The organism is Mycolicibacterium novocastrense (assembly GCF_001499835.1).
Taxonomy (GTDB): domain Bacteria; phylum Actinomycetota; class Actinomycetes; order Mycobacteriales; family Mycobacteriaceae; genus Mycobacterium; species Mycobacterium novocastrense.
This window is the reverse complement of sequence record NZ_LQIH01000023.1, coordinates 55,541-283,635: the sequence shown is the minus strand read 5'-3', so window position 1 is coordinate 283,635 and position 228,095 is coordinate 55,541. Positions and strand designations below refer to the sequence as shown.

223 protein-coding genes and 2 pseudogenes (2 of these 225 running past the window's edge) are annotated in these 228,095 nt (G+C 67.6%); 67 read left to right on the top strand and 158 right to left on the bottom strand.

Annotation, left to right across the window (positions count from 1 at the left end):
• From AU072_RS17765 to AU072_RS17755, 3 genes are all read right to left on the bottom strand, one after another.
• A protein-coding gene (locus AU072_RS17765) for a polyribonucleotide nucleotidyltransferase (protein ID WP_064414989.1) crosses the window boundary here: on the bottom strand, positions 1–21 show its 5' end (the start). Its footprint begins 2,226 nt before the window's first position; the window shows 21 of its 2,247 coding nt (coding positions 1–21); the start codon lies at positions 19–21; its stop codon lies off the left edge, out of view.
• 311 nt (positions 22–332) lie between these two features.
• Positions 333–602, bottom strand: coding sequence for a 30S ribosomal protein S15 (rpsO, locus tag AU072_RS17760; protein WP_064414988.1), 270 nt, complete (start codon positions 600–602; stop codon positions 333–335).
• Between the two features lie 198 nt (positions 603–800).
• Positions 801–1,790 (bottom strand): bifunctional riboflavin kinase/FAD synthetase, encoded by a 990-nt coding sequence (locus tag AU072_RS17755; RefSeq protein ID WP_064414987.1) that lies wholly within the window; start codon positions 1,788–1,790, stop codon positions 801–803.
• An 83-nt stretch (positions 1,791–1,873) separates the two neighbouring features.
• On the opposite strand from AU072_RS17755, the gene mntR reads away from it, so the two are divergent.
• Positions 1,874–2,569: a manganese-binding transcriptional regulator MntR gene (gene mntR / locus AU072_RS17750; RefSeq protein ID WP_064349740.1), complete on the top strand. Its 696-nt coding sequence runs from the start codon at positions 1,874–1,876 to the stop codon at positions 2,567–2,569.
• A gap of 235 nt (positions 2,570–2,804) precedes the next feature.
• On the opposite strand, the gene AU072_RS17745 is transcribed toward mntR, so the two are convergent.
• The 4 genes from AU072_RS17745 to AU072_RS17730 are packed head-to-tail and all read right to left on the bottom strand — an operon-like array spanning position 2,805 to position 5,781.
• The gene (locus AU072_RS17745; protein ID WP_064414986.1) at positions 2,805–3,221 is read right to left on the bottom strand and encodes a DUF6632 domain-containing protein; all 417 of its coding nucleotides are present in this window, start codon (positions 3,219–3,221) and stop codon (positions 2,805–2,807) included.
• Between the two features lie 51 nt (positions 3,222–3,272).
• Positions 3,273–4,154: a tRNA pseudouridine(55) synthase TruB gene (truB, locus tag AU072_RS17740; RefSeq protein WP_064414985.1), complete on the bottom strand. Its 882-nt coding sequence runs from the start codon at positions 4,152–4,154 to the stop codon at positions 3,273–3,275.
• Complete coding sequence (gene pptT / locus AU072_RS17735) at positions 4,151–4,828, bottom strand: 4'-phosphopantetheinyl transferase PptT (protein ID WP_064414984.1); 678 nt, start codon at positions 4,826–4,828, stop codon at positions 4,151–4,153. The genes truB and pptT overlap by 4 nt, the downstream gene beginning before the upstream one ends.
• Entirely contained in the window at positions 4,825–5,781 is a 957-nt protein-coding gene (locus tag AU072_RS17730) for an ACP phosphodiesterase PptH (RefSeq protein WP_064414983.1), read from the bottom strand. The genes pptT and AU072_RS17730 overlap by 4 nt, the downstream gene beginning before the upstream one ends.
• Before the next feature lie 133 nt (positions 5,782–5,914).
• On the opposite strand from AU072_RS17730, the gene AU072_RS17725 reads away from it, so the two are divergent.
• Positions 5,915–6,484, top strand: a complete 570-nt coding sequence (locus tag AU072_RS17725; RefSeq protein ID WP_064414982.1) for a DUF3558 domain-containing protein — start codon at positions 5,915–5,917, stop codon at positions 6,482–6,484.
• On the opposite strand, the gene AU072_RS17720 is transcribed toward AU072_RS17725, so the two are convergent.
• Both AU072_RS17720 and AU072_RS17715 read right to left on the bottom strand, forming a co-directional pair.
• Entirely contained in the window at positions 6,472–7,554 is a 1,083-nt protein-coding gene (locus tag AU072_RS17720; RefSeq protein ID WP_064414981.1) for a DUF7064 domain-containing protein, read from the bottom strand. The two genes, AU072_RS17725 and AU072_RS17720, sit on opposite strands and share 13 nt — an antisense overlap.
• Positions 7,551–8,705 carry a sulfotransferase family protein gene (locus AU072_RS17715; protein ID WP_064414980.1) on the bottom strand — a complete coding sequence of 385 codons (1,155 nt, stop codon included), beginning with the start codon at positions 8,703–8,705 and terminating at the stop codon, positions 7,551–7,553. Before AU072_RS17715 ends, AU072_RS17720 begins: the two co-directional genes overlap by 4 nt.
• Positions 8,706–8,821: 116 nt before the next feature.
• Here AU072_RS17715 and AU072_RS17710 point away from each other — a divergent pair, with 116 nt between their 5' ends.
• Together AU072_RS17710 and AU072_RS17705 are read left to right on the top strand one after the other, a co-directional pair.
• Positions 8,822–9,430, top strand: a complete 609-nt coding sequence (locus AU072_RS17710; RefSeq protein ID WP_064414979.1) for a TetR/AcrR family transcriptional regulator — start codon at positions 8,822–8,824, stop codon at positions 9,428–9,430.
• A 9-nt stretch (positions 9,431–9,439) separates the two neighbouring features.
• Complete coding sequence (locus AU072_RS17705; RefSeq protein WP_064414978.1) at positions 9,440–11,110, top strand: CocE/NonD family hydrolase; 1,671 nt, start codon at positions 9,440–9,442, stop codon at positions 11,108–11,110.
• A gap of 18 nt (positions 11,111–11,128) precedes the next feature.
• Here AU072_RS17705 and AU072_RS17700 read toward each other — a convergent pair whose 3' ends face one another.
• Entirely contained in the window at positions 11,129–11,689 is a 561-nt protein-coding gene (locus AU072_RS17700) for a DUF1802 family protein (RefSeq protein ID WP_064414977.1), read from the bottom strand.
• A gap of 4 nt (positions 11,690–11,693) precedes the next feature.
• On the bottom strand, positions 11,694–11,975 hold the full coding sequence (locus AU072_RS17695; protein ID WP_064414976.1) for a DUF2277 domain-containing protein: 282 nt from the start codon (positions 11,973–11,975) through the stop codon (positions 11,694–11,696).
• A 22-nt stretch (positions 11,976–11,997) separates the two neighbouring features.
• Between AU072_RS17695 and AU072_RS17690 the strand changes: the two genes are divergently transcribed.
• Together AU072_RS17690 and AU072_RS17685 are read left to right on the top strand one after the other, a co-directional pair.
• Positions 11,998–12,753 carry an enoyl-CoA hydratase gene (locus AU072_RS17690; RefSeq protein WP_064414975.1) on the top strand — a complete coding sequence of 252 codons (756 nt, stop codon included), beginning with the start codon at positions 11,998–12,000 and terminating at the stop codon, positions 12,751–12,753.
• A gap of 84 nt (positions 12,754–12,837) precedes the next feature.
• Positions 12,838–13,405: pseudogene (locus AU072_RS17685) on the top strand (class I SAM-dependent methyltransferase).
• A gap of 88 nt (positions 13,406–13,493) precedes the next feature.
• Here the strand turns inward: AU072_RS17685 and AU072_RS17680 are convergent.
• From AU072_RS17680 to rimP, 7 genes are all read right to left on the bottom strand, one after another.
• Positions 13,494–14,837 carry an MATE family efflux transporter gene (locus tag AU072_RS17680; RefSeq protein ID WP_064414974.1) on the bottom strand — a complete coding sequence of 448 codons (1,344 nt, stop codon included), beginning with the start codon at positions 14,835–14,837 and terminating at the stop codon, positions 13,494–13,496.
• Complete coding sequence (locus AU072_RS17675; RefSeq protein WP_064414973.1) at positions 14,830–15,828, bottom strand: DHH family phosphoesterase; 999 nt, start codon at positions 15,826–15,828, stop codon at positions 14,830–14,832. Before AU072_RS17675 ends, AU072_RS17680 begins: the two co-directional genes overlap by 8 nt.
• Positions 15,803–16,306 carry a 30S ribosome-binding factor RbfA gene (gene rbfA, locus AU072_RS17670; protein WP_064414972.1) on the bottom strand — a complete coding sequence of 168 codons (504 nt, stop codon included), beginning with the start codon at positions 16,304–16,306 and terminating at the stop codon, positions 15,803–15,805. The genes AU072_RS17675 and rbfA overlap by 26 nt, the downstream gene beginning before the upstream one ends.
• A gap of 1 nt (position 16,307) precedes the next feature.
• Entirely contained in the window at positions 16,308–19,031 is a 2,724-nt protein-coding gene (gene infB, locus AU072_RS17665; protein WP_064414971.1) for a translation initiation factor IF-2, read from the bottom strand.
• 78 nt (positions 19,032–19,109) lie between these two features.
• Positions 19,110–19,385 carry a YlxR family protein gene (locus AU072_RS27675; RefSeq protein WP_407937610.1) on the bottom strand — a complete coding sequence of 92 codons (276 nt, stop codon included), beginning with the start codon at positions 19,383–19,385 and terminating at the stop codon, positions 19,110–19,112.
• Positions 19,386–19,579: 194 nt separating this feature from the next.
• Positions 19,580–20,623 carry a transcription termination factor NusA gene (nusA, locus tag AU072_RS17655; RefSeq protein WP_064414969.1) on the bottom strand — a complete coding sequence of 348 codons (1,044 nt, stop codon included), beginning with the start codon at positions 20,621–20,623 and terminating at the stop codon, positions 19,580–19,582.
• Entirely contained in the window at positions 20,620–21,159 is a 540-nt protein-coding gene (gene rimP / locus AU072_RS17650) for a ribosome maturation factor RimP (RefSeq protein ID WP_064414968.1), read from the bottom strand. The genes nusA and rimP overlap by 4 nt, the downstream gene beginning before the upstream one ends.
• Positions 21,160–21,292: 133 nt before the next feature.
• Here rimP and AU072_RS17645 point away from each other — a divergent pair, with 133 nt between their 5' ends.
• Positions 21,293–21,802, top strand: a complete 510-nt coding sequence (locus AU072_RS17645) for a hypothetical protein (RefSeq protein WP_174523686.1) — start codon at positions 21,293–21,295, stop codon at positions 21,800–21,802.
• Positions 21,799–22,266, top strand: coding sequence for a ferritin-like domain-containing protein (locus AU072_RS17640; protein ID WP_064414967.1), 468 nt, complete (start codon positions 21,799–21,801; stop codon positions 22,264–22,266). The genes AU072_RS17645 and AU072_RS17640 overlap by 4 nt, the downstream gene beginning before the upstream one ends.
• Before the next feature lie 97 nt (positions 22,267–22,363).
• Here AU072_RS17640 and AU072_RS17635 read toward each other — a convergent pair whose 3' ends face one another.
• The 9 genes from AU072_RS17635 to mqo all read right to left on the bottom strand — a co-directional run bounded on the left by AU072_RS17635 (position 22,364) and on the right by mqo (position 34,518).
• A complete protein-coding gene (locus tag AU072_RS17635) occupies positions 22,364–24,106 on the bottom strand; it encodes a proline--tRNA ligase (RefSeq protein ID WP_064414966.1) in 1,743 nt (580 codons plus the stop codon).
• 27 nt (positions 24,107–24,133) lie between these two features.
• Complete coding sequence (locus tag AU072_RS17630; RefSeq protein WP_064414965.1) at positions 24,134–25,651, bottom strand: MFS transporter; 1,518 nt, start codon at positions 25,649–25,651, stop codon at positions 24,134–24,136.
• Between the two features lie 118 nt (positions 25,652–25,769).
• Entirely contained in the window at positions 25,770–27,362 is a 1,593-nt protein-coding gene (locus AU072_RS17625) for an MFS transporter (RefSeq protein ID WP_064414964.1), read from the bottom strand.
• 32 nt (positions 27,363–27,394) lie between these two features.
• The gene (gene cobA / locus AU072_RS17620; protein WP_064414963.1) at positions 27,395–28,600 is read right to left on the bottom strand and encodes a uroporphyrinogen-III C-methyltransferase; all 1,206 of its coding nucleotides are present in this window, start codon (positions 28,598–28,600) and stop codon (positions 27,395–27,397) included.
• Positions 28,597–30,000, bottom strand: coding sequence for a cobyrinic acid a,c-diamide synthase CobB (locus AU072_RS17615; protein WP_064414962.1), 1,404 nt, complete (start codon positions 29,998–30,000; stop codon positions 28,597–28,599). Before AU072_RS17615 ends, cobA begins: the two co-directional genes overlap by 4 nt.
• 103 nt (positions 30,001–30,103) lie before the next feature.
• Positions 30,104–30,718: a cob(I)yrinic acid a,c-diamide adenosyltransferase gene (cobO, locus tag AU072_RS17610; protein WP_064414961.1), complete on the bottom strand. Its 615-nt coding sequence runs from the start codon at positions 30,716–30,718 to the stop codon at positions 30,104–30,106.
• Between the two features lie 13 nt (positions 30,719–30,731).
• Positions 30,732–32,579 carry a magnesium chelatase subunit D family protein gene (locus tag AU072_RS17605; RefSeq protein WP_064414960.1) on the bottom strand — a complete coding sequence of 616 codons (1,848 nt, stop codon included), beginning with the start codon at positions 32,577–32,579 and terminating at the stop codon, positions 30,732–30,734.
• Complete coding sequence (locus tag AU072_RS17600) at positions 32,576–33,022, bottom strand: GNAT family N-acetyltransferase (protein ID WP_064414959.1); 447 nt, start codon at positions 33,020–33,022, stop codon at positions 32,576–32,578. The genes AU072_RS17605 and AU072_RS17600 overlap by 4 nt, the downstream gene beginning before the upstream one ends.
• Positions 33,019–34,518 (bottom strand): malate dehydrogenase (quinone), encoded by a 1,500-nt coding sequence (mqo, locus tag AU072_RS17595; RefSeq protein WP_064415040.1) that lies wholly within the window; start codon positions 34,516–34,518, stop codon positions 33,019–33,021. The genes AU072_RS17600 and mqo overlap by 4 nt, the downstream gene beginning before the upstream one ends.
• 180 nt (positions 34,519–34,698) lie before the next feature.
• Here mqo and AU072_RS17590 point away from each other — a divergent pair, with 180 nt between their 5' ends.
• Together AU072_RS17590 and mtr are read left to right on the top strand one after the other, a co-directional pair.
• The gene (locus AU072_RS17590) at positions 34,699–35,724 is read left to right on the top strand and encodes an alpha/beta hydrolase (protein ID WP_110765842.1); all 1,026 of its coding nucleotides are present in this window, start codon (positions 34,699–34,701) and stop codon (positions 35,722–35,724) included.
• Positions 35,721–37,136 (top strand): mycothione reductase, encoded by a 1,416-nt coding sequence (gene mtr / locus AU072_RS17585; RefSeq protein ID WP_064414958.1) that lies wholly within the window; start codon positions 35,721–35,723, stop codon positions 37,134–37,136. Before AU072_RS17590 ends, mtr begins: the two co-directional genes overlap by 4 nt.
• Positions 37,137–37,139: 3 nt before the next feature.
• Here mtr and AU072_RS17580 read toward each other — a convergent pair whose 3' ends face one another.
• From AU072_RS17580 to AU072_RS17520, 13 genes are all read right to left on the bottom strand, one after another.
• Positions 37,140–37,874, bottom strand: coding sequence for an energy-coupling factor ABC transporter ATP-binding protein (locus AU072_RS17580; protein ID WP_064414957.1), 735 nt, complete (start codon positions 37,872–37,874; stop codon positions 37,140–37,142).
• Positions 37,874–38,644 carry a cobalt ECF transporter T component CbiQ gene (gene cbiQ / locus AU072_RS17575; protein WP_064414956.1) on the bottom strand — a complete coding sequence of 257 codons (771 nt, stop codon included), beginning with the start codon at positions 38,642–38,644 and terminating at the stop codon, positions 37,874–37,876. Before cbiQ ends, AU072_RS17580 begins: the two co-directional genes overlap by 1 nt.
• A 2-nt stretch (positions 38,645–38,646) precedes the next feature.
• Complete coding sequence (locus AU072_RS17570) at positions 38,647–39,003, bottom strand: PDGLE domain-containing protein (protein ID WP_064414955.1); 357 nt, start codon at positions 39,001–39,003, stop codon at positions 38,647–38,649.
• A complete protein-coding gene (locus AU072_RS17565; protein ID WP_064415038.1) occupies positions 39,000–39,677 on the bottom strand; it encodes an energy-coupling factor ABC transporter permease in 678 nt (225 codons plus the stop codon). The genes AU072_RS17570 and AU072_RS17565 overlap by 4 nt, the downstream gene beginning before the upstream one ends.
• Positions 39,678–39,809: 132 nt before the next feature.
• Positions 39,810–40,070, bottom strand: a complete 261-nt coding sequence (locus AU072_RS28185) for a hypothetical protein (protein ID WP_133147296.1) — start codon at positions 40,068–40,070, stop codon at positions 39,810–39,812.
• A 110-nt stretch (positions 40,071–40,180) separates the two neighbouring features.
• Positions 40,181–43,033, bottom strand: a complete 2,853-nt coding sequence (locus AU072_RS17555) for an AfsR/SARP family transcriptional regulator (RefSeq protein WP_064415037.1) — start codon at positions 43,031–43,033, stop codon at positions 40,181–40,183.
• Positions 43,034–43,089: 56 nt separating this feature from the next.
• Entirely contained in the window at positions 43,090–43,953 is an 864-nt protein-coding gene (locus AU072_RS17550) for a class I SAM-dependent methyltransferase (RefSeq protein WP_064414953.1), read from the bottom strand.
• A gap of 119 nt (positions 43,954–44,072) precedes the next feature.
• On the bottom strand, positions 44,073–44,402 hold the full coding sequence (locus AU072_RS17545; RefSeq protein WP_165595595.1) for an ArsR/SmtB family transcription factor: 330 nt from the start codon (positions 44,400–44,402) through the stop codon (positions 44,073–44,075).
• 111 nt (positions 44,403–44,513) lie between these two features.
• Positions 44,514–45,263 (bottom strand): FadR/GntR family transcriptional regulator, encoded by a 750-nt coding sequence (locus tag AU072_RS17540; protein ID WP_064414952.1) that lies wholly within the window; start codon positions 45,261–45,263, stop codon positions 44,514–44,516.
• A 2-nt stretch (positions 45,264–45,265) separates the two neighbouring features.
• Positions 45,266–46,042, bottom strand: a complete 777-nt coding sequence (locus AU072_RS17535) for a 3-oxoacyl-ACP reductase (protein WP_174523685.1) — start codon at positions 46,040–46,042, stop codon at positions 45,266–45,268.
• Positions 46,039–47,403 carry an aldehyde dehydrogenase family protein gene (locus tag AU072_RS17530; RefSeq protein ID WP_064414950.1) on the bottom strand — a complete coding sequence of 455 codons (1,365 nt, stop codon included), beginning with the start codon at positions 47,401–47,403 and terminating at the stop codon, positions 46,039–46,041. The genes AU072_RS17535 and AU072_RS17530 overlap by 4 nt, the downstream gene beginning before the upstream one ends.
• Positions 47,400–48,158, bottom strand: a complete 759-nt coding sequence (locus AU072_RS17525; RefSeq protein WP_064414949.1) for a gamma-glutamyl-gamma-aminobutyrate hydrolase family protein — start codon at positions 48,156–48,158, stop codon at positions 47,400–47,402. Before AU072_RS17525 ends, AU072_RS17530 begins: the two co-directional genes overlap by 4 nt.
• Positions 48,145–49,524: a glutamine synthetase family protein gene (locus tag AU072_RS17520; RefSeq protein ID WP_064414948.1), complete on the bottom strand. Its 1,380-nt coding sequence runs from the start codon at positions 49,522–49,524 to the stop codon at positions 48,145–48,147. Before AU072_RS17520 ends, AU072_RS17525 begins: the two co-directional genes overlap by 14 nt.
• Before the next feature lie 177 nt (positions 49,525–49,701).
• Here AU072_RS17520 and AU072_RS17515 point away from each other — a divergent pair, with 177 nt between their 5' ends.
• The 3 genes from AU072_RS17515 (at position 49,702) to ngg (ending at position 54,934) form a co-directional block, all read left to right on the top strand.
• Complete coding sequence (locus AU072_RS17515) at positions 49,702–51,231, top strand: amino acid permease (RefSeq protein WP_064415035.1); 1,530 nt, start codon at positions 49,702–49,704, stop codon at positions 51,229–51,231.
• A 131-nt stretch (positions 51,232–51,362) separates the two neighbouring features.
• On the top strand, positions 51,363–53,168 hold the full coding sequence (locus AU072_RS17510) for an N-acetylglutaminylglutamine amidotransferase (protein ID WP_064414947.1): 1,806 nt from the start codon (positions 51,363–51,365) through the stop codon (positions 53,166–53,168).
• Positions 53,165–54,934 (top strand): N-acetylglutaminylglutamine synthetase, encoded by a 1,770-nt coding sequence (gene ngg, locus AU072_RS17505; protein ID WP_064414946.1) that lies wholly within the window; start codon positions 53,165–53,167, stop codon positions 54,932–54,934. The genes AU072_RS17510 and ngg overlap by 4 nt, the downstream gene beginning before the upstream one ends.
• Before the next feature lies 1 nt (position 54,935).
• Here the strand turns inward: ngg and AU072_RS17500 are convergent, their stop codons facing one another.
• The 11 genes from AU072_RS17500 to dxr all read right to left on the bottom strand — a co-directional run bounded on the left by AU072_RS17500 (position 54,936) and on the right by dxr (position 66,515).
• Positions 54,936–55,499 (bottom strand): alpha/beta fold hydrolase, encoded by a 564-nt coding sequence (locus AU072_RS17500; RefSeq protein WP_064351009.1) that lies wholly within the window; start codon positions 55,497–55,499, stop codon positions 54,936–54,938.
• Positions 55,500–55,561: 62 nt separating this feature from the next.
• Positions 55,562–56,227 carry a hypothetical protein gene (locus tag AU072_RS17495; RefSeq protein ID WP_064414945.1) on the bottom strand — a complete coding sequence of 222 codons (666 nt, stop codon included), beginning with the start codon at positions 56,225–56,227 and terminating at the stop codon, positions 55,562–55,564.
• Entirely contained in the window at positions 56,224–57,762 is a 1,539-nt protein-coding gene (locus AU072_RS17490) for a cobyric acid synthase (protein ID WP_268874533.1), read from the bottom strand. The genes AU072_RS17495 and AU072_RS17490 overlap by 4 nt, the downstream gene beginning before the upstream one ends.
• An 11-nt stretch (positions 57,763–57,773) precedes the next feature.
• Positions 57,774–58,634: a type I methionyl aminopeptidase gene (gene map / locus AU072_RS17485; RefSeq protein WP_064414944.1), complete on the bottom strand. Its 861-nt coding sequence runs from the start codon at positions 58,632–58,634 to the stop codon at positions 57,774–57,776.
• 19 nt (positions 58,635–58,653) lie between these two features.
• Positions 58,654–59,238, bottom strand: coding sequence for a DUF1707 SHOCT-like domain-containing protein (locus AU072_RS17480; RefSeq protein WP_064414943.1), 585 nt, complete (start codon positions 59,236–59,238; stop codon positions 58,654–58,656).
• Positions 59,239–59,270: 32 nt separating this feature from the next.
• Positions 59,271–61,055 (bottom strand): penicillin-binding transpeptidase domain-containing protein, encoded by a 1,785-nt coding sequence (locus AU072_RS17475; protein WP_456237911.1) that lies wholly within the window; start codon positions 61,053–61,055, stop codon positions 59,271–59,273.
• Between the two features lie 255 nt (positions 61,056–61,310).
• On the bottom strand, positions 61,311–61,967 hold the full coding sequence (locus AU072_RS17470) for a GNAT family N-acetyltransferase (RefSeq protein WP_064414941.1): 657 nt from the start codon (positions 61,965–61,967) through the stop codon (positions 61,311–61,313).
• Positions 61,968–62,002: 35 nt separating this feature from the next.
• Positions 62,003–62,857 carry a GNAT family N-acetyltransferase gene (locus AU072_RS17465; protein ID WP_064414940.1) on the bottom strand — a complete coding sequence of 285 codons (855 nt, stop codon included), beginning with the start codon at positions 62,855–62,857 and terminating at the stop codon, positions 62,003–62,005.
• A gap of 53 nt (positions 62,858–62,910) precedes the next feature.
• A complete protein-coding gene (gene ispG / locus AU072_RS17460; RefSeq protein WP_064414939.1) occupies positions 62,911–64,083 on the bottom strand; it encodes a flavodoxin-dependent (E)-4-hydroxy-3-methylbut-2-enyl-diphosphate synthase in 1,173 nt (390 codons plus the stop codon).
• Positions 64,084–64,098: 15 nt separating this feature from the next.
• Entirely contained in the window at positions 64,099–65,322 is a 1,224-nt protein-coding gene (locus AU072_RS17455) for a M50 family metallopeptidase (RefSeq protein ID WP_064414938.1), read from the bottom strand.
• Positions 65,319–66,515 carry a 1-deoxy-D-xylulose-5-phosphate reductoisomerase gene (gene dxr, locus AU072_RS17450; RefSeq protein WP_174523678.1) on the bottom strand — a complete coding sequence of 399 codons (1,197 nt, stop codon included), beginning with the start codon at positions 66,513–66,515 and terminating at the stop codon, positions 65,319–65,321. The genes AU072_RS17455 and dxr overlap by 4 nt, the downstream gene beginning before the upstream one ends.
• A gap of 175 nt (positions 66,516–66,690) precedes the next feature.
• Here dxr and AU072_RS17445 point away from each other — a divergent pair, with 175 nt between their 5' ends.
• From AU072_RS17445 to AU072_RS17435, 3 genes are all read left to right on the top strand, one after another.
• Positions 66,691–67,359, top strand: a complete 669-nt coding sequence (locus AU072_RS17445; RefSeq protein ID WP_064414937.1) for a fasciclin domain-containing protein — start codon at positions 66,691–66,693, stop codon at positions 67,357–67,359.
• 83 nt (positions 67,360–67,442) lie between these two features.
• Positions 67,443–69,191, top strand: a complete 1,749-nt coding sequence (locus AU072_RS17440; RefSeq protein WP_064414936.1) for a cytochrome c biogenesis protein DipZ — start codon at positions 67,443–67,445, stop codon at positions 69,189–69,191.
• Between the two features lie 155 nt (positions 69,192–69,346).
• Positions 69,347–69,865: a fasciclin domain-containing protein gene (locus AU072_RS17435; RefSeq protein WP_234787682.1), complete on the top strand. Its 519-nt coding sequence runs from the start codon at positions 69,347–69,349 to the stop codon at positions 69,863–69,865.
• Between the two features lie 63 nt (positions 69,866–69,928).
• Here AU072_RS17435 and AU072_RS17430 read toward each other — a convergent pair whose 3' ends face one another.
• Together AU072_RS17430 and AU072_RS17425 are read right to left on the bottom strand one after the other, a co-directional pair.
• Positions 69,929–70,339 (bottom strand): ester cyclase, encoded by a 411-nt coding sequence (locus AU072_RS17430; protein WP_064414934.1) that lies wholly within the window; start codon positions 70,337–70,339, stop codon positions 69,929–69,931.
• Complete coding sequence (locus AU072_RS17425; protein WP_064414933.1) at positions 70,336–71,208, bottom strand: TIGR03619 family F420-dependent LLM class oxidoreductase; 873 nt, start codon at positions 71,206–71,208, stop codon at positions 70,336–70,338. The genes AU072_RS17430 and AU072_RS17425 overlap by 4 nt, the downstream gene beginning before the upstream one ends.
• Before the next feature lie 39 nt (positions 71,209–71,247).
• Here AU072_RS17425 and AU072_RS17420 point away from each other — a divergent pair, with 39 nt between their 5' ends.
• Positions 71,248–72,540 carry a cryptochrome/photolyase family protein gene (locus AU072_RS17420; protein WP_064414932.1) on the top strand — a complete coding sequence of 431 codons (1,293 nt, stop codon included), beginning with the start codon at positions 71,248–71,250 and terminating at the stop codon, positions 72,538–72,540.
• Here AU072_RS17420 and AU072_RS17415 read toward each other — a convergent pair.
• Complete coding sequence (locus AU072_RS17415) at positions 72,533–73,360, bottom strand: mycofactocin-coupled SDR family oxidoreductase (RefSeq protein WP_064414931.1); 828 nt, start codon at positions 73,358–73,360, stop codon at positions 72,533–72,535. The two genes, AU072_RS17420 and AU072_RS17415, sit on opposite strands and share 8 nt — an antisense overlap.
• 126 nt (positions 73,361–73,486) lie before the next feature.
• On the opposite strand from AU072_RS17415, the gene AU072_RS17410 reads away from it, so the two are divergent.
• Complete coding sequence (locus AU072_RS17410; protein ID WP_064414930.1) at positions 73,487–73,741, top strand: DUF2631 domain-containing protein; 255 nt, start codon at positions 73,487–73,489, stop codon at positions 73,739–73,741.
• Here the strand turns inward: AU072_RS17410 and AU072_RS17405 are convergent.
• Positions 73,738–74,292, bottom strand: a complete 555-nt coding sequence (locus AU072_RS17405) for a hypothetical protein (protein WP_235629775.1) — start codon at positions 74,290–74,292, stop codon at positions 73,738–73,740. The genes AU072_RS17410 and AU072_RS17405 overlap by 4 nt on opposite strands.
• Before the next feature lie 105 nt (positions 74,293–74,397).
• Entirely contained in the window at positions 74,398–75,819 is a 1,422-nt protein-coding gene (locus AU072_RS17400; protein ID WP_064414928.1) for a WS/DGAT/MGAT family O-acyltransferase, read from the bottom strand.
• A gap of 114 nt (positions 75,820–75,933) precedes the next feature.
• Between AU072_RS17400 and AU072_RS17395 the strand changes: the two genes are divergently transcribed.
• Positions 75,934–76,623 (top strand): DUF427 domain-containing protein, encoded by a 690-nt coding sequence (locus AU072_RS17395; protein WP_064414927.1) that lies wholly within the window; start codon positions 75,934–75,936, stop codon positions 76,621–76,623.
• A gap of 48 nt (positions 76,624–76,671) precedes the next feature.
• On the opposite strand, the gene AU072_RS17390 is transcribed toward AU072_RS17395, so the two are convergent.
• Positions 76,672–77,589 carry an LLM class F420-dependent oxidoreductase gene (locus AU072_RS17390; RefSeq protein ID WP_064414926.1) on the bottom strand — a complete coding sequence of 306 codons (918 nt, stop codon included), beginning with the start codon at positions 77,587–77,589 and terminating at the stop codon, positions 76,672–76,674.
• Between the two features lie 99 nt (positions 77,590–77,688).
• Between AU072_RS17390 and AU072_RS17385 the strand changes: the two genes are divergently transcribed.
• Positions 77,689–78,615 (top strand): LLM class flavin-dependent oxidoreductase, encoded by a 927-nt coding sequence (locus AU072_RS17385; protein WP_064414925.1) that lies wholly within the window; start codon positions 77,689–77,691, stop codon positions 78,613–78,615.
• Here the strand turns inward: AU072_RS17385 and AU072_RS17380 are convergent.
• A complete protein-coding gene (locus AU072_RS17380; protein ID WP_064414924.1) occupies positions 78,612–79,775 on the bottom strand; it encodes an acyl-CoA dehydrogenase family protein in 1,164 nt (387 codons plus the stop codon). The genes AU072_RS17385 and AU072_RS17380 overlap by 4 nt on opposite strands.
• 68 nt (positions 79,776–79,843) lie before the next feature.
• On the opposite strand from AU072_RS17380, the gene AU072_RS17375 reads away from it, so the two are divergent.
• Positions 79,844–80,317 (top strand): SRPBCC family protein, encoded by a 474-nt coding sequence (locus AU072_RS17375; protein ID WP_064414923.1) that lies wholly within the window; start codon positions 79,844–79,846, stop codon positions 80,315–80,317.
• A 101-nt stretch (positions 80,318–80,418) separates the two neighbouring features.
• On the opposite strand, the gene AU072_RS17370 is transcribed toward AU072_RS17375, so the two are convergent.
• From AU072_RS17370 to AU072_RS17340, 7 genes are read right to left on the bottom strand one after another with little or no spacing between them, the layout of a single operon-like run.
• Positions 80,419–81,333: an alpha/beta hydrolase gene (locus AU072_RS17370; protein WP_064414922.1), complete on the bottom strand. Its 915-nt coding sequence runs from the start codon at positions 81,331–81,333 to the stop codon at positions 80,419–80,421.
• Positions 81,334–81,337: 4 nt separating this feature from the next.
• Positions 81,338–82,861, bottom strand: a complete 1,524-nt coding sequence (locus AU072_RS17365; RefSeq protein ID WP_064414921.1) for a flavin-containing monooxygenase — start codon at positions 82,859–82,861, stop codon at positions 81,338–81,340.
• A complete protein-coding gene (locus AU072_RS17360; protein WP_064414920.1) occupies positions 82,846–83,565 on the bottom strand; it encodes an SDR family NAD(P)-dependent oxidoreductase in 720 nt (239 codons plus the stop codon). The genes AU072_RS17365 and AU072_RS17360 overlap by 16 nt, the downstream gene beginning before the upstream one ends.
• Positions 83,562–84,308, bottom strand: a complete 747-nt coding sequence (locus AU072_RS17355) for an HpcH/HpaI aldolase family protein (protein WP_064414919.1) — start codon at positions 84,306–84,308, stop codon at positions 83,562–83,564. The genes AU072_RS17360 and AU072_RS17355 overlap by 4 nt, the downstream gene beginning before the upstream one ends.
• A complete protein-coding gene (locus AU072_RS17350) occupies positions 84,305–85,273 on the bottom strand; it encodes a zinc-binding dehydrogenase (RefSeq protein WP_064414918.1) in 969 nt (322 codons plus the stop codon). The genes AU072_RS17355 and AU072_RS17350 overlap by 4 nt, the downstream gene beginning before the upstream one ends.
• Position 85,274: 1 nt before the next feature.
• The gene (locus AU072_RS17345) at positions 85,275–86,522 is read right to left on the bottom strand and encodes a cytochrome P450 (RefSeq protein WP_064414917.1); all 1,248 of its coding nucleotides are present in this window, start codon (positions 86,520–86,522) and stop codon (positions 85,275–85,277) included.
• Positions 86,519–87,223, bottom strand: coding sequence for a hypothetical protein (locus tag AU072_RS17340; protein WP_064414916.1), 705 nt, complete (start codon positions 87,221–87,223; stop codon positions 86,519–86,521). Before AU072_RS17340 ends, AU072_RS17345 begins: the two co-directional genes overlap by 4 nt.
• A 95-nt stretch (positions 87,224–87,318) precedes the next feature.
• Between AU072_RS17340 and AU072_RS17335 the strand changes: the two genes are divergently transcribed.
• From AU072_RS17335 to AU072_RS17325, 3 genes are all read left to right on the top strand, one after another.
• Positions 87,319–88,503 (top strand): RNA-guided endonuclease InsQ/TnpB family protein, encoded by a 1,185-nt coding sequence (locus tag AU072_RS17335; protein WP_082680620.1) that lies wholly within the window; start codon positions 87,319–87,321, stop codon positions 88,501–88,503.
• A gap of 117 nt (positions 88,504–88,620) precedes the next feature.
• Positions 88,621–89,439, top strand: a complete 819-nt coding sequence (locus AU072_RS17330) for an SMP-30/gluconolactonase/LRE family protein (protein ID WP_064414915.1) — start codon at positions 88,621–88,623, stop codon at positions 89,437–89,439.
• Positions 89,436–90,251, top strand: a complete 816-nt coding sequence (locus AU072_RS17325; RefSeq protein ID WP_064414914.1) for a thioesterase family protein — start codon at positions 89,436–89,438, stop codon at positions 90,249–90,251. Before AU072_RS17330 ends, AU072_RS17325 begins: the two co-directional genes overlap by 4 nt.
• On the opposite strand, the gene AU072_RS17320 is transcribed toward AU072_RS17325, so the two are convergent.
• From AU072_RS17320 to AU072_RS17310, 3 genes are read right to left on the bottom strand one after another with little or no spacing between them, the layout of a single operon-like run.
• Positions 90,252–91,010, bottom strand: a complete 759-nt coding sequence (locus AU072_RS17320; protein ID WP_082680619.1) for a MarP family serine protease — start codon at positions 91,008–91,010, stop codon at positions 90,252–90,254. It abuts the gene before it with no gap.
• Between the two features lie 51 nt (positions 91,011–91,061).
• Positions 91,062–91,253 carry a ferredoxin gene (locus AU072_RS17315; protein ID WP_064351198.1) on the bottom strand — a complete coding sequence of 64 codons (192 nt, stop codon included), beginning with the start codon at positions 91,251–91,253 and terminating at the stop codon, positions 91,062–91,064.
• 8 nt (positions 91,254–91,261) lie between these two features.
• A complete protein-coding gene (locus AU072_RS17310; RefSeq protein WP_120270981.1) occupies positions 91,262–92,503 on the bottom strand; it encodes a cytochrome P450 in 1,242 nt (413 codons plus the stop codon).
• 44 nt (positions 92,504–92,547) lie between these two features.
• Between AU072_RS17310 and AU072_RS17305 the strand changes: the two genes are divergently transcribed.
• Entirely contained in the window at positions 92,548–93,078 is a 531-nt protein-coding gene (locus AU072_RS17305) for a TetR/AcrR family transcriptional regulator (RefSeq protein ID WP_064414911.1), read from the top strand.
• Here the strand turns inward: AU072_RS17305 and AU072_RS17300 are convergent.
• Positions 93,059–94,225 carry a CaiB/BaiF CoA transferase family protein gene (locus AU072_RS17300; RefSeq protein ID WP_064415031.1) on the bottom strand — a complete coding sequence of 389 codons (1,167 nt, stop codon included), beginning with the start codon at positions 94,223–94,225 and terminating at the stop codon, positions 93,059–93,061. The genes AU072_RS17305 and AU072_RS17300 overlap by 20 nt on opposite strands.
• Positions 94,226–94,269: 44 nt before the next feature.
• On the opposite strand from AU072_RS17300, the gene AU072_RS17295 reads away from it, so the two are divergent.
• From AU072_RS17295 to AU072_RS17280, 4 genes are read left to right on the top strand one after another with little or no spacing between them, the layout of a single operon-like run.
• On the top strand, positions 94,270–95,373 hold the full coding sequence (locus tag AU072_RS17295) for a phosphotransferase (protein WP_064415030.1): 1,104 nt from the start codon (positions 94,270–94,272) through the stop codon (positions 95,371–95,373).
• A 21-nt stretch (positions 95,374–95,394) separates the two neighbouring features.
• Positions 95,395–95,940, top strand: coding sequence for a TetR/AcrR family transcriptional regulator (locus AU072_RS17290; protein WP_064414910.1), 546 nt, complete (start codon positions 95,395–95,397; stop codon positions 95,938–95,940).
• A gap of 31 nt (positions 95,941–95,971) precedes the next feature.
• Complete coding sequence (locus AU072_RS17285) at positions 95,972–97,456, top strand: aldehyde dehydrogenase family protein (RefSeq protein ID WP_064414909.1); 1,485 nt, start codon at positions 95,972–95,974, stop codon at positions 97,454–97,456.
• Positions 97,456–97,878 carry a nuclear transport factor 2 family protein gene (locus AU072_RS17280; RefSeq protein WP_064414908.1) on the top strand — a complete coding sequence of 141 codons (423 nt, stop codon included), beginning with the start codon at positions 97,456–97,458 and terminating at the stop codon, positions 97,876–97,878. The genes AU072_RS17285 and AU072_RS17280 overlap by 1 nt, the downstream gene beginning before the upstream one ends.
• Positions 97,879–97,949: 71 nt before the next feature.
• Here the strand turns inward: AU072_RS17280 and rlmN are convergent, their stop codons facing one another.
• From rlmN to AU072_RS17255, 5 genes are all read right to left on the bottom strand, one after another.
• Positions 97,950–99,074: a dual-specificity RNA methyltransferase RlmN gene (gene rlmN, locus AU072_RS17275; RefSeq protein WP_064414907.1), complete on the bottom strand. Its 1,125-nt coding sequence runs from the start codon at positions 99,072–99,074 to the stop codon at positions 97,950–97,952.
• A gap of 33 nt (positions 99,075–99,107) precedes the next feature.
• The gene (locus tag AU072_RS17270; protein WP_064414906.1) at positions 99,108–99,986 is read right to left on the bottom strand and encodes a phosphatidate cytidylyltransferase; all 879 of its coding nucleotides are present in this window, start codon (positions 99,984–99,986) and stop codon (positions 99,108–99,110) included.
• Positions 99,986–100,543 (bottom strand): ribosome recycling factor, encoded by a 558-nt coding sequence (gene frr, locus AU072_RS17265; protein WP_064414905.1) that lies wholly within the window; start codon positions 100,541–100,543, stop codon positions 99,986–99,988. Before frr ends, AU072_RS17270 begins: the two co-directional genes overlap by 1 nt.
• A 74-nt stretch (positions 100,544–100,617) precedes the next feature.
• Positions 100,618–101,319, bottom strand: a complete 702-nt coding sequence (gene pyrH / locus AU072_RS17260) for a UMP kinase (RefSeq protein WP_064351200.1) — start codon at positions 101,317–101,319, stop codon at positions 100,618–100,620.
• Between the two features lie 198 nt (positions 101,320–101,517).
• A complete protein-coding gene (locus AU072_RS17255; RefSeq protein WP_064414904.1) occupies positions 101,518–102,195 on the bottom strand; it encodes a class I SAM-dependent methyltransferase in 678 nt (225 codons plus the stop codon).
• Between the two features lie 45 nt (positions 102,196–102,240).
• Between AU072_RS17255 and AU072_RS17250 the strand changes: the two genes are divergently transcribed.
• The 3 genes from AU072_RS17250 to AU072_RS17240 all read left to right on the top strand — a co-directional run bounded on the left by AU072_RS17250 (position 102,241) and on the right by AU072_RS17240 (position 104,929).
• Complete coding sequence (locus tag AU072_RS17250) at positions 102,241–102,666, top strand: MarR family winged helix-turn-helix transcriptional regulator (protein ID WP_064415029.1); 426 nt, start codon at positions 102,241–102,243, stop codon at positions 102,664–102,666.
• A 99-nt stretch (positions 102,667–102,765) separates the two neighbouring features.
• Positions 102,766–103,743 carry an arginase family protein gene (locus AU072_RS17245; RefSeq protein WP_064414903.1) on the top strand — a complete coding sequence of 326 codons (978 nt, stop codon included), beginning with the start codon at positions 102,766–102,768 and terminating at the stop codon, positions 103,741–103,743.
• A gap of 52 nt (positions 103,744–103,795) precedes the next feature.
• A complete protein-coding gene (locus AU072_RS17240; protein WP_064414902.1) occupies positions 103,796–104,929 on the top strand; it encodes a glycerate kinase in 1,134 nt (377 codons plus the stop codon).
• Here AU072_RS17240 and AU072_RS17235 read toward each other — a convergent pair.
• The 3 genes from AU072_RS17235 to rpsB form a co-directional block, all read right to left on the bottom strand.
• Positions 104,914–106,320 (bottom strand): amidase, encoded by a 1,407-nt coding sequence (locus AU072_RS17235; protein WP_064414901.1) that lies wholly within the window; start codon positions 106,318–106,320, stop codon positions 104,914–104,916. The two genes, AU072_RS17240 and AU072_RS17235, sit on opposite strands and share 16 nt — an antisense overlap.
• A gap of 113 nt (positions 106,321–106,433) precedes the next feature.
• A complete protein-coding gene (gene tsf / locus AU072_RS17230) occupies positions 106,434–107,261 on the bottom strand; it encodes a translation elongation factor Ts (RefSeq protein ID WP_064414900.1) in 828 nt (275 codons plus the stop codon).
• A gap of 12 nt (positions 107,262–107,273) precedes the next feature.
• Entirely contained in the window at positions 107,274–108,137 is an 864-nt protein-coding gene (rpsB, locus tag AU072_RS17225; RefSeq protein ID WP_064414899.1) for a 30S ribosomal protein S2, read from the bottom strand.
• Between the two features lie 301 nt (positions 108,138–108,438).
• Here rpsB and AU072_RS17220 point away from each other — a divergent pair, with 301 nt between their 5' ends.
• Positions 108,439–108,939: a murein hydrolase activator EnvC family protein gene (locus AU072_RS17220; RefSeq protein ID WP_064414898.1), complete on the top strand. Its 501-nt coding sequence runs from the start codon at positions 108,439–108,441 to the stop codon at positions 108,937–108,939.
• 56 nt (positions 108,940–108,995) lie between these two features.
• Here the strand turns inward: AU072_RS17220 and AU072_RS17215 are convergent, their stop codons facing one another.
• The gene (locus tag AU072_RS17215) at positions 108,996–110,057 is read right to left on the bottom strand and encodes an IS110 family RNA-guided transposase (protein ID WP_064414897.1); all 1,062 of its coding nucleotides are present in this window, start codon (positions 110,055–110,057) and stop codon (positions 108,996–108,998) included.
• A gap of 349 nt (positions 110,058–110,406) precedes the next feature.
• Between AU072_RS17215 and AU072_RS17210 the strand changes: the two genes are divergently transcribed.
• Complete coding sequence (locus AU072_RS17210; protein WP_082680615.1) at positions 110,407–111,342, top strand: LLM class F420-dependent oxidoreductase; 936 nt, start codon at positions 110,407–110,409, stop codon at positions 111,340–111,342.
• Here the strand turns inward: AU072_RS17210 and AU072_RS17205 are convergent.
• The 8 genes from AU072_RS17205 to AU072_RS17170 all read right to left on the bottom strand — a co-directional run bounded on the left by AU072_RS17205 (position 111,326) and on the right by AU072_RS17170 (position 118,635).
• A complete protein-coding gene (locus tag AU072_RS17205; protein ID WP_064414895.1) occupies positions 111,326–112,213 on the bottom strand; it encodes an alpha/beta fold hydrolase in 888 nt (295 codons plus the stop codon). The genes AU072_RS17210 and AU072_RS17205 overlap by 17 nt on opposite strands.
• Positions 112,214–112,284: 71 nt before the next feature.
• The gene (locus tag AU072_RS17200) at positions 112,285–113,187 is read right to left on the bottom strand and encodes a tyrosine recombinase XerC (RefSeq protein ID WP_064414894.1); all 903 of its coding nucleotides are present in this window, start codon (positions 113,185–113,187) and stop codon (positions 112,285–112,287) included.
• A gap of 33 nt (positions 113,188–113,220) precedes the next feature.
• Complete coding sequence (locus AU072_RS17195) at positions 113,221–114,381, bottom strand: lactate 2-monooxygenase (RefSeq protein WP_064414893.1); 1,161 nt, start codon at positions 114,379–114,381, stop codon at positions 113,221–113,223.
• Positions 114,382–114,405: 24 nt separating this feature from the next.
• On the bottom strand, positions 114,406–115,254 hold the full coding sequence (locus AU072_RS17190) for a siderophore-interacting protein (RefSeq protein WP_064415028.1): 849 nt from the start codon (positions 115,252–115,254) through the stop codon (positions 114,406–114,408).
• Positions 115,255–115,401: 147 nt separating this feature from the next.
• Complete coding sequence (gene catC / locus AU072_RS17185) at positions 115,402–115,683, bottom strand: muconolactone Delta-isomerase (protein WP_064414892.1); 282 nt, start codon at positions 115,681–115,683, stop codon at positions 115,402–115,404.
• Positions 115,680–116,567, bottom strand: a complete 888-nt coding sequence (catA, locus tag AU072_RS17180; protein WP_064414891.1) for a catechol 1,2-dioxygenase — start codon at positions 116,565–116,567, stop codon at positions 115,680–115,682. Before catA ends, catC begins: the two co-directional genes overlap by 4 nt.
• 56 nt (positions 116,568–116,623) lie before the next feature.
• On the bottom strand, positions 116,624–117,727 hold the full coding sequence (locus tag AU072_RS17175; RefSeq protein ID WP_064414890.1) for a mandelate racemase/muconate lactonizing enzyme family protein: 1,104 nt from the start codon (positions 117,725–117,727) through the stop codon (positions 116,624–116,626).
• Positions 117,724–118,635 carry a LysR substrate-binding domain-containing protein gene (locus AU072_RS17170; protein ID WP_064414889.1) on the bottom strand — a complete coding sequence of 304 codons (912 nt, stop codon included), beginning with the start codon at positions 118,633–118,635 and terminating at the stop codon, positions 117,724–117,726. The genes AU072_RS17175 and AU072_RS17170 overlap by 4 nt, the downstream gene beginning before the upstream one ends.
• A gap of 235 nt (positions 118,636–118,870) precedes the next feature.
• Between AU072_RS17170 and benA the strand changes: the two genes are divergently transcribed.
• The 4 genes from benA to AU072_RS17150 all read left to right on the top strand — a co-directional run bounded on the left by benA (position 118,871) and on the right by AU072_RS17150 (position 126,169).
• On the top strand, positions 118,871–120,238 hold the full coding sequence (gene benA, locus AU072_RS17165) for a benzoate 1,2-dioxygenase large subunit (protein WP_064414888.1): 1,368 nt from the start codon (positions 118,871–118,873) through the stop codon (positions 120,236–120,238).
• Positions 120,239–120,240: 2 nt separating this feature from the next.
• Positions 120,241–120,780: a benzoate 1,2-dioxygenase small subunit gene (gene benB / locus AU072_RS17160; RefSeq protein ID WP_064414887.1), complete on the top strand. Its 540-nt coding sequence runs from the start codon at positions 120,241–120,243 to the stop codon at positions 120,778–120,780.
• A 10-nt stretch (positions 120,781–120,790) separates the two neighbouring features.
• Positions 120,791–123,469 carry a benzoate 1,2-dioxygenase electron transfer component BenC gene (gene benC / locus AU072_RS17155; protein ID WP_064414886.1) on the top strand — a complete coding sequence of 893 codons (2,679 nt, stop codon included), beginning with the start codon at positions 120,791–120,793 and terminating at the stop codon, positions 123,467–123,469.
• A gap of 69 nt (positions 123,470–123,538) precedes the next feature.
• Positions 123,539–126,169, top strand: a complete 2,631-nt coding sequence (locus AU072_RS17150) for a helix-turn-helix transcriptional regulator (RefSeq protein ID WP_064415027.1) — start codon at positions 123,539–123,541, stop codon at positions 126,167–126,169.
• Here the strand turns inward: AU072_RS17150 and AU072_RS17145 are convergent.
• From AU072_RS17145 to pcaD, 3 genes are read right to left on the bottom strand one after another with little or no spacing between them, the layout of a single operon-like run.
• On the bottom strand, positions 126,115–126,801 hold the full coding sequence (locus AU072_RS17145) for a 3-oxoacid CoA-transferase subunit B (protein ID WP_064414885.1): 687 nt from the start codon (positions 126,799–126,801) through the stop codon (positions 126,115–126,117). The two genes, AU072_RS17150 and AU072_RS17145, sit on opposite strands and share 55 nt — an antisense overlap.
• On the bottom strand, positions 126,798–127,583 hold the full coding sequence (locus AU072_RS17140) for a CoA transferase subunit A (protein ID WP_064414884.1): 786 nt from the start codon (positions 127,581–127,583) through the stop codon (positions 126,798–126,800). Before AU072_RS17140 ends, AU072_RS17145 begins: the two co-directional genes overlap by 4 nt.
• A complete protein-coding gene (gene pcaD, locus AU072_RS17135) occupies positions 127,580–128,350 on the bottom strand; it encodes a 3-oxoadipate enol-lactonase (protein ID WP_064414883.1) in 771 nt (256 codons plus the stop codon). The genes AU072_RS17140 and pcaD overlap by 4 nt, the downstream gene beginning before the upstream one ends.
• 133 nt (positions 128,351–128,483) lie before the next feature.
• On the opposite strand from pcaD, the gene AU072_RS17130 reads away from it, so the two are divergent.
• A complete protein-coding gene (locus AU072_RS17130) occupies positions 128,484–129,380 on the top strand; it encodes a LysR substrate-binding domain-containing protein (RefSeq protein ID WP_064414882.1) in 897 nt (298 codons plus the stop codon).
• A gap of 33 nt (positions 129,381–129,413) precedes the next feature.
• On the opposite strand, the gene dprA is transcribed toward AU072_RS17130, so the two are convergent.
• Genes dprA through AU072_RS17115 form a run of 3 tightly spaced genes read right to left on the bottom strand, consistent with a single transcriptional unit; the run spans position 129,414 to position 132,415 of the window.
• The gene (gene dprA, locus AU072_RS17125) at positions 129,414–130,538 is read right to left on the bottom strand and encodes a DNA-processing protein DprA (protein WP_064414881.1); all 1,125 of its coding nucleotides are present in this window, start codon (positions 130,536–130,538) and stop codon (positions 129,414–129,416) included.
• Positions 130,535–132,046, bottom strand: coding sequence for a YifB family Mg chelatase-like AAA ATPase (locus tag AU072_RS17120; protein WP_064414880.1), 1,512 nt, complete (start codon positions 132,044–132,046; stop codon positions 130,535–130,537). Before AU072_RS17120 ends, dprA begins: the two co-directional genes overlap by 4 nt.
• A complete protein-coding gene (locus AU072_RS17115) occupies positions 132,047–132,415 on the bottom strand; it encodes a YraN family protein (protein WP_064414879.1) in 369 nt (122 codons plus the stop codon). It abuts the gene before it with no gap.
• Positions 132,416–132,552: 137 nt separating this feature from the next.
• Between AU072_RS17115 and AU072_RS17110 the strand changes: the two genes are divergently transcribed.
• A complete protein-coding gene (locus AU072_RS17110) occupies positions 132,553–133,371 on the top strand; it encodes a DUF1206 domain-containing protein (protein WP_064414878.1) in 819 nt (272 codons plus the stop codon).
• On the opposite strand, the gene AU072_RS17105 is transcribed toward AU072_RS17110, so the two are convergent.
• A complete protein-coding gene (locus AU072_RS17105) occupies positions 133,372–133,743 on the bottom strand; it encodes a heme-binding protein (protein ID WP_064415026.1) in 372 nt (123 codons plus the stop codon). It lies immediately after the preceding gene.
• Between the two features lie 252 nt (positions 133,744–133,995).
• Between AU072_RS17105 and AU072_RS17100 the strand changes: the two genes are divergently transcribed.
• The 4 genes from AU072_RS17100 to AU072_RS17085 are packed head-to-tail and all read left to right on the top strand — an operon-like array spanning position 133,996 to position 140,134.
• On the top strand, positions 133,996–135,012 hold the full coding sequence (locus tag AU072_RS17100; protein ID WP_064414877.1) for an iron ABC transporter substrate-binding protein: 1,017 nt from the start codon (positions 133,996–133,998) through the stop codon (positions 135,010–135,012).
• The gene (locus tag AU072_RS17095; RefSeq protein ID WP_064414876.1) at positions 135,013–136,593 is read left to right on the top strand and encodes an ABC transporter permease; all 1,581 of its coding nucleotides are present in this window, start codon (positions 135,013–135,015) and stop codon (positions 136,591–136,593) included.
• Between the two features lie 44 nt (positions 136,594–136,637).
• Positions 136,638–137,639, top strand: a complete 1,002-nt coding sequence (locus tag AU072_RS17090) for an ABC transporter ATP-binding protein (protein ID WP_064415025.1) — start codon at positions 136,638–136,640, stop codon at positions 137,637–137,639.
• A complete protein-coding gene (locus AU072_RS17085; RefSeq protein WP_064414875.1) occupies positions 137,636–140,134 on the top strand; it encodes an AMP-binding protein in 2,499 nt (832 codons plus the stop codon). Before AU072_RS17090 ends, AU072_RS17085 begins: the two co-directional genes overlap by 4 nt.
• On the opposite strand, the gene AU072_RS17080 is transcribed toward AU072_RS17085, so the two are convergent.
• The 5 genes from AU072_RS17080 to AU072_RS27670 all read right to left on the bottom strand — a co-directional run bounded on the left by AU072_RS17080 (position 140,115) and on the right by AU072_RS27670 (position 143,671).
• Positions 140,115–140,918: an acyl-CoA thioesterase gene (locus AU072_RS17080; protein ID WP_064414874.1), complete on the bottom strand. Its 804-nt coding sequence runs from the start codon at positions 140,916–140,918 to the stop codon at positions 140,115–140,117. The genes AU072_RS17085 and AU072_RS17080 overlap by 20 nt on opposite strands.
• Complete coding sequence (locus tag AU072_RS17075) at positions 140,915–142,135, bottom strand: CoA transferase (protein WP_064414873.1); 1,221 nt, start codon at positions 142,133–142,135, stop codon at positions 140,915–140,917. Before AU072_RS17075 ends, AU072_RS17080 begins: the two co-directional genes overlap by 4 nt.
• A gap of 33 nt (positions 142,136–142,168) precedes the next feature.
• Positions 142,169–142,909, bottom strand: coding sequence for an HAD-IIA family hydrolase (locus AU072_RS17070; RefSeq protein WP_276018817.1), 741 nt, complete (start codon positions 142,907–142,909; stop codon positions 142,169–142,171).
• A 64-nt stretch (positions 142,910–142,973) separates the two neighbouring features.
• Positions 142,974–143,315, bottom strand: coding sequence for a heme-binding protein (locus tag AU072_RS17065; RefSeq protein WP_064414871.1), 342 nt, complete (start codon positions 143,313–143,315; stop codon positions 142,974–142,976).
• 44 nt (positions 143,316–143,359) lie between these two features.
• Positions 143,360–143,671: a hypothetical protein gene (locus AU072_RS27670; protein WP_082680614.1), complete on the bottom strand. Its 312-nt coding sequence runs from the start codon at positions 143,669–143,671 to the stop codon at positions 143,360–143,362.
• A 281-nt stretch (positions 143,672–143,952) separates the two neighbouring features.
• Between AU072_RS27670 and AU072_RS17060 the strand changes: the two genes are divergently transcribed.
• From AU072_RS17060 to AU072_RS17045, 4 genes are read left to right on the top strand one after another with little or no spacing between them, the layout of a single operon-like run.
• Positions 143,953–144,513 (top strand): hypothetical protein, encoded by a 561-nt coding sequence (locus AU072_RS17060; protein ID WP_064414870.1) that lies wholly within the window; start codon positions 143,953–143,955, stop codon positions 144,511–144,513.
• Between the two features lie 5 nt (positions 144,514–144,518).
• Positions 144,519–144,926 (top strand): YybH family protein, encoded by a 408-nt coding sequence (locus AU072_RS17055; protein ID WP_064415024.1) that lies wholly within the window; start codon positions 144,519–144,521, stop codon positions 144,924–144,926.
• Positions 144,923–146,269 carry a Dyp-type peroxidase gene (locus AU072_RS17050; RefSeq protein WP_064414869.1) on the top strand — a complete coding sequence of 449 codons (1,347 nt, stop codon included), beginning with the start codon at positions 144,923–144,925 and terminating at the stop codon, positions 146,267–146,269. Before AU072_RS17055 ends, AU072_RS17050 begins: the two co-directional genes overlap by 4 nt.
• On the top strand, positions 146,266–147,276 hold the full coding sequence (locus tag AU072_RS17045; protein ID WP_064414868.1) for a hypothetical protein: 1,011 nt from the start codon (positions 146,266–146,268) through the stop codon (positions 147,274–147,276). The genes AU072_RS17050 and AU072_RS17045 overlap by 4 nt, the downstream gene beginning before the upstream one ends.
• Before the next feature lie 21 nt (positions 147,277–147,297).
• Here AU072_RS17045 and AU072_RS17040 read toward each other — a convergent pair whose 3' ends face one another.
• Complete coding sequence (locus tag AU072_RS17040) at positions 147,298–148,086, bottom strand: spirocyclase AveC family protein (RefSeq protein ID WP_064414867.1); 789 nt, start codon at positions 148,084–148,086, stop codon at positions 147,298–147,300.
• Between the two features lie 203 nt (positions 148,087–148,289).
• Between AU072_RS17040 and AU072_RS17035 the strand changes: the two genes are divergently transcribed.
• On the top strand, positions 148,290–148,946 hold the full coding sequence (locus AU072_RS17035; RefSeq protein ID WP_064414866.1) for a TetR/AcrR family transcriptional regulator: 657 nt from the start codon (positions 148,290–148,292) through the stop codon (positions 148,944–148,946).
• Here the strand turns inward: AU072_RS17035 and AU072_RS17030 are convergent.
• From AU072_RS17030 to AU072_RS16985, 10 genes are read right to left on the bottom strand one after another with little or no spacing between them, the layout of a single operon-like run.
• Positions 148,943–149,821 carry a mycofactocin-coupled SDR family oxidoreductase gene (locus tag AU072_RS17030; RefSeq protein WP_064414865.1) on the bottom strand — a complete coding sequence of 293 codons (879 nt, stop codon included), beginning with the start codon at positions 149,819–149,821 and terminating at the stop codon, positions 148,943–148,945. The genes AU072_RS17035 and AU072_RS17030 overlap by 4 nt on opposite strands.
• Before the next feature lie 24 nt (positions 149,822–149,845).
• Positions 149,846–151,114, bottom strand: coding sequence for a cytochrome P450 (locus AU072_RS17025; protein ID WP_064414864.1), 1,269 nt, complete (start codon positions 151,112–151,114; stop codon positions 149,846–149,848).
• Entirely contained in the window at positions 151,111–152,022 is a 912-nt protein-coding gene (locus AU072_RS17020; protein ID WP_064414863.1) for an SDR family NAD(P)-dependent oxidoreductase, read from the bottom strand. Before AU072_RS17020 ends, AU072_RS17025 begins: the two co-directional genes overlap by 4 nt.
• Complete coding sequence (locus AU072_RS17015) at positions 152,019–153,242, bottom strand: cytochrome P450 (RefSeq protein WP_064414862.1); 1,224 nt, start codon at positions 153,240–153,242, stop codon at positions 152,019–152,021. The genes AU072_RS17020 and AU072_RS17015 overlap by 4 nt, the downstream gene beginning before the upstream one ends.
• 9 nt (positions 153,243–153,251) lie before the next feature.
• Entirely contained in the window at positions 153,252–154,703 is a 1,452-nt protein-coding gene (locus AU072_RS17010) for an aldehyde dehydrogenase family protein (protein WP_064415023.1), read from the bottom strand.
• A gap of 19 nt (positions 154,704–154,722) precedes the next feature.
• Positions 154,723–155,610 carry an SDR family oxidoreductase gene (locus AU072_RS17005; RefSeq protein ID WP_064415022.1) on the bottom strand — a complete coding sequence of 296 codons (888 nt, stop codon included), beginning with the start codon at positions 155,608–155,610 and terminating at the stop codon, positions 154,723–154,725.
• Between the two features lie 25 nt (positions 155,611–155,635).
• Positions 155,636–156,832, bottom strand: a complete 1,197-nt coding sequence (locus AU072_RS17000; RefSeq protein ID WP_407937609.1) for a spirocyclase AveC family protein — start codon at positions 156,830–156,832, stop codon at positions 155,636–155,638.
• Complete coding sequence (locus AU072_RS16995; RefSeq protein ID WP_064414860.1) at positions 156,783–157,895, bottom strand: ABC transporter substrate-binding protein; 1,113 nt, start codon at positions 157,893–157,895, stop codon at positions 156,783–156,785. The genes AU072_RS17000 and AU072_RS16995 overlap by 50 nt, the downstream gene beginning before the upstream one ends.
• A gap of 60 nt (positions 157,896–157,955) precedes the next feature.
• Positions 157,956–158,762 (bottom strand): CbbQ/NirQ/NorQ/GpvN family protein, encoded by an 807-nt coding sequence (locus AU072_RS16990; RefSeq protein ID WP_064414859.1) that lies wholly within the window; start codon positions 158,760–158,762, stop codon positions 157,956–157,958.
• A 55-nt stretch (positions 158,763–158,817) separates the two neighbouring features.
• Entirely contained in the window at positions 158,818–160,518 is a 1,701-nt protein-coding gene (locus tag AU072_RS16985; RefSeq protein ID WP_064414858.1) for a nitric oxide reductase activation protein NorD, read from the bottom strand.
• An 80-nt stretch (positions 160,519–160,598) separates the two neighbouring features.
• Between AU072_RS16985 and AU072_RS16980 the strand changes: the two genes are divergently transcribed.
• The 4 genes from AU072_RS16980 (at position 160,599) to AU072_RS16965 (ending at position 164,227) form a co-directional block, all read left to right on the top strand.
• The gene (locus AU072_RS16980; protein ID WP_064414857.1) at positions 160,599–161,528 is read left to right on the top strand and encodes an SDR family NAD(P)-dependent oxidoreductase; all 930 of its coding nucleotides are present in this window, start codon (positions 160,599–160,601) and stop codon (positions 161,526–161,528) included.
• A 90-nt stretch (positions 161,529–161,618) separates the two neighbouring features.
• On the top strand, positions 161,619–162,266 hold the full coding sequence (locus AU072_RS16975; RefSeq protein WP_064414856.1) for a nitroreductase family protein: 648 nt from the start codon (positions 161,619–161,621) through the stop codon (positions 162,264–162,266).
• Positions 162,263–162,796 (top strand): nuclear transport factor 2 family protein, encoded by a 534-nt coding sequence (locus AU072_RS16970; RefSeq protein ID WP_067390835.1) that lies wholly within the window; start codon positions 162,263–162,265, stop codon positions 162,794–162,796. The genes AU072_RS16975 and AU072_RS16970 overlap by 4 nt, the downstream gene beginning before the upstream one ends.
• A 141-nt stretch (positions 162,797–162,937) precedes the next feature.
• Positions 162,938–164,227, top strand: a complete 1,290-nt coding sequence (locus AU072_RS16965) for a TetR/AcrR family transcriptional regulator (protein WP_234787673.1) — start codon at positions 162,938–162,940, stop codon at positions 164,225–164,227.
• 88 nt (positions 164,228–164,315) lie between these two features.
• Here AU072_RS16965 and AU072_RS16960 read toward each other — a convergent pair whose 3' ends face one another.
• The 4 genes from AU072_RS16960 to AU072_RS16945 are packed head-to-tail and all read right to left on the bottom strand — an operon-like array spanning position 164,316 to position 168,560.
• Positions 164,316–165,512, bottom strand: a complete 1,197-nt coding sequence (locus AU072_RS16960) for a cytochrome P450 (RefSeq protein ID WP_064414854.1) — start codon at positions 165,510–165,512, stop codon at positions 164,316–164,318.
• Positions 165,509–166,498, bottom strand: coding sequence for an LLM class flavin-dependent oxidoreductase (locus AU072_RS16955; protein WP_064414853.1), 990 nt, complete (start codon positions 166,496–166,498; stop codon positions 165,509–165,511). Before AU072_RS16955 ends, AU072_RS16960 begins: the two co-directional genes overlap by 4 nt.
• Positions 166,499–166,504: 6 nt before the next feature.
• Positions 166,505–167,578 (bottom strand): NAD(P)H-dependent amine dehydrogenase family protein, encoded by a 1,074-nt coding sequence (locus tag AU072_RS16950; protein ID WP_064414852.1) that lies wholly within the window; start codon positions 167,576–167,578, stop codon positions 166,505–166,507.
• A gap of 13 nt (positions 167,579–167,591) precedes the next feature.
• The gene (locus tag AU072_RS16945) at positions 167,592–168,560 is read right to left on the bottom strand and encodes an LLM class flavin-dependent oxidoreductase (RefSeq protein WP_064414851.1); all 969 of its coding nucleotides are present in this window, start codon (positions 168,558–168,560) and stop codon (positions 167,592–167,594) included.
• A 131-nt stretch (positions 168,561–168,691) separates the two neighbouring features.
• Between AU072_RS16945 and AU072_RS16940 the strand changes: the two genes are divergently transcribed.
• The gene (locus AU072_RS16940) at positions 168,692–169,804 is read left to right on the top strand and encodes an NAD(P)H-dependent amine dehydrogenase family protein (protein ID WP_064414850.1); all 1,113 of its coding nucleotides are present in this window, start codon (positions 168,692–168,694) and stop codon (positions 169,802–169,804) included.
• Here the strand turns inward: AU072_RS16940 and AU072_RS16935 are convergent.
• The 11 genes from AU072_RS16935 to rplS form a co-directional block, all read right to left on the bottom strand.
• Positions 169,782–170,261, bottom strand: a complete 480-nt coding sequence (locus AU072_RS16935; protein ID WP_067390853.1) for an Rv2253/PknI dimerization domain-containing protein — start codon at positions 170,259–170,261, stop codon at positions 169,782–169,784. The genes AU072_RS16940 and AU072_RS16935 overlap by 23 nt on opposite strands.
• Positions 170,258–171,964: an MCE family protein gene (locus tag AU072_RS16930; protein ID WP_064415019.1), complete on the bottom strand. Its 1,707-nt coding sequence runs from the start codon at positions 171,962–171,964 to the stop codon at positions 170,258–170,260. The genes AU072_RS16935 and AU072_RS16930 overlap by 4 nt, the downstream gene beginning before the upstream one ends.
• A complete protein-coding gene (locus tag AU072_RS16925; RefSeq protein WP_064414849.1) occupies positions 171,964–173,124 on the bottom strand; it encodes an MCE family protein in 1,161 nt (386 codons plus the stop codon). The genes AU072_RS16930 and AU072_RS16925 overlap by 1 nt, the downstream gene beginning before the upstream one ends.
• Positions 173,121–174,590, bottom strand: coding sequence for an MCE family protein (locus AU072_RS16920; protein ID WP_064415018.1), 1,470 nt, complete (start codon positions 174,588–174,590; stop codon positions 173,121–173,123). The genes AU072_RS16925 and AU072_RS16920 overlap by 4 nt, the downstream gene beginning before the upstream one ends.
• Positions 174,587–175,687: an MCE family protein gene (locus AU072_RS16915; protein WP_064414848.1), complete on the bottom strand. Its 1,101-nt coding sequence runs from the start codon at positions 175,685–175,687 to the stop codon at positions 174,587–174,589. Before AU072_RS16915 ends, AU072_RS16920 begins: the two co-directional genes overlap by 4 nt.
• On the bottom strand, positions 175,687–176,712 hold the full coding sequence (locus AU072_RS16910) for an MCE family protein (protein WP_064414847.1): 1,026 nt from the start codon (positions 176,710–176,712) through the stop codon (positions 175,687–175,689). Before AU072_RS16910 ends, AU072_RS16915 begins: the two co-directional genes overlap by 1 nt.
• Positions 176,709–177,899 (bottom strand): MCE family protein, encoded by a 1,191-nt coding sequence (locus tag AU072_RS16905; RefSeq protein WP_064414846.1) that lies wholly within the window; start codon positions 177,897–177,899, stop codon positions 176,709–176,711. The genes AU072_RS16910 and AU072_RS16905 overlap by 4 nt, the downstream gene beginning before the upstream one ends.
• A gap of 600 nt (positions 177,900–178,499) precedes the next feature.
• Positions 178,500–178,805: a DUF2469 domain-containing protein gene (locus AU072_RS16900; protein ID WP_064414845.1), complete on the bottom strand. Its 306-nt coding sequence runs from the start codon at positions 178,803–178,805 to the stop codon at positions 178,500–178,502.
• 55 nt (positions 178,806–178,860) lie between these two features.
• Positions 178,861–179,592 carry a ribonuclease HII gene (locus tag AU072_RS16895; RefSeq protein ID WP_064414844.1) on the bottom strand — a complete coding sequence of 244 codons (732 nt, stop codon included), beginning with the start codon at positions 179,590–179,592 and terminating at the stop codon, positions 178,861–178,863.
• Positions 179,593–179,619: 27 nt separating this feature from the next.
• Positions 179,620–180,435: a signal peptidase I gene (gene lepB, locus AU072_RS16890; protein ID WP_064414843.1), complete on the bottom strand. Its 816-nt coding sequence runs from the start codon at positions 180,433–180,435 to the stop codon at positions 179,620–179,622.
• Positions 180,436–180,521: 86 nt separating this feature from the next.
• Positions 180,522–180,863, bottom strand: coding sequence for a 50S ribosomal protein L19 (gene rplS / locus AU072_RS16885; protein WP_064351209.1), 342 nt, complete (start codon positions 180,861–180,863; stop codon positions 180,522–180,524).
• 323 nt (positions 180,864–181,186) lie between these two features.
• Here rplS and AU072_RS16880 point away from each other — a divergent pair, with 323 nt between their 5' ends.
• Both AU072_RS16880 and AU072_RS16875 read left to right on the top strand, forming a co-directional pair.
• Positions 181,187–182,131, top strand: a complete 945-nt coding sequence (locus tag AU072_RS16880; RefSeq protein ID WP_064414842.1) for a serine hydrolase — start codon at positions 181,187–181,189, stop codon at positions 182,129–182,131.
• An 82-nt stretch (positions 182,132–182,213) separates the two neighbouring features.
• Positions 182,214–182,738, top strand: a complete 525-nt coding sequence (locus AU072_RS16875; protein WP_064414841.1) for a hypothetical protein — start codon at positions 182,214–182,216, stop codon at positions 182,736–182,738.
• 5 nt (positions 182,739–182,743) lie between these two features.
• Here AU072_RS16875 and trmD read toward each other — a convergent pair whose 3' ends face one another.
• The 5 genes from trmD to AU072_RS16850 all read right to left on the bottom strand — a co-directional run bounded on the left by trmD (position 182,744) and on the right by AU072_RS16850 (position 185,473).
• Positions 182,744–183,421, bottom strand: a complete 678-nt coding sequence (gene trmD / locus AU072_RS16870; RefSeq protein ID WP_064414840.1) for a tRNA (guanosine(37)-N1)-methyltransferase TrmD — start codon at positions 183,419–183,421, stop codon at positions 182,744–182,746.
• 1 nt (position 183,422) lies between these two features.
• Positions 183,423–183,938 (bottom strand): ribosome maturation factor RimM, encoded by a 516-nt coding sequence (gene rimM, locus AU072_RS16865; RefSeq protein ID WP_064414839.1) that lies wholly within the window; start codon positions 183,936–183,938, stop codon positions 183,423–183,425.
• Between the two features lie 9 nt (positions 183,939–183,947).
• A complete protein-coding gene (locus AU072_RS16860) occupies positions 183,948–184,190 on the bottom strand; it encodes an RNA-binding protein (protein ID WP_003881089.1) in 243 nt (80 codons plus the stop codon).
• A gap of 8 nt (positions 184,191–184,198) precedes the next feature.
• Positions 184,199–184,762: a 30S ribosomal protein S16 gene (gene rpsP, locus AU072_RS16855; RefSeq protein ID WP_064414838.1), complete on the bottom strand. Its 564-nt coding sequence runs from the start codon at positions 184,760–184,762 to the stop codon at positions 184,199–184,201.
• A 294-nt stretch (positions 184,763–185,056) separates the two neighbouring features.
• Positions 185,057–185,473, bottom strand: coding sequence for a nuclear transport factor 2 family protein (locus tag AU072_RS16850; RefSeq protein ID WP_064414837.1), 417 nt, complete (start codon positions 185,471–185,473; stop codon positions 185,057–185,059).
• Between the two features lie 32 nt (positions 185,474–185,505).
• Between AU072_RS16850 and AU072_RS16845 the strand changes: the two genes are divergently transcribed.
• Together AU072_RS16845 and AU072_RS16840 are read left to right on the top strand one after the other, a co-directional pair.
• Positions 185,506–186,384: a D-alanyl-D-alanine carboxypeptidase family protein gene (locus AU072_RS16845; protein ID WP_064414836.1), complete on the top strand. Its 879-nt coding sequence runs from the start codon at positions 185,506–185,508 to the stop codon at positions 186,382–186,384.
• A 73-nt stretch (positions 186,385–186,457) separates the two neighbouring features.
• Positions 186,458–187,303: a D-alanyl-D-alanine carboxypeptidase family protein gene (locus AU072_RS16840; RefSeq protein ID WP_064414835.1), complete on the top strand. Its 846-nt coding sequence runs from the start codon at positions 186,458–186,460 to the stop codon at positions 187,301–187,303.
• A 69-nt stretch (positions 187,304–187,372) separates the two neighbouring features.
• On the opposite strand, the gene AU072_RS16835 is transcribed toward AU072_RS16840, so the two are convergent.
• The 20 genes and pseudogenes from AU072_RS16835 to AU072_RS16740 form a co-directional block, all read right to left on the bottom strand.
• On the bottom strand, positions 187,373–188,461 hold the full coding sequence (locus tag AU072_RS16835; RefSeq protein ID WP_064415017.1) for a metal-dependent hydrolase family protein: 1,089 nt from the start codon (positions 188,459–188,461) through the stop codon (positions 187,373–187,375).
• Between the two features lie 7 nt (positions 188,462–188,468).
• Entirely contained in the window at positions 188,469–190,037 is a 1,569-nt protein-coding gene (gene ffh / locus AU072_RS16830; RefSeq protein WP_064414834.1) for a signal recognition particle protein, read from the bottom strand.
• Between the two features lie 69 nt (positions 190,038–190,106).
• Positions 190,107–192,575 (bottom strand): [protein-PII] uridylyltransferase, encoded by a 2,469-nt coding sequence (locus AU072_RS16825; RefSeq protein WP_064414833.1) that lies wholly within the window; start codon positions 192,573–192,575, stop codon positions 190,107–190,109.
• Between the two features lie 74 nt (positions 192,576–192,649).
• A complete protein-coding gene (locus AU072_RS16820) occupies positions 192,650–192,988 on the bottom strand; it encodes a P-II family nitrogen regulator (protein ID WP_018600748.1) in 339 nt (112 codons plus the stop codon).
• Between the two features lie 33 nt (positions 192,989–193,021).
• A complete protein-coding gene (locus AU072_RS16815; protein ID WP_064414832.1) occupies positions 193,022–194,386 on the bottom strand; it encodes an ammonium transporter in 1,365 nt (454 codons plus the stop codon).
• 181 nt (positions 194,387–194,567) lie between these two features.
• Positions 194,568–195,947 (bottom strand): signal recognition particle-docking protein FtsY, encoded by a 1,380-nt coding sequence (ftsY, locus tag AU072_RS16810; RefSeq protein WP_120271001.1) that lies wholly within the window; start codon positions 195,945–195,947, stop codon positions 194,568–194,570.
• Positions 195,948–196,074: 127 nt separating this feature from the next.
• Positions 196,075–199,662, bottom strand: a complete 3,588-nt coding sequence (smc, locus tag AU072_RS16805; protein ID WP_174523746.1) for a chromosome segregation protein SMC — start codon at positions 199,660–199,662, stop codon at positions 196,075–196,077.
• Positions 199,663–199,688: 26 nt separating this feature from the next.
• A complete protein-coding gene (locus tag AU072_RS16800) occupies positions 199,689–199,973 on the bottom strand; it encodes an acylphosphatase (RefSeq protein WP_064414829.1) in 285 nt (94 codons plus the stop codon).
• The gene (locus tag AU072_RS16795) at positions 199,957–200,373 is read right to left on the bottom strand and encodes an OsmC family protein (RefSeq protein WP_064414828.1); all 417 of its coding nucleotides are present in this window, start codon (positions 200,371–200,373) and stop codon (positions 199,957–199,959) included. The genes AU072_RS16800 and AU072_RS16795 overlap by 17 nt, the downstream gene beginning before the upstream one ends.
• Positions 200,374–200,452: 79 nt before the next feature.
• The gene (mutM, locus tag AU072_RS16790; RefSeq protein WP_064414827.1) at positions 200,453–201,310 is read right to left on the bottom strand and encodes a DNA-formamidopyrimidine glycosylase; all 858 of its coding nucleotides are present in this window, start codon (positions 201,308–201,310) and stop codon (positions 200,453–200,455) included.
• Positions 201,303–202,001, bottom strand: coding sequence for a ribonuclease III (gene rnc / locus AU072_RS16785; protein WP_064414826.1), 699 nt, complete (start codon positions 201,999–202,001; stop codon positions 201,303–201,305). Before rnc ends, mutM begins: the two co-directional genes overlap by 8 nt.
• On the bottom strand, positions 201,994–202,596 hold the full coding sequence (locus tag AU072_RS16780; RefSeq protein WP_064414825.1) for a YceD family protein: 603 nt from the start codon (positions 202,594–202,596) through the stop codon (positions 201,994–201,996). The genes rnc and AU072_RS16780 overlap by 8 nt, the downstream gene beginning before the upstream one ends.
• Before the next feature lie 44 nt (positions 202,597–202,640).
• Positions 202,641–203,378 (bottom strand): cell division protein SepIVA, encoded by a 738-nt coding sequence (sepIVA, locus tag AU072_RS16775; RefSeq protein ID WP_064351119.1) that lies wholly within the window; start codon positions 203,376–203,378, stop codon positions 202,641–202,643.
• Between the two features lie 339 nt (positions 203,379–203,717).
• Entirely contained in the window at positions 203,718–204,284 is a 567-nt protein-coding gene (locus AU072_RS16770; RefSeq protein WP_064402771.1) for a hemerythrin domain-containing protein, read from the bottom strand.
• Between the two features lie 83 nt (positions 204,285–204,367).
• Entirely contained in the window at positions 204,368–204,847 is a 480-nt protein-coding gene (coaD, locus tag AU072_RS16765) for a pantetheine-phosphate adenylyltransferase (protein ID WP_064414824.1), read from the bottom strand.
• Positions 204,848–204,858: 11 nt separating this feature from the next.
• Entirely contained in the window at positions 204,859–205,437 is a 579-nt protein-coding gene (rsmD, locus tag AU072_RS16760; RefSeq protein WP_082680804.1) for a 16S rRNA (guanine(966)-N(2))-methyltransferase RsmD, read from the bottom strand.
• A pseudogene (locus tag AU072_RS16755) lies at positions 205,434–208,756 on the bottom strand (pyruvate carboxylase). The gene rsmD and the pseudogene AU072_RS16755 overlap by 4 nt, the downstream one beginning before the upstream one ends.
• A gap of 35 nt (positions 208,757–208,791) precedes the next feature.
• Positions 208,792–209,424 (bottom strand): vitamin K epoxide reductase family protein, encoded by a 633-nt coding sequence (locus AU072_RS16750; protein WP_064414822.1) that lies wholly within the window; start codon positions 209,422–209,424, stop codon positions 208,792–208,794.
• Complete coding sequence (locus AU072_RS16745) at positions 209,421–210,197, bottom strand: DsbA family protein (RefSeq protein ID WP_064414821.1); 777 nt, start codon at positions 210,195–210,197, stop codon at positions 209,421–209,423. Before AU072_RS16745 ends, AU072_RS16750 begins: the two co-directional genes overlap by 4 nt.
• Before the next feature lie 35 nt (positions 210,198–210,232).
• Entirely contained in the window at positions 210,233–211,321 is a 1,089-nt protein-coding gene (locus AU072_RS16740; protein WP_064414820.1) for an alpha/beta hydrolase, read from the bottom strand.
• Here AU072_RS16740 and AU072_RS16735 point away from each other — a divergent pair.
• Both AU072_RS16735 and AU072_RS16730 read left to right on the top strand, forming a co-directional pair.
• Positions 211,320–212,150, top strand: a complete 831-nt coding sequence (locus tag AU072_RS16735) for an aldo/keto reductase (protein ID WP_064414819.1) — start codon at positions 211,320–211,322, stop codon at positions 212,148–212,150. The genes AU072_RS16740 and AU072_RS16735 overlap by 2 nt on opposite strands.
• A 5-nt stretch (positions 212,151–212,155) precedes the next feature.
• Entirely contained in the window at positions 212,156–213,007 is an 852-nt protein-coding gene (locus tag AU072_RS16730; RefSeq protein WP_064414818.1) for an aldo/keto reductase, read from the top strand.
• Positions 213,008–213,020: 13 nt separating this feature from the next.
• Here AU072_RS16730 and AU072_RS16725 read toward each other — a convergent pair whose 3' ends face one another.
• Genes AU072_RS16725 through AU072_RS16715 form a run of 3 tightly spaced genes read right to left on the bottom strand, consistent with a single transcriptional unit; the run spans position 213,021 to position 217,614 of the window.
• A complete protein-coding gene (locus AU072_RS16725; protein ID WP_064414817.1) occupies positions 213,021–213,728 on the bottom strand; it encodes an HNH endonuclease family protein in 708 nt (235 codons plus the stop codon).
• Positions 213,725–215,977, bottom strand: coding sequence for an ATP-dependent DNA helicase RecG (gene recG / locus AU072_RS16720; RefSeq protein ID WP_064414816.1), 2,253 nt, complete (start codon positions 215,975–215,977; stop codon positions 213,725–213,727). Before recG ends, AU072_RS16725 begins: the two co-directional genes overlap by 4 nt.
• Before the next feature lie 2 nt (positions 215,978–215,979).
• Entirely contained in the window at positions 215,980–217,614 is a 1,635-nt protein-coding gene (locus AU072_RS16715; protein WP_064414815.1) for a fatty acid kinase ATP-binding subunit FakA, read from the bottom strand.
• Between the two features lie 247 nt (positions 217,615–217,861).
• Here AU072_RS16715 and rpmB point away from each other — a divergent pair, with 247 nt between their 5' ends.
• Positions 217,862–218,056, top strand: a complete 195-nt coding sequence (gene rpmB, locus AU072_RS16710; RefSeq protein ID WP_064351131.1) for a 50S ribosomal protein L28 — start codon at positions 217,862–217,864, stop codon at positions 218,054–218,056.
• A 44-nt stretch (positions 218,057–218,100) separates the two neighbouring features.
• Positions 218,101–218,436: a hypothetical protein gene (locus AU072_RS16705; protein ID WP_064414814.1), complete on the top strand. Its 336-nt coding sequence runs from the start codon at positions 218,101–218,103 to the stop codon at positions 218,434–218,436.
• A 2-nt stretch (positions 218,437–218,438) separates the two neighbouring features.
• Here the strand turns inward: AU072_RS16705 and AU072_RS16700 are convergent, their stop codons facing one another.
• From AU072_RS16700 to AU072_RS16690, 3 genes are read right to left on the bottom strand one after another with little or no spacing between them, the layout of a single operon-like run.
• Entirely contained in the window at positions 218,439–219,122 is a 684-nt protein-coding gene (locus AU072_RS16700; protein WP_064414813.1) for a uracil-DNA glycosylase, read from the bottom strand.
• Positions 219,119–219,409 carry a DUF1330 domain-containing protein gene (locus tag AU072_RS16695; RefSeq protein WP_064351134.1) on the bottom strand — a complete coding sequence of 97 codons (291 nt, stop codon included), beginning with the start codon at positions 219,407–219,409 and terminating at the stop codon, positions 219,119–219,121. Before AU072_RS16695 ends, AU072_RS16700 begins: the two co-directional genes overlap by 4 nt.
• Positions 219,410–219,424: 15 nt before the next feature.
• On the bottom strand, positions 219,425–220,378 hold the full coding sequence (locus AU072_RS16690; RefSeq protein ID WP_064414812.1) for a thiamine-phosphate kinase: 954 nt from the start codon (positions 220,376–220,378) through the stop codon (positions 219,425–219,427).
• A 119-nt stretch (positions 220,379–220,497) separates the two neighbouring features.
• Here AU072_RS16690 and AU072_RS16685 point away from each other — a divergent pair, with 119 nt between their 5' ends.
• Positions 220,498–220,740 (top strand): Lrp/AsnC ligand binding domain-containing protein, encoded by a 243-nt coding sequence (locus tag AU072_RS16685; RefSeq protein WP_064415016.1) that lies wholly within the window; start codon positions 220,498–220,500, stop codon positions 220,738–220,740.
• Positions 220,741–220,749: 9 nt separating this feature from the next.
• Positions 220,750–221,313 carry a DUF3515 domain-containing protein gene (locus AU072_RS16680; protein ID WP_064414811.1) on the top strand — a complete coding sequence of 188 codons (564 nt, stop codon included), beginning with the start codon at positions 220,750–220,752 and terminating at the stop codon, positions 221,311–221,313.
• Between the two features lie 48 nt (positions 221,314–221,361).
• Here AU072_RS16680 and AU072_RS16675 read toward each other — a convergent pair whose 3' ends face one another.
• The 3 genes from AU072_RS16675 to AU072_RS16665 form a co-directional block, all read right to left on the bottom strand.
• Positions 221,362–222,516, bottom strand: coding sequence for a D-alanine--D-alanine ligase family protein (locus AU072_RS16675; protein ID WP_064414810.1), 1,155 nt, complete (start codon positions 222,514–222,516; stop codon positions 221,362–221,364).
• Between the two features lie 61 nt (positions 222,517–222,577).
• On the bottom strand, positions 222,578–223,681 hold the full coding sequence (locus AU072_RS16670; RefSeq protein WP_064414809.1) for a cystathionine gamma-lyase: 1,104 nt from the start codon (positions 223,679–223,681) through the stop codon (positions 222,578–222,580).
• Positions 223,682–223,683: 2 nt separating this feature from the next.
• A complete protein-coding gene (locus AU072_RS16665; protein WP_064414808.1) occupies positions 223,684–224,682 on the bottom strand; it encodes an NAD(P)H-dependent glycerol-3-phosphate dehydrogenase in 999 nt (332 codons plus the stop codon).
• Positions 224,683–224,726: 44 nt separating this feature from the next.
• Between AU072_RS16665 and cofC the strand changes: the two genes are divergently transcribed.
• The 3 genes from cofC to mutT1 form a co-directional block, all read left to right on the top strand.
• Positions 224,727–225,371 (top strand): 2-phospho-L-lactate guanylyltransferase, encoded by a 645-nt coding sequence (gene cofC, locus AU072_RS16660; RefSeq protein ID WP_064415015.1) that lies wholly within the window; start codon positions 224,727–224,729, stop codon positions 225,369–225,371.
• Between the two features lie 54 nt (positions 225,372–225,425).
• The gene (locus AU072_RS16655) at positions 225,426–227,615 is read left to right on the top strand and encodes an RNA degradosome polyphosphate kinase (RefSeq protein ID WP_064414807.1); all 2,190 of its coding nucleotides are present in this window, start codon (positions 225,426–225,428) and stop codon (positions 227,613–227,615) included.
• 78 nt (positions 227,616–227,693) lie between these two features.
• Positions 227,694–228,095 carry the 5' portion of an 8-oxo-(d)GTP phosphatase MutT1 gene (gene mutT1 / locus AU072_RS16650; protein ID WP_064414806.1) on the top strand. It continues 522 nt past the right edge of the window, so only the first 402 of its 924 coding nucleotides appear in the window; the start codon lies at positions 227,694–227,696; the stop codon falls past the right edge of the window.

Genomic DNA, 228,095 nt, shown 5'->3' with positions numbered 1-228,095 from the left:
TTCAATTTCAACTACAGACATAGGTGTCCGTATGGCCTCTCTGGTTCAGTGTCTCCACTGTTTAGCTGTTTTCGCGTCGTCACAGCGCTTGAACCACGGGCCTCGATGCGGCTACGGCCATCGATCGAAGCTGCCGGCAGTTCTTCCGGCAGCCACTACCGAAGACCGCGCGATCGAGCAGGTCCTGGTTATGACACGCGGGAACGATGCTCGCGGAGCTGCGAAAATCGCACCCAGGTCGTTCGCGCCGAAGTAGCAGTCGAACGAGGCCATCGTACTCTGCGGGGAGTATCCGGCCGAATCCCTGCGCGCGTTCACGCGCCGGTACGAGGTCAGCGACGCAGGCCGAGTCGTTCGATCAGCGTGCGGTACCGCTGGACGTCGACCTGGGCCACGTACTTGAGCAGCCGGCGCCTGCGACCGACGAGCAGCAGCAGACCGCGCCGCGAGTGGTGATCGTGCTTGTGCACCTTCAGGTGCTCGGTGAGGTCGGTGATCCGCTTGGTCAGCAGCGCGACCTGCGCCTCTGGCGAACCGGTATCGGTGTCATGCAGGCCGTACTCGGAAAGGACCGACTTTTTCTCTTCGGCGGTGAGCGCCACGAAACAACTCCATCTTTTCAGTCCGCGGGAAGGGGCGTGAGCCCGGGAGGCGCGGCCGCCGCGAACTGCAGCGCACGCCCGGTCGGCAGGCAGTCTAGCAGCGGCGGGTGTACAGCACGAAATCCGCCGAGCGCTCATCTACATACGCTGGTTGGCCCGCTGTCCTGGGGTTTTGCGTTCGGGACTGAGCGCTCGGCGTCAGCGGGTCAGGATCGCGCGGGCGTGTTCGGTGTCGCGGCCCATCTGCTCCACCAGGTCGTCGACGTTGGCGAACTTCTCCTGGCCGCGCAGCCTGGCCACGAAGTCGACGGCGACATGCTGGCCGTACAGGTCGGCCGTGGTGTCGAGCACGAACGCCTCCACGGTGCGGGTGCGCCCGGAGAACGTCGGATTGGTCCCCACCGACACCGCGGCCTGGTACCGCTCGCCCGGGATCACGCTGCCCGCGACCGGTCCATGACCCAGCACGGTGAACCACGCCGCATAGACGCCGTCGGCGGGTATCGCCGAATACATGGGCGGCGCCACGTTGGCGGTCGGAAAACCCAGCACCTTGCCGCGTCCGTCGCCGCGGACCACGACGCCCTCCACGCGATGGGGGCGCCCCAACGCCTCGGCGGCGGCGACGACATCGCCCGCGTCGACGCAGGACCGGATGTAGGTCGAGGAGAACGTGACGGCCTCGTCCCGGGCGGTGTCGGCCACCCCAAGAGCCTCGGAAACCAGGGTCATGCTCTCCACGGCGAAGCCGAAGCGCTCGCCGGCCTGGCGCAACAAGTGGACATCGCCCGCCGCCTTCTTGCCGAAGGTGAAGTTCTCCCCCACGACGACCTCGACCACGTGCAGGCGCTCGACCAGGAGTTCATGGATGTAGCGCTCCGGGGTCAGCTTCATGAAGTCGGCGGTGAACGGCATCACCAGGAAGACGTCGACGCCGAGTTCCTCGACCAGTTCGGCGCGCCGGGTCAGCGTGGTCAGCTGGGCGGGATGACTGCCCGGGAAGACGACCTCCATCGGATGGGGATCGAAAGTCATCAGCACGGTGGGCACCCCACGCGACCGGCCGGCCTTGACCGCGTGGTTGATCAGCTCCTGGTGTCCGCGATGCACACCGTCGAAGACCCCGATGGTGACCACACATCGGCCCCAGTCCGTCGGGATCTCGTCTTGTCCCCGCCAGCGCTGCACGAGGGCAAGCCTACGGCGCGTCCGAGGTTCGCCGCGTCGCCGGATCCCCCGGATGAGGTGAGTATTGCCTAAACTTTCTCAATGTGAATCCTGCCGGCGATGCGCGTGACCTGACGACGGTTGCCCAGGACTACCTGAAAGTCATCTGGACCGTCCAGGAGTGGTCGCAGGAGAAGGTGAGCACCAAACTGTTGGCCGAGCGGCTCGGGGTGTCGGCCAGCACCGCCTCGGAGTCGATCCGCAAGCTCGCCGACCAGGGCCTGGTCGACCACGAGAAGTACGGCGCGGTGACGCTGACCGAGGCCGGCCGGGCCGCGGCCCTGGCGATGGTGCGCAGACATCGGCTGATGGAGACGTTCCTGGTTCGCGAGCTGGGCTACAGCTGGGACGAGGTGCACGACGAGGCCGAGGTGCTCGAGCACGCGGTGTCGGACCGGATGCTCGACCGCATCGACGCCAAGCTCGGGCACCCGACCCGCGATCCGCACGGCGATCCGATCCCGGCCGCCGACGGACGCGTGCCCACCCCGGACGCACGCCAGTTGTCGGCCTGCCACGACGGCGACCGCGGCACCATCGCGCGCATCTCCGACGCCGATCCGGAGATGCTCCGGTACTTCGACAGTGTCGGCATCAGTCTGGACTCACGGCTTCGCGTGGTGGCCCGGCGCGACTTCGCCGGCATGATCTCGGTGGCCATCGAGTCGGCAGACGGCGACGACACCACCGTCGACTTGGGAAGCCCGGCCGCAGAAGCCATCTGGGTGGTAGCGAGCTAGCTCGTTTGCGAACCCCTGGTTTGTGAACCCCTGGTTTCTGAACCCCTGGTTTGTGAATCTCCGTCGGGCTGCCGAACGCCGGGCTGGCGACCACTTCGTCGAGTGCCCGCCTATCAGCGAATTATTCGCTGCCAGCGAATAATTCGCTGTGAGGCGGGCACCTTCGCGAATGGTGGGCAGCGAGAAACCGGCCGTCGGATTTGCGCCATCGCCTCACATTTCAGCGGGGTGCCCGTCAGCGTCGTTCCAGGGCAGCGGGCTGCTCCTCGGACATCTTGAGCCCAGAAGCCCGCACGAGCACCGCCAGCACGATCGCGACCAACAGCAGCGCGGGCACATCGCCCAGCAGATGCCCGGTCTGGTGTTCACCGCGCACCGACTGCACCGCCATGATGACGGCGTGGACGACGCTGGACCACACCGTGAACCAGATCAGGCTCAGATGAGCGCGTGGGTTTCGCGCCGCCCACACCAGGAACACGCCCAGCGTTGCGTAGAGGCCGACGATCATCATGAAGTAGTCGGAGTGGTGCGGTGGTCCCGGATGCCACTCCCATCCTGACGGCCACACGGCGGCAAGCGGATACAGGCAGAGGGCGACCACGCCGAACACGCCCAATGCGATCTGAAGAGCCTTGTACGCAGACGCCATTGTCGGCTCCCATCTCTAGGAGGGCGTCAGTATGCGCCCGGATGCGCCGGCCTACAAGGTCGCGGGACGCAACACGACGACCGACTTCGTGCGAGCGGACCTGTCTTCCAGCAGCGCGACGACCTGCCCGTCCTGAGCCGTAGCGGCGTAGATTCCCTCGATGCCCGCCGGTTTGAGCGGTCGGCCGTGACGCACGTCCTCGGCCTCGTCGGCGGTCAGGTCCCGCCGCGGAAACGTCAGAAGACACGCGGCGTCCAGGGTGTACGACAGCCGTGGTGTTTCGGCGAGCTCGTCCAGCGAGCGCGCCTCGGTCAGCCCGAAGCCGCCGACTCTGGTGCGTCGTAACGCCGTGAGATGCCCACCGACCCCCAGCGTGGCCCCGATGTCGCGGGCCAAAGCACGGATGTAGGTGCCGCTCGAGCACTCCACTTCGACATCGACGTCGATGACGCCGGCTTCGTGCCGTGCCTCGAGTACCGCGAAACGGTCGATCCGCACGCGGCGGGGTGCCAACTCGACGGTTTGCCCTTCGCGCGCGAGTTTGTAGGCGCGTTGTCCGCCGATTTTGATCGCGCTCACCGCTGACGGGATCTGGTCGATCTCACCCCGCAGGTCGGCGACCGCGCGGTCGATGTCCTCGTCGGTGACGTGGCCGGCCGAAACCTCGTGCAGCACCTCGCCTTCGGCGTCATCGGTGGAGGTGGTCTGGCCGAGGCGGATGGTCGCGCGGTACGCCTTGTCCGTCGCCGTCAGCAGTCCGAGGATCTTGGTGGCGCGCTCGATGCCGACGACCAGAACACCGGTCGCCATCGGGTCAAGGGTCCCGGCGTGTCCGACCTTGCGGGTGCCGAAGAACCGACGGCAGCGGCCGACGACGTCGTGACTCGTCATGCCCGCGGGTTTGTCGACGATGACCAGCCCCGCCTCGGTCATAGCACGATCGCGGTCAACGCCAGACCGTCGCGGACCGACCACCGGCCGGTCAGGGTTTCCAGTGGCGGTCCGTGCATCGCCGCCGGGTCGATGAGGATTCGCGAGACGAAACCACCGGAGGTGCCGCCGTCGTCGACGTCGAAGACGATGTGCGCGTCCTCGAAACCCAGCCACCGGTGAGTCACCGGGAACCACGCCTTGTAGGTTGCCTCTTTGGCGCAGAACAGGATTCGGTCCCAGTGCAGCCCTTCGGGCAGCTGCCGCAGTTCGGCTCGCTCGGCGGGCAGGCTGATCGCGTCGAGCACACCGTCGGGCAGCACACCGTGCGGTTCGGCGTCGATACCCAGCGACCGCACCTCGGCCCGCCGGCCGACCACTGCGCCCCGGTAGCCCTCACAGTGCGTCAGCGAACCGACGACACCGTCGGGCCAGCACGGTTCGCCCTTCTCCCCCTTCAGAATCGGCACAGGCCCGACACCGATCTCGGCAAGCGCCAACCGCGCGCAGTACCGCACGGTGACGAACTCGTTGCGTCGCTTGGCGACCGACCTGGCGACCAGTGACTCCTCCTCGGGCAGCGGCGCGAGGTCCGGCGGATCACGGTAGACCTCGGCTGCGGCCAGCCCTGGTGCCGTCGGCAGCACACCGGACAGCAGCGAAGCGGCGACCGTCATCGCGAGACCTGCCTGTCGCGGATCCGTTGCTGCATCTTCTGGGCGTTCTCCCGCATCTCCTGGGTGATGTGGAAGTGGCCGCCGAACTCGTTGAGGTACCCGGGCGGATACTGCGGATCCGGAAGGATCTGGCGCATCCAGCGGTATGGCTTGCGGCGCCGCCACTCTCGCGGGTAACCGACCGACACCTCCTCGAACCGCACACCGTCGTACCACGTCGTGCGCGGAATGTGCAGGTGCCCGTAGACCGAGCACACCGCGTTGTAGCGGGTGTGCCAGTCGGCGGTGGCGGTGGTGCCGCACCACAGCGAGAACTCCGGATAGAACATCGCGTCGCAGGGTTCGCGAACCATCGGGAAGTGGTTGACCAGCACTGTCGGCGTCATCCAGTCGAGGTCCTCGAGCCGTTTGCGGGTGTAGGCCACCCGATCGCGGCACCACGCGTCGCGGGTGGCGTAGGGCTCGGCGGATAGCAGGAACTCGTCGGTGCCGACGACGTTGCGCTCGCGCGCGATGGCCAGTCCCTCCGCCTTGGTGGCCGCGCCCGCCGGCAGGAAGGTGTAGTCGTACAGCAGGAACATCGGCACGATCGTGGCCGGGCCGCCCTCCTCGGTCCACACCGGGAACGGGTGCTCGGGCGTGATGATGCCCATCTCGTCGCACATGTTGACCAGGTAGTCGTAGCGGGCCTTGCCGAAGATCTGCATCGGGTCGCGGTTCGTGGTCCACAGCTCGTGGTTGCCCGGAATCCAGATCACCTTGGCGAACCGTTTGCGCAACAGGTCCAGGGCCCACCGGATCTCGTCGGTGCGTTCGGCGACGTCGCCGGCGACGATGAGCCAGTCGTCGGGCGAGGCCGGGTGCAGCGACTCCGTCACGGGTTTGTTGCCTGTGTGACCCGTGTGCAGGTCGCTGATCGCCCAGAGGGTGGGTCGTCGGCCGTCGCGTGTCACAACTGACCAGGGTACTTAACCGGATGCACGTGGTTCGCCCGGCAACTAGAACAGGTTCTTGTTTCCTCTTCGGGCGGTGGGAGCGGCCCGCTACACTCCCCGCAGGGTCGGACTGCCGAAACGAAGGGGTGACATGCTCACCAAGCTGCGCTTGGTCTCGGCGCTGTGCGCACTGATCGCTGCGGTGATGGTGGTGTGGCAGGCCAACCCCGCAGGTGCCCCGCGGGTGACAGCAGACGACATCCCGATGACGAATGTCACGACGTCGATCAAGTGGCCGGTGATCGAGACGACTGACCCGTCACCGTTCAACCCGTGCAAGCAGATCCCGCTCGAGGCGGTGCAGGCGATCGGCCTGACCTTCACCCCGCCGACGCCGGAGGACCAGCTGCGGTGCCGCTACGACGCGGGCAACTATCAGCTGGCCGTGGAGGCGATCGTCTGGCGCACCTATGAGCAGACGCTGCCCGTCGACGCGGTCCAGCTCGACATCGACGGGCATCGCGCCGCGCAGTACTGGGTGATGAAGCCGACCGACTGGAACAACCGCTGGTGGATCACCTGCATGATCGCCTTCGACACCAGCTACGGCGTCCTGCAGCAGTCGCTGTTCTACTCGCCGATCTACTCCGAACCCGACCCCGACTGCATGCAGACCAACCTGCAACGCGCGCACGAGCTGATCCCGCACTACGTGTTCTGATCGGCCGTTGGCTCGATGCGGTCCATCGGGCTCGACCGCTCCAGCATCCCGATCGTCTCCTCGCCGTCCCAGCGGTAGCGCACACCGGCCTGCTGCAGGGCAGGAAACGTCCAGTTCGCCATCTTTGCCAGTTGTTCGGCGGGGATCGCGGCGGGATCGGCGATGTCGTGTGTGGACAGCACGGTCTCCCCCTCGATGCGCACGGTTCCGCGAGCCGTCTCGAGCACCATCGACACGTCCTCCCCACGCGGTTGCAGTCGGCGCAGCCACGGGGCCTCGACGACGCGGGCGGGGATCAGCGCTGCCGAGTCCCCGAGGTACAGATACCCCTCGTTGTAGTTCGGCTGACCGCCGGGCCGCGGCGGGTAGGCGATGTAGCCGAACGCACGTCCGCTGTCGAACAGCGCCGACTGCCAGCAGTGTCCCCAGAACCCCTCCAGCCGACGGACACCCTGCCGACGGATGCGCAGCCCGGTACCCGTGAGCGGCTGCCGACGACCCGCCACCTCCACGGCACCGTCGGCGCGGAACAACTGTTCGTAACGGGCGCCACCCATCAATTCGCCGACCACCGTGGTCTGCAGCTGATCGGCGGCGTCCGCGCGCATCGCGCCCTGGCTCCAGGGCGGCACCGCCATCGTCGCTTCGACCTCGAACCGCACGTCGACCAGCGGGCCGCTCTTGTCACCGGCGGCCAGCGCCTCCGAGGACGTCTCGACCGCGCGGCCGTCGAACGCCACCGTCCACGTGTCGAACGGCGCCACGCACTCGAACGTCAGCGGCCCCGCCCCGAGCACCGTGGGTTTGCCGTCGCGGCCCCGCACCGGCTTACTCTTTCCGTCGTCGCGTAACCGGTAGACGCGTCCGTCGGCGAACGCCAGGTTGACCTGTAGTCCGTGGGCGCCCCAGTTGGACGCGACCGCCTCGATGCCGATTCTGGGCAGGCCGACCTCACCGCTTTCGTCGAACACCCAGAAGCTGACCGAATCCCGCATCTCGGGGTCCTGCGGCCGCTCGTCGAACATGTACTCGCGGGCCGGGTCGATGCCGCCGGTCACGTCGGGGGTCATGGCGCACTTTCCTTCTGCCGTTCCGGACGCCGAGAGTCACCGGCGTAAGCGTCTACGTAGGCGGCGAACAACGGTCGAATCACGTTGTCGTCCAGGCCGAACGCCTGTGGGTCAGCCTTGGGGTGCGGCTCACGCTTTTCGGCGTTCTCGGCCCACCACGTCCGCATATGCGCCTCGAACCGGTCGGTCACACCCTCGCCGAGCCAGCTGTACAGCCGCTTGACCTCACCGATCGGATCGTCCTGCATGGCACGAAAGTCGATGTCGTAGAACCGATCCGCGGCCTTCTCGCGGAACGCCATCACCCGCGCGATGCCCGTCGACCACTGGGTGACGTTGAGCTCACCGAGATAACGCCGGTCGAGGTGGTCGGTGAAGCCGCCGACGATGTCGGCGTAGACGTCGACGACCGACAACAGCACGTCGGCCGGATCGCGGTGTGTCATGACGAAGCGGGCGTCAGGGAACACGCGGACGAGATAGTCCAGCGAAAGCACGTGTGCCGGTGACTTGAGCCGCCACGGGCGGGTCGGTTCCCCCCACTGCAGCAACTTGAGCACCCGTCGTTCGTAGCGGTAGGTCGACGTGAAATCAGCTGCGTCACAGAGCCATTGAGAGTAGCTGGGAATCTGCGCGTAGGCCTGGAAGATCTGGGATTTGAAGTCGAGCGCCATCAGGTCCAGGCATTCCATCGGGCCGCGGACGTCAGTGGGCACGTGGTGGCGAGTGCCGACGAGGACGGGCCGCTGATCCGGCGGAATGCGGGGGTCGTCGCCGCGCACGGTCGACGGTGGAGGGCACGGCTGCGCGGACTCCCAGCTGCGCAGGTAACGGACATCGGGATCCTGGGCGAGCAGAAACGACAGCGCGGTCGACCCCGTCCGCGGCAGTCCCAGCCCGAACAGCGGCGAGCGGATCTGCTCGTCGTCGATGCCGGGATGGCGTCGGTACCAATCCTCCACCAAGAGCCGCTGAGACAGGTGCAGCCTGATGCGGTCGTAGACAAAGTGCTCGCCGCGCGCGTTGAGCCGAGCTTCGTCGCGCAGGGCACGGACGAGGATCTCCAGGCCCTCCCGGAACGAGTCCTCACCGAAGTCGTCGAGCCCGGTGCGTTCGACGGCCGCGGCCATCAGCTCCTCGACAGATGCCACGCTGCACCTCCCACCGACCCGCCAACGTTCATCACCGCTCGATATCCCGGTGACTCTTCGCGCGGTGATCAACGTTCGGCAGGATTGTGAATTGGTGACAGTACACTGTCATCACTATGGCCGGCTCGTCAACACGTGCGTACGACAACAGCGTCCGCAGACGCAAGGCCGCCCACACTCGTGAGCGCATCGTCGTCGCGGGCAGTGAATTGGTGCACGAGTTCGAGAGTTGGGACTGGCGCGAGCTGACGTTCAGGGCCGTCGCCGCGCGGGCCGGGGTCGGCGAGCGGACCGTGTACCGGCATTTCCCGACCGAACGCCATCTGCACGATGCGGTGATGCAGCGCCTTGAGGACGAGGCCGGCGTGTCCTATGACGACGTCACGTTGGCGAACCTGAGCGAGGTGACGGCGCGGGTTTTCGCGTCGCTGCAACGCTTCTCGGTCGAGCGCAGCGCACCGTCGCCGGCGGACCCCGCGTTCGTCAGCTCCGACGTCCGCCGCCGCGACGCGCTGCAGCGAGCAGTCATCGAGGCCTCACCGCAACTTCCCGATGAGCAGCGGCGCGCGATCGCGGGTCTGCTCGACGTGTTGTGGAGCCCGGCCACCTACGAGCGTCTGGTCGCGGTGTGGGGCCTCGACGGCCACGCGGCGACCGAGGCGATCGACTGGTTGATGGCCCAGGTGACACGGGCGATCGACGGCGGCGGCATCGGTTCTGCGTAGCCTCGTGAGGTGACCGCTTCCACCGTCGCCGCCCCGCCGGCAGCCCGTTCGAAGGTCAAGCAGCTCACCGGACGCACCGTGTCACGCCTGCTGCGGCTGCCGCCGCACACCACCGACTTCACGGTCGACAAGGTCCGCGTTCCCATGCGAGACGGCATCGAGCTGCGCGCCGACCACTATGCGCCCACCACCGCGGACCCGGCGGGCACGCTGCTGGTGCGCTGCCCCTACGGCCGAGACTTCCCCTTCGCCGCCCTCTACGCACGTGTCTATGCCGCACGCGGATATCACGTGGTCCTGCAGAGCGTGCGCGGCACCTACGGCTCCGGCGGCGACTTCGACCCGATGGTCAACGAGATCGCCGACGGCGCCGACACCGTCGAGTGGCTGCGCAACCAGGATTGGTTCACCGGCTCGTTCGCCACGATCGGGCTGTCGTATCTCGGTTTCACCCAGTGGGCGCTGCTCACCGACCCGCCACCGGAGATGAAGGCAGCGGTGATCACCGTCGGCCCGCACGACGTCAGCGGGCCGCGGTGGGGCCGCGGTTCCTTCGCGCTGAGCGACTTCCTCGGCTGGAGCCATCTGGTGGCCTATCAGGAGGATCGGAACCGGGCGCGGGCGCTGGTGCGACAGCTGCGGTCGCGGCGTCGACTCGCCCGGGCGGTGAAGCGGCTGCCCGCCGGGGAGGCGGGCCGCGCGCTGCTGGGCTCGGGTGCGCCGTGGTGGGAATCCTGGCTCGATCACCCCGATGCCGACGACCCCTTCTGGACCGCTCTGAACCTGCGTCGCGCCCTGGACAGCGCCGACGTGCCGGTGCTGCTGATCAGCGGCTGGCAGGACCTGTTCCTGGAGCAGACGATGGCCCAGTATCGGCGGCTGCGCGAGCGCGGAGTCGAGGTCGGGTTGACCGTGGGCCCGTGGACCCACACCCAGCTATTGACCAAGGCCACGCGGACCGCCATCCGCGACACGCTCGACTGGTTGGGCGCTCACCTCACCGGCGTCGAGAGCACGCGGCGCCAGCCGGTGCGGATCTTCGTCAACGGAAGCGGCTGGATCGACCTGCCCGACTGGCCGCCGCCCATGCCCGAGGTGGTGCGCTACCTGCAACCGGGTGGCCGCCTGGGCGACGCCGTCCCGCCCGAGACCGCGGCTCCGTCGACGTTCACCTACAACCCGGCGAATCCGACGCCGACCGTGGGCGGCCGCCTGCTGTCGCCGGAAGGCGGATATCGCAAGGACACCAGCCTGGCTCAGCGTGCCGACGTGTTGAGCTTCACCGGTGACCGCCTTCCCGCCGACAAGTACGTCGTGGGGGTGCCGGTCGTGGAGCTGTCGCACTCGTGCGACAACCCGTACAACGATCTGTTCGTCCGCGTGAGCGAGGTGGACGCCAAGGGACGCTCACGCAATGTGAGCGACGGCTACATCAGCGCCGCACCGGATTCCGGTCAGGTGCGCATCGAACTCGATCCGATCGCGCACCGCTTCCGTGCGGGGTCACGGATCCGGGTGATCGTGGCGGGCGGTTCGCACCCCCGGTTCGCCCGCAACCTCGGTACCGGTGAACCGCTCGGTACGGGCAGAACCCTCGCGCCGGCCACGCACACGGTGCATCTCGGCGACGGTGCGTCGCGGCTGGTGCTACCCGCCGGACCGCAGCCGCCCGCGGGCTGAGGCGCGGGTCGGCGTGGGTCACCCCACCGAGCGGCGCACGCTCTCGGCGATCTCGTGCAGCGTGGCGTCGTCGTGCACCGGGGGTGCCGATTCGGGGTCCACCGGCAGCTGAACCCAACTGGTGCAACCCGCGTACTCGGGGGTGCGTTCGAGTCGCAGCGGTCTCACCACGGGGGCGGCCTGGACGACGAGCGCGGTGAGCCGATGCTTGGGGCGGAAATCGAGTCGGTCGGCGCGGACCGATGCGTCGGTCCAGATATGCAGGGGCGCAATCTCTTCGAGCGCCTCCGGCCGGTTGACCTCGATCGCGGCGACGACGCGGGCACCGGCGCGGACCACCACGGCGTCCTGCGTGCTGTCCGCGGTCGCCACGTCGAGCAGATCGCGGTGCTCGGGGCGCACCCGCTCGGCGTGGCTGTGCGCGACGGTCGGAAACAGCAGGAAGCGCGACGCCGTGACCGCGAACCGCTTTTCGTGGATACCGCCCTTGCGCAGCAGCACGGTCTGCCTGCCGTCCAACAGCGCACGTATCGCGGCGCTCCACTCTTTGAGCGCGGGCTGCGTCAGCGTCGTCGTCATCGGACTATGTCGCGGCCGCCGCTTTGGCGCTTATACGGGCCCGGACCTCGGGTCGGCGCAGCGGCGGCACCGTCTTGGGTGGCTGGCGCCGGGGCGGCAGGGACGCGAGCAGCCGAACGGTGGTGGCGGTGACCTCCGCGACGGCGGCCTCGAAGGCGTTGGTGTTGGCCGCGGTCGGCCGGGTGATGCCGCTGACCTTGCGAATGTACTGGCGCGCGGCGGCTTCGATCTCCTCGCCGGTGGCCGCCGGCTCGAGCCCGCGTAGCTCGGTGATGTTTCGGCACATGGCTCCACGATAGGTTCGTCGGGTGACTGACGACATCCTGCTCATCGAAACCCAAGATCGCGTGCGCACGCTCACCCTGAACCGGCCGCAGTCGCGCAACGCGCTGTCGGCCGAACTGCGCAGGCGGTTCTACCGCGCCCTGGGCGAGGCGCAGGCCGACGACGATGTCGACGTCGTGATCGTCACCGGCGCCGACCCGGTGTTCTGCGCGGGTCTGGACCTCAAGGAGCTGGGCGACACCACCGAGCTGCCCGACATCTCGCCGAAGTGGCCGCCGATGACCAAGCCGGTGATCGGCGCGATCAACGGCGCAGCGGTGACGGGTGGCCTCGAAATCGCGCTGTACTGCGATGTGCTGATCGCCTCCGAACAGGCGCGGTTCGCCGATACACATGCCCGGGTGGGGCTGTTGCCGACATGGGGGCTGTCGGTGCGGTTGCCGCAGAAGGTCGGCGTCGGCATGGCCCGTCGCATGAGCTTGACCGGTGACTATCTGTCGGCGGCCGACGCGTTGCGGGCCGGCCTGGTCACCGAAGTGGTCCCCCACGATCAGCTCTTGCCCGCGGCCCGCCAGATCGCGGCGTCGATCGTCGGCAACAACCAGAAGGCCGTGCGCGCTCTGCTCGCGTCGTATCACCGCATCGACGAAGCTCAGACCAACGAGGGACTGTGGATCGAGGCCGCCTCGGCGCGCGAATGGATGCGCACGACCAGCGGGGACGACATCGCCGCCAGCCGGGCCGGCGTCTTCGAGCGAGGCCGCGCCCAGGTCCGCTGACCTCCGGCAATGCGCGAGCGGGCGTGTTTGCACAAGACACGCCGCGGATTTACAGCAGTTTGCGCACCCTCATAGGCTGCGAGCGTGAACGAAGCGCACGAATACTGCGGCAGCGAGGAATGGCGACAGCTGATCCGCGAGGTGATTCTGCCGTGGGCGCTGGGCGAGATCGACCTCGGCGACGACGTGCTCGAGGTCGGACCTGGCTACGGCGCGACCACCGACGTGTTGAGCGAATCGCCGGGCCGGCTGACGTCGGTGGAGATCGACGACGAACTCGCGGCGATGCTGACCGCTCGCTTCGCCGATGTGCCGACCGTCGAGATCGTGCGCGGCGACGCGACGGCTCTGTCCTACGACGACGACCGCTTCACCGGCGCAGCATGTTTCACGATGCTGCACCATGTCCCCACCGCCGAACTCCAAGACCGGCTGTTCGCCGAGGTCGCCCGCGTACTGCGGCCCGGCGCGGCACTGGTGGCCAGCGACAGCCTCGGCAGCGACGAGTTGGCCGTCGCGCACGAAGGCGACACGTATAACCCCGGTCGACCCCGCGACACTGCCGATTCGGTTGGCGGCGGCGGGGTTTGACGATGTACGGGCGAAGACGACGGAGTTCGGCTGGGCCGCGATCGCGCGGGCCCGCGCTTAGCGCGGACGCTGACGCCCCGCGAGCGGCCACGTTCTGCCAATTCTTTGCGGCGTGTCCTGTACAGACGCGGGCGCTCGCGTCAAGGAGGTCAAGCCGTGCCCGGCACGAGCCACCGGCCCGAGAGGGCGCGCCAGCCGACGAACACCAACCGCAGCACCATGAACGTCGACAGCCCCGCCCAGATACCCAGCAGCCCCCAACCGAACGCGAGTGACAGCCAGATCAACGGCAGGAAGCCCACCAGCGCACTGGCGAGCGTCGCATTGCGCATGAACTTTGCGTCGCCGGCACCCAACAGTACTCCGTCGAGCGCGAAAACGATTCCGGCAACGGGCAATTGAGCCACCATGAACCACCACGGCACCCCGATCGCGTCGAGCACCGAGCGGTCGTCGGTGAACACACTCGGGATCACCGACGCACCGACCGCGAACACGAGGGACAGCACCGCCGAGGCCAACGCCGAGAAGATCGTCACCCGCCAGGCCACCGATTTGGCGTGCGTCAGCTGACCCGCGCCGAGTGCCGCTCCGACCAGCGACTGCGCGGCGATCACCAGCGAATCCAGCACCAGCGCAAGGAAATTCCACAGCTGCAGCACGACCTGATGCGCAGCCACGGCGGCCGCACCGAACCGGGCGGCGACGGCGCCCGCCGACACGAAACAAGCCTGGAACGCCAGCGTCCGCAACACCAGGTCGCGACCCATCACCACCTGCGCGCGCAACACCCCCGGGTGCACGCGCAGCGGCACCTTCTCGATCAGCAGCGCGCGACAGAACAACGCGGCGGCCACCCACTGCCCCACCGCGTTCGCGACGGCCGAGCCCGGCAACCCGAGCCGTGGCATGCCGAGCCAGCCGTACACCAGCAGCGGGCACAGCACCGCCGACAGCGCGAACCCGAACACGACGAACTTCAGCGGCCGCACGATGTCCTGCACGCCACGCATCCACCCGTTGCCCGCCGCCGACACCAGGATCGCGGGCACGCCGAGAATCGCGATGCGCACCCACGACAGCGCCTCGTCGGCGATCTCTCCCCCGTCGGCCGACCCCGCCAGCGCCGACACCAGCGGCACCGCGAACACCTGCACCGCCGCGACGATCACCGCGCCCAATCCCAGCGCCAGCCACGTGGCCTGCACGCCTTCCCCGACCGCGGCCGGCCGATCGCCGGCGCCGTAGAAGCGGGCCGAGCGGGCGGTGGTCCCGTACGCCAGAAAGGTCATCTGGGAGCTCAGCGTGGTGAGTATCAGCGCGCCGATCGCCAACCCCGCCAGCGCCAGGGCGCCCAACCGGCCCACGACCGCGAGATCGAACAACAGGTAGATCGGTTCGGCCGCCAACACTCCGAGCGCGGGGAATGCCAGCCCGGCGATCCGGCGGCCGGTCACCGGAGCGTTCGGCGGCTCCGGATCGGGCTCAGCCAAGGGCCGCGTGCAACGCCTTCACCACGTCCTCGGCGGACCCGGTGGCCGAATATCCCGCGGCCAGGCGATGACCGCCACCGCCGAATCCGCTCGCGACCGGTGACAGGTCGTAGGACTTGGCCCGCATCGACACCGACCAGTGCCCCGGCTCGATCTCCTTGAACACCGCGGCCACCTCGGCCTCTTCGGTGGTGCGGACGATGTCGACGATGCTCTCGACTTCCTCGGGCCGCGCGTTGACCCATTCGTCGTAGTCCACCACCGCGCACACCAGCCCGCGGCCGCCGGCGGCATCCGGCAGCAGCTGCGCCGAGGACAGCACCCGCGACAGCATCGGCAACCAGGCGTAGGGATGGGTGTCCAGCAGGGTCCGGCTGATGCCGGCGTTGTCGACCCCGAGATCGACGAGGCGCGCCGCGAGCCGGTGCGCCCGCGGGGTGGCCCAGCGGAACGAGCCGGTGTCGGTGGTCAGGCCCGCATATAGGCAATGCGCGACGCCGATGTCGATCGGCTTGTCCCACGCGTCGAGCAGGTCGGCCACCAGCATCGTGGTGGAGTCCGCCGAGGCGTCGACGTAGTTGGCGGTGCCGAACAGCTGGTTGGAGGCGTGGTGGTCGATGACCAGGACTTCACGACCGTCGTCGACGAGGCCGCGCAGCACGCCGAGGCGGTTGACGCTGGGAATGTCGACGGTGACGATCAGGTCGGGGTCGCGGCGCATCTCGTCGGGGCCGACGAGCAGATGACCGCCGGGCAGCGACTGCAGCGATTCGGGCAGTGTCTCGGGCGCCGCGAAACTCACCTGGACGCTCTTGCCGACCTGATCGAGGACCAACGCCAGCGCCAGACCGGCACCGATGGTGTCGGCGTCGGGATAGACGTGGCAGACCACTCCGACCGAGGCGGCCGCCGACACCAGTTCGGCTGCACCGTGGGCGTCGACCCGATCGCCCACTTCCAGGGCGTCAGTCGTCTTGTCGATCGCGGTCACCGCTGTCCTCAGAGTCGTCGGGCCCCCCGGCTACTGCCTCGCCCTCCACCTCACTGACACGGTACGGGTCCGCATCGCCGGCGTGCTTGGCACCTTGCCGAACTCTCGCCAAATCCTCATCTGCGGCGCGAGCGCGGGCCAGCAGTTCCTCCATCTTGACCGCGGCGTCGGGCACGGTGTCTCGCTCGAACGCAAGGGTGGGCGTGAAGCGAACACCGAGGCTCGCCCCCACCTTGGACCGCAGCACACCTTTGGCCTTCTCGAGCGCCGCCGCCGCCCCGCCGTAATCCGGCTCGTCGGACAGCGACGCGCCGAGCACCGTGTAGTACAGCGTTGCGTCGTGCAGATCGTTGGTGACCTTGGCGTCGGTGATCGTCACACCCGACAGCCGCGGATCCTTGATCTCGTACTCGATCGCCGAGGCGACGATGGTGGAAATGCGTTTGGCCAGCCGCTTCGCCCGTGCGGGGTCCGCCACTCTAGGTGCGCTCCTTTTCCACCAGCTCGTAGGTCTCGATGACGTCGCCTTCCTTGATGTCGGAGTACGTCAGCGTCAGACCGCATTCGTAACCCTCGCGAACCTCGGTGACGTCGTCCTTCTCGCGGCGCAGCGACGACACGGTGAGGTTCTCGGCCACCACGACGTTGTCGCGCAGCAGCCGGGCCTTCGCGTTGCGTCGCATGATCCCCGACTGCACGAGGCAACCGGCGATGTTGCCGACCTTCGACGACCGGAAGATCGCACGGATCTCGGCGCGGCCGAGTTCGCGCTCCTCGTAAATCGGCTTGAGCATGCCCTTGAGCGCGGCCTCGATCTCGTCGATCGCCTGGTAGATGATCGAGTAGTACCGGATCTCGACACCCTCGCGGTTGGCCAGCTCGGTGGCCTTGCCCTCCGCGCGGACGTTGAACCCGATGATGATCGCATCCGATGCCGACGCCAGGTTGACGTTGGTCTCGGTGACGCCGCCGACACCGCGGTCGATGACGCGCAGCTCGACTTCGTCGTCGACCTGAATGCCCAACAGGGCCTCCTCGAGCGCCTCGACCGTACCGGCGTTGTCGCCCTTGAGGATCAGGTTCAGCTGGCTGGTTTCCTTCAGCGCCGAATCGAGGTCCTCGAGACTGATCCGCTTGCGGCTGCGGGCCGCCAGCGCGTTGCGCTTGCGTGCGCTGCGCCGGTCGGCGATCTGGCGCGCGATACGGTCCTCGTCGACGACGAGCAGGTTGTCACCTGCGCCCGGCACCGAGGTGAAGCCGATGACCTGCACCGGCCGGGACGGCAACGCCTCCTCGACGTCCTCGCCGTGTTCGTCCACCATGCGGCGGACGCGACCGTAGGCGTCACCCGACACGATCGAGTCGCCGACCCGCAGCGTGCCGCGCTGCACCAGAACCGTGGCCACCGGTCCGCGGCCGCGGTCCAGATGTGCCTCGATCGCCACGCCCTGGGCCTCCATGTCCGGGTTGGCCCGCAGGTCCAGAGCGGCGTCGGCGGTCAGCACGACCGCTTCCAGCAGCGCCTGGATGTTGGTGCCCTGCTTTGCGGAGATGTCGACGAACATCGTGTCGCCGCCGTAGTCCTCGGGGATCAGCCCGTATTCGGTGAGCTGGCCGCGGATCTTGGCCGGGTCGGCGCCTTCCTTGTCGATCTTGTTGACCGCCACCACGATCGGCACCTCGGCGGCCTGCGCGTGGTTGATGGCCTCAACCGTCTGCGGCATCACGCCGTCGTCGGCGGCGACCACCAGGATCGCGATGTCGGTGGCCTTCGCCCCACGGGCACGCATGGCGGTGAACGCCTCGTGACCCGGGGTATCGATGAACGTGATCGGGCGAACGGTGCCGTCGAGGTCGACCTCGACCTGGTAGGCGCCGATGTGCTGGGTGATGCCGCCGGCTTCGCCCTCGCGGACGTTGGCCTGACGGATGGTGTCCAGCAGTCGGGTCTTGCCGTGGTCGACGTGGCCCATGACCGTGACGACGGGAGGACGCTGCTCGAGGTCCTCCTCGCCGCCCTCGTCTTCTCCGTAGGAGAGGTCGAAGGACTCCAGCAGCTCGCGGTCCTCGTCCTCCGGCGAGACGACCTGAACCTTGTAGTTCATCTCGCTGCCGAGCAGCTCGAGGGTGTCGTCGCCGACCGACTGGGTCGCCGTCACCATCTCGCCGAGGTTGAACAGCGCCTGCACCAACGACGCGGGATTGGCGTTGATCTTGTCGGCGAAGTCGCTCAGCGACGCGCCGCGCGCGAGCCGAATGGTCTCGCCGTTGCCGTGCGGTAACCGGACGCCACCGACGACCGGCGCCTGCATGTTCTCGTACTCGGCGCGTTTCGCCCTCTTCGACTTCCGTCCGCGCTTGGGCGCACCACCGGGCCGACCGAAGGCGCCGGCGGCACCGCCACGCTGGCCGGGCCGACCGCCGCCACCGGGACGACCGCGGAAGCCTCCGCCGGCGGGTGCGCCGCCGCCGCCACCGCGGTAGTTACCGCCGCCGCCACCACCGCCGCCGGGACCGCCGGGACGACCACCGCCGCCACCGGGTCCGCGACCGCCGGGGCCCGGACGCGGGCCACCGGGGCGACCCATCGCGCCGGGCCGCGCGCCGGGCGGCCGCGGCGGCATGTTGCCGGGCGTCGCACCGCCGGGACGGGGGGCGCCGGGCCGCGGAGCACCGGGTCCGGGTCGGGGGCCTTGGGGACGCGGCATCGGCCGGTCGACCGGCTGCTGAGAGGAGAACGGGTTGTTGCCGACGCGGGGAACGCGTGGCGCGGGCTTCGGCGCACCCGGCGTGGGCCCCGGACGCGGGCCGGGTGTCGGGCCCGGGGGGGGGGGGGGCGCGGCGGGGGTAGCCGGCGGGGCGGCGGCCGCCGCGGGAGGCGCGACGGACGGAGCCTCGGCGGCCGGTGCCGCAGGCTTGGGCGCGGGCGCCTTCGCGGGCTCCGTCGGAGCGGCGCTCTTGGCAGGCGCGGCGGGCGCAGCGGTCGACGAGGCAGCCGCCGAACCGTTGCCATCGGATTTGACCTTCTCGGCAGCCTTCTTGCCGCCGCCGAAGGATTCGCGCAGCCGGCGCGCGACCGGGGCCTCGACGGTGGAGGACGCGGATTTGACGAATTCGCCCTGTTCGCTCAGACGAGCGAGAACTTCCTTACTGGTGACACCGAGTTCCTTGGCCAACTCGTGTACACGGGCCTTACCTGCCACTACATCTCCATCTCTAGAGGCGTCAGCGGTGGTAGGCGCCGCGCCTCGGGTTAGCTATGACGCATGGTCATCGGGACTTCACGGTGTGCTCATGTTCTTCGCTACCTGTTCTGTTGCCGAGGGGTCGGGCGGGCCGGCACCACTTGACGTGCCGACATACTCGATCACCGCGGATACGTCCGGTGAACCGGTGATGCGCAACGCTCGACCGAACGCTCGCCGACGAATCGCCGCCTCGAGGCACTGAGGAGTGGGATGCAGCCACGCACCCCGCCCCGGCAGCTTTCTCGCCGGGTCAACGGTGACGGTGCCGAGAGAATTCCCAGCCCCATCGACGTTGCCGACAGCGACCACCCGAAGCAGTTCGACGGCCAGCTCTCGTTTTCGGCAGCCAACGCAGGTCCGCACCGGTCCGACAGGATCGTCGGGGCTGCGTCGTTGCGCCGAAGCCGAAGTCTCGCGCTGGATCACAGGTGAGTCTACCGTCACGTCCGCCGGTATTTGAAATGGCTGCGCTGCTCGGCGTGGACGCGTGCGCCGGCCGGCGCTTACCGGTCCCCCACGACACCGCGTGCCGCGCCCTGATCGGGCTCGCCGGCCCCCGCCGGCGGCGCGTCGCTACGGATGTCGATGCGCCAACCGGTGAGCCGGGCCGCTAGCCGGGCGTTCTGCCCCTCCTTGCCGATGGCCAGTGACAGCTGGAAGTCGGGTACGACGACGCGGGCCGCGCGTGCGGCCTCGTCGATGACCGTCACCGAGACCACCTTGGCCGGTGAGAGCGCGTTGGCGACGAACTTCGCCGGATCGGGGTCGTAGTCGATGATGTCGATCTTCTCGCCCGACAGCTCGCTCATCACGTTGCGCACCCGCTGACCCATCGGCCCGATGCAGGCGCCCTTGGCGTTCAACCCCGGGACCCGCGAGGCCACCGCGATCTTCGAGCGGTGACCGGCCTCCCGGGCGACCGCCACGATCTCGACCGAGCCCTCGGCGATTTCGGGCACCTCCAGCGAGAACAGCTTGCGTACCAGGTTCGGGTGTGTGCGCGACAGTGTGATCAGCGGTTCGCGCGCGCCGCGGCTGACGCCCACGACATAGCAGCGCAACCGGTCGCCGTGTTCGTAGCGCTCGCCGGGTACCTGTTCGGCGGCGGGGATGACGCCCTCAGAACCCTTGGTCTCACTGCCCATCCGGACCACGACGAGGCCGCGGGCGTTGGCCCGCGCATCACGCTGGATCACCCCGCCCACGATGTCGCCCTCGCGGGCGGAGAACTCGCCGTAGGTCTTCTCGTTCTCGGCGTCGCGGAATCTCTGCAACATCACCTGGCGCGCCGTCGTCGCGGCAACGCGGCCGAATCCTTCTGGGGTGTCGTCCCATTCGGTGATCGTGTTGCCGTCCTCGTCCACCTCGGACGCGATGACCTTGACCTCGCCGGTCTTGCGGTCGATCTCGATGCGCGCCTCGGCGGCGTGGCCCTCGGTGTGTCGATATGCGGTCAGCAGTGCGGATTTGATGGTCTCGACGAGCTCGCCCACCGGAATTCCGCGGTCGACCTCGATGGCGTGTAGCGCGGCCATGTCGATATTCACGCCGACGCCTCCTTCCCAGATTGGCCGACCAGCTCCAGCTCTCGCGGATTGGGAGGCGAGAATTCAACTTGCACAACGGCTTTCGAGATGCCGTCCAAGGGCAACTCCCGGACGGAGAAGTTGGCCTGCCGACCGCTCCGCACCACCAAACGCACCACGCCGTCGCGGGTTTCGCCGAGCCTGCCGGTCAGTTGTGAGCCGTCGGACAGCGTCAGTTCGACTTTGCGGCCGCGTGCTCGCCGGTAGTGCTTCTCGGCGGTCAGCGGGCGGTCCACACCCGGGGAGGTGACCTCGAGGACATACGGCGCGGATCGCGCGTCGAGGGCGTCGAGCAGCGCGGAGGCAGTACGGGACAGCTGGGCGATCGAAGCGAGGTCGAGGCCGTCGTCCCCGTCGGCCACCACCGTGATGCGCGGCGGACGCGCGGCCGGGTCGACGATCACGTCCTCGATTTCGTAACCCGCGCGCGCGAACTCGCCGTCGAGTAGCTCGATCACCTCGTTCTGCGACGGCAATCCCGCAGAATGCTCCGTCACGGCGAGCTCCTCGTCTTGAGTTGTCCGGACTCGATCCCGGGCGACAAACCTTGGAACCGACACTCCACGATACGCCAGCGCCGCCGCGGTAAACGCCAAACGAACACCGATGCGAACAGAGCGCAATGGCAAGATGTTGTCCGTGCCGAGCTCCCCGCCGACCATCAGCAGGAGACGCGCGTTGGTCTCGGCCGCGGCACTGGCCCTGCTGGGCGCGACCGCGGCAGCCTGCGGCTCACCGCCCCCACCGCCCGAGGTCGACGAACTCGCTGCTCAACTCGACCGGGCCCGCGCGGACAGCCAACTGGCCACCGATGCGGCGGGCAACGAGCGCGGGACCGTCGCGGAGGCGTTGACGGCGGTGGCCGCCGAACGCGCCGCCCATGCCCAGGCGCTGTCCGACGAGTTGGTCCGGTTGCGCGGCGAGGAGGCACCCACGTCGACTCCGACCAGCACGACCGCAGAGCCGGCGAAACCGCCCACCGTCAAGGACGCCGCCAACGCGCTGCGGGTTTCGGCCTCGAGCGCCGCCGAGCTCGCGGCCAAGCTCTCGGGCTACCGCGCCGGGCTCGTCGCCTCGATCGCCGCGGCGTGCACCGCCGCGTACGAGGTCGCCCTCGCCGAACCGGAGAAGCCGCGATGACCTCGGCGGAGCCCACCCCGACGCGGCCGTCGGATGCCGCCGACGGCGCGCTCTACGACGCGATCGCCACCGAACACGCGACCATCTACGGCTACGGCATCGTGTCTGCGCGTTCAGCGCCCGAGGACAACACGCTGGTGTCGAAGTCCATGGCCGAGCACCGCGAACGCCGCGAGATCGGGCTGCAGATGCTGGAGGACCGGTCGATCGCCGGCCCCCTGCCCGCGGCGGGCTATCAGCTGCCGATGGAGGTCAAGACCCCCAACGACGCCGCCCAACTCGCGTTGCGGATGGAAGAGGACGCGGCCGTCGCGTGGCGTGCGGTCGTCGAGCAGGCCACCTCCGAAAAGGAGCGGGCCTTCGGCGTCGAGGCGCTGACGCAGTGTGCGGTGCGGGCGGCGCGGTGGAGCCGGTTGCTCGGCACGACGCCGGTGACGGTCCCGTTCCCGGGTGGAAGCGAATAGCTCCTCACCGCCGAGTGTGGGCTCGTGTCACGCTCCGCGCGCCGCGGGCGTGCGGGTAACCCACGTTCGCGCCAGCACCGCAGGGCCGCCGCCCGCGCTAGGTCCGCAGGGCGGCGACGATCTCGTCGGCCGCACCGTCGACGGCGATCTCGCGGGTGTCTGCGGTGAACCGGTTGCGCAGCTCGACGACGCCGTCGGCCCAGCCGCGGCCGACCACGACGAGCCACGGCACCCCCAGCAGCTCGGCGTCCTTGAACTTCACCCCGGGCGAGGCGGTGCGGTCGTCGAGCAGTACATCGATCCCGCGTCCATCCAGCTCGCCGGCCAGGTCTTCGGCCCCGGCGCGTGCCGCGGCGTCCTTGTTCGCGATGACGAGGTGGACGTCGAACGGAGACACCTCCGCCGGCCAACGCAGACCGAGCTCGTCGTGGTGTTGTTCGGCGATGACGGCGACCAGCCGCGACACCCCGATGCCGTAGGAGCCCATGGTCAACCGCACCGGTTTGCCGTTCTCGCCGAGCACGTCGACCTCGAACGCGTCGGTGTACTTGCGGCCCAGCTGAAAGATGTGACCGATCTCGATACCGCGCGCGCTCACCAGCGGCCCGGCTCCATCCGGCGAGGGGTCGCCGTCGCGCACCTCGGCGGCCTCGATGGTGCCGTCGGCGACGAAGTCGCGGCCCGCCACCAGGTCGACGACGTGCTTGCCGGGTTCGTCGGCGCCCGTGATCCACGACGTGCCGTCGACCACCCGGGGATCGACCAGATAGCGAACCCCGTTGTCCAGCAGAGCTTTCGGGCCGATGTACCCCTTGGCGAGGAACGGATACCTGGCGAAGTCGCTGTCGTCGAGCAGCGCATACTCGGCCGGTTCGAGCGCAGCGCCCAACCGTTTGTCGTCGACCTCCCGATCACCGGGCACACCGATGCCCAGCAGCTCCCACTCGCCGCCGGGCACGCGGGTCTTGAGCATCACGTTCTTCAGGGTGTCGGCGGCGGTGACGGTGCGGTCGAGCGTCGCGTTGGCCCAGTCGACCAGCGTGGCGATCGTCGGGGTGCCCGGGGTGTCGTAGACCTTGGCCTCGGGCTGGCCGTCGAGCGGCAGCGGCGCCGGGGCGGCGGTGGTCACCGCTTCGACGTTGGCGGCGTAACCGGATTCCAGACAGCGCACGAACGTGTCTTCGCCGATCTCGCTCTCGGCCAAAAACTCCTCGGACGCGCTGCCGCCCATCGCACCCGAGACGGCCGAGACGATGACGTAGCGGACGCCCAGCCGGTCGAAGATGCGCCGGTAGGCGTCGCGGTGGGCCAGGTACTGCGTTCGCAGACCGCCGTCGTCGACGTCGAACGAGTACGAGTCCTTCATGACGAACTCACGGCCGCGCAGGATTCCCGCCCGCGGGCGCGCCTCGTCGCGGTATTTGGTCTGGATTTGGAACAGCAGCAGCGGAAAGTCCTTGTAGGAGCTGAACTCCCCCTTCACCGCCAGGGTGAAGAACTCCTCGTGCGTCGGGCCGAGCATGTAGTCGTTGCGCCGGCGGTCCTGCAGCCGAAACACGCTGTCGCCGTACTCGGTCCAGCGGTTCGTCGTCTCGTACGGCCCCTTCGGCAGCAGCGACGGGAACAGGATCTCCTGACCGCCGATCGCGGTCATCTCGTCGCGAACGACCCGTTCGATGTTTCGCAGCACCCGCAGCCCCAGCGGCAGCCAGCTGTAGAGCCCGGGCCCGACCGGTCGGACGTAGCCCGCGCGGATCAGCAGTTTGTGGCTGGGCACTTCGGCGTCGGCTGGGTCGTCACGCAGGGTGCGCAGGAACAGTTCCGACATGCGGGTGATCACAGGCGACAACCTTACTGACCGCCCGAGCTACAGCTCGCCGGCCTCCACGGCTTCCTTGGTGTGCTGCGCGGAGGCGATCTGACGGGACGAGAAGCCGATGAAGAACGCGGCGATACCGACCAACACCGCGACACCGGCGACCCACAGCAGCGAGTAGGTGTAGCCGTAGCCGAGCGCGTCGAGCTGGGCCGGCGTCATGTCCTTGACCGGTCCGGTGGTACCGCCCAGGTACAGCGTGCGCGACGTCTGCACCGCTTGGATGACGACGAGCACCAACGGGCCGCCGAGGTTCTGCACCATCAGCGTGATCGACGACACCGGGCCGATCTCGCCGGGGCCCACTCCGGCGATCGCGCACAGCGGCAGGATCACCGCGATGGCGCCGATGCCGAAGCCGCCGATCACGATCGGTGCGAACAGGTCCGGGAAGTAGGGGATGCTGCGGTCCAGCGTCGACCCGTAGAGCATCGCGCCGAGGACGAACAGGCCGCCGCCGAGGATCAGCCAGCGCGGCGCGACGTGCGGCGCCAGCCGGGCGGCCACCGCGGTGCCCACCCCGAAGGCCAGCGCGAACGGGATGAAGCAGATGCCCGCCTCGAGCGCCGAGTAGCCCAGGACGTCCTGAACCAGCAGGCCGATCATCACGGTCAGCGTCAGCAGCACGCCGCCGGCCAGGAACAGCGCGATGAAGGTCATGACCCGGTTGCGGTTGTCGAACACCGAGAACGGCACGATCGGGTGCTGGGCGGTGCGTTCGACGAGCAGGAAGCTGATGAAGAAGATCGCCGACGCGACAGCCGCACCGATGACCAGCGGGTCGACCCAGCCGCGCGGCGGGCCCTGGGTGAAGACGAGCACCGCCGACGAGCAGCCCAGCGTGGCGAGCAGCGCACCGGTGACGTCGAGTTTGAGTCGCTCGTGGTGCGTTTCGGCGAGTTTGAGGACCGCGATGGTGATGATCGCGATGCCGATCGGCACGTTGATCAGAAACGCCAACCGCCAGGAGATCACCGTCAATGCGCCACCGAGCACCAGGCCGAGCACCGAGCCGATGCCCTGCATGGCCGCAGATATGGCCAACGCCCGGTTACGCGCCTGGCCGACCGCGTACGTCGTCGCGATCAGCGCAAGCCCCGTCGGTGCGGCCACCGCCGCCCCGGTGCCCTGCACCGCGCGCGCCACGATCAGCGTGGCGGGATCAGTGGCCAGACCGCACACCAGCGACGCGATCGTGAAGACGCCGACGCCGGAGAGGAACGCGCGCTTGTGACCAATCGCGTCGCCGACGCGGCCACCGAGCAGCAGCAGCCCGCCGAACGCCAGAACGTATGCGGTGATCACCCAGCTCTTGCTGGCGTCGGTGAGGCCGAGGTCGGCCTGCATGCGGGGCAGCGCGACGATCACGATGGTGCCGTCGAGCGTCGACATCAGCTGCATGCCGGTGATCGCGATGATCGCCGGGCCCAGAACCGACTTCGCGAGCGGCAGCGCCGCGGGCGGCACGGGTCGGTCCGTCGACTCGGAGGAACCACCGACGGCAGACATGGAAGGCCACCCTACCGAGTGCGATTTCGGTGTAGTCGGTCGCGGCGGATGCGACAGACCGACTAAAGCTCTCCGGAGTTGGATGTCGAGCTAAAGCTCTCCGAAGTTGGATGTCGAGCTAAAGCTCTCCGGCGTCGATCGCGTCCTTGACTTCCTGGGCATGCGCAACCTGCGACGCGCTGTAGCCGATGAACAGCGACGCGATCCCGACCATCACCGCGACAGCGGCGACCCACAGCAGCCCGTACGTGTAACCCTGGTCAAGGGCGTGCAGCTGTGCGGCGCTCATATCGTTGACGGGGCCGGTGGTGCCACCCAGATACAGCGTGCGCGACGTGATCACCGCCTGGATGATGGCCAGCACGACGGGCCCGCCGAGGTTCTGCAGCATCAGCGCGATGGCCGACACCGGGCCGATCTGGTCGAAGCCCACCCCGGCGATCGCCGACAGCATCAGCGGCACCACGATCATTCCGATGCCCAGCCCGCCGACAGTGATCGGCAGCACCAGGTTCGGGAAGTACGGGATGTTCGCGTCGAGCGTGGAGCCGTAGATCATCGCGCCCAGCACCAGCACGCCGCCGGCGATGACCAACATCCGCGGCGGGAAGATCTGCACCAGCTGCGACGAAAGCCCGAGTCCGATCCCGAGCGCGATCACGAACGGAATGAACCCGATGCCCGCCCGCAGCGGGCTGTAGCCCATGATGTCCTGCACGTACAGCCCGATCAGCACGGTCAGCGTGAACATCACGCCGCCGGCCAGGAACACCGCGGCAAAGGTCGCGACCCGGTTGCGGTCCTTGAACAGGTCGAACGGCATGACGGGGTTGGCGGCGGTGCGCTCGACGTAGAGAAACGCCAGGAAAGCGGCGCACGCGGCGAGACCCGAACCCAGCGTGATCGGCGACAGCCAGCCCTGTTCGGGACCCATCGAGAACCCGAACACCGCTGCGGTACAACCGAGCGTGGCCAGGATCGCACCCGCCGCGTCCAGCTTGAGCCGTTCGCGGTTCGTCTCCCGCAGCGTCTTGCGGGCCAGGTGGATCATCACCAAGCCGATCGGCACGTTGATCAGGAACGCCCAGCGCCACGACACCTCGGTCAGCGCTCCGCCGACGATCAGGCCCATCACCGAACCGATACCGGTCATCGCGGCGAAGATCGCGGTGGCCGCGTTGCGGGCCGGACCCTTCGGGAACGTCGTCGCGATCAGCGCCAGTGCGGTGGGTGACGCGATCGCCGCGCCGACGCCCTGCAGCAGGCGAGCGACCACCAGCGTCGCCTCGTTCCACGCGAGGCCACACAGGATCGAGGCGATGGTGAACAGCGCCACGCCGACGATGAAGGTGCGCTTGCGGCCGATCGTGTCGCCGAGTCGCCCGCCCAGCAGCATCAACCCACCGAAGGTCAGCACGTAGGCGGTGATCACCCAGCTGCGACCGGCGTCGGAGAGGCTCAGCTCGTCCTGGATCTTAGGAAGCGCGACGATCGCGATCGTGCTGTCCATGGTCGCGAGGAGCTGCATACCGCCGATCGCGATGACCGCCGCGATGAACCTCGGCGACGGAAGCCACGTCGCGGACCTGCCGGTTTGCCCGAGCGCAGACCGAATAGAGGTCTTCTGGGAATGCGGTGGAACCGCTCGATTTGCCCCGCCCTCGGCGTCACGGCGCATGGCAGCACGCTCTGCGTCATTGAGAGCCGTCATACGGGTTACCTTACAGTAATCTTAAGAATCCTTTATCCGCCGAAGGCGGCCACGGGCCCGATCACGATGATCGCAGGGGGCCGAATTCCGTCCTCCCGGATGCGTTCTGCCACATCGGCGAGCGTCGCGCGCAAAGTCCGTTGTGCGGCTGTCGTGCCGTGCTGAACCACCAGAACCGGCGTATCCGCAGGTCGTCCGCCCTCCAAAAGAGCCGTGGCGAACAGTTCGATGCGTTCGACCGCCATCAGCAACACGATCGTGCCGGAGAGCGCGGCCAAGGCATTCCAATTCACTAACGATTCGGGATGCCCGGGCGCGACATGCCCGCTGACCACGACGAATTCGTGCGTGACGTGCCGGTGTGTGACGGGCACGCCGGCGAGCGCGGGAACCCCTATGGCACTGGTCACACCCGGTACGACGGTGACCGGGATGCCGGCTTCGGCGCATGCGAGCACCTCTTCGTATCCGCGCGCGAACACGAACGGGTCCCCACCCTTGAGTCGCACGACGAACTTGCCCGCTCTCGCGCGGTCGATCAGCAGGCCGTTGATCGCGTCCTGAGCCATGGCCCGGCCGTACGGGATCTTCGACGCGTCGATGACCTCGACATGCGGCGGCATCTCGGCCAACAGTTCCTGCGGTGCCAGTCGATCGGCGACGACGACGTCGGCATGCGCCAACAGCCGGCGACCGCGAACGGTGATCAACTCGGGGTCGCCTGGTCCCCCGCCCACGAGCGCCACGCCGCCGTGCACGACGTCGGTGGTCGCCGAACTGTCGGGTGCGATGAGCCCGCGCTGCATGGCCTCGCGGATCGCCGACCTGATCGCCGCCGAGCGGCGGTGCTCACCGCCGGCGAGCACACCGACCGACAGCCCCTCGTACTCGAACGATGCCGGGGTGACGGCCGTGCCCTCGACGGCCACGTCCGCACGGACACAGAAGATGTGGCGGTCCTCGGCTTCGGCGACGACGGCGGCGTTGACGGCCGGGTCGTCGGTGGCCGCGATCGCGTACCAGGCGCCCTCGAGGTCGCCGGGTGCAAACGCGCGTAGCTGCAGGGTGATTCCGCTCATCGCCTCGACCGCGGGGGTGGCTTCGCGCGCGATCACCACCACGTCGGCGCCGTTGGCCACCAGGAGCGGCAAACGACGCTGCGCCACGCTGCCGCCGCCGACGACGACAACCTTCCTGCCGGTCAGGCGCAGACCGACGAGATAGGCGTTCTCGGTCACTGCTCCGGATCCTCTTCGCGCGAACTCATCGGCGCGAGCTTAGAGGTTGCGGCCGCGGCCACGAAGCGGCTGATCGCCCGCGGGTGTGCAGCGGGGTGGGTGTGCAGATAGCCGGCATGCACGGCGCCGTCCACGACACCGTCCCTCCTACGACCGATCGCGTGGCCGGTGAAGACCCACGCCGGTGCGTAGTCATCTTTGAAAGTCACTGCGGTGCGGTGAAATTCGTGCCCCATCATCCGGTCGCCGATCGAGTGCAACGGCGAGTCGGCCACCACGACGGCTTCTCGGTAGCCGAGTGTGAGGCGGTCGGTGAACGTCGCCGAACCGGCGATCACCCCACACATCGGATGACCGTCGAGGTCGTCGACGAGGTAGGTCAACCCCGCGCACTCGGCGTGCACGGGTGCCCCCGCCGCCGCGAGTTGCCTGATCTGCGTGCGCGCGACCTCGTTGGCCGAGAGTTCGGCGACGAACTCCTCCGGGAAACCACCGGGTACGACGAGGGCGTCGGCGTCCGGTGGCAACGGGTCGGTCAGCGGGTCGAACTCGACGACCTCGGCACCCGCAGCGGTGAGGACCTCGCGATGTTCGGCGTAGCCGAAGCTGAAGGCCCTGCCCGACGCCAGCGCCACCGTAGCGTTTCCGCCGACCGGCGTTGTCTCCTCGGCGTCCCAGGGGTCGTCCATCACCCGGCTGTCGGCCAACGCCGCGATCCCCACCAGATCGACATGGCGGCCGACGAGTGCGGTCATCGCCTCCACCGCTTCGCGCGCCCTGCCCCCGTGTTCGACTGCGGTGACCAGACCCAGATGCCGTGAGGGAACCGACAATTCGTCGCTGCGCGGAATCGAGCCGAAGACCGGGATGCCGGCATGTTCACAGGCCTGACGCAACACCTCCTCGTGTCGCAGCGAGCCGACGCGATTGAGGATCACCCCCGCCACGCGAACCGATGGGTCGAACGTCGAAAAGCCGTGCAGCAGTGCGGCGATACTGTGACTCTGTCCGCGGGCGTCGACGACCATGACGACCGGCGCGCCGAGCAGCGCGGCGACGTGTGCGGTGGATCCGAACGCGTTGCCGCGCGACTCCTCGGTGATGCGCCCGTCGAACAAGCCCATCACGCCTTCAATCACCGCGATGTCGGCCCGGGCGCTGCCGTGCCGGTACAGCGGGCCGATCAGGTGCTCTCCCATCAGGACGGGGTCGAGGTTGCGGCCGGGCCGCAGCGAGGCCAGCGCGTGATAGCCGGGGTCGATGTAGTCGGGGCCGACCTTGAACGGCGCGACCGCCCGGCCCGCCCGCCGCAGCGCCCCCATCAAACCCGTTGCGACGGTGGTCTTTCCGCTACCCGACGCGGGCGCGGCGATCACCACCGCCGGCGTCGCGCGCGTCACGTCACCCTCCGCGCGGGCCTACACCACAGCTGCGAGCGACCGTGTTTGCACGCCGACACACCGCAAATAGTGTCATTCCGCGGTCGCTCGCGCCGACCGAGAGTCACCACTCGATGCCCTTCTGGCCCTTACGGCCGACGTCCATCGGGTGCTTGACCTTGGTCATCTCGGTGACCAGATCCGCAGCATCGAGCAACTGCTGCGGGGCGTCGCGCCCGGTGATGACGACGTGCTGCATCCCGGATCGCGAACGGATCGTCTCGACCACCTCGTCCACGTCGATCCAGCCCCACTTCAGCGGGTAGGTGAACTCGTCGAGCACATAGAAGTCGTGGCGTTCGTCGGCAAGCCTCCGCGCGATCTCGGCCCAGCCGTCGGCGGCCGCGGCGGCGTGGTCAACCTCGTCGCCGTGTTTGCGCGACCAGGACCACCCCGACCCCATCTTGTGCCACTGCACCGGCCCCCCGACACCGTGCTCGTCGTGCAACTTGCCGAGCTCGCGGAAGGCCGCTTCTTCGCCCACCTTCCACTTGGCACTCTTGACGAACTGGAACACCGCGATGTCGAAACCCTGATTCCATGCGCGCAGCGCCATGCCGAACGCCGCGGTCGACTTGCCCTTACCCGCACCGGTGTGCACGGCGAACAGCGGAGCGTTGCGGCGCGCGCGGGTGGTCAACCCGTCATCGGGAACCGTCAGCGGCTGACCCTGAGGCATACGAAAACCCCTTTCAGGCGGCGGTGCGGACGACGTCGGTGAGGCTGTCCGCCCGGAGCTGGGCCAGCCGCACCGCCGGGGCGCCCAGTTGTTCGGCGAGCTCTTCGGCCAAGCCCAGCCGCACATATGACGTTTCGCAGTCCACCACGACGGCGGCGGCGCCTTCGGCCACCAACCGCGCGGCGGCCGATCGCGTACGCCCCAACGGGTCGGCACCGCCGGTGGCGCGCCCGTCGGTCAGCACCACCACCAGGCTGCGCCGCGCGCGGTCGCGGGCCTTCTCCCGGATGACCAGGTCGCGGGCCGCCAACAGACCTTCCGCCAGAGGCGTCTTGCCGCCGGTGTCGAAGCGGGCCAGCCGCCGGCTGGCGATATGCACCGACGACGTCGGGGGCAGCAGGACTTTCGCGTCGCGCTGGCGGAATGTGATGACGGCGACCTTGTCGCGCCGCTGATAGGCGTCGCGCAGCAGCGACAGCGCCGCACCGCCGACCGCGGACATCCGGTCGCGCGCGGCCATCGAACCCGACGCGTCGACCACGAAGATCACCAGGTTCCCTTCGCGGCCCTCCCGGATCGCCCGCCGCACATCACCTGGCTGCGGCCGGGGCGCTCCTGGCCTCCGTTGCCCCTCCACGGCCGCCAGCAGGGTGCCGAACACGTGCACGCCGTGACCGGCCCGACCGTCGGACGTGGCCGAAATCGTCTTGCCGGTGCGGTTACGCGCCCGCGACCGGCGACCGGGCGCCCCCTCGCCCACCCCGGGCACCACCAGAGAGCGGGTGCGAAACACCGCCGAGGGCGCGGCGCTGGGTCGTGAAGCACCACCCGAATCCCGTTGCGACGGTTGCCCGTCGCGGCCGTCACTCTCCGGCGATGACGCGCCACCGCCCGGCGGTTCGGGGTCGGGGTTCTCGTCGGCGGCCTCGTCGGCCTGGGCCATCGCGTCGTCGAGTTGGCCTGGGTCGAGGCCGGGATCGTCGAACGGGTCGCGGCGTCGACGGTGCGGCAGCGCGAGTTCGGCGGCCACCCGGATGTCCTCCTCGGACACCACCTCGGCCCCGCGCCACGCGGCGTGCGCGACCGCGGTCCTGGCGACCACCAGGTCGGCGCGCATACCGTCGACGTCGAACGCCGCGCACAGCGCCGCTATGCGACGTAATTCGCTGTCCGGCAACGAAACCGAATCGACCGACCTGCGGGCCGCCGCAACCCGTTGCGCCAGCTCGGCGTCGGCTTCGGCGTAGCGCTGCGCGAACCCGGAGGGATCGGCCTCGTACGCCATGCGCTGCCGGATCACCTCGACGCGCACGTCGACGTCGCGCGATGCCCGCACGTCGACGGTGAGGCCGAACCGGTCGAGCAGCTGCGGACGCAGTTCGCCCTCTTCGGGATTCATCGTGCCGATCAGAACGAAGCGTGCCTCGTGACTGTGCGACACGCCGTCGCGCTCGACGTGCACCCGGCCCATCGCCGCGGCGTCGAGCAGCACGTCGACCAGATGGTCGTGCAGCAGGTTCACCTCGTCGACGTAGAGCACGCCCCCGTGCGCGCGCGCGAGCAGTCCCGGCGAGAACGCGTGCTCGCCGTCGCGCAACACCTTCTGCAGGTCCAGCGAGCCGACCACCCGGTCCTCGGTGGCACCTATCGGCAGTTCGACCAGCTGACCAGTGGCGCCCGACGCCCCGTCCGCTGCGGCGGCCGCTTCCAGCACCTTGGCCAGCCCCCGCACCGCCGTCGACTTCGCGGTGCCCTTCTCCCCGCGGATCAGCACCCCGCCGATGTCGGGTCGGATCGCGCACAGGAGCAGCGCAAGCCGCAGACGGTCATGTCCGACGATCGCGCTGAACGGATAGGTCACGGCTTCAGCATAGGGACGTGCGGAATGCCGTCCTGCATGAACTCCTCTCCGTCGCGGACGAAGCCGAGGCGGGCATACATATCGGCCAGGTACGTCTGCGAGTCGATGCGGCAGGGATAGTCGCCCACCTCGGCCAGCGCGGCCTGCAGCAGCCGGGTGGTGTGCCCATGCCCGCGCGCCTCGCGTTTGGTGCACACCCGCCCGATGCGGAAACCCTTCTGCCCGCCGGGATGCTCCTCCATCAGACGCAGCGTCGAAATGACCTCACCGGTGGCGGTTTCCAGCCAGAAGTGCCGCGTCTCGGCGAGCAGGTCGCGGCCGTCCAATTCGGGATACGGAATGGCCTGCTCCACGACGAAGACCTCGACCCGCAGCTTGAGCAGTTCGTAGAGTGTTGCGGCGTCGAGGTCGCGAGACCAACTGCGGCGCAGCGCAACCGTCATCCCGTGGCCACCGCCGAAGACTCGTCAAGACGCAGCACCCGCGTTCCGTACGACCACACCTCGTCGAACAGTGCCGGCTCGGAGGACAACTCGTGTCCCAGCGAAGGCACCATGTCCTTGATTTTGGACTCCCACGCCGAATAGCGCTTGGCGAAACAGCGTTGCAGCACCTCGATCATCGCGGGCACCGCGGTGGAGGCTCCCGGGGATGCGCCGAGCAGCCCGGCGATGGTGCCGTCACCGGAGGTGAGCACCGTGGTGCCGAAGTCCAGCACACCCTTGCCGCTCTTACCGCAGATGACCTGCACCCGCTGCCCGGCCACGTTGAGCTCCCAGTCCGATTCCGTTGCACTGGGCGCGAATTCGCGTAACGCTTCGATTCGCTCGGCATCCGACAGCATCAGCTGGCCCACCAGGTACTTGAGCAGTCCGAACTGGGTCAGTGCGACGTTGACCATGGACGCGACGTTGTTGAGCGTGATGGATTCGGGCAGGTCGAACACGTCGCCCTGTTTGAGGAATTTCGGTGACCAGCCCGCGAACGGCCCGAACAGCAACCAGGACCGGCCGTTGATGACGCGCGCGTCCAGGTGTGGAACCGACATCGGCGGCGCGCCCACCGGAGGTTGGCCGTACACCTTGGCACGATGCGCATCGGTCAGGCGCGAGACGTCGGTGCGCAGGAACTTGCCGCTGACCGGAAAGCCGCCGAAGTTCTTGGCCTCCTTCATGCCTGCCTTCTGCAACAGGTTCAACGCCCCGCCGCCCGCGCCGACGAATACGAAGCCGGCCTTGAGCTTGCTGGTGCGCCCGGTGCGTAGATTGGCCAGTTTGAGGGTCCACGAACCGTCGGACTCCTGGCGCAGATCGCGCGCCTCGTGCCCGAAGTATGTGGTCATACCGCGCTGGGCGACGTAGCCCAGCAACTGGCGTGACAGGGCACCGAAGTCGACGTCGGTGCCCTGGTCGGTCCAGTTGAGCGCGACCGGTTCGGAGAAGTCGCGCTTTTCGGCCATCAGCGGCAGCCGCCGCGCGAACTCGTCCTCGTCCTCGATGTACTCCATGCGTGCGAACAGCGGGTTCGTCACCAACGTGTCGTAGCGGCGTCGCAGATACTTCACGTTGTCCCCGCCGTGCACGAAGCTCACGTGCGGGATCGGGTTGAGGAAGCTGCGCGGATCGCTGATCAACCCGTTCTCGACCGCGTACGCCCAGAACTGGCGTGTCATCTGGAACTGTTCGTTGACGCGCACCGCTTTCGAGATGTCGATCGACCCGTCGGGCTGTTGCGGGGTGTAGTTCAACTCGCACAGCGCCGAGTGGCCGGTACCCGCGTTGTTCCACGCATCGCTGCTCTCGGCGGCCGCCGCGTCGAGGCGCTCGATCAGTGTGATCGACCAGTCGGGCTCCAGTAGGCGCAGCAGGGCGCCCAACGTTGCGCTCATGATGCCGGCCCCGATGAGCACGACGTCTGTCTTCCTCGGTTCGTCAGACACTCTCAGTTCCCCCGACTGGACTCGGTCTCTCGCGGCGGCCAGTGAGATCCGGCCCCGGGCATGGTCGATCATCAGGTTAGCCCGCAAACGGCGTTCTCAATCCCCGCGATCGCCGCCCGCACAACCCCGTCGGCCCCGCTTCACCCGGCGGCACGGGCAGTCGCGACTATCGTTGCTGTCGTGCTCGACTGGAAGCCAGACGTGCTGCCGGGCTACTGGCAACACACGATGGCCCTCGGCGCGGACCCGGACGGGGAGGGCGAGCTCGTCGCCACCCTGGTGCGCCGTGGCGAACCGGATCGGTCGGCCACGCGCGCGGTGCTGTTGGTACACGGCTTCACCGACTACTTCTTCAACACCGACCTCGCCGACCACTTCGCCGGTCGGGGATTCGCCTTCTACGCGATCGACCTGCACAAATGCGGACGTTCGTGGCGCGAGGGCCAGACACCTCACTTCACCACCGACCTGGCCCGCTACGACGTCGAACTCGAACGTGCACTCGACATCATCGGCTCGGTGTCCCCGGCGGAGGTCCTGGTCTACGGGCACTCGGCCGGTGGACTCATCGTGTCGCTGTGGCTGGACCGGTTGCGTCGCGGCGGGCTGACCGGGCGTAGACGCATCGGCGGCCTCGTGCTGAACAGCCCTTGGCTCGACCTGCAGGGACCGTCGATCCTGCGAGCGGCGCCGACACGCGCCGCGCTGGGCGCCGTCTCGCGGGTGAGCAAGCGGCTGGTGGTGCGTCCGCCGAGCGAAGGCGGATACGGCTCGTCGTTGCACCGCGACTACCACGGCGACTTCGACTACGACCTGAAGTGGAAGCCCGTCGGCGGCTTCCCCGTCACCACGGGCTGGATCGCCGCGATCCGCCGGGGCCACGCGAAACTTCACCGCGGTCTCGATGTCGGTGTGCCCAACCTCATCCTGCGCTCGGACCGCAGCGTGCGTGAGATCAGGAACCCCGACGCGATTCAGCGGGGCGACGCGGTGCTCGACGTCAGGCAGATCGCCCGATGGGCGGGGTGCATCGGGAACCGGACCACGATCGTGCCCATCGTCGATGCCAAGCACGACGTGTTCCTGTCGGTGCCCGACGCGCGGCAGGCCGCCTACGGCGAACTGGACCGGTGGCTGGATTGGTACCTCGACCCGGCCTCCCGCGGCGCCGCCGACAGTCGTTCTGCAGAAAGCTGGTCACCATGACGCACTTCGACATCGCGATCATCGGCACCGGCTCGGGCAACGCCATTCTCGACGAGCGCTACATCGACAAGAAGGTCGCGATCTGCGAGAAGAACGTGTTCGGTGGCACTTGTCTGAACGTCGGCTGCATCCCGACGAAGATGTTCGTCTACGCGGCGGGTATCGCCGACAACGTCCGGGACGCGGCGCGATACGGCGTCGACGCGCACATCGACGCGGTGCGCTGGCCCGACATCGTCTCGCGGGTGTTCGGTCGGATCGACCCGCTGGCCGTCGCGGGAGAGAACTACCGCCGCTCCTCACCGAACGTGCAGGTGTTCTCCAGCCACACCAGGTTTGCGCCCACCCGGCCCGACGGCCGGTACGCGCTGCGCACCGACGACGGCGACGAGTTCACCGCCGACCAGGTGGTGATCGCGGCCGGATCCCGGGTGGTGGTGCCCGACGCGGTCACCGAATGCGGTGCGCCGTACCACACCAGCGACACGATCATGCGGATCACCGATCTCCCCGAGCATCTCATCATCGTCGGCGGCGGTTATGTCGCTTGCGAATTCGCCCACATCTTCTCCTCACTCGGCAGCCGAATCACGCTGCTGATCCGCGGCAGCAGCCTGCTGCGCGGCCACGACGACGAGATCGCGATGCGCTTCACCGACATCGCCGCCAAGAAGTGGGAAGTGCGCAACCATCACGAGCTCGTCGACGCGCGCGAGGTCGACGGCGGCGTCGAAGTCACCTGCCAGGACGGCTCGACGCTGCGCGGTGACGCGCTGTTGGTGGCCACCGGCCGCGTCCCCAACGGTGACACGCTCGACGCCGAGAACGCCGGGGTGAAGGTGACCGCGAGCGGACAGGTCGTCGTCGACGAATATCAACGCACAACGGCGCGCGGCGTTTTCGCGCTCGGCGATGTTTCCTCGGACTATCAGCTCAAGCATGTGGCCAATCACGAAGCGCGGGTGGTCAAGCACAACCTGCTGCAGGACTGGGATGACACGGACGCGCTCATGTCGGCCAACCACCGTCATGTGCCGTCGGCAGTCTTCACCGACCCGCAGATCGCCAGCGTCGGATTGACCGAAAACGAGGCGCGCGCACGGGGTTTCCGGATCAGGGTCAAGATCCAGGACTACGCGGACGTCGCCTACGGATGGGCGATGGAGGACACCGTGGGTATCGCCAAGCTCATCGTCGACGACGACACCGGATTGCTCCTGGGCGCCCACATCATGGGCCATCAGGCGTCATCGCTGATCCAGCCGGTCATCCAGGGCATGGCGTTCGACCTGCCCGCGCAGGAGATGGCGCGCGGGCAGTACTGGATTCACCCCGCGCTGCCGGAGGTCATCGAGAACGCCTTGCTGGCGCTGTGCGGTGAGCCGCCCTGGCCGCCCTCGCGCCGGCACTAGTCGCTAGCGGGCCGGCACCTCGAAGCCCCACGGCAGCTCCAGCCGGTGCGCGGCAAGCAGTTCGGCGTCGGCCAGGACTTCGCGGATGGGGCCGTCGGCCGCGATCACGCCGTGGTCCATCACGACCGCCCGCTCACACAGCTGGGCGGCGTAGGGCAGGTCGTGGGTGACGATCAGCATCGTGGAGTCCAGCGCGGACAGTGTCTCGGCCAATTCCCGGCGGGCGACGGGATCGAGGTTCGCCGACGGTTCGTCGAGCACGAGGATGTCGGGCCGGCATGCCAGCACGGTCGCCAACGCCGCGCGGCGACGCTGTCCCGCCGACAGGTGGGTGGGGCTGCGGTCGGCCTCTTCGGTGAGCGACACCGTCTCCAGCGCTTCTCGCACCCGGTCGGCCAGCTCGTCGCCGCGCAATCCGAAGTTCGCGGGACCGAACGCCACGTCCTGTGCGACGGTCGGCATGAACAATTGGTCGTCGGGGTCTTGGAATACGAGGCCCACGCGCCTGCGCACATCGTGAAGTGTTTTGCGGGACAGCGCGGCATCGCCGATCCGCACCGTGCCCGATGTCGCGGCGAGTACGCCGTTGAGGTGCAGCATGAGAGTGGTCTTGCCCGCGCCGTTCGGGCCCAGCACGGCGATGCGTTCCCCGCGGGACACGGTCAGGTCGACACCGTCGAGGGCCACGTGACCGTCCGGGTACACGTGGCGCAGGCTTTCGATCGTGATCGCGTTCATTACAGCACCCACGCGGCCGTCGCAACCGCGACGGCGGCTACGGCCGGTGTCATCACGATCACCCACTGCGACGCGACCGCCCGTGGTGGCGCGCCGATCACAGCCAGATCCGGTGCGTTGCCGTCGAACCCGCGCGACAGCATCGCGACGTAGACCCGCTCACCTCGTTCATAGGACCGCAGGAACAGTGCGCCGATGCCCTTGGCGATGGCGCCTGCCTGGTGCAGGGCGCGCGGCGAATCGCCACGCGAGATGCGCGCCATACGCATCCGGCTCGTCTCGGCGGCCAGCAGGTCGACGTACCGAATCATCAGCACCAGAACCGACGTCGCGACCGCGGGCACACCGAGCCGGCCCAGCGCGGTGGGCAATTCGGTCGTCGAGGTGGTGGCGGCCAGGGTCAGCGCCGCCGCGACCCCGAGGGTGCCCTTGATGACGATGCCCCATGCCGCCCACAACCCGGCGACCGAGAGCTGCACCCCCGCAACGTCGATGCGCTCGCCCCCTTCGGCGAACGGCAGCAGCACGGCCAGGACGAGAAACGGCGCTTCGATCAGCATCCGTGGCAGGACCCACCGCAACGGAATTCGTGCCAGACGCCAGACGCCGACGACGATCGCGGCGTAGACGGCGAAGGGCCAGAACATCTCCCGCGGTGTCGCGACGACCGCGAGCACGAACACCAGAAGGCAGACGACCTTCACCTCGGCGGGCGCTCGGTGCACTACCGACTCGTCGTGCCTGTAGAGGGGATGAGCGCCCGCGCCCATGGTCAGCTGGATCCGTTGCGGTCGGTCACTTTGCGGCTGCGCGCAATCAGCCAGAACACCGATCCGGCGACGACGACCGTCGCGAGCACGCCGATGATCCCGGCGATCCCACCGGTGCCGTCGCGTCCGCCGATCGCGTAGTCGGCGAGCGGGGACGACGCCAGGCTGTGTTCCTCGGCGTGCTGCGCAATGCACTCGCCGGTGAGTTGCTCGCCGTCGGCGGTCTCGACGACCTCGCATCCGCGCAGCGTCGTCGAGTCGAGCCCGTCAGGGCTGGAACTGGCGAAGTAGGACACCGCACCGGCGATCAGCAGCGTGACGACCGCGAACACCGCCCAGAACTGCCAGCGCGACCTCATACCGCGACCTCCTGCCGGCTCCGGCGCAACAGGTAGACCAGGTCGGGACGCGAACGGGCGACCGCCATCACGGTGACCGCGGTGATCACGCCCTCCCCGATGCCGATCAGCGCATGGGTGCCGAGCATGTAGCCGGTGACCGCGCCGAGCGACGTGGTGGCCGCTCCACCGATCGCATATTCGACGACGAATCCCATTGCTGCACAGGCGGTGCCGATCAGTGCGGCGACGAACGCGATGGCGCCCAGCCCGGCGACCGGGACGTCCCGGCGGCTGCGCGCAACGGAGTACAGGAGCACAGCGGTCCCGTAGCCCGCGACCAAACCGATCACCGCCATGTTGACGATGTTGGTGCCCAGCGCCGTCACACCCCCGTCGGCGAACAGCAGCGCCTGCACGACCAGCACGATCGCGATACACAGCGCCCCGGTGAACGGGCCGACGAGGATCGCGGCGAGCGCGCCGCCGAGCAGGTGGCCGCTGACACCGGGGAGAATCGGGAAGTTGATCATCTGTACAGCGAAAATGAACGCCGCAACGAGCCCTGCCAGCGGCACCGTGCGCTCATCGAGTTCGTTTCGGGCTTTGGCCGCGCAGAACGCGACGGCGGCGACGGCGATGACACCGAAGACGACGGAGGTCGGGGCGTTGACGATGCCGTCGCTCATGTGCATCGCGACGTACGAAGAGGTCACCCCGCGAGCCTAAAGCTCGCACCGAACACCTGTCTAGCTGAACAGGTGTTCATGCGAGCTTTGGCCTCCGGCGGGACCGGGCGGGCACCAATGGCCCGCCCGGTCATCGCCTCAGCTGAGGCAAAGCCGGTGGTAGGTGTCCAGGGTGCGATTGGCAATATGATTCCAATCCTTTTCCGCCTGCTTGTCACCCTGTTGACGTGCCACGTTGGCTACATGAATGGCGCTATCGGCCGACGCAGCGATCGCTGCGCAATTGGCTTGCCTCGGCTTGGCTGCGGCAATACCTGTGGTGAGACCGGCGACTGCCGGCGTCGCGAGGGCCGCGGACAGCAACGCGGCGGCGATCGCCCGGTTGAGCACTGTGGCCATGATGTTTTCTCCTTCGCTTGTCGTCCGCGGGCCGTTCCCGCGAAACTGTTACGGCATCACCGTCGCGCGCGCGACTTCGGTCTTCGTTGACGAAATGTGAAACGCGCACTTCAGCGGGAGTTATCGCAATAGCGCAGGAGGGCTGCCCGGGCGAGCGCCACCGCCTCGGCGCCCGTCGGACCGACGTGCTCAGGATCGGCTTCGGCGTCGTTGAGCGGCGAATCCTTTCCGGCGGTAACCAACGACCGGTGAAGTGCGAGCGCATCGTCGTCAGCCCCGACTCGGACGAAGAACCGCGTCACGTAGCGCAGGTTGAGCCACTGTTGGCTCCAGTCCCCCACCCGATCCCAGTGGTCCAGCACGTCGATGAAAGCGGTTGCCGCTTCGGCGGGTTCACCGTGCACGGCCCGGGTCGACGCGGCCTCCATCAGCGCGATGCCGTACCACCACAGGTTGCGCACCGATGCGGCCAGCGCCGCAGCCTCGTCGAACAGTTGCAGCGCGCGATCGGGCTCGGATTTCTTGAGCACTAGACCGAGCGCGTAGCGAGCCATCGATTGTGCGGTGGCATTACGCGTTTCCTCCGCGACGCGCACCGACTCTTCCGCCGCGGCCACCCCTTCGGCCGGGACCTGCAGCGCAGCATGGCATATCGCGATGTAGAAGAGCGTCCACACCAGACGAATCGGGTCGGAATCGGCCCTAGCCCGCTGCGCCTCGGCCTCGTAGTGCAGCAGAGCAGCTTGGGCATCACCCTCGTACAGCGCGACGTCGGCGAGCACATCGCCGGGATAGGCGACCCGGGCGGCGCCACGCGCGGGTGCACGCCCCTGCGCGAGGTTCGCGAGGGTCCGGGCCTTGTCGAACTCGCCCCTGTTCCACGCTCCTCGCGCGGCGAAGCCGACGGCCGCGGCGTAGAGCGGATGAGTGGATTCGGCCACGTCGACGGCGCGCTCGGCCCAGCCGGCCGACTCGTAGCTGTGACGCAGGTGGACGACTTCGGGTAGCGAGGTCACCAGCCGAAGAGCGGTGTCGACGTCATGGACCGACAGCGCGTGCTCGAACGCGACGCGCAGGTTGTCGTAATCGGGCAGCATTCTGTCCACCCACATCCGCTCGTCGGGGCCGTGCATGCCGGCAGCCGCGCATTGGGCCAGCGCGGTGAAGTACTCGGCATGCCGCGATGCCACTGACTTGTCGATACCGTTGACCTGCAGTCGATTGCGGCCGTAGGCGCGCAGCATCTCCAGAACGGTGTACCGCGTCCGATCGGTCGCCGCCTGTCTGCCCACCATCGACTTGTCAACGAGTCCGGTGATCGCGTCGAGCGTGTCGTCCTCCTCGCCCCCACCGCACACCGCGTGCGCCGCTTCCAGGTCGAAGCCGCCGGCAAAGACGGACAACCGTGAGAACAGTTGCCGCTCTGCCTCGGTGAGTAGCTCATAGGACCAGTCGATCGTCGCGACGAGGCTCTGCTGACGAGGGGTCCCCCGGGCGCCTCCGCTGAGCAGCCGCAGACCGTCCAGCCGGCGTGCGACGTCAAGACTGCTCATGGCGCGCATCCGGGCGGCGGCCAGTTCGATCGCCAGCGGCAGACCGTCGACGCGTCGACAGATCTCCGCGACGGCGCCCACGGGTTCGTGCTCCAGCGCGAAATCGGGCCGGCTGGCCTTGGCCCGGTCGGCGAACAGCCGGGTGGCCTCGCCGATCGGCAACGGCGATACGGGCCAGACATGTTCCCCGTCAACGCCGATCGCTTCCCGGCTGGTGGCCAGGATCACGACGTCGGGGCAGCTGCCGACGATCGAGTCGATGAGCCGCGCCACCGCATCGAGGAGGTGCTCGCAATTGTCCAGAACCAGCAGTAGGTTTTTGGTTCGCAGGTAGTCGATCACTGTTTCTTCGATACCGAGCCCGTGGCGTTGTTGCAGATGAAGCGCGGCCGCCACGGTATGGCCAACGGCGGCACCGTCATCCAGTGGTGCGAGCTCGATGAGCGTGACGCCGTCGGCGAAGCACGCCTCGGCTCTGGCCGCGGCCTCGAGGGCCAGGCGGGTCTTGCCGACGCCGCCGACTCCGGTCAACGTCACCAGCGAACGGTCACGCAAGACGTCCGATACGTGCGCGACATCGTCGTCGCGGCCGATGAAACTGGTGCTCCGGCGTGGAAGGTTCGTCCTCGGCCGCGCGCTGATAGCCAGTGGTTGTCCGACGGCCGAAACTGCAGCCTCCCGATCACCCTCGAGAAGCTGCATATGCACCTGCTGCAGCGCCGGACTCGGATCCGCACCCAGTTCCTCGACGAGCCGTTCACGTACCGTACGGAACGTCTCGAGGGCGTCGGCCTGACGACCACACCGGTACTGCGCCAACATCAGCTGCGCCGCCAAACGCTCGTCCAGCGGGTGCTCGGCCAGCATGGTGGTCAGTTCGGGGAGCAACTCGGCATGTCGGCCGGCCCGCAACCCGGCATCGTTGCGATCCAGTGCGACGGCCAGTCGTTCGGTGTGCAGGGCGCTTCTGACCTCGTTCAGCCAGGGGGTGTCGAGCGTGACGAACGGATCGCCACGCCACAGCCGCAGCGCCCGGCCGAACAGGTCGTGCGCTTCGATGGGATCCACGGCGGCGCGCGCCTGGTTGGCCAGGTGCCGGAAGCGGTACAGGTCAACGGTCATCGGGTCGGCCACCAGCACGTAACCGCCGGACTCCCGCTTGATTTCGGCGTCTCCACTACGCCCGATGACTGCTCGTAACCGAGATACATACGCGGCCAGCGCATTACGTGCGCGATAGGGCGGTTCGTCGGCCCACACCCGATCGATCAGCTGATCGGAGGGAACCGGGCGGTTGAGGTCGATCAGCAAAGCGACGAGAACCGCACGCTGTCGCGCATGCCCGACATCGACGCGTTCACCGTCGACGTCGGCCCCGATGTCGCCGAGCAGCCGGAACACCACCGTCACGCTCACAGCTTTCACCAGGCCGCAGCGGGTGTCCGCAGTATTCGGCAAGTGGGGGGTCAGCGCGCCGGTGTCGCCTTCGTGGCGGTGACCAGGAGATACTCGGCGTCGTAGGAGGTGCCCGTCGGCCCCGGAACGGTGTTCCAGTCGTCGAGAAACTGCAGGAAGTCACGGTCGAGGTCGGCGATCCGCGCTGGCTGACCGGCGTTGAACGCATAGGTGGCGATCGTCGGCCCGTAGTTGCGCTTCCAGTACTCCCTGAAGTCGAGCGGACTCGGACAATGGTCCATGCGCGCGGTTCGCCGCTGCATCCGCAAGTCCGTCACCCGCCGGCCGAACAGCGACCGCACATGAGTTTCGTCTCCCCACAGGGGCGCGGGACTCGCCCCGGGCGGTGGCGGCGGCGCGTAGGGCTTCATCGTCTTGAACAGGTTGCCGATGAATCCTTCCGGAGTCCAGTTGATCATTCCGATGGTTCCGCCCGGCCGGCACACTCGCACGAGTTCATCGGCGGCGGCCTGGTGGTGTGGCGCGAACATCACACCGACACAAGACATAACGACATCAAAGCTGTTGTCGGCGAAGGGCATCGCCTCGGCATCGGCTTCGACCCATTCGATCTGGACTCCGTGCCGGTCGGCGATCGCGCGCCCCGCGGTGAGCAATTCGGGCGTGAGATCGCTCGCCGTGACGATCGCTCCGGCCGCGGCCGCCGGGATCGCCGCGTTTCCCGAGCCCGCAGCGACGTCGAGCACATGATCACCCGAACGCACCCCGCAGGCATCGGCCAGTTCGGGGCCCAGCGTCGGGATCAGTTCGGCCGCGACGGCCGGGTAGTCACCCGAGGCCCACAGCGCCCGGTGTTTGACCTTCAGTTGACGGTCGGCGTCGTGTTCGGTCGCGTTCTCGAGGATGTTGTTCATGGTCGTCCGCCTCGGTGTCGATACCCGCCCACCGGCGGGCATGTTGGTCTGACGTCGTCGACGATCGGCCGAGGATGTGAAGCACCGATTCGGGAATCGTGAAATGTCCTGGTCAGGCGTCAGCCGTGCCGGGCGCCGATCCAGTGCAGCAGGTCGTGGACGATGTCGTCGTCGAGGCGGTAACTGACGGCCCGTCCCACCCGCGTGGCGCTGACCCAGCCCTGCTGGCGCAACACGCGGAGCGCTTGCGAGACGGCGTTTTCCGACCGGCCCAATGCCGATGCAAGGTCTCCGACGCGGATCCCCGGTACCCGATGCAACGTGAGCAGGATCTCGAGGCGATGCGGGTCAGACAACAGATCGAACCGCTGCGTCCAGCTGGCGGTGTCGACGTCGGCCAGCGCGGACGATGCACGTTCGACGTCCACCTGGCCGACGGGCTCGTTCACGGGACTCAATGTAGCGCCGTTGTGCACGCTCGCGGGCGCATGACCGTGCGCGGATGTCGAAAAATCGGCGGTGTGTCGTGTGCAAACGCGCGCGCTCGCGACAAGGGGGGCCTAGTCGAGGAAGCCGTGTAGCAGCGCGGCCGACCCTTCGACGTGGGCACGCATCGCCGATGCCGCGCCGTCGGCATCGCCGGCGAGGATCGCGAGCACGATCGCCTCGTGCTGCTCGTCGGAATGGGCGATGTTGCGCGGCAGTAGCGGGATCTGGTCGAGCAGGGCGTTGAGCCGCATCCTGTTCTCCGCCAGCAGCGGAACCAGCGACGGCGACCCGGCTGCTTCCGCGATGGCCAGGTGTAGACGCGAGTCGAGACGGCGGTAGTCGTCGGGGGCGGCGGCGCGGACGTCGGTCATCCGGGCCCACAGCACCTCGCGTTCGGCAGCGGCGAGGGTCCGGGTGGCCGCCATCCGCGCGGCGCCGACCTCCAGGATCTCGCGCAGCCGCAATGCGTCGTCGATCTCGGCGCATGTGACCGCATCGGCCTCACCCGTGGGTCGCGGCAGCTCGTCGGCGAGGAACGTCCCGCCGTACCGTCCACGCCGCGACACCAGGTAGCCCGCGTCGGACAACGACTTGATCGCCTCACGCACGGTGTCGCGGCTGACCCCGAGCCGTGAGGCGAGTTCACGCTCGGGCGGTAGGCACTCACCGGGCGCCAGCACGCCGAGCCGGATGGTCTGCAGGAGCCGGGCGACGGTGTCTTCAAAGGCGTTACCCCCACGCACCGGGCGCAGCAGCGCTTCGGCCGCCGCCTCCGCGGCGAAGCCGACGTGCGCCACCGGCACCTCCGAGTCAGCCGACATGACTACAGCGGGGTGACGTAGTGACCGTTGATGCCGCCGTCGACGAGGAACGACGAGGCGGTGACGAACGACGCGTCGTCGCTGGCCAGAAACGCAACCGCCGCACCGATTTCCTCGGGTTCGGCGAACCGCCCGACCGGGACGTGCACCAGCCGTCGCGCGGCGCGTTCGGGATCCTTGGCGAACAGCTCGCGCAGCAGCGGGGTGTTCACCGGTCCCGGGCACAGCGCGTTGACCCTGATCCCCTGGCGCGCGTACTGCACGCCCAGTTCACGCGACATTGTGAGCACACCGCCCTTGGAGGCGGTGTAGGAGATCTGCGATGTCGCCGAACCCACCACCGCCACAAAGGAAGCCGTGTTGATGATCGAGCCCTTCTGCTGCGGCACCATGTGGCGCAGCGCCGCCTTGCAGCACAAGAACACCGACTTGAGGTTGACGTCCTGCACCCGCTGCCACGCGTCGATGCCGGTGTTCTCGATCAGTTCGTCCTCGGGCGGGCTGATACCCGCGTTGTTGAACGCGATGTCGACGGATCCGTGCATCTCGGCGGCCGTGTCGAACAGCTCGTCCACGGCCACCGGGTCCGAGACGTCGACCTGGACGAAGGTGCCGTTCAGATCGTCGGCGACGGTTTTTCCCGCCGCCGGGTCGATGTCACCGATGACGACGGTCGCGCCCTCGGCCGTCATCCGCTTGGCGCTGGCCAGGCCGATTCCGCTGGCGCCGCCGGTGATGACGGCGACCTTGCCCGCCAAGCGTTGCGTCAGATCCATCAGGCCTCCTGCACGGCAATGAAGACGTTTTTGGTTTCGGTGAACGACAGCGGTGCATCCGGGCCCAGTTCGCGTCCGAGGCCGGATTGTTTGAAGCCGCCGAACGGCGTGTTGTACCGCACCGAGGAATGCGAATTGACCGACAGGTTGCCCGCTTCCACCGCCCGCGACACCCGCACCGCCCGCGACAGGTTCTCCGTCCAGATCGATCCGGACAACCCGTAGGGGGTGTCGTTGGCGAGCGCGATCGCGTCGGCCTCGTCGTCGAACGGCAGCACGGTGACCACCGGGCCGAAGATCTCCTCGCGCACCGTTCGGTCGGTGCGCTGCGGCGTCAACACTGTCGGCGGAAACCAGTACCCGGGCCCCGAGGGAGCCGACCCGCGGAACGCGACGGGCGCGTCGTCGGGCACGAACGAGGCCACGGTGTTCCAGTGCCCCTGTGACACCAGCGGCCCCATCTCGGTGTCCTTGGCGCGCGGGTCGCCGACCACGACACCCTTGACCGCGGGCTCGAACAGCTCCATGAAGCGGTCGTAGACGGTGCGCTGCACCAGGATTCGGCTACGCGCACAACAGTCCTGACCGGCGTTGTCGAACACCCCGTAGGGCGCGGTGGCCGCTGCCTGTTCCAGGTCGCAGTCGTCGAAGACGATGTTGGCGCTCTTGCCGCCGAGTTCGAGGGTGACCCGTTTGACGTGTTTGGCCGCACCCGCCATGACCCGGGTGCCGACCTCGGTGGAGCCGGTGAACACGACCTTGCGCACGTCGGGGTGCGAGACAAAGCGTTCCCCGACCACCGAGCCCTTGCCGGGCAGCACACGGAACAGGTCGGCGGGGATACCCGCCTCGACGGCCAACTCCCCCAGCCGGATCGTGGTGAGCGGCGTCCACTCGGCGGGTTTGATCAGCACCGCGTTGCCCGCGGCGAGCGCGGGCGCAAAACCCCAGGAGGCGATCGTCATCGGGAAATTCCACGGCGTGATGACGCCGACCACTCCGAGCGGCTCGTTGAAGGTCACGTCGATGCCGCCCGCGACGGGAATCTGCTTGCCCGACAGGCGCTCCGGTGCGGCGGCGTAGAACTGCAGCACGTCGCGGACGTGGCCGGCCTCCCACTCGGCGTTACCGATGGGGTGCCCGGAGTTGGCGACCTCGAGCGCCGCCAACTCGTCGATGTGCGCGTCGACCGTCGCCGCGAACGCACGCAGTGCGGCCGCCCGCTCGGCCGGCGCCTGCCGCGCCCAATCCCGTTGTGCGGCTTTCGCCCTGGCCACCGCATCGTCGACCGCGGCCTCGTCGGTCTGCTCGACGGTAACCAGCAGCTCCTCGGTCGCCGGGTTGATCACATCGGATGTGCTCAAGCATTCGCCCTTTCTCTTGCGTATGCGTCCGCCGCTTCGACGACGGCGGCGAACAGCCGCAGGTCGTCGAGGCGCTCTTCGGGATGCCACTGCACGGCCAGCACGAAATGCTCACCCGGTAGTTCGACCGCCTCGATGACCCCGTCGTCGTCCTGCGCGCTGATCACCAGCCCGTCGCCGAGTCGGTCGATGGCCTGGTGGTGGTAGCACTGCGCGTCCGACGACTCCCCGATGAGCTCGGCCAACCGCGTGCCCGGCAGGATGCGGACCGTCGACGTGGTGAACACCGCGTTGCCCTGCTGGTGGCGGGTGTGGCCGATGACGTCGGGCAGGTGCTGGTGCAGTGTGCCGCCCAGCGCGACGTTGAGGACCTGGGCGCCGCGGCAGATGCCCAGCACCGGCATGCCGCGCCGCATCGCGCCGCGAACCAGCGCGAACTCGAACTGGTCACGGCGCCGGTTGTCCTCGGTGTCGGCGTCGGTGGCCGGGTGCGGGTTCTGGCCGTAGTGAGCGGGAACGACGTCGCGCCCACCGGTGATGACGACGCCGTCGAGTCCGTCGAGCAACCGGTCGGCGATGTGGTCGTCAACAGGCTGCGGCGGAAGCAGAACCGAGATGCCGCCGGCCAGTTCGACGCCCTCGAAGTAGATCGCGGGCAAGAAGCTGGCCCGCACGTCCCACACCCCGGTCTGTGCCTGCTGCAGGTAGGTGGTCAATCCGAGTACGGGTCTCGCCGGGATGTCAGAGCCGCTCAAAGCCGCGAACCCTTTCCCAGTCCGTGACGGCGGCGTTGAACGCGGCCAACTCGACGCGGGCGTTGTTGAGATAGTGCTCGACGACCTCGTCGCCGAATGCGGCCCGCGCGACCTCGGACTTCTCGAACAGCGCCGCGGCCTCGGCGAGGGTGGTCGGAAGCCGTTCGACGCCACTGGTGTACGCATTGCCCTCAATGGGATCAGGCAACTCGAGTTCGCGTTCGATGCCGTACAGGCCGCCGGCAATCAACGCCGATACCGCCAGGTACTGGTTGACGTCACCGCCCGGGGCGCGGTTCTCCATCCGCATGCCGTGGCCGTGGCCGACGACGCGCAGCGCACAGGTCCGGTTGTCCAGACCCCACGCGATCGCGGTCGGGGCGAAACTGGCGTCGACGAACCGCTTGTAGGAGTTGATGTTCGGCGCGTAGAACAGCGTCAACTCCCGCAGGGTGGCCAGCTGTCCGGCCACGAAGCTGCGGAACATCGGCGACATGCCGAGCGGATCGGACTCGTCGGCGAACACCGCTGAGCCACCTGGACTGCCGTCGTCGCCCCGCAGCGAGATGTGCACGTGGCAGCTGTTGCCTTCGCGCTCATCGAATTTCGCCATGAACGTCAGGCTTTTGCCGTGCTGGTCGGCGATCTCCTTAGCGCCGTTCTTGTAGATCGTGTGGTTGTCACAGGTGACGCGGGCGTGGTCGAAACGGAACGCGATCTCCTGCTGGCCGAGATTGCACTCCCCCTTGACGCCCTCGCAGTACATGCCCGCACCGGTCATGCCGAGCCGGATGTCGCGCAGCAGCGGCTCCATCCGCGTCGAGCCGAGCATCGCATAGTCGACGTTGTAGTCCGAGGCCGCCGTCAACCCCCGGTACCCGTTGGCCCACGCCTCGCGGAAGCCGTCGTCGAACACCATGAACTCGAGCTCTGTCCCGACATAGGGCACCAGGCCAAGGTCGGCGAGCCGGTCGATCTGGCGGTTGAGGATGCTGCGCGGGGCCTGCTCCACCGGCTTGCCGTCGTGCCAATTCAGGTCGGCCATCACCATCGCGGTGCCCGGCAGCCACGGAATGCGCCGCAGCGTCGAGAAGTCCGGCGTCATCACCATGTCGCCGTAGCCGGTCTCCCAACTCGACATCGAGTACCCGTCAACGGTGTTCATGTCGACGTCGACGGCCATCAGATAGTTGCAGCATTCCGCGCCGTGCTCGGCGACCTCCTCGAGGAATAGCCGGGACGACACCCGCTTCCCCGTGAGCCTGCCCTGCATATCGCAGAACGCGACGATCACCGTGTCGATCTCGCCGTCTGCGACCATGCGCTCGAGATCGGCCTGCGACAACATGCCCGATGTGACGCTCATCCGTGGTGGGGCCTTTCCTTCGACAGCGCGAGATTGCGGGTAGTCAACCATTGGCTGTGACTCGGTCCGGCGTGCGCGCAAGTCTTTTACCGAGATGTCACTTCCAAAGGTAGGACACCAGACCTTTGCAAGTTTATTCTCCCTATGCCTCGTCACCGCGAGAAGGAGACCAAATCCGTGGCCGACAAGATGAAGAGCTCGGGTGGAGTCACGTACAGCCAAGCGGGCGACGGCTACTTCGAGAAGCGGCAACTCAAACGCACCGCCGGCTTCTGGGGCCTGTGGGGAATCGGCGTCGCCGCGGTCATCTCCGGTGACTTCTCCGGCTGGAACTTCGGCATCGGCGCGGCCGGATGGGGCGGCTTGGCGATCGCCTCCGTCGTCATCGTGATCATGTATTTCGGCATGCTCTTCTCGATCGGGGAGATGTCGGCGGCCATGCCCCATACCGGTGGGGCCTACTCATTCGCCCGCGCCGCGATGGGACCGTGGGGCGGCTTCGTCACCGGGTTCGCCGAAACCATCGAGTACGTGTTCACCACAGCAGTGATCGTCTACTTCTCGGCCTCCTACGCCAACGCCGTCACGACCGACCTGTTCAACCTCTCCCTGCCGATGTGGGTGTGGTGGATCATCCTGTATGCGATCTTCGTCGGGCTGAACTCATGGGGCGCGGAGATCTCGTTCAAGTTCGCCCTCGTCGTCGCGATCATCTCGATCGGCATCCTGGTGTTGTTCGGCATCCTGGCCATCGCCAACGGCGCGGTGGACTTTTCCAAGCTGTTCGACATCGCGCCGGATCCGGCCGCCGCGGGTTCCTCGACGTTCCTGCCGTTCGGCTGGGTCGCGATCCTCTACGCGATGCCGTTCGCGATGTGGTTCTTCCTGGGCATCGAGGAACTCCCGCTGGCCGCCGAGGAGGCCCACGACCCGGCCCGCGACATCCCCCGCGCCGGCATCTGGGGACTGGTCTCGCTGATCGGCTGCGGTGCGATCGTGTTCTTCCTCAATCCGGCGGTGACCGGGTCGGAGGCACTGGGTAGCTCGGACGAACCTCTGCTCGACGGCTTCCGCGCGTTCCTGCCCGCCAACCTCGCCGCGGTGCTGTCGGCGTTCGCGTTGATCGGGCTGCTGGCCAGCCTGCAGGGCATCATGTACGCCTACGGCCGCAACATGTACTCGCTGAGCCGGGCCGGCTACTACCCGAAGACGTTGTCGCTGACCGGTTCCCGGCAGACGCCGTATGTCGCGCTGCTGGCGGGGGCGGTCATCGGATTCGTGGCGCTGCTCATCGTCGACTACAACGAGGGTGCCGGAGCAGTGGTCCTCAACATCGCGGTGTGGGGTGCGGTGCTGGCGTACGGGTTGCAGATGATCTCGTTCATCCTGCTGCGCCGCAAGTTCCCCAACGCCCGACGACCGTGGGTGAGCCCGACCGGCAACTGGGGTGCGGTCGTCGCGCTGGTCATCGCGGCGGTGACATTCGTCGGCGTGCTCGTCAACCCCGACTACCGGCCCGCGGTCATCGCGATCGTCATCTTCTACGTCCTGGGACTGCTGGTGTTCGGCTTCTACGGCAGGCACCGCCTGGTGCTGTCGCCCGAGGAGGAGTACGCCGTCACCGGGGGCCTGCACGGTTACGACCCCGGCGCCGAAGGCCTCGGCGGCACCATCGAGGACGAGATTCTCAAGGGCCACACCGACTGAGCCACCGGGGCCCCGCACATTGCCCGGACGGCGAACGGCGATGGCATTTTTGCGGTCCGACCAGCGCTAACTAGACCCACGTCACACCCGTAACAGGTTTCGCTGCCGTCAACAAGGGTAATGTCGAGGGCGTGTGTGGAGCCACCGGCGAGGTGCGTCTCGACGGCCGGGTACCTGATGTAGCAGCTGTCTCGGCGATGGCCGAGGCGATGACACCCAGGGGTCCCGACTCGGCGGGCGCGTGGTCACAGGGCAGGGTCGCGCTAGGTCACCGTCGCCTGAAAATCATCGATCTGTCCGAAGCGGGCGGCCAACCCATGCTCGACTCCGAGCTGGGGTTGGCGATCGCGTGGAACGGCTGCATCTACAACTACAAGCAGCTGCGCCGCGAACTCAGCGAACACGGCTACCGGTTCTTCTCGCACAGCGACACCGAGGTGCTGCTCAAGGCGTATCACCACTGGGGCGACCGGTTCGTCGACCATCTCTTCGGCATGTTCGCGTTCGCGATCGTCGAGCGCGACAGCGGCCGGGTGCTGCTCGGCCGCGACCGGCTCGGCATCAAACCGCTGTATATCAGCGAGAATTCCAACCGCATCCGGTTCGCCTCGTCGCTGCCCGCCCTGCTCGCCGGCGGCGACATCGACACCCGCATCGATCCGATCGCGCTGCACCACTACATGACGTTCCACTCGGTGGTGCCCGCACCGCGCACGATTCTGCGTGGTGTCACCAAAGTGCCGCCGGCGTCGCTGATCGCGATCGAGCCGGACGGCCGCCGCACGACGAGGACGTACTGGGAGCCCGACTTCACCCGCAACCCCGACCGGGCCGACTGGTCCGAAAAGGACTGGGAAGACGCCGTTCTCGACGCGTTGCGCGTCGCCGTCGACCGACGCCTGGTCGCCGACGTTCCGGTGGGCTGCCTGCTCTCCGGCGGCGTCGACTCCAGCCTGATCGTCGGCCTGCTCGCCGAGGCGGGTCAACACGGGCTGGCGACGTTCTCGATCGGCTTCGAATCGGTCGGCGGTGTGGCCGGCGACGAATTCAAATACTCCGACATCATCGCCGAGCGGTTCGGCACCGACCATCACCAGATCCGCATCGGCACCGACCGCATGCTGCCCGCACTCGACGGGGCGATCGGCGCCATGAGCGAACCGATGGTCAGCCACGACTGCGTCGCGTTCTATCTGCTCAGCCAGGAGGTGGCCAAGCACGTCAAGGTCGTGCAATCGGGTCAGGGCGCCGACGAGGTGTTCGCCGGATACCACTGGTATCCCCCGCTGGGCAGCCCGGACGCGGCCACGGTCGAGGGAGCGGTGGCCAGCTACCGCAAGGCGTTCTTCGACCGCGACCGCGCGGGCTACGACGCGCTGGTGACACCGGCGTTCGCCGTCGACGGCGACCCGAGCCTGGACTTCGTCACCGAGCACTTCGCGCGGGCGGGCGCCGAGACCGGCATCGACCGCGGTCTGCGCCTGGACACCACCGTCATGCTCGTCGACGATCCGGTCAAGCGCGTCGACAACATGACCATGGCGTGGGGTCTCGAGGGTCGCGTGCCGTTCCTCGACCACGAACTCGTCGAGCTCGCCGCCACGTGCCCACCCGAGCTGAAGATCGCGCACGAAGGCAAGGGTGTGTTGAAGCAGGCCGCGCGCCAGGTGATTCCGTCCGACGTCATCGACCGACCGAAGGGCTACTTCCCGGTGCCTGCGCTCACCCACCTCGAGGGCCCGTACCTGGACATGGTGCGTGACGCGTTGTACGCGCCCGCCGCAAAGGAACGCGACCTGTTCCGACCCGCCGCGATCGACCGGTTGCTCGCCGACCCGAACGGACGCTTGACCCCGCTGCGCGGAAACGAACTGTGGCAACTGGCGCTGCTCGAACTGTGGTTGCAGCGACACGGCATCACGGGGCCCGCGGCATGACGGCGCTCGGACCCGACGCGGAGCAGACCGAAGCGATCACCCTCGGCTTGCACGACGCGTCACCGCAGCATCTCGTCGACGCGATGGCCGACGACGTCGTCATCGAAATGGGTTGGGGGCGGCTGATTTTCGGCCAGACGTTCGCCGACCCCGGCAAGCTGGCCGAGGTGCTCAGGCATGAGGGACACGGCAGACGTGACATCTGCATCTACGCCCGCGAACCCCACGTCCTGGTGTCGATGGCGCCCGCCGAACTGTTCATCGACCCCAGCCACACCTATCGGCTCCGGTTCACCGAGGACCCCGACCCCGGCAAGTCGCCGACCGGGTTCTCGGTGCGCTCCCTGCAGAGCGCCGACGACGCCGACGAGATGAACCGCGTGTACGTGCGCTGCGGCATGGTGCCCGCGCCCGTCGACGTGCTGTGGAACAACCACCAGACCCAGGACGCCCTCGACTACCTGGTCGCGGTGCGTGACGACGACGGCTCCGTGCTGGGCACCGTGACCGGTGTCGACCACAAACGGCTGTTCTCCGATCCGGAGAACGGTTCGAGCCTGTGGACGCTGGCCGTCGACCCGACGACGAGCCTGCCCGGTGTCGGCGCCGCGCTCACCCGGGCGCTGGCCGCGATCTACCGCGAACGTGGCCGCGCCTACATGGACCTGTCGGTCAGCCACGACAACGCCGCGGCGATCTCGCTTTACGAGAAGCTCGGTTTCGAGCGGGTGCCGGTGATGGCGGTCAAGCGCAAGAACGCGATCAACGAACCGCTGTTCACCCATCCACCCGAAACCGTGGAAGACCTCAATCCGTACGCGCGGATCATCGCCGACGAGGCGATGCGCCGCGGAATCTGGGTCGAGGTGCTCGACGCCGAAGCCGGCGAGATGCGCCTATCGCACGGCGGCCGCACCGTCATCACCCGGGAATCCTTGTCGGAGTTCACCTCCGCGGTGGCGATGGCGCGCTGCGACGACAAGCGACTCACCAGGCGGCTGGTGGCCGAGGCCGGCATCGCGGTGCCCAAGGGCAGGTTGGCGACCTTCGACAAGAGGGATCACGAGTTCCTCGAGGAGGTCGGTGACGTCGTGGTCAAACCGACCCGGGGTGAGCAGGGCAAGGGCATCACCGTCGGTATCAGCAGCGCCGAGGACTTGGACGCAGCGCTGGCTCGCGCCCGCCAGGAACACCCGCACGTGCTGATCGAGCAGCGTGCACCCGGCGACGACCTGCGGCTGGTGGTCATCGACGGCAAGGTGGTGGCCGCGGCACTACGCAGGCCCGCCGAGGTCGTCGGGACCGGACACCACACGGTGCGCGAGCTGATCGAGGCGCAGAGCCGGCGCCGGGCGGCGGCCACGGGCGGTGAATCCCGCATCCCGATCGACGCGGTCACCGAGTCAACGGTCACCGAAGCGGGTTGGTCGTTCGACGATGTACTTCCCGAAGGTGAGCGGCTGCGAGTGCGGCGCACCGCGAACCTGCACCAGGGCGGCACCATTCACGATGTCACCGCGAAGGTGCACCCTCACCTGTGTGACGTCGCGGTGCGGGCCGCGCACGCGATCGGCATACCCGTCACCGGAATCGATCTGCTGGTGCCCGACGTCACCGAGCCCGAGTACGTCTTCATCGAGGCCAACGAGCGCCCCGGGCTGGCCAATCACGAACCACAGCCCACCGCAAAGGCTTTCGTCGACTTCCTGTTCCCGGGGAGCCCCGCGTTGCCGCAGGCGTGGACGCCCGAGGAGTCGCCCGCCTGACTCACCAGGTGCTGGTGCGCATCACGATCTCGGCGGCCAGCTGCGCCGTGGACTCCGCGGCGTTGCGCCGGCCCAGCAGGTCGACCATCCGGTAGTCGCCGTACACGTAGCGCTGACTGGCCTTGGCGACCGCGCGTGCCGCGGGGGTGCTGACCAGTGCGGTGGTGTTCATCTCCACCGGCGGGCAGTGCTCGTCGCGGATCACGCCCGCGGCGTCGGCGACGCGCGGATGGCCGCGGTCGATGACGACCAACCCGATGAACCGGTCGAGCCGGGTGGCGGCCAGTTCCCACGCCAACTCGCCGCCGACGCGGTCCCCCACCAGCAGCGCCCATTTCACGCCGAGAGCGTCGAGGATGGCAACGACCGACTTGGCGGTCAGCCGAGGATCGGGCGGGACGACGACGGTCCGCAACGACGCGGTGTGCAGCCGCTGACACACGGCGTCATAGGCCGCGGCCGGTTGATGACCCGCCCCGAGCACCACCACCACCGATCCCTTGTCGGGACCGGAGACGTCGACGGGCACGCTGAAACCCTCGACGGCGACCGTGGTGGATGGCATTGGGCCACGCTACAGCGGTCCACGGGCCGACGCGGTCGTTTCGCCGGGAGTGAACGGGCGATTCAGAGCGCAGCGACGCGCTCGGCCTGCTCGGTCGCGATGTCCAGAAAGGTCTGGGGCAGCGTGGCTTTGACCGGAATCGTCGGATTCGGAGTCGGGAACGCGACGCCGTACACCGCCATGGTCCCGATGTTCTCGAAGGTGAAGTAGACGCTGCTGTCGACCCCGCCGAGTTGCATGGTCTGCTCGTAGACGAGCGCGTCGGCGCGAGGTGGATCCATCCTGGTCGTCGTCATCGGGATGCCCGGCGAGGACTCGTCGAAGAACGTCTCGAAGCGCGAGCACCGCTCGGCCGTCGCCGCCAGTTTGTCCAGATCCAGACGCCATGTCAGCACGGTCATCACAATGCGGGCGCCGTCGTAGCCGACGACGTATTCTTTCGCGCTGCCCGGACCGCGCTCCCCGGACTGCGCGATCACCCGGGTGAGTCCCTCAGAGCACCCCGCCGGTCGGGACAGCATGGCCGGAGGGGCGCCCGCCCCGTCACCACCCCGGCCGGGTTCGCGGACGACATGGTCGAACTGCACCCCCTGCGGGAAGTCGGCCGCGGTGAGCAGCGCTCTGTCCAGGCGGGCGCCGGGCCAGGTCGGCGAGCCCTCGATCGCGTGCGCGCAACCCGTCGATGTCAGCGCGGTGAGCAGCACCGCCACGGCGAGTCGCCGCATCATCGGCGGAGCCCCGTCACGATGTCGGGCCGGGCCGGGGCGCCGTCTTCGAGCAGGGTCAGCACCGCGTCCACGTCGAGGTGGCTGGTCAGCAGGTCGGCCATCAGATCCAGTTGCGCATCGCGGCGAGCACCGACGTCGACATCGTCGGCCACGACGAACCCACTGCGGCCGGCGGCCGCTGCGACCTCGACCAGCCAGGAGCGCCGCACGTCGTCGTTGTCGAGCACACCGTGCCAGTGGGTGCCGTACACCGCCTCGCGCCGCAGGCCGACCCCGAGCCACTGTTCCTCCGTCGAGCGGACGATCTGACCGTGGTGAATCTCGTAGCCGGACAACGGTTCTTCGTGACGGCGCACGGTCTTTTCGGCTGCGAAGACGAGGTCGACGTCGAGCAGGCCCAGGCCCGCCACGACGCCTGCACCGGACTCCACCGGATCGTCGATGTGCGCGCACAGCATCTGGAAGCCGCCGCACACCCCCAGCACCGGCAGGCCGCGCGTGGCGTGTGCGCTCACCGCGTCGGCAAGCCCGCTGCGGCGCAGCCAATCCAGGTCGGCGACGGTGGCCTTGCTGCCGGGGATCACGACCACGTCCACGTCGACGAGATCGGCGGGTTCACTGACCCAGCGGACCAGCACACCCGGTTCGCACGCGAGGGCTTCGACATCGGTCGAGTTCGAGATGCGGGGCAACCGGATCGCGGCAACCCGCAACCACTGCTCCCCCCGCGGCGGTTGCGGTTCACCGACCACGCGACGGGCCACCACCGAGACAGAGTCCTCGGTGTCCAGCCACAAGCCCTCGGCATACGGGATGACGCCGTAGGTCGGCCGCCCCGACAACTCCTGCAGTTGCACCAGGCCGGGCGCAAGCAGCGACGGGTCACCGCGAAACTTGTTGACCACGAACCCGGCGATCAACCGCTGGTCTTCGGGTTCCAGCACCGCGACGGTGCCGTAGAGGTGTGCGAGCACACCGCCGCGGTCGATGTCGCCGACCACGATCACCGGAAGCCCCGCGGCGCGCGCCAACCCCATGTTCGCCAGATCAGTTGTCCGCAAATTGATTTCGGCGGGCGAGCCGGCACCCTCGCAGATGACGGCATCGAATTCGGCGCGCAGCTGCTCCAGTTCGCCTGCGACGACGGCGCCCAGGCGATCGCGGTGGTGGATGTAGTCGCGCGCGCTGACGGTATCGACCACCCGACCGCGCACCACCAGCTGCGAGGTGCGGTCGCTGCCGGGTTTGAGCAGGATCGGGTTGAACCGGGTGTGCGGCGCCAGACCGGCGGCGCGGGCCTGCATCGCCTGGGCCCGGCCGATCTCGCCGCCGTCGACGGTGACCGCGGAGTTGTTCGACATGTTCTGCGCCTTGAACGGTGCGACGCGAATACCCTTGCGCGCCAACAGCCGGCACAGCCCGGCCACCACCATCGACTTGCCGGCGTCCGAGGTGGTGCCTGCCACCAGCAGGGCGCCGCCCGCCGGTTGTGAATCAGGCGACGCGACTGCGTGTTCGGGCGTCGTCGGATTCACAGTCGAGCGTTCTAGTCGGCGACTGTCAGGATCTCGGCGCCGTCGTCGGTGACCACCAACGTGTGCTCGAACTGCGCGGTCCACCTCTTGTCGGTGGTGGCGACGGTCCAACCGTCGTCCCAGATCTCGTAGTCCAGGCCGCCGAGGTTGATCATCGGCTCGATGGTGAACGTCATACCCGGCTCCAGGACCGTGTCCACCGCGGGCTGGTCGTAGTGCAGGACCACCAGGCCGTTGTGGAACGTGGTGCCGATGCCGTGGCCGGTGAAGTCGCGAACCACGTTGTAGCCGAATCGGTTCGCGTAGGACTCGATGACCCGCCCGACGACCGACAGCTGCCGCCCGGGTTTGACGGCCTTGATCGCGCGCATGGTCGCCTCGTGCGTGCGCTCCACGAGCAGGCGGTGTTCCTCGGAGACGTCGCCCGCCAGGAAGGTCGCGTTGGTGTCTCCGTGCACACCGTCGATGTACGCGGTCACGTCGATGTTGACGATGTCGCCGTCCTCGATGACCGTCGAGTCCGGGATGCCGTGGCAGATGATCTCGTTGAGCGAGGTGCAGCAGGACTTCGGGAAGCCCTTGTAGCCGAGGGTCGAGGGATAGGCGCCGTGATCGATCATGTACTCGTGGGCGATGCGGTCCAGCTCGTCGGTCGTGACGCCGGGTGCGACGGCTTTACCCGCCTCGGCCAGCGCACGCGCCGCGATGCGGCCCGCGACGCGCATCTTCTCGATCACCTCGGGCGTCTGCACCCACGGCTCGCTGCCCTCGTCGACGGTCTGCTTCCAGGCGTACTCCGGCCGTGGAATCGACGCGGGCACCGGCAGCGTCGGCGAGACCACGCCGGGGCGGAGGGCGGTACGAACGGGCATGTCAACAGGGTAGACGAGGTCAGCGCCGGTCGAACGGGGTGAGCCGCCAGGACCGGCGCGGCCCGCGGACGTCCACCGAGCCGCAGACCACCTTGCCGGTCAGGATGACGTGCGGGTTGCCTTCGGCCGGCGCGTCTCTGCGGTGATCGCGGGCGCTGCCCACGTTGACCTCGACGTCGTCGATGGAGGCGCTGGCCCCGTCGGGCAGCCGCAGTTCAAGCCCCCCGAACTTGAGGTCGAGCTCGATGACGACCATCGGCCCGGCGAAGCGCGCCCGGGTCAGGTCCAAGTCCACCGAACCCATCCGCCGGTGCAGGGCCAGCCGGCTCGGCACCGTCCATTCGCCGTGCCGCTTGAGGGAGCCGAGCACACCACGCAGCTCGACGCGATCGGCGGCCGAGGCGACGATGGCGCCCGGGCCGGGCAGGTCGCCCACCAGCGCGTCCAGGTCCGAGTGCAGGCGTGCCCGCGCCACTGCCGCCGAGCGCTCCTCGAACTCCTCGATGTCGATCAGGCCCAGCGCGACGGCGTTGTGCAGTCGTCGCAGCGTGCCGTTGCGGTCGGCGTCGGAGACGCGCATGGCGTCGTGGTTGGTCTCGGTCATCGCACGTTCCACGGTACGGCGACGACGCCCGATCAGGCCAGGTAGTCCGGCGGCAGCCCGTCGAGCATGCCCTTGAGCATCCGCACCGCGTACTCCGAGGACCCGCCCCCGACGATCATCGCGGCGAAGGCCATGTCGCCGCGGTATCCGGCGAACCACGAGTGCGATCCGCCCGCGAACTCCGCCTCACCGGTCTTGCCGCGCACGTCGCCCGCACCCTGTAGATCCTCGGCGGTGCCGTTGGTCACCACCAGCCGCATCATCGGCCGCAGACCTTCGACGATCTTCGGGTCCATCGGCGCCGGGCCCTCGGCGATCTCCGTTTCTTTACCCTGAATCAGTTGCGGGACAGGGGTTTTCCCGGCCGCGACGGTCGCCGCGGCCAACGCCATACCGAACGGGCTGGCCAGCACCTTGCCCTGACCGAAGCCGTCCTCGGTGCGCTCGGCGAGGTCGACGGTGGGGGGCACGGAACCGGTCACGGTCCTCAGGCCGGGGATGTCGTAATCGGCGCCCAGGCCGTACTTGGCCGCGGCCATCGTCAACCCGCGCGGCGGCATCCGGCTGGCCAACTCGGCGAAGGTGGTGTTGCAGGAACTGGCGAACGCCCGCGACATCGGCACGGTGCCGAGGTCGAAGCCGCCGTAGTTGGGCACCGTGCGGTGGCCGATGTCCATCGTGCCGGGGCACGGAAGCATCGTGTTGGGAGTGGCCATATCGCGCTCGATGGCCGCCCCGGCGGTCACCATCTTGAACGTCGAACCGGGCGGATACAGGCCGGTGGTGGCGATGAGACCTTCGGTGTCGGCGGCCGCGTTCTGCGCGACGGCCAGGATCTCACCGGTCGACGGTTTGATCACGACGATCATCGCCTTCTTGCCGGTGAAGTTGACCGCGTTCTGCGCGGCGTTCTGCACCGAACGGTCGAGGCTGATCCGGATCGAGGGCGCGGGATCACCCGCCACCTCGTTGAGCACGTCGACGTCGACGCCGTTCTGGTTGACGGTGACCACCCGCCACCCCGCGTTTCCGCCGAGTTCACCCGCGACCGCCCTCTTGACCTCGCCGACGATCGCCGGCGCGAATTTCTCGTCGGTGGGCAGCATTTCGGCAAGCGGCGTGATGACCACACCGGGTTGCGCACCGATCGCGGCGGCCACCGGGTCGTGGTCGGACTTGCGCAGCGTGATCAGGTTCAGCGGCTGCTTGGATGAGCTGGCCTGCTCGGCGAGCCGCTGCGGGTCGAGCGTGTTGTCGAACGGCCGCAAGGCATCCACGACGGCCCGGGCGGTCTGCATCAGCGACCCGCCCGCCGCCCGGGCGTCCAGCGAGTAGCTGTACAGGTATCCGGGCACCAGCACCTCGGTACCGCCGCGTTCGATCACCGACGCCCGCGGCGGCGCGTCGGCGCGCAGCGCGAAGGTCTGGTTCTCGCCGAGTCGCGGGTGCAGGCCGGTGGCGCTCCACCGCACGATCCAGCGGCCTTCGTCGCGGACCATGTTGAGCTGTCCGTCGTAGGTCCAGGTCCGGTCCTTGGGCAGATGCCACGTGTAGCGGTAGGTGACGCTGCCGGTGTCCATCGCGTACTTGGAGCCCAGGATCTGCGTGTCCACGTGGGTGGCTTGCAGCCCGGCCCACGCCTCGTTGAGGTCTTCGCGCGCATCGGCGGGCCGATCGCTGAGTTCGGCCGCGCCCGCGGTGTCCCCGGTCGCGAGCGCCGCGAAGAACTTCTCGGCGGCGGTCTCGGGCCCGGCGGGCTTGGGCGTACAGGCGCTGTTGAGGCCGACGGCCACGATTCCGACCGCGGCCAAGCACATGATGCGTGTTACTGAAGATGCCATTGGGGCAGATGTTACGAAGTCGAGACCTGCAATCCCGGTAGGCGCACCGATTTTTGCGAGTCGGTTCTCCGATTGGGCGGCTTAACGGGTTGATTGCACGCACCTGGCGCGTGAGATCAACCCCTTAAGGGCGAATCGGCGCCTGGGGCCGTCTGCCGGTCGGCGCGCCCGCGGCCGTCTGCCGGTCGGCGCGCCTGGCGCCTCAGCCCGCGGTCGGCCCGGCGCCGAATGTCAGCCCGCGGCCGGTGCCCGCACCACCAGCGGCACTCCCGGGAAGTAGGCGGCCATCTCCGAGCGCGACTTGCGCAGCGCCGCGGTGCCGTAACCCTGCTTGCGATGGTCGGGGTGGATCCAGATCCGCACGTTGACCTCACCGGAGACCAGGTCGCCGAACACCATCCCGATCTTCTCGGAGCCGTGCACCGCGACCAGCCAAGCCGCCTCTTCCGCGTCGACGCGTCGCAGGCCGGCGCGGATCTCGTCGTCGAGGTCGCCCGCGGGGGCGCGCGACCCGTCGCCCGCCTCGCGCACGTCCTGGGTGCGTGCGGCGAAGATGTCGCGATCGGCGTCGGCGAGGAACGGGCGCAGCGCCATGCTGTCCGCGCTGCGTGCCGGCTCACCCATGGTGAAGCTGAGCTGGTTGTTGAGGTCCTCGAGTTCGGCGGCGATCCGGCGCCGCGACACCTTGGTCAGCCGATCGAACGACAGCCGCAGCACCGCCTCGGCGGCCGTGTGCGATGCGCCGAGCATGCTCGCGATCGCCTCGATCGCGGCGTCATAGTCCTCGGAATCGACGATGACGTCGAGCAGTTCGTGCCGCCGTTCCAGCGCGCGAACCATCGTGTCGGCGATCTCCCTGCGCGCGATTGTCCGGTCGTCGTCAGCCATGCCGTGAGCGTAAATGAGTCGGGCGCCCGGAACGGTCAGTCGAGCAGAACGGTCGCGAACGTTCCCACCTGTTGGAAGCCGACGCGCTCATAGGTGGCCCGCGCGACGGTGTTGAAGTCGTTGACGTACAGGCTCGCCGTGCGCCCGGACCGGACCACCGCCTCGGCCAGCGTGGCGGTGCCCGTGGCGCCCAGACCATGCCCGCGCCAGTCGGGGTGCACCCACACGCCCTGGATCTGTCCGACCGTCGGCGACTGCGAACCGACCTCGGCCTTGAACACCACCTCGCCGCGTTCGAAGCGGGCCCACGCCCGGCCCGCGGCGATCAGACCGGCGACCCGCCTGCGGTATCCCCTGCCTCCGTCGCCGAGCCGCGGGTCGATGCCGACCTCACCGATGAACATGTCGATCGAGGCGACGAGGTAGGCGTCGAGTTCGTCGGCACGCACCTGGCGTACGGCGGGATCGGTCGCACACGACGGCGGTGTGCTCAACGCCAGAAGCGGCTGATGCTCACGCACATCGCGGGCGGCACCCCAGGCGTTCTCGAGGCGACGCCACATCGGCAGCACCAACTCGGCCCGCCCGACCAGCGAGGAGCAGCGACGCGCGGTGCTCATCGCCTTCTCGGCGAACGCATGAAGGTCAATCATGTCCCCGCGCAACGGAATCAGGTTCGCACCGGCGTAGCACAGCGATTCGGTGGGTCTGCGCCGCGTCCACAGCTCCCCGCCGATCGCCGAAGGTTCCACACCGTATTCGGCCACCCGGCAGGCGACCATGCATGAGCCGATCGGATCCTCGTCGAGCACCCGCATCACGGCGCCGACGTCACGCACCACCGAGACCCGTCGTTCGTCAACGTGACGAAACAGCGGCGGTGCCGACATGGGATCTCTTTCTCGCCGACACCGGGCGGTCTACCCGGTGTTTGGGATCACATTCAGCTTACGGTCACGACCGGCGAACCGCTGGCATCTGTTCCCCGCTCTGTGTTGATTTCTGAGGCCAACCTCATTGCCTCTTCGATCAGCGTCTCGACGATCTGGGCCTCGGGGACGGTCTTGATGACCTCGCCCTTGACGAAGATCTGACCCTTGCCGTTGCCGGACGCCACCCCGAGGTCGGCCTCGCGCGCCTCGCCGGGACCGTTGACGACACAACCCATCACGGCGACGCGCAGCGGAACGTCCATCCCCTCCAGTCCGGCGGTGACCTCGTTGGCCAACGAGTAGACGTCGACCTGGGCGCGCCCACACGACGGGCACGACACGATCTCCAGCGACCGCGGACGCAGGTTCAGCGATTCGAGGATCTGGTTGCCCACCTTGACCTCTTCGGCGGGCGGCGCCGACAGCGAGACGCGGATGGTGTCGCCGATGCCCTTGGACAGCAGTGCGCCGAACGCGACCGCCGACTTGATCGTGCCCTGGAACGCCGGGCCCGCCTCGGTGACGCCCAGATGCAGCGGGTAGTCGCACTGCGCGGCCAGCTGTTCGTAGGCGGCCACCATCACGACGGGGTCGTTGTGCTTGACGCTGATCTTGATGTCGCCGAAGCCGTGCTCTTCGAACAGCGACGCCTCCCACAACGCCGACTCGACCAGCGCCTCGGGCGTGGCCTTGCCGTACTTCTCCATGAAGCGCTTGTCCAGCGATCCGGCGTTCACGCCGATGCGGATCGGGACGCCCGCCGCGCCCGCGGCCTTGGCGACCTCGCCGACCCGGCCGTCGAACTCCTTGATGTTGCCGGGGTTGACGCGCACGGCCGCGCAGCCGGCGTCGATGGCGGCGAAGATGTACTTCGGCTGGAAATGGATGTCGGCGATCACCGGAATCTGGCTGTGCCGGGCGATCTCGGCGAGCGCGTCGGCGTCCTCCTGTCGCGGGCACGCCACCCGCACGATGTCGCAACCCGACGCGGTCAGTTCGGCGATCTGCTGCAACGTGGAGTTGACGTCGTGGGTCTTGGTGGTGCACATGGACTGCACCGCGATCGGGTGGTCGCTGCCGATGCCGACATCGCCGACCATCAACTGACGGGTTTTGCGTCGGGGTGCCAGAACCGGCGCCGGGGGCGCCGGCATGCCCAGTCCGATTTGTTGGCCGGAGGCCATTTACTCTCCTACTGCTTACTGGAAGATTCTGATGGGGTTGACGAAGTCGGCGGTCACGGTCAACAGCATGTAGCCGGCCACCACGACGAGGATCACGTACGTGGCGGGCATCAGCCGCAGATAGTTGACCGGAGCCGCGGCCACTTTGCCGCGTGCCGACCGGATCGTGTTGCGGATTTTCTCGTAGAACGCGATCGCGATGTGGCCACCGTCGAACGGCAGCAGCGGTACCAGGTTGATCGCGCCCAGCACGAAGTTCAATTGCGCCAAGAAGAACCAGAACGCGACCCACAGCCCCTGGTCCACGGCGTCGCCGCCGATGATGCTGGCGCCGACGACGCTGATCGGTGTTTCGGGGTCACGCTCCTCACCGCCGATGGAGCGCACCAGCGCGCCCATCTTGGTCGGCAGCTTGGCCAGCGACTTACCGATCTCCACGGCCAGGTCGCCGGTGAACGCGATCGTCGCGGGTGCCGCCGACAGCGCGTTGTACTGCGTGGGCCCGAACTGCGCCGCGGTGATACCGACCGTGCCGACGGGAACCGGTTCGGCCACATCACCCTTGGCGACCCACCGCTGGGCGGGGACGACGTCGACGAGGGTCGTGAACTCGTCGCCGTCGCGCTGCACGGTGAACTCGGTCGGACCGTCGAGCGCGCGGACGGCGGTGACCAACTCGTCGAAGTTCGCCACCGGCGTATCGCCGATCTTGACCACCGTGTCCCCGGCTTGGATGCCCGCGGCCGCGGCCGGCGAGGGCGCCAGGCAGTCACCGAGCTGACCCCTGCTGACTTCGGCCTTCACGCACGACGTCTCACCGACGATCGCCGTGGTCGGCGCGTGCAGGTTGGGCAGGCCCCACACCACGGCGATGCCGTAGATCAGCACCAGGCCGATGACGAAGTTCATCCCCGGCCCGGCGGCCAACACCGCGACGCGCTTCCACGTCTTCTGCTTGTACATCGCGCGGTCCTGCTCGTCGGGCGCGAGTTCCTCCACCGAGGTCATGCCCGCGATGTCGCAGAATCCGCCCAGCGGGACCGCCTTGACGCCGTACTCGGTGCGGTCCCCGAGCTTGTTCGCCCGCCACGTCGCCCACAGCGTCGGACCGAAGCCCACGAAGTAGCGGCGCACCTTCATTCCGGTGGCGCGCGCCACCCACATGTGGCCGCATTCATGCAGCGCCACCGAAACCAAGATGGCCAGTGCGAACAGCACGACACCGGTGAGCCACATCATCTGGTGCTGATTACCTTCCGCTCGACCGCGCGCGCGGCACGGTCACGCGCCCACTGCTGGGCGTCAAGTACGTCATCCACGGTAGCTGGTTCGGCGGCCCACTGGTCGGCAGCGCGCAGCACGTCGTCGATGGTGCGCACGATCTCCGGGAAGCGGATACGCCCGTCGAGGAACGCCGCGGCCGCCTCCTCGTTGGCGGCGTTGTAGACCGCCGGCAGGCAGCCACCCCCTTCCCCGGCGTGGCGGGCCAGCGCCACGGCGGGGAACACCTCATCGTCGAGCGGCTCGAAATCCCAGGTCGAGGCGGTGCTGAAGTCGCAGGCCAACGCCGCCGCGGGAACCCTCTGCGGCCACCCGAGGGCCAGCGCGATCGGCAGCTTCATATCCGGCGGGCTGGCCTGCGCCACCGTCGAACCGTCGGTGAACGTGACCATCGAGTGCACGATCGACTGCGGGTGCACCACCACCTCGATGCGGTCGTAGGGCACGCCGAACAGCAGGTGCGTCTCGATCAGCTCGAGCCCCTTGTTGACCAGCGACGCCGAGTTGAGCGTGTTCATCGGCCCCATCGACCAGGTCGGGTGGGCGCCGGCCTGCTCGGGGGTCACCGACTCCAGCCGCTCGGCGTCCCAACCGCGGAAGGGACCGCCCGATGCGGTCAGCACGATCTTGGCCACTTCGTCGGGGCCACCTGCGCGCAGGCACTGCGCCATCGCCGAGTGTTCGGAGTCCACGGGCACGATCTGACCTGGTCGGGCGGCCTTGAGCACCAAGGGGCCACCGGCGACGAGCGACTCCTTGTTCGCCAGCGCCAGGCGTGCACCGGTCCCGAGCGCGGCCAGCGTCGGCCGCAGCCCCAGCGCGCCGACGAGCGCGTTGAGCACGACGTCGGCATCGGTGTTCTCGACGAGCGCGGTGACGGCGCCGGGTCCTGCGTACGTGACGTCTCCGACGCGGGCGGCGGCCACCTGGTCGGCGACCGCGATATTGGTCACACCGGTCGTTGCACGCTGCCGCGCCAGCAGGTCCGGGTTGGCGCCGCCGGCGGCCAGGCCGACCACCTCGAAGCGGTCGGGGTTGGCGGCGATGACGTCGAGCGCCTGCGTCCCGATCGATCCGGTGCTGCCGAGGATCAGCACGCGTCGCCGGCCTGACGCCCCGTCGCCGCGCTCGGCTCCGCCGGAAATACTCACCGAACCATTGTGCCGCCTGCCGGCGCCCACTCGTCAGCCCTGCCGAGGGAGGGCGTCATCCGCCGTCGAATTGTGACGCGAATCTGACGGGACCCATCCACTCACCGCCGCGGTCCGAATTCCCGGTGTCACAGCAGAGGACGGCACCAACCCGTCCACGACAAGGGAGCAGCGCATGAAGATCAACTTCGGCAAGTCCGTATCCGTGGCGGGGGTGGCCGCGGCCGCGATCCTGACCCTCTCGGCGTGTTCGAACGACGCCACCTCCGCGGCGCCCTCGGCCGCGGCGGAGTCGACGCCGACCAGCGTCGCGCCCGCACCGATGGAGCAGTCCATGGACCCGGCCGCCGATTTGGTGGGGGCCGGTTGTGCGACGTACGCCGAACAGGTGCCCTCGGGTCCGGGCTCGGTGGCCGGAATGGCGCAGGACCCGGTGACTGTCGCCGCGTCGAACAACCCGATGCTCACGACGCTGACGCAGGCGCTGTCCGGACAGCTCAACCCGAACGTCAACCTCGTCGACACGCTCAACGGCGGGGAGTTCACCGTCTTCGCCCCGACCGATGAGGCGTTCGGAAAGATCGATCCGGCCACCATCGAGACCCTCAAGACCGACAGTGAGCTGCTGACCAGCATCCTCACCTACCACGTGGTGCCCGGGCAGGCCAGCCCGGCGCAGGTCCCCGGCGACCACAAGACGGTCCAGGGCGCCAACGTCTCGGTCACCGGCGAGGGCGCCGGCCTCAAGGTCAACGACGCAGGCCTGGTGTGCGGCGGGGTGTCGACCGCCAACGCGACGGTGTACATGATCGACACCGTCCTGATGCCCCCGGCCGCCTCATAGGCCAACCGACCGCGAGCGGGCGCGGAATCGCTTGAACTCCACATGCGCGATTCCGCGTCCGCTCGCCTCTTGAAGGACCGCGAATGTTCACCCTCGTTCTCATCGGCTTCCTCGGCGGACTGATCACCGGCATCTCGCCGTGCATCCTGCCCGTGCTGCCGGTGATCTTCTTCTCCGGCACGCAGACCGCTCGCCTCGAGGCGGGTGCACCCGCGGCCCCCGGCGCAGCCACCGCCACCGCAACACGGCCTTCCCTCGTCGAGCGGCTGCGGCCCTACCTGGTGATCGCCGGGCTGGTGGTCAGCTTCTCGACCGTGACGCTGCTCGGTTCGACGGTGCTGTCGCTGCTTTCCCTGCCGCAGGACGCGATCCGCTGGGTCGCGCTGGTCGCGCTCATCGCCATCGGCGCCGGCCTGATCTTCCCCAAGTTCGAGGCGCTGCTGGAAAAGCCGTTCACGCGACTACCGCAGAAGCAGTTCGGTTCCGGGCGAGGCGGATTCGGTCTCGGTTTGGCGCTCGGCGTCCTGTACGTGCCGTGCGCGGGACCGGTGCTGGCCGCCATCATCATCGCGGGGGCCACCGGCAGCATCGGCATCGCCACCGTGGCGTTGACCCTGTCCTTCGCCGTCGGTGCCGCGCTGCCTCTGCTGTTCTTCGCACTCGCGGGCCGTCGCGTCGCGGAACGGGTCGCGGCCTTCCGAAACCGCCAGCGCCAGATCCGCATCGCCGCCGGGGTGGTCACGATTCTGCTGGCACTCGCGTTGGCGCTCAACCTGCCGGCCGCGCTTCAGCGTGCCATCCCGGACTACACGAGCACCCTGCAGGAGCGGGTCGGCGGTGACGAAAAGATCCGGCAACAACTCAACCTCGGCGGGCTGGTCAACGACCAGAACAGGCTGCTGTCCAACTGCAGCAACGGCGCTCCCGAACTCGAGAGTTGTGGGCCGGCGCCGGACCTGACGGGCATCACCGCCTGGCAGAACACGCCCGGGGCCGGCCCGGTCGATCTGAAAGCGTTGCGCGGCAAGGTGGTTCTGGTCGACTTCTGGGCGTACTCGTGCATCAACTGTCAGCGGGCGATCCCGCACGTCGTCGACTGGTATACCGCGTACCGGGAGGCCGGGCTGGAGGTGATCGGTGTGCACACCCCGGAGTACGCCTTCGAACGGGTACCGGACAACGTTGCAAGCGGTGCCCGAGACCTGGGCATCACCTATCCCATCGCGCTCGACACCAACTACTCGACCTGGACGAACTACCGCAACCGGTACTGGCCGGCCAAGTACCTGATCGACGCCGAGGGCACGGTGCGCCACATCAAATTCGGCGAAGGTGACTACGCCAGGACGGAACAGTTGATCCGCCAACTGCTTTCGCAGGCCAATCCGGAGGCCGCCTTGCCACCCCCGACCGAACAAATCGACGCCACACCCCCGCGCGGGCTCACTCCCGAGACCTATCTCGGTGTCGGCAAGATGGTCAACTACGGCGGTAGCGGTACCTACGACCAGGGCACCTTCACCTTCGCCGATTCAAAACTCCCGTCCGAGGACACATTCGGGCTTCGAGGGCGCTGGAAGCTCGACTACCAGGGCGCCACCGCCGAGGGCCCGGACTCGACGATCCGGCTGGACTACCACGCCCGCAACGTGTATCTCGTGGTCGGCGGGACCGGCACGGTGACGGTGACGCGCGACGGTGAATCGCGCCGGATCCCGATCGACGGCCCGCCGAGGTTGCGACAACTCGTCGGTGACGACGCCGTCCGCGGCGGGACGTTGGAGGTTCAGCTGAGCCGAGGCCTGCAGGCGTTCTCCTTCACCTACGGCTGAAATCCGACCCATCTGGGAACCGGCCGGCTCCGAATAGCCATTGCAAGCAAGTTCCGGCGGCACCTGCCGTCCCGTCCAGAAGTGGAGTGCGAGTGATGAATACCAGGAAGAAGATCGTCAGCGCGGGCGTGGCCGCACTGGGGGCCGCGGGCCTGATGCTGGGCACAGCGGCCACCGGGCATGCCGAGATGGTGGGCCCGGGTTGCACCGCGTACGCGCAGCAGGTGCCGGCGGGCCCGGGCTCGGTGATGGGCATGGCCCAGGACCCGGTCGCGGTCGCCGCCTCGAACAACCCGCTGCTGACCACGTTGACGAAAGCCGTTTCGGGGCAACTCAATCCGCAGGTCAACCTCGTCGACACGCTCAACGGGGGCCAGTTCACGGTGTTCGCGCCGACCGATGACGCGTTCGCCAAGCTGGACCCGGCCACCATCGAGACGCTCAAGACCGATGCCCCGCTGTTGACGAGCATCCTGACCTATCACGTGGTGCCCGGTCAGGCCGGCCCGGCCCAGGTGGTCGGCACGCACAAGACCGTTCAGGGCGCCGACGTCACCGTGACCGGACACGGCAACGATCTGAAGGTGAACGACGCCTCGGTCGTCTGCGGTGGTGTACAGACGGCCAACGCGACCGTCTACCTCATCGACTCGGTGCTGCTGCCGCCCAACTGACCAATCCCGCCACCGGAATCGGAGGGCAGCCCGTGCCACCCCCAGCCGGGCTGCCCTCCCCGGCTAGAGGCTGCCGAGTTGTTGCAGCAGCCCGTGCAGGTCGAGTTGGCCGCGGTGCGCGACCAGCGTGTCGCCCTGAAACCGGTCGATGTGGATTCCGGCGACCGCGACCTTGGCGCCCGTCGCCGGGATGCCGCGGAACTCGCCGTCATGGGTGCCGGTGAACGTGAATCGCGTGATGCCGTGCGAACCGTCGACCAGAATCTCTTCGATCGCATGCCGGCCGTCGGAGAACCCCCGAGTGAACTCTTCGAGGTGCGCCTGCCACTCCTGCCACCCCAGGACGGGTGGGCCGGCGACCTCGACGACCAGCCGGGGTGAGACCAGGGTCTGCACCGTCGCCCAGTCCCGGCGGTCGATCGACGTGTAGAGGCACTCGACCAGATCGCGAATCTCGTCCTCGCTGAACGTCATGGCCGCACCTTGGCGATGATGGTCTCGGCGAACCGCTCGATCGGCTCCCGGTACCGCTCCACCCCGCCGGGTTCGAGGTCCATCCCCATCCAGGGACTGCACATCACCGCGGTGATGCCGGCGTCTTCGGCCCGCTTGTACAGATCCGGCGTCGGAGGCTCGAGCAGCGCCAGCATGATGTCGAAGCGTTCGTTCTCGCGGCCGTACTCGCGCAGCAGCGCGCGCAACTTCTGGCAGTAGCCCACGGCGTCGTCCCACCGGTAGGCGTAGCCGACCCAGCCGTCACACAGTCGTGCCGCGCGGCGCAGCGCGGCGTCGGACTCCCCTCCGCACAGGATCGGCACCGGGGCCACCGGATGGGGTTCGATCATCATCTCCGGCACTTGGTAGTACTGGCCGCTCCACGACACCCAACCGCCGCGCCACAGTTCGCGCAGGGCGGGAATCATCTCGTCGAGCCGCTTGCCGCGGGTTGCGAAATCCTGCCCCATCAACTCGTATTCCTCGCGCATCCAGCCCACGCCCGCGGCCAGCGACACCCGGCCGTCGGACAGCACCGACGCGGTCGCGACCTGCTTGGCCACTTCCAACAGCGGGCGTGCCGGCGCGATGTAGACGGCGTTGGAGAACCGCAGCCGGGTCGTCGCCGCGGCCATCGCACCGATCTGCACCCAGCAGTCCGGCCAGGCGGTCTCCGGTGCCCACATCGGCTTTCCGGTCGGCGAATCCGGATACGGCGAACTGAGTTCGCGCGGATAGATCATGTGGTCCGAGCACACCATCCCGTCGTAGCCGGCCTCGTCGAAGGCGCGTGCGAGCCCGAGGATCTCTGACGTTTTCATGAACGCGGTGCCCGACCAGAACTCCATCCTGTTTCTCTATCGCGAATTCCGGGCAGCATCAATGCCATGCCCACATTGTTGTGGTTTCGTCGCGATCTGCGGCTGAGCGATCTGCCCTCCCTGCTGGCCGCGGCCGCCGGTGACGGTGAGGTGCTCGCCTGTTACGTCCTCGACCCCCGGCTGGAAGCCTCGGCCGGTGCCCGTCGACTGCAGTACCTCTACGACGCGCTGCGCGATCTGCGCGACGGCCTCGGCGGCAGGCTGTACGTCACGCGAGGCCGGCCCGAAAAGCGAATACCCGCTGTCGCCAAGGCGATTGGCGCGTCGGCGGTGCACATCTCGGCGGACTACTCGCCGTTCGGCCGGCGGCGCGACGACGCCGTGGAGGCCGCACTGGGTGATATCCCCCTCGAGGCGTCGGGCTCGCCGTACCTCGTCTCCCCCGGCCGGGTGACCAAACCCGACGGAAGTCCGTACAAGGTGTTCACCCCGTTTTATCGGGCCTGGCGTGAACACGGCTGGCGTGCGCCCGCCAAGTCCGGCCCGAAATCGGCGCGCTGGCTCGAGCCGGCCGATGTCGGGGGCACGGTGGACATCCCCGACGCGGGGGGCGACCTCGACCGGCCCGCCGGTGAGACCGCCGCCCGCAAGCAGTGGAAGTCGTTCGTGGCCAACGGCCTCGACACGTATGCCGACGACCGCAACCGCCCCGATCTGGACAGCACCAGCCGCATGTCGGCGCATCTGAAGTTCGGCGCCATCCATCCGCGCACCATGGCCGCCGACCTCGGCCGAGGTGAGGGCGCGCAGGCGTACCTGCGGGAGTTGGCGTTTCGCGACTTCTACGCCGCGGTGCTCAACGAATGGCCACGCAGCGTCTGGTGGAACTTCAATCGGTCGTTCGACGAGATGAGCCTCGACGGCGGCCCCGAGGCGCAGAAGCGGTTCGAGGCCTGGAAAGAGGGCAGGACGGGTTATCCGATCGTCGACGCCGGTATGCGCCAACTCGCCGAGACCGGCTGGATGCACAACCGGGTCCGGATGATCGTCGCCTCCTTCCTGGTCAAAGACCTGCACCTGCCGTGGCAGTGGGGTGCGCGCTGGTTCCTCGAGCAGCTGGTCGACGGCGACATGGCCAACAACCAGCACGGCTGGCAGTGGGCCGCGGGCACCGGCACGGACGCCGCGCCGTTCTTCCGCGTCTTCAACCCGACCACGCAGGGTGAGAAGTTCGATCCCGACGGCAGTTACGTGCGGCGCTGGGTGCCCGAGGTCGGCGACGACAGCTACCCGGCGCCCATCGTCGACCACGCCGCCGAACGCAAGGAGGCGCTGCGACGGTACGCCGAGATCACTTGATGATCTGGCCCCCGTCGACCGGCAGCGCCACGCCGGTCAGGTATCTGCCGGATGCGCCGCACAGGTACACCATCGCGTCGCTGATCGCCTCCGGCTCGACCGGCGGGACGTTGAGCAGCGGTTGCTGGCTGACGCTGAACGCCGGATGCTCTCCCGACCACTCGGCTAGCGCTTCGTTGTAGATCATCGGCGTGGCCACCCCGCCGGGGTGAACCGAGTTGACGCGAATGTTCTTCTCCGCCAACGCCCGCGCGAAGTGGCGCATCACGCCGATGACACCGTGCTTGGCGACGGTGTATCCGGCCGCGCCGTGGTTCATGGTGCCGAAGTCGACGGTAACGGGCTTGAACGCGGCCGCCGAACTGGTGATCACGATCGCGCCGCCGTCGCCGTGGGCGAGCAGGGCGGGCAGCGTCGCGGTGATCGTGTAGTAGACGCCGTTGAGCATGACGTTCACTGCGTCGACGAACGCGGAGATCTCGCGGCCCTGCTCCCCCGCGGCGGGCAGGATCCCCGCGTTGGCGAGCACGAAGTCGATGCGGCCGAGATCTTGGGCTCCCTTGGCCGCGATCTCCTGCATCCGCTCCAGGTCGCGGACGTCCCCGCGTTCGGCGATGATCCTGCGGCCGGTCTTCTCCACCAGGTTGACGGTCTCGTCGAGGTCCTCCGACGTCGCCATGGGGTAGGCGACGCTGTCGATCTGCTCGCACAGGTCGACGGCGATGATGTCGGCGCCCTCCTCGGCGAACCGGACGGCGTGCGCCCGGCCCTGGCCTCGCGCGGCGCCGGTGATGAATGCGACCTTGCCTTCGAACTGCATGTGCCGTTCTGCTCCTCGCCTCGGCGGTGTCCTGCCGCATCACCCTACGGCCGGCGTAGTAGGCGCCCTGTTTTGGGCATATGCCAGAATGTCGGGCAGTACCGAGCCCGACCATGAGGAGCAGCCGTGGCCAACACCGAGGTGCAGCGACACAGCGGGGTCGACGTCGAAGACGTGCCGTCCGCCGAGTGGGGCTGGTCCAAGGAGAACCCCAAGTTCTTCCACATCGGCGGCATCATCGCGGCGCTCTTCCTGCTTTCCCTCATCCACGGCAACCACACCGGACGCGTCGAGGACCTGTTCCTGGTCGGATTCGCGGTGGCGATTCTCGCCGCGGTCGCGCGCGACTGGTGGCTGCGCAGACGCGGCTGGATCCGCTAGACCGGATTCAACGGCCGGAAGGAATCGATCCCGAGGTCGAACAGCGTCTCGGTGGCGCCGACAGAATGCGTCAGCCCGGCCGCGGCCACGGCGTGGGTCTTGAATGCGCGGGCTGCGACGCTGAGCTGGTGCTCGACCGTGCCGACGGGATCACCGAGCGCACCCGGCCGGTCGTCACCCCAGGCCATCACCTCGGCGCCGCGCTTGGCCAGCTCCAAGACGCGGGCGCGAACCCCCGGATCCTCGCGCAGCAGCGCCGCACTGACCGCCAGCACGCCGTTGCGTGGCACGGCGCGCAGCACGGCCTCTGAGGTGTCGCCGACGGTGTTGGCGCCCAGGATCTTCAACGGCCGCTGGTCGGCACAGTGTGCGACCCAGACGTCGACATCCCACCCGGCCCGGGCCCGGTCGAACAGCCAGCCTCCGGCAGCCCCGATGACATCGGCCAGGTCCGCCGCCAGGACCGTCAGGTGATGGTGGTTGGCCGGGCCGTCGGCAGCCGGAGGACCGTCGACCGACACGACGTCGCCGGGAAAGGGTCGAGTTGCCATAGTTCCTATCCGATCGGGTCAGCGACGCCGGTCGAGGGGGGTGTCACGGCGCCCCTAGAGCGTGACACTCTTGTCGCGATCTGTAAAGGTCCGCGTCTGTGTCGATCAGTGGGCGGCCAGCGGCAGGGTTGCTGCCACAGTGGCCAACTCACCGGGCAGTCCGGCCGCGCGGCGGATATCGGCGAAGGATTCGAGCAGAGCGTCGGTGGCCTCATGCGGATCGTCGAGCGTGCGGTCGTCGGTCAGCACCGAGATGGCGAGTTGGTCGACGTAGCTCCACACGGTGATGTTCATCCCGCTGCCCGTGACGACCGGGCCCACCGAGTAGATCTCGCTGAGCACACCGCCCGCGATGTGTCCGCGGTCGCGGGGTCCCGCCACGTTGGAGATCGTCAGGTTCATCACCGCGCCGGACTCCATGCGGCGTGCCTGCAACCGAAAGAACCTGGGCGCCAACGCCGGCGGAAGGTATGACATCCACGCCGGAAGCACCGTCGGCCCGAGCAGCTGGTGGCTCTCCTTGGCGATCTTCGTCGCCACGGCGGTGAGCCGGACCCGTTCGAGCGGATCGGCGACGTGCACCGGAAGCGACGGCATCATGTAGGTGAACTCGTTGCCCGTCAACCGATCTGGCGAGGGGTTGGTGCTAACCGGGACGCCGGCGATCAGCGGTGCGTCGGCGCGCCCGTCGTAGCGCAGCAGCAGCGTGCGCAGTGCCCCGGCCGCGGTGGCCAGCACGATGTCGTTGAGCGTCACACCCAGATGCCTGCCGGTCTCCTTGACCTCCGCCAACGACAGCGGCGCCGTCGCAAAGCGCCGCCCGGGGGACACGACGTGGTTGATGAAGGTCTTCGGCGGCGCGAAGTTGCGGGCCAGGTCGGGATGACGGCCGCGCTCCTTGGCGCGCTTGCGCACCCGCGCGACACCGGACGCCGTCTCGTTGACGAGCCTGGGCAGCCGGCGGATGAGATGGCCGTGATCGCGGCCGGCGGCCTTGAGCAACTGCGCGGTGGACCGCATCGCGGGATCGGCGACGGCGCGAACCGGGGACGGCGTCTCATCTTCCAGGGCCTTGGCCAATTGGTTGGCCGAGGCGACGCCGTCGGCCAGGACGTGATGGACCTTGTGGATGATCGCGACGCGGCCGTCGGCCAGGCCCTCGGCGACGTACATCTCCCACAACGGCCGGCTGCGGTCCAGCGGCGTACTGGCGATCTGGCCGATCAGGTCGTCGAGCTCGCGCCGTCCACCCGGCGGCGCGACGTGCGTGCGGCGCAAGTGGTAGTCGAGATCGATGTCATGGTTCTCCCACCACATCGGATGGTGGAGTCGCAGCGGGATGTCGACGAGTTGGTAGCGCAGCGCCGACAGCGCCAGCAGGCGCGGATAGGCGACCTCCCGGAACATGTCGAAGCTGTAGTTCTCGACCCCCGACACGTCGAGGATGCCGATCTTGAGGGTGTGCATGTGGACCTCGGGCGTCTCGCTGTACAGCATCAACGCGTCCACGCCGTTGAGTCGCTTCATTCCCTCCCCGCATCCCTCACCCGGCCGACGCGTACCGGTTTCCCAATCGTGCTCTTTCTCAAGCGCGTTCGCTCAAGAGGTGACGATGTGCGCGAAATTTGTAAGGCTGACGGCATGAGTCTCGTCGCCGCCCGCGGACCGCTGAGCAACGATCCGGCCGGCTGGTTCACACCGCCACTGCCCGCCGACGTGGTGTTCATCGAGCCGCATCCGCGCCGCGTGCAGGCCTTGCGCGGCGGGCACACGGTGCTCGACACCGAGCGCGCGCTGATGGTGCACCGACGCGACCATCCGCTCAGCTACGCCTTTCCCGTCGACGAGGTCGACGAGCTTCCGTGGGAGCCGGTGGTCGAGGCGCCCGGATACGTCAGCGTGCCGTGGGATGCCGTCGACACCTGGCTGGAGGAAGGCCGCACGCTCGTGCACTATCCGCCCAACCCGTACCACCGCGTGGACTGCCGCCCGACACGTCGCGCGCTGCGGGTGACGGTGGGGGGCGAAGCACTGGTCGACACGACCGAGACGGTGATCGTCTTCGAGACGTCGCTTCAGGCTCGCCTCTACGTCGACCCGTCGCACGTGCGAACCGACCTGCTGCGGCCCTCACCGACCACCAGCTACTGCAACTACAAGGGCTACGCGTCGTACTGGTCGGCCGCCGTCGGTGACACGGTGGTCGAGGACATCGCGTGGAGCTATCCGGACCCGCCGCCCGAGACGTTGCCGATCGCGGGCTTCTTCAGCTTCGACCCCGCACGCGCCGATGTGCTGGCCGAGTTGCCGTCGCCCGACCCCCGCAGCTGAGCGTGCGCGAAATCCCGCCGAGATCTCGCGCACAGGCTCGGTTCGGCGTCAGGCTTTGGCGATCACCGACTCCCCGAACTCCTCGATGGTCTCGAGCACATGTGCCAGGCTGTCGCCCGGAAGCCCCACCTGAACCCACGTCACCCCGATCGCGGCCAGCTTCTCCAAGCCGGACAGGTACGCGTCGGCGTTGAAGTCGTCGCCGCCGGGGCTGCCGCCCTCGGGGCTGGTGAACGTGATGTCGATGCGCGACCAGTCGCGTCCTGCCTCATCGAAGCGGCGGCGAAGATCCTCGACACCGGATGCGAGTGCGTCGACGTCCATCGGCGCCGTGCGCGCGGTCTGGGCCAGTACAGCCGGTGCCGGGAACGGGCACCACCCGTCGCCGTGGGTGACGACGCGCTTGCGCGCGGCGGCGGTGTTGCCGCCGATCCAGATGGGGGGATGGGGGTCACTGACGGGTCGGGGGTGTGCGGTGATCCCGCTGGCGGTGAAATGGCGCCCCTCATACGAGTAGTCGTCAGTGGTCCAGATGCCGCGAATGACCTCCAACGCCTCCTCGAACAAGGCGGCTCGCTCCTCGAAATCGACTCCCAGCGCCGCGAATTCGCGTTTCAGGTAGCCGACACCCACGCCGAGCGTGAACCGTCCCTGCGACAACAGGTCCAACGTGGCACCAGCTTTGGCGACGACGAAGGGATTGCGGTACGGCAGCACGACGATGTTGGGGATGAGTCGCAGGCTCGTTGTCACCGCGGCCGCGTAACCCATCGCGACGAACGGGTCCACCGCGTCGTGCCCGCCGGCAGTCAACCAGCGCTCGGTCGGCGCCGGGTGGTCGGTGAAGCCGAAGCCGTGAAACCCCGCGGCCTCGGCGGCGGCCGCGACGGACGTGATCCCCGTGCCGGTGACCAACTCCGGGTTGTAGGGGTGGGTGTGCATCGGGTGGGTAAAGGTGAACCGCATGTCCTGGTGTCCCGTCTAGAACATTCTTCTCGTTTTCCGAGAATGTCGTTACCATGCGAACCGCGGAAAGTACAGCTTCGACAGGGATGGAACTGCGATATGGGGAAGCCCGAGATCGGCGTCTACCTGCCTCAGATGGGCTTCACCTATGAGCAGATGCTGGATCGCACCCGGCGCTGCGAGGAACTCGGCATCGACTCGCTGTGGCTCTACGACCATCTCTACGGCCCGGGCGTGCCGGATTATCCGTCGCTGGAGGCGTGGACTCTGGCCACCGCGCTGCTGAGCAACACCGAACGCATCCGCGTCGGACACATGGTGCTGTGCAACCAGTTTCGCCACCCCGCCGTCCTGGCCAAGATGGCCACCACGCTCGACCAGATCTGCCCGGGCCGGCTGCAACTCGGGCTCGGCAGCGGCTCGATCGAGGACGAGCACAACAGGGTGGGGCTGCCCTGGGGGTCGTTTCGCGAACGTTCCGAACGCCTCGGCGAGACGCTGGAGATCCTGACCCAGGCCTTCGCCGACGAGCGGATCGACTTCAGCGGCAAGCATTTCACCGTCACCGACTTCCCCGTCAAACCCGGCGCGGTGCACAGGCCGCCCATCGTGGTCGGCGGTGTCGGCGAGAAGTACACGCTGCCGCTGGTGGCGCGGTACGCCGATGTGTGGAATCTGCCGACGTACGCACTGCGGGAACTGCACCACAAGGTGTCGGTGCTGCGCGCAATCTGTGAGGACGTCGGCCGGGATCCGTCGAGCATCGTACTGTCGGTCGAGGCGGTGATGGCGCTGGCACCCGACGACGCAACGCTGCCCGACGTCCGGCAGCTCGCCGAGAAGCGTTTCGGCGCACCGGCATTCGGGCTGCGCGAGGGTGGCCTCATTGGGACGCCTTCGGCCGTCGTCGACCGGCTGCACGAATTGCAGGAGCTCGGTTTCGGCCAGATCGTGCTGTTCACCCACGATCGCGGATCCGACCAGACGTTGGACCTGTTGGCCTCCGAGGTGATCGCGCGACTCTAGGCGGGACGCTTCGCCGGCGGTGAGTAGTTCGGCCGCCCGAGTCCGAGCGCGTGCTGGGCGATCATGTTGCGGAACACCTCCAGCGTGCCGCCGTAGATACCGGCGGGCCCGGCCAGGCGGAAGGCGTACTCGACTCCCCCGTCGCCCGCCGCGCCTTCGGCGCCGGTCGGCAGGCCGCTTGCGGCGCCCAAGAGGTCCATCAGATCCGGTGCGACGTCCCGCATCGTCTGTGCGTTCGCCACCCGGCCGTACATCTCCGGCGTGCTCATCGCCGCCTCCATCCTGGCGATCGCGCGGCCGAGCCGATACCGGGCCGAACCCTCCTCGCTGACAACGGCGGCGACGTGGTCGACCGCCTCGGCGAGCAGCAACAGGTGCTCGGTCATCGTCGCCAGCTTCTGCAGACCCTGATCGTCGCGTTCGATGGTGCCGTGCTCGGCGTTGAGCGCCTCCCGCAACACCGACCAGCCCCCGTTGACGGCGCCGACGCGGTACCTGTCGTCGACGCGGACGTCGCTGTAGTAGGTGATGTTGGTGCGGTCGCCGTCGACGGTGCGGATCGGCTGGATCTCGATGCTCGGCGAAGACAGCGGCACCAGAAACATCGTCAGGCTCTGGTGTTTCGGCGCATGGGGGTCGGTGTTGGTGATCAGGAAGACGTAGTGCGCGTTGTGCGCGTTGGACGTGAACATCTTGGAGCCGTTGATCACCCAGGCGTCGCCGTCGCGCACCGCCCGGGTTTTGCAGGTCGCGACGTCCGAGCCGCCCTCGGGCTCGGTGTAGCCCAGGCACAGTCGGTAATGCCCCGAGAGAACCTTGGGGAGTATCTCCTGCTGCAGTTCGGCCGAGCCGAACTGCTGCAGGCTGCGCGCCACCATCATCGTCGTGGGCCAGTGGAACCACGGTGCGTGGGAACGGCCGATCTCCAGCTCCCAGATCCGTCGGCGAACAGCGTTGAACCCGCCCTCGGCCTCGGACTTGAAGTCCGCGGCGAGGTATCCCCGTGCGGCGAGCGCCAGATGGACGCCCTCGTCGAAGTTCTCGCCTGTTTCGCGGTCCCGCTGGATGACCTCGTCGGTGACCACGGAACGCAGGAACTCCCGGAGCTGGTCCTGGAACGCCCGGTCGTCCTCGCTCAGCGCTACACGGGAGAAGTCCACCCGGACACCGTGACACTATTGCGGTTGGTTGTAAAGTCTCAAGCGGTTCATCCACGGAAGGCAGCACATTGGGCATCGTCACCACCAGTTCGGAGACCGCGTTTCGACAACCGGCCGAGGCGATCTACGACTTCGTGACCAACCCGGCGAACTGGCCCAAGACGTACCCCACCAGCGCCCACATCGGCGGATTACCCGACCACCTGCCGTTGCGCGTCGGCGACACCTGGACCGAGACCGGTCCCGACGGTGATCGCATCTTCACGTGGCATCTCGCCGTCGCCGCACGCCCGACGATCTGGGTCTTCACCTCGATCGGCCGGCTCGGTCACGACCGCGACGGCAACGGCGGCATGGAGGGCCGCATCACCGTCGTATACCACTTCACCCGCCCCGGCGAGGACATCACGCTGTTCACCCGGACGATGACGGTCGAGGCGCCCAAGCACGCTCCGATGCCCGACGGGTTCTTCCGGGCGGTCAACCCGGCGCACATCGACGCCTACCACTCCGCGATCGCCCGAGAACTCGACAACTCCTAACCCCTCAACCCCGCGAGCGACCGTGTCTGCACTCGACACGCCGCGACGTCACGACAATTTGCGGTCACTCGCCGGCATCGAGCGCACCCCGGGACGCGCTATCAGCCTCCGTGCAACGCACGCCGCAAGGCCGCGCCCTGGAGTTCGAACAGCCGGATACTGGTGTCCCACTCCGGAAGCAGCGAGTCGAAGCCGTGGCAGGTGCCCGGAAACACGTGTAGTTCGGTCGCGACACCGGCGCGCATCAGCCTCTGCGCATACTCCATCGCTTCGTCACGCAACGGGTCGAGCTCCGAGCAGCTGATGAATGCGTCTGCCACACCGGACAAGTCGGCGCCGCGACCCGGAACCGCGGACGCGTCGGCGGCGGTATCGCCAAGGTAGTGCCGCCACATCATCTCGGTGGCTGGTCCGTCGAAACCCGGCGTAGTGGTGAACTCCGCCTTCGATTCGGTGGGCCGGTCGTCGAGCACCGGTTGGTGCAGCAGCTGAAATACCACCGGCGGCGCCGACGAGTCCGCCGAACGCTGCGCGAGTCCCGCCGCCAGCGCGCCGCCTGCGCTGCTTCCCGCAACCGCCAGCCTGGCGGCGTCGAGCCCGAGTTCGGTCGCACACTCGTTCGCCCAGTTCAACACGGTCAGCGCATCATCGAGCGCCGCCGGGAACGGATGCTCGGGCGCAAGCCGGTAGTCGACCGAGAGCACGGTACAACCACCGCGCCTGGCCAGCTCGACGCACTGCAGGTGGTCGGTGTCGAGGTTGCCCAACACGAACGCCCCCGCGTGGCAATAGATCACCGCCGGTGATGGTGCGGCCGCTCCGCGATAGATCCGCACCGGAACCGAGTGCGCCACCCGCTCCTCGATCTCGACGACGATGTCGTTGACCGCCCTGGCCGTTTCGGCGCGGCGCTGGTTGAGCGAATCACGCACGACGCCAAGCAATCCCGGCGACAGGTCGGTGCGGGCCTCCGCCAGGTGGCGCAGCGCGGGGTCGAGCCGCTCGACGATGGTCACGACGTCAGCGCCTCGCAGCGGTCGGGGTCTCTGTGGTGGCCGCCGAGTCCCGCCGTGACGGGTCGAAGGTGTAGTCGGAGGCCTTGAACCGACGCGTCATCCCCCAGAACGCGCGGGCACTGCGCGGCCACTGCGTGACGACCCGGCCGTTGGCGGCGCGGAAGTAGTTGCTGCAGCGCGTCAGCCAGACGGTGCCTTCCATCCAGCGGTCGATCTTGGCCAAGAACGCCGCCATGGTTTGCGGTTTGACCTCGATGTACGACTTGCCCCGGCGCCGAAGGTGTTTCAGCGCCCGCACGATGTAATGCGCCTGTGCCTCGAGCATGAAGATCACGCTGTTGGATCCGACGTTGGTGTTGGGGCCGTAGAGCATGAAGAAGTTGGGAAAGCGCGGGACGGCCATGCCCAGGTAGGCGTAGGCCCCGTCGCTCCAGGTCTCGCGCAGCGTGACCCCGCCCTCGCCGACGACGTCGATCTGGCCCAGGTAGTCGGCGGCGGCATAGCCCGTCGCGCAGAGCACCACGTCGACGTCGAGTTCGGTGCCGTCCTCGGTCACCAACGATCGCGCCCGCAACGCTCGTGCCGGGCTCGCGACGACCTCGACATGCGGCTGTGTCAGCGCCTGCAGATAATCGGTGGCGAACACCAACCGCTTACAGCCCAGCGGATGGTCGGGGGTCAGCTTGTCGCGTAACTCGTCGTCGGGAATCGTCGCCTCGAGCATCTTGAGCGCGATGCCCTTGAACTCCTGCGTCTTGTCACTGCCGTTCTCGATGACCGAGATGTTCGACTCGCTGCGCAACCACAACCGGGTCCGGTAGATCTTCTTGGCCAACGGGATGTTGCGGAACATCCACTTCTCCCGCTCGGTGTAGGCACGATCGGGTTTCGGCAGAACCCACGTCGGGGAGCGTTGTACCGAATAGACCCGCTCGGCCACCTTGGCGACCTCCGGAACCAATTGCGCGGCAGTCGATCCCGTGCCGAGCACCGCCACTCGCTTACCGGCGAGGTCGACACTGTGGTCCCACCGCGCGGTGTGCATCACCGTGCCGGTGAACGGTTCCTCCTCCACCAGGTCGGGCATGACGGGCCGGGTGAACAGGCCGACCGCGGAGACCACCACGTCGAAGTGGAACCGTTCGCCGCTCGCCGACGTCAGCTCCCACCCGTCACCCGACCACCGCGCCGAGGTGATCTCGGTGCTGAGCCGCAGCTGCGGGGTGAGTTCGTGACGTCGCGCGCAGCGTTCGAAGTACTCGAGGATCTCTTCCTGTCCGGACCACAGCCGCGACCAGTCCGGGTTCAGATCGAACGAGTAGGAGTACAGGTGCGACTTCACATCGCAGGCCAGGCCGGGGTAGGTGTTGATCCGCCACGTGCCGCCGACGCCGTGCTCCCGGTCGAAGATCGTGAAGTCGCGAAACCCGGACTTGCGCAGGAAGATACCCAGCGCCAGGCCGCCGGGGCCGGCACCGATGATCCCGACCGAGAGGCCGGCCTTCGGGCCCTTCACATTCGCACGCATTGGCCACCGTCCACGACGAGTTCGGCGCCGGTGATGAACGACGCATGATCCGATACCAGGTAGGCGACCGCGTCGGCCACCTCCATCGGCCGGCCGAGACGGCCGAACCGCGCGGTCAACCGGTCCTGCGTCGCGTCGTCGAGCATCGGCGTGGCGATCGGCCCCGGGAACACCGCGTTGACGCGGATTCCCTCGGGCGCGAGTTCGGCGGCGCAGACCTGGGTGAGTCCGCGTAGCCCCCATTTCGAGGACCCGTAGGCGGCATGCGCAGGAAATGCCCGCACGGCGCTGGTGCTGCAGGTGTTGACGATCGCTGCCCCGGCTGCCTGCCGCAGGTGCTCCAGCGTGGCCTGGATACCCAGGAAGGGTCCCAGACAGTTGACGCGCCAACTGGATTCGAACCCTTCGGGGGTCTCGTCTGCCAGCGCCGCACGGTGCAGCACCCCGGCGTTGTTCACCAGCGCCGTCACCGAACCGAGCTTGTCGCCGACGGCCTGCACCGCGGCGGCCCACTGCGCGGGCGACGTTACGTCGAGTCGGATAGCGATCACGTCGTCGTCGCCGAGCTCGCCCACCGATTGCGTCAACTCATCGAACAGCAGATCGCATGCGGCGACGCGGAAGCCGTCTCCACGCAGCCGCGCCACGATGGCCGCGCCCTGCCCGCGGGCGGCGCCCGTCACCAGCGCGACACGATCCGTCACTGGGCCTCCCGCAGGATTTCCGATGCACCGAAACGCAGCGCCTGCGATTCCGATGCGAGCGTCAGCATGCGAAACCCCAACTCGGCCATCTTCTTTCCATTCTTGGCCCCACCTGCATGGATGCCCGCGACGAGCCCGGCGGACGTGGCGGTGACCGCGACGCGGGCGATCGCGTCCTGCACGACCGAGGCGCTCCACGCCTCTGCGGGCGTGTGCCCGAGGGAGATCGCCAGATCCGCCGGCCCGACGTAGACGCCGGTAAGACCCGCTACGGCGCAGATCTCGTCGGCGGCGGCCAATCCGGGCGCACTTTCGATCATCACAAAGACACTCACCCGCGCTTCGTGTTCGGCAGGGTCACGGCCGAGGCCGGCGTGCAGAGGACCGTAGCTGCGCACACCCGCGGGCGCGTAGCGGGTGGCCGCGACCGCTGCCGCCGCCTGTTCGGGCGATTCGACCATCGCCACGATCACGGCGTCGGCGCCCGCATCGAGCACCCTGCCGATGGGCGCGGGGTCGGTGGACGGAAGGCGCACCGCGGTCGCGATCGGCACGTGCTCCAACCTGCGCAGCAGCAGCGCGACGCCGGCGTCGTCGAGGTAGCCGTGCTGGATGTCGAATCCGACATAGTCGTAGCCGGCCTGGGCGAATTCCTCTGGACCGATGATGGTGGGGCCGACGACCCAGCCGCCCCACACCCTTTCTTTCGCGGCGAGCGCGTCCTGCAGCCTGCCGGTGCTCATTCGACGATCGCGATCTTGATACGGTCGGGCGCCGGGCGGCACGCCAGTTCGAAGGCCGCCTGGCTGTCGTCGACGCCGAATGTGTGTGTCACGTAGGCCGGTAGCAGGTCGGGATGGTGCCGGACGAACTCGTTGGCCGCGGCCAGCATCCGTCGCCGGTCAAGGGTCACACCGGACTTGAGCGTCAGGTTGTTGCGCAGCATGGTGCGCATGCTGATCGGATAGCTGTCGTCATCCGGCACACCGAAATAGAACACCGTCCCACCGGGGGCGGCCGCCTCGACCGCGTGGCCGAGCGTGGCGACCTGGTGTCCGACGGCTTCGATCACCACATCGGGCCGGTCGCCGGGCTCCAGGTGGCTCACCCACCGGTCGCTGGTGGCGCGCACGATCGTGTCGACACCGAACTCCTTGGCCACCGCGTCGCGGTCGACGGGGTCGACGCCGGTGACGCGGCGCGCGCCGAAAGCCTTTGCCGCGTAGGAGAACAGCAGGCCGATCGACCCCTGTCCGATCACCGCGACATGCAAACCCTTGAGTTTGGGCAGCTGTTCGATCGCATACAGCACGCATGCCAGAGGCTGCAGGGCGACGGCGTGTTGTGGGCTCAGATTGTGGTCGTAGTAGGCCAACCCGTCGCCGTCGGCGACGACATGTTGCATCAGCCCGTCGAAGCCGGATGCCCAGCCGACCACCCAGTCCCCGACACCGTGGCTGCGGTGCCTGCTGGCGATCACCTCGCCGACGACCTCGTGAATCGGGAAGCCCGGCATCTCGGCCGCGCTCAGGCCGCGATCGCCGGGGATCTTGCCGCGAACGCCCCGGAACGGCGGCAGGTCGCTACCGCAGACGCCCGCCGCACGGAAGCGCAAAAGCACCTGCCGATCCGTCAGCGACTCGGGCGTCTTCTCCGGAATGTCTTGGCGCTCGAAGGTGTACGGCGCGATCAGTCGATAGGACCACATCTCACACGCCCTCCACGTGGACCTCGACAGGAACACTGCTGAAGCCCCATTGGAAACTCGATGGCGGTCGGTAGGCGGCCTCGCCGTCAATGCGCCACTCACCGACCCGGTTGAGCCATTCGGTCACCATGATGCCGATCTCCAACCGCGCCAGGTGTACCCCGAGGCAGAAGTGTTGTCCCCGACCGAAGGCCAGAAGGCGCTCGATCGGACGGTCCCAGATGAACGCCTCGGGTTCGGGGTACTCGCGTTCGTCGCGGTTGGCCGACGCCAGAAGCGTGATGATCCGTTGACCGGGCCGCAGCATCGTGTCGTGGAGGGTGAACGGCTTGCGGACCGTGCGCGCGAACCACTGCGCCGGCGCGCAGTAGCGGATCATCTCCTCACGCGCGACGGGCACGTGGGCCTCGAGGTCGCTTCGGACGGCCGACAGCTGGTCGGGTCGCCGGCCCAGTTCCCACAGGCCGTGTGCGACGATCTTCGGCACCGTTTCGGTTCCGCCGATGAAGATCCCGAGCAACTGGGTGGCGGCCTCGACGTCGTTGAACGCCGAGCCGTCGGGCAGTCGGTACTCGATCAGGCTGTCGGCGATCGGGTTCTCCCCTGGCACGGTCCTGCTGCGCTGGATGATCGGAATCAGGTACTCCAGGTAGCCCGGCCGCGCGTTGGCCACCTCGACCCCGCTGCCCGGCTGCGCGACGCTGCCCGCGTTGACCGTCGCCAGCACATCGGCAGCGAGATCAACGGGCAGGCCCAGCAATTCGCACACCATGGATGCGGCGACGATACCGCCGTAGTCCTGCGTGAGGTCGAAGGTACCGCGCGGCAGCAGTTCGTCGAGGCGCTCGTTGGCCAGGGCGCGGATGCGGTCGGCCAACTTCCCGACCGATCTCGGCCGGAACGGGGCCGACGTGCAGCGCCGAACGGTGTCGTAGATCGGGGCGTCGAAGTTCGCGTGAAAAGGCATCGGATGCAGTGCCGGATCGGGTACGGGACCGTCGTTGCGGGTCGCGAGAACCGTTGCCGCGGGCAGCGTTCCCTCGGAGGCAACGAAAGTGCCGTCGTTGACCTCCAGCACCCGCCAGATGTCCTCGAAGCGGGAAACCGCGTAGGTGTCCCACTTCTCGACGTAATAGACCGGATACTGGTCGCGCAGCGTCCGGTAGAACGGCAGCGGGTCGGCCATCACCGCCGGATCGAACGGATCGTAGGAGAAGTCCTGCAACACTTCCGACTTCTGGGCGTTCATTGCAGCGGTGAGGGCGGTAGGGCCTGCAGGATGGAGTCCTCCCAGCCGTCGCGAAGCGCGGGAGCGACGCTCATCCACGTGACGATCTCGGCGGGCGGACTGTCCTTCCAGGACGGGTAATGGTTGGCGAAACAGTCCCAGTCACCGTCGAGCGCCCAGTAGTGGATGACCTCGTTGAAGCGGAAGGTCGTGATGAACGAACCGAGCCAACGCTTTCCGGTGCGCTCCGACCACGGCACATAGAGCCGTTCGAGTTCGCGGATGTAGTCGTCCTGGCGGCCGGGTTTGGTCTGCATGATCTCCTGAATAACCAGCCCTGCACCGAAGTTCGCCTCCTGCAGCTGTGCAAGTGTCCGATTGTACTTGCCCGCATACATGATCCGGCCCTCCCCCGAGGCGCCGATCTCGCTGAGGAACGTCGACCACTTCGCCGCCGCTTCCTCATGGGTGCCGCCCTTGGCCTGGGCCTTGCCGATGCGCGCATAGTCGGCGAATTTGTCGATCTCCCAGATGATGGTGACCTGCGGCCAGTGACCGTTGTACGGCGTCGTCGCCCACATCGCGAACAGCCGCGCGCCGAGGCCGGTCATCATCGGCTGATAGACGTCATCGAACATCTCCGTGAACCGGTCGGTACGACCGGAGCCGAGCGCGATCGTCTCGTGGAGATAGAGCAGCGTGTGACCGTAGTACTTCTTCATCGGAGTGTTGCGACACGATCACCCTTGCCTTTGGCTGGGTGGAGCGTCGCGTCTCCTTCCGGTGTCTTGTCGGTGTCGATGGCTACATTGCCGGCATGGCGCGATACCGGTTGCTTCCGACCCCCGATCAGGCGGTGGCGTTGGCCGGACATTGTCGTCACGCTCGGCTTGTGTGGAACCTGGCCGTCGAGCAGCAACGGCACTGGCAGCCGGGACGCCATGCGCCGGGTTATAGCGAGCAATGCGCCCAGTTGACCACCGCCCGTGCCGAGTACGAATGGCTGGCAGCGGGTTCGCAAACTGTGCAGCAGCAGGCGCTGCGCGACTTTGCCCATGCCATGCGGAACTTCTTCTCCGGAACGCACCGCCGCCCGACGTGGCGCAAAGCCGGTGTGCACGAGGGATTTCGACAAGTCGGCGTGAGAACGCACCATGTCAAGCGTGTGAGCCGTCGGTTCGGTCGGGTATGGGTACCCAAAGTCGGCTGGGTACGCTTTCTCCTGTCGCGACCGGTCCCTGAAGGCGTGAAGTCTTATCGCGTCGCCCGCGATCGGGCTGGCCGTTGGCATATCGCCTTCGCGCACATACCCGACCCAATCGCGGGTCCCGGCGACGGCAGCGTGGTGGGTATCGACCGAGGTGTGGCGGTATCGGCGGCCTTGTCGACCGGTGAACTGCTGCACGCGCCCACCCTCACCCCGGGCGAATCGAAACGGCTGAAAGTGCTGCAGCGGCGCCTGGCCCGCGCCCAACGGGGTTCGCGCCGGCGAGCCCACGCCAAGCTGGCCATTGCGAAGCTCGTTGCGCGCGAGGCCGATCAGCGCAAGGACTGGGTCGAAAAGACCACCACCGACATCGCACGGCGCTTCGATGTGATTCGCGTGGAAGCTCTCGACGTGCGGGCGATGACCCGCAGTGCGCGCGGAACCCTTGACCGGCCCGGGACACGGGTGGCGCAGAAACGCGGCCTGAATCGAGGCATCCGCCGTAGTGGTTGGGGTCTGCTGGCGGTGCGGCTGCAGCACAAAGCTTATGGCCGGGCGGAGCGAGTCCCGGCCGCGTACACGTCGCAACGATGCTCGGCCTGTGGGCACGTAGCGCCCGGAAACCGCAAGAGCCAAGCGGTCTTCGAGTGCCAAGCCTGCGACGCGGGGCCGTGTAATGCCGACGTGAACGCCGCACGCAATATCGCCGCCGGGCGGGCGGTGACAGCACGGGGAGACCTCGGCTCTAGCCGGTCTGCGAACCGTGAACCTCAACTCTGCACTCCTGCCGTATAGGTAGTGGGGTTGGATCTCTCGGCTTCAGCCTGGAGAGGACGTCAAGACCTGCGCCTGGTTGACAGTGACACCCTGCGAGCGTGACACTTGTCGCGTGTTTTGTAAAGGTGGGTCTGGATGACCCTGACGCCGCTGGCGAAGGGGTTCTGCTTCGGCGAGGGCCCACGCTGGTTCGAAGGTCTGCTCTGGTTCTCCGACATGCTCGGCGAAGCGGTGCACACCGTCGACCTCAACGGTGACCTGACGACGCTGCCGCTGCCGGGCCACGCGCCGGCCGGCCTCGGGTTCCGTCCCGACGGGTCCCTGCTGATCTCCTCCACCGAGTCGCGCCAGGTGTTGCGCTACGACGGCGAGAACGTCACGGCGATCGCCGATCTGTCCGCGATCGTCCCGGCCGCCCTCGGTGACATGGTCGTCGACGGCGACGGCCGCGCCTACGTCGGCTCGCAGGCCCGCGAAGGCGGAGTGATCGTGCGGCTCGACCCCGACGACACCTTCACCGTCGTCGCCGACGGCCTCGACTTCCCCAACGGGATGGTCATCACGCCCGACGACGCGACGCTGATCGTCGCGGAGTCGACCGGACGGCGGCTGACCGCGTACTCCATCGGCGACGACGGTGCGCTGTCCGATCGGCGGACCTTCGCCGACGGGCTCGACGGACCACCGGACGGTATCTGTCTCGACGCCGAAAAGGGCGTGTGGACCGCGATGACACTGGCCGGTCAGTTCGAGCGGATCACCGAAGGCGGCGGTGTCACCGATCGCATCGACATCGGTGAGCGCATCGCGATCGCCTGCGCGCTCGGCGGTCCCGAGCGTCGCACCCTGTTTCTGTTGTCCAGCACCGACGCCTACCCGCAGCGAATCAAGGGCACCAAGCTGTCGCGCGTCGATGCGACCACCGTCGAGATACCGGGAGCCGGGATACCGTGAGCGATTCCTACTACGAGCTCATCGACGACGCCGATCCACTCGGCGAGAGATTCCGCGCAACCGATCTGGTCCGCAGTACCTGGTCGGCCGCGATCCAGCACGGAGCGCCGGTGTCCGCCATCCTGGTTCGCGCACTCGAACGCTGCCAGGCCCGCGCCGACACCCGCTTGAGCCGGGTACTGATCGACCTGCTCGGCGGTGTTCCCGCCGAGGGTGATCTGTGGGTTCGGTCGCGAATCGAACGCTCGGGCAAGCAGATCGAGCTCGTCGGTGCCGAGCTGCTGGCTGCGCGCCCGGACGGGGAACCGCGGCCCGTCGCACGCGCCAGCGGGTGGCGGTTGAAGACCGTCGACACCCACGCCGTGCAACACGCGCCGGCACCGCCCCTGCGGCCGCTGTCCGAGGCGAAAAGCCGTGACATGAAAAAGGACTGGGACCGCAACTACGTGCACAGCCTCGACTGGCGGTGGCTGACCGAACCGCTGCGCGAGGGGCCCGGCGAGTCGTGGATCCGCCCGGAGGTCGACCTCGTCAAGGGCGAGACCATGACGCCGCTTCAGCGGTTGTTCGCAGTGGCCGACGATGCCAACGGCATCGGCACCAAGCTCGACATCCGCCGCTGGACGTTCATGAACACCGATCTCGTCGTGCACGTGCACCGGATCCCGCAGGGCGAATGGATCGGTATCCGCGCGGAGACCAACTACGGGCCCGACGGCATCGGCACGACGCTCGGCACGTTGTTCGACGAGGCCGGTGCGGTCGGCGCGATACAGCAGTCGGTGCTCGTACGGCCGATGCCCCAGCGCTGATCAGGGCGTGCAGGCGCCGGTCGCGACCGGCCTGTGGGCGCGCACCCCGTCCGTCACCGTCGCCGATACCTGCTTGGCGGTGAGCACGAATCCGGTCTCGGGGTCGTCGATGGCCGCTCCGAAGCTGATGCCGAGCACGTGGCCGTTCAGGTCGATCAGTGGCCCACCGGAACCGCCGTGCCGGATCGGGCCCCTGATGACGTAGACCTCGCGATTCACCGTCGTGGTGCGGTAGATGTCGGGCACGAGAAGCTCCATGACCCTGCGGATTCGCGCGGGGGTGGCCACGAACGGCCCTCCGCCCGGATAGCCGAGCACCAGGGCATCGGTGCCGGTGACGGCGGTGTGCTGGTCCATCGACAGCGTGGGGGCCTGCAGGTCGGGCACGTCGAGCACGGCGACATCCATCGCGGGGTCGAAAACCACGACGGTGGCCCGGATTTCCCGGTCACCCGCCCAGACGCTGACGATGTCGGCGCCCGCGATGGTGTGTGCGGCCGACATCACCCTGTTCGGTGCGACGACGACCCCGCTGCCGTCCACCGTTCTCGCGCACTGTAGGGCCTCCGTGTGGATCTTCACGACGCTGCGGGCCGCCTCGGCGACGACGGCGCTGTCGGCAAGCGTGGCATCGGGTGCGGCGACCGTGGTGATCGCGATCGGAGTCGGTTCCGGCCGGATGAGGTCGAACGATCCGTTGATCGCGCAGCCGGTCACGCCGATCGCGACCAGACACACCGCAAGCAACCTCGACCTCATTGCGGAAACCATAACTCCGCCGAGCAGGATTGGCGGCCAAGCCGCGTGATGCTAGTCGACCAAGCGCAGCGCCGCGGCCGGGCACTGCGTCACGGCCTGCTGCATCCGGTCCCTGTCGGACTCGGGCCGCTCGGGCTCATGGATTTCCACGATGCCGTCGTCGCGCACCTCGAACACCTCCTCGGCGATCGACTCGCAGATCCCGTGTCCGGTGCACTTGTCCAGGTCGACTTCGACGCGCATGCTCACTCCTAGCGAACGACGGCGGGCAGCCGTTTGACGCCGTGCACGAAGCTGCTGTACAGCAGGTCGGGTTCGCCGACCTCGATCGTCGTCAACCGGGTCAGCAACTCTCGGAACAGGTTTCGCAACTCCGCCTTGGCCAGCTGGCTTCCCAGGCAGAAGTGCGGGCCTCCGCCGCCGAACCCGAGGTGCGGATTGGGCGACCGGGACAGGTCGAACGTGCCGGGGTCGGTGAACGCGGTCTCGTCCCGGTTCGCCGAGCAGTAAAACAGCGCGACCTTGTCGCCCTCGTTGACCGGCTGACCGTTGATCTCGGTGTCCTCGGTGACGAAGCGCGCGAACTGCAGGACCGGCGAGGACCAGCGCACGAATTCTTCGATGGCCGAACCGATCCGGCCGTCGAAGTCCTCCATCAGCCAGTCACGCTGTTCGGGGTTGTCGACGAGCGCCATGATCGCGTGCGTCGTCGCCTGCTTGGTGGTGTCGTTACCGGCCGAGGCGAGCAGGATCAGAAATGCCCCGATCTCCTCGTCGGTCAGTCGGTGGCCGTCGACCTCGGCGTTGACGATGCTGGTCATCAGGTCGTCGCCGGGGTGGGTGCGCCGAAACTTGGCCAGCTCGACACCGGTGTTCGACAGCAGCGCGATCTGCGCGACGGGGTCGGCGACGCGCTCGTCCTCGGTGGCGTACTCGTCGTCGGTCATGCCGAACAGTTTCTCCGCGGCGTAGGCGACGGCGGGCTGATCAGCGCTGGGAACGCCGAGCATGTCCATGATCGTCAGCATCGGCAACTGGGCCGAGCACGCCTTCACGAAGTCGATTTCGCCTGCGCCGACCAGGTTTTCGACGATGGTGACCGCGTTCTTGTGGATTTGCTCCTCGATCAGCCGCACGTTGCGAGGGGTGAACGCCGAGCTGATCAACCGGCGATACACGGTGTGCTGTGGCGGGTCCATGGTCAGGAAGAACGAGGCGAACCGCTGGATCTCGGCGGGCATCGGATTCAGCGCCACACCCTGGGCCGAGGTGAACAGTTCGGGATGCTGGCTGACATAGGCGATGTCCGCGCGCCGCGTCAATGCCCAGAAACCGGGCTCCTCCAGCCCGAACATCGAGGGCAGCGGCGGGTGCCAGGTCAACCCGTCACCGGCCCGCAGCCGGGCGAACGTCTCGTCGCGCGCGGCGAACGGCCGGCTCCAAAACTCTTCCGAGGTGATGTCGACGGCACTGTATTCGCGGGCTGATGTCACCGATTCAGCGTGACACTTCGTCAAATGTTTGTAAAGCTAGGACGGTGCCGGTAACCGATGCGGATTCCTCGACGCGCGAACGCATCCTCGCCGCGACCGCGGAGGTGCTCGGCCGCCACGGCATGACCAAGCTCAGCCTCTCCGAGGTCGCACTGCAGGCGCAGGTCTCCCGACCCACTCTCTACCGCTGGTTCGCCTCCAAGCGTGACCTGCTCGACGCGTTCGTGGTGTGGGAGCGCCAGTACTACGAACGTGCGGTGGCCGAGGCGACGGCGGGTCTGCCCGCCGACCAACGACTCGATGCGGCGCTGCGGGTGATCGTCGACTATCAGCAGTCCTACCCGGGTCTGCGCATGATCGACATCGAACCGGAGCAGGTCATCAAGCGGCTCTCCCGGGTGATCCCGTTGATGCGCCAGCGCCTGGAACGGCTGGCCACCGGACCCGATCCCGGTCTTGCCGTGGCGACGGCGGTACGGGTCGCGGTGTCGCACTACCTGGTGCGCAGCGACGACGACGCCGACTTCCTCGCACAGCTTCGCCACGCCGTGCGGGTCAAGCACCCGACCTCTTGAGCTCGGCCACGATCTCGGCGGTGTGCTGCCCCAACTTTGGTGCGGCCGAACGCGGCTCCCACGGCGTGCCGGAGAAGTCGGCCGGTGAGGCGACCATCGGCGCGGCACCGTCACCGTCGGGCACATAGACGATGCCGCCCGCGGCATGGAACTGCTCGTCGGCGACGATGTCCTCCAGCGAGTTGATCGGCGACCAAAAGAAGTCCGGTTCTCCCGCGAAGATTTCCGCCCATTCGGCCAGGGTTTTCGACGCGAAGATCTCGTCGAGTTCGGCGACGAGTTCGGCCGCGTTGACGGCGCGCGCCCGCGGCGTATCGAAGCGGGGATCCGTGAGCCACTGCGGACGGCCGATGGCGCGACACAACGGCGGCCAGTGCCGGCCGGCTTCCAGGCCGACGATCCAGAAGCGGCGCCCGTCGCCCGCCGCGTAGTTGTTCATGCAGGGATTGCCCATCGTCTCTCGCTGCCCGATCGCGATCGAATTCCCGGTCAGCAGGAACGTATTGAGGTCGAAACTCACCGTGTAGGCCCCCTGCCGGTACAGCGACGTGCTGACCAACTGGCCCTTACCGGTGCGCCCCCGCGCCACCAACGCCGCGCAGATCGCGGCGGCCAGTGTCATACCCGCCGCGTGGTCGCCCATTCCGCCACGCTGGAACGGCGGGGTCTGGCCGGGACGGGTCAGCAGGTGCGCCAGACCCGCCCGCGCCCAGAACGCGGCGACGTCGTAGGCCGCCCGGTCGGCGTCCGGCCCGCTCTCGCCGTAGCCGGTGATCAACCCGTACACCAGCCGCGGGTTGTGCACGGTGACCTCGGCGAATTCCAGTCCCATGCGCGCCAACGCACCCGGGCGGACATTGGTGACGAAAACGTCTGCGCCCCCGATCAATTCACGGGTCGTCGCCCGGCCATCGCCCGTCGTCATGTCGATCACGATGCTGCGCTTACCGCGGTTGTCCATCTCGAATGGCGGGCTCACATCGCCGTCGACCCCGAGCATCTTGCCGAACAATCGGCCCGGATCGCCGGTCGGTGGTTCGATCTTGACGACGTCGGCACCCCAGTCGGCCAATATCCCTGCCGCGGCCGGCCCGGCCACCCACACACCGAGTTCGACCACGCGCACACCCTCGAGCGGACCCGCCATCGACACCTTCTTTACATTAATTTGCGAATTTGTAAACTGGCGTGGTGAAGCACGCTACGCCGGTGGTCGGCCTGGCCGCACATCTGGGCCGCGGTGTACAACGTATCGCCACCGACGCCGCGATCGGCCGTCTCCGGTCACTTCCCCGATCCGTGTCCGACCTGAACGCGCGGGCCCTGTCGCGGATCATCGGCCGCCGCGTGACCGCGGTGTCGGTGCTGGGCGGCGACTCGGGCACCTCGGCGCGTGCCCGGCTCGCCCTCACCGGCGACGAGGTCCCGCCGACGGTGTTCGTCAAGCTGGCCGCCGAGACCGTCGCCACCCGCCTGATGGGCGAGATGGGGCGGCTCGGCGCCACCGAAACCCGCTTCTACCGCGAACTCTCCCCGCGACTGACCGGTGTCCCGGCCTGTCACGGCTCGGCGTTCGACCCGGTGACGGGTCGCTACGTTCTGGTTCTGGAGGATCTACCCGCCGACGAATGCGAGTTTCCCGACACCTTGCACCCGATCAGCGCCGACCGGGCCGCCAAGATCGTCGAGCTGCTGGCGAGGCTGCACGCGACTTTCTGGGACCGGGTGCCCGATTGGCTCTACACCGCATCGGGGGACACCGCGTCGTTGCTCACCGGGCCATTGTTGAAGACGTCGGCGCGCCGCATCGCCGAGCGCACCGATATCGCGGTCGACGCCGGACGCTTCATCGACGAGCACTACCGTGCGGTGGCCCGGCTCATCGACGAGCCGCCGCACACCGTGATGCACGGCGACGCGCATCCAGGCAACGTGTACTTCCGCAACGGCGAAGCGGGCCTGCTGGACTGGCAAGCCGTCCGGCGCGGTCATCCCAACCGCGAGCTGGCCTACACGCTGGTCACCAGCATGACGCCCGCCGATCGTCAGGCGCACCAACGCGACCTGCTCGACGTCTACCGCCGGGAGCTCGCGGCATGCGGCGGCCCCGAGCTGGACAGCGGCCAGTTGTGGGACCGATACCGCCAAGGCGCCCTCTACGCCTACGTCGCCGCGCTGATCACCGCGGGAATGGGCGGTATGCAGGATGAGGGCATCGCGCTCGAGGGCCTGCGCCGAGCGGTCGCGGCGCTGCAAGATCTCGACACTGTCGCAGTACTCCAGAAGTCGATGTGACTAAGGATCTACGCTTGCCCCGTGAACGAAGCGCTGCGCGACGCACTCGGACCCGAGGACACCTCGACGCGGCACCGGATTCTCGTGGCGACCTCGGAGGTACTGGCTCGAAGCGGGCAGACCAAGCTCAGTCTGTCGGAGGTCGCGCTGCAGGCCGGCGTGTCCCGCCCGACGCTCTACCGCTGGTTCGCCTCCAAAGGTGAACTGCTCGACGCGTTCGGCGTTTACGAGCGCGACCTCTTCGACAACGGCATCAGCAAGGCGACGGCCGGTTTGCGGGGCACCGAGAAGCTGGACGCCGCGCTGCGGTTCATCGTCGAATACCAGCACTCGTACTCGGGTGTGCGGCTGGTCGACATCGAACCCGAGGTCGTCATCTCCCAGCTCACGAAAATCATCCCGATCATGCGCGCGCGGCTGCAGAAACTGCTGAGCGGGCCGAACGCAGCGGTCAAGGCGGCCACCGCAATTCGGGTGGCCATTTCCCACTACATCGTCCGCAGCGATGATGACGACCAGTTCCTGGCGCAGCTGCGCCACGCCACCGGGATCAAGCCGAACGGCTGACACTTGCGCAAAAATTTGTAAAGTAGTCGGCATGACCCAGGTTGAAAATGACACCGGTGTGCTCGCCGGTGACGAGCGGATGTTGATCGACGGCGAAATGCAGACCACCGCCAGTGGTGCGACGTTCGATGTCATCCATCCGGCCAGCGAGCAGGTGGCCGGGGTGGCCACCGACGGCACCGTCGAGGACATGGCACGTGCGGTGGGTGCTGCGCGGCGCGCGTTCGACGAAACCGACTGGTCGCGCGATCTGGAGTTTCGCTATCACTGCCTGACCCAGCTGCACGAGGCGTTCGAACGCAACAAGGAGCGGTTGCGCCGGATCCTGATCACCGAAGTCGGCTGCCCCGTCTCGGTGTCGGGCAGTCAGATCGAGAGCCCCATCGAGGAGGTCAAGCACTGGGCCGAACACGGTAAGGCGTTCGACTACCTGGTCGACAACGGTGTGCACGAGACACCGCTGGGCCCGGCGCGGCGCAAGATCCACTACGAGCCGGTCGGGGTGGTCGGGGCGATCACCCCGTGGAACGTGCCGTTCTACCTCAACGTCGCCGAGACCGTGCCCGCGCTGATGGCCGGCAACACCGTGGTGCTCAAACCCGCTCAGCTCACGCCGTGGTCGGGTAGCGAGTACGGCCGCATCGTGGCCGAGGAGACCGACATCCCGGCCGGGGTTTTCAACGTGGTGGTCTCCAACGCCAACGAGGTGGGTGCGGCGCTGTCGGCCGATCCGCGGGTGGACATGATCACGTTCACCGGGTCCACGGCCACCGGGCGGGCGATCCTGGCCGCGGGTGCGGCGACGGTGAAGAAGACGTTGCTGGAGTTGGGCGGCAAGTCCGCGCACATTGTGCTCGACGACGCCGATTTCAACTCGGCGTTGTCGATGGCGGCGATGATGGCGTGCGTGATGAGCGGGCAGTCCTGCATCCTGCCCAGCCGGATCCTGTTGCCGCGCAGCCGCTATGACGAGGGCATCGAGATCCTCAAGACGATGATGGAGGGCTTCCCGGTCGGTGATCCGTGGACGCCGGGCAACATGCAGGGCCCGCAGATCAGCGCGACCCAGCGCCAGAAGGTGCTGGGCCTGATCAAGAGCGGCATCGACTCGGGCGCGCGGCTGGTCACCGGCGGCGGCATCCCCGAGAACCTGCCGATCGGCTACTACACCCAGCCGACCCTGCTGGCCGATGTGGACCCCAATTCGCAAGTGGCTCAAGAGGAGATCTTCGGCCCGGTGCTCACGGTCACGCCGTACGACACCGATGACGAAGCGATCGCGATCGCCAACAACACGATTTACGGCCTGTCCGGTGAGGTGTCCAGCGGTGACGTGGACCGCGCATTCGCGGTGGCCTGCCGCATGCGCACCGGCAACGTGACGATCAACGGCAAGAGCCACTTCGGCATCAACAGCCCGTTCGGCGGCACGAAACAGTCCGGCCTGGGCTACCGCAACGGCGAAGAGGGATACAAGGAATACCTCGAGGCCAAGACGATCGGCATGCCCGACTAATGGATGACCGGCGGGTCCGCGACGACGCCGAGATCGCCGCGCTGCTGTACCGCTACGCCCGCGCCGTCGACACCAAGGACTGGGAACTGTACCGCTCGGTGTTCACCGACGACGCGCATATCGATTACTCGTCGGCCGGCGCCGTCGTCGGAAGCCGCGACGAGGTCGTCGATTGGTTCGCCGCGAACTTCGGCGTGATCGCGTGGAGTTTGCACCACATCACCAACATCGAGGCCGAAATCGAAGGCGACACCGCGCGGGTCCGGGCGATGTTCTACAACCCGATGCAGCTGCCGGGCATGACCGAGCCCAGCTTCTGCGGCGGGTATTACCACCACGAACTCGCCCGCACACCCGACGGGTGGCGCAGCCGTCGGCTGGTCGAGGAGAACGTCTGGTTCACCAATCCCCCGAGTCAGTGACGCCGAGACCGACGCTTTGGCGGAAACGCGCGCACGAAACCCGCCAAAACGTCGGCCTGGATGCCGCCAGCTCAGGTTTGAGCCGCCAATTGCCCGCAGGCGGCGGCGATTTCGCGGCCCCGCGTATCACGAACGGTGCAGGACACACCGCGCTCGCGCACGCGTCGGACGAATTCGCGTTCGGCCGGCTTGGGGCTGGCGTCCCACTCGCTGCCGGGCGTCGGATTGAGCGGGATGACGTTGACGTGCGCGAGCGGGCCGAGCGCGCCGTGCAGTCGCTTACCCAGAAGGTCTGCCCGCCAGGGCTGGTCGTTGACGTCGCGGATCAACGCATACTCGATCGAGACTCGCCTGCCCGTCACGTCGGCGTAATAGCGCGCGGCGTCGAGCGCCTCGGACACCTTCCACCGGTTGTTCACCGGAACCAGCGTGTCGCGCAGTTCGTCATCCGGGGCGTGCAGTGACAACGCCAGCGTGACCCCGAGCCGTTCGTCGGCGAGCTTGCGGATCGCAGGCGCCAGCCCGACCGTCGACACCGTGACCGACCGGGCGGAGATTCCGAAACCGTTGGGAGCGGGGGCGATAATCCGTCGCACCGCGGCAAGCACGCGGTTGTAGTTGGCGAGCGGCTCGCCCATACCCATGAACACGATGTTGGACAGCCGCCCTCCCCGTGCCGCGGGCGCGATGCCGTCGCCGTCGCGGTCACGCAACTCCACCGCGGCGGCCCGTACCTGTTCGAGGATCTCGGCCGCCGACAGGTTGCGCTTGAGCCCGCCCTGACCCGTCGCGCAGAACGGGCAGGCCATCCCGCACCCGGCCTGCGACGAGATGCAGACCGTGTTGCGTTGCGGATAGCGCATCAGCACCGACTCGAACGTGGTGCCGTCGACCGCGCGCCACAGCATTTTGCGGGTCTCACCCCCGTCGGTCTCGATCTCGCGAACCGCATCGAGCAGCGCGGGGAACAGCGCGCCGGCCACCTGGTCGCGCACGCCGGCGGGCAGGTCGGTCATCTGGTGGGGATCGGCGATCAGCCTGCCGTAATACTGGTTGGCCAGCTGTTTGGCCCGGAACGCAGGCAGCCCGAGGTCACCGACGGCCGCGGCACGGCCCGCGTCGTCGAGGTCGGCGAAGTGCCGCGGCGGCATGGCGCGGCGCGGGGCGTCGAAGACGAGCGGCAACGAGGTGGGCATGAGCTCAGGCCAGTATCCCAGCTCGGCGGGACGTCACGCCAACAGCGTCAGGACGATCCAACCCGCCACGGCCGACGGGAGCATCGCGTCGATGCGGTCCATGATGCCGCCGTGGCCGGGCAGCAACGTGCCCATGTCCTTGATTTTGAGGTCGCGTTTGACCTGCGATTCGACCAGATCACCGAGCACACCGGTGATCACCAGCATGAGCCCCAGGGGCAGGCCGACCCAGGCGGGCTTGTCCATCAGGAACGTCACCGACACCACGGCCGCGGCGGTGCCGAACACCAGCGAGCCGCCAAGGCCCTCCCACGACTTCTTCGGGCTGATCGCCGGCGCCATCAGATGCTTGCCGAACAGCACACCCGCCACATAGCCGCCGATGTCGGCGAACACGACGGTCGCGATCACCGTGAACACCCTGCCGCCGCCGTGGTCCTGGAAGATCAGCAGCGCGCTGAAGCTGGCGAACAACGGCACCCACGTCGACAGCAGCACCGCGGCGGCGATGTCGCGCAGGTAGTTGACCGGTTGGTGGCGCAAGCCGCGCCCGACCAGGCGCCACACCATGCAGACGACGATCGTCCCGCCGTATGCCCCGAGCACCCCGGCCGGCCCGTACGGCCAGCTCAACCAGATCATCGCCTGGCCACCGAGCAGCAACGGAATCGCCGGGAGGTCGTATCCGGCCTCGCGCAGCCGGCGGATCACCTCGTGGGTGGCGATCGGGATGAACACCGCCAGCACGGGCAGCCATCCGATCGGCCAGAAGAGGAGTATGCCGATCGCCATGGCGCCGAGCAGGACGCCGACCCCGATCGCGGCGGGCAGGTCGCGACCCGCCCGCGACTTCTTCTTGGGCGGTTCGTCGACCGGCGTCTCTGCCACGGGTCCCTCGTGCTGATCGGTCACTAGACCTCCAGCAGCTCGCCTTCTTTGTGCTTGACCAGCTCGTCGATCTGGTGGGTGTAGGTGGCGGTGGACTTGTCGAGATCCTTCTCCGCGCGCGACACCTCGTCCTCGCCCGCTTCGCCGTCCTTTTTGATGCGGTGCAGTTCCTCCATCGCCTTGCGGCGGATGTTGCGTACTGCCACTTTGGCGTCCTCACCCTTGGCCTTGGCCTGCTTGACCAGGTCGCGGCGGCGCTCCTCGGTCAGCTGCGGGATCGCCACGCGGATGACGTTGCCGTCGTTGGTGGGGTTCACGCCGAGATCGGAGTTGCGGATCGCATCCTCGATGTTGCGCAGTTGGCCCGCCTCGTAGGGCTTGATCACCACCAGCCGCGCCTCGGGCACGTTGATGCTCGACAGCTGGGTGATCGGCGTGGGAGATCCGTAATAGTCGACGTTGACGCGGGAGAACATGCCGGGGTTGGCGCGGCCGGTGCGGATCGACGACAGGTCATCGCGCGCGACCGACACCGCCTTCTCCATCTTCTCCTCGGCATCGAAGAGGGTTTCGTCGATCACGGTCCTTCTCCTTCGTCTGTGCGCGTCATCACCGGTCTCGCGTGCGCACCTTCGCTCCCCGGCGCGCGGGAGTGTCAGGTGGTGACCAGTGTTCCGATCTTCTCACCCGCGACCGCCCGGGCGATATTGCCGTCCGTGAGCAGGTTGAACACCAGGATCGGCATGCCGTTGTCCATACACAGGCTGAACGCGGTGGCGTCGGCCACCTTCAGACCGCGGTCGATGACTTCCCGGTGGCTGATCGCGGTGAGCAGTTCGGCGTCGGGGTTGTGGCGCGGGTCGGCGGTGAAGACGCCGTCGACGGCCTTGGCCATCAGCACCACCTCGGCGCCGATCTCCAGCGCGCGCTGGGCGGCGGTGGTGTCGGTGGAGAAGTACGGCAGACCCATGCCTGCACCGAAGATGACGACGCGGCCCTTCTCGAGGTGCCGCACGGCCCGCAGCGGGATGTACGGTTCGGCGACCTGACCCATCGTGATGGCGGTCTGCACCCGGGTCGCGATGCCTTCCTTCTCCAGGAAGTCCTGCAGCGCCAGGCTGTTCATGACGGTGCCGAGCATCCCCATGTAGTCGCTGCGGGTGCGCTCCATGCCGCGCTGCTGCAGTTGTGCACCGCGGAAGAAATTGCCGCCGCCGATGACCACGGCCACCTGCACGCCGCTGCGGACCACTTCGGCGATCTGACGCGCCACCAGGTGCACGACGTCGGGATCGAGGCCCACTTCCCCACCGCCGAACATCTCGCCGCCCAGCTTGAGCAGTACGCGGCTGTACATGGGACGGATGGAACCTGCGGCGGCTCCGTTGGGTTTGCTCGTGTCCGGAGCCGCCCGGGTGGCGACTTCGGAGTTCGGAGCCGCCTGACCGGCGACGTTGGGATCCGCCATCCGACTCCTTACGGGTCCTCGCTGAGATCTCCCTCATCCTGCCTCATGGCGGGTGTCAGGGCGGCGAGTGGGTCGCGACTCGCCGCGTCAGTCAGGCAGGTGCGCGCTCAGCAGCCAGGCAGGCACGGATTTGCGGCCTTTGGGCTCGTCGCGGATGTCGAGCGCCGGGAAGAACTCCTCGAATCCGTCCGGGAAGACACCGTGAATGCGCGCCGGCCTGATCTCGTCGATCGTCCAGTACTTCGAGACGACATCGCGCAGTTCGTCTTCGGTGACGGGATTGGCCGGACCGTTGGGCATCCCCGCCCGGTCGAACACCAACACGAAGTACGACGCGCCGGGGGCGGCGGCCCGCACGATCGAACGCTGGTAGCCGTCGCGCAGGTCCACGGGCATCGAGTGGAACAGCGTCGAGTCGACGATCGTGCCGAACCGGCCGTCGTAGCCCGAGAAGTCGCTGATGTCGGCGACGTCGAAGGTGGCGTTCGTCAGCCCGCGCTTGGCGGCCTCCTGCCTGGCCAGCTCGATCGCGGTGGGCGACTGGTCCAGACCGACCGTGGTGTAGCCCCGTTCGGCGAGGTGGATGGCCAGCGCGGCCTCACCGCATCCCGCGTCGAGCACATCGCCGTGGAATCTGCCCTGTTCTATGAGGGGTGCGAGCTCCGGCTGCGGCTCTCCGATGCTCCACGGCGGCTTTCCGCCGCTCATTTCCGGCATCTCGCCCTTGTACGCGTTGTCGAACATTTCGCCCGTCGGTTCGGTCATGAATCGTTGATATCAATGTGGTTGATATATGTCAATATGGTTGACATGACTGGAGCGCTGGAGGATCAACCGCTGGGTTTCCTCTTGTCCCGGGTGGCCAAGGCGCTGCGCAGCGAGGTGAAGGCGACGGTCCTCGAGCCCCTGGGCGTGGCATTCCCCCAGTACCTGTGCATGCGCATGCTGTCCCAATACGAAGGCCGGTCCAACGCCGAATTGGCCCGCGACTTCAACGTCTCACCGCAGGCGATGAACATGGTGCTGCGCGGCCTGGAGGACCGCGGGCTCGTGTCGCGACCCGCGAGCGTGTCGTCGGGACGGTCGCTGCCCGCTCAGCTCACACGCGAGGGCCGGGAGTTGTTGAAGCGCACCGATTCCGGCGTTCGCGAAGCTGAGCGCAAGTTGATGGCGAATCTGACGCAGCGACAGCAGCGCGAATTCAAGCAGATCCTGGCGACGCTCGGGACTGACTAGCGGCCGTTAATATCGCGTACGTCAATTTTTGCGAGATCCCATGTCGGCCGCACCCGCCGAGGCTAAGCTTGCACGGCCCGCGAGGAGAGGATCGCGCTCATGAGCTTTGCTCCCAGCGCTGAAGAGGCAGTGCATCTGCTCGAAGGATATTTCTATTGGAGCGGATTCCCGAAGTTGCTGGGGTGTGAGATCGAAACAGACTTCACCAAGGCCGACATCGCGTTGGTGGGGCTACCTCTGGCGGTCAATCCGGTCGAGCGGACCCAATACCTTGGCCCCCGCGCCGTCCGCCACCGATCGCAGGCCTACCACCGCGGTCACCGCGAGTTCGGCATCAATCCCTTCGAACTGGCCCGAATTCGCGATTTCGGGGATGTGCCGATTCCCACACCCACGTTGGCCGACCAAGCGGTCCTCGACATCGAGATGTTCTACGCGCGAATGGATGCCGCCGGAGTTCTTCCGTTCACGATCGGCGGGGACCACGCTTGCACGCTGCCGGTCCTGCGGGCGATCGCCGGCCCGAACTCTCGGCGCAAGGGGCCGATCGGCATCATCCATTTCGACTCGCACACCGACACATACGGTGATTCGGCGGGTGTGCATTGCCACGCCGGTAACGGCTTCCGGATCGGCAACGAAGAGGGCTTGATCGATGCGTCCCGTTATGTGCACGTCGGCCTCAACGGCCCGATGGTGCATCCGAACATGGACGACTATTCCAAGGAAGCCGGTTACCGGTTGCTGTCCCTCGACGAAATCGAAGAGATCGGCATACCCGCTGCGACGCAGGAGATTCGCAAGGTTATCGGAGACGGGCCGGTCTACGTGACAGTGGATCTGGACGTGCTGACGCTTTCCGATGCGCCCGCGGTGGCCGACCCGGAGGCCGGCGGGTTGACGATTCGGGAGATGCTGAGGATTCTGCGCAGTTTTCGCGGCATGGACATCGTCGGCGGCGACGTGGTGTGCTTCGTGCCCCACCTCGACCCGTCGCAGATCACCGCGCTACACATCAGCGCGATCATGCACGAGATCGTCACGATGATGGCCGAGGGCGTCGCCAAGAAGCGATAGCGCCGTCCCGCGGTGGCAGCAGAACGGACAGTGTGGTCAACTGTGGCCAGCGATGAAGATTGTCCTGGCGCCTGACTCATTCAAGGAGTCGATGACGGCGTCCGAAGCGGTGGCCGCGATGACGGCCGGCGTCGCAGCCGTGCTTCCGGAAGCCGAAGTCATCGGCGTGCCGATGGCCGACGGTGGCGAAGGCACCGTCGACGCCGTGGTTGACGCGTTGCACGGTGAGCGCGTCCAGGTGCCGGTGTCGGATGCGCTGGGCCGCACCGTCATCGCACGGTTCGGCTACGTGCCGCTGCGCCAGTTGGCGGTGATCGAGATGGCGGCCGCGGCGGGCCTGGAGCTCATTGCCCCCGAGGAACGAAACATCCTGTCCGCGAGCACCTTCGGAGTGGGCCAATTGATCCGTGCGGCCCTCGACCGCGGCGCCGAGGACTTCCTGATCGGCCTGGGCGGATCGGCCACCAACGACGGCGGTACGGGCATGCTCACCGCGCTGGGCGCGGTGTTCCTCGACGCCGACGGCAAACCGTTGTCGCCCGGCGGCGCCGATCTGGAACGCCTCGACCGCATCGATATGAGCGGTCTGGATCCGCGCCTGCGCGACACCCGGATCCGCGTGGCCTCCGACGTCACCGCGCCCCTGCTGGGCCCGAGCGGCGCCACCGCGGTGTTCGGTCCGCAGAAGGGCGCCGGCCCAGACGACGTGGTGCGACTCGAGGCCGGGCTGTCCCGGCTGGCCGCCGTCGCGTCGGCGACACTCGGCGGCACCCAACCGCAACGTCCGGGCGCGGGCGCGGCCGGCGGGGTGGGTTTCGCGCTCGTCGAATTCCTCGGTGCGATAAGCAGATCCGGCGTCGAAGAGGTGGCCGAGACCGTCGGCCTCGAACGGGCGCTGCGGGGCGCGGACTGGGTGTTCACCGGCGAGGGCAGCGTCGACGCGCAGACCGTCATGGGTAAGACGCCGTTCGGCGTGGCGCAGGCGGCGCTACGCGCCGGGGCCCGGGTGGTGATCTTCGCCGGCCGGGTCGCCCCCGATGCGGCCGTGCTGCTGGACCACGGCGTCGAGCGACTCGTCGCGATCACCGCCGAGGGCACGCCGATCGAGCGGGCACTTCGCGAGGGACCCCAGTCCCTTTCTCGCGCCACCGCCGAGGTCTGCCGCTCCCTTCAGCGCGGGTCCTGAATGCGCTTGAAGGGACGCGCCTCCTCGAGTTCGTACGCCAGCCCGAGCAGCCGGGCCTCCTGCCCCACCGGCGCGGCGAACATCATGCCGACCGGCAGCCCCGACGCGGACTCGGCGAGAGGCAGCGAGATCGCCGGCTCCCCCGTGGCGTTCTGCAGAGGTGTGAACGCCACCCACTCGACGAGCCGGTCGATGATCGTCTGGTAGTCCAGGGTCGGGTCGAGATGACCGATCCGCGGCGCGACGTCGGCAAGTGTCGGGGTGAGTATGACGTCGTGGTCCCGGGTGACGCGCTCGGTGACCTGGCGCATCCGCGACAACCGCGCGAGCGCCCCGGGTACCCGGTGCAGGTTCCGCGAAGCGTGGCGGTCGAGTCCGCGCGTCAGGTTGTCGAGGCGCTCACGGTCGAAGTTCGGGCCCAACGTGCGCCCGCTGCGCACGATCGCGAACGCCAGAAACGACCAGTAGAGCAGGAAGTCGTTCATGAAGTGCGACGGCACGGGATTGTCGATGAGAGTGACCCGGTGCCCGAGTTCCTCGAGCAAAGCGGCGTTCTTCAACGTGAGCTCACGAACCTCCGGGCTCGCCTCGCGCGCTATCGACTGTGTGCACACCGCGATGCGCAGCCGCTGGGCTCCAGGCCCTGTGATGTTGCCGATCGCGGGCAGCGCCGGGTTGCGGTACACCCGCTCGATCTCGCGGTAGAACGCCGCGGAGTCGCGCACGGAGCGGGTGACGACACCGTTGGCGACGATGCGAAGCGGCATCTGCCGCAACTTCTTGTCCAGGGGCAGCCGACCCCGCGACGGCTTGAGTCCCACTAAACCATTGCAGGAGGCGGGAATTCGGATCGATCCGCCGCCGTCGTTGGCGTGCGCGATCGGCACCACCCCCGCGGCCACGAACGCCGCCGAACCCGACGACGACGCGCCCGCGGTGTGCTCGAGGTTCCACGGATTACGCACCGGGCCCAGCCGCGGATGCTCGGCCGACGCGCTGAAACCGAATTCCGACATCTGCGTCTTGCCGAGCGGAGCCAGGCCCGTCGCCAGGAACGAACGCGCGAAGTCGCCGTGCGACCGCTCCGGGCGCGGATCCCAGGCGTCGGTGCCGTTCATCGTCGGCATCACGGCGACCGCGACGTTGTCCTTGAGGAAGGACGGAACGCCGTTGAAGTAGCCACCGGAGGGCCGTGCGGCAGCCCGGGCGCGGGCCTGCTCGAATGCCTCGTGCGCCAGCCCGTTGAGCGCCGGATCGACGGCCTCGGTGCGGGCGATCGCGGCATCGACCAGTTCGGCCCGCGACACCGCGCCCGACTGCAGCGCCTCCACCAGACCGACCGCATCGAGATCGCCGAGGGCGTCGTCGCCGAAGGCGCTTATCCGAGTCATGCCGACGACGGTACCAAGTCGTACCGCCGCGGCCGCAGAAATGGCTGAGCGCTCACCCTTGTACGGTTCCCGGGCGTCGGGCCGGACAAGGGTGAGCGCTCAGCGCAGAGGCTTTAGGCCTGGCCGACCTCGAAGCGGACAAAGCGGGTCACGGTCACACCCGCCTCGTCGAGGAGGGCCTTGACGGTCTTCTTGTTGTCGGACACCGACGGCTGGTCGAGCAGCACGACGTCCTTGTAGAAGCCGGTGACCCGGCCCTCGACGATCTTGGGCAGGGCCTGCTCGGGCTTGCCCTCGTTGCGGGCGGTCTCCTCGGCGATGCGCCGCTCGTTGGCGACGACGTCCTCGGGCACGTCCTCGCGGGTGAGGTACTTGGCCTTGAGCGCGGCGATCTGCAGGGCAACCGCGTGGGCGGCCTCCTTGTTGTCGCCTTGGTACTCGACCAGCACACCGACGGCCGGCGGCAGGTCCGCGGCACGCTTGTGCAGGTAGGTCTCGACGGTGCCGTCGAAGTAGGCGACGCGACGCAGCTCGAGCTTCTCGCCGATCTTGGCCGACAGGTCCGCGATGACCTGCTCGACGGTAGGGGCCGCCGAATCGGCGGAAATGCGAGCAGCCTTGAGCGCATCGACGTCGGTCGCCTTGGCGGCCGCCGCGGCGCCGACGATCTGGTCGGCCACCGACTGGAATTCGGCGTTCTTGGCGACGAAGTCGGTCTCGGAGTTCAGCTCGATCAGCGCGCCGTCCTTGGCGGCGACCAGGCCCTCGGCGGTCGCGCGCTCAGCGCGCTTGCCGACGTCCTTGGCGCCCTTGATACGCAGCAACTCGACGGCCTTGTCGAAATCGCCGCCGGCCTCGACGAGCGCGTTCTTGCTGTCGAGCATGCCGGCACCGGTCAGCTCCCGAAGTCGCTTGACGTCGGCAGCGGTGTAGTTAGCCATATCAGCCTTCTCTTACGGGTTCTGTGCGGGTTTGGGTTCGGTCTGGACGTCGGCCTCGGGGGTGCCGGGCTCGGCACCCGCGGCGGTCGGGGATGCGGTGGCGGTCGCGCTCGCGAGCAGCTCCTGCTCCCACTCGGCGAGCGGCTCGGCGGCATCGGCGTCCGGCTTGTCGCCGTCACGACCCGCACCCGCGCGGGCCTGCAGGCCCTCGGCCACCGCCGCGGCGATCACCTTGGTCAGCAGCGCGGCCGAACGGATCGCGTCGTCATTGCCCGGGATCGGGTAGTCGACGAGATCGGGATCGCAGTTGGTGTCGAGGATCGCGATGACCGGGATGCCCAGCTTGCGCGCCTCACCGACCGCGATGTGCTCCTTGTTGGTGTCGACGACCCACACGGCCGAGGGCACCTTGGACATGTCGCGGATACCGCCCAGCGACCGCTCAAGCTTGTTCTTCTCGCGGGTCAGCATCAAGATTTCCTTCTTGGTGCGACCCTCGAAACCACCGGTCTGCTCCATCGTCTCGAGTTCCTTGAGACGCTGCAGCCGCTTGTGCACAGTCTGGAAGTTGGTGAGCATGCCGCCCAGCCAGCGCTGGTTCACATACGGCATGCCGACGCGGGTGGCTTCTTCGGCGATCGACTCCTGCGCCTGCTTCTTGGTGCCGACGAACATGATCGTGCCACCGTGCGCGACCGTCTCCTTGACGAACTCGTACGCCTTGTCGATGTAGGTCAGCGTCTGCTGCAGGTCGATGATGTAGATGCCGTTGCGGTCGGTGAAGATGAACCGCTTCATCTTGGGATTCCAGCGACGGGTCTGATGCCCGAAGTGAGTGCCGCTGTCGAGCAGCTGCTTCATGGTTACAACAGCCATGAGTCCATGGTCCTTTTCGTCGGTTGATGCCGGCGTCGGGTGACGCCGAGCCCTGGTGACTGCTCGGAGTGCCGAACCCTTTCCGAGTACTCGGGCCGGGACCGACGGCATCCGGGGAACGACCTAGTGGAACGGGTCGTGGTGCAGACACGCGAAGTCAGCCCGCGCAAGCGAGCTGCGGTTAGCAGTTTACACCCTGCACAGGGGTGCTTTTTCCACGCCGATTCCATGCCGGGCCGGCTGTCCACAGATTCGCGTCACCCCCTGGCGCGAGCCGGGCATTTGCCGCTGAGCTGGGGCGATGCGAAGGGTTGCACTCGCGGGTGCCGCGCTGATGTCCGGGCTGGTCTGGGCCGCGCCCGCCGCGGCCGACGACGGCCGGTTGGCCTGGCCGCTGCGGCCGCGCCCCGCGGTGACCAGGGCTTTCGACGCGGCCGAGCCGAACTGGACGCCGGGACATCGCGGCGTCGACCTCGCGGGCACACCCGGTGCGCGTGTGCTGGCGGCGGCCGAGGGCACCGTGATTTTCGCGGGTGAACTGGCAGGGCGGCCGGTCGTGTCACTCGCCCACCCCGGCGGCCTGCGGACCAGCTACGAACCGGTCCGGGCGACGGTCGTGCGGGGACAGCGCGTCGGCGCCGAGGCGGTGATCGGGGTGTTGGAGGCCGGACATCCGGGCTGCCCGCGCTCGGCGTGCCTGCACTGGGGCGCGATGTGGGGCCCGGCGTCACGCGCCGACTACGTCGACCCGCTCGGCCTGGTGGCCACCACCCCGATCCGCCTCAAACCCCTCACGGGTTGACTCCCCTTCTGCGCGAGCGCGCGCAGGTCTGCTCTTCGTTGGGCCGAGCATTGCTCCTATGTCAAGCCGCGGTGGGTTTGGCCTGTGTGGTGGCGTGTTTGTTCGTCGGCGTGTAAGCGGTTGTAGACGACTCGTGCTAGGCGTCGTTTGAGGCAGCGCAAAGCTTCTTTGGTGGAGTCGCCGTCGGCGAGTCTCATCCGGTAGTAGGCGTGTCCTGGGCTGTCGACGAGGCGGATCTGGGTTAGTGCGATGCGGTGCAGGGCGGCGTTAAGTTGTCGGTTGCCTGCGCGGCTGAGACGCACACGGCCGGCGGTGTTGCCTGACCAGACGGGGATGGGGGCGGTGCCGCTGTGGCAGGCGAAGGCTGCTTCGCTCTTGAACCGGGTGATGCCGGCGGTTTCGCCGACGAGTTTGGCGGCGGTGAGCTCGCCACAGCCTGGCAGTGCCAGCAGTTGTGGAGATACTGCGTGCACGGCGTCGCTGATGCGGGTGTCGAGGGCTTTGATGGCCAGGGTGAGTCGGATGATGTCACCGAGCTCGTCGGTGGCCAGCTCGGCGAGCAGCCCGTCTTGGGTTGCCAACCATGCGGCCAAAGTGGTCTGCGTTTTGGCCCGGTCAAGTGATCCCTTCTTCGGCGCTTGGGTCGGGTCGAGTTCGTGAATGCGGCCCAGGAGTCTATTGATGGTCGCAGTGCGTTGTCCCACAAGGTCTTCGCGTCGATCGACGAGCAGCTTGAGTTCGCGGGAAACCTCGTCGTGTGCAGCTATCGGCAGATCGGGGTGGCGCAGCACCGCGCGAGCCACCGCCAAGGCGTCGATCGGATCGGACTTCCCTCGAGTGCGTGCACCGGCGCGTTCGTGGGCCATCAGTTTCGGTGCCACTCGCACAACCTTCTGCCCGGCCGCCAACAGGTCACGCTCCAGTCGCGCCGACAAATTGCGGCAGTCTTCGATGCCCCACAGTAGGTCCTCGCCGAAGGTGGTCTTGGCCCAAGCCAATGCGGCTAGATGTCCTTCCGTCGTTGCTGGGACGACTTTCTCTCCGACCTCGCGGCCTCGTTCGTCGACAGCGACGAAGGTGTGGGTGCGCTTGTGTACATCGGCTTCAAGAACCACCATGGACGGTGCCTTCTTTCATCGTGATGGGTGAGGAGAAGGTTGGGCCGACCGGTTGGACACATCTCAGTGGGGGCGATGCCACGCTCCTATCAACTCACGCCGGTCGGTCCTTCCATCCGGTGGCGGCAATATGCTCGAATGCCAACCCCGAAAGATGGCAGTGCGGGTCTGAGCCAGACACCAGATGAGAAGAACCCAACCACCGCAATGCGGCAATCACCACATTGACACTGAGTGCGGGTCTGCACACGACACGCCGCCACTTTTCCGCCATCGGGGCACGCTCGCCCCGAGGTGTGCGTGCGCCTAACGTCGAACCGTGGCCACCGACGCTCATCGCTGCCGGCCCATGCGTTTCGGGCTCACTGCCGGCCTGCCGCGCACCGGCGAGCAGATGCGGACGTTCGCCCGCGCGGTCGAAAGTTCGGGCTTCGACGTGTTGTCGTTCGCCGACCACCTCGTTCCCATGGCGCCGCCGTTCACCAGCGCCGCCGCGGCCGCGATGGCCACCGAGCGGTTGCACGTCGGAACGCTGGTGCTCAACAACGACTTCCGTCATCCCGTCGAAACGGCCCGCGAGGCGGCGGGCCTCGCACTGGTCTCCGACGGCCGGTTCGAACTGGGCATCGGCGCCGGGCACATGAAGTCCGAGTACGACGCCGCCGGTATTCCGTTCGACGACGGCGGAATCCGCGTGTCGCGGTTGGCCGAGGCGGCCGAGGTGATCCGCGCGCTCCTCGACGGCCGGCCCGTCGGTGCCGACCTCCAGCACTACCGGATTCACGCCGAAGCGGGTCAACTCCTTCCGGTTCCGCCCTCGCGCGTGCCACTGTTGATCGGCGGCAACGGAACTCGCGTCCTGGAACTCGCCGGGCGGATCGCCGACATCGTCGGGCTCGCGGGCATCAGTCACAACCGCGACGCCACCGCGGTCCGGCTGACACACTTCGACGCCGAAGGACTCGCGAACCGCATCGCCGTGGTGCGCGAAGCCGCGGGCGACCGGTTCGAGCACATCGAACTCAACGTGCTGATCCAGGCCGTCGTCGTGACCGACGACCGGCCCCGAGCCGCCGAACAACTGGCCGCCACGCTCGGCGGCGTCTCCCCCGAGCGCCTGCTGACGTCACCGTTCGTGCTGATCGGCACCCACGAGCAGATGGCCGAACAACTCACCGAGCGCACGCAGCGGTTCGGGGTCAGTTACTGGACCGTCTTCGACGAACTGCCGGGCAGACCGTCGGCGATGCCGGATATCGCCGAGGTGATCAAGCTGTTGCGCTGAGCGCGTCGAGAAACTCCAGCATCGCGGATACCACGACGTCGGGCCGATCCCGCTGAACCCAATGTGCCGCGCCCGCAACCACTTCGAGGCGAGCCTGCGGAATCAGTTCGGCCGCGGCCCGCGCCGCCGCCAGCGGCACGCTGGTGTCGTTGTCTCCGTGAACGATCAGCGCCGGACACGGAAACGTCGCGAGCCGGTCGCGGTAGTCGGTGGTGAGGCGATTCCACCGGACCTGGTCGCGCTGCCACTGTCCGAACGCGTCGAATGCGTGATCCGCCCTCGCGGCGGACAGAATCTCGGCGACCAGCTCGGGCGTTCGCGCGGCGGGGTCGCCGATCAACGCCGGCATCACCCACCCCATGGCACGCCTGCTTCGCCCCGACCACCGGCTCACCGCGCTCAGCAGTCCGGTGCGCACCATGGCCCAGGTCAGCACCTGCCGGATGCCCGAGAGCGGTCCTTCAGACAGTCGGGACATGAACCCGTAGCTGGCCAACAGCATTGCCCCCGTGACCTTTTGCGGACGGTCCAGCACATGCCCGATCGTCATCCCACCACCGAGCGACAAACCGCCGATCGCGTAGCGGTCCAACCCAAGCGCGTCGACGAACTCGCCGACGTAACCGACCAACCGATCCTGGGTCGACGGCCAGGGCGCCGACGGGCTCTCGCCGTACCCCGGATGATCCGGAGCGAGCACGCGGTAGCCGCCGGCCGCGAGCCGCGGCCCGACACCACCCCAGGACAGCGACGCGCTGTCCACTCCGGCGCCATGCAGCAACACCACCGTCGGCGCGCCGTCGACGCGCTCGGGTACCCATTCGAGGTAACTGACCGGCCCCCACGACAGCCGAACTGTTGCCCTTCCCACAAGTCCTCCTTCGGTGTTTTCGGTGCGCGCGCAGTCGCTGAGCGATCGCTAGAGCACCGAAATCACCGTAGTCACGCTCGGGGGTGGGCCTGGTCGTGGACGGCGCGCAGCCGTGCGACCGTGACGTGCGTGTAGAGCTGCGTGGTGGCCAGGGTGGAATGGCCGAGCAACTCCTGCACAATGCGCAAGTCGGCGCCGCCTTCGAGCAGATGTGTTGCGGCGCTGTGCCGCAACCCGTGCGGTCCGATGTCGGGTGCGCCGTCGACCGCCGCGACGGTCTGGTGCACGACGGTGCGCGCCTGGCGAGGGTCGAGCCGACGGCCACGCGCCCCCAGCAGCAGCGCCGGGCCCGAATCCGCGGTAGCCAACGCCGGCCTGCCGCGATCGAGCCACGCCGTCATCGCATCCTGCGCGGGCACACCGAACGGCACCGTCCGTTGTTTGTTGCCCTTGCCGAGGACCCGCAGCAGCCGCCGCGGCATGTCGACGTCGTCGATGTCGAGCCCGCACAGCTCGCTGACACGAATACCGGTGGCGTACAACAACTCAACGATCAGCCGGTCGCGCAGTGCCATCGGATCACCCTGTTCGGCACCGGATTTCGCGGCTGCCATGGCGTCGAGTGCCTGGTCCTCGCGCAACACCGCGGGCAGCTCACGCCGCGCCTTCGGCACCTGCAGCCGGGCCGCGGGATCACCGGCGATCAACCCGCGTCGCACCGCCCACGCGGTGAACATCTTGACCGCGGACGTGCGTCGGGCCAGCGTCGTGCGCGCGGCACCGGCGGCGGCCTGGGCAGCCAGCCACGCCCGCAGCACCGGCAGGCTCAGCGCGTCGAGACCGACGTCGTGTCCGCGCTCGGCCATGAACCCGAACAACGACCGCAGGTCACCGAGGTAGGCGCGGCGGGTGTGCTCGGAGCGGCCCCGCTCCAGCGCGAGGTACTCGTCGAACTCCTCGAGAACGCCTTCCACGACACCAACCGTCGCAGAGTCTCACCGCAACGCTCAGGTGACGCGCCGCAGCGTGTCCGGAGTGAGATCGGCCAGGGTGGGATAACCGTCGACGGCCATCGTCAGATCGGCCTCGGCAAGCAGTGAACGCAGCACGTGAACGATGCCGTCCAGGCCGCCCAGTGCCAGTCCGTAGGCATAGGGCCGCCCGATTCCGACGGCGGTGGCGCCCAGCGCGAGCGCTTTGACGATGTCGGACCCGCTGCGGATGCCCGAGTCGAACAGCACCGGCAACCCGTCGGCCGCCTCCACGACGCCGGGCAGGCAATCGATGGCAGCCAGCCCGCCGTTGGCCTGTCGTCCGCCGTGGTTGGAGCAGTAGATGGCGTCGACGCCGCCGTCCTTGGCGCGTCGCGCGTCGTCGGGATGGCAGATGCCCTTGACGATGAGGGGCAGGTCGGTCAGCGAACGCAGCCACGGCAGGTCGTCCCACGTCAGCGGGTTGCCGAAGAGCCCCACCCAGTGCATGACGGTGGCCTGCGGGTTCTCCTCGGGCGGCTGCGGAAGCGCGGCGCGGAACACCGGGTCGCTGGTGTAGTTGGCCAGGCAGCGGCCGCGCAACTGCGGGAAGTTCGACGTCGACAGGTCACGCGGTCGCCAACCGGGCACCCAGGTGTCCAGCGTGACGATGATCCCCTTGTAACCGGCGGCCTCCGCGCGGTGAACGAGGCTGGCGGCCAACTCCCGGTCGGTCGGCGTGTACAACTGGAAAAATCCTGGCGTATCACCGAATTCGGCGGCGACGTCCTCGAGCGGGTCCTCGGTGAGGGTCGACACCACCATCGGCACACCGGTACGTGCCGCGGCGCGGGCCGTGACGAGGTCCCCGTGCCCGTCCTGCGCGCAGATTCCGATCACCCCGATCGGCGCCATGAACACCGGCGAGGGCAACGTCATTCCGAACAGGTTGACCGAGAGGTCACGTTCGCGGGTGGCGCGGAACATCCGCGGCATCAGACCCCAGTTGTCGAACGCGGTGCGATTGAGCCGCTGGGTTCGTTCGTCCCCGGCTCCTCCCGCGACGTAGGAGTACACCGACGGCGGCATGGCCGCCTCCGCCTTGGCCTCCCACTCCGCGAACGTCATCGGCAGCTTCGGCACGATGCCGGAGAGGCCCTGCAGGTAGATCTCGAACTGGTAGTTACCGAACGTCATGCGGCCAGCGTGCCAGGCGGCCGGTCAGGCGCTGGCTTCGGCCTTGGCGAGCTCGGCCTTCCACTGGCGGAAGGTCTCCTCGGTGCGTCCGCGTCGCCAGTAGCCGGAGATCGACGACGCCCATTCGGCCGCGATACCGCGCTCCTTGCGGATGTAGGGCCGCAGGTTGTGCATGACGGCCTGAGCCTCGCCGTGGATGAACACCTGCACCTGCCCGGGCAGCCACGGGGTTTCCTTGACCGCGGCGATCAGCGGGGCGTGGTCACCGGCCTGATCCTCGGGCACCAGGTCGGCACGGCCACCGCGGTAGATCCAGCGCACCTCGACACCGTCGGGCTTCTTCAGCGGAATCTCGTCGTCGGGGCCGGCGACCTCGATGAATACTCGTCCGATCGCGTTGTCCGGCAACGCTTCCAGCGCGGCACTGATCGCGGGAACCGCGGCTTCGTCACCGGCCATCAAATGCCAGTCCGCCGCTGGATCGGGCGCATAGGCGCCGCTGGGACCCATCAGGTAGGCGGGCTGGCCGGGGGTCGCGGCGGCCGCCCATGGCCCGGCGACGCCGTGGTCACCGTGCACGACGAAGTCGATGCAGATCTCGCGGCGTTCGGGGTCGACGCTGCGCACGGTGTAGGTGCGCACGGTGGGCCGCCGCTCCGGCGGCAGTGACGAGAACGAGTCGAGTGTCAGCGGCCGCGGCAATTGCGCGACATCGATGCCGCGATCGACGATCACGACCTTGACGTAGGCATCGGTGAATTCGTTCGGGGTGAACGTGTCGAACCCCGATCCGCCGAGAACCAGTCGAATCATGTGCGGTGTCAATTGCTCGGTACGCACCACTTCGAAGGCGTGTATCGGTCGCGCTGCCACGAAAAATCCCTCCAAAACCTCGGCCAACCTGGTCATTCGCCGGCGTTATCGACTATACGAGCGGGCCACGCCGGCCGGGGCCCCACGTCGCCGGGCCGGACGGACGCCTCACGCAGGCGCACGTTCTCGACCGCTGTATGCCGCGGCTCAGTCGCGGATATCGGATGGGTGCTTCGCGAGCGGGGTCACCTCGATGACCATGTACGGGAACAGCGGCAGGCCCGAGAGGATCTGATGCAGTTCGTCGTTGGATTCCACATCGAATATCGAATAGTTCGCATACTCACCGACGATGCGCCAGATGTGCGGCCATTTGCCGGCGCGTTGCAGTTCCTGGCTGTAGCGCTTCTCCCGGGCCACCATCTCGTCGCGCTGCTGCGGGTCGAGATCGGGCGGGAGGTCGACGTCCATGCGTACGTGGAAGATCACGAGACATCAGCCCCCACGGGGTCGAGCACGAAGTCGTAGACGACCTTCTGGGTGCCGTCGGGCTGGTCCTGCGGGTCCAGGACGAGCTCGGGCTTGACGGCGTCGGCGATGTCGTCGCCGTTGTGCGGGTCGCCGGGGAAATACAGTTGCGCGGTGAGCAGTTCGTAGCCAGGCGCGGAAACCTTGACGTGCAGATGCGCAGGCCGCCACGCGTGCCATCCCGCCGCTGCGATCAACTTGCCGCACGAGCCGTCGGTCGGTATCTGGTAGGGGGCCGGCCGGATGGTGGTGATCTCGAACGCCCCGTCGGCGCCGGTCGTGAAGGTGCCGCGCAGATTCCACTCGGGCAGGTTCGGTGCGAATTGCGAATAGAAGCCGTCGGCGTCTGCGTGCCACAGTTCGACCTTGCCCGGCAGCGGCGTGCCGTCGGTCGCGGTGATCCGCCCCTCCCACACCAGCGGGGTGCCCCGCTCGCCGTCGCGCATCGGGATCGCCCCGCGCGCACCACATTCGGGTGAGCCGGGCACGTAGTACGGGCCCTCGATGGTGCCCTTGTTGCCCTTGCGGTGGTCGGTGGCGACCTCTTCGACGACGTGCTCGACCCAGACGTCGAGGAACAGCGGCCACTCACCGTCGTTGCCCACGTCGATCAGCCACGCCTTGAGCGCGTTGTACTCGTCGTAGGTGACGCGGTGGCGGCGGATGGTGTCGTGTACGGCCGACAGGACCTCGCGGGCCAGCAGGCTGACCCGCTCCTTGGGGGTGTCCCGGACCGCCTGGTACGGAGACTTGTCGGCGTGAAACCGCTCGGTCGCACATGCGCCCGATGCCGCCGCCGTGGCGGTGCCGACCGGAACCTCGATGATGCTTTCCATGGTGGTCATGTCGTGCTCTCTTCTCTCCATTGATCTTTCACACCCGGGGCTGACCGCGGGAAGCCTTACTGGTCGGTGCGGTAACGACCGAGCTTGTCGGTGTCGATGTCGATTCCCAGGCCCGGTCCGGCAGGCACGTGCAGCTGACCGTCGCGGATGCGCAGCGGGGTGGCGAGCAAGTCGTCGGCCATGTCCAAGAAGTTGGACAGTTCCCCCGCGCGGCGGGATGTCAGCTCGAACGCCGACCCGAACGCGACGGCGCAGGCGGTGCCGAGTTGGCCGTCGATCTGGTTTCCCAGCACCACCTCCAGTCCGAGCCCCTCGGCGAGGTGATGCACGCGCTGCGAACCGGTGAAACCGGTGCGTGCGGTCTTGATGCTGACCGCGGTGGCCGAACCGCCCATGATCTCGCGCGTCACGTCGGCCGGGGTCGGCACGGATTCGTCGGCGATGAACGGAATGTCGAGGTGCGACACCAGCCAGCGGCGGCCCAGTACATCGTCGGCCGGACACAGCTCTTCGGCGAAGAGCAGGTCCAGATCGGCCATCTCGTTCATCGCTCGCAGCGCCTCCGCGGCCGTCCAGCCCCGGTTCCCGTCGATGTAGAGCTCGACGGAGTTGCCGAAGCGCTCGCGGAGCGCGCGCACGACCGCGGTGTCCAGGGAGACCGGCCGGCGACCGACCTTCACTTTGAACGTCGTGATTCCGTAGAGGTCGTTGATGCGTTCGGCCTCGGCCACCATCGTCTCCGGTGTGTCGAAACCCAACATGTGGCTGACCCGCATGTGGTCGGTGTAGCCGCCGAGCAACGCGGTGACCGGCAACCCGACGGTCCGGCCGAGCGCGTCCCAGATCGCCATGTCGACAGCGGCTTTCGCGGTGGGGTTGCCCACCGTACGGGCCAGCCGAGCGTGGATCGTTTCCCGCTCGGTGAGCGTCAGACCCACGATCTGCGGGGCGAAGATCTGGCGGATCACCGCGAGGATGCCGTCCTGGGTCTCGCCGTAGGTGAATGGCCGCGGCGGCGCCTCGGCCACGCCGATCACGCCTTCGTCGGTGTGCACCCGCACCAGGACGTGCTCGGCGGCGCGTACCTCGCCCGAGGCGAACTTGAGCGGCTTGACGTAGGGAATCGCGAACGGAATGGCCTCGACGGCAACTATTTTCATGAGTCTTCCTCGCTGAGAGTGGCTACCGCCGGCGTGTACGCCGCCGACAAGACGGTCACGACGGCGTCGACGACGGGGTTGTCGACACCCCGACGCCACGCGAGCGCCAGTTCGATCGACGCGCCGTCGAGAAGGTCGCGGAACACCACGCCGTGCAGTGGCAACGCCCGTACCGACGCAGGCACCATCGCGACCCCCAGCCCGGCGGCGACCAACGCCAGTAGCACCGCGGTGCCGGGGGCGGCGTGTTCGCGGTGCGGGACGAACCCCGCCCGGCGGCAGGCCCGTACCACGGTGTCGTTGACCGCGGAGTCCTGGCCGGAGTAGCCGATGAACGGCTCGCTGCGCAGATCGGCCAGCGAGATGACGGGCTCGGCGACCAGTCGATGATCGGCGGAGACGGCCAGGATCAGAGGCTCGTCGTCGATGGTCTGCAGCTCGATCTCGTCGCCGATTGCGGGCGGGCGCAGCACGCCGACGTCGAGCGCGCCGGTCCCCAGCCTTTCGCACTGGGTGGGCGTGAGCATGTCGGCGTGGATGTCGAGCGCCAGGGCGGGCAGCTCCTGGCGCAGGATGCGGGCCATCCGCGGCAGATGGGAGAACGCAGCGGTGCCCGTCAGGCCCAGTCGCAGCAGTCCGGAGTGGCCGGCGGCGATGCGACGCACCCCTCGTTGCGCCTCATCGACCCCGTCCAGGATCCGGGCGGCTTCGTCACGCAGGAACTCACCTGCCGCGGTCAGTGACACGTGGCGGGTGGTCCGGTTGAACAGGGTGACGTCCAGCTCGTGCTCGAGTTGGCGGATGGCATAGGACAGCGCCGGCTGCGCGACGTGCAGGAGCTCGGCGGCCTGCCCGAAATGGCAGGTCTCGGCCACCGCTGCGAAGTAGCGCAGGTGCCGCAGCTCCATCGCGTCGCTCCCTTCAGGCTGTGTCCGGGCCCCTCTCGGAGCCTCACTGTGACCGCCGACACCATTGACGGTAACGGCGCGATCCATAGATCACAAAGACCTATTAGCGGTTGATTGAGGGGACTTGTTTATCAATACCCACCTGGGCCACGACTAGGCATAACCCTAGTGTGACCGGCACCACTCGCTGTCAGAGTGCAGATAAGCGTCACATCCACCCCCGTTGGAGGTCCCCATGACCGCATCGCTATCCACCCCGAAGAGCCGCGTCGCCGCCGTGTTGTCCGACGCGGTGGTCGACGACCCCGAGGCCGGCATCTACCGTGCCAACCGCCGGATCTTCACCGACGAGGAGATCTTCGAACTCGAGATGAAGCACATCTTCGAGGGCAACTGGGTCTACCTCGCCCACGAGAGCCAGGTCGCGAACCCCGGTGACTACTTCACCACCTACATCGGCAGGCAGCCCGTCGTCATCACCCGCGACAAAAGCGGCCAGATACACTGTCTGATCAATGCATGCGCACACCGTGGCGCGATGCTCTGCCGCCGCAAGACCGACAACCGGATGACGCTGACGTGCCCCTTCCACGGGTGGACGTTCCGCAATGACGGCGCTCTGCTGAAGGTCAAGGACCCCGAGGGCGCCGGCTATCCGGAGACGTTCAACGCCAACGGCTCTCACAACCTGACCCGGGTCGCCCGATTCGAGAGTTATCGCGGGTTCCTGTTCGGCAGCATCAACGAGGATGTGTTGCCGCTGTCAGAACATCTTGGCGATGCCACCAAGGTCATCGACATGCTCGTCGATCAGTCCCCCGACGGCCTGGAGGTGCTGCGGGGATCGTCGACGTACACCTATGACGGTAACTGGAAAGTGCAGGCAGAGAACGGCGCCGACGGCTACCACGTGACCGCGACGCACTGGAACTATGCGGCCACGACCAGTCGACGCGGCACCGGCGAATCCTCGAACGACACCAAGGCTCTCGACGCGGGCAACTGGGGTAAGTCGGGCGGCGGGTACTGGTCGTTCCCCCACGGGCACCTGTGCCTGTGGACCTGGGCGGCCAACCCGCAGGATCGACCGCTGTGGGACAAGCTCGACGAGCTCAAGGCCACGCACGGTGATGCCAAGGGCGAGTTCATGGTTCGCGGTTCGCGCAACCTGTGCGTCTACCCGAATCTGTATCTTATGGACCAGTTCTCGACGCAGATCCGGCACTTCCGGCCGATCGCGCCAGACCAGACTGAGGTGACGATCTACTGCATCGCACCGAAAGGTGAAAGCGCTGCTGCCCGCACGCAGCGGATCCGCCAGTACGAGGACTTCTTCAACGCATCCGGGATGGCCACCCCCGACGATCTCGAAGAGTTCCGCTCGTGCCAGTTGACGTTCCGCGCCGAGGCCGCACCGTGGAACGACATGAGCCGCGGCGCCCAGCACTGGTTGACCGGGCCCGACGAGGTCGCCACCTCTTTGGGAATGGACGGCGTCGTATCGGCCGGAGTCAAGAACGAAGACGAAGGTCTCTACCCCGTCCAGCACGGCTACTGGCTGCACACCATGCAGAGTGCGCTGCAGAAGGAATCGGAGAAGTGACGATGACGACCACCGCTGGAACGAGCCCCGCGACACCCGATACGGCCGACAAACTGATCACCCAGAACGCCATCGAGCAGTTCCTCTACCGTGAGGCGCGCTATCTCGATGACCGCGAGTTCGAGAAGTGGTTGGACTGCTACGCCGACGACGTGGAGTACTGGATGCCGGCGTGGACGGACGACGACCGGCTCGTCGAGGACCCCACACGTGACATCTCGCTGATCTACTACGCCAACAAGGGCGGCCTCGAGGACCGGGTGTTTCGCATCCGCACCGAGCGTTCGTCGGCGACGTCCCTGCCCGAACCGCGCACCAGCCACAACATCTCCAACGTCGAGGTCATCGAACGTCGCGGAAACCTGGTCGACGTCCGGTTCAACTGGCACACCATGTATTTCCGGTACAAGACCATCGACCCGTATTACGGCACGTCCTTCTACACCATCGACTTCACCGGCGACCAGCCCTTGATCCGCCGCAAGACGGTCGTGCTCAAGAACGACTACATCCACCATGTGGTGGACGTCTACCACGTGTGAGGGGCCGACCATGACCCAACTGCAGGACACCGCGACATACTCTGTCGCACTGTCTTTCGAGGACGGCGTCACGCGCTTCGTCAGGTGTCGCCCCGACCAGACCGTCGCCGATGCCTCCTACCGTCAACGCATCAACATCCCGCTGGACTGCCGCGACGGCGCGTGCGGCACCTGCAAGGCCCTGTGCGAATCCGGCCGCTATGACGGCGGAACCTATATCGACGACGCACTTTCCGCCGACGAGGCCGCCGCCGGTTTCGTCCTGCCCTGCAGCATGCGCCCGCGCTCCGACCTGGTCCTGCAGATCGCGGGCACCTCGGATTCGGCCAAAACCCAAGCCGCTTCCTACACGGGCACACTTACTGTGCTGGAGCGTCTTTCGACCACCACGGTCAAGATCGGCATCGAGATCCCCAACCGTGCCGAGTTGGCGTTCCTGCCGGGTCAGTACGTCAACATCGCGGTACCCGGCACCGACCAGACGCGCTCATACTCGTTCTCCAACGCACCCGACGACGACTTGCTCACCTTCTTGATCAAGCTCACGCCGGGTGGGACGATGTCGGACTATCTGGCCGACCGCGCGGCTGTCGGTGACCGCATCACATTCGCCGGACCCAACGGGTCGTTCTTTCTGCGCGAAGCCGATCGTCCCGTGCTGCTGCTCGCCGGCGGAACCGGTGTGGCGCCGATCCTGTCCATGCTGCGCACCATGCGCGCGGCGGGCAGCGTCCGGCCGGTGCACCTCATCTACGGTGTCAGCACCGACGAAGACCTCACCGCGCTCGACGAGATCACTGAAACTGGTTCGACGCTGGCCAATTTCACGTGGGACTACTGTGTCGCCGATCCCGCCAGCACCGCACCCAACAAGGGCCCCGACCGTGCCTACGTCACCAGCCTGATCGAACCCGACCACCTCAACGGCGGCGATCTGGCCATCTATCTGTGTGGTCCACCGCCGATGGTCGAAGCGGTGCGCAGCCATCTGGCCGGGTCCGGCATCGAGCCCACCGGGTTCTACTACGAGAAGTTCGGGTTGGCCAAAGCCGCGGCCGCCGTCACCGCGACGGCACAGCCGGCCCGCGACACGGCCCCTGACTCGGTGGTGGACGAGATCCTGCCCGTACCCGACGCCCGCGCGGTGACCGGTCAGACGATGTTGCCTGCCACCACGTTCGCCGCCGCGGCCGGCACCGCCGCTCACGACGACTCCGTCGCGATCCGCAGTCTCACAGGACAATTGATGGCGCCCGGCGGCGGCGGTGGTGAGACGCGACCGATCGACACGGACGACGGACGCCTGCTGCCGTGTGGCGCACGCAGCGTCGTCGGACAGACCGTTCTGCCGCGCGTCGAAGCCTGCACGAGGCCCGACACCCCCACCGGGGCCACTGCCCCGATCGTCGCCGACGATGGTTACCAGATCGGCGAGGAGCATCCCGAGGTGCGCGAGTCCGACGCCTTGTTCGAGGCGCGTTCGGCGCTCGAGCTGGGCGCACTGGAGCTGACGATCGGACGTCTGTCGAGCCGGCAGTTGGCCGGCTACCGCCTTCTCGCGGAGGCGACGCTGCCGTACGTCGACGGTGAGAGCTTCGTCGACGCCGCGCAGTACACCGAGACCAACGCGGCCTTCCACGATTATCTCTTCGCCCTGACCGGCAATGCGCACCTGCTCCAGGCCTATCAGGCGCTCGATGTCAAGGGCCGGATGAGCGATGTGCTGCGCAACGCGACGTGGTGTGACCCCCGCTGCGCCACCGACCACGTCGACATCGTCGCGGCGTTCGAATCCGGTGACCGCGAGGCGGCGCGCACCTTGATCACGGCTCACGCGGCGCGGTCCAAGCAGACGATGCGCCGCGCCATGGCCGAGGCCGCCCAAGCATCCACGCCGGCGTTAATCACCCCCGGCCGCTTCACAGGCAAGGTGGTGGTGATCACCGGAGCCGCGCAGGGCATCGGTGAGCGCACGGCCCGCCGCATCCACGCCGAAGGCGGCACCGTGGTCCTGGCGGACCGCTGCGAGCTGGTCAAGGAGCTCGCCGATGAGCTTGCGCCACAGGGCTCCCCGGCCATCGCGGTCACCGCCGACCTCGAACACAGCGAGGGCGCCGACACCATGATCGAACAAGCGATCGCCTCGTTCGGCCGCGTCGACGTGTTGATCAACAACGTCGGAGGCGCGATCAACTTCAAGCCGTTCACCGAGTTCAGCGCGGCCGAGATCCGCGCGGAGATCGACCGGTCACTGATGACGACGCTGTACTCCTGCCGTGCCGCGCTGCCCGCGATGGTCAGACAAGGCCGCGGCGTCATCGTCAACATCTCCTCCGCCGCAACCCGCGGTGTGCACCGCATCCCGTACTCGGCGGCCAAGGGCGGCATCAACGCGATCACCGCGTCACTGGCGATGGAATACGCCGAGCGCGGCATCCGGGTCGTGGCCACCGCGCCGGGCGGCACCGCGGCGCCACCGCGGCGGATCTCGCGCGGTACGCCCGATCCGGAAACCGCGGCGCAGCAAGCGTGGTTCGACGCGCACATCGAGCAGACGGTCGAATCCTCGTTGCTCAAGCGCTACGGCACACTCGACGAACAGGCCGCAGCCATCTGCTTCCTGGCATCCGACGAGGCGTCCTACATCACCGGCACCGTCCTGCCCGTCGCCGGTGGTGATCAGGGCTAGATGCCCGGCGCCGGTCGAGCCAAAGCACCGAAGTCGACGACGCGCGCCTCTACGATGGCGGACGTGCCCATGGCGCCAGCCCCTTTCGTCGGTCGCGTCGGCGACCTCGACGAGTTGGTCTCGCGTGTCGCGGCCACCGCTACCGGCGGGCTCGAGATCCTCGCTGTCACCGGTGAGTCCGGGATAGGCAAGACCGCATTGCTACGCCGACTCGCCGATCAGCTGCCCGGCTCGCGCTGGGCGACCGCGCTGGCATGGGAGAACAGCCGCGACGGAGCCGTCATCACACAGCTGCTGCAGCAACCCGCTTCGCGCCAGCCGGCCGACGCCGCACGACAGATGGCCGAAGCCGTCGGCACAGAACAGCCGACATTGTTGGTCATCGACGACGCACAACACATGGATTCGGTTTCCTGGCAGGCCATCTCGACAATGGCCCTCCATCATCGCGCACTGCCGGCTCTCGTCGCGGTGGTCTTCGATCGCGTCCCGCAAGCGATCGACGACATGATCACGGGCGAATTCAACGTGACCGGTCTGCCCCGTCACGACGTCGCCGCGCTGGCTACCGCGCACGGCCGAATCCTGCATCCCTCGATGGTCGATCGGCTCGTGCATCACACGGGCGGCAACCCGCGCCACCTCCGCGCACTGCTCGACGAAGTTCCCCCGCAGACATGGACGCGGTTCGACGCCCGGCTGCCCGCGCCGCGGGCCGTCGCGCGGGACGTCGCCGCCAGGCTGTCGGACGCCGGGCCCGACGGCGCCGCGCTCGCCGTCGCCCTCACCATCCTCGGCGAGCACGCGAACCTGACCGACGCCGCCCGACTGGCCGGTTCGGCCGAGCCGCTGGCAGCGGTGGAGGCCGCCACCCGAGCCGGACTGCTGTGCGACGACGACCCCTTCGAGCCACGGATACGCGATGCGATGACCGCCGCCGCGATCATCGACAGTTACGGTCCGCAGGCCACCGCCGCAGCGCACCGACGTGCCGCCGACATCGTGGAGGACCCGGTCGCGCGGCTGCGGCATCGCGTGGCCGCCACCCCCGTACGTGATCCGGCACTGGCCGACGAGGTCGACCGCCTGGCGCGTGCCCGCGGCGCGGACGGCGCCTGGAGCCAGGCCGCCGGCCTGTTCCGCGACGCCAGCCGACTGACCGACGATCCCCTGCTGCGCGACGATCGGCTGACCCGTTCGGTCGACGCGCTGGTGGCCGCCGGCGACTGTGTGGGTGCCGCCTCGCTGGTACCCGCTGTGGAGAACCTGCGCGAAACGCCCTTGCGCAACGCGACTTTGGCATATCTTGCCATCCTGCGCGGGCGCGCCACGGAGGCCGAGATCCGGTTGAGCCGCGCGTGGGACATCGTCAACATCGATCGTGAGCCGGACACCGCGGCGTTCATCGCGCAACGGCACGTACTGCACGCCCTCGTGCTCGGCCACGGCGACCAGCTCGTGCAGTGGGCCGACCGCGCCTTCGAACTGGCCGACCCCGATTCGCCGGCGGCCATCGAGGCCGCGGCGATTCGCGGATTGGGGCTGCTGGCCGCCGGTCACCCGAAGCGCGCCGCGGCAGCCTACGACGACCTGCACACGCGTGTCCGCCACGGCCCGCAGGCCCAGCGCGTCATCATGGGCCGAGGGTGGGTGCAGCTGATGCGCGACGATGTCGAGGCCGCCCGCACCAGCCTGGAAAGCGCTTGTGCCGCAGCCGAACTCGGGGGTTCTACCCGAATCACGTTGTGGTCCTATGCCTGGCTGGCCCGTACCCAGTTCGTGATGGGCGAGTGGGACAACGCCCTGCGCAGCGTCGAGCACGGTCGCCGCCTGGCCGCATCGAGCGGGATCGTGTTGATCACACCGCTGCTGGAGTGGACTGCGGGACAGATCGCCGCTCTTCGGGGCGATTGGGATGCCGCCGATGAGGCAGCCAACAGCGCCTCCGACGGTCCCGACGAGTACGCGATGATGCGGATTCCCGGTGCGTTGCTTCGGGCTCATATCGCCGAGGCCCGCGCCGACTACGCCGCGGTACGGCGGGCGCTGGAACCGTTGCGGCGTATCGCCGCCGGCACCTCACTGCAGGAGCCGGGGTACTGGCCATGGGTGGACAGCCTGGCCAACGCGATGGTCCTCGACGGTGACCTGGAGGCTGCCGACGCGTTCCTGCGGCCCCACGAGCAGCGCGCCGGATCCCGGGGGCATCGCAGCGCCCAGGCCCGGCTGGGCGCGGTCCGGGGCCGCCTGTTGGGCGCGTCGGGGGATATCGCGGAGGCACACCGGGTTTTCGAGCAATCCCTGGCGCTGCTGGACGGCCTGCCGCTGCGTTACGACACGGCGCGCATAGGCTTCGCCCATGGCCAGACCTTGCGGCGGGCGGGCAAGCGGCGCGAGGCGGATGCGGCGATCGGCGCCGCCCGCACGCTGTTCGCCGGGCTCGGCGCCCAGACGTATGTGGCGCGCTGTGAGCGCGAGCTCAAGGCAGGCGGATTCAACCAGACCCGGGACGGCCGCGAGGCGGTCGACCTGACCCCGCAGGAAGAAGCGGTGACGACGCTTGTCGCCAAGGGACTTTCGAATCGCGAGGTAGCCGCCGAACTGTATGTGTCACCGAAGACGGTGCAATATCACCTGACCCGCATCTATACCAAGCTCGGCGTGCGGTCCCGCTCGGAGCTGGCGGCGCTGCGGCGCTGACGGCGGTCGACGACCGGCGCGGCGGTGCTTGCGACGACGCGTTCGAAGTCGACGCCGGGCGCCAGTTCCACGACGTCGAAACCGCTTCCGGTGACATCGAAGGCCCCCAGATCGGTGATCACGCGGCTCACGACGGCCTTGCCGGTCAGCGGCAGATCGCACACCGGCACCAGCTTGGGCGCTCCGGATTTGGCGACATGGTCCATGAGGACGATGACGCGCCCCGCGCCGTTGACGAGATCCATTGCGCCGCCGATGCCCTTCACCATCGAGCCGGGCACCATCCAGTTCGCGAGGTCGCCGTTGGCCGCGACCTGCATGCCACCGAGAACGGCGACGTCGACGTGGCCGCCGCGGATCATCGCGAAGCTGGTGGACGAGTCGAAGAACGACGCTCCCGCGACGATGGACACGGTCTGCTTCCCGGCGTTCACCAGGTCGGGATCCACCTCGTCCTCGTAGGGGAACGGTCCGACGCCGAGAATGCCGTTCTCGGCGTGCAGGGTGACGTCGGAACCCTCGGGCAGATGGTCGGGTATCAGCGTGGGCAGCCCGATGCCGAGGTTGACGTAATCTCCGTCGCGGAGTTCGCGTGCGGCCCGGGCGGCCATCTCGGTGCGGGTCCAGCTCATGCGAATGCCTCCTGCGGTCTGCGGGGTCGGGTCGTGCGCTTCTCGATTCCCTTGCGGGCGGCCTGATCCGGGGTGAGCTCGACGACGCGTTGTACGAAGATTCCGGGCAGGTGGATGGCGTCGGGACCCAGGTCGCCGACCTCGACGACACGTTCAGCCTCGACCACCGTGGTGCGCCCGGCCATGGCCGCAGCCGGATTGAAATTGCGTGCGGCGGCGTGGAACACACAGTTGCCCGCCCGGTCGGCGACGGACGCGCGCACCAGCGCGTAGTCGGTCACGATCGACTCTTCGAGCAGCATCTGCCGGCCGTTGAAGGTGCGGACCTCCTTGGGCGGCGAGGCCAGTGCCACGCTGCCGTCGGGGTGGTACCGCCACGGCAGGCCGCCCTCGGCGACCAACGTGCCCACCCCGGTGGGGGTGAAGAACGCGCCGATGCCACTTCCTCCCGCGCGCAGGCGTTCGGCGAGGGTGCCCTGGGGGGTCAGTTCGACGGTCACCTCCCCCGCCAGGTACTGGCGGGCGAACTCCTTGTTCTCGCCGACGTAGGAGGCGATCACCCGGTTGATCCGCCGGGCCTCCAACAGCAGGCCCAGCCCGCCGCCGTCGACACCGCAGTTGTTGCTCACGATGGTCAGATCGTCGGCACCCTGCTCCAGCAGGGCCTCGATGAGGAACCACGGGATGCCGGCCAGGCCGAACCCGCCGACGGCGAGGCTGGCGCCGGACGCGATGTCGGCGACGGCCTCGGCCGGTGAGCCGACCACTTTGTCGAGTGTCATTGTCGCTCCAGGTGTTCGATGAGGGCGGGGGTGATGGCGTGGGGCTTCTCCGCGTTGGCGAGATGGGCGGCGCCCTCGATCACCAGTAGCTTCGAATCCGCGATACCGGCGGCGATCTCTTCGAGCTTGGCCGGCGGGGTCGCGGGGTCGTCGGCCCCGGCGATCACCAGTGTGGGTGCGGTGATGGACGAAAGGGCTTGTCGCAGATCGAGTTCGGCGATGGCTTCACAGCAGGCCGCGTAACCCTCGGCCGGGGTCGCGGCAACCATGTCTTCGTGCACGGTGCGCACCTCGGGGTGCGCGCCGAGGTAGGAAGGGGTGAACCACCGCGCGACGACCGCGGATGCGACCGAGGCGGAGCCCTGCGCGCGCACGGCCGCTGCCCGCTCCGTCCAGGCACTCGGCGGCGGAAGTTGGGCGCCGGTGCACAGCAGCGCCATCCGGTTCACGCGTTCGGGATGGCGCTGCGCCAGGCGCATGGCTGTCATTCCGCCGAGCGACAACCCCACCAGGTGGGCGCGCGCGACGTCGAGGCGGTCGAGCAGGGCAACGACGTCGTCGACCAGATCGTCGAGCGTGTAGGGGCCCGCGGGAACCGGCGACGCCCCGTGCCCTCGGGTGTCGTAGCGCACCACGCGGAAGTGCTCGTTCAGCGCCTCGATCTGGGCGTCCCACATCCGGTGCGTCGACCCCAGCGAGTTGGACAAGACGACCACCGGCCCGTCCCGGCGGCCGGTGACGGTCGCGTGAACGGTGACGGCGCTCATCGGCTCGCCCCGCCCAGGTCGGCCGGCGTCACCGGCGTCTCGCAGTTCACGTCCATGTAGACGAGCGTATTGACCGTTCTCGATATTGTGAAATACCTATTAAGCACTGATTGAGAGGTCTAAACTCTTAATCATGGAGTTGCGTCACCTGCGGTACTTCCGCGCCGTCGCGGAGGAACTGCACTTCGGCCGTGCCGCGGAGCGGTTGCACATCGCCCAGCCCCCGCTGTCGCAACAGATCCGACAGCTCGAGCACGAGATCGGCACCCCGTTGTTGACGCGCACCACGCGCAGCGTGCAGTTGACCCCTGCCGGCGAGGCTTATCTGCGTCGGGTCGTCAGGATTCTCGATGCCGTCGACAGCGCCGCGAGACAGGCCCGCCGCATCGGCGAGGGAATCGAAGGGCATCTCGCGATCGGCTGCGTGGGGTCGGCCACCTATTCGTTGCTGCCGCGGTTGGTGCGCACCCTCGGGGAGGTGTTGCCCGACGTCGACGTCAGCGTGCGCGGTGAGATGTTGGCCCCCGCGCAGTTGTCGGCGTTGAAGACAGGAGAGATCGACCTCGGACTGCTGCGCCCGCCGGTCGAGGATCCCGAGATCACCGCCGAGACGATCCGGCGCGATCGGTTGTTGATCGCGCTGCCCGCCGGCCATGAGTTCGCCGCCCGCGACGAGATCGCGATCGCAGACCTGCGCGACGCCGACTTCATCGGCCACGCCGGTGCGGGTCGCTCCCGCATGAGCGCCCTGGTTTCGACGCTGTGTCTGCGCGCGGGGTTCAGCCCGCGGATCCGCCACGAGGTCGAGGAGACGTCGACACTGATCACCCTGGTGGCCGCCGGGCTGGGTGTCGCGGTGGTCCCGGAACCCACTGCGGCCTTGGGTGTCAGCGGTGTCGTGTACCGACCGGCATCCGGTCGGGACGCCTCCATCGAGTTGCTCGCCGCCTATCGCACCGCTGATGCCTCGCCGCTGATCGCCAACGTGGTCGACGTCATGCGCACCGGTGCAGCGTCGACGATCGACTGAAGCAGTTCGGGATCGGTCGCACATCGGGCACTCTCAGCCGGCCGCCAGCTTCCACCTTCCGTCCCGCCCGACCACCAGGCCACAGAGCTCGAGATTCACCAGAGGACCCAGCACCTGACGCGCGGGCAGACCCGAGGCGACCGCGATCTCCTCGGCGGTCCGCCCGCCCCGGCGCGGAAGCGCGTCGTAGACCCGCTTTTCGATGTCACCGAGATCGTCCAACGGCGAGACCGGGCGTTCCTCGTCGGGTGCCAGTTCACCCATCCGGCCGACCAGTTCGACGACGTCCGCCGCGCGCGTGACGAGGTGTGCTCGGCCCCGCAGCAGCGCATGGCACCCCACCGACGCCGACGACGTCACCGGCCCGGGCACCGCGCACACCGGGCGACCGAGTGCCCGTGCCCACGCCGCGGTGTTGGCCGCACCGCTTCGCGCGCCGGCCTCCACCACGACGGTCGCCCCGCTCAGCGCCGCCACCAACCGGTTACGGGTCAAGAACCGGTGGCGTGCGGGTCGCACGCCGGGCGGATACTCGCTGAGAAGCAGACCGTGTTCGGCGATGCGCCGCAGCAGCGCCGAATGCCCTGCCGGATAGGGGACATCGACGCCGCCGGCGAGCACCGCGACGGTGACCCCCTCGACGGCCAGCGTCGCACGGTGCGCAGCGCCGTCGATGCCGTACGCGCCACCGGACACCACCGCGACGTCGCGCTCCGCCAGCCCGGTGGCCATGTCACCGGCGACGAATTCGCCGTACGCCGTCGCGGCCCGGGTCCCGACGACCGCGGCGGACCGGAAGGCGATCTCGTCGAGAGCCGCGGGCCCGATCGCCCACAGCACCATCGGCGCATAAGCCCGCGGCCGCAACCGGTCCGGAGCGCCCCCGAACCCGGCGAACGACAGCAGGGGCCACTCGTCGTCCTCGCCGGTGATCAGGCGGCCGCCGTGCCGCGCCAGCACCGCCAGGTCACCGGCAGCACAGTCGATGTCACGACGGGCCTCGGCGTGCCGGTTGAGTTCTTCACCTGCTTCCCCGCGCTGCCCCCGCTCCGCGGCTTCCACCGCGCCCACCCGCTGCACGAGCGCCGCGAGTGCGGGGCACGGGGGTTCGACGACCCTCGAGAGATACGCCCAGGCGTGCGCGGTTCTGTCGGTCACGGCACACCTCCGGCCGGTCGGAAACTCAACGCGGTGGTGACGTCGTCCAGAGTCGGCGATGTCCGGCCCGCAAGATCACTCAGCGTCCACGCGACCCGCAACGTGCGATCCATACCCCGGACGCTGAGTGTTCCCCGATTCAGCGCCGCCTCGAACGGTTTCATCACCGCCGTGGGCAGCCGAAACTTGCGCCGCAGCAACGACCCGCTGACCTCGACGTTGGTGCGGATGCCGTGTGGCCGCCATCGCTCGGCGGCCGCGGCACGTGCCGCGGCCACCCGCTCACGCACCACATCGGTGGACTCGCCGTCCTTGGCGACGATCGCGCCGGCCCGTAGCGAGTGCATCCGCACGTGAAGATCGACCCGGTCGAGCAGCGGACCGGAAAGCTTGCCGAGATAGCGGCGCTTCTCGTGGCCGGTGCACACACAGTCCCGGGGGTCGGGGCGGGCGCACGGACACGGGTTCGCGGCCAGGACCAACTGGAACCGTGCCGGATACCGGGCGATGCCGTCACGGCGGGCGAGACGGATTGCGCCGTCCTCCAACGGAGTACGCAATGCCTCGAGCACACTGCTGCCGATCTCCGCGCACTCGTCGAGGAAGAGCACGCCGCGGTGCGCCCGGCTGACCGCGCCAGGGCGCGCCATCCCCGACCCGCCGCCGACCATCGCCGCCACGCTCGACGTGTGATGCGGCGCGACGAATGGTGGTCGCGTGATCAGCGGGGCGTCCTCCGAGAGCAGACCTGCCACCGAGTAGATCGCCGTGACTTCCAGCGCCTCGCTCTCCGACAGCGACGGCAGCAAGCCCGGAAGACGTTGAGCCAGCATTGTTTTACCGACACCCGGCGGGCCGGTCAGCATGACGTGATGACCGCCCGCCGCCGCCACTTCGACGGCATACCGCGCCTCGGTTTGGCCGACCACGTCGGCGAGGTCGGCCATCGGCTCGGGTCTCGACGAAGGCGAGGCGATGCGGCCTTCGAGTCGCGCCCTGCCCTGCAGCCACGACTTCAACTGACTCAGCGTGCGCGCGCCCCACACCTCGATACCCTCGACCAGACTCGCTTCGGCGAGGTTGCCGGCGGGGACGACGGCCGCCGGCCAGCCCTCGCGCTTGGCGGCCAGCACAGCGGGGAGGATGCCCCTGACGGAGCGGACCCGTCCGTCGAGGGCCAATTCGCCGAGCAGGACGGTCTTTTCGAGACGCGGCCATCGTTCTTTCGCGCCGGCCGACAACACCGACAACGCCAACGCGAGGTCGTAAACCGACCCGACCTTGGGAAGAGTCGCGGGTGAGAGCGCCATCGTCAGCCTGGTCATCGGCCAGTCACACTTGGAGTTCGTGATGGCGGCCCGGATCCGAGCGCGCGACTCCTGCAGCGCCGCATCCGGCAGGCCGACCAGATCGACGCTCGGTAGACCAGACCCGACAAAGGCCTCGACCTCGACGATCTGGCCCTCGAGCGCGGTCACCGCGACCGAGTACGCCCGCCCCAACGCCATCTACCCCACCCCCTGTAGATGCGTGATCTCCGGTGCGCGGCTTCGGCCGAACCGCACCCGGACCACGTCGATGCGCACCTGCGACCATCCGGTGTCCTGGGCGGCCAGCCACAGCCCGGCGAGCCGCCGCAGCCGACGCACCTTCTGCGGGGTCACGGCCTCCTCGACTCCGCCGAACCGGTCGCTCGTTCGGGTCTTCACCTCCACGAACACCGCGGTGTGGGCCGAGTCGTCGACCGCGATCACGTCCAGCTCGCCGTACCGGCACCGCCAGTTGCGCTCGAGCACCCGAAGCCCCAGCGCCCGCAGGTGCTCGACCGCGAGTTGCTCTCCCAGCGCGCCGATCTCGGCGCGAGTCCATGAGTTCATGGCTCCACGGTCGAGCAGGTGACCGACACGCAGGCGGCATCCGGGAGCCCTCAGGCCCCGTCATCCCCAACCCCGATTTCATCCACAGCTCGAGCCCACGCTGTTTCGTCGACGTCAAAAAGCGGGTACACGCCGGCATGACCGACAACTCGTTACACGGAGTCGCCGACCGGGCGACCGACAGCGATGCGTTCGAGTACACCGCGCGCGCCGGTTTCGCGATCAGCGGCGTACTGCATCTGCTCGTCGGCTATCTGATCCTGCGCATCGCGTTGGGCTCCGGCGGCAACGCCGACCAGTCGGGGGCACTGGCCACCTTGGCGCAACAGACGGGCGGCGCAGTGCTCCTGTGGGTTGTCGCCGCCGGACTGCTGGCACTCGGGCTGTGGCGCGTCGCCGAGGCGATCGTCGGCCCGCGGCCGGGTGAGGGCTCGGGCCGCTTCCGCGACGACACACCGGCGTGGAAGCGCGCGAAATCGCTCGGCCTGGCCGCCGTCAACTTCGCGATCGCGTTCTCGGCGGCCCGCTTCGCCATGGGCAGCGGACAGCAGAGCTCTCAACAGAACGCCGGCCTGTCCGCGCAGATGATGCAATCCGGTTGGGGCAAGGCTGTGTTGATCGCGGTCGGGCTGGGCCTGCTCGTCGTCGGCGGCTACCACGTGTACAAGGGCGTGACGAAGAAGTTCTTCAAAGACCTGCGCGCGTCCGGCGGCAACGGCGTCACCGCCGTGGGCATCGCGGGCTACACCGCCAAAGGACTGGTCCTCGGCGGCGCGGGTGTGCTGGTCATGGTGGCCACGCTGCAGGCCGACCCCGCCAAGGCGAGCGGACTCGACGCGGCCGTCAAGACGCTCGGGCAGGCGCCGTTCGGGAAATTCCTTCTCATCCTCGCCGCCCTCGGCATCGCCGCGTTCGGCGTCTACAACTTCGTTCGCGCCCGCTCCGGGCGGATGTGACTATTCGCCCATCGCCTCGAACAGCGTCGCCAGCTGTCCGGGGCTGACGGCAATACCGCACTGCGCGCGCATATCGGTCAGCGGTGCCGCGATCCCCCGCAGGTCGAGGTATTCGTTGGGATGCGCGGTGAAGTACGCCCGCACGTTGGCACGGGCAGCGTCCGGCGGCTGCGTCGCCGCGGCCGTCAGCACCTCGTTGGCACCGGGGTGCGACTCCAGGTAGCCGCCCGCCTGGCTGAGCACGCCGCTCGCCGTCGTCGCCAACCCGCTGGCCGTGCACGGCGCGGCACTCGCCACCGGGACGGCGCCCAAGACGCCGGTCGCCACCAGCGCCGCTCCGCAAACCAGTCCCGAACGCTTGGCTCTGTTCATTCGTCCGTCCTCGGTGTCGGTACGCGGGGCCGGCACCCCGATCGAGGCAAACGTACCCCGCGTGCGGCAACGCGGTACCGCTGTACCGAAAAGGAGGTGAGAGGCCAGCCCCCCAAATCCCTCCGGTCAGGTGCCACCAAAGCCCGAACGTGCAGCACCCGCCGAGCCGGACACCGACAGGGTATGTTCGTTAGGTAAACCTCAGCTAAAGATTGCGTCCTGACCTGCACGTACCGCGAAAGGATCCCCTGTATGCGATCACGGTGGAGGCGGATCGCCGCCGTCCTGTCAACCCTCGCCCTGGCAGCCGGTGTCACCGCCTGCTCGGATTCCGGCGAGAGCGACGAATTGCTGATCTACAACGCCCAGCACGAGTCGCTGACCAAGGAATGGATCGACGCCTTCACCGAGGAAACCGGGATCAAGGTGACCTACCGTCAAGGCGGTGACACCGAACTCGGCAACCAGCTCGTGGCCGAAGGGAAAGCATCGCCGGCCGATGTCTTCCTGACGGAGAACTCACCGGCGATGGCCGCGGTCGAGCGCGCCGGCCTGTTCGCCGAACTCGCGCCCGAGACCCTCGATCAGGTGCCGCCGCAGTACCGTCCGCCGACCGGCAACTGGACCGGGGTGGCCGCGCGCAGCACAGTGTTCGTCTACAACACCTCGAGGCTGCAGCCCGACCAGTTGCCGAAGTCACTGCTCGACCTGCAGCAGCCGGAATGGAAGGGCCGCTGGGGAGCGCCGCCGACCAAGGCCGACTTCCAGGCGATCGTCTCGGCACTGCTCGAACTGAAGGGTGAGCCCGCGACCGCACAGTGGCTGGCGGCCATGAAAGCCAACGCCAAGCTCTACAGCGACAACATCGCCACCCTCAAGGCCGTCAACGCCGGTGAAGTCGACGGCGGAGTGATCTACCACTACTACTGGTTCCGCGATCAGGCGAAAACCAAAGAGATGAGCGGCAATACCGCGCTGCACTACTTCAAGAACGAGGATCCCGGCGCCTTCGTCAGCCTCTCCGGCGGTGGGGTACTCGCCTCGACCGACCGGATGGACCAGGCCCAGCAGTTCGTCCGGTTCATCACCGGCAAGGCCGGTCAGGAGGTGCTCGAGAAGGGCACGTCGTTCGAATACCCGGTCGCCAGTGGCGTGCCCGCGAATCCCGCCCTGCCCCCGCTGGACACTCTGCAGGCGCCCAACGTCGACCCGTCGAACCTCGACGCGCAGAAGGTCACCGATCTGATGACGAAAGCCGGCTTGCTGTAGGTGGTCGCCGCCGCTCCCCCCGTTCCCCCGCCCGCGGCACCGGTGTCGCGGGCGGACAGGGCGTCCCGGCCCGGCCCGCTGGTCTCGATCACGGTCGCGATCCTCGTGGCGGCCACCTGCATTCCGCTGGGATATGTGGCGTGGGCGACGGTCTCGGTGGGGTGGACGCGGGCCTATGAACTCGTGGTGCGCCCACGCGTCGGTGAACTGCTCGTCAACACCGTCGCCCTGGTACTCATCACGGTTCCGCTGTGCGTGGTGATCGGTGTCGGCGCGGCATGGCTGGTGGAGCGGACCGACCTTCCCGGCCGGACGCTCTGGCGGCCGCTTTTCGTTGCGCCGCTGGCGGTTCCGGCGTTCGTCAACAGCTACGCCTGGGTCGGGGTGATCCCGTCGCTGCACGGCCTGCCGGCGGGTGTGCTGGTCACCAGCCTGTCCTACTTCCCGTTCATGTACCTGCCGGTCGCCGCGACGCTGCGACGGCTCGATCCCGCCGTCGAGGAATCGGCCCGGGCACTGGGATCCGGCTCGGCGGGGGTGTTTCTGCGCGTCACGCTTCCCCAGCTGCGACTTGCCATTCTGGGGGGTTCGCTGTTGGTCGCATTGCATCTTCTCGCGGAGTTCGGTGCGTTCGCGATGTTGCGGTTCGACACCTTCACCGTCGCGATCTTCCAGCAGTTCCAGGCGACCTTCGACGGAGCGGCAGGCAGCATGCTGGCCGGTGTGCTCGTGCTGCTGTGCCTGGCGCTGCTGGTCGGCGAGGCCGCCGCGCGGGGCAACGCCCGGTTCGCCAGGATCGGCTCGGGCGCGCCACGTGCGAGCGCACCGATCCATCTGCGCCACAGCGTGATTCCGGCGACGCTCGGGCTGACCGCATTGGCGGTGCTGGCCATCGGAGTGCCGGTCGGCACGATCGTGCGGTGGCTGTGGCTGGGGGGCGCCGACGTCTGGGTCGTCGACGACATCCTTTCGGCGCTGGGCCAGACCATCGGATTGGCCTCGGCCGCAGCGATTGCGACGACCGTACTCGCATTCCCCGTCGCCTGGGTGGCCGTGCGCTCGACCGGCGTACTGGCTCGCGTCGTCGAAGGTGCGAATTACGTGACCAGTTCACTGCCCGGCATCGTCACGGCACTGGCGCTGGTGACCTTCACGATTCAGTTCGTGCGCCCCCTCTACCAGAGCCTGACATTGATCGTGTTCGCCTACGTCCTGCTGTTCATGCCCCGCGCGTTGGTCAACGTCCGGGCCGGCCTGGCTCAGGTTCCGCCGAGCCTGGAGGAGGCGGCCCGGTCGCTGGGCAGTTCGCCGACGGCGACGTTCTTGCGGGTGACGCTGCGGCTGACCGCTCCCGCCGCCGCAGCAGGGGCCTCGCTGGTGTTCGTGGCGGTGGCAACCGAGCTGACCGCGACGCTGCTGCTCGCGCCCACCGGGACCCGGACGCTGGCGATGATGTTCTGGTCGTTCTCCAGCGAGCTCGACTACGCGGCGGCGGCGCCCTACGCATTGGTGCTCGTGGTCCTCGCCATACCGGTGACATTGCTGCTGTATCGGCAGTCGACGAAGGCGGCGGCACTGTGAACGTTGTCGAAACACACGGCCTGGCCAAGGCTTTCAACGGTCACATGGTGCTGGATCACATCGATTTGGAAATGCAGGCGGGCACCATCACCGCTGTCGTCGGGGCGTCGGGCTGCGGCAAGACCACGCTGCTCCGACTGATCGCCGGGTTCGAGACACCCGACGACGGGACCATCGTCATCGGCGGTCGCCAGGTCGCCGGCCCGGACAGTGCCGTCGCACCGCACCGGCGCGCGGTCGGTTACGTCGCCCAGGACGGCGCACTGTTCCCACATCTGAGCGTGGGCCAGAACATCGCGTACGGCCTGAACGGATCCCTCCGCCGCGCCGAAATCCGGGCCCGGGTCGACGAACTGCTCGAGACGGTCTCGCTGGATCCCGCTTTCGCATCACGGCGCCCACACGAACTGTCGGGCGGCCAGCAGCAGCGGGTGGCCCTAGCGCGAGCGCTCGCCCGCAAACCGGTCGTGATGCTGCTCGACGAGCCGTTCAGCGCCCTCGACACCGGCCTACGCGCGTCAACACGAAAAGCCGTCGCGCGCCTGCTGGTCGACGCCGGTGTCACCACGCTGCTGGTCACTCACGACCAGGAGGAGGCGCTGTCGGTCGCCGACCAGATCGCGGTCATGCGTGCCGGCCGGTTCACTCAGGTGGGACCACCGCAGCAGGTGTACCGGCATCCGGCCGACCATTTCACCGCCGCATTCCTCGGTGATTGCGTATCACTTCCCTGCACGGTCACCGACGGTGTCGCCGAGTGCGCGTTCGGACGAATCCCCCTGCACAGCACGGAATCCCGGGCGGCCGGGCCTGCGACGCTGCTACTGCGACCCGAACAGCTCGTCGCGACCGTGGTGTCTGATACCGAGCGGCTCGAAGGTGTCGGCACCGTGCTGGCCGTCGAATTCCTCGGCCACGACGTGCTGTTGACGGTCGACCCCGCCGGCGACGCGGACCCGGTCATCGTCCGCCAGCACAGCCTCGATCCGCCGCAGGTCAACGCGAAGGTGCACATCCAGGTGCTGGGCAGCGGAGTCGCGCTGTGACGAACCCCTTGATCGAGCACCTGCGCGGCTACGGGGACAACGTCGCGGTGCACACCGATACGCAGCACGTGACCTATGCCGCGCTGGCCGACCGGGTCGCGGGCGTCATGCCCGACCTCGGCGGGAGCAGACGGCTCGTGCTGCTCGAAACACGCAACGACATCGACACGCTCGTGCACTATCTCGCCGCGCTCGCGGCGGATCATGTGGTGCTCCCCGTTCCAGCCGGACGGGAACACTCGACGATCCTGCGCACCTACGAACCCGACACGGTGGTCGGCGACGGTGTGATTCGCCATCGCCGCAGCGCCGGCGCGCGCCGCCTGCACGAGGACCTGGCGATGCTGATGTCCACCTCCGGTACCACCGGGTCACCGAAGCTGGTCCGGCTCTCCCGCGACAACCTGCTGTCCAATGCCTGCGCGATCTCCGGCTACCTCGACATCCGTGAAACCGACCGCGCGGCCACCACACTGCCGATGTCGTACTGCTATGGGCTCTCGGTCGTCAACAGTCACCTGCTCCGCGGCGCCGGCCTCATCCTCACGGATCTCTCGGTGACCGATGAGCGGTTCTGGGACCTGTTCCGTCGCCACCGCGGCACCTCGTTCGCCGGTGTTCCGTACACGTTCGAACTGCTCGAGCAGATGAGGTTCGACGCGACGGACCTGCCGGACCTGCGGTACGTGACGCAGGCGGGCGGGCGCATGCCTGCCGAGCGCGTCCGACGGTTCGCAGAACAGGCCCGAAACGAGGGCTGGCAACTGTTCGTCATGTACGGGGCGACCGAGGCGACCGCCCGAATGGCCTATCTGCCACCGGAATTGGCGCTCTCACGGCCCGAGAGCATCGGCCGGCCGATTCCCGGCGGTTCGTTCACCATCGAATCGACCGACGAATGGCCGGACGAAGCGGTCGGCGAACTCGTCTACCGCGGCCCCAACGTGATGATGGGCTACGCCCACGGCCCCGACGACCTCGCCCTCGACAAGACCGTCGAATCGCTGCACACCGGCGACCTGGCCCGCCGCACTCCCGACGGACTTTACGAAATCGTCGGTCGTACCAGCCGATTCGTCAAAATGTACGGTTTGCGCATCGATCTGCAACGCATCGAGTCCGCCTTGAGCGCCGGCGGGATCACCGCCTTCTGCACCAACGACGACGATCGCCTCGTCGTGGCGGCGGCCGGCGCGCACAGCGAACGCGATGTGCAGCGCATAGCGGCCGAGACCGCCGGTGTTCCGTCGTCGGCGGTGCGCGCGGTCGTTGTGGACGAACTGCCGCTGCTGGAGTCCGGGAAACCCGACTACCGAACCGTCCGCGACCTCGCACGGGGCCGCGACGCGGCGCCGACCACCGACCTGCGCGAAGTGTTCGCCGACGTGCTGCAGCTGGACCCGGCGACCATCGACCCGAACGCGAGCTTCGTCGACCTCGGCGGGAACTCGCTTTCCTACGTGGCGATGTCGGTGCGGCTGGAACGAGCGCTCGGGCAGTTGCCCGCCGGATGGCAACAGCTGCCACTTCGAGAGCTCGAGAGGCTGGTGAAGCGGCCGCGGACCCGCCGGCGGCTGTGGGACGCCACGCTGGAGACCAGCGTGGCGATGCGGGCCGTCGCGATCATCGTGATCGTCGGTTCGCATGCCGAGTTGTTCGAGTTGTGGGGTGGCGCCCATCTGCTGCTCGGCATCGCCGGATACAACTTCGGCCGGTTCTGTCTGACACCGGTGTCGCGCGTCAAGCGGGTGCGCCACCTGCGAAACACCATCGGCTGGATCGCCGTGCCGTCGGTGCTGTGGGTGGCCCTCGTAATGCCGTGGACTTCGGATTACACGTGGACGAACCTGTTGCTGGCCAACAAGATTCTCGGTCCGCACGACAGCATGACCGCGGGCCGCCTGTGGTTCGTCGAGATTCTGGTGTGGACGCTCGTCGCCCTGGCGCTGCTGTTGTGCATACCGGCGATGGACCGGGCCGAGCGTCGGCGTCCGTTCGCGGTCGCCGTGGCGTTCCTGGTCGCCGGGTTGGCGTTGCGCTACGACGTGTTCGGGTGGGACCTGGGCCGGGATGCCTGGTTCACGATGCTCGCGTTCTGGTTCTTCGCGATCGGCTGGGCGGCTTCCAAGGCCGGCACGACCCTGCAGCGTGCGCTGCTGACTCTGGTTCTGGCGGTGGCGTTGTACGGCTACTTCGAGAACACCCTGCGAGAGCTTCTCGTGTTCGGCGGACTCGCGCTGGTGATCTGGCTGCCGACCATCCGCTGTCCGGCGGCGCTGACCGTGGCGGCAGGCGTGCTGGCCGAGGCGTCGCTGTACACCTACCTCGTCCACTACCAGGTGTATGCGATGTTCCCCGGCCACCCCGCCCTCGGCGTGATCGCCTCGCTCGCCGTCGGCATCCTGCTCACCTATTTGGTGACCATGGCGCGCCGGCGGCTGCGGGCACGCCGCGGGCGCAGCGTCTCGGCAACGCTCAGTCCCGCTCGGCGATAAGGCCTTCCTGCGCGAGCGTGGCGAGCACGGCGCCGTCGGCGCGGATCAGGTTGGCGGTGACGACGCCCCTGCCCCGTGCGGCGGCCGGTGACGTCGACTCCAGCAGGTTCCACTGGTCGGCGAACACCGGTTGGTGAAACCAGATCGATGAATCCGTGGTGCCGCTGCGGTGTGTCCGTGCCCGCATCGAGTGGCCGTGCACCTGTAGCGCGGGATCGATCATGTACACGTCGCACACATACACCGCGATCAGGGTGTGCAGGATCGGATCGTCCGGGACGGGCACCGTCGCGCGCCACCAGAGACGGCGGACGAACTCGCCTGACGAGCGGTCGTCGAGGATCCTGATATCGAGTTCCTCGAGCGGCATCGACGGCGCGGGCCCGGCAGGACCGGTGCGGGGCAACGACTCCGGATCGTAGAGCGCGGGCAGCCGGTGCCCGTGCTCGGGACCACGCATCGGCACCGCGAACGACACCGTCGCCGTCGTCAAAAGCCGTTCGCCTTGCCGGGATTCGACGCGCCGCGCCGAAGACGTTCGGCCGTCGAAGACGCGCGCGACGGTGTAGCCGACGTCGTCGCCCGCCTCTCCGCCGCGCAGGAACTGCAGGTGCAGGTTCGTCGGCAGCCGGTCCCCCTCGACGGTGCGGCAGGCAGCAGCCAGGCTCTGCGCGACCAACTGTCCGCCGTAGGCCCGCTTGCCCGCCGGGCCGCTCGCCGGTCCGATCCAGCTGTCCGTTTCGGTTCCGGAGCGCAACTCGAGCAGGTCGAGCAGTCTGCTCATTCAGCGCGTCCTGTCGCCACAGCGCCCGAGGCGACCAGGCCGTCGACCTGCTCGGCGGTCAACCCCAGCCACTCGCCCAACACGGCGACGGTGTCGTCCCCCAGCGCCGGCGACGTGACCGCGGGCGGGTACTGCCCACCGATCGAAATCGGAAGTCCCGGCGCCAGATAGGTGCCGATCCGCGGTTGCTCGAGCGAGGTGAACAACGGGTTGTCAGTGACTTTGTTTTCGGTGACCGCTTCGGCGAAGGTGCGGTAGCGCTCCCACAGCACCGAGGTGCCCGACAGCGCTGTGCTGATCTCATCGGCGGTGTGCGCGGTGAACCATTCGGCGAACAATCCGCTCAACGCGTCGCGGTGCACGAACCGCTGGCCCTCGTCGGAGAAGTCGGCACCGAGCGTGTCCGCCAGCGCGGCAACCGCTTTCGTCGTGCCGGTGAGCTCGGTGAGGTCGCGGAAATGCCGACCGGTCAACGCCACGACCATGAACGACACACCGTCGCTGCTGACGAAGTCCTGGCCGTACTGGCCATACACCGAGTTGCCGATGCGTTCGCGTGCGGTGCCGTTGACCATGACCTCGGTGAGGAAGCCGAGGTTGCCCGCCGTCGCCAGCGCGACGTTCTCCAGCGGGATGCCGATTCGCTGGCCTTCTCCGGTCGCGTCACGGTGCCGCAGCGCGGTCACGACGGCCAGCACGGTGTAGAGGCCGCACGCGACATCCCACGCCGGCAGTACGTGGTTCACCGGGGTGGCGAGTTCCGATGGACCGGTGACCAAGGGGAAACCGATACCCGCGTTGACCGTGTAGTCGACACCGGTGCCCCCGTCTGCGCGTCCGGACACCTCGACGTGGATCAGGTCGGGGCGGAGCGCTTTGAGCGTCTCGTATGAATGCCATTGGCGCCCAGCCACATTGGTGATCAGAATCCCGCTGCTGGCGATGAGCCGTTGGATCACGTTCTGGCCCTCGTCGGAGCGCACGTCGGCGGCGACCGATCGCTTGCCCTTGTTCAGGCCGGCCCAGTAGATGCTCTCACCGTCGTCGGTGACGGGCCATCGGCGGTAGTCGGCGGCGCCGCCGATCGGATCGACCCGCGTCACCTCCGCCCCGAGTTGGGACAGCGTCATTCCGGCGAGCGGGACGGCGACGAAGCTGGAGATCTCGACAATGCGCACGCCGGCCAGTGGCCGCGTCGCCTCCGATGTGCTGGTCATCGGGGTCAGTGTAGGCAGCGGTCGCGCCGCGGCTCACACCAGTTCGATGGCCTCGGCGATGGACGGCAACACGCGGCTGGGCCGGAACGGGTACCGCTCGACCTCGTCGACCGTCGTCGACCCGGTCAGCACCAGGATGGTCTCCAGGCCCGCTTCGATGCCCGCGACGACGTCGGTGTCCATCCGGTCCCCCACCATGACCGTGCTCTCCGAATGCGCCTCGATGCGGTTCAGCGCGCTGCGGAACATCATCGGGTTGGGCTTGCCGACGAAGTACGGTTCGCGGCCGGTGGCCTTGGTGATCATCGCGGCGACGGACCCGGTGGCCGGTAGCGGCCCTTCCGCGGACGGCCCGGTCACGTCGGGGTTGGTGGCGATGAACCGAGCCCCGCCGAGGATCAACCGAATGGCCTTGGTGATGGCTTCGAACGAGTAGGTCCGGGTCTCGCCGAGGACCACGAAATCCGGTTCGATGTCGGTGAGCGTGTAGCCCGCCTCGTGCAGTGCGGTGGTCAGCCCTGCCTCGCCGATGACGTAGGCCGATCCGCCCGGCAGCTGGTCAGTAAGAAACGATGCGGTCGCCAGCGCGGAGGTCCAGATGGACTCCTCGGGTACGACGAGACCGGACCGCTTGAGCCGGGCGGACAGATCGCGGGGTGTGAAGATCGAATTGTTGGTCAGGACCAGGAAGGGCCGCTGCAGGTCAACGAGCCGCTGCAGAAACTCGGCGGCACCGGGCAGCGCGTGTTCCTCGCGGACGAGCACACCGTCCATGTCGGTGAGCCAGCACTTCGGTGTGTCGCGCACACCCCCAGTGTGTCAGTTCCGCACGCGACCGTTAGCCCATCGGCAAGTCTGGCATCGCGACATCGCAGCGTGCACGGAAGTCGGCCGCAGGCTGCCGGACCGCCCGCAGCTCGTCGCGGACCCGCGGATTGGCGTCCAGATATGCCTTGATCTCGTCGGTCATCTGGTCCCTGGGCTTGCCTTTGAGTCCCGTGAAGAAGGCGTTCACATCCGGATGCGTGAACAGATAGGACGACGTACCCGCCGAGACCCCGGCCATGACGCCGGCCAGATCGGCGGCGGTGCAGTTGGGCGGATCGGCGGCGGCGGGTGCGGCACCGAGCAGCAGCCCAACGGAGATCAGCCCGGCACCAAAAGCGTTGCGTGAGAACATTCCAAGCTCCTTGCTCGAATCAACGGAGGACGTCTGCACAAGAATCAGCGCGGTCCGACACCCGGCCGTCCCGGGCGATCGATTATGGGCGGCCTCGGCGGCCTCGGAGGATCGGGATCGACGACGATGTCGAGTCCCCAATCGTCATTGCAATACCAGGGGTCAGCGCAGTAGCCGGGATATACGGGCCCTGCCTGCGGAGCGTCGGGCCCACCTCCGCGGACGGTGCCCTGGGCGCACACTGTGGCGGCGCCGGCATTCGTGCAGTCCGCCGCCACGACGGGAGCGACGGCGACACCGACCGGCACCACCGAGATCGACAACGCAACCAGTAGGCAGCGATGGCCAGATCGCATGGCCGCCTCCCTTCTCGTGACCCCCAGTGGCGTGCCACCGTTCGACGCGGCCGCTTCTGCAACACCATGCGCAGCCTAAATCGGTGCGCGCCGCTCGTCCCTGAAATCTGCGATAACTTACCCGATCACTTTCGCTCTACGGATAGTTGATCTAGTTAGTCAGGCATCAAATTCCTCACGGAAAAACGACTATTACGGAGCGTTTCTGCGCTGCCGAAACATGTGTCGCACCCGTTCAGCGGTGCTAGTGTCCGCTCACGTAGCAACGGTAGGGGGACGCCATGGCCGCCGATCACCAGGACTGGACGACACCCGCGGCAATGGCGATTCCCGAGGCCGGATATTTCGAACTCGAACGCGGGCGGTACGGACCGGTGTTTCCCCGGACACCGGCCTGTTACGGCTTTTCCATAATTGCGAAGGTCAAAGAAGGCCGCGAGGCCGCCGTCCGCGCCTACGGCAAGCAGATCGAGGAAGCAATCGCGGCCAGCCCCGATGTCCTCGCCCCCTTGAGGTTGCACTATCTGCGATGGGTGCTGTTCGACGTCGGCTCGGGCCTGCACTTCCAATATCAAGGCATCTTCGACACCGACTTCGACAAGTACACCGAGGACGCGGTGCAACTGTTCAGTCAGACCGGCATCACGACGGTGTTCACCAACCTCGAAGGCTTCCCCGAGGACTGGCGCGAGAACCCTGAAGCATTCGTCAAATTCGTTCGCGACCACCATGTCCCGAGCTTTCTCGAATACGGCGAGTATCCGTACGTGACGGCCGATGAGATAAAGAAGGCACTGCGCCTGAAAGCCGCGTTCTCCACGATGCTCGACCAGATGCAGTGACGGTCATGAGCGCGGCGGATCCACTGGCCGCGGTGCACCGGTACATCGCAGCCTTCAACAACGGCGACGTGGCGGAGATGGCGTCCGCGTTCGATTCCGCGGCAACGATCCTCGACGGAATGGCACCCCACGTCTGGCAGGGCGCATCCGCGGCGCAGGATTGGTACCGCGATGTGATTGCCGAGTCAGCTCACCTCGGCGCCTCAGACTATGTCGTCGGCGTCGGGGTGCCCTTGCACAACAGCGTCAGCGATGACCGCGCCTACCTCGTCCTGCCCGCGACGATGACGTTCAGCCTGCGGGGCGCGCCGGTGAGGCAGGACGGCGCATTCTTCACGGTGGCCCTTCGCCGAGCATCGCAGGGCTGGCGAATCACTGCCTGGGCGTGGACGAAAGGGACTCAGCGGCAATGATGTCCACCACAGACGAGCTCGAGCTCGACGACATACAACACATCCTGCTGACCCGCACGCCCGCGATCACGGGACGGTACGAGTTCCTGACCTTCGACTCCCCGGAAGGGGGCCGCGCGTGGCTCAGCGCACTGCTCGACAAGGTCCAGTCGGCGGCTGATGTCCGCGCCACGATGGACACTTCGGATCGCTGGGTCACCCTGGCCTTCACGTGGTATGGCCTCCGCGCGCTCGGAGTCGGCGAGGAGTCGCTGGCGACCTTCCCCGACGCGTTTCGCGAGGGAATGGCCGCGCGCGCCAGCATCCTCGGCGACACCGGAGCGGCCGCACCCGACCACTGGCTCGGCCGACTCGCCGGTGACGATCTGCACGCGATCGCGATCTTGTTCTCCCGGACCGATGAACAATGCCGCAGATCCATCGACGAACACGACGAACTACTGGCGCGCACGGAGGGGGTTCGTAGCCTCTCCCACCTCGACCTCAACGCGACCCCCCCGTTCAACTACGCCCACGACCATTTCGGCTTCCGCGATCGCCTGTCGCAGCCGGTGATGAAGGGCTCCGGCGAAGATCCGACACCGGGTTCGGGAGACCCCCTGGAGGCGGGCGAATTCATCCTCGGTTATCCCGACGAGAACGGGCCCGTGCTGGATCTACCCGAGCCAGAGGCCCTGTCGCGCAACGGTAGTTATATGGCCTATCGCCGGCTTCAGGAACACGTAGGGCTGTTTCGCGACTATCTGAAGACGAATTCCCAAACGTCGGAGGACGAAGAACTGCTGGCCGCGAAGTTCATGGGCCGCTGGCGGAGCGGCGCCCCACTCGTACTCACACCCGACAAGGACGACCCGGGGTTGGGCGCTGATCCCATGCGCAACAACGACTTCAATTACAAGGAGATGGACCCTTTCGGTTACGCGTGTCCACTCGGCTCGCACGCCAGGCGGCTCAACCCTCGTGACACCGCGCACTACATGAATCGACGCCGGATGATTCGGCGCGGCGCAACCTACGGCCCCGCGCTGCCCGTCGACGCACCTGAGGACGGTGTTGATCGCGGCATCGCCGCCTTCATCATCTGTGCCGATCTCGTACGCCAATTCGAATTCGCGCAGAACGTCTGGATCAATGACAAGACGTTCCACGAGCTCGACAACGAGCACGACCCGATCTGCGGCACACAGGACGGCACTCTGGACTTCACGGTGCCCAAGCGGCCCATTCGCAAGGTGCACAAGGGTATTCCAGCGTTCACCACGCTCAAAGGTGGCGCGTACTTCTTCCTGCCCGGTCTGGGTGGCCTCCGTTACCTCGCTCAATTGGGGGGACCGACACGATGAACGGTACTTCGGCGCGCACCTACAACCAGGACCACATCCCGCGTTCGCACGATGGGCGCAGACGCATCAGCATCTACTGGACGTGGAGCTATCCCTGGGAGGCACAGCGCAACACAGGAGAGATGTACAACCGGTTCTCGACGATGACAGAAGTGCGAAACGCACTGTGGCCCAGTTACGAGACGACCGAGTACGACGCCGCTCACTTCCTGCAGGGCATCGCGGGAACGCTGGAACTCTTCCATCGGTCGACGCTGGCCTTCCAAGCGCTGGCCGGGGAGGCGACCGGACATCCGGTGGCGGTCTTTCAGCGCACCGACCAGGCCGGGTATCAACTGCCGATCGACGAGCGGATCCTCGAAGACACCGACACCCTGATGGTCTTCGGGCTCGACCACATCCTGTCCGAACAGGAGGCCGCTCCCGAAGAGATTGCCGCTATCGAGCGGTGGCTGCAGCGAGAGGGCACATGCCTGCTGCTCGCCCCGCATCACGATGTCGGTTTCAGCGACGACTTCGCGCAGCGGCAGATGGAATTCGAACACCACGGCGATCCGTTGGTCCCGCGCCAGCAGCGGTTCGGGCAGTACACCCGGTCGCTGATGGCGGCGCTCGATGTCCCCGTCCTCAACAAGTGGGGTCTGCGACCCGCGGTCGTGCCGGGCACACGCGAAATCGCGCCCCTGACCGGGAATCACGATCTCGATTCGGTTGACCTACTCGCCAACGTCACGACATTCAACTTCCACCCGCACCTGCCCCACTACGAATTGACCGCGCCCGAGAGCGACGGCGTTCGGGTACTCGGCCGTCAGCGTGTGGACCCCGACCGACCGCACCCGTTCACCGCCGACGGCACCAGCGAGTTCAACGCGCTGATCTGGATGCCGCCGGCGGGTCAACGCGCCGGCGACATCGTGCTGATCGACTCCACACACTTCACGACGCTGTTCGGAGGAACCGACAGCCTGCGCAACCTGTGGCACAACGTGGCGACCATGCGGTGACGGCAGGACCGGGCGAAGGGTTCAGCGGGGCTGGTTCGGCACCCCGGGGAACAGCTGCTCGGTGGGACCGGAAGTCACGTAGCCGCTGAGCTTCGTCACCAGGTGCGGCGCGAAGACCGCGCCGTACATGAGGTGGCCCACCACGACGGCGGCGGCGATCGACAGCAGTGAGGAACCGACACGGCTCGACGATCGTTTGTCTGCCCACACCTCGATCACGTTGCGCCCCTTGGCGTCAACACGCCCGAGGAGATAGGTGAAGACCATCATCTGCAAGCCCATCGCGATCGCATCGTAGATCGGATACTGGAACTTGCTCCCCTCGAAGATCGCCAGTCCCGGAATCACGTAGCCGTAGTAGAAGACCCCGAGGCGGGGGCCGAAGAATCCGTTGAACAGCAGTGCCCAGCAGAACCCGACGAGCAGACCCACGATCAGCAGGGTTTGTGGTCTGCGCCAACCGAATCGCCGAATCAGCCTCCGCCCGAGCGCGGCGCCGATCACTGCGGGCAGCACGAAGTAGGGGATGTATCCGATCGGCACCGATGACGGAAGTCCGCCGCCCCACGTCATGTTCATCGGCCACCACGACGGCATGCGCGGAAGTGCGGGAGGGAACTGGGCGTACACCGCCCAGTCGTAAGGTGCCTCGATCCACGAGAAGGAGATCGCCGAAATCGAGACCAGCAGCAGCGGATGAAGGCGGCCGCGCCGGATGCTCAGATACACACCGTAGGCCAAAAACAGCACTCCGCCGACGTAGGCGAAAGACAAGCCGACGATCAACGCCGGCGTCAGCTCGGTGCTCATCGCTCGTCCTCCGCAACCGGTCTCTCACCGCGCGCTTCGGGATCGAAGTACAGCACCAGGCCGACGATCAAGACGAGCAGCCCGAACAGCGTTCCGAGCATGATGAGTTGGCCCACGACCACGTTCCTTCCGCACCCACGTCAGCTGTAATAGTGCACACTATTACACGCGTCGGGGTCAAGGGCCGACTATCGTCATTTGCCGTGCCCCAGCGACGTTCGGCGAAGAAGGGATCGGCCGGCGTGACGCAGGCCTCACGCAGGGCCCCCGGCGAGGCCCGGCGGCTCCTGCTCGACGCCGCCCGCGACCTGTTCGCGCGCCGCGACTACCGCAGCACCACGACGCGGGAGATCGCCGAGGCGGCCGGCGTGTCCGAGTACCTGCTGTTTCGTCACTTCGGCTCGAAGGCCGGCCTGTTCCGGGAGGCCCTCGTCCTGCCGTTCACCGATTTCGTCGACGACTTCGGTCAGACTTGGCAGGCCGTCATACCCGACAAAGTCACCGAGGAGGAACTGACTCGGCAGTTCGTGGGGCGTCTCTACGACGTTCTCATCGAGCATCGAGGCCTGCTGCTCACCCTCGTGGCCTCGGACGGACTCACCGACGAGGAGATCGACGGCGCGGGCATCGCCGACATCCGGCGCGCGCTCACGTTGCTGGGTCAGATCAGCGCCGAAGGTATCCGATTGCGCGGGCTGCGTTCAGATCAGCCCGATCTTCCCGCGCACTCGACGGTCGCCATGATCGTCGGGATGGTGGCGCTGCGGTCCACCTTCTTCGGCAACAGACCGCCGTCGCGTGAGGCGATCGTCGACGAACTCGTGCAGGCGATCCTGCACGGATTTCTGCACCGGCCTTAACCCCCGGGCCCGTTGGGCCATTTGAGCAGTGAACCGGCGTCGACGCGGATGTGCTGGCCGGTGATGTAGCGGCTGTCGTCGCTGGCCAGAAATACGCCGAGGTTGGCCATGTCCTCCGGCTCGATGTACGGGATCGGCATGGCCTGAAAGAGTGAGAACAGCGGTTCGGCGTCTTCGCGGGTCGGCGTCTTACCTTCGGCTTTCAGGTCGGGCCGGAACACGCCGTACATCCCCTCGTTCTGCAACAGGTGGGTGTTGCAGTTCGTCGGATGGATGGCGTTGATGCGAATCATCCTCGGTGCCAGGTGAAGACACATCTCGTCGACGTACTCGATCACGACGCGTTTGCTCCAGCCGTATCCGGCACCGCCCGGCCCCATGTCCGGGCTCGTCGTGGTGCCGCGGATCATGCCGGCGGTCGAGCCGGTCACGATGACCGACGCACCGTCGGGCAGATGCGGAAGCGCCACCGCGACGGTGTTCATCACCCCGACCAGGTCGACGTCCGACGCGTCCACGAAGCCCATCGGATCGGGGTTTCCCATCGCCATCGGCAGAATGCCGGCGTTGGCGACCACGATGTCGATCTTGCCGAGGTCGGCGACACCGGCCTCCACCGCCTCCCGCAGTTCGTGGCGCTCGCGGACGTCGGCGACCCGGGCAACGACGCGCCGCCCGATCTCCTTGACCGCGCGCTCGGTTTCGGCGAGGTCTTCGGGTGTGGCGAGCGGATAGGGGTTGGACGGGATGTCGCGGCAGATGTCGACAGCGATGATGTCGGCACCCTCCCTGGCCATCGCGATGGCATGCGCGCGGCCCTGACCTCGGGCGGCCCCCGTGATGAAAGCGACCTTGCCGTCGAGCTTTCCGGTCATGTCATTACTCCTCTGCTCGCAGGGCTAGGTGATCGGATTGAAGGTGATGTGCAGTTCGGACAGCCCGCGCATGATGAATGTCGGCTCGTAGGTGAAACGTCGCTCCTCGGGCGGGCCGTGATGTTCGGTGGAGATCGTGATGTCGGCCATCCGGTCCAGGATGCGGTTCAGCGAAATTCGTCCTTCTGCACGGGCCAGCGGCGCACCCGGGCAAGAATGGACCCCGCGGATGAACGCGATCTGTTCGCGCACATTCGGCCGGTCCGCGCGGAAGGTGTTGGGGTCGGTGAACTTACGATCGTCGCGGTTGCAGGCTCCGGGGAGCAGCATGACGGTCGTGCCCGCCGGTACCTCGACTTCACCGATCTTCGTTGTGGTTCGCGCCATCCGGAAGTGGGATTTGACGGGGCTCTCCATCCGCAGGGTTTCTTCGAGGAACGCGGGAATCTTGCTGCGGTCGTGGCGGAGTTCCTTCTCGTAATCCGCGCTGTCGGCGATGAATCGGACCGCCGAGCTGACAAGTTTGGTGGTCGTCTCGGTGCCGGCGGCGAACAGGAACGTCGACAGGTTCATCACGTCTTCGATGTCGGGAGTTGACCCGTCCTCGTGTTTGGCCTGCGCCAGCTCGGTCAGCACATCCTGGCGCGGGGCGCGTCGGCGGTCCTCGATGTAGGAGTAGAACTTCTCGTTGAGCCACTCCAGCGGGTTGTGTGAGGTCGGCGCCTCCTTGCCGAGCTCGCCGACGGTTTCGAGCGCGAAGACCTCCTTGAACTCCTCGTGGTCTTCGGCGGGCACACCGAGCAGGTCGGCGATGACCAGCAGTGAGAACGGTTTGGCGTAGGCAGACAAGAACTCGCAGCTGCCCTTGTCGAGGAAGGTGTCGAGTTGCCGATCGGCCAACCGCCACATGAAGTCCTCGTTCTCCTTGAGGCGCTTGGGTGTGATCAGTTTATTCAGCAGCCCCCGTGTGCGGGTGTGCAGCGGCGGGTCCTGCGATGTGATGTGTTCGGCCATCGGGACAGCGGCGCGGTGCTGTTCGATCAGCTCGCTGACGTCATCGGATTCACCGGGACCGAAGGGCATACCGGAGAACGGACCGGCCACCGATACGCAGGACGAGAACGCGGGGTCCTTGTAGACGGCGAGCGCCTCGTCGTAGCCGGTGACTGCGAGCACGTTGAACGGGGTCGCCTGCACCACCGGACATTTGGACCGAAGGAAGTCGAAATACGGGTACGGATCGGGCACGAGCTTTTCGTCGGTGAAGAAGTCGACGGTCTCGAAATCGGTCACAGAACACTCCTGGTTGCTTCGGTCACATAGGCATCGTCGACGTTCATGATCTGGTCGAGGGTCTCCGCGATGTCTTCGACGGTCAGGGGCTGCTTCCAGACGCCTTGGCTGCGAACCACAGCGAGGCGGGAGACACCACCCATCCCGGTCAGCAGGACCTCACCGTTGAGCGGGCACGATCGGTGCGCAAGGAAAGCCGCTGCGGGAGCGCATAGTTCGGGAGGCATGCTGGCGTTGATCTCGTCCATCGTCTCCTCTGACATGCCGTACAGCTGCGCGAGTTGCGGTCCCTGCGATGCGGACATGCGTGTGTAGGCGCGCGGCGCGATCGCATTGACTGCGATGCCGTGGGGCGCACCTTCGGTGGCGAGGTTTCGAGTCAGCCCCCAGACCGCCCCCTTGGCGGCTCCGTAGCTGGTGAGTTCCGGGATGCCGCCGAGCATGGCCTCGGACACGGTGTTGACGATGCGGCCGCCTCCGGCGCGGATCAGATGTGGCCACGCAGCCCGCGAGACGAAAAGCGTTCCGAAATAGTGCACGTCGAGCATTCGCCGGTTCCGGTCCGTCGACAGTTCCTCGAAGAGACCCGGGTCGTGCACTCCGGCATTGTTGATCACCGCGTCGATGTGTCCGAACGCATCAACCGCGGCGTCGATGATCGACTGTGCCCCCGCCTCGTCGGCAACCGAGGCGCTGCACGCCACCGCCCGGCCACCGGCTTGCACGATTTCCTCGACGACTGCGTCCGCCGGTCGCGATGCGCATGCGCGGCCGTCGATATCGGCTCCGTTGTCGGCGACGACGACTCGTGCACCCTTCGCGGCAAGCAGCGTCGCATGGCCGCGGCCAATTCCCCGCCCACCGCCGGTGATGACCACCACCTGCCCGTCGAAGCGAAGATCGGTCATGGGCTCGCTGGTGTGTCGAAGACGATGGGCAGCGCGGTCGGAGACCGGAATACCTGCCCGCGGATGTAGGCCTCCTCGGCGCCCGGATCGAGCCGCAAACTGGGCAGGCGGTCCAGCAGGAGGTTGAGCGCCACCCGCATCTCCAGCCGCGCCAGGTGCATGCCCAGGCAGACGTGCACACCGTGGCCCCACCCGATGTTGGCCTTGGATTCGCGGAAGATGTCGAACTGATCGGGATCGGGGAACCGTTCGTCCTGCCGGTTGGCCGCGCCCAACACCGGCATCACCGAGGAACCCTCGGGAATGTGGACCCCGCCGAGTTCGGTGTCGCAGGTGGCCACCCGGGTGATCATGCTCAGCGGCGGCTCCCAGCGCACCGCTTCCTCGATCGCCTGCGGTATCAGCGACCGGTCAGCCCGAAGTGCCTCCAGCTGTTCGGGATTGGACAACAGCCCGAACATCAGGTTGCCCAGCGACCTGTAGGTGGTCTCCACCCCGGCGGGCAACAGCAAGCGCAGGAAGGAGAAGATCTCCTCATCCGAGAGCTTCTCGCCATCGATCTCGGCCGCCGCCAGCCGGCTGATCAGATCGTCGCGGGGCTCCTCTCGGCGGGCGGCCAGGATCGGCCTGAAGTAGTCCGCCAGCGCCAGTGACGCTTCCCGCCCACGTTCGGGGTTGACGGTGAACGACAGCAGCGAGATGGACCACTTCTGAAACTGCGCGTAATCGTCCTGCGGCAGGCCCAACAGCCCGGCGATGATCAGCGTGGGGTACGGGAAGTTGAATTCCTTGACCAGGTCGGCGCTACCCCGGTCGGCGAAGCGGTCGATCAGCGCGTTGCCGATAGGGGTGACCAGCGTGTCTTCCCAACGGGCCAAGGCTTTTTGCGAGAACGCCTTGGCCACCAGGCTCCGGTGCCTGCCGTGTTCGGGTTCGTCCATGCCCAGCATCACATGCTTGCCGAACACATCGCCGAACGCCTGGATGATGATCGACGAGGAGAACGTCTCGTTGTCCCGCAGCATCTGCTGCGCTTCGTCATAGCGGTAGACCATGACGATCGGCTTGCCCTCTTGCCCTGGAATGCCGGGGATCTCGATCTTCTGGACCGGCTCCTCGCGACGCAGCCTCGCCAGTTCGGTGTGGGGGTCACGCACATCGCCCGACACGAAGTCGTCGAATTCGCCGAAGTCCTCGAGGTCGTCAAACAACAGTTGCATGTCTTCTTCCTAGGAACCGGCCGGATAGGCGACGGACTTGATCTCGGTGTACTGGTCGAATCCCGCGACACCGTTCTGGCGCCCGATGCCGCTGGCCTTGTATCCGCCGAACGGCGTGTCGGCGCCGTACCCGGCGGTGCCGTTCAACCCGATGAATCCGGCGCGCAGTCGCCTGGCCACCGAGAGGGCGCGCTCCAGCGTTCCGGCCATCACGTTGCCCGCCAGTCCGTACGGGCTGTCGTTGGCGATGCGCACCGCGTCGTCCTCGTCGTCGAACGGGATCACCGAGAGCACCGGGCCGAAGATCTCCTCCTGGGCGATGGTCATCGAGTTGTCGACGTTGACGAAAAGCGTGGGCTTGACGAAGAACCCCTTGTCCATGCCGTCGGGTGCCTCGGCTCCGCCGACGAGCAGGGTCGCCCCCTCCTCGACACCCTTGTCGATGTATCCGCGGATCCGGCTGCGCTGTTTGTCGGAGATGACCGGGCCGCACAGGGTGCCGGGATCCTGCGGATCGCCCGGTGCGACACCCTCGTAGATTCCTTTGAGGATCTCGACGCCTTCGTCGTAACGGGACCGCGGCAGCAGCAGCCGGGTGGGGTTGGCGCACCCCTGACCCGCGTGCATGCAAGGCGCGATGCCCATCATGCATCCCACCGCGAAGTCCGCGTCCTCCAGCACGATGGTCGCCGACTTGCCGCCCAGTTCCAGGAACAGCCGCTTCATCGTCGCGGCGCCCTTCTCCATGATGCGGCGGCCCACGACGGTGGACCCGGTGAACGAGATCAGGTCCACCTTCGGCGACAGGGTGAGTTCCTCGCCGACGAAGTGATCCGATGCGGTGACGACGTTCACAACACCCGGTGGGATGTCGGTGTTCTCGGCGATCAGCCGGCCCAGCCGGGTGGCGTTGTAGGGGGTGTTGGGCGCCGGTTTGAGCACGACGGTGTTACCGGTGCCCAGGGCCTGGCCGAGCTTCTGGATGGTGACCTCGAACGGGAAATTCCACGGCACGATCGCCCCGACCACGCCGACGGGTTCGCGCCAGACCTTGCGGGTGGTGTTGACCCCGGTGACCGACACGAGCGCGTCGCCCAGCGACGTCTCCCAGGGATATTCGTCGATCAGCCGCGCCGGAAATCTCAGGGCGTCGGACAGCGGCGCATCCAGCTGCGGGCCGTGCGTGATCGCGCGCGGACAGCCCACCTCGAGGATGAGTTCCTCACGCAGCTCTTCCTGCTCGGACTCGATCGCCTCCTGCAACTGCAGCAGACACTTCTGGCGGAACGCGTGATTCGTCGACCAGTCCGTCTCGTCGAAGGCCCGCCGTGCCGCGTCGATCGCGCGGTGCATATCGGCCTTCGAGGCATCGGCGACCTCGCCGAGCACCTCCTCGGTCGCGGGGTTGATGTTGGTGAAGGCGCCGGCCTCACCGTCGACGAGCTTGCCGTCGATCATCATCTTCGATTCGAAGCGAACGTCAGCCATGGTCTCTGCTTCCTCGTAGCGCGCCGAATCGCGGGATGCCCATCATCAGCCGGATCATCTGATGCAGTCCGGCAGAGGGGAACACCCGGTTGGCGATCAACAACATTCGAGCGTCGGGCCCTACCGACCGCTTGACGAACGGCTTGGAGCTGTCCAACGCCTTGGCCAGCCCGGCCGCGAACTTCTCGGGCGATCGCGCCGCCATCCGCATGGCGGCCCGGCCACGCTTGTCCATCGTGCTGTGATGCGGCGCGTAGGGACCGTCCAGATCGCGGCAGTCGGTGGTCCCCGCATCGGTGATGATCTCGGTGTCGTAAGTGCCGGTGACCAGGATCGTGACACCGATGCCGAACGGCGCGACCTCTGCGGCCATCGACTCGCCCCAGCGCTCCAACGCCCCCTTGACAGCCGAATACGGTGCAGTGGCGGGCATTCCGCGTACACCGCCCTGACTCGACACCAGCACGATGCGGCCGCGCCCCGCCTCACGCATGGACGGCAGCAGCGCCTTGGTCAACGCGACGGGGCCGAAGATGTTGGTTGCGAACATCTGCTCCCACAGGCTCACCGGAGTCTCCTCGACCATGCCGGCCGCAGAGATCCCCGCGTTGTGCACCACGGCGTAAGGCGCACCGACGGCCTCCTCGATGGACTTCGCGGCCGCCTCGATCGACGCGGTGTCGGTCAGGTCGAGCGGAACGCCGATCAGGTTCGGGTCCTCCGGCGCGGCGCCGGTCGTCTCACGCAGGCGTTGTAGGCCGGCGTCGACGGACCGCATCGCCGCAATGACGCGCCAGCCCTGCCGGTACAGGTGAGACGCCGAGGCCAGCCCCAGCCCCCGGGAGGCGCCGGTGATGACGACGCTGCTCTCGTTCCTCATCGTCTGCTCTGCGCGCAAGCGCCCATCACCCATTGGCGTTTTCCGGCGCGCACCGGTCGCTCTTCTCACCCAGTTCCACCTGCGGACGCCCGTCGGGCTGTCCACTCATCCAGGTGGACATGATCCCGACCGAGTACGGGCCGGGTTGGCCGTTCGCTTCGTAAAAGCCCTGCGGGTCATAGACCTTCACTTCCGGATACGGCCACGGGCAGGCCACCGAGGTGGAGATCTTGGTCGCCTTCACGATCGCGAACAGCCCGCCATAGCAGAAATAGGCGATGTTGATGATCACGAACATCACGATGAACGTGCCCAGCCTGGGCCTCGAGGCGAAGATGCGGGCCCGCTGAGCGAGCTTCTCGGCAACGGACTTACCGGTGTCGTCGCGGTAGAGCAGCACACCTGCGGGAATCATCACGAACGTCACCGCCACCACTTCCCAGATCAACGGGAACTGATAGGTATCTCCGGTGAACACCGATGCCCACGGCGGCACCTGCGAATAGATGTACATGCCGGTGCGCACCAGGGTGATCTCCAGCGCCGCGTCCACGACCACGCCGATCGGGAAGATGATGGCCGCCAGGCTGATCAGCGGGTGACGCCAGACGAACGAGTCAACGGGCCTGCGGGCCTGCAGTTTGCGCAGGATCCAGATGGCCGGAAAGTACGGCCCGAGGTAGAACATCACGTAGCCGAGAACCACGAACGGTTCGACAGTCGGTGACAGTGACACCAGCGGCCAGTCCTCGGGCAGGTGCGCCAGTTCCGGGTTGTAGACCGCAAACGGCGACCAGTTCATGATCGGGTCTTGCCACACGATCAACGAGGTGACCAACGCCATCAGCAGCGTCGGGTTGTGTGGGTTGCGCCGCCAGTGCACCACCCACAGCGTGACGATGACGGCCATCGTGATCACGGTGAAGGTCTCCAGGATCACCACCCAGGTGGAGGTGCTCCACCCGAACAGCACCTCCACGGGCCGCGGTGTCCCCTCGACATCGGGATTGGCGATCCGCGGTGAGCCCGGCCCCTTGCGGGTGTTGACGGCGAAGAACACCGCGATGGCGAGGAGCGCGGCCACCGAGATCGTCGGCCCGAGCCAATTGCGCTTCGGTGCTTCAGCGGGCGCAGGCGTGGGGTCGGCCTTCGGTGTTTCGGTGGTCACGGGGCTACTCCTCACCAAAGCGGTCGACGAGATGCGAGTTGACGCCGTCGGCATCGAGCCTCCGGGCCACGAGGTATCCGGCGCCCATCCAGGCTCGCCGCGTCCAGTTGCCGAACGACACGCGGGTACCCGGCGCGCCCGCGGCGGCGGGCATCATCTTGACGCGTTCCAGCGCCTCCTTGACCCCCCGCGGGCTCAGCGGATGAGCATCGGCGCACGCACGTAGCAGGGCCGAGGCGACATCGCAATTCACAACGGGCACACAGTATTCCGGTCGGCGACCGAACTTCTCCTGGTACTTGTCGAGGAACCGCTGACCGACGGGGTTGCCCTCGTCGTACTGGTCGACGCCCGTCCACCCCATGAACGCGTTCCACATGATGGGGTTGATCCACGCGTTCTGGAACGCCGTACTGGTGAACCGCGGTGGATCCCAACCGAGTTCTTCCAGGGCCGGGTTGACGAACACGATGCCGAACCCGAAACCGGCGTGTACCACGGCCTGTGCCTTGGCCTCATACAGTGTGCGCACCGCTTCCGAGACATCCTGGGCCGTCTGCGCGATCGCGGCTTCGGCGACGATCCGGATCCCCTTGCGCCGGCACGCCGTCCGGAAGTTCTTCACGTACGTCTCGCCGACCAGTGACTGCTCCATGAGGACACCGACCTCGTGGTGCCCGCCCTTGGCCAGAAGATCTGCCCAGAAGATCGGCTCGTCGGTCAAAGACCCCTGCGGAAACGCGAACGTCCACTCCCCCAGCCAGGCGTCGCTGCCGGTGACGCTGAGCGCGGGCACCCGGAACCTCTCCTCGATGGCCTCGCGGGTCGGTACGCAGTTATCGGTGATGTGCGGACCGAACACCGCGAGGCACCCCTCGTCGACGAGTTCGCCGTAGGCGTCGATCACCGCTTTGACCGAACCTTTCGGCAGCCCCTCGACCTCTTTGTAGATGATCTCGATGGGCCGATCGATCACTCCGTTCTCAACGGCCTCGGCGAAGATCAGCTCGAAGGGATTGGACAGATCTTCCTTCATCTCCTGTGGGTAGAGGTCGGGCAGCTTGAAGTCCATGAGGTACCCGAACTTGATTGGTTCCGCGGTGCTCTCGTAGGACATGCCACCTCCGTTGATGAAACCTAATATTTGTTCAGACAGTAGCGAGGGTCATGATCGCGGTCAATGGTCCGGAGCCTGGTCGACCAGGTACGCGTCGATCATCTCGACCAAACCGCGGGTCACGGTGGCGTCATCGGTGAGCGGACCGGCGATCGCGGCGCGCGCCGCATCCCGTGGGGTCAGGCCTTCGGCGATCAGCCGGCCCGCGGCGATCAGGACCCGCGTCGAAGCGACTTCGCGGAGGCCCCCCGTCTCCAACCTCCGGATCGCATGGCCCAGCCGGACCAGTTCTGCGGCACGGTCGTGGGCGATACCCGCTTCGCTGGCGACGATCTTCTCCTCGACGTCGGCTGTCGGAAAACCGAATTCGATCGCCACCATCCGCTGCCTGGTGGAGTCCTTGAGGTCTTTCAGCACGCTCTGGTAGCCCGGGTTGTAGGAGACCACCAGGCAGAACCCCGGTGCCGCGTCCAGCGTTATCCCCAGCCGTTCGATCGGCAGTTGTCTACGGTGGTCGGCCAGCGGATGCAGCACGACGGTGGTGTCCTGGCGGGCTTCCACGACCTCGTCGAGATAGCAGATGGCGCCGTCGCGGACCGCACGCGTCAGGGGCCCGTCGACCCACTCGGTCTCACCGCCGCGCAGGAGGAACCGGCCGACGAGATCGGCAGTGGTCAGGTCGTCGTGGCAGGCGACGGTGATCAGCGGACGATCCAGGTCGTATGCCATCGCCTCGACGAACCGCGTCTTGCCGCAGCCCGTGGGACCTTTGAGCGCGATCGAGAGCCCCTGCTGGTATGCGGCCTTGAAGACCTGCTCCTCGTTCGCGACGGGCACGTAGTAGGGCCGCGGGGGCTTCACCTGCATGGCTTCCCTTCGATTCGGGCTCGCTTAGGACCCTAGCGCGGAACAGATGTTTGGTTCAAGGTGTAGTCGCAGTCGATACGCGCCGACGCAGGTCGGCGGTGCGCAGCGCCGAGCGGAACAACGGACCGATCACGCCGGCCAACTGCGCGGGCTTGGGAATCGACGCATGCGCGGCACTGCCGAACACCCTGCCCAGCTCACCTGAGTCGGTGGCCGCCCCAATGGACAGGCACAAGCAGCCGATACCCTCGCGGCGAGTCTCACCCAGTGCCTTTCGGACGTCGGCCGCACCGTACAGCCGTTCGTAGCCGTGGTCGTAGGCCAAACCGTCGGACAGCACGACGAGCAGTCGACGCGACGTGCCGGCCTTCTCCCTCATCACCGCGCTACCGTGGCGGATCGCCGCCCCCAACCGTGAGTAGGCGCCGGCGGTGAGGCTGCCCAGGCGCCGCATGACCATGGCATCGAGGTGATCGTCGAAGCGCTTGACCGGCATCAGATTGACCGATGAGCGGCCTTGCGACTGAAATGCGTACAGCGCCACACGGTCTCCGAGTTCGTGCAGCGCGATCGTCAGCGCCGCCGCGGCCGCCCGCTGCTGTTCGTGCACGGTCTGCCCGAAAGTGCCCGCCTCCCCGGCCGATCCAGAGATGTCGAGCAGGATGAGCACCGCCAGGTCGCGTCGTCTACGCAGGTTGTCGAGGTAGACGGCCTCGTCCGGCGTCGAACCCGCCAGGGTTTCCACGCGCGCCTCGACCGCGGCATCGACATCGATGTCGTCACCCTGGGTCTGCCGGTGGCATCGGTCCAGCCCGATACCCAGACGGGTCAGCGGCCGCCGCAACGCGTGAACATCCGGACGTGCCAGCGTTTGTCCCTCCTCGATGGGAGCCTCGATTTCGAGCACCGTGCACCAGTCCGCTCGGTAGCGGCGCCGTTGGAAGTCCCACTCGGGGTATGTGCGCCCCTCGGTGTCGGAAGCATCCCAGCCGTCGGCGTCCACCGCCCCGGCCGCACCCGACGTCACTGCGCCCGCACCGCGAAGTCCCTTGCGGGACCTATGGGTTGGCGTGTCAGCGCCAGGTGTGCCGCCACCGGCGAGTTTCCGCACGCTCTTGGTCATACGTTTCAGGAGCTTGCCGAGCGCGCCGCCTCCGCCGACTGGGCTCGAGAAGGGGTCGATCACGTCCTCACCATCGGCGACTTCGTCATCGTCGCCGAGCTCGGCCAACTCTCTGTTCGATTCGCGGCGCGGCGCATGCCCGCCGGCCGGTTCCACCTGCGCGGCGACGGCGCGCGCCGCCAACAGCTTCTGCGCTTTGATCACGCCGAAGCCCGCGGGCGGATCGGCGATGTCACGGTGCTCCCCCGCCAGCTTCAGCGAGCCGACCGCCGAATCCGCGCGCGCCGCCAGTTCGCAGTCCAGGAGCGAACGGACGCGCGACGGCAGCAGGTCGTCGTTCACCGACAGCGCCCGCTGGCCCTCGACCGCGAGATACCGCCGCGCCAGCGCTGGACGCCGAACGAGTTTTCGCACCACGTCCGGGTCCAACCCGCCACTGGCCAGAAGCGACGCCTGCACCGTGACCGACTCGAGTTGGCGGTGCGCGCCGGCTGATGCGTCGACGAACACCGTGACGCCGTCGGTCCACGCCGGTTCACCAGCAGCGGCCGGGGCAACCGCTACCGTGCGGCCGGCCAGCGCCGAGGCCAGCAGCGCCAAGCGCTTGGGATCATCGGCGTCCTCGCTCGGCATCGAGCGCGCCCTTTCTCGTTGACCAAATATCTGTTCCAACGTAGAGTCCGGCCGGACCGCCGTCAATCGCCGGAGGGACGATGATCGATTTCACCGACCAGGTCGCCGTGGTCACAGGCGCGGGTCGCGGGCTCGGCCGTGTCTATGCGCTCGAGTTGGCAAGGCGCGGTGCGTCGGTCGTCGTCAACGATCTCGGCGGAACCATGCACGGTGCCGGGAAGGACACGGCGGTCGCCGATCAGGTGGTCGACGAGATCACCGCGTCCGGCGGGACGGCCATCGCGTCCTATGACTCGGTGGACAGCCCGGCGGGCGGTGCGGCGATCGTACGGACCGCCGTCGACGCGTTCGGCCGGCTCGACGCGGTGATCAGCAATGCGGGCATCTTCAACTCCATCGCATTCGACGAACTGACACCCGACGACTGGCGACGCATGCTGTCCGTCCATCTCGACGGCGCGTTCTACCTGTCACAGCCCGCCTATCGAGCAATGAAGGCGCAGGGTTACGGACGGCTCGTGTTCGTCGCGTCGTCCGCGGGCATGTTCGGCCAGCATCTGGAGGCACATTACGCCGCGGCCAAGGCCGGCATCGTCGGCCTGACCAATGTCATCGCGCTCGAAGGTGAGCCGCACGGAATCCGCGCCAACACCGTCCTGCCCTTCGGGATCTCCCGCATGGTCACCGAAACGTTGGGTGACCCGAAAGCCCTCGAGGACAACGGCTTCTTCGCCGCTATCCGTCCCGAGCTCGTCGCTCCGCTCGTGGTGTACCTGGCCAGCCGGGCCTGCGATGTCAGCCATCAGAACTTCTCCGCCTGTGCGGGCCGGTTCGCCAGGGTGTTCATCGGGCTGAGCGAGGGCTGGCTGGCACCACGGGACGGTGATCCGACGGCCGAGGACATCGCCGAGCATCTCACGGACGTAGCAGCGACGGAGCCGTTCACCATTCCGGGATCGATCTACGACGAGGTGTTCGCGGTGACCCGGCGCCTCGGCGTCACCGGCTGACGTCGCTGCCCGAACGGGCCACGGCAGCATTGACCAAAGATCTGTTCCGCATTATCTTCGGCACGAAGCCCCACCACAAGGAGCCCCCCAATCGATACCGATCAGCTCCTCACGACGACCAGGTCGGCTCGAAAGTCGCTCGACCTCGACGCCCCGGTGGATCGCGACGTGGTCGCAGAGTGTCTTCGGATCGCGATGCACGCCCCGAATGGCTCGAATCAACAGAGTTGGCGATGGGTGGCCGTACTCGACGAAAGGCTCCGGGCGCGGCTGGCCGAACTCTATCGGGATGCCTATCTGCAGAAAGTCGGCGGCCAGTTGATCGCCGACCTGCTGCCACCGGATACACCCGGCAAGAAGATCATGTCCTCGACCGAGTGGCTGGTCGAGAACATGGCGAAGGTCCCGCTTCTCGTAATCCCCTGCTACGAACCGTATCTGCCGCGCGTCGACGGCGACGAGTCCTTCTACCAGGCGACGCTGTACGGTTCGATCTTCCCAGCAGTATGGAACTTCGCGCTCGCGCTTCACATGCGCGGCTACGGAACGTGCGTGACGACGCTGCACCTGACTCACGAGGCAGCGGTGCGCGATCTGCTCGACATCCCGGAAAGTTACGTACAAGGCTGCCTGCTGCCGGTCGCCCGGCTTCGACCCGGTGTCCGGTTCCGCCCGGCGCAACGACGACCGATCTCCGAGGTGGTCGCCGTGGACACCTGGGAGGGGACAGCGCTGTGAACGAGAGACTGCAGGAGCTGTGCGACCGCGCGGACATCTTCGACTGTATGCAGCGGTACGCGCGCGGGATGGACCGACGCGACCGCGAATTGGTGCGTTCGGCCTACCACGACGGCGCCGTCGACGAGCACATCGGGTTCGTCGGCCCCGTCGACCAATTCATCGACTGGGCATTCGCGTACCACGAGACGCAGACCCGCTACCAGCACTACCTGGTGAACCACACCGCGGACATCGCCGGCGATCAGGCCCACGCCGAAACCTACTATCTGTTCGTCGGCACCGACCGCGCCCCGGCGAACCACTTGACCGTCAACGGAGGCCGCTATATCGACCGGCTCGAGCGCCGCGACGGCCGGTGGGCCATCGCCGCGCGGGTGTGCGTCGTGGAATGGCACACCGAGGGGACGACGCTGATCACCGACGAGACCATGGGATTTCTCGCCGATATCCTCACCGTCGCACACGACCGCACCGACATCTCCTACGAGCGCCCGCTGCACCCCGTTCGCTCCCCGGCCAGCTCGTGACCAAGCGGTGCCGCAATCCCCGCTTTCACCTCGAGCGACACTGTGCACCGGCTCGGCTCTGGTAGCGTTAACCAAACTTTGGGTCGGTTCGACCAAACAGGTGGACGGGAGCCTGGTGTTGGAGGTGCTGTGGGGCGTCGTGTGACGCCGAAGGCCGACCTCGCGAAGCATGCAGGCAATTCCTACGACGACGGCACCCGGCGGACCGAGATCTTGCAGACAGCGGCGTCGTTGATCGCCACGTCCGGGCTGCGAACCTCACTCCAGGAGATCGCCGACGCCGCAGGGATCCTGCCGGGCAGCCTGTATCACCATTTCGAGTCCAAGGAAGCGATCCTCGTCGAGTTGCTTCGGCGCTACCACGACGATCTCGATCGCATCGCCGATCACGCCCTCGATCGGCTCGACGACCCCGCCCCGCTGTCGGCGTTCGATCGGATCGTGGAGCTGGGCGCCGCGATCGCCCAGTGCGCGGTCACCCACAGCGCCGCGCTACAGATGACGTTCTACGAAACACCGACCTCGAACCCCGAACTGGCCGCACTGGCCCAACAGCGCCCGGCGAAGATTCTCGAGGCGATGGTGCAGACGCTGCGTGCCGCGCGGTGGAGTGGTTATCTGCGGCCCGATGTCGACCTGCCCGTCCTGGCCGACCGGGTCGTCCAGTCGATGCGCCAGGTCGGACTCGATGTCATTCGGCACAGTGCGGGCGCCGACAAGGTCGCGGCCACGTTGTGCCGGATCCTGCTCGAAGGCCTGGCCACCGTCCCGCCGACCGACGCCGAACTCGATCGATCCGCCGCATTCATCGCCGCCGACGACGCGGTCAAATCGTGGATCGAGGATGAGCAGAACGCCCGTGACGACAAGGCCGCGCATGTACGTGCGGTGGCCCGTGCCGAGTTCGGGCGAAAAGGGTACGAGGTCACCACGATCCGCGACATCGCATCGGCTGCGGGCCTCGGCACCGGAACGGTGTACCGCCTGATCGGGTCGAAAGAGGAACTACTGGCCTCGATCATGCAGTCGTTCGGCGAGAAGGTCGCCGAGGTGGGGTGGACCAGCGTGCTGCGGTCCGACTCGTCGGCCGTCGAGAAGCTCGATGCGCTGAGCTGGATCCACACCAATGCCCTCGCCCACTTCGGCGACGAGTTCCGGATCCAGCTGGCATGGATGCGGCAGTCCCCTCCGGACACTCCGAACATCGCATGGCTGTTCACCAAACGCGTCCGCCAGATGAGATCCCTACTCACCGCCGGGATTCGGTCGGGTGAGATCGCGGTCGACGCGCCGTCGAACGAGACGCTGGCACGCGTCGTCATCGGGGTGTCGTGGATCCCGGAGAACCTCCTCCACGATCTGGGCCCCCGGGCGTCGCAAATCCATGTGCGCGACACCCTGCTGCGCGGAGTCACCACGCGCTCGGCTTGAGGGCGCCAAACTCTGCGCGAGCGCCCACCCCTTGAAACAAGGGGTCCCAACCGTACAACGATGCGCGCTCGCGAACCCAGTGACCGCGTCAGCCGACGGTGATCGGCAGCTTGCCCCACCCTCGCACGCTCGAGGTGTGAGCCATGGCGGCGTCGGCGTAGTCGACCTCCCACTCGGGCCACCGGCGCAGCATCTCCTCGAGTGCGACCCTGGCCTGCATCCTGGCCAGCGATGAGCCGAGGCAGAAGTGCAGCCCCTGCCCGAACGACAGGTGTGATCCGCCGCGATGGATGTCGAAACTCTCCCCGTCTGGGTAACGCCGCTCGTCACGGTTGGCAGAACCGTTGAGCAACAACATCACCGAACCCTCGGCAATCGTCTGCCCGTAAGCCTCGGTTTCCCGAGCGACGTATCGGGCCTGTACCGGCGACGGCGCCTGATAGCGCAACACCTCCTCGATCGCCTTCGGGATCAACGAGAAATCTTCGACGAGTTCGCGTCGCTGATCGGGGTGCTCGGCGAGCATCTGGGCGATGAAACCGATCAGCCTGGTCGTCGTCTCGTTACCGGCGCCGGCGATCATGGATGTGTAGGTCAGCACCTCGATGCGCGACAACGGCCGCAGCCGGCCATCGTCTTCGACCTCGGCGTTGAGCAACTGCGTCATCAGATCGTCCGACGGATGCTCGGCCCGCCATTCGATGTAGTCGGCGAACAGCTGATAGGCGTTCTCGAACGTCGCAGCCGAAACCGCCTGAAAACTACCCTCTTTCAGCCCGATCGAGGCGTCGGTGTTGTCGCGGATCTGCTGCTGGCCCTGCTCGGGGATGCCCAGCAGGTAACCGATCGTCCGCATCGGGATCAGCGCCCCGAAATCGCCGATCACGTCGAAGCGGGAGGCGCCGGCCAAAGAGTCGAGCGCGCGCACGCAGAACTGGCGTACCAGGTCTTCGATGGCCTCCATCCGGCGCGGCGTGAAGACCTTCGACAGCACCCGTCGGTGAATGTCGTGAAGCGGCGGATCCTCGAACAGAATCACCCCGGGTGGCACATCGACACCGCTCATGATGACGTCCATCGTGGTGCCCTTGCCCGACCGGTAGGTTTCCCAGTCGTGTAGGCCCTTGGCGACGTCGTCGTAGCGGCTCAGCGCGAAGAAGTTGTACTTCTCGTTGTAATACAGCGGCGCCTCGTCGCGCATCCGCTTCCAGATCGGGTACGGATCGTCGTCGATGTCGAAATCGAACGGGTCGTAATACAGGTCGACGGTGTTCGTGTCGGTCATGGGTTGCTCCCTCTCGTCGTGGTCAGGTTCGCGAGCACATCGCCGACTCGCCTCAGGTACGGCCAAGCGATCTCGGGTGGAATACCGCCGCACAGCGGTGAAAGGTTCAGAAACCCACCGCCCGACACGATTTCAATCGCCTCGGTGGTGTCGATGATCCGGTGTGAGGTGTAGGCGTTACGCAGCTCTTCCACATCGCGCGCCGCCGAAATCCCGGCGGACGCGCTGTTGCCGGGGTTCCACTGCGCATACATCCGGGCGTCGTGCAGCAAGTATGTCCCGAGCTCCTCCCACGCGGCGTCGACATCGTCGGCGAGGAAGGTGACCGTGGGCGTGTCGGGTGGCGGCAACAGCATCGCGCCGGGCTCGTGCCCGTGCTCCCGCGACGCTGCTTCGTACGCCTCCCGCATGCCGGACACGCTGCCGTTGGCGAGAAGTCCGAGACCATATCGGCCGGCCCGGCGCGCCGCCGCAAGGCTCGCACCGCCCCACATCAGCATCGGCCCGCCGTCGGTGCACGGCGGTGGTGACACCGTGATACGACGGCCGGCGTGGACGGCGGGTCGGCCGCTCAGCAGCGACCTCAGCAGCGCGAGGTTCTCGTCAGCCAACGCACCCCGGCGCGACCGCTCGAGTCCGAAGTGATCGAACTCCTCGGGCCGATAACCCAGCCCGAACACATACGACGCCCGGCCGTTGCACAGAATGTCGAGCACCGCAATGTCTTCGGCCAACCGGACAGGATCGTAGAACGGCACGATGACCACCACATTCAGCAGCAACCGCTCGGTGCGGGCCGCGATCGCCGATGCCAACATCAGCGGTGCGGGCAGATACCCGTCCTCGGAGCCGTGGTGCTCGCACAGGATCGCCGCCACACAACCGTGTCGCTCGGCCCACGCCGACATGTCGATCGCCGCCGCGTACAGGTCCGTCGTAGCCGCGCCGAAGCTCGGGGCGCGCATGTCGAAGCGGATGGTGAACACTTCCGATCACCCGAAAGCATGCCGGGGCAACGTGTTCGGCAGGTCAAGCGAGCTCAACAGACCGGCGGGTGCCGCCACGACATAGGGAATCGCGTTGACCACACGCATCGCCGTGGCGGCCATCGCGGCGTGCCCCGCGCCGTGGCCCTCGGCGGCGCCGACGTTCATCGCGCAGTGAATGTCGGGATCACCGTCGATGTCGACGCGGTAGGTGGCGTCGAACTCCGAGGACAGCCAGTCCGGCGCCACATCACGCGCCATCCGGATGATGTGCTGGACGACGATGGCTTCCCTGCCGTTGACCACGCCCGCGGCACGAGTGCTCACCGCACCACACGTCCCGGCCTTGATCGTGCCGAACGCCACCTCGATGTCGCGTTCCGTCACGCGACGGTCGAGGGTCCCGCGGACTTCCTCGACCTCCACGCCGAGCCCCGCCGCGATCAGGTGAATCGGTGCCCGCCAGGCCATTTCGATGAACCCCGGAGTCTTCAGAAGGGGTTCGAAATCGAGCGGATGGCCGAAGCCCATGCCGTTCATCATCACGTCAGCCACCGGGTAGTGGTCGTTGAGCGCGACCTCGGTGACGGTCAGGCACCGAATCCGCTTCGACTGCGTGGCAAGGACCAGCGCGAGTTGATCAGAACCGAAGCCCGGAAAGATCCCCGAGGCGTAGAACGATGCGCCGCCCTTCTTCGCCGCCTGTTCCATCTGGTCGCGCCACTCCGGTGAGTAGTAGGCGGGCGGATAGATCAGCGTCGTCGACGATGTCGACACCACGTTGATCCCGGCTTCCAGGAGTTTCAGGTAGTCGGGCACCGCACCCGCATCGCGTTCGGGGCCGCTCGCGGCGTACACGACGCAGTCTGGCTGGAGCGCGACCAACGCGTCGGCGTCATTGGTCGCCGTCACCCCGATCGGCTCACCACCGGCCAGCTCCCCGGCGTCCTTGCCGATCTTGTCCTCGGAGTGCACCCACACCCCCACCAGCTCGAGGTCCGGTCGGCTGCCGATCGCGTCGATGGCGATCGACCCGACGCCGCCCGTCGCCCAGACCACGGTCCTCAGCGGTGTTGTCACGAATCCTCCTGTCTCAGGTTGACGCGCTCACCCGTGCGGCGCGCTCGAGGTAGGGCCAAGCCAGATCTGGCGGTAGGCCGCCGCACAGGGGAAGCAGCGGTAGCGGTCTGCCGCCCTGGACGTACTCGGCGGCCTCCTCGGATGTGAAGATGCGGTAGGGCCCACCGGCCTCCCGCAGCTCGGACACGGTCTGCGCCGTCGAGATACTCGCCACCGCATCGTCACCGTGCCGGTAGGAGGCGGCCATCACCGCGTCGTGCAGCAGATGCGGTCCCAGCTCCCGCCACGCCGCATCCACATCGTCGGCGACGAAGACGGTCGTCGGGGCACCCGCGATGGGAAACTGCATGAGGCCGGGTTCGAATCCGTTGTTGCGACACTCGGTTTCGTAGAACTGTTTCAAGTCGTCCGAGGCGATCTGGGAGATGAAGCCCAGCCCGTGCCGGGCGGCGCGCCGGGCCGCGGCCTTGCTACCCCCGGCGATCAGCATGTACGGCCCGCCAGGGGATACCGGCGGTGGTGTCACCACAACGCGGCGCCCGTCGACCTCGACCGTCTCTCCGGTCAACAACCGCCGCAGCAGCGCCAACGATTCATCGGCCAGCGCACCTCGCCGGCGCATGTCCACGCCGAAATGCTCGTACTCCTCGGCACGGTGGCCGATCCCGAACGCATAGGAGACGCGGCCGCGACTGACGATGTCGAGCACCGCGATGTTCTCGGCCAGGCGCACGGGGTCCCAGAAGGTGATGGGCACGGCGGCCAACAAGATGGCCAGGCGGGTGGTTCGCGCGGCGATCGCCGACGCCAGCAGGTGCGGCGCGGGCAGGTGGCCGTCCTCGGTGCCGTGATGTTCGGACAGCACGGCGATCACCGCCCCGCGCGTCTCGGCCCACCCGCACATCTGCATAGCGGCCGCGTAGAGCTCGGTCGCCGGCGCTCCGAAGGCGGGCGCGCGCATGTCGAAACGCAGCGTGAACATCAGCGCCGCAACAAGCCCGAGGCATTCACGACGACCGACTCTAACCTAATTTTTGTTCTGGTTTCCATTAATAGTGGATGCTATTCTCAGCGCTGGCTCTGTCGCCATCTCGCGCTCTCCGAGGAGGATCGATGTCCGGAGACAAGCACCGCGTCGTGGTCTGGTCGACCGGCGGAATCGGGTCCATCGCGATCCGCGCGATCTCCCAGCGGCCCGACCTGGATCTCGTCGGGGTGTGGGTGCACTCCCCCGACAAGGACGGCAAGGACGCCGGTGAACTCGCCAACGGACAACCGATCGGGTTGACCACCACCACCGATGCCGACGCGCTGATCGCGCTCGAACCGGACTGCGTCGTCTACGCCGCCAGCGGGCCCGAACGCGATGCGCTCGCCATCCCGGACTACGTGAAGCTGCTCAGCTCCGGCATCAACGTGGTGACCACCAGCACCACCCACCTGGTCAACCCGCACGCCTACGAACCGGCCGAGTGGCGCGACCAACTGGCCGCGGCGGCCAAGGAGGGCCAGGTCTCCTTGTACGCCTCGGGTATCGAACCGGGATTCGTCGCCGACTACCTACCGCTGGTGTTGAGCACGCAGTCCTCGCAGATCGAGAAGATCCACGCCTACGAGATCGGTCTCTACGACGACTACGGTGTTCCCGACATCATGAGCGACGCTTTGGGATTCGGGCGGCCGCTCGACTACCAGCCGTGGATTTCGTTTCCCGGTGCCATCTCCGGCGAATGGCAGGGGCAGATCCGCATGGTCGCCGAGGCTCTCGGCGTCGAGGTGCAAGAGGTCCGCGAGACGTTCGACCGCGCGGTGACCGAGCGGACAATCGAGGTGGCGATGGGCACCGTCGAGGCGGGCACGTGCGGCGCCCTGCGCATGCAGGCCATCGGCATCGTCGACGGCCGAGAAGCGATCGTGATCGAACACGTCACCCGCTTGGCGCCCGACGTGGCCCCCGAGTGGCCGACGATGCCGGACGCGCTCGGCTACCGCATTGTCATCACCGGCCAGCCCGACATCGAATGCACGATGGCGGCGACCGTCCGCGACCGCAAGGATGCGGCCATCGAGAGCATGACCTCGGGCGCCGGAGCGATGGTCGCGACGGCGATGCGTGTCATCAACGCGATCCCGTACGTCGTTGCGGCACAACCGGGTCTGCTCAGCTCGATCGACCTGCCGCTGACGATCCCTCGGCACGCATTCAACCCACGCGGGTCAGCGTGAACGGCATCTCGATGTCGAGCACCTTGTTGAATCCGCAGGCGCCGCTGGGCCCCTCGGTCTTGTCCCACCCGACGTACTTGTTGGGGTCCGGCGGATAACCTAGCCAGAACACCCACGCCTGCTTACCCGGGTAGGCCGTACCGTCGATGCAGGGCTCCCAGTCCGGGACCGTCCTGGTGACCTTCCACCGGCCGCTCATGTACACCGCCTCCGCACTCCAGCCCTGGTCGCTGTCTACCCGCCCGGTGCAGTCCTGATACGTCGTACACGTCGAGGTGATGGTCCAGGTCTGTGTGACGCTTGCCTCGTCGTGCCGCGAGTCGTTGGTCGTCGCCCATCGGCCGTCGGAGAACGCGGTGAAGACGCCGTTGATCGCGACCTCGTTCTGCGCCTGCGCCGGAGGCGCAAACTGAACCGCCGCGATGATGCTCGCCACGATCGTCAACGCCCGTATCACCGCGCCCCTCCTTCGTAGATCAGCTCCTGCCAGGACTTCGGGGTCTGCACGAGATCGGTTTGGTGGCCGACGTTTCCGTCCGGCGTCGCATACTGACCCGTCTGGGGGTCGTAGTGCGCGATGGCGACGGATGGTCCCTCCATAGGAGCGGTGGTAACTGAACTCGGCGTCGCGGGCACCGCCCCCGACGGCGGCGGTCCTTGCGGCGGCGGGCCCTGCGGCGGTGACCCGTGTGGGGTCGCCGCCTGGGGGGCAGGCGCGGCGGCACCCTGCTGATCCACCTGATGCGACACCAGGGGCGGTATCGCGTTCGGCGGCAACGACGGCATCTGTGCGCCTGGCGCCGGCGGCGGAGGCGGGATCGGCGGGAGCGGACCCCGCGGTACCGCGCCGGGCGGAAGTGGCGTGCCTTCGAGCGGAGCGAAAAGGTTCTCGTCAGCCGTGACTCGGTCGTCGGGCGGCACACCCTGTGCGATGAGGTTCGGGTCGATCGGATACGCCCCCACTGAGTGCTGACGCATCGCCAGCGGTTCGTAGGGTTTGTCGCTGTAGCACTGCTCGACGGTGGGCGCCCGCTTGCCGGGTACCCCCATGCACGGCGCGTTGCGTGCGCCCCGCACGACGATCGGCGAGTCCTGCGGCAGCTTGCAATAGATGCCGTCCGGCGTGTCGATCGTGGTCTGATCGTCCGGGCTCCGCCATTGCGAGGGCGGCAGGAAGCCAACGGTGCACGGGTTGGGGTCCGCCATCTGAATACGGAAGTCACCCAGGGCGATACCGGTCGGATTGTTCTGGGGAGCCGACGATTGCACGTTGGCCACGAACGGCGGCAACAGCACCAGCACCTGTTCCAACGACGGCCGATAGGTCACTGCCACCTGACCGATGGTGGTCATGTTGGCCAACAGCACCGGCAGGGTCGGCTTGATCTGCTCGAGCAGCCCGGAGACCTCGTTCGCCGCTGCGGGGGCCTCCTCCAACAGTGTGCGGATCTGCGGGTCGTCGGCGACGACCTGTCCGGTGATACCGGCGAGGCTTCGTGCCCACACGCGCAGCGCGTCGGTCGAGCGGGCCTGCGAATCCAGAAGCGGCACCGAATCTTCGGCCAACCTCGCGGAGCGGGACGCGTCCTCGTTCAGGGCTTCCGAGAGCGTGGCTGATGAATCCACCAGCGAACCCATGTCGAAGCCGGCCCCACTGAACGCCTTGTACGATTCGTCGATCAACTCGGTCAGCCGGCCTATGGGGATGCTCGCGATCAGGGTGTTCACCTGCTCCAGCATCGGGCTCACCGGTTGCGGGATCGTGGTGTCGGCCATCGGGATCACCGATCCGTCTTCCAGGTACGGTGCGGAGTCGGTGCGCGGGAGTAGTTCGACGTACTGTTCGCCCACGGCGGAGACGCTGCGCACTTCGGCCTGCAGATCGGCCGGAATCTTCGGTGCCGTGTCGAGGCGAAGCGTCGCGATGGCCCGCGTGCGCGACACGTCCATCTCGGTCACCTTGCCGACCTGCACGCCGCGATAGGTGACGTTGGCGAACCGGTAGAGCCCGCCGGACGAGGGCAACTCCAGTGTGACGGTGATCTTCCCGATGCCCAGCAGGGTGGGCACCTGCATGTAGCCGAACACCATCGCGACCACACCGATGATCGACGCGATCGAGAAGATCACGAGCTGGATGCGCACCATCCGCGGCAACATCAGCCACCACCCCCCGGCTCCCATGGGGCGGGGGCAGTATTCGGGATCGGGCCGAAGGGCGGCGAGGTGCCGACGCCCATAGGGAATTTGGTGTAGTACGAGTCGTACCCGGGATCACCCGGCGCGGGAATCAACGACGCGCGGTTCTGCCCGAGCGCGGTACCGAGCAGCAATCCACGCTTGAGCCGCGCGTTCGTCCAGTCCACCGTGACGAACAGATTCACGTAATCACCGCGCACCCCGCGGTCGATCAAGTTCTGGCTCAACGGGAACGTCGGCAGCCAAGCCAGGGTCGTGTCGATCTCGGGGCCCACGTCGGCAAGCGCGCGCAGCGTCGGCTCCAGGTTCTTCAGATTCGTCACGAGATCGGCCTGCGTGTCGTTGATCAGGCCGGAAACCGTATCGCTGAACTGCCCCAACCGGTTCAGTGCGGTGGTGAAGTTGGGCCGTTCGCGGATCAGCACGTCGAGCGCGGGCGGGATCTTGTCGAGCGCGCGGGTGAGTACCCGCTGTTCATCACCCAGCCGTTGCGAGAACCTGTTCAGCTCCTCGATGGTGGCGATGATGTTGTCGCGCTGCCGGTACAGGGTCCCGACGAAGGTGTCCAGACGGGCGATCAGGTCGCGCACCGTTGCCTGGCGTCCGGACAGCGCGGTGTTGAAATTGGCGATGATGTCACCGATCTGGCCGAGTCCCCCGCCGTTGACCACCGCAGCCAGTGACGACAGCGTCCGTTCGGTCGACGGGTAGGTCGACGTCTTGTCGAGACCGATGGTGGCGCCCGGACTGAGCCTGCCGCTCGGCTCCTCACCCGGCGGCGGGTCCAGCGCCACGTGCATGGAGCCCAGGAGGCTGGTCTGACCGACCGTGGCGACGGCGTTGGCAGGCACCACGACGTCGGGCTTGACGGAGATCTCGAGGTCGATGTGCCAGCCGTGCAACGTCATCCTGCCCACGCTGCCGACCACCACGTCGTCGATCATCACCGGCGAATTCGATTCCAGCGTCCCGACGTTGGCGAGTTCGACGTGGTAGACGCTGGCGTCCGGCCCCCGGCCCACCGCCCCCGGGAGCGGCAACGAATTCACCCCCTGGAACGAGCACCCGGTGAGCGTCAGCAGCAGCGTCAGCCCTGTGGCCACGGTACGACGGCCGATCATGACGGTTCTCCGACGTGCGGAGCCGGGGGCGCCCCCGCCGGCGGCGCCGGCGAATTCGGAAGTGCCGGCGGTGCCGGCGAATTCGGTAATGCCGGAGGTACCGGCGAATCCCGCCGCTCGGCGGGCAGCAGCATGTTCTGCAGGGTCGGCGGACCGGGTGGTGCGGGTGCAGCGAGTGGTGCGGGCGGGATACCCGGCGGTGGCGGTGGCGCTCCCCAACCCGGAGGCGGCGGTATGTCGCCGATTCCCGTGTAGGCCGACACCGCGGGTGGGGGCTCAGGCTGATCGTCGGGGGGCCCACCCGCACCGGGCATCAACTCCGGTTCCGAATACCGCAGCATGTACGGCGGCGGGTTCGACGTCAGGAACAGGCTGAACGGGAACGGCACATTGTTGATGCTCGCTGTGCGCAGGCCGGGCCCGAGGTACTGCGAGCACAGCTTGCCGGTGGTCGGCGAGGTGACGTTCTGCAGCGCTCCGATCATGCCGCAGAACGCCCACACCGGATTCGACAGGTTGTTGAGCACGAACACGCCGCTGGCGGCCCCGGTGCGCGGGTCGAACATGTTGACCGCGTTGGCAATCGAGTGCGGTGCGATGTGCAGGACATTTTCCAGCGCCATGCGGTTGTCGACGAGGTTCTGCGTGACGTTTGCCAGTCGCTGGATCTGTTCGGCGGTCTGGTCGCGCGTGCCCCGGATGAACCTGGTCGTCTCGCCGACGACGTCGGACAGATTCCTCAATGCGGCGTCCAGATCGGATCGGCTGTCGTCGACCACGCTTGTCAACGTCGCGAACCTGTCCTGGAACTGCACGATCTGCTCGTTACTGTCGCGCAACGCGGAGACGAACGCCTGCAGGTGGTTGATGGTGTCGACGATGTTGCCGCTTCCGTCGGCGAGTATGCGACCGACTCCGGAGAGCTGCGCAAGCGTTTGACGCAGTTTGTCGCCGTTGCCGTCGAGCGCGTTGGCCGCGCTGTCGATGAACCTGCCGACTGAACCGGTCGACATGCCCTCGGCGGGGCCGAGGTCCGTCGCCAGGCGCATCAGCTGCTCTTTGACCTCGTTCCATTCGACCGGAACCGCCGTGCGGTCCAACGGGATCACGGCGCCGTCGGCCATCGCGGGTCCGGATTCGTAGGCAGGCGTCAGCTGAACGTATCGCGCCGAGACCAGGTTCTGGGCGACGATCACCGCCTTCGCGTCAGCGGGCACCTTGATGCCGTGGTCGAGGGCCAGCCTCATCTCCGCCTGGGTGCCGAGCGGTTTGATCGACTCGATCGAGCCCACCTTGACCCCGGCGATTCTCACCTCGTCACCGGGGTAGATGGCGGTGGCCGTGGTGAACTGGGCGGTGATGGTCGTGGGCCGGAACACGGTCTGCCGGACCAGGATCACGACCCCGCCGACGAGCACCACCGCCAGTGCGACCGCGAGTGCACGCTTCACCCAGGCGTTGTTCATCGGCCCGGCCCCCACTGCTCGTGGGGCATCGGAATTCCGTTGTACGGGAACGGAAGCTCGGCGCGCGGTCCGGCGTTGTCGGGCGGTTGGCCGGCGTTGACCCCGCGCCGGAACCCGAACGCGTAATCGAAGAACGGCTGGAAGATCTCGGCGAAGAAGATGTTGGGGATGTAGGCCTGGTAGTACGGGCCGTTACCGATCGTCTCGCCCAACGTGATCTGGAACTTCGCCAGCCCGGGAAGCGCCTTGGCGATGTTGTCGCGGTTGCGCTCCAGGATCTCGGTGACGCCGTTGAGCTTCTCCAACGTGGGGGCGAGCTCCTTCTCGTTGTCGGCGATGAGGCCGGACAGCTGCTGGGACAGCGCCGAGGTGTGCGCGAGCAGTTCGACGATGGCGTAGCGCCGCGCCGACAGCACCGACACCAGGTCGTTGGCGTTGAGGATCAGCGTGTTCACCTGCTGGCTGCGCTCCGACAGGATCTCGGTGACGTCGGCGCCGTTCTCGAGCAGGTCCCCCAGCGTTTCATCACGGTCGTTGATCGCCTTGGACACCCGGGTCAACCCGTCGAATGCCGGGCCCAGCTGCGGTGCAACCTGGTCCAGGGTCGCCGCCAAGGTGTCCAACGACTGGTTCAACGACGCGGTGTCGGTGCCCGCGGTATTGCTCGTCAGCTCGCTGACCGCCTCGGTCAACGAATATGGGGATGCGGTGCGCGACACGGGGATCACATCCATCGGGTGCAGCGACCCCCCGCCTTTGGATTCCAGGGTGACGACCCGCTCACCGAGCAGGGTTCCGGTCCGGATGTGTGCGGTGGTGTCCGATCCCAGCGCTACCGAGCCGTCGACCACCATCGTCACCAATGCGTTGCGTCCTTGGAGCGCAACGCTGGAGACGGTACCCACCTTGATGCCCGAGATCGTCACGTCGTTGCCCGCTGCCAGCCCCCCGGCGTCGGTGAACTGCGCCTGATACCGCACCGCGGTCGCCCATGACACCAGTCGTTCCGGAGCGAGCCCGACGGCGATGACGAGGACGATCAGCACCACGCCGAGGATTCCGGCGCGGATGAGTTGCCTGCCACGGTATTTCAGCATCAGGGTTCGGTGCACCTCCCGTTTTCCTGCTTGATCCATGGGAAGACGGCGGTGCGGCCCTGCAGGTCGGTCACCCGCCACTTCAGCTCGCAGATGTAGTAATTGAAGAAGCTGCCGTACGACCCGGTCCGGATCAGTTTGCGATAGTTCTCCGGCGCCTTCTGCAGGCTCGTGTCGAGCCGGTCCTTCTGGAAGTCGAGATTGGTGGCCAGCCGGGCGAGTTCGTCGACGGTGCCCGCCAGCGGTGCGCGCGCATCGCTGAGGAGATCGGCCACCGACGCCGATCCATTGTTCAGCGACTCGATCGCGGTGCCGATCGGGTCACGTTCCGCTGCCAGCTCCGTGACGAGCTTCTCCAGGCGGTCGATCGTGCCCGAAAACTTGTCGCCCTCCCGATTCAGGGTGACAAGGAGCGTGCGGAGATTGTCGATCAGCGCCTGAATCGTCTGGTTGTGCTCGGCAAGCGCCGTGGTGAAACCGGAGGTGTTGTTCAGCAGGGACTGCAAGGTGCCGCCCTGCCCCTGGAAGATCTGGATGAGGGACGCCGACAGCGCGTTCACATCTTCTGGATTCAGCCCTCGGATAACGGGTTTGAGCCCGCCGAGCAGGAGGTCGAGGTCCAGTGCGCCCTGCGTCCGCTCCGAGGGGATCTCAGAACCGGGCGCAAGCGGCGTTCCGTCCGGTCCCTCGATCAGTTCCAGGTATCGGTCGCCGACCAGGTTCAGGTACCGGACCGCCGCCCGTGTACCGGTGGTCATGCGCACATTCGGGTCGGCGTCGAAGCTGACCAGCACCGTCTTGTCCGGACGGAGTTTGACGCCGTTGACCGTTCCGACCCGCATCCCGGCGACCCGCACGGACTGTCCGGTCTTCAGCCGGGAGGCGTCGGCGAACACGGCCGTGTAATCCTTGGTGCTGCCGGTCTGGTACTGGCCGAAGATGAAGAACAGCGATGCGGTCAGCAACGTCATCACGAGCGCGAAGAGCCCGAACTTGATCAGGGTCGGCCGCAGCGAACGCCTCATCCGGGCATCCCGATCTGTGCTGTATTGCGGGGCGGCCCAGCGGTTTCGGTGTCGGGAAACATGATCTGCTTGATGATGTCGGCGTTGAGGATGATGCCCGGGTAGGTGCGTCGCCACGGATTGGTTCCGGTATCGGCGACCACATACGGCGCAACCGCCTCGAATGGCAGCTTCGGCAGCCCGGTGCACTGCGGGCCGCCCTCGGCGCCGGCCTTGGGGAGATCCAAGGGATAGCGGTACCGCTCCTGGGCCCACAGGAAGCCGGCCAACACCTCGACTCCCGGCGCCTTCAGCGGTGGCCGGTGCGACGCCTCGACCATTCCGGCCAGCGCGCACCACAACGCCTGGTTGTACTCGTTGGTCAACGCCGTGGTCGGGACCAATAGCCGCGCGACGTCCGTCAGCGATTGACGGTTGTGACCGATCACCTCGTTGCCGACGTCGGCCAGCCCGATCACGCTGACGAGCGCCGCGTCGAGGTCGTCCTGTTTGTCGACGATGGATTCGCTGATGCTTGCCGCGTTGTCGGCGATCGACACGAAATCCCCTGTCGCGTCGACATATGCGCGCAGCACGCCCGGAGCCAGTTCCAGGTCGCGGTTCAGCGCGGGCAGGCTGGGTTCCAGCGTCGCGAGGTACGAATCGAGGTCCGAGAGCATCTGGCCGAACTTCTGCCCCCGGCCGGAAACGGCCTGCGCGATCGCACCGAGGGTGGCATTCAGCTTCGCCGGCTCGATCGTGGACAGCACCGAGGTCAGCTGCTCGAACACGGTGTTCACCTCGACCATCACATGCTGAGCTTCGATCACCTGACCCGCGCGCAGCGATTGCGGTGACGGATCGTCGGGGAAGACGAATTGCACTTGCTTGGCGCCGAAGACCGTCGGTGACGCGATGTCGACCAGTGCGTTGGCCGGAACGGCGTCGAGGCGTGAGGGATCCATCGCCAGATGCAGCGCCGCCTCACCGCTGGGAAGTGATTCGATCGATGCGACGCGGCCCACCTGGACGCCGCGGACTTGGACCTTGGCATCCGGATTCATCACCAGCCCGGCTCGCTGCGAAATCACGGTCACCGGAACGGTATCGGCGAAGTCACCCCGAAACAGGCTCGCCGCCAACGCGAAAACCGCCACGACCCCAACGATCGAGGCCAATCCGACGAGTGGGCGCAGCAGATAGCGCATCACCGATCGCTCCCGCGCTCATACCCGAGGTGTCCCGCACCGCACCCCGTCGGTCGGTATGACAAGCCCGCGTTCCCCCCGCTGTGCGATTCAGGACGGTGCAGGACTTTACGCCGGAACATATCTTTGGGTCAATCGCTCCCGTTGTTGTACGGAAATTCTTGGTCGCGGATCCTCTTTCAGCCGGCCAGAAAGATGATGTTTGTTTGCTGCACAAGAATGTCACACAGTTCGGCCCAGTTCAACCGGTAGAAATGGGACACTTAGGTGTTATCTGTCTCGCGGCCGCGACGTATACGACCGTCTTGTCATCTACGTCGACGACGAGGATTTACGGAACAAGGATTAGGCCCAACACAGGCATTGTTCAGCGCACCCGTGAGTCGGCGGATGCAACGGCATCGCCGTCGGTGCCACCCAATCGTGCCGTGCGAAGGTCGCCGGCGAAGCCAATTGGCAATTTTTGTGAGAATAGAGACGGTCGGTCTTGGAAAGGTCGTAGGCACACCGACAAGGCCAATGGTGTTGGCATTTCGGATGACTAACTACTGGTGCAAACGTTCGTGGCTCTACGCGCGTTGCACGGTCGGAAACTCTCGACTACTCCGGCAGCCGCAACTCGGGCTTCTCGACCTCTTCGATATTGACGTCTTTGAAAGTGATCACCCGCACCTGCTTGACGAAGCGGGCGGGCCGGTACATGTCCCACACCCAGGCGTCGGACAGCCGAAGCTCGAAGTAGACCTCTCCGTCGGAGTTGCGCGGTACCAGTTCGACGCTGTTGGCGAGGTAGAACCTCCGCTCGGTTTCCACCACGTAACTGAACTGGCCGACGATGTCCTTGTACTCGCGGTAGAGCGAGAGTTCCATCTCGGTTTCATATTTCTCGAGATCTTCGGCACTCATCGGCTCAGCTGTCCTTCATCTTGGTCGCTGCCCCCTTGTTGGCTCCCATTGTCCCCTACCCTGCTTCGTCGCATTGATCCGGTGGACCCACTTGGCAGGAGTCAACCAGTTCGGTCACCACCCTGATCCCTCCGGCGGTGGCCACCCGACGGACGTTGATGAACGAGTGCCGGTGTTGACTACAGGGCCCCAGCTCGGCCAGCGCAGCGCTGTGCGCGGGTGTGCTGTAGCCCTTGTGGACGGCAAAACCGTAGCCCGGGTGTTCGGCCTCCATCTTCACCATCAAGCGGTCACGACTGACCTTGGCCAGCACGCTGGCCGCCGCAATACACGCCGCGGCCGCATCACCGCCGACCACCGGAAGTGAGGGCGCCGGCAACCCAGGCACGCGGAATCCGTCGGACAGCACGTAGCCGGGTCGCACGGACAGGCCCGCGACCGCACGGCGCATACCCTCGATGTTGGCCACGTGCACGCCACGGCGATCGACCTCATGCGACGGGATGAACACCACGTGGTAGGCAAGGGCGTAGCGCCGAATCAAAGGGAAAAGGCGCTCGCGCTCCTTTTCATTCAGCTTCTTTGAATCGTCGAGGGCCGAGAGGCTCTCCAACCGATTGGGACCCAGGACGCAGGCGGCGACGACAAGGGGACCCGCACACGCACCGCGGCCGACCTCATCGACGCCGGCCACGGGTCCGAGACCACTGCGATAGAGCGCAGATTCCAATGTGCGCAGCCCCGAGGACTTCCGGATCACAGTGCGCGGAGGCCATGTCGCCGGCAAGAACAGCTCTCCTAGTTGCGTCTGGCGTTACGTCTGCGGGTTCACGCTGCCCACGCCACCCCAGCGGGAAGGGGGCCACGCGATGAACCGCGCCTTTCCGATCACATTGTCCACCGGGACGGTGCCCGCCATCGGATCGCCCGTGCACAGCAGACCCTTCTGGGCGTCGGCCGGGGTGTTGGTGCAGTGCGCGCGCGAATCAGCCGAGTGGGTGCGGTTGTCCCCCATCACCCACAACCGGCCTTCGGGCACCTCGACGGGTCCGAACTCATTACCCAGGCACGGGTAGATGGCGGGGTCGGCCCGCATGGTGTCGGGGTCCAGGTACGGCTCGTCGAGCCGCTTACCGTCGACGGTCAATCCGGTCGAAGCTCGACATTCCACGGTCTGGCCGCCCACCGCGATTATTCGCTTGACGAGGTCGTTTTCGTCGGGCGGAACGAATCCGACGACCGACAGCGCGTTCTGCACCCATCGGATCGCGGTGTTGTCCGAGCGAATCGACCGGTAGTTGATGTTCCAGTTCGGCGGGCCCTTGAACACGACGACGTCGCCGGGCTCAGGGGAGGAGAAACGGTAGGTCAGCTTGTCGACCATGATCCGGTCGCCGGTGCAGCCCGGGCAGCCGTGCAGGGTCGGTTCCATCGACTCCGACGGAATCAGATACGGCCGGGCGACGAACGTCAGCATGACGTAGTAGATGACGAGCGCGATCGAGATGAGGATCGCGAATTCCCGGAGTGCGCCGCCCTTTTTCTTGGGCTTTTCCGTCTCGCCGTCCGGCGCGGCGGTCTCGGGTTGGTGCTCGGCTGATGATTCGTCGGGCTCTGGGGAACCGGTCACCGCATCAGGGTAGCCAGCGCCGTGCTCAGCCCCGCGCTGCTCGCGCTCCAAGGATCAGGCTCCGGCGCCGGCGGCCGACCCGGAGGTCAGCGCTTTTCCTTGATCTTGGCTTTCTTGCCGCGCAGCTCGCGCAGGTAGTACAGCTTGGCACGACGTACGTCACCGCGGGTCACGACGTCGATGTGGTCGATGTTGGGCGAGTGCACCGGGAAGGTTCGTTCGACGCCGACGCCGTAGCTCTCCTTGCGCACAGTGAATGTCTCGCGGACGCCGCCGCCCTGGCGCCGCAAGACCACACCCTTGAAGACCTGGATGCGCTCCTTGGAGCCCTCGATGACCTTGACGTGCACGTTGACGGTGTCGCCGGGACCGAAGTCCGGGATGTCGTCGCGCAGTGATGTCTGATCGACGAAGTCCAGCGTGTTCATCGGTGACACTTCCTTGCGGTTGGCGGCTGCGGGCGCTGCTGTCACGAGGATGCCGTGACATGGCCTGCCGAGCCGATCTGATCGGGCGAATCGGGGTGTATCTCGCAGCGGGCGGAACTGGCCGTTCCCGGGTCCTGCACAGACAACTGCTCAATTGTGCCAGATGAGACCTGCTCTCACGAAATCGCACCGAGTCATCTGGTCCGCGCTTGCCGAGGTTACCTAAGCAGGCGCCCGGGGTAGCCAGTGATTAGGCTTGACACCAGGGCCGAAGCAACGCGGCGGGGCCCGGAAAACTCTATCTGGGCCAATCGAGGAGGGTCATGCAACGGCGGCCGTCTCCGCTTCTCAAGACGATCGCATTCGTCGCCGCTGCGATCGTGGTCGCTGCTGGCTGCGAGGCGAAGGTCCACGGCACGCCACCGCATCCGGCCGGCCCGCATCTGACCGTCATCGCGCCCCAGGGCGGCTTGGCGCCGCTGCCCGAAACCGCGCCCGACGAACCCGCCGCCTCCTTCGGCGGCATCGACGCTCGCACACGCCAGGCCACCGAGCAGGCCGCCGAGGCCGGCGCCGACCTCGCGATCGCCGTGCTCGACCGCAATACCGGGACTTTCGTGTCCAACGGCAACAACGAGGCGATGCCGATCGCCTCGGTGGTCAAGCTGTTCATCGCCGACGACCTGCTGCTGCAGGAATCGCAGGGACGGACCAAGCTCACGCCGCAGGACCGCAAGGCGTTGGAGGCGATGCTGCGGTCATCCGATGACAGCGCGGCCGAGATCTTCTGGAATCGCGGCGGCGGCAGCGAGATCGTTTCGCGGGTCACCGCGCGATACGGCCTGGGCGCGACCAGCACGCCGTACAACGGCCGCTGGTTCAACACCTTGAGCACCACGGCAGACCTGGTGCGGTACTACTCAGAGCTGCTGTCGGGCGGCGGCGGCCTACCCCCCGACAAGGCCGACGTCATCGTGTCGAACCTGGCGAGGTCGACTCCGACGGCGCCCGACGGCACGGTGCCCGGCGGTGTGTATCCCCAGCGGTTCGGCATCCCCGACGGGCTCTACGAGGAGCGGGTGGCGGTCAAGCAGGGCTGGTTCTGCTGCTGGAACGGCGGCAACTGGGTGCACTGGTCCACCGGAGCGATCGGCGCGGACCGTCGATTCGTCATGGCGATCGCATCGATGCAGGCCGCGGACGACGTCACCGCACGCAACACGATCACGCAGGCGGTCAAGACGATGTTCCCCGGGGGCCGCATCTAGCTTCGGCGTAGCACGTCCTCGAAAGTCGGCGGAGAACCGCGAAAAAGCACCTCGCGCCGCGAGAATCCGGCACGCTGCGTTGATGACTCCAGCCGAACACCTGCCGCACATCTCGCGCCGGGCCGCACTCGGTGCGCTCGGCCTCGGTGCCGCGGCCGTCGCCACCGCTCCGCATGCCGCGGCTCAGCTCGACCAGGGCTATGAGGCGATGTTGATGAAATGCATCGACCCCCGGTTCACCACCAACACGTGGAAGTACATGTCCGGCCGCGGCTGGCAGAACAACTACAGCCAGTTCGCCTTCGCCGGCGGACCCGTCGGCGCGGTCGCCCCCGCGTTCGCCGGCTGGCACGAGACATTCTGGGACAACCTCGCTATTTCGGTGGACCTGCACTGGCTGACGCGGTTGATCGGTATGGCGCACCGCGACTGCGGCGCGGCCGCGGCGGCCTACGGCGACCGGGTGCTGACCGACAAGGCGTACGAGACCGAGATGCTGTCGGGAGCGTTGCGGGCATTCCGCGACGAAGCCGGCCGGCGTCAACCCGCGCTCGTCGTCGAACTCGGCATCATGGATCTGAACGGAGTCGTCGAAGTCGTCACCTGACGCGCTCAGTCGAGCAGGTCGGGTCGACGCTCGCGGGTGCGCTTCAAAGCTTGCTCGCGACGCCAGGCGGCGACCTTGGCATGATCACCGGAGAGCAGGATCTCGGGCACGTCGAGACCTCGCCAGCTGGGTGGCCGCGTGTAGCTTGGCCCCTCGAGAAGCCCTTCGGAATGCGAATCCTGTTGATGGGACGCTGGATTGCCGAGAACATCGGGCAGCAACCGCACAAGGGCCTCGATCATCACCAGTGCCGCCGACTCGCCGCCGGGCAGCACGTAGTCACCGATCGACACCTCCTCGACGCGCATGCGGCGGGCCGCGTCCTCAACGACGCGCTGATCGATTCCCTCGTAGCGTCCACACGCGAACACCAGGTGCTGCTCGGCCGCCCAGCGCTCCGCATCGGCCTGTCGGAACAGCCTTCCCGCGGGCGTCGGCACCACCAGAAGCGTTTCGGTCGAACAGATCTCGTCGAGCGCCTCACCCCACACCGGCGCCTTCATCAACATGCCCGGTCCCCCGCCGTAGGGTGCGTCGTCGACCGACCGGTGCACATCGTGCGTCCAGCGCCGCAGGTCGTGCACCTCGAGCTGTACGAGGCCGGACTCGATGGCCTTGCCGGGCAACGACTGTCGCAGTGGTTCGAGGTAGGCGGGAAAGATCGTGACGACGTCTATTCGCATGTCAGATCTCCAGCAGGCCTTCCGGCGGATCGATTTCGATGAGCTCATCGGCCAACGACACCGACGTCACGATCGCGCTGACGAACGGCACCAGAACTTCGCGTTCGTCACCGTGGACCGCGAGCAGCTCACCGGCGGCCGTATGCAACACCTCGGTGACGGTGCCCACGTCGACGCCGCCCGTCGTCCGCACCCGCAGGCCCTCGAGCTGGTGGTCGTAGTACTCGTCGGGGTCGTCGATCGGCGGCAGTTCCCGCGAATCGACGAGGAACACGATGCCCCGCAGCGCGTCGGCGGCGTTGCGGTCGTCCACGCCGTCGAACCGGACCAGCAGACGGCCACCGTGTTGACGGACCGACTCGATCGTGTACCGGCGCTCCGTGCCGCCCTTGGCGGGGCGCCCGCGCAGCGACGTCCCTGCGGCGAACCGCGCGTCGGGATCGTCGGTGCGGACGTCCACCACCACTTCACCGGTGATGCCGTGCGCTTTGACGACGCGCCCGACCACGAGGTCCATGCTGACCGGCTACTGGTCGGTGTCCACCACGTCGACGCGGATACCGCGACCGCCGATTCCGGCGACCAGCGTGCGCAGCGCGGTCGCGGTGCGCCCACCGCGTCCGATCACCTTGCCCAGGTCATCCGGGTGCACGTGAACCTCGACGGTGCGTCCGCGCCGGCTGGTCACCATGTCGACGCGGACGTCGTCCGGGTTGTCGACGATTCCGCGCACCAGGTGTTCGACCGCGTCGACGACGACAGAACTCACGACCCAACTCAGCTTTCAGTGGCGCCGGCGACGGTGGCGTCCTCGCCCTCAGCCGGGGGCTCGGACTGGTCCTTGGCGGGCGCCGGATCGGCCTGGGCCTCGGCCTCGACGGCCTTCTGATCCGACTCGTCAGACGCCTTGCCGGAGTCCTTATCGGAGGCTTGCGCGGCCTTCTTGGCTGCGGGTGCCTTCTTCTTCTTGGGCTGGGTCGCCTCGGTGCTCGGACCGCCCTCGGCCTCCGCGAGCGCCGCGTTGAACAGGTCCAGCTTGCTGGGCTTGGGCTCCTTGACCTTCAGCGTGCCTTCCGCACCGGGCAGACCCTTGAACTTCTGCCAGTCACCGGTGATCTTCAGCAGTGCGAGAACCGGTTCGGTCGGCTGGGCGCCGACGCTGAGCCAGTACTGGGCCCGCTCCGAGTCGATCTCGATGAGGCTGGGGTCTTCCTTCGGGTGGTAGCGGCCGATCACCTCGATGGCGCGGCCCTGACGGCGGGTGCGCGCGTCGGCGACGGCGATGCGGTACTGGGGATTGCGGATCTTGCCAAGCCGCGCGAGCTTGATCTTTACAGCCATGTGCTACGTCTTCTCCTGTGATTGCCACGCTGGCAATTCAGCGATCGAAGCGGGTTGCCTCGGCCCGGTTTTGCCCTGCGCGTGTGACCGCCGCAGAAGCGCCCGGCGAAAGATCGCTCAGAACGGGTCCTGCGGTAGACAGCCGCCTATTGTGCCAGAACAGCCCCGACCGGGAGAAATCCGCTGCGGGCACCCCTCCAGGCGGGCTTGATGGGTTGATCGCGGCCGTCGTCGATGTAACCGAGGGATCTTCGGACGCGGTCGTCGCCGACATCGGGTTCGGCGGGGGCATGCTCAGATGAGTTTGTCGAAGCACTTCTCCTCGACCCGCTTGCTCATGCGCCAGCCCTCGGCGGTGCGTACGAATTCGTCGACGTACCAGATCCCGACGAAGTAGATCTGGCCCTCACCGCCCATCACCATCGGGTTGAAGCAGATCGCGCGGGACGAGCCGGTGTCGCCGGTGATGCTGATGTCGACGTTGCCCAGCATGTGGTAGTAGGCCGGGAAGTTGGGCAGCACGTCCTTGAGCCACGCCTTGACCTCCGGGAAGCGGCCGTCGATGCCGCCGGTCACGCGGTAGTCGATGTAGGCGTCCGGCGTGAAAACCCGGTCGAGGTCGTCGAATCGCTTCTGGTCGATGGCGCTCGAGTAGTCGATCAACAGCTGCTGTATTTCGAAGCGGTCGGAAATCTCCTCGAGGCTCAACATGCGTCGATTGAACACGACTAGGCTGCCTGCCCATGCGGAAGCTCTTGATCTGCTTGACCACTGTGTTGTGCCTGGTGGCCTTCGGTACATCCGTCGCCACCGCCGCGCCGGTCGGCGTCAGCCAACCGTCGGGTTCGGTACCGATCCCCGAGGGCCCGGCCCGGGCATGGGTGCTCGCCGACATGGACACCGGTGCGGTGCTGGCCGCGCGCGACGAGTACGGCCAGTACGCGCCGGCCAGCACGATCAAGGTGCTGCTGGCGCTGACGGTGCTCGACGAACTGCCGCTCGACGCCACCGTGGTCGCCAACGAGGCCGACACCCGGGTGGAGTGCAACTGTGCGGGCGTCACACCCGGCATGGTCTACACGACGCGGCAACTGCTCGAGGCGATTCTTCTGGTGTCGGGCAACGACGCCGCCAACACGTTGGCCACCATGCTCGGTGGTTACGACGTCGCCGTGACGAAGATGAACGCCAAGGCCGCCCTGCTCGGCGCCCACGGCACCAACGCGGCGTCACCGTCGGGCCTCGACGGCCCCGGCATCGATATGTGGTCGTCCCCGCATGACCTGGCGGTCATCTTCCGCGCCGCGATGGCGAACCCGGTGTTCGCCTCGATCACCGCTGCGCCGACGGCCGTCTTCCCCACCAAGAGCGGCGACAAAGTCCTGGTCAACCAGGACGAGCTGCTCAAGCGCTACCCGGGCATGCTCGGCGGGAAGACCGGGTTCACCGACCGCGCCCAGAAGACGTTCGTCGGCGCCGCCCAGCGCGACGGGCGCCGGTTGGTCGTCGCGCTGATGTACGGCATGGATAAGCCCGGTCAGCCGACCTACTGGGATCAGGCGTCCAGCTTGTTCGACTGGGGTTTCGCGCTGAGTCCCGGCGCCAGCATCGGCGCGCTGTGATCACCGGTTAAGTTGCTCGATCGCAACGCATCCGAGACCGGAACACCGAACCCCGCCGATACGCTCGGCGGTCATGCGAAGCATGTCGGCTGCGTTGGCCATCGCGCTGACTTGCGCAACGACCCTGGCCATCGGCCTAGCCGCACCCGCCCCGGCCCAGCCGCGAGGCGAACCGTCGGGCGCTGTCGCGCTGCCCGACGGGCCTGCTCAAGCCTGGGTGCTCGCTGACGTCGATTCGGGTCGAATCCTGGCTTCGCGCAATCCCTATGAGCCCCATGCACCCGCGAGCACCATCAAGGCGCTACTCGCGATGGTGGTACTGGACCACCTGCCGCTGAACGCGGTGATCGCAGCAAGGCCGGCGGCCGCTGACGTCGAATGCTCTTGTGCCGGAGTGAAAGCCGGGCGCGCCTACACCGTGCGCCAACTGCTCGACGGGCTGATGTTGGTCTCGGGTAACGATGCCGCCAACGTTCTGGCCGACGGTCTCGGTGGTTACCGCGTCGCGGTGGCGAAGATGAACGCCAAGGCGCAGTCCCTGGGCGCACGCAGCACACGTGCCTCATCGCCGTCGGGGCTCGACGGCCCCGGCATGGAGTCGTTCACCACCGCCAGCGACCTCGCGCAGATCTATCGCCATGCGCTGCGGTATCCCGCGTTCGCCGCGATCGTGCGCCAGCCGTCGTCGTTGATCCCGACCGACAACGGGCCGAAGACGATCACCAACCAGAACCAGTTGCTCGAGCGGTATCCGGGCACGCTCGTCGGCAAGACCGGCTACACCAACCTGGCTCGCGACACGTTCGCCGCCGCCGCCCAGCGCGGCAACCGCCGATTGGTGGTCGCGCAGCTGTACGGCAACGGAGACCTTTACGGTCAGGCGATCAAACTGTTCGACTGGGGCTTCGCTCAGCCTTAAATTCCGCGAGCGACCGCGTTTGCGCACGACACGCCGCCGGTTCACGGCATTTTGCGGTCGCTCGCGAGCTCAGGAAAAGATGCGGCCGCGCAGGATGACCAGATCCGGGCGGGTGAGGACGGCGGCGCCGTTGCGCGGATCCTCGGCGTAACACACCAGGTCGGCGGGTGCGCCGTGTTCCATGCCCGGCCGGCCGAGCCACTCGCGGGCGCTCCAGCACGCCGCGCCCAGGGCTTGCGTCGGCGTCATCCCGATACCGGTGAGCGCCTCGATCTCGTCGGCGATGCGGCCGTGCGCGACCATGCTGCCCGCGTCGGTGCCCGCATAGATCGGCACCCCGGCCTCCCTGGCCGCGGCGATGCGCGGATAGCACTTCTCGTGCAGGTCCCGCATGTGCTTGGCGTATTTCGGGTACTTCGCGGCGCCGTCGGCGATGCCCGGAAAGTTGGCGATGTTGATCAGCGTCGGCACCAGCGCGGTGCCGTACTCGACCATCAGGTCGATGGTGTCGTCGGTCAGGCCGGTTCCGTGCTCGATGCAGTCGATCCCCGCCTTGATCAGCCCCGGCAGCGCGTCCTCGCTGAACACGTGCGCGGTCACGCGGGCGCCGTTGTCGTGCGCGGCGTCGATCGCCGCCTTGAGCACGTCGTCGGACCACAACGGCGCCAGGTCGCCGACCTCGCGGTCGATCCAGTCGCCGACGAGCTTGACCCACCCGTCGCCGAACCGCGCCTGCTCGGCCACCGCCTCGGGTAGCGCGGATTCGTCGTCCAATTCGATCGCGAACCCGCGCTGATAGCGCTTGGGTCTGGCGAGGTGGCGGCCCGCGCGGATGATCTCCGGAAGATCGTCGTGGTCGGCGAGACTGCGGGTGTCGATCGGGGAACCGGCATCACGCAGCAGCAGCGCACCGACATCGCGTTCGATCGCGGCCTGCTCGATGCAGTCGTCGAGGTTGTCGAGCGGGCCGTGATCGCCGAGACCCACGTGGCAGTGCGCGTCGACGAGCCCCGGCAGGATCCAGCCGCCATACCCATCAGCACCGAAGACCGTCTCTGCGCCGCTGACCGGTTCGGCGCTGAGCACGCCACCGTCGATCCACCACTCCACCGGTTGCTCGTCGGGCAGTCCGATGCCGCGGACATGAAGAACGGGCAGCGTCACGCTACTTCTGGCCCGGGAACTTCAGCTTGGACAGATCGATGTCGGCGAGCCCGGGCGGGAGCTCGTCGAGACCCTTGGGCATATCGGACAGGTCGGGGAAACCCGCGGGCATACCCGGCATTGCGGCGCCGAGGGGATTCCGCACCTTCGGCGGAGTCGGGCCCCGGCCCGACTTCTTGTTCTTTCCGCTCTTCTTCTTGTTCTTGCTGGTCTTGCGAGAGTTCTTGCGGCCGAATGGCATTCCCATCTGGCCGGCCATCTGCGACATCATCTTGCGGGCCTCGAAGAACCGCTCGACGAGCTGGTTGACCTCGCCGACGGTCACCCCCGACCCGTTGGCGATGCGCAGCCGGCGCGACCCGTTGATGATCTTGGGGTCGGCGCGCTCCTCGGGCGTCATACCGCGGATGATCGCTTGCAGCCGGTCGAGCTGTTTGTCGTCGACGGCGGCCAGCGCATCCTTCATCTGGCCCGCGCCGGGCAGCATGCCCAGCAGGTTGCCGATCGGGCCCATCTTGCGGATCGCCAGCATCTGCTCGAGGAAGTCCTCCAGCGTCAGTTCGCCACTGCCGATCTTGGCTGCGGCCTCTTCGGCTTTCTGGGCGTCGAAGACCTGCTCGGCCTGCTCGATCAACGACAGCACATCGCCCATGCCGAGGATGCGGCTGGCCATCCGGTCGGGGTGGAAGACGTCGAAGTCCTCGAGCTTCTCACCGCTGGAGGCGAACAGGATCGGCACGCCGGTGATCTCGCGGACCGAGAGCGCTGCACCGCCGCGGGCGTCGCCGTCGAGCTTGGTCAACACCACCCCGGTGAACCCGACGCCCTCGCGGAACGCCTCGGCGGTGGTCACGGCGTCCTGGCCGATCATCGCGTCCAGGACGAAGATCACTTCGTCCGGATCGACGGCCTGCCTGATGGCGGCGGCCTGGCTCATCAGCTCGTCGTCGATGCCGAGGCGGCCCGCGGTGTCGACGATGACCACGTCGAAGTGCTTGGCCTTGGCCTCGGCCAGGCCGGCGGCCGCGACCGCGACCGGATCACCGGGAGCCGCGTCCGGTGCGCCGTCGGCCGACACCCCGGGGTGGGGCGCGAACACCGCGACGTCGGCGGGCTGGCCGACGATCTGCAGCTGATTCACCGCACCGGGCCGCTGCAGGTCGCAGGCCACCAACAGCGGCGTATGCCCTTGTACACGAAGCCATCTCGCGAGCTTGCCGGCCAGGGTGGTCTTACCCGAACCCTGAAGACCGGCCAGCATGATCACCGTCGGCGGTGTCTTCGCGAAGGCCAGCGGGCGGGTCTCACCGCCGAGGATGCCGATCAGTTCCTCGTTGACGATCTTGACGACCTGCTGGGCCGGGTTGAGCGCACCGGACACCTCGGCGCCGCGGGCACGCTCCTTGATCCGGTTGACGAAGGCGCGTACGACGGGCAGCGACACGTCGGCTTCCAACAGCGCCAACCGGATCTCGCGGGTGGTCGCGTCGATATCGGCGTCGGTCAGCCGCCCTTTGCCGCGCAGGCCCTGCAGGGCCCCGGTCAACCGGTCGGACAGGGATTCAAACACGACGTCCAGCCTAATGGGAGCCGGCAGCGGGGCGCCCGAGCAGGGCGTGCGCCGCGGAAACGGGCGTGATCAGCTCGCCTCGGACACCGGTTTCGGGGGCGGCGGCGCGGGCAGCACCGCATACAGGTCGCGTTCGATCTCGTCGCGCACGCCCTCATCGGCGGTGATGCCGAACAGGTCGACCACCGAGGAGCCCATGGTGGTGACCTTCGCCCACGCGATGTCGATGCCGTCGCGCTCGAACACGGCGGTCAACCTGGCCAGCAGGCCCGCGCGGTCGGTGCTGCGGATCTGCACGACCAGTTCCCCTGATCGGGCACCCTGTGACCACAGGACACGTGGTGGCGCGGTCACGTGGTTGATGGGGACTGCGGCAGGTACCTCGCCGGCGCGCGACGTGCCGTGTTGCGCTGCCTCGCGTTCACGGCGATCCAGCGCCTCCTGAACGTCGAGTTCACCCTCGAGCGCGAGGATGAACTGCTGGCGCAGGACCTCAGGCGCGGGTGGGGACCCGAAATGCGGAGAGACGACGAATGTGTTGATCGCCGAGCCCTCGTGACCGTTCACCGAGGCGGAGTGGACACGCAACGAGTTCAGCGCGAGCACGCCCGCCGCCTTGGACAGCAGGCCCCGGCGGTCGGGGGCGATGACCGTCACGTTGTAGATCTGCGGGCTGTCCCCCGGCGACAGCTCGAGATGAACACCCACCTGCTTGGCGAGCGAAAGATACCGCGGCTCAATAGGATCCGGTTGCGGTAGGGGCTCCCCCGCCATCACCATCCGGCAGCGGTGCGCGAGATCGCCGATGAGCGAGGCCTTCCAGTCCCCCCAGACGCCGGGTCCGGTCGCCAACGAGTCCGCTTCGGCCAGCACGTGAAGCAACTCCAGCAGGACGAGGTCACCGTCGAGGGTCTCGACCACCGCCGAGATCGTGTTGGGGTCCTGAAGGTCGCGGCGGGTCGCGGTGTGCGGCAGCAGCAGGTGGTGGCGGACGATCTTCGACAGAATCTCGACATCCGACGGCCACATCCCCAGCCGGGTCCCGATCTGAGTGGCCAGCTCCGCACCGATGACGCTGTGATCGCCACCGCGTCCCTTGCCGATGTCGTGGCACAGCGCGCCCAGCATCAGAAGGTCCGGGCGAGCCACCCGTGTGGTGAAAGCGCTTGCCCGCGAGACCGTTTCGACGAGGTGCCGGTCGACGGTCCAGATGTGCACCACATCGCGCGGAGGGAGGTCGCGAACCGCACCCCATTCGGGGAACAGACGCCCCCACAGACCGGTGCGGTCCAGCGCCTCGATCGTGGCGACCGCCGACGGTCCGGCGGCCAGCATCACCAGCAGATCCTTGAGCGCCTGGCGCGGCCAGGGCGTGCGGAGTTCGGGGGCGGCCTCGGCGAGCCGCGACAGTGTCGAGGCCGCCATGGGCAACCCGGTGGTCGCCGACGCGGCGGCCACCCGCAGGATCAGGCCGGGATCGCGTTCGGGACGGGCGTCGCGCGCGAGGATGACCTCGCCGGCGAACTCGATGACCCCCTCGTCGAGGGGGCGGCGAGGCGGACGGCGCAATGCCGCAAAACCACGACGGGGAAGCGCGTTGGCTGCCGTGCGGATCCCCGCGTCGACGTAGAAGCTGATGGTGCGCGCGGCGTCGGACAGCATCCGGGCCAGATCGAAGCGGTCGCCGATGTGCAGAGCCGCACCGATCTCGTCGGCGTGTTGGGCGAGCAGCAGGTCGCGCCCGCGGCCGGCCACCCTGTGCAGTTCGGTGCGTACGTTGAGCAACGCCAGGTGGGCCTGCCCCAGCGACCCGAGCGGGGACGCCAACGTGTGGTTGGGATACACGTCGGCCAGTTGCGCGATCGCCAGTGCGTTGAGCAGTTGCACGTCACGCAGACCGCCGCGACCACACTTGAGGTCGGGTTCGGCCCGGTGCGCGATCTCCCCGCTGCGCTGCCATCGCGCCCGGGTGTGATCGACGAGTTCATCGAAGCGCGAGGCGATTCCGGTGCGCCACTGCCGACGGGCTCCCCCGATCAGCAGCGTGGACAGGTCCGCGTCACCGGCGATGTGACGCGCTTCCAGCATCGCCAACCCCGCCGAGATGTCCTCACCGGCCACCTTCAACGCCTCGGGTACCGTCCGCACACTGTGGTCGATGCGAATGTTGGCGTCCCACAACGGATACCACAACAGCTCTGCCACCTGACCGACCACGTCGTGCGGCATGTTGTCGTGCAACAGCATCAGGTCAAGATCGGAATGCGGCACGAACTCGCCCCGGCCGAGGCCGCCGGTCGCGACGATGGCGAAGCCGCTGGTCGGCGTGATGCCGATCTCGGTGGCCTTGGTGGTCAGCCAGAATTCGTGCAGATCTTGCAGTGCGTGGCGCAGGGCGGCCGAATCCAGTTGGCGGGCACCGCCTGTCAACAGTTGCTTGATCGCGGCGCAGAGGTCCGTCGCCGGACGAGACGAACCCGCCGCCGGCGCCACCCATTGAGGGGCGCCGGCGGCGGCCTGGGGTCTGGGCTCACTCATCTCGTCCTCTCCCCCTGTAAAACTGCTCACGGTGTGCGATCGGACGGAGACGAACTCTCAGCTCTGCAAGAGGCTCAAAGGGCGTCGGCTCCACGCTCTCCGGTGCGTACCCGGACCACGGTGTCAACGGGGCTCACCCACACCTTGCCGTCACCGATCTTCCCGGTTCGTGCGGCCTGGACGATGACATCGACGACCTTGTCGACGGCGGAGTCCTCGACCACGACCTCGACACGCACCTTCGGCACGAAATCCACGGAGTACTCAGCACCCCGGTAGACCTCGGTGTGTCCCTTCTGGCGGCCGTAGCCCTGAACCTCGCTGACGGTCATCCCGAGGATACCCGTCTGCTCGAGCCCGGTTTTGACGTCTTCGAGCGTGAACGGCTTGACAATCGCAGTAATCAGCTTCATGTAGTCGATCCCTTCCGAGGAAATTGTTGCCGATCAGACGAGCTCGTAAGCAGTTTCGGCATGTTCGGTTTCATCGATGCCGGTGTCTTCATCCTCCGGGGTGACGCGCCAACCCAATGGCTTGACGATAAAGGCAATGATCGCCGTCATGATGCCAGTGAAGATAACCGCGACCAAGGCGATCACCACCTGAACGACCAACTGCTGGAAGCCACCGCCGTAGAACAGCCCGGTCTCCATCGCCAGCAAGCCGATGCCCACGGTGCCCCACAAGCCCGCTACCAGGTGAACACCGACGACGTCGAGCGAATCGTCGTAGCCGAACTTGTACTTCAACCCGACCGCGAGCGCGGACAGCGCGCCGGCGATGACACCCAGGATCAACGACCCGATCGGCGAGAGCGAACCGCAGGCCGGTGTGATCGCGACGAGGCCGGCCACGACGCCCGACGCGGCGCCGACGCTGGTCGCATGCCCGTCCCGGATGCGCTCCACCAGCAACCAGCCCAGCATCGCGGCGGCGGTGGCGGCGGTGGTGTTGACCCAGACCTGGCCGGCGAGCATGTCGGCCGCGCCCTCGGATCCGACGTTGAAGCCGAACCAGCCGAACCACAGGATGGCCGCGCCCAGCATCACGAACGGAATGTTGTGCGGACGGTAGGCGACCTTGCCGAAGCCGGTCCGCTTACCCAGCAGAATCGCGAGCACCAGTGCGGCCATGCCGGCGTTGATGTGAACGACGGTGCCACCGGCGAAGTCGATCGGCGAGACGTTCGCGGTGCCTTCTTCGTCGACGCCGAACATCTTGGCCGCGATGCCGTTCTCAGCACCGGACAGCAGGCCGCCGCCCCAAACCATGTGAGCGAGTGGGAAATACACCACCGTCACCCAGATCGCGCCGAACACCAGCCAGGTGCCGAACTTCATCCGCTCGGCCACCGCGCCGCTGATCAGCGCGACGGTGATGACCGCGAAGGTCAACTGGAAGCCCGCCCAGACGATTGCGGGCACGGAGCCGAATCCGCCCAGGACGTAGAGGGTGGTGCCGTCCACCTCCAGGGTCTCCAGAAGTGGGCTCAGCCCGAACAACGCGAATGGATTGTCGAAGATGCCCGCGATGTCGCTGTTGCCGGTGTGCGCCGACGCGAACGACATCGAGTAGCCCCACAGCACGTAGACGACGCTGACGACGCCGAGGGTTCCGAACGACATCATCATCATGTTCAGAACCGACTTCTGGCGCGACAACCCACCGTAGAAGAACGCGAGACCGGGCGTCATGAACAGAACCAGCGCCGCGGCGGTGAGCACCCATGCGGTGTCGCCGGAACTCAACCCGTCGGGGCCGAACGGCGCGAACGCATCATCGGGTAGGGCAAGGGGTAAGGCTGAAACCACTTTGTGTGAACCTCCTTGGGAAGTGCGCCGATCGGATCGGCCTCCCGAAGAGACTCTTCGGCTCGCGTTTCACCGGTGATTCTGTTCCGTTTCCACTAAGTGAACGGACACGCCCGAAGCGTTACGCTCGTGTTTCCACGCGGATCCAGCCGCCGCGCACAGCCTGTGCCGACGCGTCGGATCAGCCGAGCAGCGCGTCGACGAACGCCGCGGGCTCGAACGGAGCGAGATCGTCTGCGCCTTCGCCGAGTCCGACGAGTTTGACCGGAACGCCCAGTTCCTGCTGCACGCGGAAAACGATTCCGCCCTTGGCCGTACCGTCGAGCTTCGTCAGCACCACGCCGGTGATGTCGACGACCTCGGCGAACACCCTGGCCTGTGGCAGGCCGTTCTGGCCGATCGTGGCGTCGAGCACCAGCAGCACCTCGTCGACTTCGGCACGGCGGCTGACGACGCGCTTGACCTTGCCGAGCTCGTCCATCAGCCCGGTCTTGGTGTGCAGGCGTCCGGCGGTGTCGATGACGATGACGTCGGCGCCGTCCTTGATGCCCTCGTCGACGGCGTCGAAGGCCACCGAGGCGGGGTCGGCGCCCTCGGCGCCGCGCACCACGTGCGCGCCCACCCGCGACGCCCACGACTGCAACTGGTCGGCCGCGGCGGCGCGGAAAGTGTCGGCCGCCCCCAGGACGACGCGGCGGCCGTCGGCGACCAGGACGCGGGCCAGCTTGCCGACCGTGGTCGTCTTACCGGTTCCGTTCACCCCGACGACCAGTAGCACCGAGGGTTTGTCCGCGTGCGGCAGAGCCCTGATCGAGCGGTCGAGGTCGGGCTGCAGTGCCTCGATGAGGACCTCGCGCAGTACCTCGCGGGCGTCGGCCTCGTCCCGCACCCGGCTGCTGGCCATCCGGGAGCGCAGCGCGGCGACCACCGACTCCGTCACCACGGGCCCCAGGTCGGCGATCAGCAGCGTGTCTTCGACTTCCTCCCACGACTCGTCGTCCAGGTCGCCGCCGCCGAGCAGCCCCAACATGCTGCGCCCGAGTGTGTTCTGCGACTTGGCGAGCCTGCCGCGCAGCCGCTCGAGCCGTCCTTCGGTCGGTGCGATCTCGTCGAGGACGGGCGCGGGTTCATCGACGACGGGCGCCGATTCATCGACGACGGGCGCCGACTCCTCCACGACGGGGGCAGGCTCCTCGACGACGGGCGCCGGTTCGGGAGGCGCGGGCGCCGGTTCGGGAGGCGCGGGAGCGGGGCGCTCCTCGACCGGCGGCTCGGGTAGTTGCACGTCGGCGATCGGGCGCTTCGGTGCATCGCGCGGAATCGTGGCGTCGTCGCCGACGGCGGGCAGGCCGGTGGTGTCGATCCGCTCGGCAGGCGCGGTCGGCGCAGATTGCGAGAACGTGATCCCTGATGAGGCGGTGTAGCCACCCGAACGGTCGATCTGCGTCGCCGTCTCGGTCTTCGACAGCCGGATGCGCCGGCGTCGATACCGCACCAGCCCGACGACGAGCGCGACGACCAATAAAACGGCGATGACCGCGATCGCGATCCACAAACCCATCGAGCCCACATCAGTCACGGCGCCATTGTCTCAAGGTGAGTCCGCGCCAGCGCCCCCGCGCCCCCTCACCGAGGATTTGTGCACCGCGTGTTGCGCTCAGCGCTCCGAAGTGTGCACAACTCGCCGATCAGTTGGCGGCGCCGACCAGTTCCTGCCCGCGCATGCGCTGGCTGATGACCGCGGTGATGCCGTCGTCGCGCATGGTGACCCCGTACAGCGCGTCGGCGACCTCCATCGTCGGCTTCTGGTGGGTGATCACGATCAGCTGGGAACGCTCACGCAGCTGCTCGAACAAACTGATCAGCCGGCGCAGGTTCACATCGTCGAGCGCCGCCTCGACCTCGTCCATCACATAGAACGGCGACGGCCTCGCGCGGAAGATCGCGACGAGCATGGCCACGGCCGTCAACGACTTCTCACCGCCGGACAGCAGCGACAACCGCTTGATCTTCTTGCCCGGCGGACGCGCCTCGACCTCGATGCCGGTGGTCAGCATGTCGTTGGGGTCGGTGAGCAGCAGCCGGCCTTCTCCGCCGGGGAACAGCGTCGAAAACACCTGGGTGAACTCACGTTCCACGTCGGCGTAGGCCTCGGTGAACACCTGCAGGATGCGGGCGTCCACGTCCTCGATCACGTCGAGGAGGTCCTTGCGCGCCCCCTTGACGTCCTCGAGCTGGGTGGACAGGAAGTTGTAGCGCTCCTCGAGCGCGGCGAACTCCTCGAGCGCCAGCGGATTGACCCGGCCCAGCTCGTTGAGCTCTCGCTCGGCCTTCTTGGCGCGCCGTTCCTGCGTCGCCCGGTCGAACGGCATCGGGGCGGGCGCGGTGACCTGTTCGCCGCGCTCGCGCGCCTGCTCGTACTCGGCCATCTCCAATTCCGTTGGCGGAAGCGGCACGTCAGGTCCGTACTCGGCAATGAGGTCGGCGGTCGCCATGCCGAACTGCTCGAGAATCTGCTCCTCGAGCTGCTCGATCCGCAGAGCGGCCTGCGCCTTGGCGACCTCATCCTTGTGCAGCGCCTCGGTGAGGCCGTTGACCTTGGCCGCGAGCTCGTTGACCTCGTCACGTGTCTTGGCCAGCGCGGCGGCCCGGTGCTGCCGTTCGGCGGCCACCTCGTCGCGGGCGCGCGAGGCCACCGCCACAACGGCGCTCAGCCGTTGCGCCACAACGCGACCCGATTCGGCCACCGCGGCGGCCACGGCCGCTGCATGCCGACGAGCCTCGCGGGCACGCATGGCGCGCAGTCTGGCCTCACGTTCGGCGGCAGCGGCTCGGCGCAGCGAATCCGCCTTCCCTCGAACGGCATTCGCGCGCTCTTCGGCGGTGCGCACCGCCAGCCGGGCCTCCACCTCAGCACCGCGGGCCGCCTCTGCCGCTGCCGTCGTCTCCTGCCGGTTGACGGGCTCGGCTTCGAACGTCGGCTCCTGCTGTGCGTTGTGCAGCCTCTGCTCGAGTTCGGTGAGTTCATCGACGGTGCGGGAACGATTGGCTTCCAGCTCATTTCGCTGGTGGATCAGCCGCTGCCATTCGTCGTCGGCCGAACGGGCGTCCTGACCGAGTCGACCCAGCTGCTCGTAGATCGCCGAGATCGCCGCGTCGGATTCGTTGAGCGCAGCGAGCGCCTGCTCCGCGGCATCCTGACGGCTGGCCTGTTCGGCCAACGCACCCGACAGCGCCGCCGACAGCTCGCTGACCTGCTTCTCGGCCTCGGCGAGCTCGGCGCGGGCCTTTTCGACCTCCGATGCGATCTCGAGCGTGCTGGGTTTGCGGTCGGACCCGCCGCTGACCCAGCCCGGACCCACGAGATCACCGTCGGTGGTGACCGCCCGCAGCGTCGGATGGCCTGCGACCGCGTCCAGCGCAGCGGCCAGGTCCGAGACCACCACGACGTCGGAGAGCATGGCCCGGACCGCACCCTGCAGCCGCGGTGGCGCCTCGACCACGTCCACCGCGCGCACCGCGTTGTCGGGCACTGATTGTGCCTGTGGCACTTCGCGGTTCGGCCAGTCGCTCAGAACGATCGCGGCCCGTCCGCCGTCGGATTCCTTGAGCGCCGCGACCGCTGCGCGGGCGGCCCCCGGACTCTCGGCGGCCACCGCGTCGGCCGCGGCACCGAGCACCGTCGCGACGGCCACCTCGTATCCGTTACGCACCTTCAGCAGGTTGGCGATCGAGCCGAGAAGCCCTGCGCCGCCGCGGTTCTTCTGCAGCCAGGCCGCGCCGTCCTTGCGGTCGAGGCCGACGGAGAGGGCTTCGATACGCGCGCGCAGCGAGGCCACCTGACGTTCGGCGCCCCGTTCGGCGGCTTGCAGTTCGGCGACCCGTTCGTCGGCGAGCCGCAGCGCGGCGACGGTCCGGTCATGGTGTTCGTCCAGACCGACCTCACCGGCGTCGAGTTCACCGACGCGGCTCTGCACGGTTTCGAACTCGGCCTGAGTCTGCTGCGCGCGGCTGGCGGCGTCGTCGATGCTGCCGGTGAGACGGGCGACGGTCTCGTCGATCGACTCCACGCGGGTGCGCATCGTGTCGACCTGGCCGGCCAGCCGCGCCAGACCCTCGCGGCGATCGGCTTCGGCCCGAGCCGCGGCCAGGTGCGCACGTTCGGCCTCGGCCGCGACGCGCTCGCGTTCGGCGAGTTCGGCGCGGGCCGCCTCGAGCTTGCCGCGCGACTCGGTCAACTCGCCGAGCAGCCGACGCTCCTGTTCGGCGACCTCGTCGGCCTGGGCGTCCAGGGCGTCGGGATCCGGGCCCGTCGACGCCTCGGGTTCGGTGTCGAGATGCTGTGCGCGCTCGCTGGCGATGCGCACGGTCGCGCCGACGCGTTCGGCGAGGGCGGACAGCGCGAACCACGTCTGCTGGGCCGCGTCCGCGCGTTCGCTGAGGCTGCCCACCGCCGCCTCGTGTGCGGCCAGTTCCGCGGTCTTGGCCTCCAGCCGCGTGGCGATCTCATCGTGTTCGCGCCGCAGCGTCGTCTCGGCCTGGTTGGTGTTGTCGAACTCGGCGCGGCGGGTGACCAGGTCGTCGGCGGCCAGCCGCAGCCGTGCGTCGCGCAGATCGGCCTGGATGGTCTGTGCGCGCCGGGCCATCTCGGCCTGCCGCCCGAGGGGTTTGAGCTGACGACGCAGTTCGGTGGTCAGATCGGTCAACCGGTTGAGGTTGGCCGACATCGCGTCGAGCTTGCGGAGCGCCTTTTCCTTGCGCTTGCGGTGTTTGAGGACGCCGGCGGCCTCCTCGATGAACGCGCGCCGGTCTTCGGGTCGCGACTCGAGGATCTCGGAGAGCTTCCCCTGTCCGACGATGACGTGCATCTCGCGGCCGATACCGGAGTCGGACAGCAGTTCCTGGACATCCATCAGTCGGCAACTGCTGCCGTTGATCTCGTACTCGCTGCCGCCGTCGCGGAACATCCGCCGGGTGATCGAGACCTCGGAGTATTCGATCGGCAGCGAGTTGTCGGAGTTGTCGATCGTCACCGTCACCTCGGCGCGGCCCAGCGGCGGACGCGAGGACGTGCCCGCGAAGATGACGTCTTCCATCTTGCCGCCGCGCAACGTCTTGGCGCCCTGCTCCCCCATCACCCAGGTGAGCGCGTCGACGACATTGGACTTGCCCGACCCGTTGGGCCCCACCACGCACGTGATGCCTGGCTCGAAGCGCAGAGTCGTCGGCGAAGCAAACGACTTGAAGCCCTTCAGGGTCAGACTCTTGAGGTGCACGACGTGCCACACTACCGCCGCGGCGGCTATCGCTCGGTGAACCCTTGTAGCGAGTCGCGAGGTTCTGTGAAGTCGGCGACGACGTTGTCGACCCGACCCGGCGTTTCTCCCCTTTGCAGCAGGTCAAGCAGCTTCTGGCAGGATTCGCGTGGGCCCTGCGCGACCACCTGAACGCGGCCGTCGGGCTTGTTCGCCGCGAAGCCGGTCAGCCCCAGTTCCAGTGCACGGGCGCGCGTCCACCACCGGAACCCGACACCTTGCACATGCCCGTGCACCCATGCTGTCAGGCGTACCTCAGCTAACTCCTGCATCATCTACCTCAAATGTCACTTCCGTCCCAGACTTGAGGGTGCGGCCGACGGTGCAGACTTGGTCGATGGCGCGCTCGACCACGGTCAGCACCCGCGCCCGCTCCTGCTCGGACAGCCCGGACAGGTCGAGTTGCATCCGCTCTTCGAGCAGCGGGTAGCGCTCCTGCTCGCGGTCGGCGTCCCCGGAGACGCGGATCGTGGTGCGGTACTGCTCGCCAAGGCGCCGCTGCAAGGGCACGTCGCTGGCCATCCCGCTGCAGGCCGCGAGCGCGATCTTCAGCAGTTCGCCCGGCGTGAAGACGCCATCGACGTCCTCGCCGCCGACGAGCACCTCCGCGCCGCGCGAGCTGCGGCCGGTGTAGCGCCGCGCCCCCGTTCGCTCAACCCACAGTTCGGTCATGACTCCTCTTCTCCGCGAGCGACCGCAAAATGCCAAATTTCTGCGGCGTGTCGCGTGCAAACACGGTCCCTCGCGCAGCTTATTCCCGTCGAACTCGCGGCCGCGGCTGGCAGCGCGGGCAGTAGAACGACGAGCGGTTCATGAACTTCTCGCGCCGCATGATCGCCCCGCAGCGTCGACACGGTTCGCCTTCGCGCCCATAGGCATCGAGCGACCGGTCGAAGTAGCCGGACTCGCCGTTGACGTTGACATACAGCGAGTCGAACGACGTCCCACCCTGATCGAGCGCCTCGCGCATCACCTCGGCGGCCGCGTCGAGCAGTTCGGCCAGCTTCGGCCGGCTCAGAGACGACGCCAGCCGGGCGCCGTTGACCTTGGCGCGCCACAGCGCCTCGTCGGCATAGATGTTGCCGATTCCCGACACCACAGTCTGGTCGAGCAGTTGACGCTTGACCTCGGAGTGCTTGGCGCGCAACACCTTCACGACGCCATCGCGGTTGAACTGCGGATCGAGTGGGTCACGCGCGAGGTGCGCGACGGGAACCGGAACCTCGGTCCCGTCGACGGTGACCATATCGGTGAGCATCCATCCGCCGAACGTGCGCTGGTCGACGAAGCTCAGCGCGGTCCCGTCGTCCAGCAGGGCGGCGATGCGCAGATGGTTCGCGTTGGGTACCTCACCCAAGAGCATCTGCCCGCTCATGCCGAGGTGCACCACGAGAGCGGAGCCGTCGTCCAGCGTCAGCCACAGATACTTACCCCGTCGCCCGGTGCCGACGACGCGCGAATCCAGCAGCCGCGCAGTCAGATCCGCGGGGCCCGCCTCGTGCCGGCGCACCGCGCGCGGATGATGCACGCGCACAGCGGTGATGGTCTTGTCGACGACGTGTGCGTCCAATCCGCGGCGGACGACTTCGACCTCGGGAAGCTCAGGCATCTACCTCGGCGGTCAGCGCGTTCCACGCCGCCGCGGCCGCCTTGAGTTCGGCCTCCTTCTTGGTGCGCCCGACGCCCCTGCCGTATTCGGTGTCGGTCACCACGACGGTCGCGGTGAACTCCTTGTCGTGGTCCGGGCCCGTCGAGGTGACGAGATAGGTGGGCGCGCCAAGGCCGCGCGAGGCGGTCAACTCCTGCAGGCTGCTCTTCCAGTCCAGCCCGGCGCCCAGCGTGGGCGCGGTGTCCAGCAGCTTGCCGAACAGCCGCAGGATCACCTCGCGGACGATCGCGTTGCCATGCTCCAAATAGATTGCGCCCAGCAGGGATTCGACGCCGTCGGCCAGGATGCTGGCCTTGTCCGCGCCTCCCGAGTTCAGCTCGCCCTTGCCGAGCAACAGATGCGCACCGAGCCCGTCGTCGGACAACTGACGACCGACGTCGGCGAGCGCCTGGGTGTTGACGATGCTGGCGCGCAGCTTGGCCAGATCGCCCTCGGAGCGGTCGGGGTGCCGGTGGTAGAGCTCCTCGGTGATGGTCAGTCCGAGCACGGCGTCCCCGAGGAACTCCAACCGCTCGTTGGTCGGCAGGCCTCCGTTCTCGTACGAGTAGCTGCGATGGGTGAGCGCCATCGTGAGCAGTTCGTCGGGCAGATCGACACCCAGCGCCGCCAGCAGCGCAGCGCGGTCACTCACGCGTGTCCTCAGTGGGATCGTCGGCTCCGCCGACAGTGTCGAACATGCCGGCCAGCTTCGCCCAGCGCGGATCGATCTGTTCGTGGTGGTGACCGGGTTCGGCGGTGGCCAACGCCACACCGCAGTCCGGGCACAGGCCCGCGCAGTCCGGACCGCACAGCGGCGCGAACGGCAGCGCCAGTCCGACCGCGTCGATGATCGGCTGCTCCAGGTCGACGGTGTCGTCCACCACGCGACCGACCTCGTCGGCTTCGGTCGTCTCGTCGGTGGCGCTGTCGGGATAGGCGAACAGTTCGGTGAGCTGGATCTCGACGTCCCCGGTGACCGGCGTCAGGCATCGCGCGCAGTCGCCCGTCGTCGGCGCGGACACCGTCCCGGAGACCAGGACGCCTTCCGACACCGACTCGACGCGCAGGTCGAGGGTCACCGGTGCTCCTTGGTCGATCCCGATCAGGTCCAGTCCGATGCGTGACGGGCTGGACACCGTCTCGGAGACGGCCATCATCGACCCGGGCCGCCTACCGAGCCGGGAAATGTTGATCACGAGCGGCGATTGTGACGCGCGATGCGCCGCCGCTTTGGCATGCGTCGCCATAAGTATCGAGTTTACGGCGACGGGTTATTGGCGGCCCTCCGCGCTCAGCGGGCCGCGTAGTCGTGCGTGCCCGCGGCCGTGCGAAGTTGGTGCCGACCTCGACCGACGGAGCGCAACGTGCCGTTGAGGAAGTCCTCGAACTCGGCGAGCTTGCTGTCGACGTAGATGTCGCACTCGCCGCGCAGTCGATCGGCCTCGGCGTGGGCCGAGTCGATCAACCGGGTCGCCTCGGCGGTCGCGGTCTGCACGATCTCGGTCTGCGACACCAGGCGCTGCTGTTCCTTGATGCCCTCCTGCACAGCCTTCTCGTAGGCGAGGTTGCCGCTCTCGATGAGCCGGTCGGCTTCGGTCTTGGCCCGTCCGGTGCTGGCCTCGTACTCGCGCTTGGCGGTGGCGGCGACGCGGTTGGCCTCCTCGCGGGCCTCGCCGACCATCCGCTCGCTGTGCTGGCGAGCCTCGGCCACCATGCGATCGGCCTGCGCCTTCGCGTCGGCAAGCAGCCGGTCCGCCTCCGCGCGGGCGTGGTTCAGAACGGAGTCCGCCTCGGCGGTGGCCGTGGACACCATCGAGTCGGAGTGGTCCTTGGCCTCGCGCAGCATCCCGTCGCGGGCATCGAGGACGTCCTGCGCATCGTCGAGCTCACCGGGAATCGCGTCCTTGATGTCGTCGATCAGCTCGAGGACATCACCGCGGGGCACGACGCAGCCTGCCGTCATCGGCACGCCGCGGGCTTCTTCCACAATCGCGCTCAGTTCGTCGAGCGCCTCAAAAACTCGGTACACGGCAACACCCTCCAGGCGTAGTTGACAGTTACTAGTGTGCCTGGTGTTACCCCTGTGACTCAGCTTCCGGCCCGGTGTGTCGCCCGGGACCTCGGAAATTCATGGATTGCTGAGTCCCTCCACTCCCCAGGCCGCAACTCCCGGCTGAATTGCTGCTCGCATTATGTCAACCCGCATCAGAGGGGTCGAATTCAGCGGAAAAACCCGCCCCCGGTCGCCGTCACGCCGATGGCGTCCGGCCGGCCGGGGGCGGGCGACTTCTTGTCGAAACTGAACGTGTGCGCGAGAAAATCTACGATTCGTCGAACACAGGTACAAATCGGCGGCAGATGAGGGCGGCTATTTCACCGCCGCGCCGATGAGGTCACGAGCCCGGTCGAGCATCGAGGCGAACGGCCCGAGCGCGAAATTGGCCTTGGCCGACTCGACGCCGGCGTGCGGGTGGGTCGGCGCGATCGCCTCGGCGGCCTGCACTGCGCCCGCCATCCGCTTGAGGTCGTCACCGTCGAGGTTCTTCTGCAGGTGGCTGAACTCCTCGCGCTCCTCGAGCTCGGCGTGCTCGATCACGTCCTCGCGGAACTTCTTCAGCTCGTCGATGAACTCCTTGGACCCGATGTCCATCTTCTCCAGCCGCGAGAGGAACTCCTTGGCCTCGTGCTCCTCCTTGAGACGGGCGTCGACGATCGCCTCGCCGTCGGCGACCTCCTTGCGGGCGCGCGGGTGGACCACCATCTCCTCGGCGGTCTCGTGGACGGCCAGCAGCTGCCGCAGGTCGGCGAACGCCTTCTCACGCGCTTCGGTTTCCGACGCGTTCAGCACTTCTTCGAACAGGTCCTTGATCAGGTTGTGTTGATCGGTCAGAAACTTCACGACGTCATCGGTGTTCTGGACGAACGTTTCAGCCATGGCAGAAACCTCCTGCATTCTCGGTAGTGGTGTGGGCGCGAATGGGCTGTGCGCCTGAACCTGACTACCCCGGCTGGGGCGGATTAACCCTGGCTGAGCTTGGCCTGCAGACGCTTGTTGACCGCGGCGGGAAGTAGTTCGGAGACATCGCCACCCATCGACGCGACCTCTTTGGCCAACGACGACGACACGAACGAGTACTGCGGTGTCGCGGCCACAAAGAAGGTGTCGACGCCGGCGATGTGCTTGTTCATCTGCGCCATCTGCAGTTCGTATTCGAAGTCGGTACCAGAGCGCAGTCCCTTGACGATCGCCGTCACGCCACGCTGCCGGGCGAAGTCGACCACCAGGCCCTGACCCGATTCGACGCGCAGGTTCGGCAGGTGCTCGGTGGCCTCCTCGATCATCGCGATGCGCTCGTCGAGGGTGAACATGCCCTTCTTGTTCGGGTTGATCAGGACCGCCACGATCACCTCGTCGAACTGCGCGGCCGCGCGTTCGAAGACGTCGACGTGCCCGAGGGTGACCGGGTCGAAGGATCCGGGGCATACCGCGCCGCTCATGAGCGATGACGCTAGCAGGGCCGTTCCGGCGCCTCGGCAAGCTCCAGGCGGGTGTCGCCGTAGGCGCGCGGCGGCCATGCCCGCCAGCCCGGCGGCCACGTCAGCGGGGGTCCGCTTGCCGCGCGCTCCACCACGACGACGGTTCCCGCTCCGGCCCAACCCCGTTCGGCGAGCAGCATCAGGACCGACTCGATCTGCTCGGCGGTGACGTCGTACGGCGGATCGGCGAAGACCAGGTCGACCGGTCGCGAGCTGCCCGCGGTCAGCACCTCGGTGACGCCGCCGCGCCGCACGCTGGCCCCGGTGACACCGAGCGCCGCGATGTTGTCGGCGATGACTCCCGCGGCACGCCGGTCGGACTCGACGAACGTCGCTTCGGCCGCACCACGCGAGAGCGCCTCGAGGCCGAGCGCGCCCGAGCCGGCGTACAGATCGAGCACCGCGATCCCCCCGAAGTCGATTCGCGCAGCCAGAACGTTGAACAACGCTTCTCGCACCCGGTCGGTGGTGGGACGGGTCCCTCCCCCAGACCTGCTCTGGGGCACGGTGATTCGTCGACCGCCCAACGCGCCGGCAATGATGCGGGTCAGCTGACCACCACCAGCAGATCGCCGCCTTCGACCTGCGCCGTCTCCGAGACCGCGACCCGGTTCACCTTGCCCGCTTTGGGTGCGGTGATGGCGGCCTCCATCTTCATGGCCTCGATCGTGGCGACCGTCTGACCGGCCTGCACCTCGTCGTCGACGGAGACGGCGACGGCGACCACACCGGCGAAGGGTGCTGCGATGTGGTCCGGATTGGACTTGTCGGCCTTCTCCGCGGTCGGGATATCGCTGGCGACGTTGCGGTCCCGCACCAGTACCGGCCGCAGTTGGCCGTTGAGGATGCACATCACGGTCCGCATGCCGCGCTCGTCGGGATCGGAGATCGCCTCGAGCCCGATCAGCAGTTCGACGCCCCGCTCCAGCCGGACCCGGTGCTCCTCGTCGCTGCGCAGCCCGTAGAAGAACTGGTTCGCCGACAGGCTCGACGTGTCGCCGTACTGCTCGCGGTGGGCCTCGAGTTCCTTTGTGGGACCGGGAAACAGCAACCGGTTCAGCGCGGCCTGCCGCTTCGGGCCCGCCTGGGCGAGCACCGCTTCGTCCTCCTCGCTGAGTTCCTCCTGCGACTTGGCCGGCGCACGACCGGCCAGTGCCTTGGTGCGCAGCGGTTCGGGCCATCCGCCGGGCGGATCCCCGAGTTCGCCGCGCAGGAATCCGACCACCGAATCGGGAATGTCCAACCGCGCTGGGTCCGAGGCGAATTCATCGGCGCTGATACCCGCCCCGAGCAACGCCAGCGCGAGGTCGCCCACCACCTTCGACGACGGGGTCACCTTCACAAGCCGGCCGAGCACCCGATCGGCAGCAGCGTAGTTGGCTTCGATCTCCTCGAAGCGGTCGCCGAACCCGAGCGCGATCGCCTGCTGGCGCAGGTTCGACAGCTGACCGCCGGGAATCTCGTGGTGATACACCCGCCCCGTCGGAGAAGGAGGCCCAGACGCCACAACATCGAACGGCGCGTACACCTTTCGCAGCGCCTCCCAATACGGTTCGAGGTCGCACACCGCTTGCAGCGACAACCCGGTGTCGAACTCGGTGTGCGCGGTCGCGGCGACGATCGAACTCAGCGCGGGCTGGCTGGTGGTGCCGGCCAGCGGTGCGGATGCTCCGTCGACGGCGCTCGCGCCCGCCTGCCACGCGGCCAGATACGTCGCCAACTGGCCGCCCGGGGTGTCGTGGGTGTGCACATGCACGGGCAGATCGAAGCGGCTGCGCAGAGCGCTGATCAACGTGTGCGCGGCGTGCGGGCGCAACAGCCCGGCCATGTCCTTGATCGCCAGCACGTGGGCGCCCGCGTCGACGATCTGTTCGGCGAGCTTCAGGTAGTAGTCCAGGGTGTAGAGGTTCTCGCCGGGGTCGGACAGGTCCCCGGTGTAGCTCATCGCGACTTCGGCGATGGCCGTGCCGGTTTCGCGGACCGCGTCGATGGCCGGGCGCATGGATTCGACGTTGTTGAGCGCGTCGAAGATGCGGTAGATGTCGATGCCCGTCGCCGTCGCTTCGGCGACGAAGGCGTGGGTGACGGTTTCCGGGTACGGGGTGTAACCGACGGTGTTGCGGCCACGCAGCAGCATCTGCAGGCAGATGTTCGGGACGGCCTCCCGCAGCACGGCCAGCCGCTCCCACGGGTCTTCCTTCAAGAACCGAAGCGCCACATCGTAAGTCGCCCCGCCCCAGCATTCGAGAGAGAGCAACTGCGGGGTCATGCGCGCGACGTAGGGCGCCACCATCGACAGTCCGGTGGTGCGCACCCGGGTGGCCAGCAGCGACTGGTGGGCATCGCGGAATGTCGTGTCGGTGAGGCCCAACGGTTTGGAGTCGCGCAGCCAGCGGGCGAACCCCTCGGGGCCCAGTTCGGTCAGCAGTTGCTTGCTGCCGGCGGGCGGCGGCGCCTCCAGATCGATGTCGGGCAGCTTGTCCTGCGGGTACACCGACGCGGTTCGCGGGCCATGTGGCTGGTTGACCGTCACGTCGGCCAGGTAGTTGAGGATCTTGGTGCCGCGATCGGCGGGTGTTCTGGCGGTCAGCAGATACGGGCGTTCGTCGATGAACGACGTGGTGATGCGTCCGGCCCGGAAATCCGGATCGTTGACCACCGCCTGCAGGAACGGGATGTTCGTCGACACCCCGCGAATGCGGAACTCGGCCAGCGCGCGGCGCGCCCGCGCCACCGCGGTGCCGAAGTCGCGTCCGCGACACGTCAGCTTCACCAGCATCGAGTCGAAATGCGCGCTGATCTCCGCGCCCAGGTGGGTACCGCCGTCCAACCGGATGCCCGCGCCGCCGGGGGTGCGGTATCCGGTGATGCGGCCGGTGTCGGGCCGGAATCCGTTGGCGGGGTCCTCGGTGGTGATCCGGCACTGCAGCGCGAAACCACGCGGCGACGGCAGCGCCTCCTGGCTCAAGCCGAGGCCCTCCAACGTCTCCCCATCGGCGATGCGCAACTGGCTGGACACCAGGTCGACATCGGTGATCTCTTCGGTGACCGTGTGCTCGACCTGGATGCGCGGATTGCACTCGATGAACACGTAATGGCCGCGCTCGTCGAGCAGGAATTCCACGGTGCCGGCGAACGTGTAGCCGATCTGCCGGGCGAACGCGACCGCGTCCTGGCAAATCCGTTGCCGCAGTTCGTCTGAGAGGTTCGGGGCGGGCGCGAGCTCGATGACCTTCTGGTGCCTGCGCTGCACGCTGCAGTCCCGTTCGAACAGGTGCATCACGTTGCCGTGGGTGTCGGCCAGGATCTGCACCTCGATGTGGCGGGGGTTGAGCACGGCCTGTTCGAGATACAGCGTCGGGTCGCCGAACGCCGACTCGGCTTCGCGCGCCGCGGCATCGATCGCGTCGGCAAGCGAGTCGATGTCGGCGACCCGCCGCTTCCCCCGGCCGACGCCGACGGTGCCGACGAGTTGAGCACCGGCAGCCCGGCCGAGCGGGCCGCGTCGATCGCCCGCGACTTGTTGCCCGTCAGCTCGAGCACATGAGCGCTCGGCCCGACGAACGTGATCCCGGCCTGCGCGCACGCCGCCGCCAAGGCCGGATTCTCCGACAGGAAGCCGTATCCCGGATAGACCGCGTCGGCTCCCGCGTGCTTTGCGACCCGGATGATCTCCTCGACCGACAGGTAGGCGCGCACGGGATGGCCGGTCTCGCCGATCTGGTAGGACTCGTCGGCCTTCAGCCGGTGCACGCTGTTGCGGTCCTCGTACGGGTAGACCGCGACGGTGTCGATCCCCATCTCGTAGGCGGCCCGGAAAGCGCGGATCGCGATCTCGCCACGATTGGCGACCAGGACTTTAGAGATCATGGGCGATCACGCACGTACTTTAACCTCCGGGCGGATCAGATCAGCGTGGACCAGTAGCTCCAGAAGCGCACGAGGATCAGCAGGAGCAGGCCGGTGAACCACAACGTGACCAAAGACCACCGCCACGTGTGCAGCACTCGCGCAACGGTGTTTCCGCGTTGGGGCGCGAGCGCGATGACCGCGACGACCACCAACAGCGGGATCGTCACCGCCCACACCACCATGCAGTACGGGCACAGCGCGCCGATGCGGTAGAGGCTCTGGAAGATGAGCCAGTGCACGAAGGCGGCACCCAACAGCGTGCCGACGGCCAGTCCGGCCCAATACCAGCGCGGCAACTCGACCTTGGCGAGCGCGAGCACACCGGTCACCACCACGATCGTGAACGAGATGATGCCGATCAACGAGTTGGGGAATCCGAACGCGGACGCCTGCGGCGTGATCATCACCGAGCCGCAGGACAGCACCGGATTGAAGCTGCATGACGGGACGTACTCCGGATCGATCAGCAGCTCGATCTTCTCGACCGTCAGCGCGAGCGCGGCGGCAAGCCCCAGCACACCCGCGATGAGGATCCACACCGCGCTCGGACGTCCCACCGACGGGCCCGCCGGCTCATGCGCCGTGGGTTCGGACGGCTGGACGGCCCCGGGCGCGGCGAGCGTCACGGCCTCGCCGGCTGGGTCGGATCGGGGTTGGGCGGCGGCGCGCCGGCGTCCAGTGCAGGCACCTCGCCGACGATCTTCTCGATCTCGGCGATCAGCGCGTCGGGTGTCGACGGCGAGTAGTCCTCACCGTTGATCCGGATGGTCGGCGTCGAGTTGACCCCGCTCGCCTTGGCCAGGCCCTTGACCATGTCGTTGAAGCGTCCCCCGTTGATGCAGGCCGGCACCTCACCGGTCACCCCCGCCTGACGGGCGACCTCGATCAGCCGGGCGTTGTCTGGGAAGGGGCCCACACCCTCGGGAGGCTGTTGCGCGAAGAGCGCGCCGTGGAACCGCCGGAAGGCTTCCGTGTCCGCTTCGGCGACGCAGTAGCCGGCGTTGGCCGCGCGGGTCGAGTAGCCCTGCCCCGCCCGGTCGAGGATGGACACCATGTTGTAGTCGACGGCCACCGCACCGCTGTCGATCAGCCGGTTGATCGTCGGGCCGAACTGCCTCTCGAAGTTCCCGCACGCCGGGCACAGGAAATCCTCGTAGAGCGCCAGCACCGCTTTGGGCTCGGATGTGCCCTCTTGGGTGATCACGTTGCTCGACGCGACGCGGACCGCCCTGGTCTCGCCCTCACCGGGTTTGTCCTCTTTGGTCATCACGATGTAGAGCACCAGCGCGACCGCGAAGATCACGACAACGGAGGTCAGGCCGATCTGCACAGCCCGGTTCCGCTTGCGGTCGGCCGCCTTCAGGTCGTAGCGCGGGGTCTTCTTGGGTTTCGAGGCCACGCAGGTAAGAGTACCGGCGCGATTCCGCCGCCCCGTCAGCCGCGGGCCAGATGCGCGCGCAGTGCCGAGATGACCTCGGCAATCGCGGTGGCGCTGTCACCGCCGAACGGGAAGAAGTTCGCGAAGCCGTGGATCAGCGATCCGAACTCCCGGTGGTCGACGCGGACGCCGGCGGCCCGCATGGCCTCGGCGTACTGCCTGCCTTCGTCGCGCAGCGGGTCGAAACCGGCGGTGACGATCAGCGTCGGCGCCAAGCCCGACAGGTCGTCGGCGAGCAGCGGTGACACCCGTGGGTCGCCGGCATCGATCCCGCCGCTGAGGTATTTGTCGCGGAACCAGTCGATGTCGTCGCGCGTGAGGAAGTAGCCCTCGGAGAACAGCACCTGCGACCTGGTCGTGTCGCGGTAGTTGACGACCGGATACAGCAGGAACTGAAGGGCGGGTTGCGGTCCCTCGCTGCGGGCGCGGTGCGCGACGAGCGTGGCCTGGTTGCCGCCCGCGCTGTCACCGCCCACGGCGACGCGTTCGGGGTCGGCACCCAGTTCGGTGGCGTGTTCGCACGCCCAGCGGAAGGCGGCGTAGGCGTCGTCGGTGCCCGCGGGGGCGGGATGTTCGGGCGCCAGGCGGTAGTCGACGGACAGCACGTGCATCTGGCCGCGGTGGCAGATCTCACGGCACAGGTCGTCGTGCGATTCGATGCTGCCGATGACCTGCCCGCCGCCGTGGAAGAAGACCAGCAGGGCCCCGTCATCGTCGATGGGCCGGTAATGACGCGCGCGGATCGCCCCGACGGGTCCGGGAATCGAGAGATCTTTCACCGACGCGACCGGGATGTTCTGTTTGAAACCCACGGCCAGCGTTTCGAGTTGGCCGCGGGCGGCGGCGACGTCGTCGGCGTTGACCAAACCGTCGATCCCGGTGAGTTTCTGTCCGGCGAGCATCAACTGCAGCGTCGTGTCCAGCGTGTTGCCGTCGATGCTGACCGTGCGGCGCCCGAGCAGGAGACGCTTGACCCCCTCGGGGATTCGGGGCAACGCGCGGAGGGTAACGCCCGCTGCGGTGTTGACCAGGGTCTCCTTGCGGGTCGGCCGCCACTGGTCATGGGCTGGCAGACTTTGGGTCATGGCTTCTCCCTCGATCACGTTGAACGACGGTAATTCGATACCTCAGGTTGGGCTCGGAGTTTGGCAGACCCCGCCCGAGGACACCGAACGCGCGGTCGCGACCGCGCTGGAGGCCGGCTACCGCCACATCGACACCGCCGCCGCGTACCGGAACGAACGTGAGGTCGGCGAGGCACTGAAAAAGTCGGGTCTCCCGCGCGATCAGGTGTTCATCACCACCAAGCTGTGGAACTCCGACCAGGGCTACGACAGCACGCTGCGCGCCTTCGACAAGAGCATGGACCGGCTGGGGCTCGACTCCCTCGATCTGTACCTCATCCACTGGCCGATGCCGGCCAAGGGCGCGTTCGTCGAGACGTTCAAGGCCTTCGCCGACCTGCGTGAGCAGGGGCGCATCCGGTCGATCGGGGTGAGCAACTTCGAACCCGAACACCTGCGCGAACTCGTCGACGCCACCGGGATCGTGCCGGCGGTCAACCAGATCGAACTGCATCCGCTGCTGCAGCAGGAGGAGCTGCGCGAGATGCACGCCCAGATGGGCATCGCCACCGAGGCGTGGAGTCCGCTCGGCCAGGGTTCACTGCTGTCGAACGACACCGTGGTCTCGGTCGCCGAGGCGCACGGGAAGACACCGGCCCAGGTGTTGATTAGGTGGCATATGCAGCTCGGCAATATAGTCATCCCGAAGTCGGTGACCCCCGAGAGAATCGTGAGCAACTTCGACGTGTTCGATTTCGAGTTGAGCGAGCAGGACATGGCGTCCGTCTCGACGCTCGGCGACGGCACTCGGTTGGGCCCCGATCCGCGAACATTCGAATTCACGGGGTAGGTGAAATGACCGAATCGCCGGGCAACGCTGCTGCGGTTCCGACCGTCACGCTCAACGACGACCACACGATGCCGGTGTTCGGACTCGGTGTCGGCGAGCTGTCGGACTCCGAGGCCGAGCAGGCGGTGCTGGCGGCGTTGTCCGCCGGCTACCGGCTGATCGACACGGCCGCTTCATACGGCAACGAGGAAGCGGTCGGGCGGGCCATCAAGGCCTCCGGGGTGCCTCGCGACGAGATCTTCGTCACCACCAAGCTCGCCACTCCCGATCTGGGTTTCCAGTCGTCGCAGGACGCGCTCAAGGCAAGCCTGGACAGGCTCGGGCTCGACTACGTCGACCTGTACCTGATCCACTGGCCCGCCGGCGAACAGGGCAAGTACGTCGACAGCTGGGGCGGGTTGATGAAGCGCAAGGAGGTCGGCGACACCAAGTCGATCGGGGTCGCCAACTTCCACGCCGAGCACCTGTCGGACGTGATCGACCTGTCGTTCTTCACCCCGGCGGTCAACCAGATCGAGCTGCACCCGCTGCTCAGCCAGGCGGAGCTGCGTGAGGTAAACGCCGGGTACGGCATCGTCACCCAGGCGTATGGCCCCCTGGGCGTCGGGCGCCTGCTGGAAAACGAGACGGTGACGTCGATCGCGCAGGCGCACGGCAAGACCGCCGCGCAGGTGTTGATCCGGTGGAGCGTTCAGCTCGGCAACGCGGTCATCGCCCGCTCGTCGAAACCGGAGCGGATCGCCGCCAACCTCGAGGTGTTCGACTTCGAGCTCACCGACGACGAGATGGCCTCACTCAACGGCCTCGACGAGGGCACCCGGTTTCGCCCGGACCCCGAAACCTACACCGGCACATAGCTCTTAGAGGAGCTCAGCCCGTCGGGCAGGTGGCGGCTGCGTCGCGCAGCACGGTGGCCGAGGGCGCGTCGATCGGCAGTCGGTATCCGCGGAGCACCGCGATGAACTGCATCGCGTACTGGCAGTGAAACGCCGCATTGGGTGGCATCCAGGTCGCGGGCTCCTGGTCCCCTTTGTCCTGGTTGGCGTTTCCGGCCACCGCGAGGAGATTCGCCGGATCGTTGGCGAACCGGACGCGCAGGTCGTCGGGCCAGTTGCGCGCCCCGAGATCCCAGGCAAGCGCCAACGGCACGATGTGGTCGATCTGCACTGCGGCGCCCGTCTTCTCGCCGCGGGTGAAGGCGACGACGGCGTTGGTGTACGGGTCGTGCAGCGTGCCGGTCGCAACGGCGTCAGGGCAACGCTTGATCGACACGAACGTCTTGTCGTCGAGGTCGCGGTTGAGGATGTCGTTGCGGGTGTCGCAGCCGTTGTGCCCGCCCGGGGCCGAGTTGTCGTCGGTCCAGCTGTCCCCGAAAGCGGCTCTGCGATAGTCGTATCCGCGAATTCGCAGCGGTATGACGGGGACGCCGGCGAGAACGTCGACGCCTGGAGCCACGGTCGGGATGTCGGCGCGTGCGATGAACTGTGCCCGGTCGCCTGCCGAGTTGACCGCCTGCACGGCGACGATCACGGCGAGGGCGACGATCGCCGTCAGCCACAGCAGATGCCCACGCTTCATGCCTTGTCCAGGAATTCGACGCGGTCATCGCTGACGAACGGGGCCGCCAACGCCGCCATACCCGCATTGTCGGGATCGTTCTCGTACAGCCGTGCGCAGAAGTCGCGGGCCGTCACGATGATGTCGAGGTGCTCCTGCAGCGACAGGAACCGCAGCGTGATTGCGCGGCCCGATTGGTTGAATCCCAACACATCTCCCTCTTGCCGTTCGTAGAGGTCGAGGTCGGCGAGCTTGAACCCGTCCAATGTGGATGCGACGGCGGTCAGCCGGGCGCCGGCCTTGGAGCCCTGCGGGAGTTTGGTGACGAGCAGGCACAGGCTCGGATGCTGTCCGCGGCCGATCCGCCCGCGCAACTGGTGCAGTTGGCTGATGCCGAACCGGTCGGCGTCCATCACGACCATCACCGTCGCATTCGGCACATCGACGCCCACTTCGATGACCGTCGTGCACACCAGCACGTCGATCTCACCCGCGCGGTAAGCCGCCATCACGGCGTCCTTCTCGTCGGCGGGCAGCCTGCCGTGCATGAGCCCGAGCCGCAGATCGGCCAGCGGACCGCGGCTCAGTCGGGCGAACAACTCGACGACCGTGATCGGCGGCGGACCGCCCTCCTTCTCGTGGGCCTCCTTGTCGTTGGCCGACTTGTCGTTTTCGTCGATCCGCGAGGCCACCACGTACGCCTGCCTGCCCTGGCTCACCTCTTCGGCGATGCGCTGCCAGACCCGGTCCAGCCAGCGCGGGTGTTCGTTGAGGAAGACGGTGTTGGTGGTGATCGGTTGCCTGCCCCGCGGCAGCTCACGCAGCGTCGAGGTCTCCAGGTCACCGTAATAGGTCAGGGCGACGGTGCGCGGTATCGGGGTGGCCGTCATCACCAAAAGATGTGGTGTGATGCCCGCAGGTGCCTTGCCGCGCAACCGATCCCGTTGCTCGACGCCGAACCGGTGCTGCTCGTCGACGACCACCATGCCGAGGCGGTGGAACTCGACTGCGTCCTGAAGCAAGGCGTGCGTGCCGATGACGATGCCCGCCTCACTGCCGGCGACCTCGTCGCGTACCGCGCGTTTCTGTTGCGCCGTCATCGATCCGGTCAGCAGCGCGATGCGGGTGGCGCCGTCCACACCACCGAGTTGACCCGCCATCGCCAATGGACCGAGAACGGCGCGAATGGAGCGGGCATGCTGTGCGGCAAGAACTTCGGTGGGTGCGAGCAAGGCGCACTGATAGCCGGCGTCGACCATCTGCAGCATCGCCAGCACCGAGACGATCGTCTTGCCCGAACCGACCTCGCCCTGCAGCATGCGGTTCATCGGTCGGGTGCTTGTCAGTTCGCCCGAGATGACGTCGAGCACTTCCTTCTGGCCGTCGGTCAATTCGAACGGCAGCTGTTCACTCATGGCGGCGACGAGCCCATCGTCACGGCGCTCGGCGACCGGACCGGACTCGCTGCGCTCACCGTGGCGTCGGTCGACCAGCGCCCACTGCAGACCGATGGCCTCGTCGTATGTCAGACGGGCGACGGCCGCGTCCCGGTCGGCCGACCTCTCCGCGGTGTGGATCGCCCGCAGCGCCTGATCCTCGGTGATCAAATGGTGTTGTCGGAGAAAGGTTTCCGGCAGCGGTTCGGGGATCGGATCCAACACGTCGAGCACCTGACGGACACAGGCGTAGATCTCCCACGTCTGAACCTTGGCGCTCGCCGGGTAGATCGGAAAGAACTCACGCTCGAACGCCACGAGCAGATCGTCGCCGGTCGCTCCGGATGTCGACGCTATCGTCTTGAGCGACTTCGTCCCGAACGTCTTTCCGTGCGGTGACTCCAACACGAGAAACGCCGGGTGCGTCAACTGCAACGACCCCCGGAAGTATTTGACCTCTCCCGACAGCATCAGCCGAGTTCCTTCCGTGAGGCCGTCGATCATCCAGTCCGCGTTGAAGAACGTCGCACTGACCGTGCGCCCTCGGCGACCGAGCGTGACGCGCAACCATTTGCGCTTCCTCATCTTCTTGGTCTTCTTGTCGAACTGCGGCTTCATATCACCGGTTCGGGTGCCGGTGATGGTGTCGATGAACGTGACGTGCTCGCCCTCTTCGAGCTCCTCGCCTTCGTCGAGCACGGTCATCCCGTCGCTGTACTTGCGGGGATAGTGACGCAGCAGATCGTTGACCGTGTGGATGCCGAAGTGCTCGGCGAGCGGGTCCGCGGCCTTCTTGCCGAGCACGAAGTCGAGACGGTCGGACAACGTCGCCACGGCTATTCGACCCCGATCAGCAGCGCATCGCCGCGGTGGCCGGTGTGGTAGGTCACCAGTTCGATGCCGAGGTGCCGGTCGTGCACGTGCTCGGAGAGTGCGGCGGCGACACCCTCGTCGACCCCGGCGCCGGTGAGGACCGTAACGAGTTCACCACCGGCGGCCAGCAGCAGGTCGATCAGCCCCGCTCCCGCCGCGCTCAGATCGTCACCGACGATCAGCACCTCGTCGCCGGAAATGCCCAGGCCGTCGCCCGGCTTGCACATCCCCGCCCAGGTGAGCGCTTCCTCGGTGGCGATCCGCACCGATCCGTGCCGGGCCCCGGCGGCCGCCCTGGCCATGGTGTACCCGTCGTCGACGGCCTGGCGCGAGTCGTCATGGACCGCCAGGGCCGCCAAGCCTTGAACCATGGACGCCGTGGGCACGGGTACCACGTCCACGCCCCAACCCATCGCGGCGGTACACCCGGCGACCAGTTCTTCGGCCGCGACGTATCCGTTCGGCAAGATCATCGCCTGACCCGCGTCGGCGTTGACCAGCGCGTGAAGGAGCTGCTTGGCGCGCACCGGCGCGTCGTCCTCGAGTCGCAACACGTGGGCGCCCTCGGCCGCGAACAACTCCTCGGCGCCCTGCCCGTCCACGACAGCGAGCACCGCCCGTCCACGCGACCACGACCCGACCGGGCGCGCGCCGCCGCCGGTGAGAGCGGTGATCTGGATGCGGCTGGTCGCGCCCACCGCGAGACCGGCCTCGACGGCGGCGCCGGCGTCATCGGCATGCACGTGCACCGAGTAATGGCCCCCGCCGTCCGACGAGGCGGCGATGGCCACCGAGTCGCCCAGCGCGTCGAGGTCGCTGCGCAGTTTCTCCACCCCCGCCCGATCGCATCCACTGAGCAGGTACATCACCTCGAACTGTGGAGCCGCGACGACCCGGGCCGCACCGGAGTCGCTGGGCGGCGGCGCAGAGACGTACTCCGGCCTCCGCGGCGCGCTGTCGGTCAGCGTCGTGCTCATCGCGTCCAGCAGTACCAGCAGGCCGCGCCCTCCTGCGTCCACCACGCCCGCGCGGGCCAATACGTCGAGTTGGCCGGTGGTCCTCTCCAGCGACTGCGCCGCGGCATCCGCCGCCTTGCCCACGACGTCGGGCAGTTCGGCACCGTCGGTCGAAGCCTGCTCGGCGGCCTCGGCCGCGTCCTGGAGGACGGTGACGATGGTCCCCGGCACGGCCTCGCCCATCGCCCGAATCACCAGCACCACGGCGTGGCGAAGTGCGGCGGCGAACAGCGGGCCGTCCACCCGGTCGAGACCACCGCGCAGGTCGGCCGCGGCTTCCGCGGTGACCTCGGCCAGCGCGCGCAGTATCTGGGACAGGATCACACCGGAGTTTCCGCGCGCCCCGTGGATGGCGCCGCGCGCCAGCGCCGCAGCGACCTCGGCGACGTCGCGGGCGCCGGCCAGGGCATCGGCTTGCGCCCACGCCGAACGCATGGTGAACAGCATGTTCGTGCCGGTGTCGGCGTCGGCGACCGGGAACACGTTGAGCCGGTTGATCTCGTCGGTGTGGGTGATGAGGTCACCGACCGCAGTGTGCGACCACTTCTGCAGGGTGAAGGCATCGAGCAGTCGAGCCGACATGCTTAACCTCCGCAGAAATGTGACGCTTGACGCACCCCGCCGTGCCGGTCAGCCTAGCGATCGGACCTGACAGCCTCGGCACAACGTTCTCGCCGCTCGGTAGGCTGGTGCGGGCTCGCGCGCAGCGCGGGACGGCATTTTGGCGTTCGCTGCGGCTCCCGGTATCCTGGTCAGGTTGTCGGGTCGAGCCGCGCCGGTCGCGGTGCCGCGACCCGGACCCCACGTACTGATCTGAGGAGTTCTGCATATGGCTGCCGTGTGCGATATCTGCGGGAAGGGACCCGGCTTCGGCAAGTCGGTCTCGCACTCCCATCGCCGGACCAGCCGTCGCTGGGATCCCAACATCCAGACGGTGCGCGCTGTGACCCGCCCCGGGGGCAACAAGCAGCGCATGAACGTGTGCACCTCGTGCATCAAGGCGGGAAAGGTCTCGCGCGGCTGACCCGCGGGCGATTGCCGCGGTCAGCGACCGGGTAGCCGTGCTGCATGACTTCTCGTGCAGCAGCAAGATCCACCCTCATCGCGCTGGCGTCCGGATGTGCGCTGGCCCTTCTGACCGCGTGCGGCGGCGGTGACTCCGCCGGCGACGAGACCACCACCACGACCACCACGACGCCGACCACCACGACGGTGGAGGTGACGGTGGAGACCAGTGCGCCGGAGACCACCACACCGTCGCCGGAACTGCCGGCCACCACCACCGAGGGCGGGGGCGCTGACGGGGGCACCGTCGAGGTTCCGGTCCCCGACGTGCCGTCACCCCCGGCGATTCCGTCTCCTCCGCCGATTCCCTCGCCGCCTCCGATCCCGGGCGTCGGATAGCTCTAGGGAAGCCGCCAGTCGATCGGCTCGGCACCCATCTTCTCGAGCAGTTCGTTCGCGCGGCTGAACGGTCGCGAGCCGAAGAAACCGCGCGAGGCCGACAGCGGTGACGGGTGCGGCGACTCGATCGCCACGCAGTCGGCGCCGTCCAGCATCGGTTTGAGCGTCGAGGCGTCGCGACCCCACAGCACCGCGACCAACGGCTGCCCACGTGCGACCAGCGCGCGAATCGCACACTCGGTCACCGCTTCCCAGCCCTTACCGCGATGCGACGCCGGGTTTCCAGGTCGAACGGTGAGCACCCTGTTGAGCAGCATCACCCCGCGCTCGGCCCACGGCGTCAGGTCACCGGTGGCCGGTGCGGCGTAGCCGAGGTCGCTTCCGTACTCCTTGAAGATGTTCTCCAGGCTGCGCGGCAGGGGCCGCACCTCGGGCGCCACGGAGAAACTGAGGCCGACGGCGTGACCGGGCGTCGGGTACGGATCCTGCCCGACGATCAGCACCCGCACCCTGTCCATCGGAAAAGTGAACGCGCGCAACACGTTCTGACCCGCAGGCAGATACCCGTTTCCGGCGGCCAGTTCGGCGCGCAGGAACTCACCCATCTGCGCGACCTGACCCGCGACCGGCTCCAGAGCCGTGGCCCAGCCCCGCTCGACGAGTTCGTGCAGCGGCCGCGCCGTCATGCCAAACCCTCGATCAGCATCACCACTGAGTCGGTGCCGGCTCGACGGTCCTTCGAGATCTCCTGGTAGTCGGGCGAGTTGGCCCAGGCCCGAAACGAGGCCTCATCGGGAAACGACATCAACACGACCTTCTCGCGGTCAGACTGGCCCTCCAGGATCTGCGGAGAGTCGTCGGCCGCGAGCAACGTCCCCGAATACCGGTTGAAGACCTCCAGGAAACGGGCTTGGTAGCGGTCATAGGCGGCACGGTCCGTGAACCTCAGCTGGGCGATGGCGTACACGGTCACGAGTCGACACCCTAACTAGTCGAACGACTGCCACCCGGGATTCCCCTGCCACGCCGCGCCGTCGACCAAGACCCTTCCGGGACCGTCCTGCACGCGGCCGATCTCCCGCCACCCGGACGGCGGCGGCCCCGGGAAGGTCGCGACCAGCGCATGATCCTCCCCGCCACCGAGAACCCACGCCCACGCATCGGCACCCACCGCTTCGGCGGCGCCGGCGAGGACGTCGCGGTCACCGGTCAATGCCGCGGTCGACAGGTCGATGCCGACACCGGACGCCTCAGCGATGTGGCCGAGGTCGGCCAGCAGACCGTCGGACACGTCGGTCATCGCGGTGGCACCGCTTTCGGCGGCGACGCGGCCCTGACCATAAGGCGGCTGCGGCGCGACATGACACTGACGAAGTTCGTCGAAACGCTGAATACCGTTGCGCCACAGGTCGAACCCAGCGGCCGAACGACCGATGCCGCCGACGACGGCCACCACGTCACCGGGTCGCGCCCCGCTGCGGCGCACCGGATCGCGACCGTCGAGGTCACCGAGCGCCGTCACCGAGATCACCCATTGCGGCGCGCTGACGAGGTCGCCGCCGACGATGCCCGCGCCCATCGCCTCGGCTTCGCGCCACATGCCGTCGGCGAGTTGCAGGGCCTGGGCGGCCGGCGTATCCGAGGGTGCTCCGAACGCAACCACGAAGGCGGTCGCGCGTGCGCCCATCGCCTCGATGTCGGCGGCGTTCTGCGCGATCGCCTTGCGCCCGACGTCGTGAGGCGTCGACCAGTCCAGCCGAAAGTGACGCTCGGCCACCAGCATGTCGGTGCTCACGACCGTCTTTCCGTCGGGCGCGAACAGCACCGCGGCGTCGTCACCGGGCCCCAGCGCAACGGCGCCCGGCTGGCGGCGCCCGGACACCAATCGCCGGATCACCGCGAACTCGCCCATTTGCGCCAGGGTTTCGGCATTGGACGCCATGTCACCTCCCGTCGCGGCCGCTTCGTGTCCGTTTCGTGCCGGCCTGAACACCGGCCGCACCTGCGGTACGTTAAGCGCCTGCGGCGTGGAGTCTATGCAGCGATGTGGAGGAACAGCGGGTGGTCGAGGCTTTCATGCTGATTCAGACCGAGGTGGGCCGCGCCGAGGTCGTCGCCAAACAACTCGCCGCGCTTCCCGGCGTGGTGTCCGCGGAGTCCGTGACGGGACCGTATGACGTGGTCGTGCGGGTGGGCGCCGACACCTTGGCCGATCTCAAAGCCGCCGTGGTTCCCAATGTTCAACAGGTGACCGGTATCACGCGGACACTGACCTGTCCGATCGCCAACGTGGCTCCTCTCTAGAGTTGGGCCGTGGCTTCGCAGACCGGTGACGGGCCCCCGCGGGCGCTGCTGATCGCCGCTCTGGTGGTGGCGGTCGCGGCGATCGTGGCGATTCTGGTGATCGCCGCGCTGCGCCAGAATCCCGAGCAACAGCAGCCGGTGCCGTTGGTGACGGTGCCCGCCCCGCAGGCCACGAGCTCCGAATGCGCCCATCTGGCCGCCGAACTGCCGGAGAAACTCGGCGAGCACAGCCGCGCGCCGCTGGCCGATCCCGCACCCCCCGGTGCGGCAGCCTGGCGGGCAGAGGACCGGGGTGAGCCGATCGTGCTGCGCTGCGGCGTGGAACGGCCCGCGGAGTTCGTCGTCGGTGCGCCGGTGCAGGTGGTGGACGACGTGCAGTGGTTCCGGGTGAGTGAGGTCGGTGACGACGCGGGCGCCGACCAGGCGCGTAGCACGTGGTACGCCGTCGACCGCGGCGTGTACGTCGCCCTGACATTGCCGCAGGGTTCGGGCCCGACGCCCATTCAGCTGCTGTCCACGGTCATCGCCGAAGCGCTTCCCGCCAAGCCCGTCGTTCCCGCGCCGGTGCGTTGATCCTGCGCGCAAGCGCGCCGTGGACGCAGTCTCGACGAGTAGCGCCCGTCAGCGCAGACCGGTACCGCGTTTGAGCGCGGTTTCCACCATCGTGGCCAGCAGGGCTGGGTAGTCGACACCGCTGGCCGCCCACATCTGCGGAAACATCGAGATGGTGGTGAAACCCGGCATCGTGTTGATCTCGTTGATCAGGGGCCCGTCATCGGTGAGGAAGAAGTCGACGCGGGCCAGCCCCTGACAGTCGATCGCATTGAACGCCTGAATCGAGAGCCGTCGCACCGCGTCGGCCACATCGTCGTCGACCTTGGCGGGCACGTCGAGTTCGGCGGCGTCCTCGAGGTATTTCGTCGCGAAGTCGTAGAAGCCGTCCTCGCGCCCGCGCACGCCGGCGACCCGGATCTCGCCGAGCGCACTGGCCTCGACCCGACCGTCGGGGAATTCGAGCACGCCGCATTCGAGTTCGCGGCCCGGCACCGCGGCTTCGATGATGACCTTCGGGTCGTGGCGGCGGGCCTGTTCGATGGCCGACGGCAGCTGATCCCACGCCGTGACCCGGCTGACGCCGATCGACGACCCTCCTCGCGTCGGTTTGACGAAGACGGGCAGGCCCAGCCGCTCCCGCGCCTCGAAACTCAAGGTGTCCTGGCGGGGTCGCAGCACCTCGTGATCACCGATCGGCAGTCCGGCGGCGCCCAGCAGCTTCTTGGTGAACTCCTTGTCCATGCCCACCGCGCTGGCCAGTACACCCGCTCCGACGTACGGCACCCCCGCCAACTCGAGGAGCCCCTGGATCGTGCCGTCTTCGCCGTACGGACCGTGCAGCACGGGGAACACCACGTCGACCGTCGCCAACATCTCCCCTGCACCCTGGCCGAGCGACATCAGTTGCCCGCCTCGGCCGGGATCGGCGGCCAATGTCAGTTCGGTGCCCGACGAGGCGGTCACCTCCGGCAGGCGGCCATCGGTGATTGCGAGGCTTTCCGGTTGCGCGTCGGTCAGCATCCACGCACCTTCTGGGGTAATGCCGACCGGGACGACGTCGAACCGCTGCGGATCGAGATTGCGCAGGATGCTGCCTGCGGATACGCAGGAAATCGCGTGTTCGGAGCTGCGACCGCCGTAGACGACGGCAACCCGGACGCGTCCGGTGCTCCGGCCCGATGTCGCCGGCCGGGCGGCTCCGGGATCATGGCGGGCAGTCACAACCTAGAGAGGCTACCGTCCGCGTCGCCGGCCGGTGGTCCGGCGATGCCCGGCCGCGGTGTCAGCCCAGCGCGTGCTCGATGTCGGCGACCAGGTCGTCGGTGTCTTCGATCCCGAGGGAGATGCGCGCGAATCCGTCGCTGACGTCGTCGCCCCAGCGGGCGCGGCGGTCAACCGACGTGTGGATTCCGCCGAAGCTCGTCGACGCGATCAGCAGCGCGCTCCGTTCGACCAGACGGTGTACCGCCGCAGCGTCGGCCAACTCGACGGCGATCAGTCCGCCGAACCGTTTCATCTGCGCGCACGCGATACGGTGCGCCGGATCATCGGGCAGGCCCGGATAGCGCACGGCACGCACGGCGTGGTGTGCACGCAGCGCCACGGCGAGCGCCGCCGCGTTGTGGCATTGTCGTTCGAACCGCAGGCCCGCGGTGCCCAGGCTTCGCAACAGCAGCCACGCCTCGAAGGCGCCGAGGATGGCACCGGAGTGCAGCCGTTCACGCTCCACTTTTGCCATCAGGTCGGTGTGCGCGCTCGCGACATAACCGGCGAGGAGATCGCTGTGGCCCGACAACGCCTTGGTGGCACTGGCGACGACCACGTCGGCGCCTAGCGAAAGCGGTTGCTGGCCGAAGGGGGTGGCGGTGGTGTTGTCGACGACGAGCGTGGCGCCCCGGCTGCGGCACTGCAGCGCGAGGTGGTGCAGGTCCACGACGTCCAGGCCCGGATTGGCCGGGCTTTCGGCGAGAACGACATCCGCGTCCGCCGATGCCGCGCACATCTCGGCGCTGGCGGCGGTAACTACGGTAACCCCTTGTCCAGCAAGGTATTCAGAGGCATACCGACGGACCTGATAGTAGCCGTCGGCGGGTACGACGAGCTTGTGCCCCGGCTTGGCCAGCACCCGCAGGACGGAGGTGATCGCGGCCATCCCCGACCCGAATGCCAGTGCGGACGGGGCACCCTCCAGCTGTGCGAGTGCCGACTCGAGGTGACGCCAGGTCGGATTCGAGCTGCGCCCGTAGGAGTCCTGCAGGTCCGAGGGATCGGACGGCAGGTGGAAGGTGGACGCCGGAACCGGTGACGGCGCCACCGCCTGTCCCGGAACGACTTCCGAAGCAACGGATTTGACGCTGCGAGTGGAATCGCCGTACTGACCGTCCACGGTCACTCCGGTTTGGTGCTGCGCCCGAGCAACAAGATGACGGCCTCGTCGACCGAGAGCCCCCTGTGGCACACCCGGAATACGGCATCGGTCAGCGGCATCTCGACGTCGTAGCTCTCCGCCAACGCCAGCACCGATTGGCACGAGGCGACGCCTTCGGCGACGTGGCCACCTGTGGCGAGCATGGCCGATTCCATTGTGCCGCCCTGGCCCAGACGCAGCCCGAAGGTGCGGTTACGTGATTGCCCGGATGTGCACGTCGCGACGAGGTCACCAACCCCGGCCAAGCCGGCGAGGGTCGCGGGCTTGGCGCCCAACGCGATTCCCAACCGCATGATCTCGGCAAGCCCGCGGGTGATGATCGCGGCCGCGGTGTTCTCCCCCAGTCCGACCCCGGCCGCCATACCGGATGCCAGCGCAATCACGTTCTTGCACGCACCACCGACTTCGGCGCCGATGACGTCGGCATTGGTGTACGGCCGAAAGTACGGCGTGGAAAGGGCCCGTTGCAATGCGACGGCCCGTCCGGAGTCGCTGCAGGCGACCACGGTGGCCGCCGGTTGCTCGTCGGCGATCTCGCTGGCGAGGTTCGGGCCGGAGACCACCGCGACGCGTGCCGGATCGGCGCCGGTCACCTGGATGATCACCTGGCTCATGCGCATGAGGGTGTCGAGTTCGATGCCCTTGGCCAGACTCACCAGCGTGACTTCGTCGTCGATGCGCCCCGACCACTGTTCGAGATTGGCCCGAAGCGTCTGTGCAGGCACCGCGAACAGCACCGTGCATGCGCCGTCCAGCGCCTCGGCCGCATCGGTGGTCGCCCTTATGGTCTTGGGCAATTCGGTGTCACCGAGATACCCGGTGTTGCGATGGGTGTCGTTGATCTCGTCGGCGACTTCTTGATGACGCGCCCACAGCATGACCTCGTTGCCCGCGTCGGCAAGGACCTTCGCCAGTGCACTCCCCCACGCACCGGCCCCCATCACCGCCGCCTCGACCACGCCTTCAGCGTAACCCGCGCCCGGCTGCTGGCAGGATGACGCACATGAGCGGGTCACCGGATGGCGAGATCGCATTGGTGATCGCCGTGAAACGCCTCGCCGCGGCCAAGACCCGGTTGGCCCCCGTCTTTTCCGCACCCACCCGCGAGAAGGTCGTGCTGGCGATGCTGATCGACACGATCACCGCCGCGTCGGCGGTACCGGCGATCCGCTCGGTCACGGTGGTCACACCGGATGAAGCCGCCGCCGAGGCCGCGGGCCGCCTCGGCGCGCGCGTGCTCACCGACCCGACGCCCGAAAACCACCCGGACCCGCTGAACAACGCGATCGCCGCCGCCGAAGCCGAAGTCCGGCATGAGACATCGAACGTCGCTGTGTTGCAAGGCGATCTGCCCGCATTGCAGACCCACGAGCTGACGGCGGCCGTCGCGGCGTCCCGCAAACACCCGCGCAGCTTCGTCGGTGACCGGCACGGCACCGGTACGTCGGCATTGTTCGCGTTCGGGGTCGCCTTGGACCCGCACTTCGGCGCCGACTCCGCCCAACGCCACCGGCGCTCCGGCGCGCTCGAGCTCACCGGCGCGTGGCCGGGGCTGCGGTGTGACATCGACACACCCGATGACCTGCTGGTGGCGCGTCGGCTCGGTGTCGGTGCGGCGACGGCGGCGGCCATCACCGTTTCGAGATGAACCGTTCAACTGCGCGCTGGCACGAAGACCGTTGGATAGGGGATCATCGCAGGCATGACGAAAGCCGGGATCCAGGTTCGTGACAGCGACGGCGAACCACCGTCGGCAAGCGTCCGAACGATGCGGTCGGACTCCGGTGACTCGGCGCCCGAAGCCCCACCGGCGGCAACCGCCCCCGCCGTCGAGAACGCGCTGCCCGAAGACCGCTACCTGAACCGCGAGTTGAGTTGGCTCGACTTCAACTCCCGCGTGCTGGCGTTGGCCGCTGATACGTCGCTCCCCTTGCTGGAACGGGCGAAGTTCCTTGCGATCTTCGCGTCGAATCTCGATGAGTTCTACATGGTCCGGGTCGCCGGACTGAAGCGTCGCGATGAGATGGGTTTGTCCGTGCGCTCTGCCGACGGGCTCTCCCCCCGCGAACAGTTGCGTCGCATCAACGAGCGAACGCAGCACCTCGCCAACCGGCACGCCCATGTGTTCCTCGATTCGGTGCGTCCTGCGCTGGCCGACGAAGGCATTGTGATCGTCACGTGGGCCGAACTCGACGAGGCCGAACGCGCGCGGTTGTCCACTTATTTTCACGAGCAGGTGTTCCCGGTACTGACACCGCTCGCCGTGGACCCGGCCCACCCGTTCCCATTCGTGAGTGGCCTGAGCCTGAATTTGGCGATCACGGTCAAGCATCCCGACGACGGTGGGCAGCACTTCGCCCGAGTCAAAGTGCCCGACAACGTAGAACGGTTCGTCGAACTGGCCGCCCGCGAAAGCGATACGAGGATCGTTCGCTTCCTTCCGATGGAGGAACTGATCGCGGCGTTCCTTCATGTCCTGTTTCCCGGGCTGGAGATCGTCGAACACCATGCGTTCCGCATCACGCGCAACGCCGATTTCGAGGTCGAAGAGGACCGCGACGAAGACCTGCTGCAAGCGCTCGAACGGGAGCTGGCCCGACGTCGATTCGGTTCCCCGGTCCGGTTGGAAGTCTCCGACGACATGACCGAGAGCATGCTCGAATTGCTGCTGCGCGAACTCGATGTCGCGCCGGGCGATGTCATCGAGGTGCCCGGGTTGCTCGACCTGTCCTCGCTGTGGCAGATCTACGATCTCGATCGCCCCGCCCTCAAAGACCGGCCGTTCGTGCCGGCCACCCCGCCGGCGTTCGGCGAGCGCGAGACACCCAAGAGCATCTTCTCGACGCTGCGCGACGGCGACGTGCTGGTGCACCACCCGTACGACTCCTTCTCCACCACCGTGCAGCGGTTCATCGAACAGGCCGCGGCGGATCCGAACGTGTTGGCGATCAAGCAGACCCTGTACCGCACCTCGGGTGACTCACCAATCGTCAACGCGCTCATCGACGCTGCGGCGGCGGGTAAGCAGGTCGTCGCGCTCGTCGAGATCAAGGCCCGGTTCGACGAGCAGGCCAACATCAAGTGGGCACGCGCATTGGAGCGTGCCGGCGTGCACGTCGTGTACGGGCTCATCGGACTCAAGACTCACTGCAAGACGTGTCTGGTGGTGCGTCGGGAGGGGTCGCTGATCCGGCGTTACTGCCACATCGGCACCGGCAACTACAACCCCAAAACTGCGCGGCTGTATGAGGACATCGGACTGCTGACGGCCGCGCCCGACATCGGCGCGGATCTCACCGACCTGTTCAACTCGCTGACGGGATACTCGCGCAAGGACTCCTACCGCAACCTTCTGGTGGCCCCCCAAGGTGTCCGGCGGGGCATCATCGAACGCATCGAACGCGAGATCGTCGCCACCCGCGACGGCGCCGAGGGGCGGATCAGGCTGAAAGCCAACGCGTTGGTGGACGAGCAGGTCATCGATGCGCTGTACCGCGCGTCGCAGGCCGGTGTGCGGGTCGAGGTGGTGGTCCGGGGTATCTGCGCGCTACGACCGCATGCCCCTGGGTATTCGGACAACATCGCCGTCCGCTCGATCCTCGGCCGGTTCCTCGAACACTCGCGGATCATCCACTTCCGCGCGATCGACGAATTCTGGATCGGCAGCGCCGACATGATGCATCGCAATCTCGATCGGCGCGTCGAAGTGATGGCCGAAGTCAAAGATCCGCGGCTGAAGGCGCAACTGCACGAGATCTTCGAGTCGACGATGGACCCCTCCACCCGGTGTTGGGAGTTGGGCGTCGACGGTAAGTGGACGGCGTCGCCGCAGGCGGGTCACACGGTTCGCGACCATCAGGTCTCATTGATGGAGCGCCACCGGCAACCATGACGGACTTCCTCACCGCCAGGGACTTTCACAATCGTCGTCGTGGGCCGCGGGTGCCCAGAATGATCTGCAGGAGTTGAGGTGCCGAAGCGGATATCCGAGACCGGCTCCGATGCGGAGACGATCCTGGCCGCCGGGGCGGTGTTGTGGCGGCCCAACGGCGCACCCGATGCGCCGGAAGTCGCGCTGATCCATCGCCCTCGTTACGACGACTGGTCGCTGCCCAAAGGCAAGGTGGACCCCGGGGAGACCGAGCCCGTGACCGCCGTGCGCGAGGTGCGCGAAGAGACCGGGTACGCGGCGCATCTCGGCCGACGACTCAGTTCGGTGAGCTATCCCGTCGAGGACGGCAAGAAGAAGGTGCGCTACTGGGCGGCGCGTGTGGTCGGCGGCGAGTTCCACCCGAACGACGAAGTTGATGAGCTCAAGTGGTTACCCCTGCCGACGGCGATCAAACAACTGGATTATCCACACGACCGAAAG

Excerpts from the sequence above, each read along its gene's own strand:
- AU072_RS17745 (WP_064414986.1), bottom strand. The coding sequence starts at position 3,221 with ATGGCGTCTGCGTACAAGGCTCTTCAGATCGCATTGGGCGTGTTCGGC.
- truB (WP_064414985.1), bottom strand. The coding sequence starts at position 4,154 with ATGACCGAGGCGGGGCTGGTCATCGTCGACAAACCCGCGGGCATGACG.
- pptT (WP_064414984.1), bottom strand. The coding sequence starts at position 4,828 with ATGACGGTCGCCGCTTCGCTGCTGTCCGGTGTGCTGCCGACGGCACCA.
- AU072_RS17725 (WP_064414982.1), top strand. The coding sequence starts at position 5,915 with ATGCTCACCAAGCTGCGCTTGGTCTCGGCGCTGTGCGCACTGATCGCT.
- AU072_RS17720 (WP_064414981.1), bottom strand. The coding sequence starts at position 7,554 with ATGACCCCCGACGTGACCGGCGGCATCGACCCGGCCCGCGAGTACATG.
- AU072_RS17710 (WP_064414979.1), top strand. The coding sequence starts at position 8,822 with ATGGCCGGCTCGTCAACACGTGCGTACGACAACAGCGTCCGCAGACGC.
- AU072_RS17700 (WP_064414977.1), bottom strand. The coding sequence starts at position 11,689 with ATGACGACGACGCTGACGCAGCCCGCGCTCAAAGAGTGGAGCGCCGCG.
- AU072_RS17695 (WP_064414976.1), bottom strand. The coding sequence starts at position 11,975 with ATGTGCCGAAACATCACCGAGCTACGCGGGCTCGAGCCGGCGGCCACC.
- AU072_RS17645 (WP_174523686.1), top strand. The coding sequence starts at position 21,293 with ATGTTGTCCGTGCCGAGCTCCCCGCCGACCATCAGCAGGAGACGCGCG.
- AU072_RS17640 (WP_064414967.1), top strand. The coding sequence starts at position 21,799 with ATGACCTCGGCGGAGCCCACCCCGACGCGGCCGTCGGATGCCGCCGAC.
- AU072_RS17630 (WP_064414965.1), bottom strand. The coding sequence starts at position 25,651 with ATGTCTGCCGTCGGTGGTTCCTCCGAGTCGACGGACCGACCCGTGCCG.
- AU072_RS17625 (WP_064414964.1), bottom strand. The coding sequence starts at position 27,362 with ATGACGGCTCTCAATGACGCAGAGCGTGCTGCCATGCGCCGTGACGCC.
- cobO (WP_064414961.1), bottom strand. The coding sequence starts at position 30,718 with ATGCCTCAGGGTCAGCCGCTGACGGTTCCCGATGACGGGTTGACCACC.
- AU072_RS17600 (WP_064414959.1), bottom strand. The coding sequence starts at position 33,022 with ATGACGGTTGCGCTGCGCCGCAGTTGGTCTCGCGACCTCGACGCCGCA.
- mtr (WP_064414958.1), top strand. The coding sequence starts at position 35,721 with ATGACGCACTTCGACATCGCGATCATCGGCACCGGCTCGGGCAACGCC.
- AU072_RS17580 (WP_064414957.1), bottom strand. The coding sequence starts at position 37,874 with ATGAACGCGATCACGATCGAAAGCCTGCGCCACGTGTACCCGGACGGT.
- cbiQ (WP_064414956.1), bottom strand. The coding sequence starts at position 38,644 with ATGGGCGCGGGCGCTCATCCCCTCTACAGGCACGACGAGTCGGTAGTG.
- AU072_RS17570 (WP_064414955.1), bottom strand. The coding sequence starts at position 39,003 with ATGAGGTCGCGCTGGCAGTTCTGGGCGGTGTTCGCGGTCGTCACGCTG.
- AU072_RS17565 (WP_064415038.1), bottom strand. The coding sequence starts at position 39,677 with ATGCACATGAGCGACGGCATCGTCAACGCCCCGACCTCCGTCGTCTTC.
- AU072_RS28185 (WP_133147296.1), bottom strand. The coding sequence starts at position 40,070 with ATGGCCACAGTGCTCAACCGGGCGATCGCCGCCGCGTTGCTGTCCGCG.
- AU072_RS17550 (WP_064414953.1), bottom strand. The coding sequence starts at position 43,953 with ATGAACAACATCCTCGAGAACGCGACCGAACACGACGCCGACCGTCAA.
- AU072_RS17540 (WP_064414952.1), bottom strand. The coding sequence starts at position 45,263 with ATGTCGGCTGACTCGGAGGTGCCGGTGGCGCACGTCGGCTTCGCCGCG.
- AU072_RS17520 (WP_064414948.1), bottom strand. The coding sequence starts at position 49,524 with ATGAGCGTCACATCGGGCATGTTGTCGCAGGCCGATCTCGAGCGCATG.
- ngg (WP_064414946.1), top strand. The coding sequence starts at position 53,165 with ATGACGGCGCTCGGACCCGACGCGGAGCAGACCGAAGCGATCACCCTC.
- AU072_RS17500 (WP_064351009.1), bottom strand. The coding sequence starts at position 55,499 with ATGCCATCCACCACGGTCGCCGTCGAGGGTTTCAGCGTGCCCGTCGAC.
- AU072_RS17495 (WP_064414945.1), bottom strand. The coding sequence starts at position 56,227 with ATGATGCGGCGACTCGCCGTGGCGGTGCTGCTCACCGCGCTGACATCG.
- map (WP_064414944.1), bottom strand. The coding sequence starts at position 58,634 with ATGCCCGTTCGTACCGCCCTCCGCCCCGGCGTGGTCTCGCCGACGCTG.
- AU072_RS17480 (WP_064414943.1), bottom strand. The coding sequence starts at position 59,238 with ATGACCGAGACCAACCACGACGCCATGCGCGTCTCCGACGCCGACCGC.
- AU072_RS17475 (WP_456237911.1), bottom strand. The coding sequence starts at position 61,055 with ATGTGCTTGGCCGCGGTCGGAATCGTGGCCGTCGGCCTCAACAGCGCC.
- AU072_RS17470 (WP_064414941.1), bottom strand. The coding sequence starts at position 61,967 with ATGGCTGACGACGACCGGACAATCGCGCGCAGGGAGATCGCCGACACG.
- AU072_RS17465 (WP_064414940.1), bottom strand. The coding sequence starts at position 62,857 with ATGTCGGCACCGCCGCTGTTTCGTCACGTTGACGAACGACGGGTCTCG.
- ispG (WP_064414939.1), bottom strand. The coding sequence starts at position 64,083 with ATGGCCTCCGGCCAACAAATCGGACTGGGCATGCCGGCGCCCCCGGCG.
- AU072_RS17455 (WP_064414938.1), bottom strand. The coding sequence starts at position 65,322 with ATGATGTGGCTCACCGGTGTCGTGCTGTTCGCACTGGCCATCTTGGTT.
- AU072_RS17445 (WP_064414937.1), top strand. The coding sequence starts at position 66,691 with ATGAAGATCAACTTCGGCAAGTCCGTATCCGTGGCGGGGGTGGCCGCG.
- AU072_RS17440 (WP_064414936.1), top strand. The coding sequence starts at position 67,443 with ATGTTCACCCTCGTTCTCATCGGCTTCCTCGGCGGACTGATCACCGGC.
- AU072_RS17435 (WP_234787682.1), top strand. The coding sequence starts at position 69,347 with ATGCTGGGCACAGCGGCCACCGGGCATGCCGAGATGGTGGGCCCGGGT.
- AU072_RS17430 (WP_064414934.1), bottom strand. The coding sequence starts at position 70,339 with ATGACGTTCAGCGAGGACGAGATTCGCGATCTGGTCGAGTGCCTCTAC.
- AU072_RS17425 (WP_064414933.1), bottom strand. The coding sequence starts at position 71,208 with ATGGAGTTCTGGTCGGGCACCGCGTTCATGAAAACGTCAGAGATCCTC.
- AU072_RS17420 (WP_064414932.1), top strand. The coding sequence starts at position 71,248 with ATGCCCACATTGTTGTGGTTTCGTCGCGATCTGCGGCTGAGCGATCTG.
- AU072_RS17415 (WP_064414931.1), bottom strand. The coding sequence starts at position 73,360 with ATGCAGTTCGAAGGCAAGGTCGCATTCATCACCGGCGCCGCGCGAGGC.
- AU072_RS17405 (WP_235629775.1), bottom strand. The coding sequence starts at position 74,292 with ATGGCAACTCGACCCTTTCCCGGCGACGTCGTGTCGGTCGACGGTCCT.
- AU072_RS17400 (WP_064414928.1), bottom strand. The coding sequence starts at position 75,819 with ATGAAGCGACTCAACGGCGTGGACGCGTTGATGCTGTACAGCGAGACG.
- AU072_RS17395 (WP_064414927.1), top strand. The coding sequence starts at position 75,934 with ATGAGTCTCGTCGCCGCCCGCGGACCGCTGAGCAACGATCCGGCCGGC.
- AU072_RS17390 (WP_064414926.1), bottom strand. The coding sequence starts at position 77,589 with ATGCGGTTCACCTTTACCCACCCGATGCACACCCACCCCTACAACCCG.
- AU072_RS17385 (WP_064414925.1), top strand. The coding sequence starts at position 77,689 with ATGGGGAAGCCCGAGATCGGCGTCTACCTGCCTCAGATGGGCTTCACC.
- AU072_RS17365 (WP_064414921.1), bottom strand. The coding sequence starts at position 82,861 with ATGCGTGCGAATGTGAAGGGCCCGAAGGCCGGCCTCTCGGTCGGGATC.
- AU072_RS17355 (WP_064414919.1), bottom strand. The coding sequence starts at position 84,308 with ATGAGCACCGGCAGGCTGCAGGACGCGCTCGCCGCGAAAGAAAGGGTG.
- AU072_RS17350 (WP_064414918.1), bottom strand. The coding sequence starts at position 85,273 with ATGTGGTCCTATCGACTGATCGCGCCGTACACCTTCGAGCGCCAAGAC.
- AU072_RS17345 (WP_064414917.1), bottom strand. The coding sequence starts at position 86,522 with ATGAACGCCCAGAAGTCGGAAGTGTTGCAGGACTTCTCCTACGATCCG.
- AU072_RS17340 (WP_064414916.1), bottom strand. The coding sequence starts at position 87,223 with ATGAAGAAGTACTACGGTCACACGCTGCTCTATCTCCACGAGACGATC.
- AU072_RS17335 (WP_082680620.1), top strand. The coding sequence starts at position 87,319 with ATGGCGCGATACCGGTTGCTTCCGACCCCCGATCAGGCGGTGGCGTTG.
- AU072_RS17330 (WP_064414915.1), top strand. The coding sequence starts at position 88,621 with ATGACCCTGACGCCGCTGGCGAAGGGGTTCTGCTTCGGCGAGGGCCCA.
- AU072_RS17320 (WP_082680619.1), bottom strand. The coding sequence starts at position 91,010 with ATGAGGTCGAGGTTGCTTGCGGTGTGTCTGGTCGCGATCGGCGTGACC.
- AU072_RS17315 (WP_064351198.1), bottom strand. The coding sequence starts at position 91,253 with ATGCGCGTCGAAGTCGACCTGGACAAGTGCACCGGACACGGGATCTGC.
- AU072_RS17300 (WP_064415031.1), bottom strand. The coding sequence starts at position 94,225 with ATGGCGGGTCCGCTCGAGGGTGTGCGCGTGGTCGAACTCGGTGTGTGG.
- AU072_RS17285 (WP_064414909.1), top strand. The coding sequence starts at position 95,972 with ATGACCCAGGTTGAAAATGACACCGGTGTGCTCGCCGGTGACGAGCGG.
- AU072_RS17280 (WP_064414908.1), top strand. The coding sequence starts at position 97,456 with ATGGATGACCGGCGGGTCCGCGACGACGCCGAGATCGCCGCGCTGCTG.
- rlmN (WP_064414907.1), bottom strand. The coding sequence starts at position 99,074 with ATGCCCACCTCGTTGCCGCTCGTCTTCGACGCCCCGCGCCGCGCCATG.
- pyrH (WP_064351200.1), bottom strand. The coding sequence starts at position 101,319 with ATGTACAGCCGCGTACTGCTCAAGCTGGGCGGCGAGATGTTCGGCGGT.
- AU072_RS17255 (WP_064414904.1), bottom strand. The coding sequence starts at position 102,195 with ATGACCGAACCGACGGGCGAAATGTTCGACAACGCGTACAAGGGCGAG.
- AU072_RS17250 (WP_064415029.1), top strand. The coding sequence starts at position 102,241 with ATGACTGGAGCGCTGGAGGATCAACCGCTGGGTTTCCTCTTGTCCCGG.
- AU072_RS17245 (WP_064414903.1), top strand. The coding sequence starts at position 102,766 with ATGAGCTTTGCTCCCAGCGCTGAAGAGGCAGTGCATCTGCTCGAAGGA.
- AU072_RS17240 (WP_064414902.1), top strand. The coding sequence starts at position 103,796 with ATGAAGATTGTCCTGGCGCCTGACTCATTCAAGGAGTCGATGACGGCG.
- AU072_RS17235 (WP_064414901.1), bottom strand. The coding sequence starts at position 106,320 with ATGACTCGGATAAGCGCCTTCGGCGACGACGCCCTCGGCGATCTCGAT.
- tsf (WP_064414900.1), bottom strand. The coding sequence starts at position 107,261 with ATGGCTAACTACACCGCTGCCGACGTCAAGCGACTTCGGGAGCTGACC.
- rpsB (WP_064414899.1), bottom strand. The coding sequence starts at position 108,137 with ATGGCTGTTGTAACCATGAAGCAGCTGCTCGACAGCGGCACTCACTTC.
- AU072_RS17220 (WP_064414898.1), top strand. The coding sequence starts at position 108,439 with ATGCGAAGGGTTGCACTCGCGGGTGCCGCGCTGATGTCCGGGCTGGTC.
- AU072_RS17215 (WP_064414897.1), bottom strand. The coding sequence starts at position 110,057 with ATGGTGGTTCTTGAAGCCGATGTACACAAGCGCACCCACACCTTCGTC.
- AU072_RS17210 (WP_082680615.1), top strand. The coding sequence starts at position 110,407 with ATGCGTTTCGGGCTCACTGCCGGCCTGCCGCGCACCGGCGAGCAGATG.
- AU072_RS17195 (WP_064414893.1), bottom strand. The coding sequence starts at position 114,381 with ATGACGTTCGGTAACTACCAGTTCGAGATCTACCTGCAGGGCCTCTCC.
- catA (WP_064414891.1), bottom strand. The coding sequence starts at position 116,567 with ATGACCACCATGGAAAGCATCATCGAGGTTCCGGTCGGCACCGCCACG.
- AU072_RS17175 (WP_064414890.1), bottom strand. The coding sequence starts at position 117,727 with ATGAAAATAGTTGCCGTCGAGGCCATTCCGTTCGCGATTCCCTACGTC.
- AU072_RS17170 (WP_064414889.1), bottom strand. The coding sequence starts at position 118,635 with ATGGAGCTGCGGCACCTGCGCTACTTCGCAGCGGTGGCCGAGACCTGC.
- benA (WP_064414888.1), top strand. The coding sequence starts at position 118,871 with ATGACCGCATCGCTATCCACCCCGAAGAGCCGCGTCGCCGCCGTGTTG.
- benB (WP_064414887.1), top strand. The coding sequence starts at position 120,241 with ATGACGACCACCGCTGGAACGAGCCCCGCGACACCCGATACGGCCGAC.
- benC (WP_064414886.1), top strand. The coding sequence starts at position 120,791 with ATGACCCAACTGCAGGACACCGCGACATACTCTGTCGCACTGTCTTTC.
- AU072_RS17150 (WP_064415027.1), top strand. The coding sequence starts at position 123,539 with ATGGCGCCAGCCCCTTTCGTCGGTCGCGTCGGCGACCTCGACGAGTTG.
- AU072_RS17145 (WP_064414885.1), bottom strand. The coding sequence starts at position 126,801 with ATGAGCTGGACCCGCACCGAGATGGCCGCCCGGGCCGCACGCGAACTC.
- AU072_RS17140 (WP_064414884.1), bottom strand. The coding sequence starts at position 127,583 with ATGACACTCGACAAAGTGGTCGGCTCACCGGCCGAGGCCGTCGCCGAC.
- pcaD (WP_064414883.1), bottom strand. The coding sequence starts at position 128,350 with ATGAGCGCCGTCACCGTTCACGCGACCGTCACCGGCCGCCGGGACGGG.
- AU072_RS17130 (WP_064414882.1), top strand. The coding sequence starts at position 128,484 with ATGGAGTTGCGTCACCTGCGGTACTTCCGCGCCGTCGCGGAGGAACTG.
- AU072_RS17120 (WP_064414880.1), bottom strand. The coding sequence starts at position 132,046 with ATGGCGTTGGGGCGGGCGTACTCGGTCGCGGTGACCGCGCTCGAGGGC.
- AU072_RS17115 (WP_064414879.1), bottom strand. The coding sequence starts at position 132,415 with ATGAACTCATGGACTCGCGCCGAGATCGGCGCGCTGGGAGAGCAACTC.
- AU072_RS17110 (WP_064414878.1), top strand. The coding sequence starts at position 132,553 with ATGACCGACAACTCGTTACACGGAGTCGCCGACCGGGCGACCGACAGC.
- AU072_RS17105 (WP_064415026.1), bottom strand. The coding sequence starts at position 133,743 with ATGAACAGAGCCAAGCGTTCGGGACTGGTTTGCGGAGCGGCGCTGGTG.
- AU072_RS17100 (WP_064414877.1), top strand. The coding sequence starts at position 133,996 with ATGCGATCACGGTGGAGGCGGATCGCCGCCGTCCTGTCAACCCTCGCC.
- AU072_RS17090 (WP_064415025.1), top strand. The coding sequence starts at position 136,638 with ATGGTGCTGGATCACATCGATTTGGAAATGCAGGCGGGCACCATCACC.
- AU072_RS17080 (WP_064414874.1), bottom strand. The coding sequence starts at position 140,918 with ATGAGCAGACTGCTCGACCTGCTCGAGTTGCGCTCCGGAACCGAAACG.
- AU072_RS17075 (WP_064414873.1), bottom strand. The coding sequence starts at position 142,135 with ATGACCAGCACATCGGAGGCGACGCGGCCACTGGCCGGCGTGCGCATT.
- AU072_RS17070 (WP_276018817.1), bottom strand. The coding sequence starts at position 142,909 with ATGGACGGTGTGCTCGTCCGCGAGGAACACGCGCTGCCCGGTGCCGCC.
- AU072_RS17065 (WP_064414871.1), bottom strand. The coding sequence starts at position 143,315 with ATGTTCTCACGCAACGCTTTTGGTGCCGGGCTGATCTCCGTTGGGCTG.
- AU072_RS27670 (WP_082680614.1), bottom strand. The coding sequence starts at position 143,671 with ATGCGATCTGGCCATCGCTGCCTACTGGTTGCGTTGTCGATCTCGGTG.
- AU072_RS17060 (WP_064414870.1), top strand. The coding sequence starts at position 143,953 with ATGGCCGCCGATCACCAGGACTGGACGACACCCGCGGCAATGGCGATT.
- AU072_RS17055 (WP_064415024.1), top strand. The coding sequence starts at position 144,519 with ATGAGCGCGGCGGATCCACTGGCCGCGGTGCACCGGTACATCGCAGCC.
- AU072_RS17050 (WP_064414869.1), top strand. The coding sequence starts at position 144,923 with ATGATGTCCACCACAGACGAGCTCGAGCTCGACGACATACAACACATC.
- AU072_RS17045 (WP_064414868.1), top strand. The coding sequence starts at position 146,266 with ATGAACGGTACTTCGGCGCGCACCTACAACCAGGACCACATCCCGCGT.
- AU072_RS17040 (WP_064414867.1), bottom strand. The coding sequence starts at position 148,086 with ATGAGCACCGAGCTGACGCCGGCGTTGATCGTCGGCTTGTCTTTCGCC.
- AU072_RS17030 (WP_064414865.1), bottom strand. The coding sequence starts at position 149,821 with ATGACCGGAAAGCTCGACGGCAAGGTCGCTTTCATCACGGGGGCCGCC.
- AU072_RS17020 (WP_064414863.1), bottom strand. The coding sequence starts at position 152,022 with ATGACCGATCTTCGCTTCGACGGGCAGGTGGTGGTCATCACCGGCGGT.
- AU072_RS17015 (WP_064414862.1), bottom strand. The coding sequence starts at position 153,242 with ATGCAACTGTTGTTTGACGACCTCGAGGACTTCGGCGAATTCGACGAC.
- AU072_RS17010 (WP_064415023.1), bottom strand. The coding sequence starts at position 154,703 with ATGATGATCGACGGCAAGCTCGTCGACGGTGAGGCCGGCGCCTTCACC.
- AU072_RS17005 (WP_064415022.1), bottom strand. The coding sequence starts at position 155,610 with ATGAGGAACGAGAGCAGCGTCGTCATCACCGGCGCCTCCCGGGGGCTG.
- AU072_RS17000 (WP_407937609.1), bottom strand. The coding sequence starts at position 156,832 with ATGCCGACGGCGTCAACTCGCATCTCGTCGACCGCTTTGGTGAGGAGT.
- AU072_RS16995 (WP_064414860.1), bottom strand. The coding sequence starts at position 157,895 with ATGTCCTACGAGAGCACCGCGGAACCAATCAAGTTCGGGTACCTCATG.
- AU072_RS16990 (WP_064414859.1), bottom strand. The coding sequence starts at position 158,762 with ATGCAGGTGAAGCCCCCGCGGCCCTACTACGTGCCCGTCGCGAACGAG.
- AU072_RS16985 (WP_064414858.1), bottom strand. The coding sequence starts at position 160,518 with ATGCCGAGCGAGGACGCCGATGATCCCAAGCGCTTGGCGCTGCTGGCC.
- AU072_RS16980 (WP_064414857.1), top strand. The coding sequence starts at position 160,599 with ATGATCGATTTCACCGACCAGGTCGCCGTGGTCACAGGCGCGGGTCGC.
- AU072_RS16960 (WP_064414854.1), bottom strand. The coding sequence starts at position 165,512 with ATGACCGACACGAACACCGTCGACCTGTATTACGACCCGTTCGATTTC.
- AU072_RS16945 (WP_064414851.1), bottom strand. The coding sequence starts at position 168,560 with ATGTTCACGCTGCGTTTCGACATGCGCGCGCCCGCCTTCGGAGCGCCG.
- AU072_RS16940 (WP_064414850.1), top strand. The coding sequence starts at position 168,692 with ATGTCCGGAGACAAGCACCGCGTCGTGGTCTGGTCGACCGGCGGAATC.
- AU072_RS16930 (WP_064415019.1), bottom strand. The coding sequence starts at position 171,964 with ATGTTGCCGCGGATGGTGCGCATCCAGCTCGTGATCTTCTCGATCGCG.
- AU072_RS16925 (WP_064414849.1), bottom strand. The coding sequence starts at position 173,124 with ATGATCGGCCGTCGTACCGTGGCCACAGGGCTGACGCTGCTGCTGACG.
- AU072_RS16920 (WP_064415018.1), bottom strand. The coding sequence starts at position 174,590 with ATGAACAACGCCTGGGTGAAGCGTGCACTCGCGGTCGCACTGGCGGTG.
- AU072_RS16915 (WP_064414848.1), bottom strand. The coding sequence starts at position 175,687 with ATGCTGAAATACCGTGGCAGGCAACTCATCCGCGCCGGAATCCTCGGC.
- AU072_RS16910 (WP_064414847.1), bottom strand. The coding sequence starts at position 176,712 with ATGAGGCGTTCGCTGCGGCCGACCCTGATCAAGTTCGGGCTCTTCGCG.
- AU072_RS16905 (WP_064414846.1), bottom strand. The coding sequence starts at position 177,899 with ATGCGCTATCTGCTGCGCCCACTCGTCGGATTGGCCTCGATCGTTGGG.
- AU072_RS16900 (WP_064414845.1), bottom strand. The coding sequence starts at position 178,805 with ATGAGTGCCGAAGATCTCGAGAAATATGAAACCGAGATGGAACTCTCG.
- rplS (WP_064351209.1), bottom strand. The coding sequence starts at position 180,863 with ATGAACACGCTGGACTTCGTCGATCAGACATCACTGCGCGACGACATC.
- AU072_RS16880 (WP_064414842.1), top strand. The coding sequence starts at position 181,187 with ATGCAACGGCGGCCGTCTCCGCTTCTCAAGACGATCGCATTCGTCGCC.
- AU072_RS16875 (WP_064414841.1), top strand. The coding sequence starts at position 182,214 with ATGACTCCAGCCGAACACCTGCCGCACATCTCGCGCCGGGCCGCACTC.
- trmD (WP_064414840.1), bottom strand. The coding sequence starts at position 183,421 with ATGCGAATAGACGTCGTCACGATCTTTCCCGCCTACCTCGAACCACTG.
- rimM (WP_064414839.1), bottom strand. The coding sequence starts at position 183,938 with ATGGACCTCGTGGTCGGGCGCGTCGTCAAAGCGCACGGCATCACCGGT.
- rpsP (WP_064414838.1), bottom strand. The coding sequence starts at position 184,762 with ATGGCTGTAAAGATCAAGCTCGCGCGGCTTGGCAAGATCCGCAATCCC.
- AU072_RS16850 (WP_064414837.1), bottom strand. The coding sequence starts at position 185,473 with ATGTTGAGCCTCGAGGAGATTTCCGACCGCTTCGAAATACAGCAGCTG.
- AU072_RS16845 (WP_064414836.1), top strand. The coding sequence starts at position 185,506 with ATGCGGAAGCTCTTGATCTGCTTGACCACTGTGTTGTGCCTGGTGGCC.
- AU072_RS16840 (WP_064414835.1), top strand. The coding sequence starts at position 186,458 with ATGCGAAGCATGTCGGCTGCGTTGGCCATCGCGCTGACTTGCGCAACG.
- AU072_RS16825 (WP_064414833.1), bottom strand. The coding sequence starts at position 192,575 with ATGAGTGAGCCCAGACCCCAGGCCGCCGCCGGCGCCCCTCAATGGGTG.
- AU072_RS16820 (WP_018600748.1), bottom strand. The coding sequence starts at position 192,988 with ATGAAGCTGATTACTGCGATTGTCAAGCCGTTCACGCTCGAAGACGTC.
- ftsY (WP_120271001.1), bottom strand. The coding sequence starts at position 195,947 with ATGGGTTTGTGGATCGCGATCGCGGTCATCGCCGTTTTATTGGTCGTC.
- AU072_RS16800 (WP_064414829.1), bottom strand. The coding sequence starts at position 199,973 with ATGCAGGAGTTAGCTGAGGTACGCCTGACAGCATGGGTGCACGGGCAT.
- AU072_RS16795 (WP_064414828.1), bottom strand. The coding sequence starts at position 200,373 with ATGACCGAACTGTGGGTTGAGCGAACGGGGGCGCGGCGCTACACCGGC.
- mutM (WP_064414827.1), bottom strand. The coding sequence starts at position 201,310 with ATGCCTGAGCTTCCCGAGGTCGAAGTCGTCCGCCGCGGATTGGACGCA.
- AU072_RS16780 (WP_064414825.1), bottom strand. The coding sequence starts at position 202,596 with ATGGCGACGCATGCCAAAGCGGCGGCGCATCGCGCGTCACAATCGCCG.
- AU072_RS16770 (WP_064402771.1), bottom strand. The coding sequence starts at position 204,284 with ATGGCTGAAACGTTCGTCCAGAACACCGATGACGTCGTGAAGTTTCTG.
- coaD (WP_064414824.1), bottom strand. The coding sequence starts at position 204,847 with ATGAGCGGCGCGGTATGCCCCGGATCCTTCGACCCGGTCACCCTCGGG.
- AU072_RS16735 (WP_064414819.1), top strand. The coding sequence starts at position 211,320 with ATGGCTTCTCCCTCGATCACGTTGAACGACGGTAATTCGATACCTCAG.
- AU072_RS16740 (WP_064414820.1), bottom strand. The coding sequence starts at position 211,321 with ATGACCCAAAGTCTGCCAGCCCATGACCAGTGGCGGCCGACCCGCAAG.
- AU072_RS16730 (WP_064414818.1), top strand. The coding sequence starts at position 212,156 with ATGACCGAATCGCCGGGCAACGCTGCTGCGGTTCCGACCGTCACGCTC.
- AU072_RS16725 (WP_064414817.1), bottom strand. The coding sequence starts at position 213,728 with ATGAAGCGTGGGCATCTGCTGTGGCTGACGGCGATCGTCGCCCTCGCC.
- AU072_RS16715 (WP_064414815.1), bottom strand. The coding sequence starts at position 217,614 with ATGTCGGCTCGACTGCTCGATGCCTTCACCCTGCAGAAGTGGTCGCAC.
- rpmB (WP_064351131.1), top strand. The coding sequence starts at position 217,862 with ATGGCTGCCGTGTGCGATATCTGCGGGAAGGGACCCGGCTTCGGCAAG.
- AU072_RS16705 (WP_064414814.1), top strand. The coding sequence starts at position 218,101 with ATGACTTCTCGTGCAGCAGCAAGATCCACCCTCATCGCGCTGGCGTCC.
- AU072_RS16700 (WP_064414813.1), bottom strand. The coding sequence starts at position 219,122 with ATGACGGCGCGGCCGCTGCACGAACTCGTCGAGCGGGGCTGGGCCACG.
- AU072_RS16690 (WP_064414812.1), bottom strand. The coding sequence starts at position 220,378 with ATGGCGTCCAATGCCGAAACCCTGGCGCAAATGGGCGAGTTCGCGGTG.
- cofC (WP_064415015.1), top strand. The coding sequence starts at position 224,727 with ATGAGCGGGTCACCGGATGGCGAGATCGCATTGGTGATCGCCGTGAAA.
- AU072_RS16655 (WP_064414807.1), top strand. The coding sequence starts at position 225,426 with ATGACGAAAGCCGGGATCCAGGTTCGTGACAGCGACGGCGAACCACCG.